The organism is Stieleria varia, from assembly GCF_038443385.1.
Lineage (GTDB): Bacteria > Planctomycetota > Planctomycetia > Pirellulales > Pirellulaceae > Stieleria > Stieleria varia.
Window position 1 is genome coordinate 1,384,117 of sequence record NZ_CP151726.1, and the last position, 230,686, is coordinate 1,614,802.

155 protein-coding genes, 1 tRNA gene and 1 other RNA gene (2 of these 157 running past the window's edge) are annotated in these 230,686 nt (G+C 56.5%); 73 read left to right on the forward strand and 84 right to left on the reverse strand.

Annotated elements, in window-relative coordinates:
* The 3 genes from Pla52nx_RS04835 to Pla52nx_RS04845 all read right to left on the reverse strand — a co-directional run.
* Window positions 1–557, reverse strand: partial view of a prenyltransferase/squalene oxidase repeat-containing protein gene (locus tag Pla52nx_RS04835; RefSeq protein ID WP_231741954.1) — the 5' portion only. The gene continues 373 nt to the left of window position 1, outside the view; only the first 557 of its 930 coding nucleotides appear in the window; the start codon lies at window positions 555–557; the stop codon falls past the left edge of the window.
* 51 nt (window positions 558–608) lie between these two features.
* Window positions 609–1,202, reverse strand: coding sequence for a thioredoxin family protein (locus Pla52nx_RS04840; RefSeq protein ID WP_146519976.1), 594 nt, complete (start codon window positions 1,200–1,202; stop codon window positions 609–611).
* Window positions 1,203–1,314: 112 nt separating this feature from the next.
* The gene (locus tag Pla52nx_RS04845; RefSeq protein ID WP_146519975.1) at window positions 1,315–2,130 is read right to left on the reverse strand and encodes an enoyl-ACP reductase FabI; all 816 of its coding nucleotides are present in this window, start codon (window positions 2,128–2,130) and stop codon (window positions 1,315–1,317) included.
* A gap of 244 nt (window positions 2,131–2,374) precedes the next feature.
* On the opposite strand from Pla52nx_RS04845, the gene Pla52nx_RS04850 reads away from it, so the two are divergent.
* Window positions 2,375–4,405, forward strand: coding sequence for a sigma-54-dependent Fis family transcriptional regulator (locus tag Pla52nx_RS04850; RefSeq protein WP_146519974.1), 2,031 nt, complete (start codon window positions 2,375–2,377; stop codon window positions 4,403–4,405).
* Window positions 4,406–4,633: 228 nt separating this feature from the next.
* Here Pla52nx_RS04850 and Pla52nx_RS04855 read toward each other — a convergent pair whose 3' ends face one another.
* Both Pla52nx_RS04855 and Pla52nx_RS04860 read right to left on the reverse strand, forming a co-directional pair.
* Window positions 4,634–5,587: a bile acid:sodium symporter family protein gene (locus Pla52nx_RS04855; protein WP_197454566.1), complete on the reverse strand. Its 954-nt coding sequence runs from the start codon at window positions 5,585–5,587 to the stop codon at window positions 4,634–4,636.
* Window positions 5,588–5,642: 55 nt separating this feature from the next.
* A complete protein-coding gene (locus Pla52nx_RS04860) occupies window positions 5,643–7,757 on the reverse strand; it encodes a prolyl oligopeptidase family serine peptidase (RefSeq protein ID WP_390620383.1) in 2,115 nt (704 codons plus the stop codon).
* A 167-nt stretch (window positions 7,758–7,924) separates the two neighbouring features.
* On the opposite strand from Pla52nx_RS04860, the gene Pla52nx_RS04865 reads away from it, so the two are divergent.
* Entirely contained in the window at window positions 7,925–10,420 is a 2,496-nt protein-coding gene (locus Pla52nx_RS04865) for a DNA internalization-related competence protein ComEC/Rec2 (RefSeq protein ID WP_231741953.1), read from the forward strand.
* A 40-nt stretch (window positions 10,421–10,460) separates the two neighbouring features.
* Here the strand turns inward: Pla52nx_RS04865 and Pla52nx_RS04870 are convergent, their stop codons facing one another.
* The 3 genes from Pla52nx_RS04870 to Pla52nx_RS04880 form a co-directional block, all read right to left on the reverse strand.
* Complete coding sequence (locus Pla52nx_RS04870) at window positions 10,461–11,438, reverse strand: type II secretion system F family protein (protein ID WP_146519970.1); 978 nt, start codon at window positions 11,436–11,438, stop codon at window positions 10,461–10,463.
* A 67-nt stretch (window positions 11,439–11,505) separates the two neighbouring features.
* Window positions 11,506–12,480 (reverse strand): type II secretion system F family protein, encoded by a 975-nt coding sequence (locus Pla52nx_RS04875; RefSeq protein ID WP_146519969.1) that lies wholly within the window; start codon window positions 12,478–12,480, stop codon window positions 11,506–11,508.
* 117 nt (window positions 12,481–12,597) lie between these two features.
* Window positions 12,598–13,914 (reverse strand): CpaF family protein, encoded by a 1,317-nt coding sequence (locus Pla52nx_RS04880; protein ID WP_146519968.1) that lies wholly within the window; start codon window positions 13,912–13,914, stop codon window positions 12,598–12,600.
* Between the two features lie 425 nt (window positions 13,915–14,339).
* Between Pla52nx_RS04880 and Pla52nx_RS04885 the strand changes: the two genes are divergently transcribed.
* Complete coding sequence (locus Pla52nx_RS04885) at window positions 14,340–14,585, forward strand: hypothetical protein (protein WP_146519967.1); 246 nt, start codon at window positions 14,340–14,342, stop codon at window positions 14,583–14,585.
* Window positions 14,586–14,609: 24 nt separating this feature from the next.
* Here the strand turns inward: Pla52nx_RS04885 and dprA are convergent, their stop codons facing one another.
* Both dprA and Pla52nx_RS04895 read right to left on the reverse strand, forming a co-directional pair.
* Window positions 14,610–15,773, reverse strand: a complete 1,164-nt coding sequence (gene dprA / locus Pla52nx_RS04890) for a DNA-processing protein DprA (RefSeq protein WP_146519966.1) — start codon at window positions 15,771–15,773, stop codon at window positions 14,610–14,612.
* 230 nt (window positions 15,774–16,003) lie between these two features.
* Complete coding sequence (locus Pla52nx_RS04895; RefSeq protein WP_146519965.1) at window positions 16,004–16,543, reverse strand: dual specificity protein phosphatase family protein; 540 nt, start codon at window positions 16,541–16,543, stop codon at window positions 16,004–16,006.
* Window positions 16,544–17,001: 458 nt separating this feature from the next.
* Here Pla52nx_RS04895 and Pla52nx_RS04900 point away from each other — a divergent pair, with 458 nt between their 5' ends.
* Entirely contained in the window at window positions 17,002–18,147 is a 1,146-nt protein-coding gene (locus Pla52nx_RS04900; protein WP_146519964.1) for a redoxin domain-containing protein, read from the forward strand.
* Between the two features lie 6 nt (window positions 18,148–18,153).
* Here Pla52nx_RS04900 and Pla52nx_RS04905 read toward each other — a convergent pair whose 3' ends face one another.
* From Pla52nx_RS04905 to Pla52nx_RS04915, 3 genes are all read right to left on the reverse strand, one after another.
* Window positions 18,154–20,943: an MMPL family transporter gene (locus Pla52nx_RS04905; protein ID WP_146519963.1), complete on the reverse strand. Its 2,790-nt coding sequence runs from the start codon at window positions 20,941–20,943 to the stop codon at window positions 18,154–18,156.
* A 151-nt stretch (window positions 20,944–21,094) separates the two neighbouring features.
* Window positions 21,095–24,193 carry a secretin N-terminal domain-containing protein gene (locus tag Pla52nx_RS04910; protein WP_231741952.1) on the reverse strand — a complete coding sequence of 1,033 codons (3,099 nt, stop codon included), beginning with the start codon at window positions 24,191–24,193 and terminating at the stop codon, window positions 21,095–21,097.
* Between the two features lie 184 nt (window positions 24,194–24,377).
* Entirely contained in the window at window positions 24,378–25,397 is a 1,020-nt protein-coding gene (locus tag Pla52nx_RS04915) for a cytochrome c family protein (protein WP_146519962.1), read from the reverse strand.
* 343 nt (window positions 25,398–25,740) lie between these two features.
* Here Pla52nx_RS04915 and Pla52nx_RS04920 point away from each other — a divergent pair, with 343 nt between their 5' ends.
* Window positions 25,741–27,369, forward strand: coding sequence for a serine/threonine-protein kinase (locus Pla52nx_RS04920; protein WP_146519961.1), 1,629 nt, complete (start codon window positions 25,741–25,743; stop codon window positions 27,367–27,369).
* Window positions 27,370–27,677: 308 nt separating this feature from the next.
* Here the strand turns inward: Pla52nx_RS04920 and Pla52nx_RS04925 are convergent, their stop codons facing one another.
* On the reverse strand, window positions 27,678–29,135 hold the full coding sequence (locus tag Pla52nx_RS04925; RefSeq protein ID WP_146519960.1) for a hypothetical protein: 1,458 nt from the start codon (window positions 29,133–29,135) through the stop codon (window positions 27,678–27,680).
* A gap of 65 nt (window positions 29,136–29,200) precedes the next feature.
* Here Pla52nx_RS04925 and Pla52nx_RS04930 point away from each other — a divergent pair, with 65 nt between their 5' ends.
* Window positions 29,201–31,504, forward strand: coding sequence for an efflux RND transporter permease subunit (locus tag Pla52nx_RS04930; protein ID WP_146519959.1), 2,304 nt, complete (start codon window positions 29,201–29,203; stop codon window positions 31,502–31,504).
* Window positions 31,505–31,565: 61 nt separating this feature from the next.
* On the opposite strand, the gene Pla52nx_RS04935 is transcribed toward Pla52nx_RS04930, so the two are convergent.
* Together Pla52nx_RS04935 and Pla52nx_RS04940 are read right to left on the reverse strand one after the other, a co-directional pair.
* A complete protein-coding gene (locus Pla52nx_RS04935) occupies window positions 31,566–32,387 on the reverse strand; it encodes a 3-keto-disaccharide hydrolase (RefSeq protein ID WP_231741951.1) in 822 nt (273 codons plus the stop codon).
* Between the two features lie 529 nt (window positions 32,388–32,916).
* On the reverse strand, window positions 32,917–33,159 hold the full coding sequence (locus Pla52nx_RS04940) for a hypothetical protein (RefSeq protein ID WP_146519958.1): 243 nt from the start codon (window positions 33,157–33,159) through the stop codon (window positions 32,917–32,919).
* A 354-nt stretch (window positions 33,160–33,513) separates the two neighbouring features.
* Between Pla52nx_RS04940 and Pla52nx_RS04945 the strand changes: the two genes are divergently transcribed.
* Window positions 33,514–34,206, forward strand: a complete 693-nt coding sequence (locus Pla52nx_RS04945; RefSeq protein ID WP_146519957.1) for a hypothetical protein — start codon at window positions 33,514–33,516, stop codon at window positions 34,204–34,206.
* Window positions 34,207–34,327: 121 nt separating this feature from the next.
* Here Pla52nx_RS04945 and Pla52nx_RS04950 read toward each other — a convergent pair whose 3' ends face one another.
* Entirely contained in the window at window positions 34,328–34,498 is a 171-nt protein-coding gene (locus tag Pla52nx_RS04950) for a hypothetical protein (protein ID WP_197454563.1), read from the reverse strand.
* Window positions 34,499–35,552: 1,054 nt separating this feature from the next.
* On the opposite strand from Pla52nx_RS04950, the gene Pla52nx_RS04955 reads away from it, so the two are divergent.
* A complete protein-coding gene (locus Pla52nx_RS04955; protein WP_146519956.1) occupies window positions 35,553–36,122 on the forward strand; it encodes a DUF6714 family protein in 570 nt (189 codons plus the stop codon).
* A 734-nt stretch (window positions 36,123–36,856) separates the two neighbouring features.
* Here the strand turns inward: Pla52nx_RS04955 and Pla52nx_RS04960 are convergent.
* The gene (locus Pla52nx_RS04960; RefSeq protein ID WP_146519955.1) at window positions 36,857–39,064 is read right to left on the reverse strand and encodes an FdhF/YdeP family oxidoreductase; all 2,208 of its coding nucleotides are present in this window, start codon (window positions 39,062–39,064) and stop codon (window positions 36,857–36,859) included.
* 299 nt (window positions 39,065–39,363) lie between these two features.
* On the opposite strand from Pla52nx_RS04960, the gene Pla52nx_RS04965 reads away from it, so the two are divergent.
* The 5 genes from Pla52nx_RS04965 to leuD all read left to right on the forward strand — a co-directional run bounded on the left by Pla52nx_RS04965 (window position 39,364) and on the right by leuD (window position 44,953).
* A complete protein-coding gene (locus tag Pla52nx_RS04965; protein WP_146519954.1) occupies window positions 39,364–40,035 on the forward strand; it encodes a hypothetical protein in 672 nt (223 codons plus the stop codon).
* Window positions 40,036–40,516: 481 nt separating this feature from the next.
* Window positions 40,517–42,388 (forward strand): glutamine--fructose-6-phosphate transaminase (isomerizing), encoded by a 1,872-nt coding sequence (gene glmS / locus Pla52nx_RS04970; RefSeq protein WP_146519953.1) that lies wholly within the window; start codon window positions 40,517–40,519, stop codon window positions 42,386–42,388.
* 111 nt (window positions 42,389–42,499) lie between these two features.
* A complete protein-coding gene (locus Pla52nx_RS04975) occupies window positions 42,500–42,703 on the forward strand; it encodes a hypothetical protein (protein WP_146519952.1) in 204 nt (67 codons plus the stop codon).
* Between the two features lie 174 nt (window positions 42,704–42,877).
* Window positions 42,878–44,308, forward strand: coding sequence for a 3-isopropylmalate dehydratase large subunit (leuC, locus tag Pla52nx_RS04980; RefSeq protein WP_146519951.1), 1,431 nt, complete (start codon window positions 42,878–42,880; stop codon window positions 44,306–44,308).
* Between the two features lie 54 nt (window positions 44,309–44,362).
* Window positions 44,363–44,953 (forward strand): 3-isopropylmalate dehydratase small subunit, encoded by a 591-nt coding sequence (leuD, locus tag Pla52nx_RS04985; RefSeq protein WP_146519950.1) that lies wholly within the window; start codon window positions 44,363–44,365, stop codon window positions 44,951–44,953.
* A gap of 168 nt (window positions 44,954–45,121) precedes the next feature.
* On the opposite strand, the gene Pla52nx_RS04990 is transcribed toward leuD, so the two are convergent.
* The gene (locus Pla52nx_RS04990) at window positions 45,122–46,174 is read right to left on the reverse strand and encodes an SDR family oxidoreductase (RefSeq protein WP_146519949.1); all 1,053 of its coding nucleotides are present in this window, start codon (window positions 46,172–46,174) and stop codon (window positions 45,122–45,124) included.
* Window positions 46,174–47,685: a sulfatase gene (locus Pla52nx_RS04995; protein WP_231741950.1), complete on the reverse strand. Its 1,512-nt coding sequence runs from the start codon at window positions 47,683–47,685 to the stop codon at window positions 46,174–46,176. Before Pla52nx_RS04995 ends, Pla52nx_RS04990 begins: the two co-directional genes overlap by 1 nt.
* 228 nt (window positions 47,686–47,913) lie before the next feature.
* On the opposite strand from Pla52nx_RS04995, the gene Pla52nx_RS05000 reads away from it, so the two are divergent.
* Complete coding sequence (locus tag Pla52nx_RS05000; protein ID WP_146519948.1) at window positions 47,914–49,686, forward strand: peptidylprolyl isomerase; 1,773 nt, start codon at window positions 47,914–47,916, stop codon at window positions 49,684–49,686.
* Between the two features lie 112 nt (window positions 49,687–49,798).
* Here Pla52nx_RS05000 and Pla52nx_RS05005 read toward each other — a convergent pair whose 3' ends face one another.
* Window positions 49,799–52,165 carry a PSD1 and planctomycete cytochrome C domain-containing protein gene (locus tag Pla52nx_RS05005; protein WP_146519947.1) on the reverse strand — a complete coding sequence of 789 codons (2,367 nt, stop codon included), beginning with the start codon at window positions 52,163–52,165 and terminating at the stop codon, window positions 49,799–49,801.
* A 235-nt stretch (window positions 52,166–52,400) separates the two neighbouring features.
* On the opposite strand from Pla52nx_RS05005, the gene Pla52nx_RS05010 reads away from it, so the two are divergent.
* The 3 genes from Pla52nx_RS05010 (at window position 52,401) to Pla52nx_RS05020 (ending at window position 54,335) form a co-directional block, all read left to right on the forward strand.
* Window positions 52,401–52,628 carry a hypothetical protein gene (locus Pla52nx_RS05010; protein WP_146519946.1) on the forward strand — a complete coding sequence of 76 codons (228 nt, stop codon included), beginning with the start codon at window positions 52,401–52,403 and terminating at the stop codon, window positions 52,626–52,628.
* A gap of 159 nt (window positions 52,629–52,787) precedes the next feature.
* Complete coding sequence (locus Pla52nx_RS05015) at window positions 52,788–53,369, forward strand: YceI family protein (RefSeq protein WP_146519945.1); 582 nt, start codon at window positions 52,788–52,790, stop codon at window positions 53,367–53,369.
* Between the two features lie 3 nt (window positions 53,370–53,372).
* The gene (locus tag Pla52nx_RS05020; protein WP_146519944.1) at window positions 53,373–54,335 is read left to right on the forward strand and encodes a hypothetical protein; all 963 of its coding nucleotides are present in this window, start codon (window positions 53,373–53,375) and stop codon (window positions 54,333–54,335) included.
* Between the two features lie 739 nt (window positions 54,336–55,074).
* Here the strand turns inward: Pla52nx_RS05020 and Pla52nx_RS05025 are convergent.
* Window positions 55,075–56,022, reverse strand: coding sequence for an SIMPL domain-containing protein (locus Pla52nx_RS05025; RefSeq protein ID WP_146519943.1), 948 nt, complete (start codon window positions 56,020–56,022; stop codon window positions 55,075–55,077).
* A gap of 209 nt (window positions 56,023–56,231) precedes the next feature.
* On the reverse strand, window positions 56,232–57,605 hold the full coding sequence (locus tag Pla52nx_RS05030) for a hypothetical protein (RefSeq protein ID WP_146519942.1): 1,374 nt from the start codon (window positions 57,603–57,605) through the stop codon (window positions 56,232–56,234).
* 253 nt (window positions 57,606–57,858) lie between these two features.
* Here Pla52nx_RS05030 and Pla52nx_RS05035 point away from each other — a divergent pair, with 253 nt between their 5' ends.
* Window positions 57,859–58,374 carry an RNA polymerase sigma factor gene (locus Pla52nx_RS05035; protein WP_197454562.1) on the forward strand — a complete coding sequence of 172 codons (516 nt, stop codon included), beginning with the start codon at window positions 57,859–57,861 and terminating at the stop codon, window positions 58,372–58,374.
* Entirely contained in the window at window positions 58,371–59,711 is a 1,341-nt protein-coding gene (locus Pla52nx_RS05040; protein WP_197454561.1) for an anti-sigma factor family protein, read from the forward strand. Before Pla52nx_RS05035 ends, Pla52nx_RS05040 begins: the two co-directional genes overlap by 4 nt.
* A gap of 143 nt (window positions 59,712–59,854) precedes the next feature.
* Here Pla52nx_RS05040 and Pla52nx_RS05045 read toward each other — a convergent pair whose 3' ends face one another.
* The 3 genes from Pla52nx_RS05045 to rho all read right to left on the reverse strand — a co-directional run bounded on the left by Pla52nx_RS05045 (window position 59,855) and on the right by rho (window position 62,651).
* Window positions 59,855–60,613, reverse strand: coding sequence for a hypothetical protein (locus tag Pla52nx_RS05045; protein WP_146519939.1), 759 nt, complete (start codon window positions 60,611–60,613; stop codon window positions 59,855–59,857).
* A gap of 519 nt (window positions 60,614–61,132) precedes the next feature.
* Window positions 61,133–61,215, reverse strand: a tRNA-Ser gene (locus Pla52nx_RS05050).
* A 107-nt stretch (window positions 61,216–61,322) separates the two neighbouring features.
* Window positions 61,323–62,651, reverse strand: a complete 1,329-nt coding sequence (gene rho / locus Pla52nx_RS05055) for a transcription termination factor Rho (RefSeq protein WP_146519938.1) — start codon at window positions 62,649–62,651, stop codon at window positions 61,323–61,325.
* A gap of 1,079 nt (window positions 62,652–63,730) precedes the next feature.
* On the opposite strand from rho, the gene Pla52nx_RS05060 reads away from it, so the two are divergent.
* From Pla52nx_RS05060 to Pla52nx_RS05070, 3 genes are all read left to right on the forward strand, one after another.
* Complete coding sequence (locus Pla52nx_RS05060; RefSeq protein WP_231741949.1) at window positions 63,731–64,966, forward strand: DUF255 domain-containing protein; 1,236 nt, start codon at window positions 63,731–63,733, stop codon at window positions 64,964–64,966.
* 392 nt (window positions 64,967–65,358) lie between these two features.
* Window positions 65,359–66,639, forward strand: a complete 1,281-nt coding sequence (locus Pla52nx_RS05065; protein WP_146519937.1) for a hypothetical protein — start codon at window positions 65,359–65,361, stop codon at window positions 66,637–66,639.
* A gap of 128 nt (window positions 66,640–66,767) precedes the next feature.
* Complete coding sequence (locus Pla52nx_RS05070; protein WP_231741948.1) at window positions 66,768–66,941, forward strand: hypothetical protein; 174 nt, start codon at window positions 66,768–66,770, stop codon at window positions 66,939–66,941.
* A 1-nt stretch (window position 66,942) separates the two neighbouring features.
* On the opposite strand, the gene Pla52nx_RS05075 is transcribed toward Pla52nx_RS05070, so the two are convergent.
* On the reverse strand, window positions 66,943–68,349 hold the full coding sequence (locus Pla52nx_RS05075; protein ID WP_197454560.1) for a type IV secretory system conjugative DNA transfer family protein: 1,407 nt from the start codon (window positions 68,347–68,349) through the stop codon (window positions 66,943–66,945).
* Window positions 68,350–68,670: 321 nt separating this feature from the next.
* Here Pla52nx_RS05075 and Pla52nx_RS05080 point away from each other — a divergent pair, with 321 nt between their 5' ends.
* Window positions 68,671–69,894 (forward strand): ankyrin repeat domain-containing protein, encoded by a 1,224-nt coding sequence (locus Pla52nx_RS05080; RefSeq protein ID WP_146519935.1) that lies wholly within the window; start codon window positions 68,671–68,673, stop codon window positions 69,892–69,894.
* A gap of 349 nt (window positions 69,895–70,243) precedes the next feature.
* Here the strand turns inward: Pla52nx_RS05080 and Pla52nx_RS05085 are convergent, their stop codons facing one another.
* The 4 genes from Pla52nx_RS05085 to Pla52nx_RS05100 are packed head-to-tail and all read right to left on the reverse strand — an operon-like array spanning window position 70,244 to window position 72,270.
* Window positions 70,244–70,519, reverse strand: coding sequence for a hypothetical protein (locus tag Pla52nx_RS05085; RefSeq protein WP_146519934.1), 276 nt, complete (start codon window positions 70,517–70,519; stop codon window positions 70,244–70,246).
* Window positions 70,520–70,541: 22 nt separating this feature from the next.
* Window positions 70,542–71,060 carry a DUF2199 domain-containing protein gene (locus Pla52nx_RS05090; protein ID WP_146519933.1) on the reverse strand — a complete coding sequence of 173 codons (519 nt, stop codon included), beginning with the start codon at window positions 71,058–71,060 and terminating at the stop codon, window positions 70,542–70,544.
* Complete coding sequence (locus Pla52nx_RS05095) at window positions 71,057–71,812, reverse strand: alpha/beta hydrolase (RefSeq protein ID WP_146519932.1); 756 nt, start codon at window positions 71,810–71,812, stop codon at window positions 71,057–71,059. The genes Pla52nx_RS05090 and Pla52nx_RS05095 overlap by 4 nt, the downstream gene beginning before the upstream one ends.
* The gene (locus Pla52nx_RS05100) at window positions 71,809–72,270 is read right to left on the reverse strand and encodes an alpha/beta hydrolase (protein ID WP_146519931.1); all 462 of its coding nucleotides are present in this window, start codon (window positions 72,268–72,270) and stop codon (window positions 71,809–71,811) included. The genes Pla52nx_RS05095 and Pla52nx_RS05100 overlap by 4 nt, the downstream gene beginning before the upstream one ends.
* Before the next feature lie 243 nt (window positions 72,271–72,513).
* Between Pla52nx_RS05100 and Pla52nx_RS05105 the strand changes: the two genes are divergently transcribed.
* The gene (locus tag Pla52nx_RS05105) at window positions 72,514–73,950 is read left to right on the forward strand and encodes a tetratricopeptide repeat protein (protein WP_146519930.1); all 1,437 of its coding nucleotides are present in this window, start codon (window positions 72,514–72,516) and stop codon (window positions 73,948–73,950) included.
* Window positions 73,951–74,300: 350 nt separating this feature from the next.
* On the opposite strand, the gene Pla52nx_RS05110 is transcribed toward Pla52nx_RS05105, so the two are convergent.
* The 5 genes from Pla52nx_RS05110 to Pla52nx_RS05130 all read right to left on the reverse strand — a co-directional run bounded on the left by Pla52nx_RS05110 (window position 74,301) and on the right by Pla52nx_RS05130 (window position 80,307).
* A complete protein-coding gene (locus Pla52nx_RS05110; protein WP_231741947.1) occupies window positions 74,301–75,278 on the reverse strand; it encodes an SPFH domain-containing protein in 978 nt (325 codons plus the stop codon).
* A 160-nt stretch (window positions 75,279–75,438) separates the two neighbouring features.
* Window positions 75,439–77,082, reverse strand: a complete 1,644-nt coding sequence (locus Pla52nx_RS05115) for an FAD-dependent oxidoreductase (RefSeq protein WP_146519929.1) — start codon at window positions 77,080–77,082, stop codon at window positions 75,439–75,441.
* A 113-nt stretch (window positions 77,083–77,195) separates the two neighbouring features.
* The gene (gene hemW, locus Pla52nx_RS05120) at window positions 77,196–78,350 is read right to left on the reverse strand and encodes a radical SAM family heme chaperone HemW (RefSeq protein ID WP_342190337.1); all 1,155 of its coding nucleotides are present in this window, start codon (window positions 78,348–78,350) and stop codon (window positions 77,196–77,198) included.
* Complete coding sequence (locus Pla52nx_RS05125) at window positions 78,341–79,180, reverse strand: MBL fold metallo-hydrolase (RefSeq protein ID WP_146519928.1); 840 nt, start codon at window positions 79,178–79,180, stop codon at window positions 78,341–78,343. The genes hemW and Pla52nx_RS05125 overlap by 10 nt, the downstream gene beginning before the upstream one ends.
* A 167-nt stretch (window positions 79,181–79,347) precedes the next feature.
* Window positions 79,348–80,307 (reverse strand): hypothetical protein, encoded by a 960-nt coding sequence (locus Pla52nx_RS05130; RefSeq protein WP_342190338.1) that lies wholly within the window; start codon window positions 80,305–80,307, stop codon window positions 79,348–79,350.
* Between the two features lie 368 nt (window positions 80,308–80,675).
* Between Pla52nx_RS05130 and Pla52nx_RS05135 the strand changes: the two genes are divergently transcribed.
* Together Pla52nx_RS05135 and Pla52nx_RS05140 are read left to right on the forward strand one after the other, a co-directional pair.
* Window positions 80,676–81,344, forward strand: a complete 669-nt coding sequence (locus Pla52nx_RS05135; RefSeq protein ID WP_231741946.1) for a HEAT repeat domain-containing protein — start codon at window positions 80,676–80,678, stop codon at window positions 81,342–81,344.
* A 17-nt stretch (window positions 81,345–81,361) separates the two neighbouring features.
* Window positions 81,362–81,616 carry a hypothetical protein gene (locus Pla52nx_RS05140; protein WP_146519925.1) on the forward strand — a complete coding sequence of 85 codons (255 nt, stop codon included), beginning with the start codon at window positions 81,362–81,364 and terminating at the stop codon, window positions 81,614–81,616.
* 113 nt (window positions 81,617–81,729) lie between these two features.
* Here Pla52nx_RS05140 and xerC read toward each other — a convergent pair whose 3' ends face one another.
* The 4 genes from xerC to Pla52nx_RS05160 all read right to left on the reverse strand — a co-directional run bounded on the left by xerC (window position 81,730) and on the right by Pla52nx_RS05160 (window position 84,622).
* Window positions 81,730–82,632 carry a tyrosine recombinase XerC gene (xerC, locus tag Pla52nx_RS05145; protein WP_342190339.1) on the reverse strand — a complete coding sequence of 301 codons (903 nt, stop codon included), beginning with the start codon at window positions 82,630–82,632 and terminating at the stop codon, window positions 81,730–81,732.
* Between the two features lie 5 nt (window positions 82,633–82,637).
* The gene (locus Pla52nx_RS05150) at window positions 82,638–82,883 is read right to left on the reverse strand and encodes a hypothetical protein (protein WP_231741599.1); all 246 of its coding nucleotides are present in this window, start codon (window positions 82,881–82,883) and stop codon (window positions 82,638–82,640) included.
* A gap of 17 nt (window positions 82,884–82,900) precedes the next feature.
* Window positions 82,901–83,062 (reverse strand): hypothetical protein, encoded by a 162-nt coding sequence (locus tag Pla52nx_RS05155; RefSeq protein WP_231741600.1) that lies wholly within the window; start codon window positions 83,060–83,062, stop codon window positions 82,901–82,903.
* A gap of 87 nt (window positions 83,063–83,149) precedes the next feature.
* The gene (locus Pla52nx_RS05160; protein WP_146517925.1) at window positions 83,150–84,622 is read right to left on the reverse strand and encodes a glycosyltransferase family 4 protein; all 1,473 of its coding nucleotides are present in this window, start codon (window positions 84,620–84,622) and stop codon (window positions 83,150–83,152) included.
* Window positions 84,623–84,833: 211 nt separating this feature from the next.
* Between Pla52nx_RS05160 and yidC the strand changes: the two genes are divergently transcribed.
* Window positions 84,834–87,593: a membrane protein insertase YidC gene (yidC, locus tag Pla52nx_RS05165; protein ID WP_231741601.1), complete on the forward strand. Its 2,760-nt coding sequence runs from the start codon at window positions 84,834–84,836 to the stop codon at window positions 87,591–87,593.
* Between the two features lie 113 nt (window positions 87,594–87,706).
* On the opposite strand, the gene Pla52nx_RS05170 is transcribed toward yidC, so the two are convergent.
* The gene (locus Pla52nx_RS05170) at window positions 87,707–88,816 is read right to left on the reverse strand and encodes an EAL domain-containing protein (RefSeq protein WP_197454184.1); all 1,110 of its coding nucleotides are present in this window, start codon (window positions 88,814–88,816) and stop codon (window positions 87,707–87,709) included.
* Between the two features lie 506 nt (window positions 88,817–89,322).
* Between Pla52nx_RS05170 and Pla52nx_RS05175 the strand changes: the two genes are divergently transcribed.
* Complete coding sequence (locus Pla52nx_RS05175; protein ID WP_146517927.1) at window positions 89,323–90,924, forward strand: hypothetical protein; 1,602 nt, start codon at window positions 89,323–89,325, stop codon at window positions 90,922–90,924.
* 141 nt (window positions 90,925–91,065) lie between these two features.
* Here Pla52nx_RS05175 and Pla52nx_RS05180 read toward each other — a convergent pair whose 3' ends face one another.
* The 4 genes from Pla52nx_RS05180 to Pla52nx_RS05195 form a co-directional block, all read right to left on the reverse strand.
* On the reverse strand, window positions 91,066–92,205 hold the full coding sequence (locus Pla52nx_RS05180) for a toprim domain-containing protein (RefSeq protein ID WP_146517928.1): 1,140 nt from the start codon (window positions 92,203–92,205) through the stop codon (window positions 91,066–91,068).
* Window positions 92,206–92,411: 206 nt separating this feature from the next.
* Complete coding sequence (locus Pla52nx_RS05185) at window positions 92,412–93,338, reverse strand: ABC transporter ATP-binding protein (RefSeq protein ID WP_146517929.1); 927 nt, start codon at window positions 93,336–93,338, stop codon at window positions 92,412–92,414.
* 81 nt (window positions 93,339–93,419) lie between these two features.
* A complete protein-coding gene (locus tag Pla52nx_RS05190; protein ID WP_146517930.1) occupies window positions 93,420–95,795 on the reverse strand; it encodes a hypothetical protein in 2,376 nt (791 codons plus the stop codon).
* A 201-nt stretch (window positions 95,796–95,996) separates the two neighbouring features.
* On the reverse strand, window positions 95,997–96,470 hold the full coding sequence (locus Pla52nx_RS05195) for a CBS domain-containing protein (RefSeq protein ID WP_342190340.1): 474 nt from the start codon (window positions 96,468–96,470) through the stop codon (window positions 95,997–95,999).
* A gap of 292 nt (window positions 96,471–96,762) precedes the next feature.
* Between Pla52nx_RS05195 and Pla52nx_RS05200 the strand changes: the two genes are divergently transcribed.
* Window positions 96,763–97,242 (forward strand): hypothetical protein, encoded by a 480-nt coding sequence (locus tag Pla52nx_RS05200; RefSeq protein ID WP_146517932.1) that lies wholly within the window; start codon window positions 96,763–96,765, stop codon window positions 97,240–97,242.
* A 90-nt stretch (window positions 97,243–97,332) separates the two neighbouring features.
* Complete coding sequence (locus tag Pla52nx_RS05205; RefSeq protein ID WP_231741602.1) at window positions 97,333–99,543, forward strand: amino acid permease; 2,211 nt, start codon at window positions 97,333–97,335, stop codon at window positions 99,541–99,543.
* On the opposite strand, the gene Pla52nx_RS05210 is transcribed toward Pla52nx_RS05205, so the two are convergent.
* Window positions 99,544–100,068, reverse strand: coding sequence for a hypothetical protein (locus tag Pla52nx_RS05210; RefSeq protein ID WP_146517933.1), 525 nt, complete (start codon window positions 100,066–100,068; stop codon window positions 99,544–99,546).
* A gap of 371 nt (window positions 100,069–100,439) precedes the next feature.
* Between Pla52nx_RS05210 and ssrA the strand changes: the two genes are divergently transcribed.
* The 7 genes from ssrA (at window position 100,440) to Pla52nx_RS05245 (ending at window position 110,962) form a co-directional block, all read left to right on the forward strand.
* Window positions 100,440–100,812, forward strand: a transfer-messenger RNA (tmRNA) gene (gene ssrA / locus Pla52nx_RS05215).
* A gap of 1,166 nt (window positions 100,813–101,978) precedes the next feature.
* On the forward strand, window positions 101,979–102,368 hold the full coding sequence (locus tag Pla52nx_RS05220) for a RedB (RefSeq protein ID WP_231741603.1): 390 nt from the start codon (window positions 101,979–101,981) through the stop codon (window positions 102,366–102,368).
* A gap of 343 nt (window positions 102,369–102,711) precedes the next feature.
* Window positions 102,712–104,739 carry a PAS domain-containing sensor histidine kinase gene (locus Pla52nx_RS05225; protein ID WP_231741604.1) on the forward strand — a complete coding sequence of 676 codons (2,028 nt, stop codon included), beginning with the start codon at window positions 102,712–102,714 and terminating at the stop codon, window positions 104,737–104,739.
* 295 nt (window positions 104,740–105,034) lie between these two features.
* Window positions 105,035–106,093: a cytochrome-c peroxidase gene (locus Pla52nx_RS05230; RefSeq protein ID WP_197454186.1), complete on the forward strand. Its 1,059-nt coding sequence runs from the start codon at window positions 105,035–105,037 to the stop codon at window positions 106,091–106,093.
* On the forward strand, window positions 106,090–108,276 hold the full coding sequence (locus Pla52nx_RS05235) for a DAHL domain-containing protein (protein WP_146517934.1): 2,187 nt from the start codon (window positions 106,090–106,092) through the stop codon (window positions 108,274–108,276). The genes Pla52nx_RS05230 and Pla52nx_RS05235 overlap by 4 nt, the downstream gene beginning before the upstream one ends.
* Window positions 108,273–110,210, forward strand: a complete 1,938-nt coding sequence (locus Pla52nx_RS05240; protein WP_231741605.1) for a putative bifunctional diguanylate cyclase/phosphodiesterase — start codon at window positions 108,273–108,275, stop codon at window positions 110,208–110,210. The genes Pla52nx_RS05235 and Pla52nx_RS05240 overlap by 4 nt, the downstream gene beginning before the upstream one ends.
* A 35-nt stretch (window positions 110,211–110,245) precedes the next feature.
* The gene (locus Pla52nx_RS05245) at window positions 110,246–110,962 is read left to right on the forward strand and encodes a hypothetical protein (protein ID WP_197454188.1); all 717 of its coding nucleotides are present in this window, start codon (window positions 110,246–110,248) and stop codon (window positions 110,960–110,962) included.
* On the opposite strand, the gene Pla52nx_RS05250 is transcribed toward Pla52nx_RS05245, so the two are convergent.
* A complete protein-coding gene (locus Pla52nx_RS05250) occupies window positions 110,932–112,053 on the reverse strand; it encodes an ISAs1 family transposase (RefSeq protein ID WP_342190214.1) in 1,122 nt (373 codons plus the stop codon). The two genes, Pla52nx_RS05245 and Pla52nx_RS05250, sit on opposite strands and share 31 nt — an antisense overlap.
* 222 nt (window positions 112,054–112,275) lie before the next feature.
* On the opposite strand from Pla52nx_RS05250, the gene Pla52nx_RS05255 reads away from it, so the two are divergent.
* From Pla52nx_RS05255 to Pla52nx_RS05275, 5 genes are all read left to right on the forward strand, one after another.
* The gene (locus Pla52nx_RS05255; RefSeq protein WP_146519504.1) at window positions 112,276–113,316 is read left to right on the forward strand and encodes an ATP-binding protein; all 1,041 of its coding nucleotides are present in this window, start codon (window positions 112,276–112,278) and stop codon (window positions 113,314–113,316) included.
* Window positions 113,313–114,494, forward strand: coding sequence for a response regulator (locus Pla52nx_RS05260; RefSeq protein ID WP_146519505.1), 1,182 nt, complete (start codon window positions 113,313–113,315; stop codon window positions 114,492–114,494). Before Pla52nx_RS05255 ends, Pla52nx_RS05260 begins: the two co-directional genes overlap by 4 nt.
* Window positions 114,487–115,626 carry an HD domain-containing phosphohydrolase gene (locus Pla52nx_RS05265; RefSeq protein WP_146519506.1) on the forward strand — a complete coding sequence of 380 codons (1,140 nt, stop codon included), beginning with the start codon at window positions 114,487–114,489 and terminating at the stop codon, window positions 115,624–115,626. The genes Pla52nx_RS05260 and Pla52nx_RS05265 overlap by 8 nt, the downstream gene beginning before the upstream one ends.
* Window positions 115,627–115,797: 171 nt before the next feature.
* A complete protein-coding gene (locus tag Pla52nx_RS05270; RefSeq protein WP_146519507.1) occupies window positions 115,798–116,649 on the forward strand; it encodes a hypothetical protein in 852 nt (283 codons plus the stop codon).
* 29 nt (window positions 116,650–116,678) lie between these two features.
* Entirely contained in the window at window positions 116,679–117,566 is an 888-nt protein-coding gene (locus Pla52nx_RS05275) for a rhomboid family intramembrane serine protease (protein ID WP_146519508.1), read from the forward strand.
* 100 nt (window positions 117,567–117,666) lie between these two features.
* On the opposite strand, the gene Pla52nx_RS05280 is transcribed toward Pla52nx_RS05275, so the two are convergent.
* From Pla52nx_RS05280 to Pla52nx_RS05290, 3 genes are all read right to left on the reverse strand, one after another.
* Complete coding sequence (locus Pla52nx_RS05280; protein ID WP_146519509.1) at window positions 117,667–120,288, reverse strand: alpha/beta hydrolase-fold protein; 2,622 nt, start codon at window positions 120,286–120,288, stop codon at window positions 117,667–117,669.
* 306 nt (window positions 120,289–120,594) lie between these two features.
* The gene (locus Pla52nx_RS05285; protein WP_146519510.1) at window positions 120,595–121,707 is read right to left on the reverse strand and encodes an alpha/beta hydrolase; all 1,113 of its coding nucleotides are present in this window, start codon (window positions 121,705–121,707) and stop codon (window positions 120,595–120,597) included.
* Window positions 121,708–121,912: 205 nt separating this feature from the next.
* On the reverse strand, window positions 121,913–122,209 hold the full coding sequence (locus tag Pla52nx_RS05290; RefSeq protein ID WP_342190341.1) for a hypothetical protein: 297 nt from the start codon (window positions 122,207–122,209) through the stop codon (window positions 121,913–121,915).
* A gap of 452 nt (window positions 122,210–122,661) precedes the next feature.
* Here Pla52nx_RS05290 and Pla52nx_RS05295 point away from each other — a divergent pair, with 452 nt between their 5' ends.
* The 3 genes from Pla52nx_RS05295 to Pla52nx_RS05305 all read left to right on the forward strand — a co-directional run bounded on the left by Pla52nx_RS05295 (window position 122,662) and on the right by Pla52nx_RS05305 (window position 125,831).
* Window positions 122,662–123,078: a secondary thiamine-phosphate synthase enzyme YjbQ gene (locus tag Pla52nx_RS05295; protein ID WP_146519511.1), complete on the forward strand. Its 417-nt coding sequence runs from the start codon at window positions 122,662–122,664 to the stop codon at window positions 123,076–123,078.
* 510 nt (window positions 123,079–123,588) lie between these two features.
* Window positions 123,589–125,061, forward strand: coding sequence for an ammonium transporter (locus Pla52nx_RS05300; RefSeq protein WP_231741884.1), 1,473 nt, complete (start codon window positions 123,589–123,591; stop codon window positions 125,059–125,061).
* Between the two features lie 422 nt (window positions 125,062–125,483).
* Window positions 125,484–125,831 carry a P-II family nitrogen regulator gene (locus tag Pla52nx_RS05305; protein WP_146519512.1) on the forward strand — a complete coding sequence of 116 codons (348 nt, stop codon included), beginning with the start codon at window positions 125,484–125,486 and terminating at the stop codon, window positions 125,829–125,831.
* A 161-nt stretch (window positions 125,832–125,992) separates the two neighbouring features.
* Here the strand turns inward: Pla52nx_RS05305 and Pla52nx_RS05310 are convergent, their stop codons facing one another.
* Window positions 125,993–126,898 carry a class I SAM-dependent methyltransferase gene (locus Pla52nx_RS05310; protein WP_146519513.1) on the reverse strand — a complete coding sequence of 302 codons (906 nt, stop codon included), beginning with the start codon at window positions 126,896–126,898 and terminating at the stop codon, window positions 125,993–125,995.
* 153 nt (window positions 126,899–127,051) lie between these two features.
* Here Pla52nx_RS05310 and Pla52nx_RS05315 point away from each other — a divergent pair, with 153 nt between their 5' ends.
* Window positions 127,052–128,461, forward strand: a complete 1,410-nt coding sequence (locus tag Pla52nx_RS05315; protein ID WP_146519514.1) for an SMI1/KNR4 family protein — start codon at window positions 127,052–127,054, stop codon at window positions 128,459–128,461.
* Window positions 128,462–128,730: 269 nt separating this feature from the next.
* Here the strand turns inward: Pla52nx_RS05315 and Pla52nx_RS05320 are convergent, their stop codons facing one another.
* From Pla52nx_RS05320 to Pla52nx_RS05330, 3 genes are all read right to left on the reverse strand, one after another.
* A complete protein-coding gene (locus Pla52nx_RS05320) occupies window positions 128,731–129,585 on the reverse strand; it encodes a copper homeostasis protein CutC (RefSeq protein WP_146519515.1) in 855 nt (284 codons plus the stop codon).
* Between the two features lie 466 nt (window positions 129,586–130,051).
* A complete protein-coding gene (locus Pla52nx_RS05325) occupies window positions 130,052–130,654 on the reverse strand; it encodes a DUF4254 domain-containing protein (protein ID WP_146519516.1) in 603 nt (200 codons plus the stop codon).
* A gap of 234 nt (window positions 130,655–130,888) precedes the next feature.
* A complete protein-coding gene (locus Pla52nx_RS05330) occupies window positions 130,889–134,671 on the reverse strand; it encodes a protein kinase domain-containing protein (RefSeq protein ID WP_231741885.1) in 3,783 nt (1,260 codons plus the stop codon).
* Between the two features lie 383 nt (window positions 134,672–135,054).
* Here Pla52nx_RS05330 and Pla52nx_RS05335 point away from each other — a divergent pair, with 383 nt between their 5' ends.
* Window positions 135,055–135,408 carry a hypothetical protein gene (locus tag Pla52nx_RS05335; RefSeq protein WP_146519518.1) on the forward strand — a complete coding sequence of 118 codons (354 nt, stop codon included), beginning with the start codon at window positions 135,055–135,057 and terminating at the stop codon, window positions 135,406–135,408.
* Between the two features lie 134 nt (window positions 135,409–135,542).
* Here Pla52nx_RS05335 and Pla52nx_RS05340 read toward each other — a convergent pair whose 3' ends face one another.
* From Pla52nx_RS05340 to Pla52nx_RS05360, 5 genes are all read right to left on the reverse strand, one after another.
* Window positions 135,543–137,069 (reverse strand): PQQ-binding-like beta-propeller repeat protein, encoded by a 1,527-nt coding sequence (locus Pla52nx_RS05340; protein ID WP_197454474.1) that lies wholly within the window; start codon window positions 137,067–137,069, stop codon window positions 135,543–135,545.
* Between the two features lie 69 nt (window positions 137,070–137,138).
* Complete coding sequence (locus Pla52nx_RS05345) at window positions 137,139–138,113, reverse strand: DUF4339 domain-containing protein (protein ID WP_146519520.1); 975 nt, start codon at window positions 138,111–138,113, stop codon at window positions 137,139–137,141.
* Window positions 138,114–138,220: 107 nt separating this feature from the next.
* Window positions 138,221–141,109 (reverse strand): hypothetical protein, encoded by a 2,889-nt coding sequence (locus Pla52nx_RS05350; protein WP_146519521.1) that lies wholly within the window; start codon window positions 141,107–141,109, stop codon window positions 138,221–138,223.
* Window positions 141,110–141,117: 8 nt separating this feature from the next.
* The gene (locus tag Pla52nx_RS05355; RefSeq protein WP_146519522.1) at window positions 141,118–143,253 is read right to left on the reverse strand and encodes a hypothetical protein; all 2,136 of its coding nucleotides are present in this window, start codon (window positions 143,251–143,253) and stop codon (window positions 141,118–141,120) included.
* A gap of 19 nt (window positions 143,254–143,272) precedes the next feature.
* The gene (locus tag Pla52nx_RS05360) at window positions 143,273–144,559 is read right to left on the reverse strand and encodes a hypothetical protein (protein ID WP_146519523.1); all 1,287 of its coding nucleotides are present in this window, start codon (window positions 144,557–144,559) and stop codon (window positions 143,273–143,275) included.
* Window positions 144,560–144,726: 167 nt separating this feature from the next.
* Between Pla52nx_RS05360 and Pla52nx_RS05365 the strand changes: the two genes are divergently transcribed.
* The 3 genes from Pla52nx_RS05365 to Pla52nx_RS05375 all read left to right on the forward strand — a co-directional run bounded on the left by Pla52nx_RS05365 (window position 144,727) and on the right by Pla52nx_RS05375 (window position 148,043).
* On the forward strand, window positions 144,727–145,713 hold the full coding sequence (locus Pla52nx_RS05365) for a M90 family metallopeptidase (RefSeq protein ID WP_146519524.1): 987 nt from the start codon (window positions 144,727–144,729) through the stop codon (window positions 145,711–145,713).
* 232 nt (window positions 145,714–145,945) lie between these two features.
* Window positions 145,946–147,028: a DUF2817 domain-containing protein gene (locus Pla52nx_RS05370; RefSeq protein WP_197454475.1), complete on the forward strand. Its 1,083-nt coding sequence runs from the start codon at window positions 145,946–145,948 to the stop codon at window positions 147,026–147,028.
* Between the two features lie 28 nt (window positions 147,029–147,056).
* Window positions 147,057–148,043 carry an alpha/beta hydrolase gene (locus Pla52nx_RS05375; RefSeq protein WP_146519526.1) on the forward strand — a complete coding sequence of 329 codons (987 nt, stop codon included), beginning with the start codon at window positions 147,057–147,059 and terminating at the stop codon, window positions 148,041–148,043.
* Window positions 148,044–148,409: 366 nt separating this feature from the next.
* Here the strand turns inward: Pla52nx_RS05375 and Pla52nx_RS05380 are convergent, their stop codons facing one another.
* The 4 genes from Pla52nx_RS05380 to Pla52nx_RS05395 form a co-directional block, all read right to left on the reverse strand.
* Window positions 148,410–150,662 (reverse strand): ABC transporter permease, encoded by a 2,253-nt coding sequence (locus Pla52nx_RS05380; protein WP_146519527.1) that lies wholly within the window; start codon window positions 150,660–150,662, stop codon window positions 148,410–148,412.
* Window positions 150,663–150,725: 63 nt separating this feature from the next.
* The gene (locus Pla52nx_RS05385) at window positions 150,726–152,186 is read right to left on the reverse strand and encodes an efflux RND transporter periplasmic adaptor subunit (RefSeq protein WP_146519528.1); all 1,461 of its coding nucleotides are present in this window, start codon (window positions 152,184–152,186) and stop codon (window positions 150,726–150,728) included.
* 280 nt (window positions 152,187–152,466) lie between these two features.
* Window positions 152,467–155,133: a hypothetical protein gene (locus tag Pla52nx_RS05390; RefSeq protein ID WP_146519529.1), complete on the reverse strand. Its 2,667-nt coding sequence runs from the start codon at window positions 155,131–155,133 to the stop codon at window positions 152,467–152,469.
* Window positions 155,134–155,404: 271 nt separating this feature from the next.
* The gene (locus Pla52nx_RS05395) at window positions 155,405–156,151 is read right to left on the reverse strand and encodes a class I SAM-dependent methyltransferase (protein WP_231741886.1); all 747 of its coding nucleotides are present in this window, start codon (window positions 156,149–156,151) and stop codon (window positions 155,405–155,407) included.
* 237 nt (window positions 156,152–156,388) lie between these two features.
* Between Pla52nx_RS05395 and Pla52nx_RS05400 the strand changes: the two genes are divergently transcribed.
* Both Pla52nx_RS05400 and Pla52nx_RS05405 read left to right on the forward strand, forming a co-directional pair.
* The gene (locus tag Pla52nx_RS05400) at window positions 156,389–158,173 is read left to right on the forward strand and encodes a DUF1549 domain-containing protein (RefSeq protein ID WP_146519531.1); all 1,785 of its coding nucleotides are present in this window, start codon (window positions 156,389–156,391) and stop codon (window positions 158,171–158,173) included.
* A gap of 43 nt (window positions 158,174–158,216) precedes the next feature.
* Window positions 158,217–159,545 carry a DUF1501 domain-containing protein gene (locus Pla52nx_RS05405; RefSeq protein ID WP_146519532.1) on the forward strand — a complete coding sequence of 443 codons (1,329 nt, stop codon included), beginning with the start codon at window positions 158,217–158,219 and terminating at the stop codon, window positions 159,543–159,545.
* A 434-nt stretch (window positions 159,546–159,979) separates the two neighbouring features.
* Here Pla52nx_RS05405 and Pla52nx_RS05410 read toward each other — a convergent pair whose 3' ends face one another.
* Window positions 159,980–161,980 (reverse strand): hypothetical protein, encoded by a 2,001-nt coding sequence (locus tag Pla52nx_RS05410; RefSeq protein WP_146519533.1) that lies wholly within the window; start codon window positions 161,978–161,980, stop codon window positions 159,980–159,982.
* 158 nt (window positions 161,981–162,138) lie between these two features.
* On the opposite strand from Pla52nx_RS05410, the gene tpx reads away from it, so the two are divergent.
* Together tpx and Pla52nx_RS05420 are read left to right on the forward strand one after the other, a co-directional pair.
* Window positions 162,139–162,654 (forward strand): thiol peroxidase, encoded by a 516-nt coding sequence (gene tpx / locus Pla52nx_RS05415; protein ID WP_146519534.1) that lies wholly within the window; start codon window positions 162,139–162,141, stop codon window positions 162,652–162,654.
* A gap of 118 nt (window positions 162,655–162,772) precedes the next feature.
* Window positions 162,773–163,702, forward strand: a complete 930-nt coding sequence (locus Pla52nx_RS05420; protein ID WP_146519535.1) for a rhodanese-related sulfurtransferase — start codon at window positions 162,773–162,775, stop codon at window positions 163,700–163,702.
* 288 nt (window positions 163,703–163,990) lie between these two features.
* Here the strand turns inward: Pla52nx_RS05420 and Pla52nx_RS05425 are convergent, their stop codons facing one another.
* The 5 genes from Pla52nx_RS05425 to Pla52nx_RS05445 all read right to left on the reverse strand — a co-directional run bounded on the left by Pla52nx_RS05425 (window position 163,991) and on the right by Pla52nx_RS05445 (window position 168,661).
* A complete protein-coding gene (locus tag Pla52nx_RS05425) occupies window positions 163,991–164,617 on the reverse strand; it encodes a transposase (RefSeq protein WP_146519536.1) in 627 nt (208 codons plus the stop codon).
* 664 nt (window positions 164,618–165,281) lie between these two features.
* Window positions 165,282–165,773, reverse strand: a complete 492-nt coding sequence (locus Pla52nx_RS05430) for a 3-hydroxyacyl-ACP dehydratase FabZ family protein (protein WP_146519537.1) — start codon at window positions 165,771–165,773, stop codon at window positions 165,282–165,284.
* A 71-nt stretch (window positions 165,774–165,844) separates the two neighbouring features.
* Window positions 165,845–166,852, reverse strand: a complete 1,008-nt coding sequence (locus Pla52nx_RS05435) for an acyl-CoA desaturase (RefSeq protein ID WP_146519538.1) — start codon at window positions 166,850–166,852, stop codon at window positions 165,845–165,847.
* A gap of 339 nt (window positions 166,853–167,191) precedes the next feature.
* Window positions 167,192–167,440, reverse strand: a complete 249-nt coding sequence (locus Pla52nx_RS05440; RefSeq protein WP_342190342.1) for a hypothetical protein — start codon at window positions 167,438–167,440, stop codon at window positions 167,192–167,194.
* Between the two features lie 42 nt (window positions 167,441–167,482).
* Window positions 167,483–168,661 (reverse strand): 6-phosphofructokinase, encoded by a 1,179-nt coding sequence (locus tag Pla52nx_RS05445; RefSeq protein WP_231741888.1) that lies wholly within the window; start codon window positions 168,659–168,661, stop codon window positions 167,483–167,485.
* 200 nt (window positions 168,662–168,861) lie between these two features.
* On the opposite strand from Pla52nx_RS05445, the gene Pla52nx_RS05450 reads away from it, so the two are divergent.
* The 3 genes from Pla52nx_RS05450 to Pla52nx_RS05460 are packed head-to-tail and all read left to right on the forward strand — an operon-like array spanning window position 168,862 to window position 171,430.
* The gene (locus Pla52nx_RS05450) at window positions 168,862–169,707 is read left to right on the forward strand and encodes a TrmH family RNA methyltransferase (protein ID WP_197454477.1); all 846 of its coding nucleotides are present in this window, start codon (window positions 168,862–168,864) and stop codon (window positions 169,705–169,707) included.
* Window positions 169,708–169,716: 9 nt separating this feature from the next.
* Window positions 169,717–170,547, forward strand: a complete 831-nt coding sequence (locus tag Pla52nx_RS05455) for a hypothetical protein (protein ID WP_146519540.1) — start codon at window positions 169,717–169,719, stop codon at window positions 170,545–170,547.
* 4 nt (window positions 170,548–170,551) lie between these two features.
* On the forward strand, window positions 170,552–171,430 hold the full coding sequence (locus tag Pla52nx_RS05460; protein ID WP_146519541.1) for a hypothetical protein: 879 nt from the start codon (window positions 170,552–170,554) through the stop codon (window positions 171,428–171,430).
* 214 nt (window positions 171,431–171,644) lie between these two features.
* Here the strand turns inward: Pla52nx_RS05460 and Pla52nx_RS05465 are convergent, their stop codons facing one another.
* The 5 genes from Pla52nx_RS05465 to Pla52nx_RS05485 all read right to left on the reverse strand — a co-directional run bounded on the left by Pla52nx_RS05465 (window position 171,645) and on the right by Pla52nx_RS05485 (window position 180,242).
* The gene (locus Pla52nx_RS05465; protein WP_197454478.1) at window positions 171,645–173,213 is read right to left on the reverse strand and encodes a PQQ-binding-like beta-propeller repeat protein; all 1,569 of its coding nucleotides are present in this window, start codon (window positions 173,211–173,213) and stop codon (window positions 171,645–171,647) included.
* 280 nt (window positions 173,214–173,493) lie between these two features.
* On the reverse strand, window positions 173,494–174,810 hold the full coding sequence (locus Pla52nx_RS05470; protein ID WP_342190343.1) for a citrate synthase: 1,317 nt from the start codon (window positions 174,808–174,810) through the stop codon (window positions 173,494–173,496).
* 299 nt (window positions 174,811–175,109) lie between these two features.
* Entirely contained in the window at window positions 175,110–178,199 is a 3,090-nt protein-coding gene (locus Pla52nx_RS05475) for a type II secretion system protein GspD (RefSeq protein ID WP_231741889.1), read from the reverse strand.
* Window positions 178,200–178,733: 534 nt separating this feature from the next.
* Window positions 178,734–179,777: a type II secretion system F family protein gene (locus Pla52nx_RS05480; protein ID WP_231741890.1), complete on the reverse strand. Its 1,044-nt coding sequence runs from the start codon at window positions 179,775–179,777 to the stop codon at window positions 178,734–178,736.
* 90 nt (window positions 179,778–179,867) lie between these two features.
* A complete protein-coding gene (locus Pla52nx_RS05485) occupies window positions 179,868–180,242 on the reverse strand; it encodes a hypothetical protein (protein WP_146519545.1) in 375 nt (124 codons plus the stop codon).
* Window positions 180,243–180,384: 142 nt separating this feature from the next.
* Here Pla52nx_RS05485 and Pla52nx_RS05490 point away from each other — a divergent pair, with 142 nt between their 5' ends.
* Entirely contained in the window at window positions 180,385–181,188 is an 804-nt protein-coding gene (locus Pla52nx_RS05490; protein WP_146519546.1) for a sensor histidine kinase, read from the forward strand.
* Between the two features lie 81 nt (window positions 181,189–181,269).
* Here Pla52nx_RS05490 and Pla52nx_RS05495 read toward each other — a convergent pair whose 3' ends face one another.
* The 3 genes from Pla52nx_RS05495 to Pla52nx_RS05505 form a co-directional block, all read right to left on the reverse strand.
* Window positions 181,270–182,007 carry an FKBP-type peptidyl-prolyl cis-trans isomerase gene (locus Pla52nx_RS05495; RefSeq protein ID WP_261344239.1) on the reverse strand — a complete coding sequence of 246 codons (738 nt, stop codon included), beginning with the start codon at window positions 182,005–182,007 and terminating at the stop codon, window positions 181,270–181,272.
* A 330-nt stretch (window positions 182,008–182,337) separates the two neighbouring features.
* Window positions 182,338–186,735, reverse strand: a complete 4,398-nt coding sequence (locus Pla52nx_RS05500; RefSeq protein WP_197454515.1) for a VWA domain-containing protein — start codon at window positions 186,733–186,735, stop codon at window positions 182,338–182,340.
* A 797-nt stretch (window positions 186,736–187,532) separates the two neighbouring features.
* Complete coding sequence (locus Pla52nx_RS05505) at window positions 187,533–188,645, reverse strand: hypothetical protein (RefSeq protein WP_197454480.1); 1,113 nt, start codon at window positions 188,643–188,645, stop codon at window positions 187,533–187,535.
* 496 nt (window positions 188,646–189,141) lie between these two features.
* On the opposite strand from Pla52nx_RS05505, the gene Pla52nx_RS05510 reads away from it, so the two are divergent.
* Complete coding sequence (locus tag Pla52nx_RS05510; protein ID WP_146519547.1) at window positions 189,142–189,660, forward strand: hypothetical protein; 519 nt, start codon at window positions 189,142–189,144, stop codon at window positions 189,658–189,660.
* Between the two features lie 123 nt (window positions 189,661–189,783).
* On the opposite strand, the gene Pla52nx_RS05515 is transcribed toward Pla52nx_RS05510, so the two are convergent.
* Together Pla52nx_RS05515 and Pla52nx_RS05520 are read right to left on the reverse strand one after the other, a co-directional pair.
* The gene (locus Pla52nx_RS05515) at window positions 189,784–191,388 is read right to left on the reverse strand and encodes a serine/threonine protein kinase (RefSeq protein WP_146519548.1); all 1,605 of its coding nucleotides are present in this window, start codon (window positions 191,386–191,388) and stop codon (window positions 189,784–189,786) included.
* Between the two features lie 116 nt (window positions 191,389–191,504).
* Entirely contained in the window at window positions 191,505–191,681 is a 177-nt protein-coding gene (locus tag Pla52nx_RS05520) for a hypothetical protein (protein WP_197454481.1), read from the reverse strand.
* A gap of 24 nt (window positions 191,682–191,705) precedes the next feature.
* Here Pla52nx_RS05520 and Pla52nx_RS05525 point away from each other — a divergent pair, with 24 nt between their 5' ends.
* Entirely contained in the window at window positions 191,706–197,675 is a 5,970-nt protein-coding gene (locus Pla52nx_RS05525; RefSeq protein ID WP_146519549.1) for a hypothetical protein, read from the forward strand.
* 21 nt (window positions 197,676–197,696) lie between these two features.
* On the opposite strand, the gene Pla52nx_RS05530 is transcribed toward Pla52nx_RS05525, so the two are convergent.
* A complete protein-coding gene (locus Pla52nx_RS05530) occupies window positions 197,697–199,211 on the reverse strand; it encodes an ankyrin repeat domain-containing protein (protein ID WP_146519550.1) in 1,515 nt (504 codons plus the stop codon).
* A gap of 158 nt (window positions 199,212–199,369) precedes the next feature.
* Window positions 199,370–200,857, reverse strand: a complete 1,488-nt coding sequence (locus tag Pla52nx_RS05535; RefSeq protein WP_146519551.1) for a Do family serine endopeptidase — start codon at window positions 200,855–200,857, stop codon at window positions 199,370–199,372.
* A gap of 622 nt (window positions 200,858–201,479) precedes the next feature.
* On the opposite strand from Pla52nx_RS05535, the gene glgC reads away from it, so the two are divergent.
* The 6 genes from glgC to tssC all read left to right on the forward strand — a co-directional run bounded on the left by glgC (window position 201,480) and on the right by tssC (window position 212,945).
* Window positions 201,480–202,748 (forward strand): glucose-1-phosphate adenylyltransferase, encoded by a 1,269-nt coding sequence (gene glgC, locus Pla52nx_RS05540; RefSeq protein WP_146519552.1) that lies wholly within the window; start codon window positions 201,480–201,482, stop codon window positions 202,746–202,748.
* A gap of 9 nt (window positions 202,749–202,757) precedes the next feature.
* Window positions 202,758–203,684 carry a GGDEF domain-containing protein gene (locus Pla52nx_RS05545; protein WP_146519553.1) on the forward strand — a complete coding sequence of 309 codons (927 nt, stop codon included), beginning with the start codon at window positions 202,758–202,760 and terminating at the stop codon, window positions 203,682–203,684.
* A 155-nt stretch (window positions 203,685–203,839) separates the two neighbouring features.
* A complete protein-coding gene (locus tag Pla52nx_RS05550) occupies window positions 203,840–206,026 on the forward strand; it encodes a peptide MFS transporter (RefSeq protein WP_146519554.1) in 2,187 nt (728 codons plus the stop codon).
* Between the two features lie 146 nt (window positions 206,027–206,172).
* Window positions 206,173–207,426 (forward strand): toll/interleukin-1 receptor domain-containing protein, encoded by a 1,254-nt coding sequence (locus tag Pla52nx_RS05555; protein WP_146519555.1) that lies wholly within the window; start codon window positions 206,173–206,175, stop codon window positions 207,424–207,426.
* Window positions 207,427–207,474: 48 nt separating this feature from the next.
* The gene (locus Pla52nx_RS05560) at window positions 207,475–208,437 is read left to right on the forward strand and encodes an AAA family ATPase (RefSeq protein WP_197454482.1); all 963 of its coding nucleotides are present in this window, start codon (window positions 207,475–207,477) and stop codon (window positions 208,435–208,437) included.
* Window positions 208,434–212,945: a type VI secretion system contractile sheath large subunit gene (tssC, locus tag Pla52nx_RS05565; RefSeq protein WP_146519557.1), complete on the forward strand. Its 4,512-nt coding sequence runs from the start codon at window positions 208,434–208,436 to the stop codon at window positions 212,943–212,945. The genes Pla52nx_RS05560 and tssC overlap by 4 nt, the downstream gene beginning before the upstream one ends.
* A 31-nt stretch (window positions 212,946–212,976) precedes the next feature.
* On the opposite strand, the gene Pla52nx_RS05570 is transcribed toward tssC, so the two are convergent.
* Together Pla52nx_RS05570 and Pla52nx_RS05575 are read right to left on the reverse strand one after the other, a co-directional pair.
* A complete protein-coding gene (locus Pla52nx_RS05570; RefSeq protein WP_146519558.1) occupies window positions 212,977–214,224 on the reverse strand; it encodes a DegT/DnrJ/EryC1/StrS family aminotransferase in 1,248 nt (415 codons plus the stop codon).
* A gap of 172 nt (window positions 214,225–214,396) precedes the next feature.
* Window positions 214,397–216,814, reverse strand: coding sequence for a diguanylate cyclase (locus tag Pla52nx_RS05575; RefSeq protein ID WP_231741892.1), 2,418 nt, complete (start codon window positions 216,812–216,814; stop codon window positions 214,397–214,399).
* Between the two features lie 471 nt (window positions 216,815–217,285).
* Here Pla52nx_RS05575 and Pla52nx_RS05580 point away from each other — a divergent pair, with 471 nt between their 5' ends.
* From Pla52nx_RS05580 to Pla52nx_RS05595, 4 genes are all read left to right on the forward strand, one after another.
* Window positions 217,286–219,289 (forward strand): TolC family protein, encoded by a 2,004-nt coding sequence (locus Pla52nx_RS05580; RefSeq protein ID WP_146519559.1) that lies wholly within the window; start codon window positions 217,286–217,288, stop codon window positions 219,287–219,289.
* Window positions 219,290–219,441: 152 nt separating this feature from the next.
* The gene (locus Pla52nx_RS05585) at window positions 219,442–220,470 is read left to right on the forward strand and encodes an efflux RND transporter periplasmic adaptor subunit (protein ID WP_146519560.1); all 1,029 of its coding nucleotides are present in this window, start codon (window positions 219,442–219,444) and stop codon (window positions 220,468–220,470) included.
* A gap of 1 nt (window position 220,471) precedes the next feature.
* Complete coding sequence (locus Pla52nx_RS05590) at window positions 220,472–221,785, forward strand: efflux RND transporter periplasmic adaptor subunit (RefSeq protein ID WP_146519561.1); 1,314 nt, start codon at window positions 220,472–220,474, stop codon at window positions 221,783–221,785.
* Window positions 221,785–224,115, forward strand: a complete 2,331-nt coding sequence (locus tag Pla52nx_RS05595) for an efflux RND transporter periplasmic adaptor subunit (protein ID WP_146519562.1) — start codon at window positions 221,785–221,787, stop codon at window positions 224,113–224,115. Before Pla52nx_RS05590 ends, Pla52nx_RS05595 begins: the two co-directional genes overlap by 1 nt.
* Before the next feature lie 8 nt (window positions 224,116–224,123).
* Here Pla52nx_RS05595 and Pla52nx_RS05600 read toward each other — a convergent pair whose 3' ends face one another.
* The gene (locus Pla52nx_RS05600; RefSeq protein WP_197454484.1) at window positions 224,124–225,194 is read right to left on the reverse strand and encodes a PmoA family protein; all 1,071 of its coding nucleotides are present in this window, start codon (window positions 225,192–225,194) and stop codon (window positions 224,124–224,126) included.
* A gap of 189 nt (window positions 225,195–225,383) precedes the next feature.
* On the opposite strand from Pla52nx_RS05600, the gene Pla52nx_RS05605 reads away from it, so the two are divergent.
* The 3 genes in view from Pla52nx_RS05605 to modA are tightly spaced (at most 9 nt apart) and all read left to right on the forward strand, a layout consistent with a single transcriptional unit that may run on beyond the window.
* Window positions 225,384–229,313: a PQQ-binding-like beta-propeller repeat protein gene (locus Pla52nx_RS05605; RefSeq protein WP_231741893.1), complete on the forward strand. Its 3,930-nt coding sequence runs from the start codon at window positions 225,384–225,386 to the stop codon at window positions 229,311–229,313.
* A gap of 5 nt (window positions 229,314–229,318) precedes the next feature.
* Window positions 229,319–230,344, forward strand: coding sequence for a hypothetical protein (locus tag Pla52nx_RS05610; RefSeq protein ID WP_146519565.1), 1,026 nt, complete (start codon window positions 229,319–229,321; stop codon window positions 230,342–230,344).
* A 9-nt stretch (window positions 230,345–230,353) separates the two neighbouring features.
* Window positions 230,354–230,686 carry the start of a molybdate ABC transporter substrate-binding protein gene (gene modA, locus Pla52nx_RS05615; protein WP_146519566.1) on the forward strand. It continues 1,194 nt past the right edge of the window, so the window shows 333 of its 1,527 coding nt (coding positions 1–333); the start codon lies at window positions 230,354–230,356; its stop codon lies off the right edge, out of view.

The window sequence follows — 230,686 nt, forward strand, 5'->3', positions numbered from 1 at the left end:
CGGATCTCCAAGTAACCTCCGTCGCGATGAGCTTGCGAGCGAATGAAACGCACGATGTCTTCGGGAGCCTCGGGCGTTCTGTCCATCAGTTCGTAGCACAACACGGAGAGAAACGTCTGATACGTGCTGCCCGCGCGGCCTTCAGGGCTCTTTGCAAATCCACCGTCATCGGTTCGCAACGTGGATAGCAAACGATCCACATTGTCCGCCCAAGTCGTGTCGTCGTCGCTGATCACCACGGCGCCGACGGCCATTTCGCAAATCGCGGCACCGAAGACGAGCGAGATCAGATCAATGATCGATTGTCGACTCGTCAAACAGCTTTTCAGAAAGTCCGCGGCGCGTTGTCCGATTTCCGGGGTCAACGCGCCGAGCACCCAAAGACTGCGAAGTGCGAACGCCGTGTAATACGGATCGCTAGCGCCCTCACGCCCGGCAAATCCGCCGTCCTCGCGCTGCTTCGATTGCAACCACTTCGCGTGCGTCTGTCTCAGCGCTGGCTCCAATTGGGCCGCACCCATCGCCAGACGAAGCGTCAGGTCTTGCAGGTAGGACAAGGTTCACGCGATCCGATGCACGAGATGAGTTGATGATGATTTCAAATCGACTCAACCCACGCCGTTGGGATTGAAGTACTGTGGCTCGCTGCCTTCCTTCCACTTGATGTTGCATCCCAACGAAGCTCTTTGCTCGCTCGGCACAGCTGTCCCTGCCAGAACGGCGTCGATGGCTGCCCGCAGGTCTTGTCCGGTCACCGGAATGTCGCTGCCCGGTCGAGATGAATCGAGCTGTCCTCGGTAAACAAGCTTTTGCTCACCATCGAACAGATAGAAATCTGGCGTGCATGCAGCCGCATAGTCCTTGGCCACACTCTGGTCACCATCGTACAGATAGGGAAACGCGTAGCCCCGCTGAGCCTTTTCCTCCGCCATCGCTGCTGGCGAATCATCCGGATACTTGTCCGCGTCGTTGCTGCTGATGCCGACCACGGCCACGTCTTTGGGCAAGTAGTCGTCGGCAAGCGTCTTGAGTTGATCGGCAACGTGTTTGACGTAGGGGCAATGATTGCAGATGAACATCACCAACAAAGCTTTCTTGCCGGCAAAGTCAGCGAGCGAAACCGTGCTGCCGTCGGTGTCGGTCAACGAAAAATCAGGCGCGGACGTGCCCAGGGGCATCATCGTGCTGGCGGTTCGAACCATGAGAGGAATCCTTTGATGCGGAGAGAGTAGAGAGTAGTGAACAGTGGGGACGGAGCCCTGTTTTTGTACTGGCCCTGTTTTTGTACTGGCCCTGTTTCTATTTCGGTACAGGTCAGTCTTTCACGCGATCAAGTAGTCGGCCGGGGCTGCCCATCGCGTGGTAGCCGCCGTCGACGTGCAGAATCTCTCCGGTCACTCCGCTACTGGCTTCGCTCAGCAGGAACGCGCCGGTTCGCCCCACCTCTTCGTGACTGACGTTGCGTCCGATCGGCGCCATGTATTCGTAGAGCTTCAACATTTCTTCGACGCCCGCTGCGCGGCCGGCCAAGGTGCGGATCGGACCGGCTGACAACGCGTTGACGCGGACGCCTTGTGGTCCCAGATCGTAGGCCAGATACCGCATCGCGGCTTCCAAAGCGGCTTTGCAGATGCCCATCACGTTGTAGCCAGGGACGCATTTTTCGCCGCCGAAGTACGTCATGGTCGCGATCGCACCCCCCGGATTAAGTATCGGCTTGGCCGCAGCGGCGCAAGCGAGCAGGGTGTAGACGCTGACATCCATTGCCAGTTTGAAACCGTCTCGGCTGGTATGGATCGTGTCTCTGGCCAGGTCTTCGCGGTCTGCGAAGGCGATTGAATGGAGCAGAAAGTCAATCTTTCCGAATTTTTCCTCGGTTTGGGAAAACACAGAGCGGATATCGTCATCCTTCTGCGCATCCATAGGCAACAGGAACTTTGCGTTCTCGTATTGATCGGTCAACTGCGAGACTCGCCGGCGATTTCGCTGCCTTTCGTCATCTGGGCGGTCGGGCAAGTGGGTAAAACCACATTCGCCTCCCGCGTCCATGATCTCCTTGGCAATAGCCCAGGCGATCGAATGATCGTTGGCCACACCCAGAATCAGTCCTTTTTTACCTTTGAATTGCATCTCAAATGTCTTTCATTAACCAAAGAAACACGTGTGTCGGCAGAAAAATCAAAACCGTGCCGACATGGCACAGATGATAGCCGGCATGCCGCACACATCCGATCACGAACACTGGAACTCGACAAGATAACGTGGATGAACCGCACTCGTCTATTTGCCAAGAAATGATAGTCCCACCAGGATCCCGAACGAATTGTGGGCTTGGTGCGAATCACTCGATGAAGGCAAAGACGTGGCTCCAACAATGATGACGCACCCCGAAACCAAAACCGATACGACCGCATGGTTGCAAGCCGTGTCCCAAATGGTCGCCCAACTGGTCGACTGTGATTCCTCCGAAAAACTGCTTTCGGTCACGCTGCCCGATCTGCTCAGCTCCGTCGGCATGGCGTCTGGCGGCGTTGTGATCAACGACGCAGGCACCTGGCGCTGCCAACACTGGACCGGACCGCAAGTGACATTGCCGACCGATTTGCTGGAGGAAACGCTCGACCGCTCCCAGCCCACGATCACCGATTCCTGGTGCGCCAGCCTCATCCGCCAAACCAGTACGGCGTCGGATTCACCGCTGTGGGTCACCCCCCCCAAGGTCCTGCTGTTGCAATCCACCAAGCGATTGAGTCTGTCCAGCGGCAGCCTGAATCACATGGTCGACTTGCTGGCCAACAGCATTCGATTGATTGCCGATTCCGAGCTGAAATCCAAACGTATCGGCCAGTTGGCCGTTGTCCTGAAATCATCGGCTGCATGGTTGCAGATCGACGATGACGAGCAACTGCTGCGTCACATTGCAGACACGGCGACTCAACTGCTGCAGTGCGAACGTGCCAGTATCTTTCTCTGGGACAAACGTCGCAAGAAACTGATCGGTCGCCCCGCGTTGGGTATCGAAGACAAAGCGTTGGAGGTCTCCGACGACGCCGGCGTGGTCGGCGAAGTCCTGCAGAGCGGCGAAGCCAAGATTTGGAACAGTGTAAGTGACGATGAATCTCGCGTGAACCGCAGCGTCGATCGCCAACATGCGTTTCAGACGCATTCACTCGTCGCTGTCCCGATGCGTGGTCAGCGAAACGAGATCATTGGCGTGTTCGAAGCGATCAATCATCGCGGCCGCATCTTCGATGCAGAACATGCGTTGGTTTTATCCGATCTGGCACAGCATGCCGCGGTCGCGATCCAAGCCGCCGGGGCACGACGTCAGTTGTCTGAATCATGCGATCGATTGGTCCGCGACGCAGCATCGGATGCGCAACTGATCGGAGCCCATCCCGATGTACGACAAGTGCGCATCAATGCGGACAAAGTCGCTCGAACCGATTTGAGCGTGTTGATTCTTGGCAAGAATGGCACCGGCAAAGAAGTCCTCGCTCGGCACCTGCACTATCAAAGTGATCGTCGCAGCGGCCCCTTCATCGCGGTCAACTGCGCGGCGTTGGTCGAATCGTTGCTGGAAAGCGAATTGTTCGGACACGAACGCGGTGCCTTTACCGATGCCAACCAAACCCGTGTCGGTAAGTTCGAACTCGCCAATGGTGGAACTCTGTTCTTAGACGAAATCGGGGACATGAGCCCTGGCGGACAAGCAAAGTTGCTGCGTGTCCTGGAAGAAAAAGTGGTCGTCCGTGTCGGCGGATCACAAACCATCCCCGTCGATGTCCGCGTGATCGCGGCAACGAATCAGCCGCTGGAACAAATGATCGTGGAAAAACGTTTCCGCGAAGACCTGTATTTTCGATTGAACGTCGTCTCGTTGACGCTGCCAGCCTTGTGTGACCGCGGTGACGATGTGTTGCTGTTGGCAGAACATTTCCTGCAACATTTTTGTTACCAAATCGGACGACAAGCTCCCACGCTCACCGATTCAGCCAAGTCGGCATTGCTGTCGTATCCTTGGCCGGGGAACATTCGCGAATTGCGCAATACAATGGAACGCGTTTGTTACTTGGTCACGCAATCACAGATTACGGCGGATGACTTGTCGCTGGCGACATCACCCGGCTCCAGGCTGGCGGTTCCATCCGGCGCACCGCTCGTGTCGCGACGCTTTGACACCCCGCATGAATTGTCCGAATCGACGCGGATCTTTCAGATCGAGCACATCAAACGCGCCATCGAGTCGTGTGGTGGCAACATGACCGAAGCCGCCTCGCTGTTGGGCCTGCACCGCTCCAACCTGTATCGCAAGATGCGTCAACTGGGGATGAACACCTCCGAGTCAGACTCAGAGTCCGATTCCAACTCTGAATCCGAGACCGAATCCGACGACATCTCGTAGGTCATGCTCTGCATGACGAAATACGGCACGTCTCGGGGCACATCGTTCTTGCTTGGGCGTATGGTGGCCTTCATTTTCGACTTGGAATGTCGAACGACGGTTGCCTATCGTCGCTCGACTTTCCAAGTCGATAGCGTGCCCCGTAAAACGTTTTGCCAATCACGAAACGGTGACTCGCGCAGAGATGCCCCCTCGCATTCACCTAAACGGCTCTGATGGACCGAGTGTTCATCCATCCTCACCAGATTCGTTGGGGAGCCCCACGCGACTCCAACCAACGGCCAACATCGTTCCGGTCAGCATGCATCCAAACGTGTAGGCAGCCGTGGGGATGGTCGCCAACGTGTCGATTCCCAACAAGGAAACCGCAATCCCGGTTCCCAAGCCCGCGTTCTGCATGCCCACCTCCAACGTCAGAGCGCGGCGAAGTCGTTCAGGCAAACGGGCGATCGCTCCCACCGCGTAGCCCGCGGCATACCCCAGCAGATTGACCATCAACAAGGCGATCAACAGGCTTGCGTTGATCTGCTCCAAACGATGACGATTGCCTGCGACGACCGTGGCGATGATCCACAGCAGAGCCAGCGAAGCGATGGTTCCTGCAAAGCGGTCGGCTGAGCGTCGAAAGAACTCGCTGCGATGTGCAATCCAGCATCCCAACAGTGTCGGCAACACGACCAGCACGCTCAGCAACAAGGATGATTTCATCAAACTAACATCCGTTCGTTCTCCTAACGTCAGCCTTAGCATCAGTGGAACGGTCAAGGGAGAAAGGATGGTTGCGACGGTGGTCAGACTGACGGAGTAGGTGACGCTACCGCTCGCGGTCCGGGTCAGAACGTTGGATGCCATCGCGCCGGGCACGCAACCGACCAAGATGACCCCGACGGCGATCTCTTGATCCATCGGGATCACCAGAGTCGCCAGCCAAGCAGCAGCAGGCATCACCAAGACTTGTGTGGCAACCCCCAGCACCACCCACCAAGGATGCCGCCGTAGCGGAACCAGTTCGTCACTGCGAACGAGTGTCCCAAGCGAGAACATGGTCACCACAATCAACGACCAGAGCAGCACACCGGTCGACGCAAAGGGATCAAAACCGGTCTGCTCCAGAGGCCACCAAAAGGCGAGCCCGGACGACAGGATCAACCAAAACAGCAATGACCGCGTGACGGATTTCACGTCGCGCCGCCTATCGTCCGCCTTGATGCTGGGCAAAGGCCATCCATCAATGCGGTCATTTGAGGTTCTCGATCAAGAACGCCCACAGGTCTGCGTACTCATCGATCCGCTTGCTGACCGGGGTTCCTGCACCGTGGCCGGCCCTGGTTTCGATACGAATCAGTGTCGGATGATCACATGACTGGGCGGCTTGCAGGGCAGCGGCAAACTTGAAACTGTGACCGGGAACGACTCGGTCGTCGCGGTCCGCCGTGGTGATCAGTGTTGCCGGATAGCAAGTCCCCGGCTTGAGATTGTGCAGCGGCGAGTAGCTCAACAGATTGTCGATCTGGTCGGCTTCATCACTACTGCCGAACTCCGCCACCCAAGCCCAGCCGATCGTGAACTTCTGAAAACGCAACATGTCCATTACGCCGACGGCTGGCAAGCAGGCACCGAACAGTTCCGGCCGTTGCGTCATCACCGCACCGACGAGCAATCCGCCGTTGCTGCCGCCACGAATCCCTAAATGCTTGGACTGAGTGTATTTTTGATCGATCAAGTGTTCCGCTGCGGCGATGAAATCGTCAAAGACGTTTTGTTTGCCCAGCCGCATCCCAGCTTCGTGCCACTCGCGACCATACTCACCGCCGCCACGCAAATTGGCCACGGCGTAGATGCCGCCTGCATCCACCCAAGCGGCGTTGGCCGGCGAAAAGGATGGCGTGAGCGAAATATTGAAACCGCCATAGGCGTACAACAGTGTCTTGTTGCTGCCATCGAGTTGGCTGTCTTTGCGGCGGGTGACGATGATGGGAACTTTGGTGCCATCTTTGCTGGTGGCAAAAAGCTGTTCCGTGATGAAGTCATCCACCTCCAAATCAATCTTGGGGGTTTTCCAAAGCGAGTTTTCGCCGGTGGTCAAGTCCAGCCGATAGATCGCTGAGGGGGTGACATAGTTTGTGAAACTGTAAAACGTTTCCTTGGCGTCCTGGCGACCGCCAAAACCTCCGACGCTGCCGACGGCGGGCAACGTGAACTCACCGATGGATGAGCCATTGATACGGTAGCGACTGACCTTGCTGCGAGCATCATGCAGTGTCACCGCGTAGAACGTTTCGCCGAACAAGCTCACGGACTCGATCACGTCCTCAGTCTCCGCGATGACTTCCACCCAATTTTCGCGTTGCGGTGCATTGGTGTCGACGGCAATCACGCGGCGTCGTGGCGCTTCGTGATCGGTCATGAAGTAGAGCGTGTCATCAACGGACCCCACCCATTCATACTCGGCGTCGAATCCTGTGATCAGATCCTGGATGGGGCTGTCAGCGTTTCGCAAGTCTTTGACGAACACTTGGCTTTTGGGCTCGCTGCCTTTCCAGTTTTGGATGATCAGGTAGCGACCGTCGTCGGTCACAGCGGGGGAGAAGCCCCATTTGGGATGATCGGGCCGCTCGAGAATCAATCGGTCGTCGGCTTGCGGTGTCCCCAAGGCGTGAAAGTACATGCGTTGGTTTTCGTTGGTGGCGGTCAACTCACCACCATCGACCGGCTCGCTGTAACGCGAATAAAAGAATCCGCTGGCATCGGGCATCCACGCGATCGAGCTGAACTTGACCCATTGGACGACATCGCCGGTGTCTTCGCCGGTCTCGACGTTTCGTACTTTCCATGTCCTCCAGTCGCTGCCGCCGTCGGCCAACGCATAGGCGATCAGCTTTCCGTCGTCGGTCACCGCAGTTCCTGCGAGAGCGACCGTCCCGTCGTCGCTGAGCGTGTTGGGATCGATCAACACCGCACGTGGGGCATCCAGCGAGTCAGCTTTATAGAGAACGTCCTGGTCCTGGAGACCATCGTTGTGAGTGTAAAAATAGGTTTCGCCGCGACGACGGGGCAGGCCATATCGCTCATAGTTCCAAAGTCGCTGCAACCGTTCTCGCATGGGTGCTCGCGAGGGCAGCGTATCCAAATATGCTTGCGTGACTTCGTTTTGAGCCGTCACCCACGCCGCCGTCGCCTCGCTCTCGGTATCCTCCAGCCAACGATACGGATCGGCGACCTTGCGTCCGTGATACTCGTCGTTGACGTCTGTGGTCTTCGTTTCAGGGTATTTCATAGGCCGCGCGGAGTCTTGGGCATGGAGGCTGGTTTGAAAAAACAGTGTCAGCAGCAGGCTTGGCAGCACAAACATGCTCTCAAAAACACGATATAAAGACATGATGGTGATCCGAGTGAGAGTTGGTTTTGGCGACGTTGGTTGAATCATACACGACAGGGAAAGGGTGATTCTTGTCTGGGGCATTGTCCGAAAACAGGGCACGTCTCTCGATGCGGCGTATGATCGTACCGTATCGGAACGTGAGATCGTCGCTGCATCGTTTTCCGTTGCTGTGGGCGGCCAGTTTCTGCGCTTCTGCGGTGGTCATCGATTCCCTGCTGATGACGGGACTGTGGGTCAGCATGACGTGCTGGTCGATCGTTTTGGTTGCGGCGGCAGTGGCCGGTTTTCTAGGTTCGCCGACGGTTCGCGCGGTAGCGGTCTTTTCGATCGTGGGGTCGTTGGCTGGAATGTGGCATGCCGTCGCGGATCACACCTATCGTTCCAAGTCGATTGCCAGCTTTCTGACCGACGCCCCGGAACCGTCAATGTTGCGGGGACGCATCGTACGTCCTGTCTCGATTCGTCGTAATCCGATGGCCGATTCACCCGGACGACGCGACGCCTCCCCATGGCAGAGCCAGATCGACGTCGAATTGGATTCGATTCGGGTCGGCATGAGTTATCAGCCGACGGACGGACGCGTGCTGGTTTTTGTGGACGACCATTTGGGGCACCGTCGCCCGGGGGATCGAATCGAAGTCTATGGGATCGCCAGCCGATTCAAAAGGCCGACCAATCCAGGTGAGCCCGACATGTCGGGATTTTACCGACGCCGCGGACTCCACGGACGTGTGGATGTTCGTGATGCCACAGGAATCGTCGTGCTGCAGGAGAGCAACAAATGGTTTGCGCGAATGACCGCGTCGATCGCCAGTCACGGCCGCGACGCATTGATGCGACACGCTGGAGAAGAAAGCGGCCCGCTGGCGGTCGCACTGGTTGTTGGTCAACGTGAGTTTGTCGACCACGATACGCGAGATGCACTGTTGGAGACCGGTACGGCGCACCTGCTGTCGGTCAGCGGACTGCACTTGGCCATCATCGTGCTGTTGGCATCCGGGATGGCAACGATGCTGCAGATGGGATTCAAGACCAAGTTCTTTTGGCTGCTGGCCGTTTGCGTCCTGTACGTTGCCATCACAGGCAATCGACCGCCCGTGATGCGGGCAGCCGTGCTGGTGGCGGCTGTCCTGTTGTCGATGTGGGTCAAGCGTCCGACGCAACCACTCAATACACTGGCCGGTGCGGCATTGGTCCTGATCATCGCGAATCCTGAAAACGTCTTTTCGGTAGGAGTCCATCTGTCGTTCCTGGCGGTGGTGACATTGATGCTGTGTGGTCAACGCCCCAAGACAAAGAGCCGCGCCGTCGAGCAGACATTGAAAGTCGAAGAACGATTCGATGCGTTGGCTGACGGCACACGGTCGGCTTTCTGGCGATACGGCAAGTGGACTCTTTCGCGACTGGGGCAAATGGCGTGGTTCAGCGGTTGTGTCTCGATGGTCAGCTTGCCATTGGTGTGGCAACAGTTCCATTTGATCTCTTGGGTCAGCGTGGCAACCAACGTGTTGCTGACGCCGGGTCTGTTCGTCGCACTGCCGGCGGGCGTCTTGACCGTGATCGCTTCGATGGTCGGTGAGCCGTTGGCGGTGATGCCGGGTTGGGTCTGCGACTTGTCGTTGCGTTACATGCGTTGGGTGATCGAAGCCGCGTCCGCGGTGCCGCAGGGGCATGCTTGGTTGCCATCACCGCCGACATGGTGGGTGATCATCCTGTACGTTGCCCTGGCGTCTTCCTTGGCATGGAAATCGATCACTGCAACTCGCTTGCGAATTCTTGGAATGTTTGGATGGATACTCGTCGGTTGGTGGCTGGCAACGACGCCGACACCTCAACCTGCCGGCAGCGTGGAAGCGACATTCCTGGACGTCGGACATGGCACGAGCGTGATCCTGCGAACCGACGACGGTCGAAACTGGCTGTACGACTGTGGTCACATGGGAAACGAAACCAACGGATGCCGTGACATCGACACGGCGCTTTGGTCGCTGGGTATCACGCATCTGGACGGAGTGTTCTTGTCGCACGCGGATTCAGATCATTACAACGCGTTGCCCGGCCTGTTGCGTCGGTTCTCTGTCGCTGAAGTCATCACGCCGCAAAAAATGCTTGATCAGCCCGAGATCGGTTTGCAGGTGATCCGGCAAAGCATTCAACGTCATGCGGTTTTTGTTCGGCAGGTTGTTGCTGGACAGGAAATTGCCCAAGGTATGCAGGTGCTGCACCCGTCGCAACGTATCCCGGGCAGCGACAATGCGAACAGTTTGGTGTTGCAGATCGACCGTGAAGGAACATCAGCAGATACTGGGCGGAAATCACTCACCTTGCCCGGTGATCTGGAGCCGCCGGGGACGGAAATCCTGTTGAATCAACCGCGTCCCGATCCCGGTGGCGTTTTGATGGCGCCGCACCATGGATCATTGACGATGGATGCCGAAAGCGTTCTGCGGTGGTCCCGCCCCCGACACGTCGTGGTCAGCGGAGGTCGTCGCGCGGGCAGACCGGAGGTCGCTCAAATGCTGATGACGACCGGCAGCGAGGTACACGTCACCGCGACCGTGGGCGCAGTGCGTGTCCGTTTGCTGCAATCCGGTGAGGTTGAGGTGACCCGTTGGCGTGATGCCAACTGGTGAAAGCCCGATTGCCTCATTGATCCAGCATCTCGCTATCGGATCACTGGTTTTCCAGCATGTTTCGATACATGCTGATACCGGCAGGTCCCACCAGCACGACGAAGATCCCTGGGAAGATGAACAGCACGAGGGGGAAAATCATTTTCACCGCGGTCTTGGCTGCTTTTTCTTCTGCCATTTGACGTCGTTTGGTACGCATCGAATCGCTTTGCACACGCAGTGCGGCGGCGACGCTGGAGCCGAACTTGTCGGCCTGAATGAGGATCGAGGCGAGTTGTTTCAGGTCGTCCACACCGCTTCGGAAACCCAGTGCCTGCAGCACTTCGTTTCTCGATCGGCCGAGCTGAAGTTGTTTGTTGGCGATGTTGAATTCCTCACCGATCTCCTTATGGCTCTTTTCCATTTCTTCGGCGACCTTTCGCAACGCTTGATCCATCCCGAGACCTGCTTCGACGCAGACAACCATCAAGTCCAAAGCGTCGGGCAGGCCCAAGAAAATCTTTTGCATTCGCCCCTTGGCAAGAAAGTCCAGGGCGAACTTGGGAATACCATATCCGGCAATCATTCCGACGCCCAACTTCAGGACCATGCCTTGAGTGAGACCATCAGCGATCACCCCAACGACACCGCCCAGGAACAGCCCGACTCCCGTTGAGATGAAGAGAATTCCGTTGAAGACCACCGGTGCGGACTCGCGACGAAACCCTGCGTTCATCAATTTCTCACGGAGCTTGCCCATTTCTTTCTCGTTGCCGGCAAGCTTGTCACCCAACGGCGAAGTGGCCTTTTCGAGCACCGCATTGAGGGCGTCTGACTTGTTGAGTTGTTTTTCCCGCTCGGACAGTTCCATCTGGGGGCCACGTCGTTTGCGCATCATCTCCAACCGAGCTTCGGCACGCGGCTTGTCATCGCCGGAGACTCGTACAAAAACAAACCACATTCCTCCGGTGACCATCAAAAAGATGGGCACGGTGATCATGATGATGGGGTCGATGGCGAATGCAATGAGGCTGAACATCGAAGGGGGGTCCGTTTATCCGACGAAAATTGAAATGGTGTGAAAGCGGCGGGCGGCGTTTTGCGAATCAGACTTTGATGGTGATGATCTTTTTGATGACCAATGCACCAATGATTTGTGTCACCAAGGCGGCGCACAACATGTATCGTCCGAGTTCGTCGGTGAACAAAGTCATGACGTACTCGTAGTTGAGCTTCAACATCACCAGGAACAGCACGGGAGGCAGCGCGAGCAACACCGCGCCGCTCATCCGGCCTTCTCCGGTGAGTGCTTGAATTTGGCCCAAGATCATCAGACGCTCACGAATGAGGTGCCCGATCTTGTCCAGGATTTCGGCCAAGTCACCGCCGGTTTGACGCTGCAGGATGACGGCCGTGGCAAAGAAGCGAAGGTCCATGTTCGGCACGCGGTCGGCCATGTCCTCAATCGCTTCGTCCAACGGAATCCCGAAGTTCTGTTCTTCAAAGGCCCTGGCGAATTCCTTGGCCAAAGGCTGTTCCATTTCACTGGCGACCAATCCGAAACCGGCGTTGAGCGAGTGGCCCGCTCGCAGGGATCGTCCGATCAGCTCGAGTGCCTCGGGCAATTGAGTACCGAATTTTGCCAGACGACGCTTTCGTTTGATCAACAACCATCCCACGGGAACGGCGGCGAACATGGCACCGACAAAAGGTGCCAGCAGAGGAAAGGGGCTTGCGACGGTCAGCACGCAACCACCGAAAAATGCTGCGACGACGATCCCGAGGAAATGAGCCGGCTTCATCCGTACATCGGCTTGCTCCAGGTAATCCCGAATACCCGGCAGGCTTTTGATCACGTTGGCCACGAAACCGGTTGCATCGTCAAATCCGCCGTCTTGCAGCAGCGACATGCCATCGCTTTTGCCCGTGCTCTTTGGACCGCCTCGACGACGTGACGCCATTTCGGCCAAGCGGTCTTCCGTGGCCGTGTTGTCGCCTCCCGGAACAAGCACGTTGGCGGCGAACGCTACGATCGATGCAACGAATACGCCGATGGCGATAATGATGACGATACCACTCATGATTCTACGGCTTGCTGAGAGGGAGTTGAGTGAGGATGGAAAATGAACGGGCTTTGTTTGGATAGCATCCAACCGCCAGGCATCCGTTCATCCGGCGGTCACGTGTTTCTTTAATGTTTACGCTTGTAACATGATGCGTTCACGGAACGCACTGGCGGGCAAGCGAACACCGGCGGACTCGAGCTTGTCCATGAAGGAAGGACGCACGCCGGTGCACTCAAAGTATCCGTAGGCCTTGCCGTCTTCACCGACACCTTTTTGGATAAAGCGATAGATGTCTTGCATGACGATCGTGTCCTGCTCCATCCCCACGATTTCGGTGATTGCAGTGACGCGACGAGGACCGCCTTGCAGACGGTTGGCTTGGATCAACACATCGACCGCACCGGAGACTTGCTGACGAATGGCTTTCACGGGCAAATCGAAACCGGCCATCATCACCAGCGTTTCCAGACGCGCGACGGCGTCACGCGGGGTATTGGCGTGGATCGTCGTCAACGAACCGTCGTGACCGGTGTTCATGGCCTGCAACATGTCGAGTGTTTCTCCACCACGACATTCGCCGATGATGATTCGCTCAGGACGCATCCGCAGGGCGTTCTTGACCAAATCAGTCGCGGTGACGGCACCGTTGCCTTCGATATTCGGTGGGCGAGTTTCCAATCGAACGACGTGATCCTGTTGCAACTGCAACTCAGCCGCGTCTTCGATCGTCACGATCCGGTCGCTGTGCCCAATGAATGACGACAGCGTGTTGAGCAATGTCGTTTTTCCCGAACCCGTACCGCCGGCGATGATCATGTTCAAACGGGCTTTGATGCATCCCTCCAGTAACATCACCATCTCAGGCGTGAACGCTTTGTAGTTCAGCAAGTCTTCCAGTTTGAGCGGGTTGCTGCCGAAACGACGAATACTGACCGCTGCTCCGTCCAAAGCCAACGGCGGGATGATCGCATTGACCCGCGAGCCGTCTTCCAATCGGGCGTCGACCATGGGGCAAGTTTCGTCGACACGGCGACCGACTTTGCTGACGATCCGGTCGATGATTTGCAGCAAGTGCTTGCCGTCGCGAAACTCGACATCGGTCTTCTGCATTTGGCCGCCTTTTTCGACGTAAATGCTTTTCGGGCCGTTGATCAGAATGTCGCTGACCGCTGGGTCCTTGAGGATCAACTCCAAAGGCCCCAGGCCGAACGTTTCATCAAGAACCTCTTCGACGATTCGTTCGCGTTCTTGACGATTGAGCAGTGTTTCTTCGGCGTCACAGAGGTGCTCGATGACGATGCGGATCTCTCGACGTAGCGTATCACCTTTCATGTCACCGACACGCGAAAGGTCGAGTTTGTCGACCAGCCTGCCGTGAATGCGACGCTTGATTTCCTCGAACTGACCTTGTTTGTTTTCGGGCTTACCGGGCAGGCTGCGAGTCGCCATAGCTATTTTCCTTGGTCACTGGTTTCCGATGGTTTGCTCAATACGATGGGTCGACCGCGGTGATTCGAGTGTCGAATGACCGTCGGGTGTCGTGTTCACGTTTTCCGCGTGAACATTCCCGCGCATCAGCGTTCGGCCCGCGTGCAAATTGTTGGGATGTTGATGGTTGTGCGGGTCAGGGAGAGCGTGAGACTCTTGTCGGTTTATGCGACGCAACCCTGATCCTTAGAAAACATAGGACGCAAATCGGAATCAGGAGAAATCAATGGAATTTCTTCCGCAGTCCGACCCTTGTAGGTGAGGGTCATACCGACATGCAGTCGCCGCTTCGAAACCGAATCGGACGATTGGCGTGTGACCAGACGTGTCACTGCATGGCAGAGACTGCCAAAGAACATCAGCACACAGATCCGTCGGAGCCAACCATGGTGGACAGCAGACCCAGCAACCCCTGTGATCAGCGGTCAGAGAAAGTGCCGGTGTCGCTGGCGAATTGCGATGCCGTGATCATCGCGTTGCAGTCCAGACGGTTTGTGATCGTTTATCGCGATCGTCCTACGAGAATGTTGCCGGTCGATCAGATTTGTCGCCCCGTCAGATCCTTGCAACCCGGCCAATGCGTTTTCTACAAAGGGCGAGTCGAAACGGTCAGAGCATTAGCTGTCTACTGAAGCGTCGCGACACGTGGGAGACTTTCACACACGCGAGACGTATTGACCACTCAGACGGCGAATCAGTCGGCGCATCTCCAGAACGCTGATCGTTGCCACGACTCGATGGGCGGGCAAGCCGCTCGCGGCGATCACGGAGTCAATCGGTGTGCTGGTTTCACCAATCGCACTCAAAACCTGTCGTTCCAGTTCATTGAGTTTCAATTCAGCAGGATTTCGCACCTCGTTTCCGTCGGCGGTCGATACCGGACGGTTCATCGGTCCCAACGCTTCCAGGATGTCGTCGACCGTCTGAATCAAGACCGCTCCGTCGCGAATCAGCTGGTTGGTTCCCCTGGACGTTCGACTGGTGACCGGACCAGGCAATGCCAACACGGTGCGGTTCTGCTCGGCAGCCAAGTTGGCTGTGATCAGCGAACCGCTGCGATCAGGAGCTTCGATCACCAGGGTGGCCAACGAAAGCGACGCGATCAATCGGTTGCGCTGCGGAAACATTCCCGCACGTGACGTCGCATGAGGCGCATACTCGCTGATCACCGCACCGTCGGCGGCAATCGCCTTTGCCAAGCCCGCGTTCTCCTTGGGATAGATTTTCCCCAGGCCGCCGCCCAGCACTGCGATGGTCCTGCCACCCCCGTTGATCGCTCCGTTGTGCGCCGCCGTGTCGATGCCGCGGGCTAAACCACTGATCACCGTGACGCCGGCGCGGGCCAATCCGTATGACAATCGCTCGGCCTGCTGCAATCCGTAGGTCGAGGCGTGGCGGGTGCCCACCATCGCAACCGACATTTCATCGGCCGCGTCGAGGGACCCTCGAACAAACAAGATCGGCGGAGCATCGACCAGATCCTCCAAGCCCTGCGGGTAGTCTTTCCCGCCTCGACAGATCAGCCGACAACCGTGCTCTCGACACCAAGACAAGATCTCGTTGGGATCGACATGATGGGTCGCTGTTCGAATCGTATGAATCAGCTTCGGCCCCACACCGTGAACGGCCGCCAACTGTGGACCGCTGGCTGTTAGGACTTGTTCCGGTGTCCCGAAATAATCCAACAACGACCTCAACGTTCTCGGCCCCAATCCGGGTAGCATGCACAACTGCAGGGTCGACTTCAATTCGTCAGCGTCCGTTTCAGTGATCGAGTCAGTGATCGGTGCGACAATCGGTTGTTCTGACGAAGCGGACATGCACAGTTCCCGTCTTGGGTCACAGGGTCGACGATTCGGAGCTCACTGCACCGGTCGCAGGTCAGACGAGTGCTCGCGGTAAGTCCGACCATCATAACGCCCGAGGGAGGGGTTTGTCACGAAAATGTCCAAGAGGTTACGGCCCGTATTTGAAAGAGAATCCTGACGAGGCTGCGATGGGGCGATTACGTAAAGCTTGTCGGCGGCGCACGAAAATCTGGGACTCTCGATTACCGATCTTCCAGGCTCGCGGCGAATTGTTGCACGACCGGTCGCAAGGCGAGCTTTCGATTGATGTGCGGCCGTGAACGAAGCAAATGCTGCTGGGCTTCCTCAATCGACATGCCGCGGTATTTGATCAGCCAGCAAATCGCCACCGTTGCACTGCGAGCCCGCCCGGCCTTGCAGTGGATGTAGACCACATCGTTCTGAAGCTTGTATTTTTGGATAAATTCGACGGCTTCGCTCACAGCAGCGAGACTCGGATGAGTGAAATCGGTCGTCGGAATGTGAAGCTGTTCGATACCGTGTTTGTCATACTCCGAAATCGGCCCCGCATATTCCTCGCAGGTGTTCACGACAGCCCGGACGCCTTCTCCACGCAGGGACGCGACATCGCTTGCGAACGGATAAGCCCCAACGATGACGTGGCTGTCGATCTTGTCCCACCATCGGCGACGCTTGAGAATCCGACCCAGCAGGTAATTCCATGCCAGGGTGGGATAAAAGACGGTTCGCGCGTAGAAGCGGGGCAGTACAGAAAGCGACATCAAACTCGGTCAAATAGGGCAATTGATCATCCGTTGCGATTCCGCCCACAGTGCAAATTTTCCTTTGCAAAGATGATGATTCATCGACTGTTTCATCGCCTGTGCAGTATAGAGAACGGCTGCTGAGAAGGAATCGGTCGCCGTGACGACTCTCGCCCAGCCCGCTATCGGCACCTTGACACCCATAAAGAATGACTCACAGGTGGAGTATTTACCGCTCATGACCCGCCAGACGGCATTACGATGCTTAACGATGACGGAGTTTCATCGCAATTCGCCATTGTCTACTGACATCGGACCATAAATCGACGATCGATCTGGGCCAGAAGCTCGAAACTCGCGTAGGATAATGGGCCCTTCACCCGTGGTGCCCACGGCCATGAACTCGGCCCATCCGGCTCTCGCCTGGACCCAGCCACCCCATCCCCCCCCATACTCTCTCTCAATACTGTTGCACTATGAAACGCAAACCATTGATAGCTCTGATTTGTCTTGCTGCCCTTGCCATGTCGGTCACGACATCGGCGGATGCTGCAGATTCGCTGACCATCGGTTCCAAAGCACCCAAGCTGGATATCGAGCATTGGGTCCAAGATGGAAACGGACAATTTGAACACGTCACCGAATTCAAAAAGGGCAAGGTGTACGTGGTCGAGTTTTGGGCGACGTGGTGCGGGCCTTGCATCATGAGCATGCCGCACTTGGCAGATCTCCAAAACAAATATCGCGACAAGGGCGTGCAGATCATCAGCGTGTCCTCGGAGACTCTTAAGGAGGTCAACGATTTGCTCGGCCAAACGAATCCTGACCTTGAGAAGACCTTCGCTGAAATCACCGCACCGTACACGTTGACCGTCGATCCCGATCGCTCCGTGTACGAGGATTACATGGAAGCATCCAATCAAGACGGCATCCCGTGCTCATTCCTGATCGGAAAGACCGGACAAGTGGAATGGATCGGGCACCCGATGGAATTGGACCAACCGTTGGAAGAAGTGATCGCGGACAAGTGGGACCGGGAAGCATATAAGAAGGTCTTGGAAAAGGAGAAGCAGTTCCAAGAGTCGATGCAAAAATTGTCACAACTCGCCGGCAATGGCAAGTTCGACGAAGCAATCGCCATGGCCGAGGAGCAATTGAAAACCACGGACGATAAAGAACTGAAAGAGCGTTGGACCTCCCTTCGCTACAGCCTGATGCTCTCTGCAGGGAAGGTCACCGATGAGGTCCTTGCCTTTTACCGCAATGAGCTAAAGAAGATGAAAGGGAACATTGGCGCGATCGGCCAATTCTCCTACTCGCTCTACGGGCTGCACCAACAGGGAGGCGACGTTCGTGCGTTAGCAAAAGATGCCGTCGCTGCTCTTTCCGATGAAATCCCCAATGCTCCCAAAGAGTTCCTGCCGCTGCTGTACAACACAGTCGCTCAGCTTCACTCGGTCAACGAGAACTACACCGAGGCGATCGAGGCACAGCAAAAAGCCGTGGATACATCGGAAGATCCTCGTCAACAAAAACGCCTGATGCCGTTCTTGGATGAACTCAAATCCAAAGCGAAAGAAAAGTCGGGCGACACGACCGACGACGCTCCAGCTGAAAAGTAAAGCAGTTTAAGCATTACCCTGGGAATCATCAGGGTGACTCACGGCAGTCTTGGCGTCGCCCGACGACGCCAAGCGTCCGGTCAGGGAGACGTAGCTGGGTACCAAGATCGTTCGCACATAAAAGGTGTCGATCAAGACCCCCAGGCCCAGGGCGAAGCCCAATTCGATGATTCCCTTGAGTCCGACTCCCGTGCCGCTGTGGTAACCAAACCAAGCGGCGATTTGCGGGAACCATGCCGATGACGTCATGCTAAAGAACGTCGCGGCCATCACGAGTCCGCATGCCGTGATGATCCCGCCGGTTTTGGCAACCGCGCGACGCAGCGCGATGCGCCAGCCCAGGTTCTCTTGCTCCTCCAAGATTCGCGTCACCAAGTAAACGTTGTAGTCTTGGCCCACGGCGACGAGGATGACGAAGAGAAAGAGCGGCAGCTTCCAGTCCAAGCCGACGAATTCGCTACCATAGGCTTGTTGAAAAAACAAAGCCGTCAGACCAAGTGTTGCGTAGTAGCTGAGCAATACCGTTGCGATCAAGTAAACGCACAGCATCACACGTCGAATGACCAACAGCAGCACAACAAACACCGCCAGCACCACGGCAATCTTGATCCGCCGATTGTCCGAAAGCGTGACGCTCCGTAGATCGATGATCGATGGTGTGGTTCCCGCAAGATAAACTTTGGACCCTTTCCATACCGAATCATCGTCTGCGGCTAGCTCGTTGAGTTTCTGATCCAGAGCCGAAACCAGGCTCGCTGTCTCGTTGGAGAATGGATCGCCGTGGATGATCACATCCAAGCGAGCCAAGCGATCAGAAAGTTCGGCATTGGTGGAAAAGAAGTGGCGTTGCGCGATGCGATGTTTCTGCAGAGCACGTCGTTTCCACGCATCACTGCTGAGAATGCTCATTTCCCGATTCGGCGGAAAATCTCCCAATGGATCGCTGAAAGTCCGAACGGTTGCAACGCCCTCTTGTTGGTACAGCGTATCCGACAGTTTTTTGATTTCCTTCTTAAACTGTTCACGAGGAACCGCATCCGGACGCACCAACAACAAGGTAACCGGATTGATCTCACCGATTTCAAAGTGATCGGCGAGCAGACGGAAACCACGTCGACTGCCTGATGTCGAACTCAGTTGGCTGCTCAAGTCGTAGGTCACGTTGGACTCGTTGACCAGCCCATAAATTCCAGGCAGAATCAAACCCACCATTCCGATGCCCATCGCCAGCCAAGGGCGACGCGTGATCATCAGGGCGATCCATGACCATACGCCCCCTCCCATCGTGGCGCTCTGCGAACTGGTGCCCTGTCCCAAGAGTGAAACCGGGGGCTCCGTGTTCTGCAACACCTTGGATGGCCAAAAGACGCCAGGCCCCAACGCTCTCAACAACGCGGGGGTGAGCGTGGTGCAGATCAACAATCCGACCAGCAAACAGATCGCAATGATCGGGCCGGTGTAATGAAACTTTCCGAACTGCGCAATCCATAACATTCCCAGTCCGACGACCGTTGTCATGGCGCTGCCCAGTAACGCGCCAGTCACACCAGAGAGAGCTTTCCGGCATGCCTCTGGCCACGGATACTTCCCGGCCTCTTCTCGCAGACGCGAGATCAAAAACAGGCAATAGTCGGTTCCCGCACCGAACAGAATCACGACGATAAAGATTCGACTGGTGGTGAAAATCCGAACGTCCAGCCACGGAACGGTTTCATTCAATGACCAACCGGCCAGCAAGGCAATCAGTGAAGTGGACACGACCACGGCGCAGCCGATTGACACCATCGGGATGGCGACCAGCAAAGGCGCGCGGTACACGGTGATCAGAATCAGCAGGATCATGACCACGGTGATCGACTCGGTGTACCGAATCGCATCACGCGCGGCGATCAGTGTCTCACCTCCGATTGCGGCCGACCCTGTCATCTCCAGTCGCAACCCCGGCTCCGTCCTCACGCTGCTGTCGTTGAGAACCTCACTCAACAGCCCACGCATCGCTTCCACGGTGGTGATGTTGCTGGTCGCAGCCAGTTCGCTGCGCAATTGAACCACGGTGAGCCGAGCACCGGGTTTGGAGAGTCGCGATCCGATCACGGGATCATTCCACGACAGGACATCCATCATGGACTGCCAGGCAGACAAATCTCGCGACTGGATCGGAGTGACATCCGTTTTGATGCTAGGCACCAAAACGAGCGCATCCTGAAAATCACTCGCGGCGGAGTTCTCAGGATCTCCGATACGTTCCAACAGAGTGGCCCGGTCCCAATACGCGATGGCCAGTCTCGGCTGAACCAACGTCGGTTCTTGATCGGGCAATTGGTCGGTAATGCTCTCGTAAAAACGTTCGTCAATGTCGATCGCATGATTGAACGAGTCCAAGGCCTGTCGCAGCCAGGGGCCTGCCTCTCCGGCTTCATCGATCGGACCTTGTTCGTAGCCGAAACGCGTGATTGCGTTTTGCCAACAGACTTCGCCAAGCCGATGATGCAGTCGGCGCAAGAGATCCAGTCCGACCACCAGATCCGATTCTTTGAGGTCACCGTGGTCTCTGCCCAACACCAAAACAATCTCGCTGCGGCTGCGGTCTTGACGGAACGCTTCGTCAAGCAATTTCCCTGCAGCAACGCTGGTCATCTCTGCCGGCAAATAGTCAAAGTCACCGTCGTAGGCAATTTTGTCCCATTTGGGAGCGGCCCAAAACAGCAACACGCTCGCCAATACCCAGAATGCAAGTATCCAACGCCAGCGCTGGATGACGCGATCAGACCATCGATCAGACGCGGTGATTTGCATGGGCAGGAGGGGAGCAGCGTGGCGCTGAAAGGGCGGGTAGGTCCATCACCAAGGTAACAGATCGATAGGTTACCTTAATTCTCCCGATGGTGAACCGAGGCAATCATTTGAGGTTTTTTACCCCTTTGGTGACTCGGTGGACGGATCCGGATCATTCCTTGCCGTCGTTGGCCGGTGCCTGGGGCGACGCCTCAGTCGTATCTACCTGGGCACCTAATGCTTTCAAAGCACTACGGATCGAGGCTTCACTCGTAAGGCCCGAGAGCGTGATGACTTCGACCGCACCGGCAGGCTTTGACGCCTTGTCCAGTTTCGCGACCATCTCGACGACCAAACCCAGCAAGCTTTCGCCTTCGGCACTGATCAAGAGGGTGTTTCCGATTTCGTCGACACCGATCGAAAGCTTGCCCTTGAATGAAAAGTCCGCACCGCCACCGTCACGACCATTCTCTTTGTCGACCAATCCGCTTCCCGAGTCATCACGTCGCTTCTTTTGGTCCTGCCCCTCTTCGCCACCGCCCCGATTGCCGCCTCCGCCGCCCCCGGAAAAAGTCTTGTCGTTGCTACTGAGCAGATCGCGATAGGCTTCCTTGATGGTATCCGAGATCTTCTGAGCTTTCCCCCACTCCAACGTCACCAATTGTGTGTATCGCATGCGAGCGCTGCTGGATTCATCGGGAACGTCCCACAATTCGATCAACTCCGTAATGATCTTGAGCTGTTCGTCTGTGGCTCCAGAGACGACCAGAGTCTTGGTGTCGGGATCCTCGACGATACGCAGGGAATTGTTCTTGCCCAAACCTGACGGCCCGCTTTCTTCTTCTTGGTCCAGGTCGTACCACCATCGGTACAGCCGATCTGCCTCGTCGTTGCCTTCCTCTTCGTCAGCAAAGTACTCTTCCAGATTGAGTTTGATGATGTAGGCGGAACCATGCTCGATCTGAAAAACATGATAGGGCCGCTTCGGCGGCTGGATCTGCATCATCAGATCTTCCAACCGATCCAAGGCTTCCGTGTCATCGCTGTTGAGGATCAAGTTTCCTCGCGCATCCAGCTCGATACGAATAGCAGACTTCTGTGCGGCCGTTGCACTATCTGTCTTTTCATTCGTCTTGGAGTCTGCCGCTGCGGGACCGCCGAAGGCTCGATCAAAATCGGCAGCCGACTGGATCGTTGGTTGGTCTGTAGAATCGTCGGAGCCTTGAGTTGGCGAACCGTCCTGCAGCACATTGGTCAAGAACTGCTCGGAACTCACAGGAGGTTGAAACGGATTGTCCGCCAGGTCTCCAACCGATGGTGCCAAATGTGTGATCGTCTCATCCAAAACTCGCTTTTCACCGGCCTTGGGTTTGTCGCTCTCCGCTTCAGGCGTCTCCGACTCAGACTTATCTTTCGACTCTTCTATCTCGATCGGTTTATCTTCGTCCTTTGAGGAATCGCTCGCTGATGATTTGGACTCGTCCGGTTCGGCGAACGCCTCCTTGTCAGGCAGCTCCAGCGGATTGCCCGACATGCGTTCCCACTGTTTGCGGATCTGCTGTAGGTATTCGTACGTTTCCGGTGTCGCAGCGGCGTCGATTCGTCGATAGGTCCGCTGGCTGCCTCCCGGTGGCGGCAGCTCACCGAGTTTGACGAGCAAGTTGGTGACCTGTTCCATCTCCGTTTCGTTGGCCCACAGCAACACCTGTCGGTACTGCGCATTGGCGGCAACTCGAAACTCGTCTTCGTCTTTCTTGGACTCGCTTTGGTCGCCGAAGCCGTAGCCGTAGTAAGAGTAACGTCGGGACGAACTATTGCTGTCGTCTTTGTCCTTGTCCTTGCCCATCAAGAAGCCGATCGATTCGGCAACTTCGTTGGCGTCGAGTCGTCGCAACTGCAGGACTTCGAATTTGCGTCCACTGCCATCGAGCCTGGCGATCAGTTTTTCGATGATGAATCGGTCAGCGGCACCTCCGTTGACGATCACCGCATTGTTGTCTGAATCGGTACGAACGCGAGTGGATGGCTCCAGCACGTTCATCTCCGAAATGATCTCAATCAGTTTTTCGGGGTCCAGAGAGTAGAGTCGAAAGACGGCGACTCTCGATTCCACATCGGCCAGCGACATCATGCTTTGACCTGGAACGTCGATTCGGTTGATGAACTCGCTGGCGACCGCGATACGATCGACGGGGGCACGGATGATGACCGAGTTTTGACGAACATTTGCGACAATAGAGACATCAACCTCTTTCTTTTCGGGCATCGGTTGGCCGCCGTTTTGTTGCTGCATCCGCTGCATCGCTTGCATTTGCTGAGGCGTCATCGGCCCCGCTTCTTTCTTTTCGACACCCAAGAATTCTTCGAGCATCTTCTTGGCATCTTCCGCTGGGATGTATCGCAGCTTGAACTCGGGCGCAAGTGCTTCACGGCTCACGCTGTCGCGTTCCCGATCGAGCAAGGTTGCCACCTGCTTGAGGTTCACCGCGGCATCCATGGCTTCGATACGATTGGTCGTTGTCAGCGCGGTCAGACGTCCGTTGGTGCTGATCATCGGAGTCAATTCTTTGGCAAGCTTTTCAGCAGATAGCCAGCCCACGTCCAAAGAGGTTCGAACGAACGTGTTGGGTTGCAACTCATCCAGTTGATCGACAGCGACCCGTGGTACGATGGCCGGATTGATGTTCTCGGTTTTGACAACGGTCATCCCACCGGGCATTTGCAGCATCGTGTAGCCACGAGAGAGCAAGTGACGATTGAACAGATCCTTGGTTTCATCGACGGTATATCGACCGGGAGATCTAAGGTTCACACGATCCCCGGGCAACTCTTGCCAGTCCAGCGGTTGATCGGAGATGTCAGCCAACCACTGAATCAAGCCGACCCAGGACTGGTTGCGAAACTGAAAGGCGACCTTTCCGTCCTCACCCACCGTCGCCTTTAACTCATTGGGGTCGGACTCTGTGTCTTCCTTGTGGTGATCCCCACGACGAATGACTTTGGGTTCCGCGGACTCTTTGGCGTCACCGTCTTTCGGCTTGTCCGAACCTGGTGGTTGGCTGGAATCTCCAGGGTTGCCAGACTTGCCTGGGCTATTCGAACCAGGCGGTTGATTGGCATCGCCACCGGGGTTCGGTGAGACTTGGACCGGCTGGCCATCCGGGCCGGGGCGGTACGTGATGGGCGCACCGGTGTCGTCTGCTTTGACATTCGTCGCAAGACAGGCGATGACAAGGGCACAGATCAGATGAAAATAGGAGGGTCGTGGCACAACCAGCTCTGCTGAATCAGACAAGGTTCCGGGCGAACGCCCTGGGACCAGGCGTTTCAAAACAAGAACCAGTATGAATGACAGGAGAGCGAGAAACAAACGTTTCTTTTTGGGGCGATGCCGTCCGCATATTCAGAGCAACGGAGGTTGCTCGCTGAAAGGACCGCAATCTCCAAGAATTCCGCTATTTCCAGCGGTCTGGAGTCGGAATGAAGGCGTCCAGAGCCCCCAGAGCCGACCCATCGTTGGTCTCCGCAAACTGAAATCCGGCGGTTGCAATTGAGTCCGCAGCGGCGGTCAGCGGCTCCGAGTTGTTCAGTTTGAGCTGCACGGAGTCATAAACCGCCAAGATATGGTTCAGGTTTGAGTCGCTCACCTTCTGGGCAACGCTCTTGAGTCTCGCGGCGGCTCGTGCCGTTCGTTGTGCTGCGGTGACCCCGTAGTTGGCTTTTTGGGTCGCGATCGCGGTCGCTCTCATCCCGGCCTCCAGTTCGGCGATCATGCCCGAGACAAACATCACACGCAGTCGATTTTGCGAACTGGGCGTGTTCGCTTTGCCGTCACTGCGGACGAAGTTGTGACGCACAGTACCTTGGCTCCAAGACACGAACTCAAAATCAAGGCTGCCGGCGGTGTGACCGCCTACGTTGACCAGTTCTTCGTCGGCCGTCGTGTGGCATCGCAAACAACTCTGCGCGACGGCAAACACATTGAGAGGATTTCGCATCCCGGCATGAACGCTCGCAGCAATTCGTTGTTGACGGTGGTGGGGTGTCTCCGTCAATCGTGTAATGGATTCGCCGCCATAGTCATGGTGCAAATCCAACCAGTCCTTTGCCGCACCGTGACAGGATTCGCAACTGACACCGGAGATCACATGCGGTTCCTGCCCGGCACTCGATTGCTGGGTGTAGTGACAAGCCACGCATCGGCCTTCATGTTTGATGGACTGCAGCCCCAATTTCAACGCGATCTGCTTGGCTTCCGGCGTGCGGTGAAGCGTATCAAAGGTCGTGGCGTGCGGCGTCTTTTGCCACACCCCGACTTCGCCCGCATGACATTTGACACACGATTCCTGAGTCAAGACCTTGTGTGGATTGGCCGGCTCGGCGATCACCGGAGGAGCGGCCGACGACATGCCGGCAAGATTCAGCGTCCCGATGATCGTGGCGAGAGAGAACGAGAAAAAACGGTTGCCAAACATGATTGCTCCGGTTCGGGCGTCGACGTAACTGATTGAAGGCGACTGACAGGGCTCATGACCGGCACAATCCCTCTGTTGCGAACATCCTGCTCCGATACAACAGGGGACCGCCTGGTGAGCGGTTGGGTTTCAGAAGCCTAGGTCACAATCAACGCCCCCCACGCCGGAAAATCTGTCGTGACTTTCCTCCCTTTGGTGGTCGGTGATCTCCGGATACCTGCGAGAAACGGCAACAGTTGGGTATACTCGAAACCGCCATCCAGGGTTCGATCCCATCGCCGGGCGTCGCCCAACGGGCAAACCCGATTTGTTTTTGTTCACTCCTCGTTTCTCACGATCGAGCATGCCTCGCAGCCGACTAGGACCGCTTGCCATCGAATCCAAACTGGGCGACCATCCGTCGACCAGTTCGGTTTGGCGAGCAATCCATGTCCAGCTCAAACGAGCCGTTGCGGTCAAGGTCTTCTCGGCACCCTTTGGCGGAACGCCAGAAGCCCGAGCGCAGTTCACCAGTGAGTGGGAACAACTGAAGAAAGTACAGCATCCCGCTTTGGCTCGCTGTTACGGTGGCGGGTTTGAAGACCGAGATGCCTATCTGGCCTACGAATTGGTCGAAGGCGAAACGCTCCGCACCCAATTGGATCGGCTCACCCGACTTTCGTGGGAATCGGTCCTGGACATGGCCGAGCCGATCGTGGACGCACTGGAATACTTGCACGGCCAAGGCATCATTCATGGTGCCATCGTACCGGACAAAATCGTTTTCTCGGGCCTGAGCCCCGTCTTGCTGGATGTCCGCGTCCATCGCTTTGACTCCCCGTTTCGATCCGCACGTCCTCCGGCCCCGTCTGAGATCGCGCTCACCGCACCTGAACTCGTGGCCAATCCCCTGACCGGCTCCGTCTCAACGGACCTCTATTCTCTGGGCGCTGTCTTGTACTTGGCGGTCACCGGACGCTATCCGATCGATGGTGACACGATCGAACAGGTGCGGCAAAACCTCGAACATCAGGTTCCCGCTTCACCCGCATCGATCGTTTTGGATTGCCCGATCTGGCTGGACCGCCTGATCATACAAATGTTGGAAAAGTCGCCCCCGCTGAGGCCACCGTCGGCATCCGCGGTCCGACTGGCATTGGCGGAAGTTCGCCGGCGGGCGATGTCCCGCAGCGGCGTCGCGGAACATGTCTCCTCCGGCTTCAGTCCGCTGCGGATGACCAACCAGAGCGAAAAAGATGAGGCCCGAAAGCTGTTGGGTCGCGAGCTGATCGATGTCGATGCGACAGAGAAAAAATCTCGTACAAGCTCTGTCGACTGGCACGAACAGCCTTGGTTGCTGATCCTCGGACTCGCCCTGGTCCTCGGCGTCCTCGTCTACATCGCTTGGCCGCCCAGTGAAGCCGGCCTAAGAAGTCAAGCGGAAGCGTTGATCGCTCAAGACACACGGTCGGCGCTCGCGGACGCGAAAAACAAACCGCTCAGATTGCTGCTGCAGCGTTTTCCAGACGGCGAAAATGCCGCGTGGGCTCAAGAACAGATTGACCGCATCGATGTGATCCTCTTTCTGCACCAATTGAAGGTCAAGATCAAGAATCGACTTTCGATCACCGATCAAGGCGAACAACTGCACATGCAAGCGCAAGAGTACGCCGCCAACGAAGACTACGCCAAGGCCCTGGACAAGTATCACAGCATGGTGACCGTGCTGGGCGACGACGACGAGTACCGTGTCGCAGTCAACGCCGCACGGTTTCAGATCGGTGTCATCGAACGACTCGCTGCGGAACAAACCGATGCCGCAGAGATCATCCAAGGAAAACTGGATGAGGCGGAACGATTGCTGGCCGAGAACCGAGTGATCGAAGCCCGCAAGATCTGGTACAGCCTCGTGGAACTCTATGGCGACAACAGTAATCTGGCGCCCTTGATCAAAAAGGCACAGGACAAACTACGAGAACAAGACAGCAACTGATTGGCGTCAGCTTGGACTACTCTAAGTTTGGTGTTGACTTGATGTTTCGGCGTTAGTCTTTGAGCCGTTTCTTGTCCACTGTCACCTCCCCCAAGGAACTTGGGGGAGGTCGAGCAGAGCCGCGCTAGGCGAATGCGAGGGAGGGGGCATTGCGCGCCGGTTGGGAATTTGAACGTGGTTTGCCAAGCGTAGACCCCCTCCCGGATCTTGCTTCGCTCGGTCCGACCTCCCCCAGCTGTGCCGGGAGAGGTGACAGAAAATTGTGCAACATCGCAGTGCCACAATCCCCAATCTTGATCAGCCCAGCATCAGCCTGTCTTGGATGAACCATTCTCATCGATCTCTTGAACTTCGTCCGCTTGAACTTCGCTCCGCTTGCACAATGCCAACGAAGCCAGGATGGCGATTCCGGGGATTGCCGGGGCACGCATTCGCATGTTGCTCCAGTACAGCGAGTGAACCAGGATCAGGCTCAGCAGCAACGCCCAAATCGGCCAGCACATCGCACCAAAGACCTTCTTGCGGTGCACAAAACACGCTCGGACGACGGCCGCGTAAATGAGCAAATAGAAAGCACCCACCACGATCGTTACGGTCCTGGATGATACAGCCGTGTTGTGTGGAAATGGGCTAAGCAACCGAAACACACGCACGACACATGACCAAACAAATGCTCCCGGCCGTCGGCGGATCGTCGCCACGGCCGCGTCATAGCAGCGGCGATCGTCGTCGTGTTCCGTGACGGGATACTGATTCTCGGGTGGCCCCGTCCAGTCTTTCTCCCAAAACGCTTCGGTGTTGGGGTCACCGTCATAGCGATGCTGGTAAGCATTCAGGAAATGAGTGGCATCCCACGCTTGGCCAAAACGATGCTGAGACAGGTAGTCGTAAAAGGATTCGTTATTGCCCAACAGCAACGTGTACCCGCCGTGACTGGTCGCCCAAATCGGATGCCCCACCGCCCTCGCATTGCGCGCCGTCCATGCCGCAACGGTACCGCAGGTCACGAGCAGGATCGGCAAAACGGCGATGATCGATTGCGTCCATCGATAACCGGATCGACGAAGCCAAACCAATGTCATCAGGATCATGAAGACCGACCAAACGAGAAAAGTCGGGCGGCACAGGTACGCCAATGCCAGCAACACCCCCAGCAGACCACTCAGCAGGATCGTTTGGAACATCGAGGAGGCGGATTGTTCGCCGCTGTCGGAGCGTTTGGCGGAGACGCGAACCCAGATTGACCAGACGCAAAGGACGGTGACGACCAAAAAGACGGCCAAAGTCTCGGTCATGACTTGCTGGCAGTGTTTCAGCAAAATCGGGTCGATCGCAACCAATCCAGCCGCCAACCACGGTGCCCAAGCCGAACAACGACCGGTCGTCTTCGCCGAGTTTTTCTTGAAGAGGTCTTTTTCGCCTGGGGGTGACGCGATCAGGCGTTGTGCCGTCCAATAAGCCAAAACGATGGTCAGTGACCCAAGCAAGGTGTGCAATGTCGCCACCGTAATGCTGGTCAACTTGCCATCGGTCACCCACCAGGAAAGCAGATACGGATAGAGCGGAGGCCGAAAAGCCGTCGGCCTTGGTTCACCTCCACCATCCAAACCAAAGACACCGTCAACAGCGATCGTCTCCGCAATCGCTCGATAGGCATCGGGATCGCTTGAAAATCGATCCAGAGACCCCAAGCACACCACCGCCCGAATCAGCAACGCGGCCACAAACAGAACGGCGATTGAGATTGACTTGTGAGAACGATTCAAAAGGATGGTCCGATATCGGTCGGGGACAAACCACGATCCGCTAGAGCATAAACGATATTTCCGGCATGCAAAGTTTGGCAAAGATTCTGATCAGCGCCCGCTGGCCCTTGGCCGCGATGGGACTGCTCGTCCTGATGGTGTGCTATCCCATCTCCCAACGCTTGACCATGGACCGCCGCGTCTCGTCTCTGTTCAGCCAGACGGATCCGACACTGGTGGACTATCAGTCCTTTAAGTCCGCGTTCGGTGGGAACGAGATCATCTTGGTGGTCTACCGCGACGACGAACTGGCGACCACCGAAGGCATGGATCGCAGCCGCATCTTTTCGCAGCAGATACGCCAGTTGCCCGGTGTCGCGGCAGTCCTGTCGCCGGCGATCCTCAATGACGCCGTGAAATTGCTCAATCCGATAAGCTTATTCAAAGCCGACTCGAGCGTCCCAGCATTGATCCGTGACGATGATCCGGTGGCCGACGGCTTGGATGAAATCTTTTCAGGGTACACCCACTCGGCCGATCACACGCGCGCCGCCGTGGTGGTCATGCTGCAATCCTTCGACGAGGCTACCACGGAAAGTCACCACGCCGTGGCGGATCGACTCAACGCGTTGACCGAGACCTGGCAGCAGAATCATCCGGTCAGTGAGATCTCTTTGGTCGGTGAGCCGGTCTTGATCCACGACGCGCACACGCTGATTCAGCGCGACGGCGCACAACTGGCTCTTTGGACCGTCTCGCTCCTGTCCCTGGTTGTCTTGATCTCACTGTGGGACTTGCGGTTTGTCGCACTGACCGGATTGTGCATCGTTTGGTCTGTTGTCGCGACACGAGCCGCGATGGTCGGACTGGGGATCTCGTTATCATTGATCGCGTCGATCCTGACGGCCATCGTGACCGTCATCGCTGTGGCATCGATTCTGCATTTGGGCGTTCGCTTTCGCCGGATGCGTTGGCGTGGTCACACGATCAGTGAATCGGTGGATCGATCTTTGACCGGACTCCTGAAGCCCATTTTATGGACCTGCCTGACCGACGCGGCAGGGTTTGCGGCTTTGTTGGCATCCGGCATTTTACCGGTGCGCCAATTCGGTGTGATGATCGCGGTGTCAGCGTTGGCGGTCTTGCTGTCGATCGCCCTGTTCGCGCCCGCTTTGATGTCGATACAGGGTTTTGGATTTCGGGAAACGTCCCATCGCGGTCGAACTCGTGTCGCGCGACGCCTGAGGCGGATTTGTTTCTTCGTTGCCAATCGCTTCGTCGCCCATCGAGTCGGCGTCATGCTCGGCTCAGCTTGTTTCGCATTATTGGCCATCGTGTTGGTCGCGCGCAGTGAAACGGAGACGAGCTTTCTAAAGAATTTCCGATCCAGCAGTCGTATCGTCATCGACTACAGCCGCGTCGAGACCGATCTGGGCGGTGCCGGAGTGTGGGATGTCGTCTTGGATGCGCCGGCGGAGCTGACTCCTGAATACATCGATCAAGTCCTGGCGTTGGAGCAAGCGTTGCGCGAGATCGATGTCGATGGGGCAACCATCTCCAAAGCCATCAGCGCCGCGGACGCGGTCGAAGTCCTGGGACGTTCTCGGGCATTGTCACTGTTACCCGTCCCCGTGCGATTGGCCGGGATGCGAGACCGCCTGCCGGCGTTCATCAACGCGTTGATTTCAGAACCGGATCTGGACGGTCGTCGTCAATTTCGGATCATGCTGCGCAGTAAAGAAGCGTTGCCTGCGGAACAAAAACGGATGTTGATTCAGCGTGTGAATGAGACGGTGTTGCAACACGTTGCTCGCTGGAATGATTCTGCGCAATCCACAGAATCAGGCTCCTACGTGACGGGCTATTACGTCATCATGGCGCGATTGGTCGAGCAGTTGATTCGCGACCAGTGGAGATGCTTTGCCGCATCGATTGTGCTGATCTGGATCTTGATGCTGATGGCGACTCGCAGCGTTCGCTATGCCACCGCAGCACTGCTGCCGAACTTGCTGCCGGTTTTTGTCGTTCTGGCATTCACCGCTTCGTTGGGCGAGAAAACCAACATGGGCGCCGCGATGATCGCGGCGGTTTCTGTCGGCTTGTCGATAGACGGCTCGGTCCATTTCCTGGCCGGATACCGTCGTCGACGCGTTCACGGACACTCGCCTGAGACGTCCGCCAGTCACGCAGCAGCGGAAATCGGCGTCCCCGTGCTGCTGGCAACCATCGCCCTGGTGGTCGGATTCAGTGTGCTGTCGACCAGTGAGTTTGTGCCCACTGCAACCTTCGGAACGTTGGTCGCAGCGACGATGGCCACGGGCACACTGATCAACCTGACACTTCTGCCGGCAACCGTCAGTTGGTGGGACCAAGGCGACGGAACGAGCTGAAATCTCTGCGAACAAAATCGGTTCGCGGTCCAACCATCGGATCAACCATCGGGCCAATCGACTACTCGATCGGAGTTTCTTTGTTGCCGTCACGAATGAACGGCTTGCGAACTTGTTCGCCCTTGGTCGGTTGGAAATTGCGAACCCAGATGTTACGAAACCGAACCGGGTTACCGTGGTCTTGCAATGACAAGGGACCGGTTTCCGAATGCTTGTTGTACTGTGGCGGACGATTGAACGGCGTGTCGCCCAGTAGTTCGAAATGATGCAAGATCAACACACCGTTGTGCATGGCGGTGATCACGGCGGGCGATTTCAACGAGCCATCTTCGTTGAAACGCGGTGCGGTCCAAAACACGTCATAGGTATTCCACTCGCCAGGTTTACGCATCGCATTGGCGGCCGGTGGCGTTTGTTTGTAGATCGCGCCGGCTTGGCCGTCAAAGTAAGTGTCGTTGTCGTAGGAATCCAAGATCTGAATCTCGTACTTGCCCATCAGGAACAAACCGCTGTTGCCGCGACCTTGGCCCTGACCCTTGGGAGGCGTCGGTGCCGACCATTCGATGTGCACTTGGCAATCACCGAACTCTTCCTTGGTGGTGATTTGACCTTTGCCTGTGATCGCAACTCCGTCTTTGACCGTCCACCTTTCACCGCCTTTCCACTTGGACAGGTCCGTGCCGTCAAACAGAACGATCGCGTCTGATGGCGGCTGATCATCCGTTTCGCCCGGCGTCACGACCGGCGGCTCCTGCCACTCGATCCCGTTGAGGTACTCGCCAGCAGACAATGCTGAGTTGGATCCAAAGACACTTGCCGCGGCGAGAAGTCCGCACAAGCAGAACATGCCAGTGGAAACACGGAATGGGGATCGGATCGTCATGGTGCAGTCTGATTCATAAGAGGAAGGAATTCGTAGGGAGGACCAAAGATTATGGTCGCCACAAACTTGCCTGGCAAACCAGGAAAGAAATAATCCCGCGAACCGCGTTAAGCGATTGTCTGTTCCATCGTTGGAATGTCTTCGCCCGCCATCAACAGATGGGTCGCAAAACTGTCGCGAAACACGTGCGACGTCACATTCTTTTGCCCCCCAATGTCGCATGGTCAGCATTCCCACATGACACTACCCACTCGACACCCCGCGATCCTGCCTTTTTCCAAATCCACATAGGTGTCCCGCGACCCACGTCCCAATCCGTCGCCCTGCGTCCCTCATCAAGCCGACTCGCGACGACCCTCCTTCAGAAAAAGACACGATTCTGAGAACACAGCACCTTGCTGTGTTCGTCAAACGTGCCGATGAATGTTGCCCCTGGAACATGAAAACCTCCCCTGCGTGCGGCCGCTTCCAGCTGCGGAGGCAGCGACAGCATAAAGCGTGGGGCGTCAGCCCCACGTCCAACCGACAATCACCCCATCAAGCTGCGGAGGCAGCGACAGATACTGCTAAATTCGACAGATGGGACTCGACCTCGGGCGGTCAAGTCACCAAGCCCAAAACCATCTTCCGCCCCCACGTGTTCGATCGCATCCAAGCGGTTGGCTGCTGGAAGAAACTTTCTGACCTGAGCGACATAGGCTTCCTCAGTGTTGCAGGCAAGTTGAATCGCTCCGATCACGCTTCGATACGCTTGCAGCACTAACGTTTCCATGGCGTCAATGCGCCCACGATCCCGCCCGCTCTCAGATCTTCTCATTGCATGCCCATGGAATCGGAAATTCAAATGCACAAACTCGCGATACTGTCAGAACGCAGGGCCTGTCAAGCGGTGCCAGTCCCACCCGATGTCGCATTCAAGACTGCAACTGCCTACAATGCGAAGTGGTCTCATTGGCAAATTGCTGTGACGCCGGGGAACAATCAGTCAACTGCCAATAAGAGCGGCAGAACTCGAGCGGCAACTGCCCATAAGGCGTCAAATAACCAATCGCCAAGTCCTGACTCCCCTTAATTACAAGTTCTGTGGGTTGCTATATCTAAATCACCTTTCGGGTCTGTTCAAAAAATGAGACACGCAATTGCAATCGTCGGGCTGATGGCATTGATGGGCGCCTCGCATTGCATCGCCCAAGATGCGAAGATTTCTACGACCGCCGATTCGCTTTTGGCAACGCTGAAGCGACCTTGCAAGTTTGATCTATCGTCAGCAAGCCTTAATGATGTTGCCGTCGCGGTCAGGAAGCAGTTCAACGTCAACGTCATTGTCCAAGATCACGCATTCGAGCAGATCGGCCTTGAGGATGTCCGCGTCACCTATCGTGCGGAGGGAGTTTCACTTCGATCAGCACTGCTTTCGATGCTCGACGAGTTTGACGCAACTTTCGCAATCCGTTGGGAATCGATTGTTCTTACGACCAACGAGCGTGCAGACGAGTACTGGCGTCCTGCCGTCTACGCTGTAACCGATTTGGTATCCGTGGAACCGATTCAACCGCAATCTCCTGACATCACTGGGCCGTTGTACCGTTCCGCGTTCGCTGACTTTGATAGTCTGATCCAACTCATCCACACGTTTGCGGCACCGGACACGTGGTCGGCCGGGACGGGACCATCGTCCGATTGCATTGGCATCACCGTCGGTGATACTCACCTATTGGTAGTGAGCCAATCGGAAAGCACGCATGCTGAAATTGAGCGTTTGCTGACGGACATGCGGAGCAAGATTGCCAAGAGAAAAACACAAGACACAGAACAATGACAATCAAGATAGGGGCCCGGTTACCCGGGACCCCTCTCACAACACCTAGCATGCGGGTCCGCCCAGGCTCGGTGAATACAGTGCGGTTCGCCTCAACGATGCAAGCGATAGCCAGCACTCTTCAAGAATAAACGCCGTAGCCACGAAATTCGTAGCCCACGTACCTAAGCCCATCCGTCTTGCGGATGCTGCTCTTGTCGTGATTGACGGACAATTTCAGACGCTCGGTCAAGAAGCGTTCGATGCTCCCGTACACACGCTGCGCCGCCGCTTCCGCCTTCGTGAAGACCACGAAGTCTTCGGAAAAGCTGCTACCTTTCGTTCGATTTGACCAGACTCCAACCGGCCTCGTGCCGGTGGTGAATCCGACTGACTGGCTACGACACCGCAGGCCAATCGCAACCCATCTCCCCACTGGCCTCGTGCCAGTGGTAAAGGGACGAACGCGACTTGAGATGGCCAGTGATCGTCCTTGCTACCACCGGCACGAGGCCGGAGGGGAGCCAAGCGAATCGACTGCTTCTTTGTAGCTCATCTGTCTTGCTTCCACCGGGTCAAGCCCGGATGGAGAGCGAGGAAGCATCAGAGTTCATCGGTGGTTCGTTCCTTGTCTTGTGACGTTCAGGCCTTTGTGTCGCCGTTGGACTCGGCGGATCACTCCTATGCCTTCTGCTGCCGACTTCGATCGTGGGTTCGTGTTACCACGGCCCACCCCGCGTTGGAGCAAGCTCTAGTAGCGGGCGCAGGATGAAGCCCTCCCCAAATAAGGGACGTTTCAAGACGCGACGGTCTTGAAACACGTGATCGATCCCCACCCAAGCTCCCCATCTACCTCCACCAACTTTTCCGGTTCGGTTTCGCTGTCAGCAGCCAGCGGATTTTTGGGAATCGCACAGCGATGGGCATGCAGTGTCGGTCTCTATAGGGTTTCTGTTCCGTGCTACTGCAAGCTCCGCGCGGACCTGATGGGTCTTGGCGTGAATGCGTCTGGAAACGAATTGCGTTGAACCATGCCCGAATCGGCGGGACTGACCCTATGACCCGGACGGTTCTCGGCGGCTATCCAGCTTGACGCTCACATTCGCAGGCTTCCTCCCCACGGTTTGTCACCTTGTGCGCAGTTGCCGGGCATCTTCGAGACAGGGCCTCGTACTTACTTCGTTGGGATCTACATTTGGTATACTGTCTCCTACTGGAAGTAACCGGAACTAAGTACAGGGGACTTTCACCCCACAAGATCACGCCCATGTTGGGCGTACTGCACGGGAGTGGCGGTGGTGACCGTTTTGGAAGTGGTTGAATCGTTCGCCGCCGCCCGCTGAACCGTAACGTTATCTGCCTCAAGCATGTTCAATATCGACGTTGAGTTCATCCAGAAGCTTAAGGATCATGGCTACGACCTGTGGACGATTTCCCAGTGGGAGAACTGGCTGCAATTGTCACCGCAACTGCCAGGCGCATTGCAACAGATTCGTAATGCATTTGATGATGTGAAGCTTGGTGATGGCGTTGGCATCCTCGAAGCGAACGGACTGGATGACTATGCCGGTGACAGCGAACTTGCTCGGTTACGCAAACTTGACGAACGAAATGATTGGCGAAATCTCGACGCTGAACTTTTGGATCGGTATCATGCGACGCCTTCATTTTTCGATGCTCGCGGATTTGTTTTTCATCTTCCGGCGTTCTTGCTCGCGGAACTCGATGACAAACATGAGTATGGATTCATTGATCGAATCGTCGAAAAACGCCCTCCGTCAGGTAGCTGGATAGATTTACTAACAACCCAACAAGCGGCGGCATTGGTCTCTGTGCTGTCGCTGGTGAAACAACATCCCGACTATTACAATGACACGAAGAAATTCGACCATGCAATCGAACGTTTCAACCGAATTGCCGCTGCAAACGGCAGATAACAATGGGTTGCACACGGAGCCGAGGGTCGCGCGGGTTTCAATGTTCAGTTTGTTCGCCGCGGCCCAGTGAACCCTGCCGTTCTGCAATTAAGCGATGTCCCGAATTGCCATTCGTGCCGCCCACCAAGCTTCCATCGCCGCTCGTGTCATCCCGCCGTCATCTGAATTCGGGACAAGAGGCCGCCACGCTGCAGGCCACTGCAAGGCTCTTCTTGGGTGTCTCAGTCGGTACCTCAGGCATCGAGAGCGGCAGCAAACTAATCCTGCTAGATTGGTGCGTGGTACAAAACGCTTACGGGCCCAGTATTGAGTGTTGCAGAGGCAGTCTAAGAACGGTGATCCAAGTCAGTCGTTGAAGCCCTGGACTTTCTGGTGCGAGACAGGCAGACAGGTAGTGAGGATGAATTGTCTGCAGGTGGTGTGTGCGGCCGTGAACGGCAACAGCTCCGAACTTTGGCACCTTTTGGTCCCAATCAGGTGACCACAGTGCCCAAGGTTTGTGCGTGACCCAAGCGAATCAAGTGGAACAACGTCGATTGGTTTTGATCGCGACTTCTGGCTGGCCAGATCGACTTGAAACCCATCGTTAGGGCATACTTTGCATGACAGCATCCGCCCATTGCAATTCTGCCACACTAGACATCAGCTGGTGTCTTCCCGAATCCACGCGGCCAGAGGTGAAGTAGCGGCGTACCGTATTCCATCATGCACAGCATGACCTACGGTTGCTGGGGTCAGGGAATGATCTCGACGACGACGCCTTTGAAGGCCGGTGTCTTGCTTTGCGGGTCGGCGTGGCGGCTGACCAGGATGTTGGACTCGGGGTAGTACATCAACGCGTTTCCGCTGCGGATCGAATCGTAGCCACGGGCCAAAATGCCCGGCATGCTGCCGGTGTCGCTTTTGACCGTCACGCGTTGATCGTGCTGTAAACCCAAACGTTTTAGGTCATCGGGGTGCATGAGGATGATGTCCCGGCGATCTTGATTGCGATACAGGTCTTCTTCTTCATAGACCACCGTGTTGAACTGGCCTTCGCTGCGAACCGTCATCAAACGCAACTGCTGATTGCCGGTGCCCTTGAGCGGTGGCAGCGTGTGGCGATGCAGCACCGCGCGGCCATCGTCGGTGCCGAAGTGCGGTTGGTGAAACGTCCGGCCTTCGATCTGAAATTCTTCTTTCGTTTCATCGATCGTAGTGATCTTTTCGTAGCCGGGGACCACTGCACCGATCCAATGCCTGATCGTTGCGGCTTTGCGCATCTGCGTCCAGTCGATTCCCTTGGCATCGGGCAACAAGCGTTCGCCGATCGTCGCGATGATCTCGACTTCGCTACGGGGACCGGGCAATCGACGTGGACCACCGTCGCTCAAGCGGACAAAGTTGAACATCGACTCCTGCGTCGTCGGTTCGGGTTCCTCATCGCGTGCCAACACGGGCAAGATGATCGTTTCCTTGGCCAACCCGTGCGCGTGGCCGGTGTTCATCGTGGTGTTGAGCATCACGTTCAGATCAAGACTTGAGAGCGAACGAGCGGCGTACGTCGCATCGGGGTTGGAACCATAAAGATTTCCGCCCAAGCAAAATCCGACTTTGATCTCACCGCTGATCGCCGCATCCATGCACGCCAAGGTGTCTTTGCCATCGGTGGTTGGCAGCTCCACGCCGAACTTTTCTTCCAACGCGGAGAAGATCTTGTCTTTGAGCTTGGGAGTCACCCCGACGCTGCCGATACCTTGCACGTTGCTGTGCCCGCGGATCGGCATCAAACCGCATCCGGGTCGACCCAGCATGCCGCGGCACATGGCCAAATTCGCAATGGCTTGAACATTCTCGACGCCGTGTGCGTGGTGGGTGATCCCCATCGTCCACGAGAACACCGTTAGCCGCGACTGTGCGTAGAGTTCGGCGATCATTTCGATCTCGCTTCGCGCCACGCCGGACTTCGTCTCGATCTCTTCCCAATTCAGCGCATCGACGGCGGCCAACCACTCGTCGCTGTTGCGGCAATGATCTTGCAAGAAAGCCGAGTCGATTTTGCCCGCAGACTTGACGGCTTTGGCGATGCCCCACAGCAAGGCGAGGTCGCCGCCGATGTGGGGTTGAATGTAGTGTGATGCGATCTTGGTTCCGCCGAGCAGTGAAAAGACGTCACTGGGAACACGAAACTTGACCATTCCCGTTTCACGCACCGGATTGATCACGATCACCTTTCCACCGCGACGCCGGATCTTCATCAAGCTGGTCATCAACCGCGGGTGATTGCTCGCTGGATTGCCACCGATCACGAAAACCGTGTCCGCTTTTTCCAGGTCCTCCAAGACGATCGTCGCAGTACCGCTGCCGACGCTGGATTGCAGACCGACCCCGCTGGCTTGATGGCAGTAGTAGCTGCAGTTGTTGACGTTGTTGGTGCCGTAGACACGGGCGAGCAATTGCAACAAGAAACCGGCTTCGTTGCTGCTGCGACCGCTGAAGTACCAGAAGGTTTCGTCGGGGCGAACCGCCCTGAGCTTTTCGACGATGCTGTCAAAGGCTTCCTGCCAAGTGATTTCTGTGTAGTGAGTGTCGCCGGCTCGATAGCGAACCGGATGAATCAGTCGACCGAGGTGTTCCAGTTGCCGAGGAGTGAGCTTCTGCAATTCGGCCAGAGAGTTTTTTTTCCAATAGTCGCTGGTGATCGCAGGCTGCATGTCAGCGACCATGGCTTGCAAGCTTTTCTTGCAAACCTCGGGGAAGTGACCCGATTCATTGACCATGCCGCCTTTTTGGCCGCCCATGCCCAGAGCGCACGTTTTGCACGCGTTGCGCGACCGCATCGCTTTGTAAAGTTTCCAAACGCCACCTGCCTCACGCCCTTTTTTCCACGTGTACCAGATCGCTCGAAAACCGCCACCGCTGCCAACTTTCACTGATGTCTCCTTCGCTGTATTCCAATCCATTCCCGTTTCTGATGCCCGGCACTGAGAGCATAGGCCCCGAGTGTTCCCGCCTGCCCATTGGGCTGCCAGCATTCTAACCTCAATGCACGCTCCACCGCTGCCGTCAGCCTTTGAACAATCGTCAATCTTTGCCTGACCCTGCCCAGGTGATCGACTCTGAAATCCGTTCGATTTGGAACCGCAAGCCGCCGAAACCAATGGGTGTGTTCTCATTCGTTGCCGGATTTGCGTCCAAACGTCGTGACGCTGACGAATGGTCGCACCATTCACGTTCCCTACGCTCGTCAGGTGATCGGCCCATGTCTTTGCTGAAACTCTGGAATTCGATTCGGTCGGTAGCAACGGGTTCGGCGGCGACGGGCGAAACTGCGGACATCGAGGCTGGTAAGCCCAAGGTAGCCGACAAGACCGTAGACCAAGCGGTTGCGGGTCGCGTGCCTGCTGCCGCGCGCCCCGATCCAGCGACGGCAGCCGCGGTCAAGGTCCCAGCGGCCAAACCGGTTAAATCTGGATTGCTCTCTGGCGTACTGCGTAGTTGCCCCCATGCAGGTCTGACCAAGCAATTCAAAGGGTTGTCCGTCAATACTGTGCTGGAGGTGGGTGTCGGTGACGGAACACGGGCCATCGCCATCCTGCAGTCGCTTTTGAAGGCAAACCCGGACGCCAAGATTCACTACATCGCCGTCGATCAATTCGAGATGAATGGCGGCATCGAATTGCGCGCCTTTCACAAACAGCTCCGCGGCATTTCGTCCCTGGTCAACCTGCTCCCAATGCCCACACGGGCGGGATTGGATCGCGTGGCTCGCACGTACGGTCAAGTCGACTTGTTGATCTGGAATGATCCCGAAGTCAACGTTTTGAGCGCACCGTTGGACCGAATCTGCAAAGCAAGCGGAAGCGTCTTTCTACAGACCGATGGAAAATGGTCCAAGATGTCGACCGCCGCCAACGCGACAAAAGCGGCTTAGGAACAACGATCCAATCACTAACGCACTTGGTAGTTCGATTCGCCAGAATTCCTTTCGCATGAAATTTCTGGCGAAGTCCACTACGCCATTTATTAAGGAAACACTCCTCAGCGGTCGAGCCTATTGCACTGCCCGGTGCCTTACGGCCCTCGGCTCACCCTTGCGTTCCAAATTTGACTCGATCAGCGAGCCGCCAATCGCCTTGCCGATCACCATTGTGGGACGCAATCAAACGCGAATGGCTCTGTAGCCGATCATTCAGCCACGAAATCCTGCTTGTTCTGATCCGCTGAATCTGCCTATTTTAGCGGTTGTCTGGTTTAGCGAAGGTATCGTCGAATGCTTGGCAATCGCCCTCAATCTTGACTCCCATTCGCGAGCTAGGGTTAGGTGCATTTCGCGATACAGGGACGCAGGCTCAATTGAGCCAGAGCTATTCGAGCCAGAGCTATTCGAGCCAGAGCCACTGGAGCCAGGTTATATGTGTGGAATCGTTGGATACGTCGGACCCAAAAACTCCGCTGAGTTCTTGCTCACCGGACTTCGTCGACTGGAGTATCGCGGGTACGACAGCGCCGGCGTGGCCACGCAAATCGGGGGCGAGTTTCAGATCACTCGATCGGTCGGGCGAATCGACGCATTGGCGCAACGCCTGCAAGAAAAACACGCCAGACAACAAATCATTGACGGACCCACGGGCATCGGGCACACGCGTTGGGCGACGCACGGTCCGGCGACCGAAGAAAACGCGCACCCTCATTTGGGCGGCGATGGCGAAGTCGTCTTGGTCCACAACGGTGTAATCGAGAACTTTCAAGTTCTCAAGGACGAGCTCATCGCCAAAGGTTACGAATTCAAGTCTGCCACGGACAGCGAGGTGATCGCACACCTGATCGCCGAGGGCCTCAAGCTAACTCCCGAAGATCCCGAACAGCTCAACATGCGGTACGTCACCGCCGTTCAATGGGCGATCAATCAACTGCGTGGCACCTACGGCTTGGCCATCGCTTTTCGCGAGCGTCCCAACATGCTGATCGCCGCACGTTTCGGCAGCCCACTGGTGATCGGCGTCGGACGCGGAGAGTACTTCATCGCCAGCGATGCGTCTCCTTTGGCGGGCAGCACCGATCGAATCGTCTACATGGCCGATCATCAGTTGGCCGTGCTGACCCCAGAAGGCTTCTCCGTTCTGCATCGCGACCAAGGAAAGATTCGAGTCGACGTTCGACCACTGGAGGTCAGCGACGACAACGTCGAGCTGGGTGGCTATGAACACTACATGCTCAAGGAAATCCACGAGCAACCCGAAGCCCTCCGCAATGCGATGCGTGGTCGACTGGACGAAGAAAACGCGACCGCCGTTTTTGGCGGGCTGAACCTGACGCCTCAACAACTGCGTGGCATCGAACGCATCACGTTGACTGGTTGCGGAACCAGTTGGCACAGCGCGCTTGTTGGCGAATATTTGATCGAGGAACTCGCGCGTATCCCGGTCGAAGTCCAGTACGCCAGCGAATTGCGATATCGCAACCCGCCGATCGAAAACAACACGCTCGTATTTGGTATCACACAAAGCGGTGAAACGGCCGACACGCTGGCCGCGCTTCGCGAGACCAAACGCAAAGGCCACCGAACGCTAGCGATCTGCAACGTCGTGGGCAGTTCGATCGCGCAAGCCGCCGACGGAGGCGTTTACTTGCACGCCGGTCCGGAAATCGGCGTCGCCAGCACCAAGGCCTACACGTCCCAGTGCTGCGTGCTGACGATGCTGGCCTTGTACTTCGGCCGCATGCGTCACATGAGTTTTGAACGCGGACAGGAAATCATCGAAGAGCTGCATCGGTTGCCCGGTGCGGTCCAGCAGGCCCTCAGTTGCGATCTCCAAGTTCGCGACGTCGCGGCAAAGTACAAGGACGCGACCAACGTCCTGTATCTCGGTCGACAGTTCAATTTCCCCACGGCGCTGGAAGGCGCACTGAAGCTCAAGGAAATCAGCTACATCCATGCCGAAGGCTACCCGGCGGCGGAAATGAAACACGGCCCGATCGCGTTGGTGGACAAAGCCACACCCAGTGTGTTCATCATCCCCCACGGAACGACTTATGACAAAGTCATGGCGAACATGGAAGAAGTCCGTGCGCGGGGAGGCCCGATCATCGCCATCGCCAGCCATGACGATCCCCAAGTCGACTCGGTCGCCGACGATGTGATCCGAATTCCCCGTGTTCCCGAATTCTTGCAGCCGATTGTGTCCGTGATCCCTCTGCAGTTGCTGTCATACCACGTCGCCCTGCTTCGGGGTTGTGACGTGGACAAACCGAGAAACTTGGCCAAAAGTGTGACTGTCGAATGACCCTCACTCTTGCCGATCATGTTCAGTGGACTATCTATTGAGTTCACCCCCACGGAATCGCCCCGCTGCGTCGGGCTTTGCCAGCATGCTTTTTGACTCCGGAGAGATCCAATGAAAACCACCGGACTGACCTATAACTCACGAAAAGCCCTGATGAACAACATCGGGGAAGCCGCCGGAACGGAGATCGCCAACTTGATTTCCCAGATGGCCGCCGAGATCGAAGAATTGCGACGCACCAAGGTCAGCGTCACTCGAATCGTCCCGGGCAACGAAGATCGGTACCGCGAAGAGTACGTGGAAGAGCCCGTTTGATTTCCGCTAAAACACGTCGAATCGACATGAACTGGCGGTGAACCTGGCATGGATCGAGGGTGTCTGAGCTACTTTCAGGCCCTCTGTTTCTGACGTCGCGCCGTTGACATTTTCGTCTCCACAGTTGACAGTGGCGGCGGAAATTTCTCCCCAGCGACCCTCATTCAAACACTCATGTCCGACGCCAATTCGTCCGCCCCGCGGACTTTGCTTGATAAAATCTGGGACCAGCACGTCGTCCACGCCCCCGAATCAGGGCCAGCGATCCTGTACATCGATCTGCACTTGGTCCACGAAGTCACCAGTCCCCAAGCCTTTGAGGGCCTGCGTCTGGCCGGTCGGCCCGTCCGTCGACCCGAGCGAACGCTCGCCACCCCCGACCACAACGTCCCCACGACCGACCGCAGTCTGCCGATCGCGGACCCGATCAGCAAAAAACAGATCGAAACCCTGCGGGCCAACTGCCAGGAATTCGGCGTCCAGCTCTATGACATCGGCGACGTCCGCCAAGGAATCGTGCACGTCATCGGCCCGGAAAATGGTTTCACCCAACCGGGCATGACGATCGTTTGCGGCGACTCCCACACCGCGACCCACGGCGCTTTCGGTGCGTTGGCCTTCGGCATCGGGACCAGCGAAGTCGAACACGTGCTGGCGACGCAAACGTTGCTGCAGTTCAAACCCAAGACCTTTGAACTTCGTGTCGACGGCGAATTGCCACGCGGCGTGACGGCCAAGGACATGATCCTGTACTTGATCGGCCAAATCGGAACCGCCGGCGGAACGGGTTACGTGCTGGAGTACACCGGAGAGTGCGTTCGCGCACTGTCCATGGAAGAACGCATGACGGTGTGCAACATGTCGATCGAAGCGGGCGCGCGAGCCGGTATGATCGCCCCCGATCAAACCACCTTTGACTACTTGCGTGGCCTGCCCGAGTCGCCCAGCGATTTCGATGCGGCGGTCGAGCGTTGGCGGTTGCTCAACACCGATGCCGGCGCGACCTACGATCGCTCGTTGGTTTTCCAAGGCAGCGATATCGAACCCCAAGTGACCTGGGGCACCAACCCCGGCCAAGTCATCGGCGTCACGGCGGCAACGCCCGATCCGAGCGACTTCGACGACGCGACCGATCAAAAGACCACCAGTGATGCGTTGGCCTACATGGGTCTGAATGCAAAGACGAAGATGCAGGACGTCTCAATCGACCGCGTCTTCATCGGCTCCTGCACCAATGCACGCATCGAGGACTTGCGGGCCGCCGCGGCAACCGTCAAAGGACACCGAGTCAGTGATCACGTCAACGCGATGGTGGTCCCCGGCAGCGGACGTGTGAAAACTCAAGCCGAATCCGAAGGCCTGGATAAGATCTTTACCGAAGCAGGCTTTGAATGGCGAGAAGCCGGTTGCAGCATGTGCTTGGCGATGAACCCGGACAAGTTGGCACCGGGCGAACGGTGCGCCAGCACCAGCAACCGAAATTTCGAAGGCCGGCAGGGCAAGGGCGGACGCACGCACTTGGTCAGCCCCGCGATGGCCGCCGCTGCCGCCGTCGCCGGACACTTCGTCGACATCCGTCAGTGGGACTACAAGTCCGGCAACTGATCGCAACACGCCGCCCTTCGCCATCACGCAATCACTCAACCCCATTCCATCACCATGCAAAAGTTCATCGCGCACACCGGTCTCGTCGTGACCATGAATCGCGCCAACGTCGACACCGACCAAATCATCCCCAAGCAGTTCCTCAAACGGATCGAGCGAACCGGTTTTGGCCAGTACTTGTTTTACGATTGGCGTTTCCAAGACGACGGCACGACACCGCGTACGGAGTTTGAGTTGAATCGACCCGAAGTCGAAGGCGCCACGATCCTCGTCGCCCGCAAGAACTTTGGCAGCGGCAGCAGTCGCGAACACGCTGTCTGGGCGTTGGACGACTACGGATTCCGTAGCGTCATCGCGCCTTCCTTTGCCGACATCTTTTACAACAACTGTTTCAAGAACGGCGTGTTGCCCATCGTGTTGCCCGAAGCCGACATTGACACGATCTTTCAAAAGGCCGAGCAGCCCGGCTATCAACTGACGGTTGACCTGGACAATCAAGTCGTCCGAGACGAAAGCGGCTGGGAGTGCAAATTCGACATCGACCCCAGCCGTCGCGAAAACATGATCAACGGCCTGGATGACATCGCCCAAACGCTGATGCACGAAGAAAAAATCAGCGCCTACGAAGCCGCCAGAACCTGGTAGTGCACCTCGCGTTGATGTGCTGACTTCAAGCAGCGCTGTGAAGCATTCTCTTTGCTGAAACGCGGGACATACCAGCATGAAGCGCAAGCGAGTGAGTCGCCATATTCACTCGCTTGCGCTTCGTGCTGGTATTCTTGACCGTCAGACGGCCAATCCGGCGCAGCTTCGTCAAGTCTGTTGGCGACGAGATTTCGGGACCGGCTCAGGACGTCGAGGATTTTGGTACAGCAGTTGGGCGACCGATTGCTCGCCGACTTGAAAATCCTCAGGCAAGTCATCCGGCGCGTGATGCCAGTCACGATGTGTCGGGACCAATCGATCGTCGATCGGCCAAGGATCAAACGGCTGACGTCCCAAGTATTCAACGAGCTTGTCACAGTTCAAGCTGACGTCCCCTGCGCGCGGCGGCATCGGGCCGGCTTGTCGGCGCATGCATCCATGCAGCAGGGACGGATCGTGACCTCCGACGACGTTCACCACCTGAGCGATTTGGTACAAGCTGATGCGGCGTGGACCGCCAGCGTGATAGATGCCAGCGAGAGGACGATTCAGCAAATCAGCCAACAAGCGACACAAACAATCGGTGAACGTCGGCGTGCGGACTTCGTCGAAATATAACGTCGCCGGTTTTCCCTGTTTGAATCGTGACGCGATCCAGTCGATCGCACCGGCATGTCCGTTGAAGCTGATGCCCATCGGCAACGAAATCCGCAAAACACAGGCATCCGGGCATTGATCCAGTACGACTTGCTCGGCTCGAACCATCATGGCTCCGTAAACCGTCACGGGGTCAGCCCGATCGGTCTCGACGTAACCCGAGTGGGACTCGTCCGGCTCACGACCCGCGAAGACCAGATCGATCGAGGTGTGAAGCACTCTCGCGTCGTACCGGGCGGCATGCCGCAAGACGTTCTCGGTTCCGAGAACATTGACTCGGTACGCCATGTCGGGATCGGTCTCACAGGATTTCAATCGGCAACTGCCCAAGCTGCTGATCACGCTGCCAAACCGGTGTTCTTGCCACAACTGCTGGACCGCCAACGAATCGGTCAACTCGCATGGAATGATCCCGGGTCCCGACAGAGGCCACATGCTGGGTTGTCGTACGCCGATCACTTTGTCGCCATAGCGGCGGCGAAAGTAATGGAACGCATTGAAACCGGCGACGCCCGCGATGCCCGTGATCAACATCGGCAGCGGAGGATGATTCGGTGAAGTCATCACAGTCTCGCGGGATTGACGGGAGTCGTCGGAATGTCACCAGACGCACGCGCGCGAAGCAGTGGTTGCAAACGGCGGATGACGTTCACCGAAGCGGCATCCGGCTCGATCGCCAGATTGTGAAACTCCATCGGATCGCTGGCGTGGTCGTACAACTCGACACCGTGTTTGCCATTGCCCCATTCGGTGTAGCGAAATCGCTCGTCGCGAACGCTGCACCCCATCACGGGTTCGGCCAGTCGGTCGTCGGCAGGTCGCAGGACTTGGGTGACGGCGACGTTATCCCATTCCATTAGCGGATCACTCAGCAAGGGAGACAGATCATTTCCGGCGAGATCGTCGGGTGATTCGACTTGGGCAAGCGAGGCGAGTGTGGGATACAAGTCGACGAATTCAACCACACGCGAACAAGGCGTTCCATTGCCCGCGGCACGGGGTTGACGAATGATCAACGGCGCTCGGGCAGACTGTTCGAACAAAGTCCGTTTTTGCCACACGCCATTGTGTTCACCAAGGTGATATCCGTGATCGCTCCAAAGCACCACGATGGTATTGTCGCTGAGCTTCAGTTCTGACAAGGCGGCCAGCATCCGACCGACTTGAGCATCGATAAACGAAACGCTCGCGTAGTACGCCTGGATGGCTTGCCGTAACACCGGTTCGCTGAGCCCGTAATGTGGAACCGGGCAGTTGTGAGCGAATGCGGCGGTGGGGATATCGTCTCGATCGTCGGCAGGAGCAAAGGGCAACCTCATCTCGTCTGCCGGGTACAGGTCAAAGTATTTTTTCGGCGCGACATAGGGCGTGTGAGGTCGAAAGAAACCGACGGCCAAGAAGAAAGGCTCGCTTCGTTTTTGCCGCATCAACTTAATGGCCTCCGTCGCGATCATCCCATCGGTTTGTTCGGTATCCTCGCCGTCGGCGGCCAACCAACTGAGCGCCGCACTGATCTTGCGATGCGGTTCGGCATTGAAAATCTTGTCTTCGTCAGCCTTGTCACGCCCGATCGGATTGACCTTGTGCTGCCATGATGGCGGATCATCAAAGCCGTCGGTGCCGATGGATGCCGGCACGTTGTAGTGATAGATCTTGCCGATCCGCGCGGCAAAGTAACCAGCGTTCTGAAAGGCTTGCGGCAACGTCACTACCTCGGGGACTTCATCGCGAAAGTGCCGATCCAGATCATAGACCTTGATCGTGTCCGGACGCAGACCAGTCATCAAGGACGCGCGAGTGGGATTGCACAGCGGCAACTGGTTATACGCTCTTTGAAAGCAGACCCCGCTGGCTGCCAGCGAATCGATATGCGGTGTTCTGGCCACCACGTCGCCATAGCATCCCAACGTGCAGGCGAGGTCATCCACGGCGATCATCAGGACATTGGGCTGCTGTCGATTGGGTACCGGCTGGGCAGCACTGTTATGAGCAGCACTGTTTTGAGCAGCAACACGCTGGAAACTGAGACAGATCGGCAGCACAGCCAGCAATGCTGTCAAAGTGAATCGGAACACGGCACAGGCTCAGGAAAGGAGTATTTCGGCGGAGAACAGAATTTGCCCACAGGATAGCTCAAAGCCTCTGACGGCGTGAATCGCCTTGAATTGCGAGAGAAACAGCTTCGTCGGCACAAACACGATTCGTCTTGAGTCCGATTCGAAATTTTTCTACCCTCCGAAGCCGACCGACGATTTCATGCGTCGAGCGTTCGATGCTACCAACGGTTCAAAGGAGTGACCGAGATGCCCTTTCCACGATTCTTGACCCCCATTCGATTCGGCTATTGCCTAGCACTTGTCAGCGTTATCGCCCTCGCCAGCACGGTCCGCAGCGTCGCCGCAGCGGACAGCTCGGACGGCATCGTTGCGGTCGTCAACGCCGAACCGATCACTCAAAAGATGCTGGCCGATGCCTCCGTCACGCGATACGGCAAGGACGTATTGGACAACGTCATCAACCGCCAATTGATCATGCAGGCCTGCAACGAGAAAGGGCTGCAGGTCAGCGAACAAGAAGTCGCAGAAGAGATCAATCGGATTGCGGCAAAGTTCAAGCTCACGACTCCAGACTACTTGAAACTGCTGGACGAAGAGCGAGACATCACACCGGGTCGCTATGCCCGCGAGATCATCTGGCCGATGTTGGCGCTCCGCAAATTGGTCGCCGGCCAAGTCGAACCGACCCAACAAGAATTCAATGAAGCCTATCTGGCGCAGTTCGGTGAGGCGGTCAAGTGCCGCATGATCATGGTCGCCGACAAAACCAAGGCGGATTCACTGCACCGTGAAGCCGTCGCCAACCCGGCCGGTTTCGGTAATCTCGCCAAAATGAACAGCGAAGACGAAACCAGCGCCAGCGTCGGCGGATTGATCCCACCCATCCGTCGCTACACCGGCGACTCACGTTTGGAGGAAGCCGCATTTGCGTTGAAGGACAACGAAGTCTCGCCGCTGATTCAAATCGCCGACCAGTGGATGTTCCTGCAAGCCGTGCGACGCATCCCCGCAGCGACACCACCAACCAACGAAATGCCCGCTATCCGCGAACAAATCGTGGATCGCATTCGTGATCAAAAAATCCGTGGCGCCGCCGGTGAGTTGTTTGCCAAGTTGCAACGCGATGCCAATGTGTCCAAAGTATTCGGCAACGCAGACCTGCAAGCCAAGTTTCCAGGCGTCGCTGCAATCGTCAACGAACAACGCATCACGATCTCCGCTCTCGCATCGGAGTGTGTCAAACGTCACGGCGGCGATGTCCTGGAAGGCGAGATCAATCGAAAACTGTTGACGCAGGGACTCAAAAAAGCCGGCAAACAGGTCTCGCAGCCCGACATCGATCAGGAAATCGCCAAAGCGGCGATCACCTACGGATTCATCGGTGAGGACGGTAAACCCAACATCGCTGCCTGGATGGAATCGGTCACCAGTGACGGACAAACCACGCCTGCGATCTACATCCAAGATTCCGTCTGGCCAAGCGTCGCACTTCGCAAACTGGTCGAAGACGAAATCAAGATCACGGAGCAAGACGTCAAGCAGGGATTTGAGTCGTCCTACGGCGAACGAGCCGAGATCCTGGCGATCGTGCTGTCCGATCAACGCACCGCACAAAAGGTTTGGAAGATGGCTCGTGACAATCCGTCGGAAGAGTTCTTCGGACGTTTGGCCGAACAGTACAGTGTCGAACCCGTTTCAGCCAGCAACCGAGGTAAGGTACCGCCGATCCGCCAACACAGCGGTCAGCCATTGATCGAGCGAGAAGCCTTTGCACTCAAACCGGGAGAACTCAGTGGGATCATCGCCACGGCGGACAAATACATCGTGCTCAAGAGCCAAGGGCGCACGACACCGTACGTGACGGACCTGGAGGCTGTGCGATCAGAGTTGGTCAACGAACTGACCGAACGAAAGACGGCCGCCGCGATGGCATCGACCTTCGATCGATTGAAGACGTCTGCTGAAATCGACAACTACTTCATCGCCGCCAAAGAAATCGCCGCCACAGCACAACGCTGACCAAATGTACGTCAGGCTTTCTAGCCTGACACGCAACATGTACGTCAGGCTTTCTAGCCTGACATACAGCACTGAATTGTCAGGCTAGAAAGCCTGACGTACGTCTCGAAATCTAGTTTCTCGTCACCGTCTCGTACAGATTCAAAACGGCACGGGCAACGGATGTCCAAGCGGCCAGTTCTGTCGCCGGGACCGACACATGAGTATTTTTGGCCATCCGGTCGGCATCGGCCGGATGATCGGCGAAGTGTTTTCTCTCGCTGAGCAGCAACCGGTTCAACGTATCCAGCTCACCCTGGGTTGCTTTCCGTCCCGTTGCCCTGCCGAACATGGAATGCAGCCGTTGCATGTCATCGAGTCCGTTTTCGTCCAGACAGACTTCGGCCAATCCGGTCGCCACACGGAACATCGTGGGATCATTCAGCAAGACCAGGGCTTCCAATGGCGTGTTGGATCTTGGTCTCTCCGCTGTGCATTCTTCTCTGCTGGGTGCATCCATCGCCTTGAGCATCGGATGCAAGAACTGACGCTGCCAGTGAACGTAGACGCCGCGACGCCACTGTTTTTCTCCCGTGTCTGATTGATATCGCCGCTGAGGGAAATTCAGATGGCGATAATAGCCGACCGGCTGATACGGTTTGATGCTCGCACCGCCGACCCGGTGCACCAGTTGATCACTGATCGCCAGCACATGATCCCGCACCATCTCCGCCGGCAACCGATACCGAGACTGACGCGCAAAAAGCTCGTTGTACGGATCACGCGACAGCATCGATTCGCTCACGACGGACGACTGCCGATACGATCGCGAGAGCACCAGTCGCCGCAGAAAATGTTTGATGTCCCAGCCGCTCTGAACGAAGTCCAACGCCAACTGATCGAGCAATTCAGGATGCGTCGGTGGGGAACCTTGTCCGCCAAAATCCGCCAGTGAGTTCGACAGACCGCGACCGAACATCAAGTACCAAAACCGATTCACAAAAACCCGTGCGGTCAAACCGCCCACGCCATTCTGCGGATCGACCAGCCATTGAGCCAAGTCCAACCGGGTCGGACGCCGATCAACGACATCGATGGCGGGCAAAAACTCAGGGACACGCGGCTGCATGATGGGGCCGCTGTCGTCGAGCCAGTTGCCGCGAGGCAGCAGACGCACCTCGCGAGGCTGCGTCGCCCTTGTGATCATGGTGCGTCGCTTGGATTTCTCTAATCGATCACGCAACTCGATCAGTTGAGCGAGTCGCGACCCCGGTTCGGGTTCACTTGTTTGAGGACTCGTTTTTTCGATCTCAGACTCGATCTGCTGCAACCACTGGCGTTGCCATGGACTGAGCACTGCGATTTCAGGATCGCGACGCGTGGGCAAGCTGTTGGTGCCGTTCTTGAAATGTGCTGCTTCATCAATGTCCGCAAAGAACGCTGACATCGCATAGAAATCGTCGATGCGGTACGGATCATATTTGTGATCGTGACATTGTGCACAGCCAACCGTCGCACCCATCCAAACCGCGGAAACATTGCGTATCCGATCGGCTGCATAGATCGCCAAGTACTCCTTGGGTTGCACGCCACCTTCGTGAGACGTTTGCAGCAATCGGTTGTAGCCCGTTGCGATGATCTGGTCGGTCGTCGGATCGGGCAACAGATCGCCCGCCAACTGTTCGATCGTGAATCGATCCAGCGGCACGTTCGCGTTGAGCGAATCGATGACGTAGTCGCGATAGGGCGAGATGTTGTGGTCTTGATCTCCGTGATACCCGACGGTATCTGCATATCGAACCAAGTCCAGCCAGTAGACGGCCATCCGTTCACCGTAGGCGGGTGACGCAAACAAGTGGTCGACATGTCGTCGATAGTTTTCTTCGGTCGGATCGGCGACGAACGCCGCGACCTGCTCGGCCGTGGGCGGCAATCCTGTCAAATCAAAGCTCACACGTCGAATCAACGTCGCAGGGTCAGCGTCAGGGGCGGGCCGTAGGCTCTGTTTCTCCAGCGGTGCCAAGATGAATCGGTCCAGCGGATCGTTTGCCCAATCCGTGTCAACGATGTCGGGCGGCGCGTGTTGCCGCGGTGGCACGTAAGCCCAATAAGGATCGTACGGCGCACCCTCTCGGATCCATTGCCCGATCATTTCCATTTGTTCGGGCGTGAGTTTCTTTCCGCTATCGGGAGGCGGCATCAACTCATCGGGATCCTCCGACGCGATCCGCCGCCAAGCTTCGCTCTGCGTCAAGTCACCACCGATGAACGCGTCCTCGTGTGCTTGCTCGGCCACGTCCAATCGCAAGTCGGCTTCGCGATGCGCCGAGTCGGGGCCGTGGCAATAAAAGCACGCGTCCGAAAGGATCGGGCGGATGTCGCGATTGAAGGACCAGTGAGTTTGCTGGCCAGGATCCCCAGGTTCACCGGCGACGCCCAGACTGACGAATAGAAAACAACACGCGAGCGTGACGATTGAATGGCCGATGTGACGAGACATGGATCGAGATCGGATCAGACGGAGGAAAAAACGGGCAACGCGGTTCCCGATGCGTTGAACTTCATCCTTCCATCATACTCCACAAGCCAACGCCCCCGTGCAGACACCCGCCCCCGCTTTGGGGAGTCACGCGTGGTGCGGTCGCTGAAAAGCAACTACACTGTTCGGATGATCTCTGGGCAATTTGCCGCCCGATCGTGCTTGGGCGTTTTCTAATCTTCAAAGGAATGCGAACGTGGAGTTCATCGAACTGACTGGAAAGACATTGTTGGACGTCGTCAACGAAGGCGAGATTGATTTCAAGCAGTTGCACGACGCCGGCGTCACGGGCGACTCGATCGTCCGCATCAACAAGTTTGGCGAAATCGAGCTTCGCGCCCCAACTCAGTGGACGCTCGTGGGAGGCTTGATCGGCAATTTCGAAGACCGCTTGCGAAAGATGACGGGCTTGGATTGGGTCTAGTTCTGGTAGGTCATGCTGTGCATGACGAGATACGGTACGCCCGCCCACAAGCCCGGTGGCTTGTCTTCGGGAAAAACTCTCGGTGATGACACTTGGCCGATCGTCTGCTGATACGATCACCATCAGTTTTGCTCGACTCTATTTCGCAAGGACAATTGCATGAAACGCGTTTATAGAATCTTGGCTTCAGCGGTGGTGATCGGTGCCCTTCTTGGTGGTTGCACGATCGCCTCCGCAGCCGACGTTTACGACTACGATGGAGTCCATTCTTCCGTCAGCTTCAAGGCCCGGCATCTGGACATCAGTTGGATTCATGGCCGGTTCAATGATGTCTCTGGTGCGTTTTCACTTGACCGTGAGGAACCTTCCAAATCAACGTTCTCCCTGGTCATTCAAGCTGACAGCGTAGACACCGCTAATGAAGCACGCGACAAGCACTTGCGTCAACCGGATTACTTCGACACTAAGCAATACCCAACGATCGAGTTCAAAAGCACCAGTACGAAAGCCATCGATGGTGGATACGAAGTGACGGGTGACTTTACGATGCACGGCACGACAAAGGAGATCACTTTGGTGCTGAAGGGTGGAGAGGAACATGTCTTCAAAGACATCAAACGGGTCGCGTTTTCCACTGAGCTGTCTCTGAAGCGAAGTGATTACGGGTTCGATCCAAAAGCGATCGGTCCCATCGGAGACAAGGTGCTGATCATGATTGATTGCGAAGGCGTACAGAAGTAACGAATGCCAGAGCCCCTGCTCTACGCGAAAGCAATGGGAGTTGCGGCAATCACCAGCTCCGTTTTCGTTTTTGTGATCATTGCGTTGCGAAAATCAGTCAGCACGGCAGGGCTTAATGCTGTGTGTGTCTTCGGGCTACGGCTGGGTCTGGTGACGGGCTACGCTTGGTTAGGTATTAGCCGATCGTGGCCCCCAACCAGTGGCCTCGATCGGCTGTTGATGATTGTGGTACCGATGACGTTGTGTGTCGAGCTGATTGCGGGGGCACGCTTGCTGCCAACCGCCGTCTCTTGGCTGTTGCGTTTTGGAGTTGCAATCACAGTGCCACCTATCCTGCTCCAAAATTCCGTCTATTTGAGCAGCACGGACGACTGGACATCGTGGCAGGCAATCACGGTGTTGGTCATTGCGTTGGCAATGGTGTGGGGCACATTGTCGTACATCACACATCGTAGCGGTGGAATCTCCATTGCATTTGCGATTTGCTTAGCGATTCAGTGCGCCGGTGCGACGGTAATGATGGCGGGATACATCAATGGTGGCGCCGCGGCGATCCCGCTAGCTGCGACCCTGTTCGGTGTATCCGTCGCGCCGTGCTTGTCTCCAAGATATATGCGAAGAGATCACGAGGTTCGCTTACCGAACGGCTTCCTAGCGTCTGCCATCATCGGCATAGGCGTGGTTGGTTTGTTTGGCCTGCTGTTCGTCGGCCGGTTCTTCGGTGAGATCTCGACCATGCCGGCGCTCACCATCTTGATCGCGCCACTGCTGTGCTGCGTAAGCGAGGCTCCGAAGATTCGCGATCGAAAGCCTTGGATCGTCGCCTCGTTGAGTCTCATTCTCGTCGCAATCCCATTGATGGTTGTGCTGATTGCCGCCAATCGGGAATTTGACCGCGAAATGCTGCCACTACTGGGACACGAATTCGTCAAACCGGAAGGCAATCAGAGCAACGAGAGATCTTGACGCCGGGAACACACGCATTGCTCCCGGGAGCATGGAAAAAGCCCCCGCTTATTGCTCGCCGTAGTGACCTTCATCGTGAAACAGTGCACGTCGACCGTCACCCCGAGTGATCAGGTGATAGATAGCCCAGGGGAACTGGACGCGGTGAGGACGAGGCACAGCCAACCTTGGAGCGGACGCCGATCAAACGGCAATTGAATCTAGAGCCGCCGAAAACTCAATGCAAGGCCTGACCCCAGCGAAGCTTTCTCCCAGTGAAGCTTTCTCCATCAAAGAGGCCTGACCCCTTGGACTCTTCCTTTGACCCTTCGCAGATGGGTACTTCTGGGGTACTTTTGCCAGTGCCTGCCCGGCGATCTTTGCGACGGTTTCGCACCTTTTCAGGTTCCAGTCGACGGAAAAAATGCGTAGGGACTCAATCGTGAGTGGACTCGAAAATGACCCGTTCCACCTGTACGCTTCACATTTTCGAGTCGTCAATTGGTGGACGCAGTGTGCGATTCGCAAGTCGATGGCTAGGTTTGGCCGCCTCGTTTAGCTCATCAAAGAGGCCTGACCCCTTTGACCCTAAAGAGGCCTGTGATTCAATCAGGGATTCAGTTCAACAAGGAAGACCATGGCAATGGAAACTCCAGCGGAAGTCTACTGCTGCAGACGGTTAAAACGCTTCGTGCTCTCTTTCAAAGCCGAGCACGCTCGTGTTCCAAACATTGGTGACAAGCTTAGCAGCTTCTGCTGATCAATCGTCATCCTTGTCCAATCTGTGTTTGGAGTTCGCCGCGGGAGATTGATAGTAAACTCGCACAGCGGACACGACGGTGATTTCCGACCGCATGGGCAGTTCTTTGGCTTGGACATCGCCGTCCGCGTTCAGCCCTTGGTAGTAGGTGTTCTTGGGACGAAATGTGCGGATCATTGGTGTGTCCCGCCAATTTGCATTCGAGCTGTATTGCTCCCCGTAGTCATTCTCGAATTCAACGTACATCGATTGCGGATAGTAGGCATTGGTTGACTCTTGAATGTTGATGACGGGAGGTTTTTGATCGCCAAACACTGCCAGCATTACCTTTGCTTTTTCCTGTGCCGCCTGGATGGCATGAGACCTCGCCCTGGATTTCGCATCGTCGATTTCCTTGCTCCAATAATCGAATGCGATAATGTCTGTCACACCGTTTGCAAACGCGATCTTGATCGCCCGCATGGCTTCGGCATCATCTTTGACCGAAACATGCAGGTTGGATTGCATGAGATAGCCAGACTTCCTTTCCACAGCGACATTCTTGCCGCGAACCTCTTCCAGTTCGAATTCATAGCGTGGCAGCACGGAAATGAAATCATCGACAATCTCATCCATCTGCACGCCCATTTCTTGCCAACCCTTCTTAAGCGCCGCGACGGACGATTCGATTTCTGTCATGCATTCAACAGAGGTTTTTCCTTCTGCGGTGACGGCTAACACGATACGAATTTCCGTCGGCTTGATTCGTAGTTCCGCTTTGCCTTCGATCGTAATGAATCCTTCGGCGACCTCCGGGCTGAGAGGCGTAAATTGGCCACCGGCGGCGCCGTGACCGCCGACATGCGAGACGCCCCCACGGGCACCGCTAAACTGGGCCGCCAGTTGAGAATGCGGTGCGATGATGAGCATCACAACCAGGGAGGTGCAAACGAGTTTTGGGACATGCATGATTGATTTCTCCGTAGGATTAGCGAGGGAACGGGCATCGCCGATTAGCGACGGCGAACGTCATTCTATCTCACAAGTTGCGGAGAACAGGGTGCCCATAATCTGGACGCTCTCTCAAGATCGATACACCAGTTGCGGCTACAATTCACCGCGTTGCATGCGTATGACAGTTAGCACCAAGCAGACCACGACGTCACACCGGACCGTATCTATTGGCGAAACTGTTGCACCAACGCGGTCGCTTCGGCGCGCACGGCGGCGTCGCTCGAAATGGTCGCGACGCGTGCGAGAGCTGGCTCGGCCATGCGTCCGAATTGGCGGATCTGTTGCGGAATGTCGTAGGGCTGCATCTTTGGTTGATCCTTTTGAGTCATGGCATGCTGCTTGCGCTGACGGATGCTCTCGGCAACCGCCCCAATCATTTTCTGCTCTGATTCCGGTGACATCACTTCCATCCTGCCGACCAAGACGCGCAGTGTTTTTTCCGGTCGGGGCGAGATTTGCAGCGGCAACAACTCGTCGGTCGTTTGTTGAGGGACCAGATAAAGTACCCGCGTGCCTTGTTCGGTAAACCATGATTGTTGCCAAGTTTTAACCATCGATGCGGCCTCTTTTTCATAAAGCCCCTCTGCGACCAAGCAAGCTTTGACCATGTCTGCCAATTCCGCTTCGCTGATCGTCACGGGTGCATGAAACACGACGGATTGTCTTGCATCGATTTGGTCGAGTTTGGCTGCGGTGATTGAAGAATCATTGACGTCGATGTAAACCGCCGATCGAACTGGCAAGGCACCATCGTTCTGCACAACGATCTGGCCCGCTTCGAATCGTGTGGTGATCGGCAACTGAAATTTTCCGACTCCGCGATAGAACAAGAATTTTTCGAAGAATCCGGCTTCGCTGCCAAACGCACCGACTTTGCCACGAACGTGCACGAGTGCCGAGTCGGTATCCCGCGCTTCCGCGTAGTGTTGCTCATTGACGCCATGGGGCAAGAGGGCGGTCACCAAGTCAGACGTGATTTGCGATTGGCGATCAGAGTCCGTTGCATTGGGAACCAACTGCGAAATCGGGATCAGATCAACGGTTCCCCAATCCAGTTGAGAGTTTCCGATCTGTTCCCCTTTCCCGAAAATGTTTGTCTGGTCGATCGGCGGCAGCATTTCCTTCACCGGCGGATAGAACTCGGTCAGCAGACCCGCGGGGAATCCGACTTTCACATCGACGCTGCGAATTCGGTCGGTGTAGAAGTAGGTCACCGGCGTTTCCATGCGAACCTTTCCGAACAGCCGTGATTTTGTTAAAAGCGCCGCGGATGAGTACGCACCGCGGTCGAGCACGTAATTTGGCAGGTCGCTATGTTCGGTGGCCAACGGGCGAAAATCCATGTACACGCCATCACTGCCGGAGAACGTGGTGAAAGTTCCCCATTCATGCACGACGAAGTGGTCGGACCCCGCGCCGTGACGATCGTCATTGGCATTCTGCCGATCCAAGGGATCGCGCTCGGCAGACGACCAGGGAACTTGCGAGAAAAATATCACAGCAGAAAGTAAAACGCAGGCGACGACGAACTTACGCATCTCTGGTCTCCGGGGCGAAGGTAAATGCTGGTAGGTGAGCAAACGCGGGGCTAACATGGTCTCAGTCGCGTGAAATCAGTCTCCGGACCCGCTGAAAGTGGCGGCATGCCTGGAAATACAAAAGAAAAAAGTATTTGCCAATCTTCGGGACTTTTTGCCGGTCCAACGATAGGTCTCCGTCGTCTTGGATTTGCACAACAGACCTTCAGCTGCAACAGTCGCCTTGAATGAGAATGCGTCCCTGGGTCATCAGGTGTCTGAAACCATCGATGACGAACGTCCCAACCAGTTGGATATCCAAGTTTGGTATCGGAAGGTGTTTGCGCTGTGCCAGACGAAATTGATTTCAGCCAGTGACAGCGAAGACGCTACTCAGGAAACGTTCCTGCGCGCGATATCAAAATGGCACGAACTGAGATCCGGTGCGGCGTTGTCTGGATGGTTGCGACAGATTGCCCGGAATGTTTGTGTCGACATGATCCGCAGACAGCAGGTGCGCAGAACGGATGGCACCGATGTCGAAACCATTTCGGAAGTCAATGATGTTGACGGCGTCGTCCGGAGCGAAACCGGGGACCAATTGATGACTTTTATCAACGAATTGCCCGAAGCACATCGTGAAATCGTCTTGTTGCATTATTACGAGAACATGACCTACGACGACATCGCCGAATGGCTGGGCGTGGCCAGATCGACGGTCAACGAGCGTCTAAGCAAGGCTCGCAACACGCTCCGAAATCGGCTGGCGGCGACGGAGATCAAGTCATGACGGCCTGCGATGAGATTCGGTCATTGCTGAGCGCCATGATCGACAACGAATTGACCGCGGAACAGATGACACGGGCCAGCGATCATCTGCGTCAATGTTCTGCATGCCAAAGGGAATGGCAGTCCTTGAAATCGCTCGACGCACAGCTCCGCGAAAGATTGGTGCTGACTGGCGTTAACGGCAAATCGATTGTCGAAAAATTCGACAACCTACGCTCTGGTGATTCATCTGCGGATGACGATTTGAGGTCGCGGAGTCCGCTGGGTGCCAAGCGACCATCAACCGCAACGCCGGTATCGACCGCCACACCGCCTTTCGCAGAGAAACGCAATATTCGTAAAACATTGTTGGTGGTCGTCGCGATGGCTGCTTCACTGGTCGGTCTTCTTGCACTGCGTGATCAATTCGCGTGGATCTCGCCTGTGATGCCGCAGCAGAACGCCGAAGTCGACTCACTCGAGACCCCATCGTCGCGCGTCGTCGCGAGGTTGGTCCGCGCTACCGGTGTGGTTGAAATGCAGTTGCAAGGTAGTTCCCGATGGGATTCGGTGATGACCACGCCAGAAACGCCGCTCGTTCAGGGATGCCGACTGCGGACCGGCGACTCCGTCCTTTGCGAGATTGAGACGGCCGATCGTGCGAAGATTCGATTGAACGAAACTGGAGAAGTCGTGTTTCGAGATGCCGGAGAAATCGAATTGATCAAGGGGCAATTGTGGTGCTTGGCCTCGGAGCGTTCCGGAATCGAAATTGATCTGTCCGTTGAAAGCAAGCCGGTTCCTCAGATAGCGTCGTTTACCTGTCCGAGCGAATCGGAGTTTCAATGCCACACTAGTGATCAGGGAGCCTCGTGTGACTCAGTCTCGCTGGACAATTCGCTGGCCGAGATGTCCTATGGCGCTGAAACATGTCTGATTGAACCGGGGGAAACCGTCTCGATTAACGAGCAACGCCGAATCGCGAGGACTCCAAACGGAAGTGTGGACGCAAAGATTTGGCAGCTTCCTTTGTTGGCGGTCGGCGAATCGATTGACGGAGAACTGAGGTCCGCCCTGAATCGGCTTTTGGCGCCGATCGGGATGACCAAGGTGCGACATATGAACGAAGAACAGATTCGTCGACTGGGGCCGGCGGGGGCGATTCCGTTACTCGCATACGCCGTAACCGAAACCGGTGCCGATAATTTGCGTTTGAGGCAGACTGCGGTTTCATTGGCACACGACTTTGCCGATCAACGCTCGATCGAGTTACTCAAAAGATTGGCCGCCGATCCAGACAGCGTGATTTCCAGTCAGGCCGAACGAACATTGCAGCGGATTTCCCAATCATTGCAGTAGGTGGAACCTGTTGCGGACAGACCACTATGCCACTTTCACTTAGACATCGTGAGGACCAACGCACGATTCTTGCTCCGATGGTGTCGTGCTCTTGATGAGACCAGAAACCACCCTGTCACTTGGTATCACACGGTCTTCCGTGGTCACTTCATCCGCTGCGGAGCGAATGTAGAGTCATGCGTTTCCATCAGATAGCGAATTGCTTGTTTAAAGTTGGGTTTCATGTCGAACGAAAGAAACGGATACCACGATGGCTTCCGCTCTCCACGGAACCATGCGGTGTGCGCGATCGCATAAGCAAACATTGGCAGCGTCATGTATTCTGGTCGCTTCAGCGTTGTTCCGGGCCACAGGCTGTATTGACTGTCCCAGTTTCGCGGTAAGTTGCCGAGGAAGATTCCGAATCCGTGGAATACCGCTGTCAAATCGGTAAGCAACTCATTGTCGTACTCATTGCCGGACACTCGTTCTTCGCCCATCAACCGCAGGTGCGAGATTTCGTGAGCCATTGTTCCAACAAGTCCGATCAGATTGGACATTTCAGAAGTCTCAATGTGAATCACTGTTTTGTCGTGACGTTTGTCGTACAGGCCGGCCGCACCGATGGGCAAATACTTTCCGTCGTCATTCACGAGCCACAAATTGTTCTTGTTCTTGAACAGTTCTAATTCAACCCGATCTGGATCGACATCCATATATCGGCAAACTTGATCTAGCAGGTTTCGCACGCTCGCAAACGATCCGTCGATTGGGTCGGGAAAGAAGTCGCGTGTCGGCAGAATAAGAGCGCGGCGAGTGAAAGTCTCTTGGCCGAACTGCCCCGATAGCCAACGCAGTCGGCATTCGATCCATCGTTTTGCTTCAGCGTCAACCGGACACAGCGGTTTGAACCAACCGAACATGAACACTCAACTCCTTGGCGGACAGAGAGAAGTGCACCCGTCGTGGATCAAGTCGCCGACGTGCATCTCAATGGCTTAAGTGTAATTGTATTCTCGGGAACACGAATTGGGACTCATCAAACACGAACCAGTAGAAGTGCAAGCAAGCTAAACGGGGAGCGGTTCGTGATGGGGGACGGTTAAGCCTGACCATCGCGGATGTCTGTCTCCGTTGAGTGTTCGATGGGTGAAGATCAGTGGTTTTCCTTCTCCTGAAGAACAATCTGTTCCAGTGTACCCGATGGATCGTTCAGACGCGTGAATCGCAGTGTGGCATGCCCCCTCACCCCCTGCCCCTCACCCCCAAGATTTTCGCGACGTCGTCATTGGAGATGGTTGGCTCCTCGCGCGAAGATGTTGGGGGAGAGGGGAGCCAGATTTGAAGGTGCGAGGGGAGCTCGTTTTTTATGTGGCTCCATTGAGGCCATGAAAAAACGCCTTGCGGAACATGGGTTCTGCAAGGCGTTCTTTCGTTTTCAGCGGAGGACACGGGACTCGAACCCGCAGCCCCTTACGGGGTACCTCAGTTCCAGTGAGGCCGCTCACCAATTCGCTTATCCTCCGGAGCACCAGTAGTTTAGCCGGTTCAAACCGGGTTCGACTAGTGCGGTGAATCAGACAATCTGAACGGCCGTCAGGTTCTGCTTGTCGGCCGGTTGAGTGTCTGTTTTTACAGGGACGTCTTGGCGCCGCTGATCAGTTTGATGAACTCTTCGTTGCTGTCGAAACGCGCCAGTTGTTTGGTCAGTTGCTCCATCGCATCACAGGGGTGCATGCTGGAGAGCGTTCGACGCAGCATCGTGACGGCTTCGTAGGTTTCTTCGTCGTGCAGCAGTTCTTCGCGACGCGTTCCGCTTTGGGAAATGTCGATCGATGGCCACACGCGGCGGTCTGCCAAGCGTCGATCCAGGACGACTTCCATGTTACCGGTGCCCTTGAACTCCTGGAAAATCGCTTCGTCCATCCGGCTGTTGGTGTCGACCAAGCAGGTTCCCACGATCGTCAGCGAGCCGCCTTCTTGGAAAGCGCGCGCGGTGGCGAAAAGTTTCTTGGGGATGTCCATCGCTTTGATGTCCAAGCCGCCCGACATGGTAGCACCGCCGCGACCGCCACGGCCGACCCACTTGTTGAAGGCACGTGCCAGGCGGGTGATGGAGTCGAGCATCAGGAAGACATCTTGCCCGAGTTCGGCCAAGCGACGTGCCCGGTCGATCACGAGCTGGCTCAACCGAACATGGCTTTCCACGTCCATGTCGAGGCTGCTGGCGATGACTTCGCCGCCCAGCACGTTGCGTTTCATGTCCGTGACTTCTTCGGGCCGCTCGTCGATCAGCAGCACCATCAGTTTCAGATCGGGGTGGTTGTGAGAGATCCCAGCGGCGATGTCCTGCAGCATGACCGTCTTTCCGCTTCGCGGTGGAGCGACGATCAGGGCCCGCTGGCCTTTGCCCAAGGGTGCCAGCAGGTCGATCACGCGGTTGGTGATCGGGCGTTTTGCGGTTTCCAGATTCAGCCAGCATTCGGGGTTGATCGGCGTCAACGCGTCGAACGATTTGACCTCTGGGTAATCCTCCGGTTTGAGGCCATCGACGTCCAGGATCTCACGGACCCGAGGTCCTTGCTGGCGTCGTGCCTGCTGCATCAGAGCTTTGATGTAAACACCCTGGCGCAGTCCGAATCGCTCGATCATCGTGCCTGGGACGAAGGCATCGGTGCGTTCGCGGGAGTAGTTGTTGTCTCGGCTGCGGAGGAAACCATAGCCATTGGGGTGCATTTCCAGGATGCCTTCGCATTCCTCCAGCGGTGCATCACTGGGGATATCTGCTGGTTCGCCACCACCATTGTTGTTTGGTCCGCTGGGTCCACCGGGGCTTCCGCCGCGACGTCGTCTGCGGGTGCGTGGTTTGCTGCCGCCGCCTCCGCTACCGCCGCCCGAATTACCGCCGGGTTGACCGTTGGAACCTGATCCGCGACGAGGGGTCCGTTTCTTTTTCGCCATGTGTCGTCCAGAGTCGCTGATGATTTCGAGTCTCGCCAGGGGCGAAGAGCAATTGGGAGGTCAGAGAACCGGTGAGTTCTGTGTGGCCCGGGACGAAATCAGCAGCGTGTCCATTGAAGAAAACCGCATTTCAGTTAAATGAAATCCCGTCGAAAGATCTGCGGTTATTGATCGATCGAGGGTGTTCGAAACAAAGAGAGTTCGTGAACAGGTTGCGAGGACGAGTGTTCGCCGACGCGGTTGCAGTGCTTCACTGCGGCGTTTCACTGCGGGGTTTCACTGCGAGTAAGTCATTTGTGGCCATGAGGATGTCTCATGGAGAATCTCATCGGTGCCACGAAGTGCCGTTTCCAAGCCGCTTGATGGCCCGATTTGGATCAAGTCGCACAGACGGAACCAATTGTTTCGTCGTGCCCTATCCCCGAGTCACTTCGTTGCGTTCACTCCAACCAATCCGTTGTGGATTCTGTGCCCTGATAGGGGCTCAAATCTGGCCAACGCTACCGCTGTGCCCCAACCTGGAGAGCGACAGCATGTTGAATGAATGTTTCCCAAATCAATCGACCCGATCCAGTTGCTTCTTCGGTGAAGCGTGATCGTAGAAAGTCCGGGGTTCGATGCCGAAATGGCAATGGTGTTCCTTGTTGCATCATCGCTGACATCCGCTTTTTCCCTCTGTCGTCGCGATTGAGGAATCGCGGAGGAAACAGGCCGTCTCTTGTAATTCTATACGCTGACGGAACGGGGCGTCCAGAGAAGACGCAATCAAGTGAACTCGGGCAAGCTGGATTGAGCTGGTGGGCTCGCTTGACCGACAACGGCAGAAATATACCCGACCGAGAAGTCTTGTCAAGGCATTATTCATAAAGTGCCCCCCGTTGGTGGTGTTTTTGGCTCAAGGCCGCCTTGTACGCCGGGAAGGCAGAATCCTGGATGTCAAACATTCGGGTGGCGTCAAAGTCCGCCCATTTTGTACTTTCGTTTCAAGCGTCAGACACTTCGCAACCGAATCTGACGAGGAGAAGGCAAAGGATGCCGTCTGTTTTTGGCTTATTCACGGATTGAACAGGACCGACTCAATGCGAATTGCAGTCCTCGCTGTAGTAGCGATCGCCGCCGTTGGAATGAATGCAAGCAAGGCTTGCGCGGAAATCGCCTGGGAAGGCAACTTGCGAGCAGCCCACGCCAAGGCTCAGCAGGAGGGCAAGCTGATGCTCCTGCACTTCTATCGAGACAACTGCGTGTGGTGCGATCGCTTGGAGGCCGGTTCGTTTCAGAACCCACAAGTTTCCGCGGCGATCAACCAGCAGTTCGTGCCGGTCAAGATTCACGGAACCAAGAATCCCAAGCTCGCCGAAATGTTCAAGATCACGCGGTATCCCACCGACGTGATCGTGACCACGGACGGCAAGGCCCTGTCGCACAACACCAGCCCACAAGAGCCGGAGAAATACATCGCGATGTTGTCGGGAGGCCTGCAAGCCTCCAAAGCGGCCGGCACGATGATCGCTGCTCAGGCTCCGGCTGCTCAGGCTCCGGCAGTTCAGGCACCTGCGGCACAACCATCCGCTGGTCAAAGTGTGGCGACGTCCCAACAGCCCGCCGTGTCGCAGCCGCCGTCCTATGCCCAGGCCGCCGCGATCGCAGCAGCACCGCCGTCGGCTCCACAACCGTCCGCGCCGGCAGTTGCCGCGTCCAACATGCCCACTCAAGTTCCCGCATCGACCGGGACTCAGCCACAATCCAATCAATTCGTGTTGCCGCACGCGGTTCCCGGTGCCACGACGGGGCAGTTGACTGGTGCTCGGATGGATGCACCGCGGGCTGATTCGATGTCGTTGACGTTGCCTGTTCAACCGACCGCCCAAGCAGCGAGCTCTGCTCAACAGCAAGTCGTTTCTCAAACACCACCTTTGCCAAAGAATGAATCAACACCGGAATTGGCGTTGCAAGGTTTCTGTGCCGTCTCGCTGCTGAACAACGATGGCTGGGTCGAGGGCAAGACAGAATTTGGCGTGATCCATCTCGGCAAGCTCTACTTGTTCGCAAGCAAGGAAGCGATGGATCTGTTCGTCCAGGACCCCATCCCCTACACGCCGATGCTCAATGAAATCGACGTCGTTCGATTCTTCGAAGAACGCCGCATCGTTGCCGGCAAACGCGAGTGGGGCGTCAAGGATCCGATCCATGGACGCATGTTCTTCTTTGCCGACAAAGCCGCCCGGGATCACTTTGAAATGTCGTTCGAGCGATACCTCGACGCGTCTATCAAGGTGATGGAGCAGGCCATTCAGGATGCGAATCCCGGTACCTAGCCCGGATGATTCATAACCCGACGCGTAAGCGAGGGATACTCGGTAAATCCCTCGCTTACGCGTCGGGTTATGAAAAACAATCTGCATTTCCCAGCGATGTCACAACTCATTGTCAAGAATCTGTTTGCGCTAAAATCAATCATCCGCGTGACTCATTCAAGCTAGCGCTCAATGGCTGACGCCAAAAATTGAATCGTGACAAATCACTGATCCTCATCCAAAGCCTCAAGCAGGGTTTCGCCGTAATCGAGATCTTGCCAAAGGTCCCAACGGGCAAGGAATTCTGGCGAATCCCAACACGCGATGGGTGGTGGTCCCCGTGATTCTGTGACGAAGGCGTCTATCATGGAGATTGGTTCTGCTCCCATTCTCCAAGCAATCGAAACACTCTCATGGCACTTCCCCCCTGGGCCGTTGACGCGATCCGTCGCGGGATCGTTGACGTGGCCCGCAAGGCCGGCGATCAAGAAACGCTTTCCAAACTCAAGCAACAAGCGACCGAGATCTTTCGCGATTTGCCCGATACCGCTGCGCGTAGTGTCGAAGCGATCGTGCGAACAGCAAAGACGGGGACTCAAACGTTGCAGCGTTGGGCAGACCGTCAGCCTGAAATCGCTGTCCCCTTGATCAATGCATCAGGACGTCTGCTGGACAACAAGCTGGGGTCGGGCTGCCCGATCCCGGATGCTGTCTTGCAAGTCGGTTGTGATTTGCTGCGTGGGGACTGCAAACGCGGTGGCCTACGAGAGCGGATTGACCACCGCTTGGATCAACTGGTATCTGGGCATGGTATCGCCGTTGCCGGCAACCTGGATCTGGCAATCGAAATGGTATCGCAACTCTCGCCCGAGTGGGGCTTGGCGATCCATCGCAGCCAAGCGATTCGATTGCCCAGCGGAACTCCATTGCCGGATGCGTTCGGCGCGTCCGCGATTCGCGAAGTCGGCGGCGTTCAGCGTATCGAACCCGATGACTTCAACGGACTCAGCCAAACGATTGTTGTATTGGCTGACGCGGGCGAAGTGGAGTTCACTTTGCCGACATCGATGAGCGACACGGTTCGCTTTGCGGTGGTGTTGCCGGTCGGGACGTTGACGGACGAACAAGACGGAGTACCCAGTGCAGCGGGACTGTTGGCCGGCGGTGTCGACTTGGTGATCCTGTCGGGCGATGGACTTGCTGGAGGACCGTCGTGCGGTTTACTGGTTGGCAGAACTGACTGGATCGAACGATTGACGTCGCATCCCCAGTGGCGAGGTCACGCGGCCAGCGATGCAGTTGCCGCGATGATGCTCAGTGCGTTGGAGCATCGAGCGGTCGATGTGACACCCGAATCGGATGTCTCCACGGTCCGGCAACTGATCGCAGTCAACGAAGACAATCTGCGGAGTCGCGCCGAACGAATGTCAACGCGACTCTCCGGGGCGGATTCGATCCACAGTTGTCAAATCACCGATCATCCTGCATGGCTGATTGAATCGGGACGTTGGCAGTTTCCATCGCGTCAACTGCGAGTTCGCCACACGTCTCGGTCGGCCACGCAGTGGGCAAGTGATTTGGCCCAAGGCGATCCCGCCATCAGCGTCGGAGTCGACGGTGACGAGATCGTGGTGGATTTGCGTTGGGTTCCGGCGTCGGCCGACGGTTCGCTTGCCGAACGTCTGGAGTCGTAGCCGGGAATGAAGCCAGCATCTCGGGTGGACGGCATCGTCGGACAGAGGGCGTCTCGCTAACATCGGCTCACGCCGCTATACCTGGGGGCTGCCAAGGGCGGACGTTGAACTCGTGAGGAGCCATGAATATGGACAAGAAGCAAAAGAAACGTTTGGATGTGATCAACAAGAAACTCCAGCACATGCGAAAGCAACTCTCCGGTTCACGAGAGCAAGCCGACGATGCGGACGAGCTCAAGGAACTGGAGACGACCATCGCTCAATTGGAAGCCGAAGCGGCCGAAATCAAAGGCTCCAAGTGAGTCACCTTGGAGCTCGGTTCCGGCCGGGATCAGGCGACTTCTGTCGGCTCCTGGCCGTCTTGGGCTCCTTCTTGGACGCCGGTTCGTAGAAACGATTGGCGTCGAACTGGCCTTGGAAAATTGGGTCCGTCAAGTAGTTCAAGCGACGGCATCGCAATTCGCCTTGACCGTGGATCGAAACGATCTGTTCGTTGTCCGAAAGGCTTCTCAGTACATTTGGCCCCGAGTCGAGGTAGTCGCCCCACTGAGTTGCCATGTCCCGATTGTAGATGCCAAACGTCTGCACCACGGCGCAGTTGTTCAAAATGGTTCGCCACGTTGTGGGGTAGTTGCCCCGCAGTTGGCTCAAGTCCTGCCAAATGGTGTGGACCCACACACCGTAGCCGGCCGCGAGCGTCATCAGCGTTTCCAGGAGCGGGAAATTTCCCAACTGCGCGGCTTCGTCGATCATCAGCAGCGTGTTGAGCTTGGGGCGGTGGCGTCGGCTCAAGATGGCTTTCATCAAAGTGCCGATCCAGAGTTTCATCAGCGGACGGTGGCTGACCAGGCGATCCGGTGGAATGATCAGGTAGATCGACAGCGGTTTGCCATCGACCACGTCCTGGAGCGAGAAACTGGTTTCCGATAACGTTCCGGCGACCGCCGGGCTCATCAAAGATTTGACATACGACTGAGCCGTGGCCAGGACGCCCCCACGTGTGACATCCGGCATGGCGATGGTGGCGGCAATCTCTCGGTACGCCATTTGATTCATCTGTTTCCCCATCACGTCGAGCAGAACGGCCATGCGGTACGATGGGTCGTCTCCGTGCAACGAGTCGACGATGGAATTCAAATTCGCTCGGCCTTCCGTGTCGGAGCTGGCGTTGGCGATCAGTCCCGAGTGAATCGCTTTGGCTTGAATGTCCCAGAAAGGTTCTTTGGTGGATTGGTTGACGGTTGCCATCAACTCGGCCAGCAACTGTGAATCGCTTTCCAAATCGGCGCCCGTCAGTCTCAGCACATCAAAGGGATTGAGGCAGTCCGAAGGTTCGTCGACCACGCCGAATGGATCCAAGCGGACGACTTGATGCCCCAGTTCACGGCGACGTCGCGCCGTGACGTGATACGCCTCGGCCTTTGGGTCGATCACGACGACGGGTCCCTGATAGGACAGCAGGTTTGGGATCACCGTGCCCACGCCTTTGCCCGCGCGAGTGGGCGCTATCGTGATCAAGTGGCCGTCGCCGCTGTACCGCACCAGATCACCACGTTTTCGAGGCGGTGGATGTTTTTGAGTGTGGAACCCAAGTTCCGACTGGTACTGGGACTGGTGACCCAAAACAATGCATTGCTCACCGGGCTCCGAACTCTTCTTGGAGGCTGGGGGCCGGCTGGTCGTTTTCGGTTTTGGTTTCTTGGTGCTCATGACAACTATCATTCCTTTCCAGAGTGTGCAGATGACTGTTATCTATGGCCCAGAATCGAAAACATCAGGGCGGTGGTGCTCAAAGAATTTGATACACACAAGGGACACTTGGTTCGCTCCGGCAGAGCGAAAGGACGTCTGATTGTCCCGAATCGGTTTGCCAGCTTTCGTCCTCTCCGTCCTGAGTAAACGACGGGCTCAGAATGCCTCCAGGAAAATTTCCGGAATTCATTGAGGCTCCGACGCGAGAAAAACGCAGTGAGATTTCAGGCGACAAGTGATTCGCCTGATTTCTCATGACTCTCCCACGGAACCGATCCGATGCTTCATAAAAATCGTTTGCTCGAACGCCTCGCCCTGCTCGTTCTGCCTGTCCTGCTGTGTGGGGCCAATTTGTCCGGGGCACAGGGTGAACTTGCCCCTCTTTCAGTCGAAAGTAACATTGTCGAAAGTGACGCCATCGCGACTCCTGTCCAACAGCGGACACTGCACCAGCGACTGTGCGAGCTGAATCCCAACTGGTCGGACAAAACGCCAAACCAGGACGCTGTTGCCAAGATCAACGCCGTGGACGATGACGTCGCTTTGATCCAAGCTCATTTTTCATTGGTGATTGAGCGACTAGAAACTGCGGACGTTGGACATCTGACATCCTCGCAATTGGCTCAGCGAATCGCAAACATTCAAAGCCTGCGAGAGTACATGATCGCGGGAGAGTTTCCTCAAAACATCTTTGTCCCTGGACGTCGTCCTGTGTTCATCGACCCGTGGGGCACTCACTGTGCCGTGGGGTATCTGATTGCCACATCGGGGCATTCTGAACTGGCGAATCGGATCAACCAAGAACATCAATTGGATGTGCTGTGCGACATCAAAACACGGGGGCTGCCGCAGTGGCAAACTGCATCCGGGCTGAGCGTAGCCGAACTGGCTTTGATTCAGCCGCACTACGCGTTTCGGAATTTCAGTCAGTCGATTGAGTATCCCGCAGAGATCGAATCGTTGATTCTGGGAGACTCGACGGCAGTGATCGAGGCCTTGGAGAGTGGCAAGCTGAACGTGGAAAGTCGCTGCGGGGGTAAGACGCTATTGCACTTCGCCGCCGCCGCAGGCGACTTGGAGTTGGCCAAACGCTTGGTGAAGCAGGGCGCCGACCTGAACGCCCTTTCCACGATGGGCTGTGACGAAGCGGAGATCGCCAAGGCGGGAAACCATCGCCGTTTTGAGGTTCGCTGGGACGCAGCGACTTTGGTCACTCAGGTCAGGTACTCATCGGCGATGGGACGAGTTTACAACTCCACCTCAGGTTCTTATGTCGCCGACGTCCTGCAAGATTTTTTCGGTGGGATGGATGGCAAGAATGCATTGCACTATGCGACGGCGGCGCCACGTGCATCGGGGAATCGTCCCGTTGCGTACATGATTCATGGATACGGATTTCAGAAACCGTTTGGCAAACCCTCGACCGAGATCAGCCCTATGCAGCAACTGAAGAACCGTCGCGCGGAAGTCGCTCAGTGGCTCCGCGAGCAAGGTTTGGAGTAGGGGGGCTAGCGTGGGCTGTTCAAAATTTGGGGTTGTGTCTTTTTGGGTTTGCGCAAGTTTATGTCCCTACTGCCGGCGCAGCTGGTGGCCCCAGTGAGCCTCAGGCGCTAGCCGTGGGCCTGAGGCGGATTGTGGTGCCGGCCCACGGCTAGCGCCTGAGGCTCACTTTGATTGCGACACGTGGAACAAAAACATTGACAAAAAAAACAATGTCAACACCAAACTTTGATCCGTCCCGGCTTAGCCCAAGTACGGCTTCAGTTTTGCAGCCATTTATCACTAGCGAACTGCCACTCCGCTTTCAGATCGTTTTTCAGGTCGCTGTCATGGATTTGCAATCCGGTACGCTCTAACGCAGCCAAGCCAATTCCAACTTCTGCTTCGTTCGGCGAAAGGTCACCGATGGCAGCGACGTGATGTATTCGTGGAACCGATCAAAGAGGCTTTCAAGCGTTGGGAGCGGGTTCCTTGTCTTGCTTCTTAAGTTTGCAGTGATATCGATCTCTCGGATGGCGTCGCCGTAGTTCATGCCCGCCAATTCAACTGTCAGCAGGCTTGCTATCGGCGAATAAAGCGCACTTCCACCGAAGGTATTGTAGGAGTTCTTCCAGCAATTGAATTCCATTACGATTTCGTCCGCCTTTCATTCAGAGGTGCAGCAACGCGCCTGCGATCTCTCGCACTCGACCCATTGTAATGCCGCTGCGTTGTTCGATGGCCAGTGGATGCTCGGTAGGCTCAAGTTCGATGAAAGGTCGCTCGCCCACACGCCGGGTATGGACTTGAGTCTTTAGGTTCAATGTGTCGGGATACAGAGGAAGCGAAGTGGAGAGCCAGCCAAAAAACGGCGGCTGAGCTTCTCGACCGGCCTGCTGCCAAATCTCGTGGCAACGCATGAAGCTTTCTTTACTGAGTGAAGCCCATACGCCCCAAATGAAGGGATCGTCATGGTCGACCACTGGCAATTCAAGGCAGCCGCGAATGAAAAAGAACTCTTCATCGATCACACAGAGGTCGTCCGTCAATTCGCAGCGATCCTGTCGCTCGGCTTCCGGGACGTTGGCGAGCATTGCCGGAGCGTTCGCACCGAACTCCATCGGCAATTCGTCGTGGTACTTGCCGCACGTCGCACACAGGAAACCGGATTGTGAACTGGCTTTGGTCATTGACGGATGCTCCTCACGAAACTGGCGACGGCAGCCATGTATTCTGTTCGATTCACGTGGAAGATTGAGTTGTGATTTCCGTGAGGAAATCGGACAAGTCGTTTTTCCCGCGAGCCAGCCCACTTGTGATTGCGTTCGGCGTGCGAGATGTCGATCAAGCCATCGTTTTCGGTGTGAAGTTGCAGCAACGGCTTTGTGTAGCCAGACAACTTTCGCTTGTGATTGAAGTGCCGCTTTACTTCTGCCTTGACATCTACCTCGTCGAAGCCAGCCGACTGCAGATCCGCGTATGTCAGAAACCGCTCCGACGGATCGGCGATGCCGCTTTCAATGATCAGCCCAGCAACCGTCGGCTGACGATGCGCCAGTTCAATGGCGTAGAGCGAACCGATTGACCGCCCAAAAACGATCGCCTTCTCAGGAGGAATTTCCGCGGCGTTCAGTGCTGATTCGCCATCATCCAGCATCGCGACAAGTTGTGCCTCGCCAGACGAACCACCGTATTCCCGGTACTCCACGAACAAGGAATTCAGTCCCATTTCAGCGAAGACATCGGTCAAGAAGGGCACGTAATCGGCAACGGCCTCTCCGTTGCCGTGGAAGTGAACCATGGTGAACTGAGTTGGATCGATCACTTTTCTATAGCAGGCCAATACAGCACCGCTTGTCTCCACAAAGAATGGATCATCGACAAACCGATCTTGAGGAAAGAGGTATCGGCCGCTGACTGCAGGATGGTCAAGAATGCTCATGTCAGATCCTCGCACGCCTTGAGCATCGCCTGCAGAGGTGCAGGGTCAGCCAAACGGTGATCATTGCCAACCGCAATCAACGACTCTGGCACCAGGTTGCTGTTGGCGACGAGCTCTTCCGAATTGGCAAACGGAATCACATCGTCTTTGCGTGAATGCAGAATGATGGTGTTGGGTTTTACCGTGTTTGCGGTGCCCCAATTCTGCCATGCTGGACACAGCAGGACCATTGGCGTGTCTGCACTTTGCATGTTCACGGCAACCGCCCCGCCACGAGACGAGCCGACGATCACATCGGGACTGTGTCGATTGTATTCGGCTTGCGCGGTGCGGACGGCAGCCTCAAAGTCGTCATCGTCAAGAGACGGGTTGATGACAATGTGCCCGGCGTCTTTTAGGTACGTCGGCTTGACGCCTCCGACAACGCTGTGCCACCCGTGCAAGAAAAGGATCTTCATTTTGCTCACCTAATGCCAAGTTCGAGAGTTGAGCTCTCTATTCGCAGCCCTATTTTCGCTCGCATGCTAGTGCGTGAGAAGTGTGCGTTCCGTTTCAGTCGAACGATTTGCCTCTTCCGAACCCAGGGTTGTAGGGAAATCCTCTATGATCAGAACAAACATGGGCGGGGTTTCAGCCAACAGGATGGTGAGGTTCATCGACTGGCTGGTATTGGGTGGAGCAAAAAAACGTGAGGTGTGTGGATGCCATTCTGGCCATTCAGAAAAAGCGAACCGGAGCAACTGACTGCAACGGAGTTGCGTGACAAGCTGATTGAGGCCGCAGCCTCGGGGTCTGGACGAAAGCTTCGTTCTCTCTGCAAGCAATACAAGACGCAGGTGGCAGAGCACATGGATGTGATCTGCAAGATTCCCGATGGAATGCTGACTGATGACCGCTCGATCGACCAGTACTTCCCAAAACTTGCGGCGGTCGCGCAATGCCTTGCCCATGAATGTGGCGAGCCCGAACTGTGGAACAAACTCTGCGGTGACCCTGCCGACAACCCTCTGATGCAGATGGATCACTGGTATGGTGAGATGCCTCAGCGGATGGAACGATTGGAATACGAGGAGTTGATTGCTGAGGCGAAGGGTTTTATTGGGAAGGTAAAATCACTTCGCGGTGGCCCCGCACGTCTCAATGAGTGTTATCTCAACGCCCGCCTGGGTCAGTTGCTGTTCCATTGCGGCAGAGTCAACGAAGCCATTGAACCATTCTCGGCCGCTCTGGCGATCTGCATCGAGAACGATGATGTCGAGGGCCAAGTCGCCTATCTGAGCAGCTTGCTTGAGGTCCACCGCTATCTGGATGATGGCCATGTCGTCGAAACGGCCGAGCAATTATTGGCAGCACGACGCAGGGGAGGCTTGCCGACCGAGGATATCGAGAAACAACTTGAGTTACTGCACAAGGGAGAACCACTCTGCCGAATCGTCTGCCTTCATGATGGTCGAGAATTGGAATTGGACGAAGTGAACAGCCTTGGTGAGGGAAGGTACCAGTTCTTGTTTCGTCGCAATCGCATCTCACTCCAGAAAGCGACTACGCTCACCAGCCAAGGGAACGAGCTAGCGTCTTCGGGGCAATACGCGGCCGCTTTGGAGAAATATCACGAAGCCAGTGATATCGATCCGTATGACCCCGATCCGGTCTACCAAAGCGGCATGTGCCTGATTGAACTCGGTGCGTACGCCAAAGCACGAGAAGCGTTTGAAGAAGTGGAACGGCTGGCACCCGGTTGGTTTCGTTGCCGGGCGGACCGTTGGATGGCAGATGGTTTGGATCAGGGGACGATCTCGAACGAAGAGTACTTGCTTGTCCGAACTCTGGACGACGGTGGTTTGAGCGATCAGGAGGCGAGGTCGCTCGTCATTCAGGGCGTGGAGCGATGCCCAGACTTTGCGCCCCTGTACTTGTTCCTCGGGAATCTATGTGAGAATGAAGCCGACTGTATTGCGACCTACCGCAAGGGACTGGAGCTTGTGGAAGAACCCGACTTGGAAAGTCGTCTGCTGTGTGCGTTGGCCGGGCGGTTGCCACCTGAGTCGCCTGAACGAAAAACCCTCGTGGAGCGAGCGGTCGCATTGAAAGGGAGTCTTGTCGCGCTGGCCTCTGCGAAGCTGATGCGGTTGCAATGAAGCTTCGTGCTTGCAGCTCCGTCATTCGTGGCCAGCCTAATCCTGGACTGCTCAGAGTTTGCTATTCACATATCTTTTTGATGCCACCGTTTTAATGCCCGCGTCACCTCCACCAAGGAACTTGGGGGAGGTCGCGCTTAGCCGTTCAGGCGAATGCGAGGGAGGGGGTATGGGTGAAGGAATAGGTTCACCAACGCGGTTTGCGGCGCGTAGGCCCCCTCCCGGATCTTGCTTCGCTCGATCCGACCTCCCCCGGCTGCGCCGGTGGAGGTGACAGAAAACTTGCGCAAACCCGTAATGACACAACACCAAACGTTGAGCAGCCCAGTCTAATCCTCAGCAGTTAGCGACTAGACTCCCGTTTGGACGACGGGTTGAGTATGTCGGTCGCTACACAAGACGACCAGTAAATTGGAGACCAGCGACGCACGTTGCTGCGCATCGAGTTCGACGATCTGGTCCCGCTTGAGATGCTCAAGCGCCATCTCGACCATTCCGACCGCACCGTCGACGATCTTGGTTCTGGCTGCGACGACGGCACTGGCTTGTTGCCGCTGCAGCATGGCAGCCGCGATCTCTTGAGCGTAGGCAAGGTGACTGATACGAGCTTCCAGCACGCTCACACCTGCTTTGCCCAGGCGGTCTTGAATGTCTTCACGCAATCGATCGCAGATTTCATCGGTGCTGCCTCGCAAAGAAATCTCGTTGTCGGTGCTGTCGTAGGGATACCGAGTGGCCAGATTTCTCAACGCAGCTTCGCTTTGCACTTCGACGTAGTTTTCATAGTCATCGACTTCGAACAAGGCTTCTGCGGTATCGACGACCTTCCAAACCACCACCGCAGAAATCTCGATCGGATTGCCATCACTGTCGTTCACTTTGGAAGGACGTCCTGCCGAGCGAGTCTTGTGCTGAGTAACGATTCCCTGCTGATTCTTTTGCTCAGGAGTGGTTGACGACCCCGTCTCGAAGTTCCGAATCCGCAGACTCACCTTTCGCTTTGAGTAAAACGGGTTGACCCAATAGAACCCTGACGATTTGATTGTTCCGCGATACTCACCAAAGAGCAACAGGACGCGTGAATCGTTTGGTTGGACGGCAACCAACCCGAACAAAGAGATGAAACAAGCCAGCAGAAGCAAGATCCAAAGTGGGATCAGGATGGCCGTCGTTCCCATCGCAGCAGACACGATGATCAATCCCACGGACGCCAACATTCCGATCAATCCGCCAAAGAGAGGTCCCCAGCCGGGCATTGGGGTGGAGAGGACTTGTTCAACGATTTCGACATGATTTGCGGTGTGACTGGACACGGGTTGGCTGGACACGGGGTTCTCCAGGATGAGATGAATGTTGCATTGCTTTCGATGGTGTTATCCAGGCACAAATTGAGCCGCCTCGGGGCGCGGGATGCGGAGCAAGTAAGCAACTTGTATCGTTAGCGAACGACAATTGTCGCTCGACTTTCCAAGTCGATCGCGTGCCCCGTCAAGCTTTTTGCCATTGCAACCAAGTTGTGTAGCCGCCGCTGAGATTGGCGGCATCGAATCCGGCTTGACGCAATACGCGAGTGGCCAAGTAACCGCGTTGGCCGACTTTGCAATAAGCGGTGATGGGCTTGTCACGGGGCAACTCGTTGAGCCTGTCACGCAATGATTCGATGGAGATATTCGTCGCGTTGGGAATGTGGCCCGCTGCGAATTCAGGTTCACTGCGTACATCGAGCAAGAACACTGAACCGTCATGACCGTTACCGAGGGATTCGACATGAACCACCGGTTGGTCACCGCGCAAAACGCCCGATGCGACGAAGCCGGCCATGTTGATGGGATCTTTCGCGTGTCCGTACTGAGGTGCGTAGCATAACTCGACTTCTTCCAGGTCATAAACCGTCAGGCCGGCCTGGATCGCCATCGAGAGTACATCGATACGTTTATCGACTCCGTTGGTTCCTGCACCTTGAGCACCAAGAATAGCGCCGGTCGCTGGATCAAAAAGGACCTTGAGTGTCATTCCCGTTGCACCGGGATAGTAACCCGCGTGATCCGAGGGATGGATGTAGATCTTTTCGTAGGCGGTCTCCGAACGCAGCAATTGTTTTTCGCTGTGTCCGGTCATGGCAACCGTCTTTCCAAACACACCGACGATCGCCGTGCCTTGGGTCCCGCGATAGGTCGACGGGCGACCAAAGATATGGTCCGCGGCGGTCCTTCCTTGGCGGTTGGCTGGACCTGCCAGTGGAACTTGCACGGGGCGTTTGGAGATGAAATCTGAAACTTGCGCTACATCACCCACTGCATAGATATCCGGGTCACTGGTTTGCATGTGATCATTTGTGATGATCCCGCCGGCGGAGGTGCATTGCAGTCCTGCTTGGACGGCAAGTCCGCTTTCGGGGCGAACGCCCACGCACAGAACCACGAAATCGGCTTTCAATTCCGATCCGGATTTCAAGCGAACGGTCAGTTCGTTGTCTTGGTCAACAAATTCGTCGGCTGTCTCCCCCAACCGCAGTTCGACGCCTTTTTCGATCAAGTGCTGTTGCACGCCGGCGACCATCTCAGGATCCCAGGGAGGCAGGATTTGATCGGCAAGTTCGACGACCGTGACATGGATGCCTCGGTGGACCAGGTTTTCGGCGACTTCCATTCCGATGAACCCGGCTCCGACGATGACGGATCGCCGATTCCCGGACGTCACGACATCGTGCATCCGATCGGCGTCTTGCAGATCGCGTAATTGCATGATGCGAGGACTATCGATCCCCGGGATCGGCGGGCGAAACGGTGCAGCACCCGTTGAGATGACAAGTTTGTCGTAGCTTTCAGTGTACTCCCGGCCGGATTGCAAGTCCCGAACGTGGACCTCTCGTGCGTCACGATCAATCTGGATGACTTCCGATCGTACGCGAACGTCCAAGCGGTGGCGTTGCCGGAGCATTTCGATCGGCGCGACGAGCAGCTTGCTGCGAGTTTCGATCAGTCCGCCGACGTAGTAAGGGAGTCCACAATTGGCGAACGAGGGCTGTTCTCCTCTTTCCAAAACGACGATCTCGCTCTCGTCACTCAAGCGTCTTGCTCGAGCCGCCGCGGAAGCTCCTCCCGCAACACCGCCAATGATCACAATCTTCATGCTTGAATCGTCTCTTATCAAAATCTCATCCGACACACTTCATAGGTTTTCCGCATTCCTGTGGGTCGTTCGTGCGGCCATCTTGGCGGAAACCTGCCGGAGTTCGCAAGCGGCTATGCCAGAAAACGAGACGCGACTGTGTCAGCGAAGAGGATCCCACGCTCGGTCAAGCGAATGTGATCGCCGTTTCGCACGATCAGATCTTCTCGTTCGCATTGCTCGATCGCGTCCGCCAGCAGCGTCAACATGTTAACCCCTGTTTGCTGGGCCAGATCGGCCAAGTCGATTCCGTCGATTCTGCGAATTCCGAAAGCCGCTCGTTCTCGCGCGGCTTGCTGTGGGGTGACCAACTCCGATTCCGCAGTTGGGCTTTGTCCCGTTTCCATGCGTCGCAAGTAAGCGGTTGTGCTGCGATGGTTGACTTCGCGACGCCCGTTGACAAAGCGAGCGGCGCCTGGGCCGGCGGCATACCAACCGCTGCCTTCCCAATAGGCGATGTTGTGACGACAGCGATGCGTGGGCGTTGCAAAGCTGCTGATCTCGTAGTGCGTCATGCCTGCGGCAGGTGCGACCGAGCGAACAAGTTCGTACATCTCCAGTTCCAGGGACTCGCCGGCTGGTTGCAAATCACCTCGCTGTAATTGGTTCCAGAACAAGGTCCCTTTTTCAAACGTCAATGCGTAGGTCGACAAGTGTTGAATCGGTAGAGCCAATGCCGTTGCGACGTCACGCTGCCAAGTTTCGAGCGATTCACCGGGAGCGGCAAAGATGAGGTCGATGGAAACGTTGGCGATGACCTCTGTGACTTGCTCAATGATTCGCTGAGCCGAATCGCCGGAGTGGCCTCGTTGTAGAGTTGACAGTTTTTGATCATCAAAACTCTGTACGCCCAAGCTGATCCGGTTGACGCCGGCATCGGCAAGCACGCATAGTTTTTCCTCCGTGATGTCTTCCGGATTGGCTTCGCTGCTGAACTCGATGTCCTCGCTGAATCGAAAACGACGATGCAGAATCCGCATCAGTTCCTGCAAGGCATCGATGGGCAGATGCGTCGGAGTTCCGCCGCCGAGAAAGAGAGTGTCGATCGAGGGGCGATCCAGGATGCTCAGTTCGTTGTCGATGGCATCGAGAAACCGTGTGATCAAATCATCGCGATCTGCGACCACGCTGAAATTGCAGTAACCGCACCGGTGCCGACAAAACGGCACATGGATGTATGCCGACCGGGGAATCGGCCAGGGTTGCGGTTGGCCGGAAGTCACAGCCACAGCTTCATGCGGCCGCCGAGCATCCCTGGCAGACCACGCTCGGCAAGTGACTTGACTTGGTTGTCGTGGTATCGAGTGCTCAGGTGGCCGGCGATGACCAATTCGTTTTCAAATTTGTCGGCGCGAATTCGGTAGTCGTTCACATGCATGTGGCCATGCTTGTGGATCAACTCTTTGCGATGTTCGGGTGCGACAAAGGTCAGTTCGCTGATCAAGATCTTTGACTCAAAGAAGACCGGGTTGTTGTCCAAGCCGGGCGGCGAGGTGTCGCCGGTGTAGGCCACGATCGGGACCCGTTGTTCTTCCGTGATCTCGGTGCCGGCGAGTTTCAGGTCGCGAATTTGCGGACCGTCCAAATCCCGGTACTCGGGTTTCAGTTTATGGCGTCGGTGGTGGACGACAAACCCGAGCGAATCGATCGTGTGCCTCGTCGGCAGCGCCGTGACCAAGTATTCACGGCCGTGCTCGATCTCGTCACCGGGCAACAGTCCGACCAGTTCACAGGGCATTGCGCCCCGGTCGAGTTTGCGAAAACATTGCAGCATGTCCCAGGCAATATCGACGGCGGAGTCGGGCATGTAGATGATCGGTGGATCCATCTTCATCATGCGCCGTCGCGAAACATATTGCGGGAGCGCCGCGATGTGATCCAAGTGCGCGTGCGAGATGAACATGGTCGGCGTGCCCATGAAATCCCAGGGCTGTGCACCGGCATCAAAGAGCAATTTCAGCTCATTGATTCGCCAGCAAGTCTGGACGGCGGCGCGCGAGTAGCCCTCGACGGTCAGGCCGTCGTGATGATGTGACAGAAGGGGGATGTTCTCAACCATGAGGCAAACGATATCGCTGATGGATCGATCGTTGAAGGGTGCAGACGACCTCTCCACCGCCGGACTAGTCGTGATATTGCGTCAGCCGGAGTGCGCTAGCCCCCGGTTCTCGCATTTTGCCGGATAAACTGGACGCTATCGCGTGCCGGCTGATGAATGATGTCGGGCTAGGGTTTCGCGGTGACGATCAATTCAGTGACAGTCCATTGGGCCTGCACGTTCGCCTGCTGGGCGACCATCTCGACCAATTCGACCAAGGTCTTCTCTTCAGCCTCCAGGTTCACCAGTGTCTCGCAGTTTGTGGCGGCACTCGCTGTGATCGTGCATGGCCGTCCCGCCGCACCCGCCAACTGCGTCAAAACGGCGCTGGCTGGTTTGTTGATTAGTTTCAGCGAAAACTTGCGATCGTCATCCATCACCGGTACGACTTGGGCATCGGCACCCGGGGGCCTGCCAAGAGCTCGGCCGAGGATTGCCGAGGTGATGGCGCGGTGGGCAAGCACGTTGCAGCGAACGATCATCCATCCATCGCGGACTCTGACCATGCTCTTGGGATCGGCTTGCTTGGCCGCCTCACGTACCGCGTCCGCCCAGGGGCCGGATTCGTAGCGACGCGTCCATTGAGCAGTTGCATCCACCTGCGTCGGGATCTCGAATTGGCCACGGATCAAAGCCACTGCGATACCGCGGTCAATCCCCACCCATCGGTTGGCCGGCCACAAATCATGAGGCAGAGGATCTGACGCTGTTGCGGTTACCTCAATGAGAGCTTGTGTCGGTGTGGTCAAATCATCCCATTGAACGTCCACCGTCGGCGCGGCTGTCCGTTGTTGCAGCAATCGTGCCGTCATCGTGTCCACCCATGAGGCGTGTCCCACCAACACGACATCTTGTATAGCCATGACGACGCAATCGCGTTGAGCGGCGATCGTTTCCAAGGCAGCCCAGACGGTGGGGGTCAACTGTCCGGGGTAAACCGGGGCGGTTGGGTCGACTTTGCGTTGCACCCAAAGGTTCACGCCGTTGGCTGCCGCGATCGACGTCAGAGCGCCACGAAAGGATTGACCGTCCACCAGGGAAGTTATCGGCTGGGAAAGCGATTGGCCCAGGCCTGTACGTATTGTCAAGTCATCGGCGCGACAAGAAAATGGATCAAGCGTGATCAAAAAAGCAAGCGTGATAGCAAAAAATTGTGCGGCAAATGGGCTGGCAAGGCGCCCGCAGAGCCTTTGAATGGAAGAAGTCCCATGTTGGACACGTGGACGTTGGTTGCCCATGCAATCGGTCGTAATTAGACTCATTCGCATCACGTCATTGGAATGGGAAACGCAAAGTAATCCTGTGAGACTTTCGTCCCAGCAAACGCAATGTCGGCTTTGGGAAAAGTTTGCAAGATTCGGGTTTCTTGGCAAGCACACGGTTGCCGCTCCGAAGCCTGTGCCTAGTATACACGCGATTGATTAAGTCGTTCTTCCGACACTCGATGGAAACAACTGTGACTTCACCACTGGTTCGAACGACTCGTCTGGCCGCCGCCTATCGACGGTATCTTGCCTCTGCCGATGCACCTCAGTTTGCGGCGGAAGTGGACGAGCATTACGCCGCGAGCACTTTAGCGACTTTGCTCAATCGCGGTGAAGTCGAACTTCGTCGAGCGGCCGCTCTCTCCCTGGGGATGCTGGGCAACGTCAATTCGATCGAACCGTTGGGGCGTGCCTTGTGCGATGACGATCGCGGTGTCCGCTTGGCCGCCGATGATTCATTTCGCGCCTTGTTGGTTCGCGCTGCCGCACCGCTGCACCAGCAGCAGTTGTTACAAGTCATGCATCTCAACGACGGCGGTGAATACGCGGCGGCGTTGGCACCGACGATGATCCTGGTGGACAACGCGCCGCGTTACAGCGAAGCGTATCATCAATTGGCAATTTGCTGGCACGGTTTGGAAAACTACGAGAACGCAGCAGCAGCCTACACCGCGTGCTTGTTCCGTTGCCGCTTTCACTACCTCGCTTGGCAGGGTCTGGCGCGATGTCAGATCGCGATGCGTGAATTGCCAGCCGCGGCGCGATCACTGGAACGTTGCATCGACTTGTCGCCAGACGTCGAAAGCGCACGGATGCAACTGAGAGCACTGCGTCGTCGCATGCGTCGCAGCGACGTTTAGGTTGGAGAGAGGCGTTTGTGAGTTATCAAGATTTATTTGTCGGCACGCTGGCCATTGTCATTGGAATCGGCGCACTCTTGGCCGGCGTGGGACCTTGGGCGGCCCCCTACCAACTGCGAACGATGGCCGCCGTGACGCGTCGCTATGGGAAACCTGCCGCAAGAAGCCTGTGGATCGTTGTCGCGTTTGCTTCCTTGATCGCCGGTGCAGCGATCAGCGCCGGAGTGCGACCATCCTACGCGTCGCCGACCCAGCAACCCACCGCACGGTGAAGCCAAGTACGTCAGGCTTTCTAGTACGTCAGGCTTTCTAGCCTGACATGGCGCGGATGTCAGCCTAGAAAGGCTGACGTACGTGTTGCTGACCTACGTAGCTTTGACGTACATCAGTGCGCCCGTGGGTGGGCCTTTTCGTAGACCTGACGCAGGTTTGCGGCGCTGACGTGTGTGTAGATCTGAGTGGTCGCCAAACTCTTGTGCCCCAGCAACTCTTGGACGCTGCGTATGTCTGCGCCGCGGTCCAGTAGGTGCGTCGCAAAGCTGTGACGTAGCGTGTGAGGACTGGTGCGTGAGTCCAGTTCAGCCGTGGCGATGTACTTTTCCAGCATCCGCCCGATGCTCCGTGTCGTCAGGATGCGACCGAATCGATTCACGAAGACAGGAGCCTTTCGACCCAATGCATCGGACTGTGGATGCCGCTTGCGTTTTCGTGCGTAGGCGTCGATGGCTTTCAGGGCAAAGGAACCCAAGGGACTGATGCGTTCTTTGCGTCCCTTTCCTCGGACACGAACGATCTGTTCGTCGGGGTCGATGTCACCGTCTTGCAGGCCGACCAGTTCGCTCACCCGCAATCCGGCCGAGTACATCGTTTCCAGGATCGCGCGGTCCCGCAGTCCCGAGACGGTGTCACCCGGAGGCGTCAACAGCAACCGGCCGACTTCCTCGTCCGTCAACACCATTGGCAACTTGCGTTGCCGACGCGGGTTCCGTAATGGCTTGGCGGGATTCGTTGAGGCGATGCCTTCGCGCATCGCGAACTTGTAGAAGCTTCTCAGTGCGGCGAGCTTGCGAGAGATCGTGGTGCGAGCGTAGTCAGCTTGTTGGAGAGCGGATTGATAAGCGCGCAGGTCGTGCGGCGAGAGCGAGTCAGCGGTTGGGATCGCGCCACGTGTCGCTTCCAACCACTCGACCAAGCCGGCCAAGTCTTCGCGGTAGGATTTGATCGTCAGCTCAGAGGCGTTGCGTTCGGTCGCCAAGTACTTGAGAAACGATTCGATCGGGCGCAGCATGGGCGTTACCGAAAATCTTCCGTGGACAAGCTGTCCAGTTCGCCATCCATCTGCCAATCGTCGGCGCGGGGGACGGCGTCGCGAATCTTGCGACTGAGCATGGCGGCATCGTACCAACTGAAATCAAGTTCAGGGTCGGCGGCGAAACGAGCCAGTTGACGGAGTGTTTCGTCGCGATTGGCATCGTCGAACAAGAACATGAATTTCTCTCCGCCTTTTACCAAGGCCAACACGTTGATTTCTTTGTCCATCTGGCGCGACTGTTTCGTTAATTGAGCGGCTTGTCACGGGAGTCGCAGAAATCGAGTTGAGCGTACAAGTCGCTCAGTCGGCCTCCCTCGTCGCTTGAGATATCGGCGCAACCGAGCGGGCGAATGAGCAGCGTTTCGGCTTGCCCGCCCCGGAAAACGTCGATTGCGGGTTGTAACAACGCACAAAGAGAACGAGCGTCGGCACCGGCACGGAGGCCACGGATTCCGCACGTGAGAAAAGCGTCATAACCGTGAGGGTTTAACAGCTACGCAACAGCCTTCTGTCTTGCCGTGTCCAATCCGATTTGCCGCAGCGTATTGACAGCATCGTGCATCTGCGAGATTTCTTTTGCATGCTCAACGCAACGTGAACGAATTTCGTTCAGACGCAGCAGGAGTTCGGACAGACGAGCGGGTATCTCGCCACGATCTTGATAGATCAATCCAATGTCACCGTGCGATTGTCGTACTTTGTCCGCAAGCCAGCAGCCGTCCGGAACGATCACCGGGATGCCGCGTGTCATCATCTCGAGCAACACGCCGCTACAACGAGCGACGTATCGGTCAGGTTCGTACAGAAACAGTCCGACATCAGCACTGTCCAGCCATTGGTGATAATCAGCGGTTGTCAGGTTCTCCGTCATGACTTCCAGTGTGGATGGCGTCTCAGTTGTGCTGGGGTACGCATCGCCATTGGTTCCTTGCTGCTTTGTTTGTTGCATTGCTCGCTCAAAATCAGCGTGCAGCGAAGTGGGGACCATGGGTTGCCATCGCTCGGCCGGCATTTGCATCGAAACGCGAAATTGATTCGTCTTGAGCAAAGGTTCATGGATCTGAAGCAGAAGATCATGAATCGCTTGGCGTCCCTTCTCCGCCCGTGGCAATCCCGCCATCACAATCCTGAGCGGGGCGAGTCTGGAACCCGTTGCTAGTGGACGTTGCCGCGTCGGATAGGGGATCGGATTGATCGGTTCGGTGATCCCACTTTGTCTCAATTGTCCGGCCAACGCCTCGGTGGTTGCGTGCAAGCGGACATCGTGGTGTGACAACTGTTGCATGCATTGATTGACTTGGCCGGCAAACGCTGATGCTCTCGCCCACTGCCGAGGTGGCAACGTCTGTGAATCATGGATTGCAAAGTGGAACACGACGTCGACACGCTGGCGATGAGGGATGGACGCCAGGTGCAGACCCCGGGTGATCGCCAGCATCGCAAAGTCATCCCCGGTGTTGATCAGAAGGGAATCACAGGGGCGGGGCGGTCGGGATTTTAGCAGTCCGGCAAAGTCTTCGGACCAGCGTCGGATCATCGTGCTTGGACTTTTTGCCGGTGCGATCATCCAGTCAGTGGCTCGTGACCTGAGATTCTGCAGGAGGGTGCCGCCGACGGGGCGACCATCGATGTCACGCTGCTGAGCGGATTTACCGTCGACACCCAGCGACCATCGAATCATCCGCCGGGTGCGAAAGGTGGGAACACATTGGATCGCGGGATCGATGGCGTCCAGGTCTGCAAAAGCCTGATGAGTGGCCAGAATGGGTTCGTACCCCAGTTGGCAGGCTCCCTGCGACAACAAAGTCGCCAGCTCAAAGAAATGCCCCCCCACATCGCGAATGTTGTCGTCGAACAAAAAAAGTCGACGCGGGGATCCATCATTCCCGGATTGAGAGCTGCCTGACATTTCACGGCGAGTGTTTTCGCGGCCAGAACTGGGGTCGGTATGTGGGAAACGGGGCATTGTGGCATCCTTGCCGATGAAAATGACGCGTGTTTTGGCTCGGATTCTACAGGGGACCGGCCTTGCTTGCCCACATCGCTTGGCCGGAAATCGAGGACACATCGGCCGATATTTGCCTCTCTCTGGGTGCAGACGCGACGGTTCGCCTTCCCAAGAATTCCGCCGATGGCCAGAATACCGAACCTGAGACCCCCTGCGCCGCGGTTGCAAAATGCTCCGCTGGCTACAGAACACTTGCAAATACGCAGTCCTGTTCGCTGATTCTGCCTTTGGAATCCGTTGCAGGCATCCTGTTTCTGACGACCGTTTTTCGTCCGAAACTCCCATTCCCCCACTCGCCTACATCGGACTGATTGTGGATCGCCGACTGTTTACGTTCGTTCTGGCTTCGTTTGTGTTTTTTGCCGGATACACGTTTCTACGACTGAAATTCCTGCCTCCGCCCAACGCCAAACCCGCTGGACAGCAAGCCGCGTTGGACGCTCCTGCGGCGGACGCAGATGATTTAACCCAAGCCGAATCGGCCGATGGTGGTGCTTCCGACGCCAAGACGACCGAAGACGCTGGCGACAGTCCAGGAGCGACCGAAACCACGACTCCGGCCGTAGGTGACCCCGACAGCGATCAACCCGACAGCGATCAACCCGACAGCGATCAACCCGACAGCGATCAACCCGATGCGATCACCGGGCCCGCTCAGCGTCCCCAATGGACAACTCTGGGCTCGATGGACCCGGCGTCCAAGCATTGGATGTTGGTCACGATCAGTGGCCAAGGCGGCGCGATCGAACGTCTGGAACTGACCGAGAGGGACGAAGACAACAAGCTGAAATACCGCCGCGTCGATGTCCGCTACGGCTATCTCGGTTATCTCGCTCCCCAACAGGCGATCGATGTGGATGGCGTCCTGGTCAACGTCGTCGGCAAAGGAACACCTGCGGCGTTGGCCAAAGCAGAAACAGGTGAGGTGGGTCTGCAGGCCGGTGACATCATCGTCTCCGTGGGCGGCAAATCGGTCTCGCGATACGAGGACATCGAATCCGTACTGCAAAAGACGGAACCCGGCCAGTCGCTCAAGATCGAGGTGCTGCGTCAAGCCAGCGGCAACGAAGAAGCTAATGAAGCGGGTGACGACGCGGGTGACGACGCGGACAACGCCAGCGCGAACCCCACCACGCTGAACTTCACGGCGGAATTGACCAATCACCCGCTCGATTTGATCCGTTTGGCCAAATACGGTGGTGATGACCAAATCAAAGGAAACGACTCGCGTCTGTCATCGCTGATGACGTTGGCTCAAGTGAATCGCAAGAGCATTCTGGGAAGCGAGCATTGGATCGCCGGCTTGGGGGATCCTGAACGCTGGATTTGGTCCATTGAAAACAAAACACTACCAACTGGCGACGCCGCGACTGCTGAGTCCATCGAACTGTCGATCACACTCAGCGACCAACGAATGGAACGTTCCGGCGGCAAGTCCGTCAAGCTCAGCCGTACGTTCTCATTGGCACCGGAGAGCTACGTCGTTGATCTTTCCGTCGCCGTCACCAATCTGGACGATGCCGCGCAGAAAATTGCACTGAGACTGGAGGGTGTCAACGGGATCACGTTGGAAGGCTGGTGGTACAGCAACAAGATCAGCCCCAACTGGGGCGGCTCCGCGGCTCGCGATGTGGTCTATAAAACCGATGCGGACGGATACGAGCTGATCAGCGGAATGACCTTGCTGAAACATGCCCGCAAGGAAGCCAAGGATCCCGATCAAGGAATCTTTGCCGACGAAGGAAGTGACTCCAATACGACGCTTCGATTCATCGGTATCGACGCACAGTATTTCACCGTCGCCTACCTACCGCCCGAGGGTAGCGATGCCATGACCGAGTTCTCAAGAGCCAGTGCGGGAATCGTCGCCAACGAAAAGCAGATCGCACGACACAAAGAGCGCGCTGTCAACCTTTCGTTCTATCTCGACACCAAAGTCACCGAACTGGCCAAGGGCGAAACCTATCGCCAAGACCTGCGGCTGTTTGCCGGCCCGAAGGTGCCCGAAGTCGCTGCAGCTCACGGTCTGGAGGACACGGTTTATTACGGATGGTTCTGGTTCGTCGCCAAACCGCTTGCTTCGTTGCTGCACCTGCTCTACGCGATCGTGGGCAACTATGGTGTTGCGATCATCCTGCTGACCGTGTTGGTCCGCGGTGCCATGTTCCCGCTCAGCCGCAAAGCCGCCATCAATGCGCAGCGGATGCAAGAGTTGGCGCCGGAGATGAAGAAGATCGCAGAGAAATACAAAGACGACATGGAAGGTCGACTGAAGGCACAGCGGGAGTTGCAACAGCGGGTCGGTTTCAATCCGATGGCCGGGTGCCTACCGATGTTCCTGCAGTTGCCGATTTTTGTCGGTCTCTATCGTGCATTATCGGTCGATATCGACTTGAGGCAAAAACCCCTGTTCAGCTTCACCCAATGGGCGTCCAACCTCGCCGGTCCCGATCAGATGGCCTACTGGGGCGATTGGTTGATGGATTACTTTTCGGGTCGCGGCAATGGATGGCTCGGGCCGTACTTCAACTTCCTGCCCGTCATCGTGGTTGCGTTGTTCCTGACGCAACAAAAGATGTTCATGCCGCCGGCAACGGATGAGCAAACAGCGATGACGCAGAAAGTGATGACCATCATGACGACCATGATGGGACTGTTCTTCTTCCGCGTCCCCGCCGGTCTCTGCCTCTACTTCATCGCCAGCAGTTGCTGGGGGATCTGTGAACGTATCATCGTCAAGAAGACGCTGCCCGAGGGCAAACATTTTGACCCAGGCGTACTGGAGGGCACCGTGACGAGCAAGACGACTCAGAACGAATCAAAGTCGTCTTTTGCTGATCGGATGCGGCAACGCCTGGGGCATATCGAAGAAGCCCCCGCCGAGCGTCCCAACAAACGCAAACGCCCGCCGGTGAAAAAGAAACGCTAGTGGTCCGTTGATCGCCGCACAGCCCACATCAGTACACAGCCCACATCAGTACACAGCTCACATCAGTACACAGCTCACATCAGTACACAGCCGACGTCAGTACACAGCCGACATCAGTCCAGCAGCTCGGCTTTGCCGTAGTAGTAGCCCTGAGCCAGTCGGAATCCCAATTGCTGACAGACTTCGTGTTCTGCCTCGGTCTCGATGCCTTCTGCAAGTGCGATCGATCCGTTGTCCGTCGCAATTCTGACGAGTGAACGGACCAGCTCCTGGCGGCTCGCGGGTGCTTCGTCGATGTCGCGGATCAATTGCATGTCGAATTTCAACACGTCAGGCGGCACCTCGGTCAACTCCAGCAAGCGACCTTGGCCGGCACCAAAGTCGTCGTAGGAGAGCGACATGTTGAGTGATTTCAGCGTGTTCTGAAACTGCTTCATCGCCACCGTGTTGGCAATCACCGATTCGTGGATCTCGATGGTGATGTTCAAATCGGGGAACGAGTCCCGCATCGAAATCAGCGACTGACTCAGCCGCAGCGTGCCGAACTCTTGTGGGTGGATGTTGAAGAAGAATCGAGACTGACGACGAGAACTATCTGATGCAACCCGACAGCCCTCCTCTCGCATCAACTCGCTCAACGCGACGTGTTGTTGCAAACGCTCTGCGGTGGCGAACATCTCGCCCGCCATTCGTAAGTTCTCGATGTTGCTGCGAGCCAGTAGCTCATAAGCGGTGATTCTTTGGTCTTTCATCGCGACGATCCGCTGAAAATGCGGAACGACCGCGCGATCGTTCATCAACTGCTCGAAACTCAGCAGCGTGTTGACCCATGTGCCCGATACGTTCTGAATCGTTCCTGCCATGTCGGGCGGAGTCTGTCCATTGACACGAAACACGATGTTTGCGAACTGAACCAAGTCGCCGTCGAACAGTTCACAACGATCGATGATCACGCCGTTGACCGTGGTACCGTTCGTGCTGCCCAAATCTTCGACGAACAGTTGTTCTCGGTCGCTGAACAGTCTTGCATGACTCTTGGAGACCGAAGCATCGGCGATTCTGAGGCCCGCCGTCGACGTTCGCCCCACCAAGCAGGTGGGCGAAGGCACGTGGAACGTACGCAGTTGATCCGATGATTTTCCGATCTCGGTCAACGTCCATTCGCTTGTGTTGGTGCTGGTGTAGGGGTTGGATGTTCCCGTGGCTGCTTCAGACATCTTCATTACGGACGAACCGTTCATTGGGTGATTCGAGAATCGTTGGATCTGTGACAACTATGGGTTGCGGTTGAGCATTCACGAGAATACTGACACCGGTTACCAAGGTCATGCAAGGAACGACATCGGATTCTGACGATTGACGCGGTTGCATTCATTCTGATGCGTACGTTTTTACAACTTCGCTTGTAAACCTTGCTCTGACTGCAGTCTTCGATGCTGATGTCGCGAGCCCGCAAATCGTTAAATCAAAAAGCTGTAATCGCCCGTGAAACTTAGATCACGCGGTTATTTCCGCTGGTTCGACGTGGTGCCCCCGCGATGTTTCGCGGCGCCATGCCCGGGGTTTCCACTTCTCTGGCACACCGCTTGCCTTCACCCAAGTCCGTTGACCGATTGCTTCTCTCCCCTGACGAGACTCGCGATGTTGGTCAACCAACTGTGCACCGAGTGTCAAGGCGAAGACCACTGAAACACTCGATCCCATTTCTCTACCACGAGGGAACTCTGATATGTCGCGCAAACAACGAAGCAAACAAAATTTGGAACGAAGCCGCAGTCGACACAGCCACAGTCGACGAACCCGCTTGAGCGTACAAGCGTTGGAGTCGCGTCGACTGCTGGCGGGCGATATCGCGTTGGTAGACAGCACGATCTCGATCGTCGGTACCGATGCCGACGACGTCGCCGAAGTCTACATGCATGAAGACAGCGTGCAGGTCAAACTGACCACTCGCGACGACAGCGGCGCGATCACAAGTGAAATGGAACAATCGTTCGACGCCGCAGCCGTCGATGGTGTGATCTTCCAAGCCCTGGAAGGCGATGACTTGTTCATCAACGACACCGCCATCAATTCCATCACTCGAGCCGGCGGCGGCAATGACACGGTGATGGGTGGCAGCGGCAACGATATCCTGGCGGCAGGAAGCGGCGACGATGTTGTCCTCGGCGGTGGCGGAAACGACGTGATCTTGGGCGGCCCTGGAGACAACGTGGTGATCGGACTGCCCGCCACCGACAATGGTGAACCATCCGCGGACGATTCACCTGAGGACAGCTCAGCAAACGATGAGTCGAGCGACGAAATGACCGATAGTGTGGACAGCCCTGTCGATGAGGTCGTCGATGAGGTCGTCGATGAAGTCGTCGATGACGGCACGATGACGGAAGATGCTGTCGAGGACGAAACCGTCCTTGAAGAGACTGATACCGAAGAGACCGGTGCCGACGAAACTCTCAGCGACGGATCGGTCGCTGACGACTCGACAGAAAGTGATCCTCACGAAGTCACCAACTGCTCAATGACTACTCCGGAGGCGGACGACTCTGGAATGACAGACGACAGCACTGGCGATCCGGAGATGACAGGTCAGGAGTTGGCTAATGACACCATGCCTGCAGAAGACATCATGCCTCCGGTCGAGGAACCTGTGACGGATGAACCTGTCAACGAAGTCGTGGATGACGAGGTTGTGAATGACGAGGTCGCAAGCGATGCGGAACCCGTGAATGAAGCACCTGCGGATGAGACTCTCGTCGATGAGACGGTGCCGGAGGACCTGACGTTGGTGGTCGATGTGGTCGAAGAAACCACGCCCGCAGAAGACACGATCGCAGAGGACACAAACTCAGAAGACGAACTCGTCGACGCCGTCGCCTTGGACGAAACCGTTGTCGACGACGTTCCCGCTGTGGACCCGATCGCTGATCCGATCGCTGACGCAGTCACAGATCCCGTCGCAGAAGACGTGGTAGTGGACGTCACAGAAGAAGTCACGGTAGAGACCGGCGATGCCCCGGTTGAGATCGACACCGAAGTCGCTGTCGATGGCGCAGCAGAAACAACGGTCGTCGCTGATACACCGATTGTCGTCGAAGACACCTCCACTGATGACACGGACCAAAATGCCGAACCTGAAGTGGTCAGCGAAACGCCGGTCGAAAGTGTCGAGGTTGCTGTCGCCGAAACCGACAACGACGTCATCTTTGGCGGCAGCGGTGATGATTGGTTGTTCGGTGAAGACGGCAATGACATCGTCTTCGGCGGCGATTCCGCCGTGTCAGAGTCCCTGTTGTTGCAATTGATCGGCAGCCGAATGAACCTCGGCTAAGCGAAATTTCTCTCTCGTGCACGTGACGTCGAAATCTGGGCAGGGACTGGCCCATTTTTCCTTCTTTCTCACGCAATCCACAACGCACCCGGTAATGGGATTCGCCAGACTTCCCAACTCACGGGATTTCGTAGCGGATTCCTAACGAGTCATCGCATCGGACAACGAAACGTCGAACCCCAACAACAATTGCTGCGGCATCATGATGGCAGGCAACGATTCAAGCACGCGATGTCCGATCACGAGATCACGATCCGCACCATGCCAATGCCACTGTCGCAAGTCACTGTACTCACTCGGCGGAATGAGGATTTCGACGCGATGGCCACGATGTTGTATCTGAGTTGCCAGTCGTCTAGCGCCCCCGATTCCAGCTTCATCATTGTCTGCAATCAAAGTGATCTTCTCTGGCGTGTGACGGCGAACATAATCCAGCACGAAACGGCTGGATGAACTGCAACTGGCTCGACCGATCGCCCACAAGCCCATTGAAAGAGCTGCCGCCGTGTCGCTGGCTCCTTCGACAATGAACAATCGTCCTCTGGGAACATCGTTGGGCCGCACACGATGAAAGAACAGTCCGCTGTGGCTGCCGATAAGCGACCACTTCTGGCCAGTGCGACGCCAATCTCGCATTCGGACTCCGATCACATTGCCATCCGCATCACGCATCGGCCATGTGCTCGCGCCGGTTGACTGGTCCAGTCCCACACGCAAATGATCCAGAGATTGAGTGGTCACGCCCAAAGAAGCGGCGAGCTGATCTCGCATCGATCCAGGCATGTCGCGGTAGGCCGTTTTGGCAACCGCAGTCCATCGACCGACTTCATCATTGCTGATACTTGGCCGGGGCGCAGCAATGGTGGGACTCGCCGACGCCAACGAAGAGTGTTTTGTTGACAGTGTTGTGTCGATGCCGAGCTGATCGGCAATCCAACGCAGTGCGTCGACGAAACCGCAACCAAGCATCCAACGAACCGTAGAGATGCCGTCACCCGGCCGTGGGTCGGTTCCACGGGTAAAACAGCGTCGGCAATGTACACCGCCGCGGATAGGCAATTGATCAAAGGCTGCAAAGCGGTCGTGTCCACCGCAGCGTGGGCACGGGTGACCGCGGCCATCGAGATGTTCGATCGGAATCCCCGCTCGGGACAGCAAGAACGCCCAGTGTCCGGTCGCGGCGACGCGCACGTCATCGGCACTGAGCAAACTCATGACAGACGACCAACTCACGGGGAATGCATTCACTGGAACAACACAGTGTTGAATGAGTTTCGTCATTCAACTTCTCTGGATTGAACTTCCTTGCACAGCGTCCCCTTGTTCCGGTCGTAGGGAATGGTTGTATGTGGAACGTCGTCGGGCGAGAAGTGTTTTGCGAGACGAATTTCGCAGAGAACGTGTTTGACAATGGGTCTCGAAACGGTTCCGCCCGCCATCGACGTGGAACGTCGAGCGACATTACTACAAGACACGCTCAAGTTCGCCTAGTTCACGATTCCTTTGGTGACGGTCATGAAGACGTCTTCGAGTGTCGGGTCTCGGTCGTTGAAGGACCTCATGCGTACGCCTTCGCGGATCAATTGTTCCATCAGGTCCGCAAGTCCTTCGTCGCCCGTTTCCAATTCGACGATCACTCCGCCGGGTTTCATCTCCAGAGATCTAAGGTGCGGGCTACTCCGCAGGATCGACAACCCGGCTTCCTCATTTTTCAGAAACTGGATGTCGACCAAGCGATTGCGTCGAATCTGTCGATAGACACTTTCGATCGGACCACTCATTAGCAATTGGCCTCGTTCGATGATGCCGATCGATGTGCAACAGTCGGCCAGTTCCGTCAGGATATGGCTACTGATCAAGATCGTCTTGCCCATCTTGCGTAGCTCTTTGAGCAACGCCTTGACCTCCACGCGTGCTCGTGGGTCCAGACCGCTGGCGGGTTCGTCCAAAATCAGTACCGGCGGGTCGTGGACCAGTGTTTTGGCGAGACACAACCGTTGTTTCATCCCGCGGGAAAGGCCGTTGACGAAGTCGTCCCGTTTGTGGGTCAGGTCCAACAACTCCAGCACGTTGCTGATGATCTGTTTGCGATCCTTGCGACCGATGCGATAGGCAACGGCAAAGAAATCCAGGAACTCCCAGACCCTCATGCCGTCGTAGACGCCGAAGTTGTCCGGCATGTACCCGACCGACTGGCGCACGCCCACGGGGTCCGCCATCACATCGCAACCTGCGACCTCGCCTTGTCCGCGTGATGCCCTCAGCAGCGTCGCCAAAAAGCGGATCGTGGTGCTCTTGCCGGCGCCGTTGGGGCCGATGAAACCGAATGTTTCTCCGGCCGCGATGTGCAAGTCCAAGTTCTCGACCGCGGTGAAGTCCCCGTAGTCTTTTCCAAATCCCGTCAGTGTGATCATGCGATGTTGATTCAGTTGTGGGGCAAAGCGTGCAGTGGAGAGTGGGAACCAGTTGCGAAATGAATGTTTTTCGGTTTTGAATCAGTCGACCGAACGTCGGACGCGAACGAACTCCGTCGCCAGGTTTGCGTCGCGAGCCGGCTCGGGCAAATCAGCGTGCTGCAAATGGACCAGCACCAGGGTCTGAACAGCATGTTGACTGGCCGAAGGCGCAATTTCCATTCCTGGCAAATCGCCGTCGATTCTGCCCACGAGGCGAGTGGAACCACTTGGGATGGCCTCGGATGATGCGAATTGCCGAATCAACTGGGACATGTTCATCGGTAATGCCGAAGGGATTTCTGGCGTCGCCATCGAGCGGAGATTCACGTTGACTTGTTCGCCCGGCTCAATTTGGCCCACCAAAGCGGCAAGCAACTCGCCGGATTCGTTTTTGCTGACCACCACTGCATCGAGCAATTCGTGATCCGTGTCGTTGGTGATCTTTCCGCCGGACCAAGTGAACTCACCGCCCAAGTCCAAGATTTGCTCGGCGTGCAAGAATCGCAGGCGGTTACTGGGAACCGCAAAGTTCGACAAGCTCGGACCTTCGTCATACGACGTCTGGAACGCGGTCGGCAGAAAACCATCCGAGTTGGGCTCGCCTTCCAAGGTGGCGGCGGCACCGTCGACGGTCTTGAACTGAACGTTGTATCGGCTTGAGAGGGAGTTATAGACGGCGATGAGTCGGGACACGTGACCACGGTTGTAACCTTGGTGGGTTTCCAGCAGAGCCAATTCCGTGTTGCTACGCGCAAATCCGATGTCCAACTGCGCTTGTCTGGCCGCCCAGATGGCACCACCAACCGCGATCACGGGAACGGCCAGCCAGGCGTACTCCAATCGCCCGATGATCCGAAAGAACAGGTAGTTCAGAGGAACCAGGATCGCCAGATAGATCGCCAAGGAGCGAATCACCATCTTTGAGCCCGGAATCTCTATGCCGGCTTCTTTGGATAGGGTGTCGCGAAACAGTTGAATCGTGTCGCTGTTGTCTTTCCATCCGGAAATGCCGGTCAGCGGATCCACTCGTGTGAATCGATCATACGGGCTGGTCATCTTGCCGCCGTAGGTGGCGTCTGCACCGCGAAGTGCCGCGTCACGAGAGGTCAAGCGAAACTGCGAGTTCGCAGCGGCGTCTGACTCAAGATCCGTGCCCTCAAACGTCTGTACCAAGCCGGTAAATGGTGTCTCGTCTTCGTCGGTGGTTTGCGAAAAATCTTGAAACGTTCCTTCAATCCCCGTGTCTTTGGAGGCCGCATAGGTCCGCGCCGGACGCCTCAGGATCAATCCATTGATAAAACTTTGATACGAATCCCAGGTGTCGATCCATGCCTCCGTCAAGTCGATTCGCGGCTGTACCACATGGCCTCGTCCGACGCGACGTTGCAGGATCAAACTGCCCGTATCGGGTAGGGCTTGGGCATCACGCTGCATTTGTCCATCGATTGCGATGCGGCTGCTTTCACTACGCATCAGTTCGACTTGCTTGTCGATCGATCGATCCGACTTGACCGCCCAACCTCTCAGCATTTCCTCCGCACCGTCATGATCCATTTCGACGTTTCCGCTCGGTTTGAGCGCTAACAAAGACTGCAGCTTTGTTTTCGCGACTGCTTCACTTGCCGAGGGGCCATTGACGATCAGCCGGCCACCAAAATGAACCCAATCGATCAACGCAGTTTGTTGCAGCGGAGTCAACGCATCCTCGGAGAGATCATCCCACACGACGACGGCCGTACTGGTCAAATCCAACATGGTTTCCGGCAGCGGCAACACACCATCGGTTGCGGGAAAGACGATGCGATAGTTGGGCTGGCTCTTGTCCGCGAACTCGTTGCGGACGGGACGCACCCAGTCCGCCGTCTGCCACTTCGCGAATCGCTCGGGACGCGTGGTCAACACGACGAAGAAGAACTCGGTGCTCCTCATCAAGTTGATCGGTTGCTGGCCGGTGTCGAACAAGCCGCCGTTGCGGGGCACAAGCTGGCTGCTCAAGTTCATCTTCGACTGGGAGACCGACATCGGTGTCGGGACACGCAAACGGAAATCGAAGTCCCGCATCTGCCCTTTGACCAGTGTGGCCGGACGCGACGAGATATCGGATTTCAACTCAGCGATCTGCTTGAAACCTTCGTCGGTGATCCGCATGGACGCGATCGACCGTAATTCGCCTCGCACGTCATCCTTGTTGCTGCGGATGGCTTGCGAGGCAGTGATCCAGTGGCCGGGTTTGGCGGCACTGAAGGCCGTGTTTCTGTCGGCGGGGAAAGCCAACGTGGGGCCGGGTGTGTAAGCGGCTCGGGGCGCATTTTCATCCTCCGGCTTTTCTTTGTCGGCTTGCTGACGGCATCCGTCGCAACCAACGATCAGCGGAACGAGTACGAACGCCAAGACGAATAGGACGCTGCGCTGCATGGAGAGTAGGATCGTTCGGGGGGACGACGTGTGACCATGCAGATTGTAAGCGATCACGCTCCGGTCATGGCAGCGGTCGACAAATCTCGGACGATTTGTTGAGCAAACGCTGAGGCAGGGGCTTTCCGTGCTTGGCTGTACCGCACCGAGATTAGCAGCCAAGCACAAAATGAGGCAGACACGCGATATTTGCCCGATTACCTAAACAGGCCGATCACCGCTTGCGAAGATCGCGCTGAGGTACAGTCCGCTGCCGGTGGCGACCGGCTCGGTCTGTTTCAGATAGCACCTCACCTCGCGCATCAAGTCACGGCGAGAAATCTGCCCCAACAGACGGCGATTCTCACCTAGCACCGGCAGCCGACGACAGGATGCATCCAGAAAGGTTTGGGCGATCGTCAGGAAGCTTGTGTTGACATCGATCGTCGGTGGGTCGGTGTCGACAAAGGACATCAGGTTGGACGAAGGCATTTGTTCGTAAGCGGTGTCGACGACGAATCGCACACAGGACTTTTCCGAAAATGTGCCCAGAAAGCGATCGTCTGCGTCCACCACCGGCGCACCAGATATTCTGTGTTTGAGCAAAACATCCAACGCGGCCAACACGTCCATCTCAGGAGACAGGGTCAGCAGATTGGAAACCATCATTTCCCCGGCAGTGATGTTTGGCATCATGAGCATGTACCTGATAAGTGGAAAGAAGCAGAACACCAAGCAGGTCACCCACCTGCATTGAGAAATCAATCCTCCCGCACCTTGAAATCCAATGTCAAGCAAATTCCAATCGACTTTGTCCTTGCCCGGCGAGACAGAGCCCACCATCGGGCATCGCCGGCTGAACACTGGTCTCGCCAGAATCACGCCCAAGCGTTACGTTTTAGGCACTTCAGTGACGCATGACAGGTGACGTTTTGGTGACGATGACTTGCATTGTGATTGTTTTCACAAACACAGAGAGAGTGGAGCGATGAACGGTACTTGGGTCGAAATCGAATTTGATTGCTTGCCACTGCGTAGCGTGTCACGGTTGGATGTGCCGCTCGATGCGTCACCCGTGTACGAGCAGTTTGTCTTGCGGGTCAAGCGAGCGATGGACAAGCACGGCACGCACAATGCCTATTATCTGCATCGTGGCACTTGCGTGTTTCATCTCACGAACGATCCCGATCATGGTGAGATATCGTTTCGATTTGAGGGGACCGTCCTGACCGGCAGCAAGGATCGCCAGACCAAGTCGGTCGATATCACGACGGAGCTCAGGCGTGAAACCTGCGGTTGGCTCAATGAGCCGATCGTGCAATTCTTTGCCGAAACGGTTCAGCACGCCATCTTGGTGGAATTCAATCGCTATATCCAGGCCGGAGATTTGACCAAAACGGAAGAACGGATCTCCAAGTTGGCCGAGCAGAACGAACTGACCGACGGATTCGTCGGCATGTACCTGTGAGTGATGTGTTTTCAACGGCCAGGCATCACGACGATGACTGTTTTAGCACCGTGATCTGCGATTCCTGCAACATTTGACCCGGAACATTTCATGTCCAGCGGCAACCGACCGAGCGATGGAGTTCGCAACGTCGGAAATCAATTCGGCACCTTCGGCGGCGTCTTCACCCCCTGCGTGCTGACGATCCTCGGCGTCATCATGTTCCTGAGGTTCGGATTCGTCGTCGGGCAATCCGGGCTGTTGCTCGCGTTGGTGATCGTCACCGCCAGCAAGATTATCACGCTGTTGACCACGTTGTCGTTGTCCGCCATCGCGACCAACACGCGTGTCGAGGGCGGCGGCGCCTACTTTCTGATCAGCCGTAGCCTCGGCCCCGAGTTCGGCGGCGCGATCGGATTGCTGTTCTTTGCCGCCCAAGCACTCTCGGTCGCGATGTACGTGATCGGATTCACGGAAGCCCTGATGTTCTTTCTGCCCGAAGGAACCTCGGCGATGCTGGTCGCGACCATTGCCAACGTCATCGTGTGCGGCTGTGTTTGGATCGGTGCCGGATGGACGTTACGGATCCAATACGGAATTCTCGCTGCCGTCGTCCTGTCATTGATTTCGTTTTACGTCGGTGCGTTTCAATCGTTTGATATGGAAACACTCCGCTCGAACATGGGGCCGTCGTTCACCGGCAATGAATCCTTTTGGAGCGTGTTCGCGTTGTTCTTTCCCGCCGTGACGGGAATCATGGCCGGTGCCAATATGTCCGGCGACTTGCGTGAACCCGGCCGAAGTATTCCCAGGGGAACGATCGCGGCGGTCGGTGTTACGTTCCTGATCTACGCGTCGCAAGCCGTTTTCTTAGCCGGTGCGGGTGACCGACAAGCTTTGATCGATGACAACTTGATCATCTCCAAGATCGCGATGATTCCTTTGCTGATCAGCGCGGGCGTCTTCTCAGCAACGTTGTCTTCGGCGCTGGGCAGCATGATGGGTGCGCCGCGGATCTTGCAATCGCTGGCCAAGGACAGGCTGTTTCGTTCACTCAATCCGATGGCAGCCGGTTCTCGCAAGGACGGCGAGCCACGGCGGGCCGTGATCGTCACCGGAGTGATCGCTCAGTCGGGCATCATGCTGGCCAATCTCGATACGATCGCGCCGTTGATCACGATGGCGTTTTTGCTGACGTATGGCTTGCTGAATCTCGCGACGTTTTATGAAGCGATCACGAACAATCCGAGTTATCGACCCCAGTTTCGCTACTGCCACTGGACGACTTCTCTGGCCGGCGCGGTCGGCTGTGGCGCGGTGATGCTACTGATCGATTGGCGATGGGCAACCGTGGCAACCGGATTGGTCGCCGTGATGCATTGGTACCTCACACGCGTCGGTATCACGACCGACTGGGGCAACCTCAGCAGCGGGCTGTTGTTCGAACGGACACGGCAAAACTTGCTGAAACTGGAGGACGACCTGTACCACCCCAAGAACTGGAGGCCGTTCGTTCTGGCGCTCAGCGGTAGCGGTTTCTCACGACCGCACTTGGTCGTTTTCGGCCACTGGCTGACCAGCGAAACCGGTATCCTGACGCTCGGTCAAGTCATCCCGGGGGAGCTGGGCGACCATCAACAACGGTTGACTTCTCAAGAACGTATTCTGCACACTATGATCGGCGATCTTGGACTCAGTGCGTTTCCTGCGGTCGTGGTCGCCGCTAACTACACACGTGGCGTGGAAGCACTCGTGCAATGCCAAGGTCTTGGTCAACTTCGCCCCAACGTGGTCCTGCTCGGCTGTCCCCTGCAAGCAGAGCGCATGCAGGCGTTTGGTCGGTTGTTGCGTAACATCGAAGGCCTGCAGCGCAGCGTGATTGTCTTGCGGCAAACCGATGACCCGGACGAAGACATGTCAGCGCCGACGGGCACGATCGACGTCTGGTGGCGTGGTCGAGCCAACGGTGAACTGATGGTGTTGATCGCACACTTGATCTTGTTGAACTCCAGTTGGCGAGGACGCCAGTTGCGATTGCTACGCGTAGTGGAGAGTGATGCGGGGATCGAGGAAGTCGACTTGCACTTGGCAGGGCTGCTCAAGGAAGCCCGGATCCCGGGGGTCACCAAAGTCGTTGTCTCGTCAGACTCGACCGCTGCTATTCAAACCACCAGTCGCAACGCCGCTCTGGTCATCTTGGGATTTCAGACACCAGCGGACAGCGACGACGAGCAGTGGCTGGAACGCATCGACGCGTTGGCTGGCGATCTGCCACGCGTCGCCTTTGTGCGAAGCGCTGGCGGCATGCTGCTGAAATCCTGATCACTCTTTGACAATGCGTCCGAACAAGTGGCCGCCGTGCTCGTCGTGTTGCCAACTGCCGGCATAACGTCCACGGCGAATCATCACCCGTGCATCAAACGTTCCCATGCCAGGGATCCACATCGAGTCCAGTGTGATCACCGGCGTTTCACCCGCCCACAAGATCTTGATCTCCAAGGGGACTTCCTGATCCACATCGCCGTACTTGATCCGTGCCGTCATGCGATACATGTCCGCTGCGGGCAACTTTTCACATTTGCTGATCGTGTACTCCTCCGTCTTGGGCAACGTGTCCTCTTTGCCGTCGACCGTGAACTTGCCCACGAACTTGCAGTTGCTCAAGTACTCGGCGAGTTCTTGTTCACGCTTGACGCCCGGTGAAGCATCGGAAGCCGCCTGGGCTGGTTCGGACGCAGGTTTCTGGGCAGGAGTTTGAGGCGAATCTTGAGCTGAGCAGGCAGCACCGACGAGGACACAGCAAGACAGAGCGATCAACAAGCGGTTGGGGACATTCAGGCAGGACATGGAAGATCTCGTATTCGCTTGAGAGGGATTGGAAACACACGGAGCGATTGCCGCTGGAGTTCGCGGTCTGCACCGACTGTTGCGGACAGTTCACCGTCATTGTAGTGCCCTCGCCACGAGCCCGAAGCCGCCAGACCAAAATGTCCACTGCGGCCACGTTGGATTACGTATGAGCCGCCACGCGATAGCGTTCGGTTCTCACGCACCTACTCAGGAAGCGGACGCAAATGCGTGGGGTCTGATGCGAGCATTCTGTCTCGATCGGCGGATTCATCCTTGACTCAGCGGCACGGTGGTCCGATGATTCTTGTTGCCGATCGCTTCTTCCTCAGGGAAAGTGACGATCGAAACACCTTGGAGTTCCCTCTATCGGGGGCGACTTGGATTCGACCGGATGACTAGAAGCGTATGGTTGCGTGTCGTGGTTGATCAGTTGGCCACGTAAAAAGCTGATCAAAACTTTAATTGCAGATGAAAATCTCGCACTGGCTGCCTAATTACAGGCTGCCCGGACTGATGGTGGCTGCCAGAGTCGCCTGAAAGTCCGTCACAATTCTGGATCGTCCGCCGACAAGTTCGAGACTCGGCGGATTAAATAAAGATTCGAGCTAGCGAGCCACGCAGCCTGTCGAGCAGCGGCGTGGTAAGCGAAACGGACTTCGGTCCATAAACGCTTGGCTACACACGTAGACGCCGTCGTGGATGCATCGCGGGACGGGGGTTCGATACCCCCCGCCTCCATTTTGAAAGGCACTTGTGATTCGTCACAAGTGCTTTTTTTGTGCTCTGTGGCTGGGGACGAGCGAAAAATAACGGATTTAGCTTGGGCACTCGCTGTGAGCGCTGCGTTGAGCTTGGCATTTGACACTCCTCAGTCGACGAAGTGATCTGCCAAATCCGACAGATGGGACCTATGGGACTGATAGGACCGATGGGTCTTATCGGTCGCATTTGTCCTATTGGTCCCATTCGATTTCGTCAAACGGTAATCTCGCCGACGAATACCGATGTGGAACGCCATACGCCGCAGTTCTCCTCGGTTGCATCGCTCCCTATCTAGAAGCTCAATGTAGACGTCGCATCGGTGTGAAAGCCGAAGTGAGAAACGTGTGTGATCCTCAGCGATGTCGTCGCAAACACACATGCCAGTTAGCCCGTTGTCGCAAAGAGCAAGCTTGAGCAGACCGACGCGATTGAGTCGGTATCGAAGGAACGCCGCTGTTGATCGACGCTGAATTGATTGAAGAGATGATCGGAGCGGCAATTGAGGTGCCTAACATCTTGGGGCCGCATCTTGTGGCCTGAACTCTTGGAGTCAATAGCGTAGAGCATGGGGTGTTACCCCCATGCGTTTGAAAACACCCGTGGCCCAAAGTGGATGATGGCAGTCCATGGCAAACATCAATCGTGGCTTGAGACTAGCAACTATTGACGCGGCAAAGCGAAAGGGTTTTCCGCCAAACCGGAGGTTGCTGTGGCGTTCGTGTTTCTCAGCAGGTTCAAGGAGAGATTGTCTGCAAAAAGGATGATTTCATTAGCGGATTCGGCAGTGAGATCTCAAAAGACATTCTAGCGTTGAAGACTGTGGCACTTGTTGCTGTCGGCTGTTACGTGCACGCGCCGAGTGTTCACGCTAAGCCAGTTTTCAACTCTTGTGATTCCAGATGTTGTGCGTTTCAACTCCAAAACTGATCTTGCTGGCTTGTCTAATGAGTTCAGGTCTGGCTGGGCTTGTAAAACTCGCGGACTATTCCAGTAGCCCAGGGCCGTCATCCAACGTTCTGGAAACAATTTGCAATGCCGGCATTCCAGGTGTTGTTCAGCGATCATCGGATACGACTCCTAAGATTGTCTTGTGTTACCACCCGAAATGTCCTTGCACGTTCGCCACGATTCGTTGTTTGGAGCGATTGAGCACCCGGTTCGACTGCCAACCGGACGTGCATGCGTTCGCCTATCGCCCGCAGTCCGAAACGGACTCATGGATTGAGTCACGCTCAACAACGGCGCTCAGGGGACTGGCTGACACTCAAATTCATATCGATGTTGACGGGAAGAGCTGTCGTCGACTTGGTGTCTTGGTTTCGGGACACGTTCTTGTATACGACGGCGATGGGAATCTGAGTTTCAGTGGCGCGATCACGCCGTACCGTGGTCACGAAGGCGACTGCCAAGCTTCATCGGAATTCGTTCGTTGCGTCAATGGCGAAAGCACTGAGGTGTCCCATTGGCCCGTTTTTGGGTGCCCGATCATCGCGTCAGTGAAGGCGTTCGGCAATGAGAGCAACGATGGCCAATAGATTCAACCTGACAAACGCGGACGTACAATTCAAGCTGAGATACGAGAAGGAGTGCCTCTGGGTCCATGGTTTCATGACCTGGATCATGGTGGGGCAATTCATGCTAGGTTTAGTGTTAGCCCTATTTCTCTCTCCTCACACCTGGATCGGTCAGCACTATGCGATCCATACGCACGTCTGGGCGGCTGCGATTGTTGGTGGTTCGCTTTCTGCATTCGCAATCTGCTGGATAAGGTTTTTCCCACAGGAAGCACACAGCCGGCATGTCGTCGCCGTCACTCAAGTATTATGGTCGGCGCTGCTGATCCATTTGTCTGGGGGGAGGATTGAAACACACTTCCACGTGTTTGCATCATTGGCGATTCTCAGCATCTATCGCGATTGGAAGATCCTCATTAGCGCGACGCTGGTGGTGGCGTTTGATCACGCCGTGCGCGGCGTGTGGTATCCAGCTTCAGCATTCGGAATTTTTACGGCAAGCCCTTACCGCTGGATCGAGCACGCCGCATGGGTGTTGTTTGAAGTCGCATTTCTGGCGCCGGGCTGCTATCGACTGAGGAACGAAGTTCGCGAGCTGTGTGTTCGCCAAACGGAGATCGAAATAGCCAAAAAAGATGTCGATCGGCAGGTCAAGGAACGGACGAGGGAACTCAATAACGCCTACGAGTTGTTGGAGCAACAGACGGCGGAAGCCAATAAACTATCGATGGTTGCCAAATACACCGACAACGCGGTTGTTATTACCGACGCCAAGTCGACCATCGAATGGGTCAATGCCGGCTACACTCGAATGACGGGCTACTCGCTCAAGGAGGTGCAGGGAAGGCGTCCTGCCGAATTTCTCCACGGACCGCAAACGGATCAGGCAACGATCGACATGGTGCGAGATGCGGTGAAAAACAGACAGGGAATCAATACGGAAATCATTAACTACCGGAAGAATGGCGAGCCGTTCTGGCTGGCGATGGAAGTTCGTCCGATTTCAAACGCGGAAGGCGACATCGACCGTTTCATCGCCATCCAGAGCGACATTACCCAGCGCAAGCGAATGGAACTGTCTTTGGCCGACGCCGAAGCCCAGCTAAGATCTACGATCAACAGCGTTCCCGGAGCGATTTATCGCCGCGAGTTTGATCCCGTGACGGGCAAAAAGATCACTTTTGCCAGCGAATACATTGAACAACTGACTGGCTATGGTCCGGAGAAGTTCGTGGGCGAAGAAGGAATGAGTTTGCTGGACTTGGTGCATCCAGACGATCTTAAAAGGGTAACAGCGACGCTTGAGCAAGCAATCCGTTCACGATGCGAATTCGAGCACGAATATCGAATCGTTGACAGGCAAAACAACGTCCGCTGGATCGCTGAGAAAGGTCAGTGCAATGCAGCGGTCGACGGTTCGAGCATAATCCTGATCAGTGGAGCGTTGTTTGATGTGACGAAACGCATTGTTGCGGAGCAGGAGAATCAGCAACTGCACGCCGAATTGGTGGATGCGTCCCGCCAAGCTGGTATGGCAGAGATCGCCACCGGAGTGCTGCACAACGTGGGCAACATTCTCAACAGCGTGAACGTTTCGGCGTCGGTCATACGCAGGCAGTTCTCAAAAAGTGCGCTTGCCAATCTCGAGAAGGTTTCCCAACTGATTGCCGAGCACGAGTCGACGTTCGACGATTTCGTGCGAGACGACGAACGTGGTCGCAAAGTCCCGGCCTACGTTCGGAAAGTGACCGACGCGCTTTGCAGCGAGCGGGAGACGTTGAATCGGGAATTTGATGAACTCGTCAATAACGTTGAACACATCAAAGAAATCGTCAGCATGCAGCAGTCGATGGCCAAGTCGTCTGGCCTGATCCAGGAGCTCGACGCGAGGGATTTGATCCGCGAGGCGTTGTCTGCCAACAAAGACTCGCTGGCGAACCATCACATTCCCATTGAAGAATTCGTCGATGACGGCGTGCCGCTGTTCTGGTCCGACAAGCATCGGATATTACAGATTCTCGTCAACTTGATCAAGAATGCCAAAGACGCCATCAAAGAGCACAAAGGCGACCATCCTTGCATCAAGGTCAGTGCGACGACGGACAATCAGTTCGTCGTCTTTCGGGTCTCTGACAATGGCATCGGGATTTCGGCGAACAAGCGGGACAAGATATTCCAACACGGATTCACGACCAAAAAAAACGGTCATGGTTTTGGGCTGCACAGCAGCGCCAACGCGGCCACAGAAATGGGTGGCAAACTGACTGTTCATAGCGACGGCGATGGAACTGGAGCCACGTTTGAACTGAGGGTGCCTTCCAAGCCGGTCGTTGCAAAGCCGGTCGCTGCCAACACGAATGACGCGCTTCAACGGGTGGGGACTGTAGGCTGACCCGCACCTGTCGAGAACAGTGAGGGCAAGGCGAATACGCTCCCAAAATTCAACTCGCACATTGGGTGTAATGAATGCATTTGTGCGACGGTGGTTTCTCTGCAGGTTGTCGAACTCACAATCGTCGCAAGCGAGGGCCTCTTTGATAAACAACAGAAAGTTTCGGCAAACTGGAGCTTAACGGTCAAATCACTAGTTACTCCCGGTCCACTGAAACGTGAAACCTAAGTTTGTGTTTCAGGAGTAAGGTCAATTCATCTAAAGTCAACTCGTGATGCGATAAGGTTGCCAAAATATGCTGCTTAGAATCTTAACGATTCCCGTGATCTCGACTGCAACTCTCTCGCTGGTATGTGTCGTGGTGTTGGCAGGTCGTCATCAAGCCGATAGCGGGTGCGTAACGACTCTAGATGCCCAAGATGCACTCGACGTCGTTGGCAAACGTTCCAGTGAGCAACCGATGCTTCGCCGTGAACCGATCACTCCGCTCGTCGGTAAACATGATCTGCCGAGATCAAAAGTGATGTTAGGTAAGTTGCTTTTTAACGATGTGAGGCTATCAGGTAATAACACTCTGTCCTGTGCTTCGTGCCACAATGTAAGTGAAGGTGGTGATGACGGCCGGCCAGGTTCGTTGGGGATCGATGGACAGATCGGTGGGCTCAATGCGCCAACAGTCCTGAACAGCAGCTTGTCAATCGCTCAGTTTTGGGATGGCCGCGCGAAGGATCTCTATGAGCAAGCACCAGGCCCGATTCACAATCCAATCGAGATGGGTAGCAATTGGGACGAGGTGATTTCCAAGCTCAACCGCGATCATGATTTTGTCCAAGAATTTAGAAGCGTGTACCCAGGCGGTATCACTGCCGATTCAATCGTTGACGCGATTGTCGCCTACGAATTCGCGCTTGTCACCGTTGACTCGCCATTTGATTTGTATCTGAAAGGCGACGATGACGCTTTGTCAAGCGATGCACTGGACGGCTATCGGCTATTCAAGTCCGCCGGCTGCATCTCGTGTCATCAAGGGCAGTTGGTTGGTGGGAATATGTTTCAGACGTTTGGTGTGATGAAAGATTTTGATGACCGGTTCGACGCGTCCAGCGAGCTGTCAAACGGAAGACTCAATGTCACGCAACGAGAATCAGATCTGCATCGATTCAAAATCCCTAGCCTTCGCAATGTCCAGTTGACGGCACCGTATTTTCACGATGGCGGTACCGCTTCTCTTGAGGAAGCAATTCGAATAATGGCTGAGTTCCAATTAGGAGAATCTTTCTCGGACAAAGAGATCGCCAGGATCAGGGCATTTCTGGTTTCACTGACAGGGCAAGTGGAGGAGGACCTCAGGTGATTACACGTGTTCTGACATCAACTCTTATTGCCGGATTCCTGGTTGTCATTGCGTTGCTGTTTTTCAGATCAGCTGACAACGGCGCTAACGAGTTTGCGGCCGCGGAGAAGGCGGCCCGGAACATCAATGAACTCAATTCAAGACTCGACCAGGCGGTCTTGAAATTGCGCCTTGGGATAGTGAACGATTACGATGAGTTGGCACGACACGAACAAGAACTGGTTGATTCACTTTTCTCGCAAAGTTCCGACGATCTGGATAGTGGTGCCAACTCATTGATTGACGAGACATTCCGTCCGTTGGTCAGTCAGAAATGCACACTGGTGGGAGATTTCAAGGCGGATCACGCGATCGTTCGAAATTCAACTGCTGGTTTTCAACGATACACTCAAAAGACAATGGATGAGTTAGGCCACATCCAGTCAGTCGCTTCACGGCTGTCAACTTTGGGTACGCATGGCTCTCGCTTCGTGATTTCTGGATCCACCGACGATCGAGACGCGTTTGAAAAAGTGATTTCCGAGTGTGAAGATATGGCCAGAACAGGAGACGGTGGCGAGCTGCAGCGCAATGAATCTTTGTCGCTTGCTCTGAAGCACGCGACCAAGTTAGTCGAACGACGACTCGGGCTGGACGATTCCATTGAGGCATTGATCGCCATACCTGTTCGAGAAACCGCTCTGCAATTCCTAAACGATGTGGCTCAGAAGCGAGATTCAAAAGCCGCATCCGCCACGTTATACCGATCGGGATTGTTGATATGTATCGTGGTGCTAATTGCGTCTTGTATCTTTCAGTACGTTCTTGTTTTTCGCCAACGTGCCCAATTGTTCAAGGCCAACCTGGAATTGGACGAGCAAGTTGCGGAACGAACAGCAGGATTGACCGCTGCAAACGAGATGTTGGCGATGCAAAAGGAAGAAGCACAGAAAATGGCGCTCGTTGCGCGTTTTACGGACAATGCCGTCATCATCGCGGATGCTGATTCCGCGGTTGAGTGGGTCAATGTCGGATTCACACAGATTTTCGGTTATGAATTGAACGAAGTGGCGGGCAAACGGCTCGACGAGTTTCTTCATGGACAAAACTCAAGTACACAGCAGCACAGCGAATTGAAGGCATGTGTCGACTGCTGCGAGCCGTTCAATGCGTCGATGATCAATTACACGAAAGACAATCTGCCCATTTGGGTGGATATCGAGGCACGTCCGATTCGAAACGATCACGGGCAAGTTCATCGCTATATCGCGATTATTTCGGACATCACGGAGCGCATTGAAGCGCAATGTGAGAACGAAAAACTACACGCCGATCTGGTGGATGCGTCTCGCCAAGCTGGTATGGCGGAGATCGCCACCGGAGTGCTGCACAACGTGGGCAACATCCTCAACAGTGTGAACGTTTCGGCGTCGGTCATCCGCAGACAGTTCTCAAAAAGTGCGCTTGCCAATCTCGAGAAGGTTTCCCAACTGATAGCCGAACACGAGACGAAGTTCGACGAATTTGTCCGGGATGACGAGCGTGGCCGCAAAGTCCCGGCCTACGTTCGCAAGGTGACCGACGCGCTTTGCGGCGAGCGAGAGAAGTTGAATCAGGAGTTTGATGAACTCGTCAAGAACGTTGAGCACATCAAGGAAATCGTCAGCATGCAGCAGTCGATGGCCAAGTCCTCTGGTCTGATTCAGGAACTCGACGCAAGGGATTTGATCCGTGAATCGCTGTCCGCCAACAAAGGCGCGCTGGCGAGTCATCGCATTCCGATTGAAGAGCTCGTCGCTGATAGTGTGCCGCTGTTTTGGTCAGACAAGCATCGGATACTGCAGATCCTGATCAACCTGATCAAGAATGCCAAGGACGCGATAAACGAGCAACGGGGGGACCATCCTTGTATCAAGGTCAGTGCCACGTCGGACGATCAATTCGTCGTCTTCCGGGTCTCCGACAATGGCATCGGGATCCCGGCGGACAAACGCGACAAGATATTCCAACACGGATTCACGACCAAGAAAGCCGGTCATGGTTTTGGGCTGCACAGTAGCGCCAACGCGGCCACAGAAATGGGTGGCAAACTGACTGTTCACAGCGACGGCGTTGGAACAGGAGCCACGTTTGATCTCAGGGTGCCTTTCAAGCCGATTGATGCCAACCACAAACCAACGCAACTTATGGAGACCGTGTTGTGATACTTGCACGCAAACCTTTTTCTCATCGAATTCTGATTGTCGATGACAATCCGTTGATCCACGAGGATTACCGAAAGGTTTTTACATCGTGCATCGAAGAGCTTCCTGGAATTGATGACTTTCAACTGGCGCCAGATCAAGATGGTGAACCGACTTGCGGTTCTTCGTCATCGGACCGTCGAGATTTGCGAATCGACTCTGTCTATCAGGGGCATGATGCTGTGCAAATGGTCGTCGATGCCATGGAGCAGAATGATCCCTACTCCGTGGCGTTTGTTGATATGCGGATGCCGCCGGGTATGGATGGACTGGAGACGATCGAGAACCTGTGGCGAGTGTCGCCTGCTTTGCAAGTGGTGTTGTGTACGGCATTCAGCGACCGACCTTGGGACGAGGTCATGTCTCGGATCGGACAAACCGACAATCTGTTGATTCTCAAGAAGCCCTTCGACGATGTGGAGGTCCTTCAGTTGGCTCAAGCCCTGATTCGCAAACGGGACGCCACCTTGGAGGCGGGGATAAAGCATCAGATTTTGGAAAGGCTCGTTCACGAGCGAACTGCTGCGTTGGAACACGCCGCGCTGCACGATGGCCTGACTGGCTTGGCAAACCGCGTCAAGTTCGATGAGCGACTGGCAGAGTCATTGCAGATGGCCGGATGTGGAGGCAATGAAGCTGAAGCGTTGACGGTGTTGATCGTTGATCTCGATCATTTCAAGTTTGTCAACGACACGTTGGGGCATCCCAGCGGTGACGAACTGCTACGTACAGTTGGCCAGCGACTTGCAGGTGCTGTCGGTCAATCGGGGATGGTCTCCAGGTTTGGCGGTGACGAGTTTGCAGTGGTTTGCGAGCGGCAGGACGCGAGTGAAACTGCGTTGGTCGTGGCAAGGATCCGTTCAGCGATCAACGAACCGATCGACATTGACGGTGAGACCGTAAGGGTCAGTGCTAGTATCGGTATCGCGGTTTACCCCAATGATGGGCGTACGCCCTGCGATCTGTTCAGAAACGCGGATATCGCACTTTATCAGGCCAAACAGGACGGTCGTTCTTGCGCCCGGTTTTTCGAACCGGAGATGGATCGGCAACTGAGAGAGCGACGTCAACTGGAGCAGAAGCTACGAGATGCTGTGCAATTCCAGCGATTCACCTTGCATTTTCAGCCATTGATAAAGTCGGATTCGAGACAGGTATGCGCTTTTGAAGCTCTTCTGCGATGGCAGGATCCAGAACTGGGGCTCATCCTTCCCGACCGATTCATCCCTCTCGCGGAAGAGACTGGACTCATTCGTCCGATTGGCGACTGGGTATTGATCGAAGCTTGTCGTCAAGCGCAGCTTTGGCCGAGCGATATTCGTGTCGCTGTCAACGTTTCGCCGGTGCAATTCAGAACCGGTCGGGTACCAGAGAGCGTTGCTCGGGCGATCTATTCCAGCGGTCTTGAACCGAGTCGACTTGAAATCGAAATCACGGAATCCGTACTGCTGAGCGACGATTCGAACACACTCGACCAGCTCAATGAAATCAAAGAGCTCGGTGTTCGCGTCGTGCTGGACGATTTCGGCACCGGATATTCGTCCCTGAGCTACTTACGTCGATTCGCATTCGACAAGCTGAAAATGGACAAGTCATTTGTGCAGGAGATTCATGAGTCCGGCGTGTTGGCGATCGTAAGGACGGTTGCCAAGCTGGGCGAATGTCTGGGCATCGAGACAACTGCCGAAGGAATCGAAACCGAGGAGCAGGCTCGCTGCGTTCGCGAGGAAGGGTTCACACAGATTCAAGGCTACCTGTATGGAAAACCGCTTCCTGCAGAAGAGTTGGATACTGCTTTCCAGTTAGGGCAGTACCACTCAGCCGCAGTTCTCCCACTCGCTCCCCCCGACTCGTCCAGTTGTGTTTCAGATTCCATATCCGAAATCCTCAAGTAACCAGACCAACAGAAACATTGAAACGGAGCATGTCTATGAGACAACAACCTGAGAGCGGCTATCGCCGGATCCTGATTATCGATGACAACGAGGCCATCCACAGGGACTTCGATAAGATCTTCGCTGCCGACGACCAGTGCAACGACTTGAGCGAGTTGGATGCCGAGTTGTTTGGCAACCAACAGTCCAATGGCTCAAAAGGCAAGCCGACTTTCGCGTTGACACACGCGATGCAGGGCAAAGAGGGTTTTGGTATTGTGCAGCGAGCGCACCAGAACGGCGATTCCTTTGGTGCTGCATTTGTCGATATGCGCATGCCACCGGGTTGGGACGGTGTTGAGACGATTGAACATCTGTGGCGGGTCGACCCGCATCTCCAGGTGGTGATTTGCACGGCATTTTCCGACCACAGTTGGGAAGATATCACGAGTCGGCTTGGACACACCGACAGGCTACTTGTTCTCAAAAAGCCGTTTGACGAAATCGAAGCGGTGCAGTTGGCGACGTCATTGTGTGAGAAAAGACGTCTGCTGGAAGAATCACTGCAGCGAATAGCCGGAATGCAACAAAGGGCCGGAGAGCAAACTCAGAAACTGCGAGCGGCGGACGCCAATGCAGAAATGCTTCTTGATTCAATCTCCAGTATTCTGATCAGCGTCAATGAATTCGGTTGCGTCTCACGCTGGAATCGAGTTGCTACCCAGGGCGATTGCACGGCGATTTACCGACTGAAAACGACCTTTTCCATGTAGTCATCGTCCCACCCGGCGGTGAGCCGCCTGTTCTTGACTCCACACTTCGCAGTTTTCTCTTGCTTGAGCAAGCTTAAGGCCGTCCGTCTAAGCGTGCTGAAGTTCTCGTCACCATGACCTTTGCGAATGCGACATTGGTCTTCGCCAAACGTCACGTCCAACTGCCAATGACAGCTGTTCTCGATGCCCCAGTGGTTACGCACAGCACAGGCAAACGATTCTCCTTCAAGTGTTTTGCTGAGTATGTAATAACGCACTGCGATCTCGTCGCCCTTTCGACGTTCCGTGTTGTTGATCGACATACCGATGGCACTGAGATTTTTCCAACGACTGGCGTCTGGAAGATCGCTGGGAACCTTGCACAAGTAGTAGCTACGCTCATCCACACGTCCGTGATCGGTCTCCTTCGTGTGATGTTCAAACACCTCGATTCGGGCAAAGTCATCCTCAAGATGATCCAAGAAGAAGGCCTTGATTCCCTCGTGAAGTGTCGGTTGGTTCCCTTTCACTGCCAAGCAATAGTCCGCACCTTCGTCAACGATCTTTGCAGCGATCTCTGTTTGGCAGCCCATTGCATCAATCGTTACCAAACCTCCGGAAACGTCGATGATTTCCAGCAATTTAGGAATCGCTGTGATCTCGTTGCTCTTCGCATCGACCACCGTTTGTCCAAGGCTGATGTGGTTAGCCGTCGCCCATGCACTGACCATGTGGATGGCAGCTTTGCCGGTCGCAGTGTCGTAGCTTCTGCGAAGAGTCTTGCCGTCGATCGCAATGACTTGGCCATCGGTGATCTTGTGAAGCTGAGTGATCCATTCGAGCAGCATCGGTTCAAACTCTTCAGGTTTGACCGCATTGAGGATGGCGTTGAAACGATCGTGCGATGGAACTCCTGCGGTCATATCCAGGAACTTGGAGAACCATTCTTTCTTTGTGTTGGCAAACTTAGCGATCGCAACGAAATCATCCGCACCAGCGATCACCGCACAGATCGTCATAAAGAGAATATTGACAAGCGGATAAATCGGCTCGCCCGGTCGTGGATCGGAAACGGTATTAAGTTTTTCAATCAGTGAAGCAGAGCGTTCCATCAAGCCAATCCTGAGCGAGTCGATTCGCCCAGCCACTGCATCTCAGCGACCCAAACACGAATCTTCGCTCATCTTCGCAAATTACCCAGTGTGGCGCAATCGCCCTGAGTTGCTACCGAATTGCTGGGCATTGAGAAACAGCAGGCCATCGGCAAAAAATTCGCGGAGTTGCCGATACAATGGGCTGATCCAATTGCCGTCTATGATTTTGTGGACGACAAAATGGCACGGCACGGGCGTCACGAGGAAGTGCAGTTCGTCGATTCAAACGGCCAGACTAGAACGCTTGATATGCGAGTGTGCCCGGTGTTATGCGACTCGGCTGCCGCATCGATTTTGATCCTTGCCAATGATGTGACGCAGCAAAGGATCTTGCAATCACAACTCGATCAAGCACAACGGCTTGAATCCGTCGGGCAACTTGCCGCCGGGGTGGCTCACGAGATCAATACACCGATGCAGTACATCGGCGACAACGTCCGATACGTGGCGAAGTCAATCGAGCGACTGCAGCAACTCCTCGATGTCCTGCCGTCACTGATCGATGAAGAAGTCACTGACGAGCAGCTACTTGAAATGCGACGATCTCTTACATCGCCGCTGAAACCTCGCAAGATCAGATCCACTCTTGAGCAAATCCCCGAAGCGCTTTCGGACTCGATTCAGGGTGCCGAAGCCGTTGCAAAGATTGTGTCGGCGATGAAAGAATTTTCGCACCCGGGCGGCGACGATATGTCGCTCGTCGGGCTGAACCACATCCTTGAATCGACCATCACCGTTGCCCGCAGCGAGTGGAAGTACGTCGCGGATGTGGTCACGCAATTCGATGAATCACTGCCCGACATCCCGGCCTTGCAAAGCGAATTGAATCAAGCATTCCTGAACATCATCGTCAACGCGGCTCATGCGATCGGCGATCGCGTGGCGGCAGGAAAATTTGAAAAGGGGAAGATCACCATTTGCACTCGCTCTGACGGTAGGTTTGCTTGTGTGTCCATTCGAGACACTGGTGGCGGTATTCCAGAACACGTTCGCAAACGCGTGTTCGAGCCCTTCTTTACGACAAAAGAAGTCGGAAAGGGCACTGGTCAAGGGCTGGCGATCGCACATTCGGTGATCGCACAAAAGCATGGTGGGAAGCTGACTTTTGATGTCGAGGAAGGTCAGGGCACGACCTTCGAGATTCGCATTCCACTGCAGCTTTCGTGCGACAATGACAACTCAAAGCAGGAATTCACGCCGGCGATGGAGGATGCTATATGAAGATCTTATTAGTCGATGATGAAGCACAAGTCTTGCGGGGTGTGAGCCGCATGATCGAGAGCGAGGTTGCCGACTGGGAAGTCGAAACGGCTTTGTCAGGAAAGGGTGCACTTGAGATGTTGGAGGAGGACGAGTTCAATGTCGTCGTCACCGATATGCGAATGCCCGGGATGGACGGATCGCAATTATTGGATGCCGTTGAACTGCGTTTCCCGCAAGTCCTGCGTGTCGTCCTGTCGGGGCAGGCTGATCGGGAAACCGTACTGCAGGCCATCCGTCCGATGCATCAGTATTTGTCCAAACCATGTGATCCGCAGAAGCTAATCGATATCATCCGGCGGGCGGAGGTTTTTCAACAGACGATCTCGTCAACAGAGATCCTCAGTGCGATCGGACGGGCCAACTGCCTGCCATCGCTGCCGACCATCGTCACGCAGTTCAACAGCTCATTGGAGTCGAATTCCAGTACATCTGCATCGCTTGCAAAAGTTGTCATGCAAGATCCCATGCTCTGCGCAAAGATTCTGCAGTTGGCGAATTCTGCCATTTTCGGACTACGCCAACCGGTTGTGGCAGTGGAGCGTGCCCTTTCCGTATTGGGCTCCGAGATCACTCGGGCCTTGGCTTTGTCGCTGTCTGTTTTTTCATCCGAACGGGAATCGACTGCGACGACGACACGACAGTTGTTCACACATAGCATCGAAGTTGCCCGCATCAGTCGCCTGATCGCGGGATGGGAAAACACGGATGCCTCAACAATCAATACAGCCTGTTCCGGCGGACTGCTGCATGATATCGGCAAAATGGTCTTGCTGAATGCCTTTGAAGAAAGATATGGCGGTCTGATCACAAGGTCAGCCCACCAGGGGGTATGGGAAGTCGAATTGGAGATGCAAGAATTCGGCGCCTCTCATGCGGGCGTCGGCGCCTATCTGTTGGAAACGTGGGGGCTGCCGACGGAAATTGTCCAAGCCGTCGGATCCCACCACAGCCTGGATCTCTGTTCTCGATCAGGGTTGATATGCCAAATCGTTTTCGGGGCGAACTGGATCGCACACGGTAGTACCGACAGTGACCTATTGTCTGGTTCCAACTCAACCACTGAAGCGTTTTGCAAACGGTTGAGCCAATGGAAAGCTATGTACCTAGAGGCAGTGATGGAGGATTCCAATGCCTAACACGAGAGTCTTGTTTGTCGACGATGACGAAATGATGCTGAAGGGTATCGTACGCCAACAGGGTGAAGACTTTAACATCACCACGGCCACAGGCCCCCATGAGGCGTTGGAAATTCTGGCGGATCACGATCCGTTCGCAGTTGTCGTTTCTGACATGCGGATGCCTGAAATGAACGGCGTCCAATTGCTCAAACGAGTGCGAGACTCACACCCGGATACGGTGCGAATGATCCTCACCGGATTCGCCGAACTCAATACTACCATCGCAGCAGTCAACGAGGGAAATATATTTCGCTTTCTGGCGAAGCCCTGCGATGAGGACGTCATGGCGAAAGCGCTCCGAGATGGACTCCGGCAATACGAACTGATCGAAGCCGAGCGTGAACTGGTGGAAGGTACACTTCACGGCAGCGTAAAGGTCCTGGCAGACGTTCTGGCTCTCGTCAGCCCGCTCGCCTTTGGTCAGTCCACTCGTGTTCGGGCAACCGTGGATGGGATCCTGAAGCGGGTGCCGGTCGAGAATCAATGGCAACTGGACATCGCCGCAATGCTTTCGTCGTTGGGCTGCGTATCCCTGCCAGCGGAACTGTTGAATAAGAAGCTGAACGGTCAACCCTTAACGGTGGAAGAACATTCCCAGTTCAACAAACACCCGGAACTGGCAAGCGAACTGCTTCAAAATATCCCGCGAATGGACGAGGTCTCCGCCATCATCGAGAATCAGGCAAGCTCCAGGCCGACCGCCTTGTCAGATTCCTTGAAGCAAAAATCCATGATCCTCAAACTGGCGTTGGACTACGATTGCTGCGAGCTGGCTAGCGAAAGTCCACTGCACGCACTCGCTAAGCTACAACAGTCTCGACTCGAATACGCGCCGGAACTTTTTGACGCGCTTGCGGATTTTGTTAAACATGAACGAAACTTCGAGATCCTAGAAGTCGATGTCCGCCAAGTCACTGCGGGAATGGTCATCGCACAAGACCTATTCAACTCCAGTGGGATTCTGATGATGTCCAAAGGCCAGACGATCACATCATCGGCGTTGCGATTGCTGGAGAATTTTGCACGAAACAAGACCCTGACTGGAAAGATCAAGATCGTTAGTTCGAACGTTACTTGTCCCGCTATCTAGTCGAAATTCAACAAGCGGACCTGTCTGCTGAGAACACGCAATGTCGATGTTGCTGGTCGATGTTACTGGTCGATGTTGTCGTGAACACGCGTCCGTGGTGACGGGGCTCTCGGTTTTCAACTATCATCAAGGCGAAAACATCCCCCTTCCCTCGTTCTCTCGCGGGCGAACATGCTTACTTTTTCCCCAGCTTCGTCGGCAATCACCCTGGCTGTGATTGCATTGTTTGGCACTCTCCCCACGGCGCTGCCGGCTCAAGACGGTGAGTCATCCCCGGTGCCGGCATCAAAGTTACCAGCGGATGCCAAGTGGGCTGCGGCGCTCAGCGGCCCGGGCGTGAATGTTTATGTTCATTCGCGTGAGCTGTTTTTGGTGCCCAAGGCCGGATCCCTGCAGGCTCGCAAGCTTAGCATTCCGCGACTTTGTGCGCCCATTCGATCGCTACGATGGCTTGATGATGCACAACAAAATCTTTCGTTTGCCCCGGAGCCCGATCATTGGGTCTTTTCATGGAAGAAAGATGTCCAAGCCGATGCGATGATCAAGGTGGAATTGGACGAGGAGCCGGTGGTGCTGGCGCAATGTCCTGCGACAGAACCTGCGGGGGACGGTTCGATCATGCTGCACGCGCACGACGGAAAGACGTTTGGCGAAAAACTGCGCTATGAACCGCAGTGGTACAAGAACACCATCGGATACTGGACGATCCCCACCGACTATGCGACTTGGGACTTGAAGGTCAGCGAGGCGGGCGAGTACTCGGTCGCGGTGCTGCAAGGATGCGGTGCGGGTCATGGTGGCAGTGAGGCCATGATCACGTTGCTCGATGGTGAAACCACCGTGGCGAAGCTGTCTTTTGAAACCATCGATACTGGACACTTCCAGAATTTCCGCTGGAATCATTTGGGCAACATTCGAATCGAAAAACCGGGTGATTATCAATTGCGGATCGGGGCGGTGAAGATCGCCAAGGGGGCATTGTTGGACGCCCGCGCGATTCATCTTGTCAAGCAAGCGAAGTAGTTGCCGCGAGCCAATACGAGACAACTGGAATGTTATCCGACGGCGAAATCGTCTTTCAGTCGCGCCGCGGCGATCTATGTCGTGAGTACCGCTTGGTGCTGGAATCAGCGGGGATCGCGTCCGAGGCTGTGCATCTAGGTGGCAATTGGAATCTGGTGGTATCCGCCGAGGATCGTGATCGGGCGATCGATGAGTTGCACGGGTATCAGGAAGACAACGTGGTCGAGACGCCACGAGAATTGTCTCGCGTGCGTGTCTTCGGCGGCGCAATCGCCGGCGCGGTCGTGTACGCGGTGGTGATCGTATCGTTTGCCATTCAAGCGGGGCCTGCCGAGTCGGACTCTTCTTGGCACTTGATCGGCAGCATGCGAGCGGGCGACGTGATGGCCGGTCAGTGGTGGAGAGTTGTGACGGCGTTGACCCTGCATGTCGATGCGGCTCATGTGCTTTCCAACCTCGGCTTCGGCTGCGTCTTTGGATTTCTGGCGGGGAGGATTTTGGGCGGCGGTGTGGCTTGGTTGTCGATTGTCGTCGCGGGGGCCGCTGGCAACGCACTGAACGCCATGTTGCGTGATGCCGATCACGTGTCGATCGGAGCATCAACGGCCGTGTTTGCGATGTTGGGAATGATGGTCAGTCATGCGTTGCGTCCACGTGACCGGCAATCGCAGACTTCGTTGCAGCGATGGAGCCCATTGATCGGTGGCGTGTTGATGCTGTCGCTGACCGGCACGGCTGGCGAACGGACGGATGTCGCCGCTCACGTCACCGGGTTTGTCGCAGGCATGGTGACCGGTTGGGCGGTCGCGCGATTGCCTGATGGTTGGCTCGCCAACGGTCGTTTTCAACTGGCGGCCGGCGTTGTGGCGATGGGAATCGTGGTTGTCGCTTGGGCAGCCGCCATCGCGTCGGTTTGAGATCCGTCGTGCTGTAGCGAGAAGGTTGCGATTGCGTTCTCGCGTTAGGATACAAAAACGATGGTGCGTTATCGACCTAGCAGGGCGAACGACAATCGCATCACTGTACGGTCAGCTTGCGGCGGAAGATCGTGTTGCCGTTGGTGATGTACAGGAACTGATGATCTTGTCCCGACAAAACACAACTGGTCAGAGGCTGGTCAGGGTTTGGCTGTGGCAGCACTCCGCACTGTCGCCCCGTCGGATCAAAGACTTGGACGCCCAAGGCACTGGTGACGTAATATCGCCCGGCTTTGTCGACCGACATGCCATCGCCACGAGCAGAGGCGGCGTAAGGCGGCGGTTCGTTGAACTTGAATTCACCCTTGGGGTCGATCGGCAAACGCAAGTTCATCGATGGCAGTTTCGCGTCCAGCGCGCCGTCCGGATGGACACGGAACATCCAAGTGAAGGTGCCGCCATATTCAGAGACGGCCAATGTGCCGCCGTCATTGGACAGTGCGATTCCGTTGGGACGTACGATTCCCGTGTCGACCACGGTGACCTCACCCGACTGAATGTTGATCCGGGTGACTTGCTTGGCCCCGGTTTCGGTGATGAAGATGTATCCGTTGTCGGTCACTGCCAAATCGTTCGGTTTGACATTCTTTGCAATCACGTTGACGGAACCTGATTTGGGATCGATGGAGATCACCCGGTTCTGAGATCCCTGGCAAGCGTAGATCAAACCGTCAGGGCCGAACTCCATGCCGCTGACGGATTCTGTAGCGACCACGTCGCGTGAACCGTCGGCAACGTTGATTCGATACACGGCCGGGGCCTTCATGTCGCAAAAGTAAAAGTTGCCATCGCTGTCGCTGCAGGGCGCGTCGGCGAATCCGAGGTTGTCCGCGACGACTTGCCAAGATTCCCCGGGGATCAACAACCGCAGCAGGGTCAGGTCGCCACGTAGGTCGCCACTCGTGTCGAGCGTTGGTGAATGTTTTTCGCTGCGCCAGAGCCATTTCATCGCGTCGGGAAAGCGAGAGCTGCCGAAGTCGGCGTTGTGCGCGTAGCCCTCGGCCCAATCGAATCGCGAATCGTAGCCCATGTAATTCAACGCGGATGCCATGCGTTGGTTTGCCCAAGGCCAACTGCCGAAGGCGTTGTCGACATCGCCGCTGGTGTCCGCCATGTACACACGAATCGGTTTGGGTTCGGTCTTGCGGACGAGCGCGGGGTAAACATTTCCGCCACGCAGGTTGGTGAAGCTGCCGACGCTGGAGTAAACCTTGCCGAATTGATCGGGACGCTCCCACGCGGCGGTGAAGGCGCAGATGGCACCTGAGCTGGAACCGCCGATGGCTCGCATCTCGGGGTCGGTTGAGATGTTGTAGCGGGACTGCACCTCCGGCAAGATCTCGTCCAACAAGAAACGCGTGTAACGGTCGCCCAGGCTGTCGTATTCGAATCCACGATTGGAGGACTTGTTCTTTTGTCTCGGTTTAGACTTGTCGTGACCGGGATTGAGAAACACCGCGATCGTGGGCGGCATGTCTCCGCGTGCGATCAGGTTGTCAAAGACGATCGGGATGCGCCAGCGACCTTTCACGTCTCGCATCCGCTCGCCGTCTTGGAACACCATCAGCGCCGCGGGTTGCTCCTTGCGGTACTGTGCGGGAACGTAGATCGCCCAGTCGCGGACCGTGTTGGGAAAGATCTCGGATTCCCATTGCGGCATCGATTCGACGGTGCCGTGAGGAACATCATTGTTGGCGATGGCATCGGGATGAGGCGTCCACTCGGGCTTGGTCGCGGGAGAGGGCACGTTATCCGATTTGGCGTCATTGTCCCAGAGCCAACGAAGTGCGTCGGGCATCGCGAGTCCTGCCCACTGACCGCTGTGGCCGCCCTGCGTCATGACGAGTTTGTGCGTGTAACCGGCAAACTGCAGTGCCGCAGCCATGTCACGATTGGCCAGTGGCCAGTTGCCGAACAAATTATTCAGGTCGTCGTTGCCTTCTTGCAAGTAGACCTTGATCGGTTTGGGATTGTCTTTGGTTTTTCGGATCAAGCCTGGATAGGCCCAGCCGCCTCGGATGTTGGTGAAGCTGCCGATGTGGCTGAGGACTTTGCCAAACTGTTCGGGTCTTTCCCAAGCAACGGTGAACGCGCAGATGCCACCGGAGGAAATCCCGCAGACCGCGCGTCGCGAGGGATCGTCTGAGATATTTAGCCCTTTGGTCGCGACTGGTAGGAACTCGTCGATCAGAAACCTGGCGTAGCGATCGCCCAAGGAATCGTATTCAAAGGAGCGGTTGCTGCGATCAGAGGCTCCTTGCTTGGTCGCCGGGATCGTTCCTGGATTCACAAAGACGGCGATCGTCACCGGCATCTCTTGTTGATGAATCAGATTGTCGAAGACCACGGGGACACGAAACGCTCCATCGGTCTTTGCGTAATTGCGACCGTCCATGAACACCATCAAGTTTGCCGGTGTACCGCTGTCGTATTGAGCGGGAACATAGACGCTGTAGTCGCGGCGCGTGCCGGGCAACAGCGTGCTGTTTTCAAACACGCCCTCGGTCAGCTTGCCTTGCGGTACGCCGGGCTGGACTTGTCGGGCGGAGTCGTCACCGACGGATCGTTGGCTGGTTTCTTGCGACTGGCTGACTTGGGACTGGTTGGTGACGAGTGCCAGTGAGCAAAGAAGCAACAATGGGAGACGGGTTGTGGTTGTCATATTGTGCCGGTGGGAAAAGGATTCGACGGCGCTAGCCGCGGGCCTTGTGATGATGATCAATCATCCTGGCTAATGCTGGACGGATCAAAGTTTGGTGTTGACATTGTTTTTTCAGTCCATGTTTTCGTTCCATGCATCGCAATCAAAGTGAGCCTCAGGCGCTAGCCGTGGGCCGGCACCACAATCCGCCTCAGGCCCACGGCTAGCGTCTTAGGCTCACTGGGGCCACCGGCTGCGCCGGCAGTAGGGACATAAACTTGCGCAAGCCCAAAAGACACAACACCAAACTTTGAGCAGTCCAGTCTGCTAGCGAGGCTGGTAGTCCTGCCACATCCAGACCAGGGTGTCTGCCAAGGTGGCTTGGAACACTTTACCGTCGCAATGCCGTGTGCCTTTGCTGAACACGTAGCGATAGTCGTAGCCTTTGGCTTTGAGTGCAGCGGCGGTCCGTTCGTTGGCCATCACCCAATTGTGATACGTGCTTTCAGGGTCTCTGGCACGCAGGTCGAACTCGGAAACATGCGTGAAGATTCTCAGCGGTTTCTTTTCCGTGTTCTCAATCAGCTTCATTCCCGAATGGTATTCCCATGCACCCAACGGGTATGCGGCTTCCTCGGGTGCGTCATCGTCTTGTTGGTCGACGAAGGTTCCGGAGTAGGTAATCAGTCGGCGAAACAAGTCTGGTCGGAACCACCCCATTGTTAGCGCGGCCGCGCCGCCGCTGCTGCAACCCATTGCGGCTCGGCCCCAGGGATCGTCCGTGAAAGCGATTTTGGGGTAAGCGGCTTTGATGGGAGGATGATTCAGCACTGCCGGCAAGACTTCGTCATTGACGAAACGAGCCAAGCGATCGGACATCGTGTCGTACTCCAGTCCACGCTGGCTGCCTTTGCCATCGTTGCCGCCATTCTCGATCGAGATGGCGATGAACGCAGGCAAGCTTCGCTGGGGGTCTGCCGAGATGGTCAGATTGTCCAAAGCGTTTCGCACCAGATCCAGGCGACTGGGGCCATCGTGCATCACCAAGATCGGTGCCGCGGTACCGTCTTCATAAGCAGCAGGGATGTACACGAACACTTTGCGTTTTTCACGGACGGACTTTCGGGGATCCAATGTTTGGTCGGTTCCCGGAAAGATTTTGCTGTCGGCCAAGGGCATTTCGAACTCAAACGATTTGCCTTTGGGGTTCCCCAAGTCTGTCAGATCTCGAGCGAGTGAGTAGTCCGGGCCGATGACGAAGTTGCCGTTGGCGAGCGGGGCGGCCGGTTGTCCAGCGGGCTCTTGGGCGGCCGCCGGGTGAATGGGGCAGAGAGCAGTGGCAAGGACCACGGCAGCGAGCAACAGGGAGCAGGAAACCGGTCGAACAATCAGCGGGGAATGATAGCCGGGACTGGGGCAGAGTTCTGGGAGGCGAAGCATGGTGGTACCAGAGTTACGACGGGAGAGGCGATTTGGGTCTTCTGTCAGACTGCTAGGGTACCGTGGCGGCTGACGCGTCGCTCAGGTTGGCGTGTCGTCGGCGACAAAAAAACGGCGTATTGTGGTCGGCGCATAAAAAAACGCCCCTGGACAAAGTGTCCTCGGGGCGTCTGGGTCTCAGATCGCGATCTCTGAGCGAGATCGACTACTCGCGGGGCCGGATGGCACCGGTCAGACCGCTGTAATCAACGCGGTCGGTGTTGTGCCAAAGGGGTTGTCCGAGCTCGACTCGCTTACGCAGCACTTCGATCTTCTCCGGGCTGCCCGCAGGCGCGTCGGTGGGCTCGAACTGGTCGTCGGGGTTCGGTACAAAATCCTCGTCGTGGCCGTACCGCAAGATTGCTTCGAAAACGTTCTTGCACTGTGTCATGTATTTCTTTCTCTCCGCCTTGGCGGTTTGGGGATACGACAATCCAATTTCGTCGCATCGCGTTGAATTCACTACCCGTTCGTTCGTTTCCATGAAGGTTGGGTGAGAGCACGGAGAGATTATTGACGTTGGATTTTGCGAGTCAAGAAAATTGTTCCGCTGCCCGGCTTGACACACCCCAAAATGCGACCCTTGTTTCGCATGGGTTTTCCCCCGCTCGCAGCGGATGAAGCTGACAAGACCGGCATCGTGCAATGGAGTTACACTCACATCAATGTCGTGTGTGGCCGGCTAAGGGGGGAATCGTCAACACAGCCGGGCGTTGGCGGGGGCTGAGGTGGCGGTTTTGATTGCAAGGCATCGGGGACATCGATGGAGGCCGAGTCCCACCGCTGGGACCTCGGATTGGCAGGGGCTTGAAATGAGGTACTCTCAGGGTTGATTTCCGGCCCCTAAAAAACTTCGCAAAAACTTTTTGCGGCATGTTCAATTGGCTCTTTCTCAGACGCACAGGGTGTTAATCCATGTGGATTCAGCGAACTTTGACGCTACCCGCGGTACGGCGCGGCTACCACCTGATCACCTCTCGGATCATCGATGAGTTGCCTGAGATCAGCGAGACCCAGACGGGGATGTTGCATATTTTTATCCAGCATACCAGTGCATCGTTGACGATCAACGAGAACGCGGATCCTGACGTGCGAGTGGATTTTGAGACGGCGATGAATCACGCCGTTCCCGAATCGTTGCCATACGTGCACACGCTGGAGGGGCCCGATGACATGCCTGCGCACGTGAAAGCGTCGATGTTGGGGTCGAACGTGACGATTCCCATCGGCGGTGGCCGGTTGCTGTTGGGGACTTGGCAGGGCGTTTATCTGTGTGAGCACCGAGATCACGGGGGCCCTCGGCGGCTGGTGCTTACTTTGATGGGGCAGTGAATCCTGCTGGAACGAGAGACAGGCGACGCTGGCTGTGTCGGGCCTCGGGGCCTCGTCCACTACGGCGGGTACTGATTGATAGGTCGCTGGGCGATCACGCATTTCGCTCGTTTGCGATGCGCGCTTCTTAGGCATCCTCCTGCTTTGCTGCATGTGATGCAGGCATCTCCATGCCTCTGACGTCATGACCGGGATTGGACGTCAAGAAATCTTGTTTTTTTAAGTCGTTTGTTTCAAGTGACTTAAGTCATGAGGTTCGGAAATGCTAGCCGCTTTGGCCCCGCTGATGCTTAGGACGGCTTTCGATCGAGCGGACGATCTGTTTTCCCGCCTTCCAACTCACCAGCAGACTTTCAGTATGGCCCGGGCAGGGGTGGTGGTTTTAGGGAACCGAGACGAGCGCCGGTTGCGGTGGTAGGGACCGATCAAGGTCCACCGCATGATGCGAGGGAGTGTTTCCCCGCACGCACTTGAATGGTTTTTCAAACTACAAAAAGAAGAGGAAATTGCATGTCTCTGATGCACAAATTTCGGGTGCCAATGCTGCTGCTCTTTGCAGCGCTGTTGACACTCTCGATCGCGCCCCCGGCAGCATTCGCCCAAGACGCAGTGGACGCAACGGCTGCAGAAGTCGAGGCTGCGGCTCCTGCGGAAGTCGAGGCTGAGGCCCCTGCGGAAGCTGAAGCACCTGCGGTGTACGACGCCCAGGACATGAAATACACGATCAACTCTTTGATCATGTTCATCTGTGCCGTGTTGGTGTTGTTCATGCAAGCCGGGTTCGCGATGGTCGAGGTGGGTTTGAACTCTGCCAAGAACACCGTCAACATTCTCGCCAAGAATGTCATGGACCTTTCGGTCGGCGTTCTGCTCTACCTGTTCATCGGATTCGCACTGATGTATCCCGGTGCTCCTGAGGAAGGTGTGTATCCGGAAGGCTGGTTGGCGAACGGCTACCTGGGAGCACCCAAGGCTTTCGTCGCTGCGGACGATCCGACATCAGGAAACTACAGCAATTCCGCAGACTTTCTGTTCCAAGTTGCTTTCGCAGCGACTGCAGCCACGATCGTTTCGGGAGCAGTCGCTGGTCGAATGAAATTCACTGCGTACCTCATCTACAGCGCGATCCTGACGGGGCTGATTTACCCGATCAGCGGATCGTGGAAATGGGGCGGCGGTTGGCTGAACGAAATGGGCTTTCAGGATTTTGCCGGCAGCGTGGTCGTTCACGCGGTGGGTGGCTTTGCAGGTCTTGCTGGTGCGATCATTCTCGGACCGAGGCTGGGTCGCTACACGGCCGACGGCAAGAGTGTGCCGTTGCCTGGGCACAACATTGCATTCGCAGCGTTGGGTGTATTCATCCTCTGGATCGGATGGTACGGATTCAATCCTGGTAGCCAGTTGACCTACGGCAGTGGTGCCGAAGCAGCTGCGACGACCTACATTGCTTTGACGACGACGATCGCTGCTGCCGCTGGAGCCGTGATCGCGATGGTTGTGGGCTGGGTTCTGTTCAGCAAGCCTGACTTGACGATGGCACTCAACGGTATCCTCGGTGGTTTGGTCGCCATCACTGCCAACTGTGATCGCGTTTCACAAGTGGAGTCGCTCATCATCGGCGGCATCGGTGGGGCCCTGGTTGTCTTGGGCATCGTCATGTTGGACAAGCTGAAGATCGACGATCCCGTCGGTGCTTGGCCCGTTCACGGACTCTGTGGAGTCTGGGGCGGAATTGCAACCGGCATTTTCGGTAACTTGCCAGACGGGATTGAGAGCGTCGGCTCATTCATCACGGTTCAATTGATCGGCACAGTTGCCATCGTCGCTTGGGCGTTCATCACCATGCTGGGCGTCTTTGTGGTGCTCAAGGCTGTCGGAATGTTGCGGGTCAGCCCAGAAGAAGAGCAAGCCGGTTTGGACGTGTCCGAGCACGGCATGCAAGCTTATCCGTCAGACGCTGTTGCTGGCGGAGCGATCAGCTGATCGAAAAACGGAACTACCACCGCGGTCCCGTCGCGTCAGGCGGCCAGTCCGGCTGACGCGGCGGGGCAACCGAACACGGAGATGGTTGGGGGACTATGTGAAAACTTCTTGGCTCTTGCCTGGGCCAGAAGTTGCCCGGCTCGGGTGGGCGTCCGCCTCGCTCGCCCGAGTTTGGGCTTTCACTCTGAATCATCGCTGGAAACCAGGCGGTTCCACTGCACACTTAGGCTCAAAGCCGGTATCTCCCCATCGTGGGAGTGCCGGCTTTGTTCTTTCCGGCTCCATGGGTTAACGTATGAGCCCAGCTAGACATTCGCCCAAACACTGTTGCCGAACTGCGGAAACAGGGGCGGACGTATCATTGCACGAAACAATTCAGGGGAGGACGGCCTCCGCTGAGAGTGTACGAGGAAACCGACACTGTGAAGTTGATCATCGCCATCATTCAGCCATCCAAGCTTGACGCAGTCAAGGAAGCACTGACACGTGTGGACGTTCACCGCTTGACGGTGATGGATTGCCAAGGATTTGGCCGACAACGCGGGCAAACGGAAGTCTATCGAGGCCGCGAATTCAGCGTCAGTTTGCTTCGCAAGGTGCAGTTGCAAATCGCGGTCAACGAAGAGTTCGTGCAACCGACCATCGAAGCCATCTTGGCCGGAGGACGCTCAGGCGAAGCAGGCGAGATCGGCGACGGAAAAATCTTTGTCTTGCCCATGGACGACTGCGTCCGGATACGTACCGGCGAACGCGGCAGCGAAGCGATCTGAGTGAGTGTCGCTCGACGTGCCACGTCGATGCGTCCGGGTCGTAGGATCGTGTTACCCATCACTGAGGTGGTGCCAAACGCCCTGAGCCGCTGGCCGTCAGGCCACGGGTTTCACGCACTGAATTGGATGCCCGATGGTTGCAAGACCCGGCCGCTGGCGCGTCACGGCTCACGGCGTTTGGTCGTGTCATGCGTCAGCACGTACTCGTTGCAACCCCAGCCGTTGCCGACGGTCTTGAGGTTCACCACGTGGAATCCTTTGCGTGCCAATGGAACGATGACATGTTCCGGCGTGGCGACTTCGAACGGCATGCCGCCTACCCAATCGACCCAGTCGTGCCACGCAGACATCCCACGGTCCTTGCGTTTGGCACGCCAATCGGCCAACGGTAGCGGATTGCGAAATCGTGCGAGTCTCGCCATCGCGAACCGCAACTCATAGACCCCGGCAACTGCAACCACCCACATCCAACGCAGTGATTTGGGCAGACGATGGTACATCCGTTTGATCCACAACCAGCGGCGACTGGCACTTCCCTGGTCATTGTAAATCGCGATGTACAGCAAGCCCTGCGGGGCAACGCGTTGACTTGCCATTTCGATCGCCCGATCCATTTCGCCGGTGTGGTGCAGAACGCCCCAACTGTAGACCACATCGAACTGGCCCAGTGACTTCATGAACACCGGGTCCAAGACGCTGCCACGATGAATCAGCCAACTGCGTTCGGAGGAGTCCGTGTATCGATCTTTCAAGGTCTGCGTGCAGTGGACGGACTGTTCGTCGTAGTCGATCGAAACCACATCAGCGCCCAAGCGGTGCGCCGCCAGCGAGAACAGTCCGCTGCCGCTGCCGATGTCCAGAAAACGGCAACGGCTGAGATCGTCGACGGCCAGCATGGATTGGAGTGACGCGACTGCCTGCTCGATCCGCTGATCATCCAACGTCTCCAGGAAAGCGGCCCAGTTTTCGCCGAACGCGAATCGGGTTTCGTCGGGTGACGGCTTGCCCGAATCGGTGCCGGAAACGGCTTCCGTGGGGGGCGATTCAGAGGGGGGCGAAGCGGGCATAGAACGATCCATCGAGGTCTGGGACGGTGGCAAATCATACCTCAAGGCCCGCCAACACGCGAAATCACCTATTTCCCCTTGCCGCATGGCCCCTCGGGTAGCTAGCCTGCTGAGCCTGATTGTCACACCATCGATCTGTCTACCGTTTGTCCCGTGTCCCGTTCTGTTTGTGCCTTGACCGAAGCACCGCCAGCCGATCGCCCAACGTCCGACGCGGGGGCCAGATGGTCCCAGCGATTCGAGGACCGTTATCGTTGCTCGCTGCCAGAGGACTTGGCCGACTGGTTTGATTCCCCGTGGTGGCAAACGCAGGACGAGAACGACGAGTCGACCAAACGCGAAAACCGAGCCATCGAATACGCGTGGCCGGTCTCCATGCCCGAGTTGCTCTCCGATGCACCGGGCGCCATCTGGCCGGCATTGATGCCCTGCGATTTCGTGCCCCTGTTGGGAAACGGCATCGGAGATTGGTTGTGTTTGCGATTCAATGCCCACAATCAAGTCAGCGAGATCGTGCAATGGTTTCATGGCGGCGGCGACTGGATCCCTTGGGGAAAATCGCTCAGCGAAGCCATCTTGTTCGACGCGGTGGTTAACGACCTGCCGGGAGTGCAACGAAGGCACGCGATCGAAGCAGAGTCTTATCAGCGTGGTCAGTCGGCAACCGATCCGGTCGTGCAGTGGGCGTTGTCGCATCAGCCGCCGGCGATCGCACAGGTTTTTGCAAACGGCATGCGGGAATCCGAATCGATCGTCGACACGTTGTTGCAACACGGGGTTTGCGAAGTCGCCGTGCGATGCCAACAAGTGGTTTCGCTGTTGCACGACCCGCTCTCCGAAACACTGACATCCGGTGTCACCAAGTCATTGGACATCTCCGAGGCCGATCGTACGCGATGGGTGTTTGATACTCATCAGATACCCGAACCCATTTTGATCCAGTTGGAACAGGCGACCGGCCAGCGAGTGCTGCCGTCGCAGAATTGGCAACAGGTACAAGAGCACTGTGAACGAGTGACTCAGATCGCGCCGCACTTGGCGTGGGCTTGGGACTTGCTGGGTTATTGTCACCAACGTGTGCATCAAAGCGAAGCGGCACGGGCGGCGTATCGCCAAGGCATCGAGTGCTCCATCTTTACCGATCAATCCGTCCGGCTTCGAACTCACGGTCACACCTCCGATGGTGTCAAGTTCTCGGCGAGCCAGCTTTCGGCGCTGTTGCAGGATGGAAGTCTCGTGCGTGAGCCAAAAGCATCGGAGGAAGAATCGCTTGCCGAATCGCAATACCTGAACCTGCTGTGCGCCGTTCCCGCTGACCGCCGCCGACTGGCAACGACCGAGTTTTGGAAACAGCGATCAGTCGAAGCCGAAAACCAAGGAGACTTGACCGCTGCGAGCGATCACGCCTATCGGGCCGGCTGGGACCTGGGAGCCGAACCGATCACCGCCTATCCAGAATTGCTGCAGCGAGTTGCGAGAATCAGCGAAGCCGCAGGACAGCACGCGATCTCGATCGCGTCGCAAACCCACCGAGACTGCTTCCGCCGTCGCTACCGGGTGTAGCGATTGGAGAGTTCACAATCGATCAGCGGCAATGAACGCGTGGTCTGGTGATTTCGTCGAAAGACGACAAACGATGAGGCTACGCAAAGAATGGGGCTGCCCTACGCTGAAACGAAACAATTGCAGCGAACCCGGACGTCCAGTAACCCGTGTTCCGGACAATATTGCGATGGGGTGTATTTTCGACTTCCGTCTCTGCAGATTGGATGAGTCGGATCTTGATTTTGCAAGCAGCGTTTATTCCCCGCGTCATCGGGTATTCCGCCGTGCTAAATGGACGCGATGCGATCCAATGCTGCTCGCGTGGCAGCCACGAGATGCTTGTTTGTTGCGGGATAGTTTCCCGGTGCGACGAACGATGCGTCGTCATGCCTGATCTCTCGGAACGACCCATGAATCTGGCGACATCCGGTGGCTTGAACGAGCTCCACCGCGTTGTCCGGACTCACTCCCGCCCCTGCCAATATCTCAATTCTATCTCCCGCGAATCGGCGCAAACGGGCGATGTGATCACGTCCTGCCCAAGCAGTTTCGCATCCGCCGGACGTCAGCACTCGATCGGTTCCCGCGTCGATCAATTGCGAGATCGCAGGCAATGGATTTTCCAGCAGGTCGATCGCGCGGTGGAATACCAGTTGACGTCCCTGAGTGACACGCCGAAGCTGTCGCCAAAATTCGAGATCCATTGTGCCATCGTCATGTAAAACGCCAGCGACAAGTCCATCCGCACCGGCACTGAGTAAATGATCGGCATCACGCAACATCACTTTTCGATCGCCGCTGCTGAATCGGAACCCGGCGCCACGGGGGCGAACCATCGCAACAACTGGCAACGTCACCGACTGTTTGACTTCCTCCAACAGTCCAATGCTGGGCGTCAACCCACCCAGATCAAGAGCCACGTTCAATTCCAATCGATCAGCACCGCCTGCCGCCGCCGCAACTGCGTCGTCCACCGAAGCAATGCAGACCTCAAGTAGATATCTCGGCTGGGCAACCAAAGTGAACTCCGCTGGGTTTCTATGCTTTGTACTCAGAGGGTCACGCGACCGTCTGTTACTACGACGCAAGTGATAGTAGCGACTTGGCTCAGGTTGAAAGTAGGACGTTGCTGTTTGATTCATCTGCCGCTATCGCGTGGCGGCTGATCTGCTACTGCCGGCGCAGCTGGTGACCCCAGTGAGCCTCAGGCGCTAGCCGTGGGCCTGAGGCGGATCTGCTACTGCCGGCGCAGCTGGTGTCACCAGTGAGCCTCAGGCGCTAGCCGTGGGCCTAAGGCGGATCTGCTACTGCCGGCGCAGCTGGTGACCCCAGTGAGCCTCAGGCGCTAGCCGTGGGCCTGAGGCTGATCTGCTACTGCCGGCGCAGCTGGTGTCACCAGTGAGCCTCAGGCGCTAGCCGTGGGCCTGAGGCTGATTGTGGTGCCGGCCCACGGCTAGCGTCTGAGGCTCACTTTGATTGCGAATCATGGAACGAAAACTTGGACTGAAAAAACAATGTCAACCCCAAACTTTGAGCAATCCAGGCTAGCGCACTCCGGTTGATGCAATATCCGGGCGACGCGTCGCGGCTCCCTCAATCAACCTCCTGCTAAGCGTTGTAGATCGCTGGGTTCAGGGATGGGTCGTTGTACATCTTCATTTGACGGTAGGTCTTGTGGCGTTTTCGGCCAGCAAAGATATCGTCGATCAGGTCCTGGAGTGAGCGAGAAAGATCGCTGTGCTGCTGCTGGCACAGTGCGATACGATCCTGAACCTTTTGCACATGGTCGCTGCCGGCATCTTCTCGCTCCAATTGCTCGGCATAGTGGTACAGTCGCAATGACATGATCGAGAGACGGTCGATTGCGCTGCCGGAGGTTTCGGTGTTGATGGGTGCGTCGTTCGCAGGCGTCACCCCGGCGGCGGTCAAACGTTCCGTGATCGCGTCGTCCAGCTTTTCGATCATGTCGTTGCGTTGCTGATTCAACTTGTCAATGGCTCGCTTGACCGTGGCGATCTGTTGGTCATCCGCAGTGGGGCTGCGGGCAATGTCTTCTTGATGCCACAGACGATAGTTGTACTCGTGTTGCTGGCACACCAATGCCATGAAACCTTCGTAGGGATTGGAGATTTCCTCTTGATGCCATAAAGCGACCGTATCGATTTGCAGTTTTGTCAGTTCCGTGACGGGAGGCAACGCGGTGTCAGACATGTCAGAAAATACTCCGTGATGAGGCAGGCTAATCAAGGCCTGGGATAGAGAAACGCAAAATAGCCGTAAGGAACGCATCATCAAAAGATGGCGTAGTGGATTTCGCCAGAAATCCTGTGCGAAAGGAATTCTGGCGAATCCCACTACCAGGTGCGCCAGTAAGTGGTTCATCGGTCCTAAACTGGTTTTGGGACCAGATTGTAACAAGCTGTCTCGAATGCTCCCATCGGAGTTTCAGTCGACGAGCCGGATCTGCAAATCGTCGATCCAAAGTTGGCCGCTGCCCTTGGCAACGATATTCACGCGAGTGGGAACGAGTGTCTGGCCGTTGAAATTCTCTGGTGTTTGAAAACGTCCTTGGATCTCTCGCCAATCGTAGGTGCCGCTTGGAAACTCCAGCAGAACCTGTTCGTTATCGCTCTGGATCGAGAAAGCTCGTTCCGTGACAGCCTGTGCTTTTCCCCACACGGTGACTTCATAGGTTCGTCCGGCATGAATCGGAATCTCTTGCCCTGTATGGCCTCGACCGGACTCGGTCTCGGATTGATCCGCGGTCAGATGCAGTGAAGCATTGCCGGTGTGTGAGACTTTGGAACTGATCCCCGCGGAGGACCGGAATCCGTCTTCGGTCAACCACGTTGCGCCGCCGGATGAACTCCAGTACTTCAGTGATCCGAGTTCAAAATCACCGTTCAAGATCGCGACGACAGAGCCGGGTTTTGGTTCGATCGATCCGAACTTGAGATTGGTGGGGCGTGGGAAAGTCGCAATGAACTGCAGCAGCGACCTCATGTCTTCGACGGATTGATCGCCAGCAGGATTCTTTTTCAATTGTTGGTAGTGACGCGCCAGCGGACGAGCCACTGTCAGCAGATCACACGCCGGTTCCTCCTGACGTGCTGACGTGATCGCGTCCTTGGATTCCTGATACCGCCCCATTCTTGCCAGCACACGGGATTTCCCCAGCAACGCTGCTGCGCGGTTCTCGGCAACCAATGCGACATCCAATGCCGTTTGAAACTCGTTCAACGCGAGATCCAGTTGGTCCGTTGACTCGATACACGATGCCAGTCCAAAGTGAGCCCAGGCATGGTCGGGATCTGATTCGAGCGATTTCCGAAAGGCTTGCTCGGCATCCTTCGGCTTGTCTTGTCGCAGCAGGATCAGTCCACGGACCGCGTGAGCATGGGGGACAGTCCCATTCAGGGAGCTGGCACGCTCGGCAGCCGTCAACGCAGCGTCAACGTTTTCTCTGGCCAACATGATCATGGCGAGCGTGGAGTGATATCGGGCGCTCTGCGGATTCGACTTGGTCAATCCCGCCATGATCTTGCTCGCCTCGGCACGACCGCGAAGATCATCGACTTGAACGAGCGGAGCATCGTCGATTTCCGTCAATGGCAGGGTGTGTAGAGCCGTTTCAATGAATCGGTCCACCGCCAGCTCAACTTGGCCGGTCTCCATCAATGCAAGTCCGTATTGCCAGCCGACCCAAGGATGCAGTTCGCTTTGACGCTGCGCCGACTGGGCATCTTGCATGCACCATTGCAGCAATTCCGCGACGCGTTGTTCACGCAGTGCCGGATCGATCGACGCATCGTGGCGAATCAAACGCGCCTGAGCACGATACATGCTGGAGCGGTCGGCCAGGGCAAAGCATCGCTCGGGCTCCAGGGCGATGCACTGACCGACGGAATGGATTGCGTCCTCATAGTCACGCCACGTTGCGTTCGATTTCTTGTCCGCCAAGAGGTACTCGATCTGAGCCAAAGCGAGGTGAGTCCAGTAATGATTGGGACGAAGGGTTGCGCCGCGTCGCAGGGTGTCGCGTGCGGCAAGCAATGAATCCTCGCCCTGATAGCCTCGAAAGAATCGCTCAAACGCTGGGTCCAAGGCGGCGATCATGCAAAGCACGCCCAACGAATGGGCATCGGCACCGTTGTGTGGCAAGTCCAATCGGTCTGCTTTGAGGCGAACGCCGGCACCCAAACGCATTTTGGCGATGGAGCGGTAAAAACGAGTCGCTTGACTGAAACGAAACCCGTCAATGCGATCGCTGACAATGATCGATGCAGCGGCTTCGCGTTTGCCGATATCCGTTCTCAGAAACCGACCCACGGCCTTGATGATGGTGGTTGCCCCGTCGAGTTGCCCTCCGCCTGCCAAGCGAATTCCGATCGTCTTGGTGAGCATTGCATCGAGAATCAACCATTGCTGATAAACGTCCCAACGCAATTGATCTGCCTGAGCAGCTGTCAGGTCCTCGACCGGTAAATCATCCCACCAGCAATTTGACTGTGCGACGCCGAGTTGCTCCAACGCTTCGGTCGCGGCGATGATTCCTTTGGTATCTCGGCTCAGCACGTTCTGTTCTTGCACGTGGTCGGCCAATTCATAGAAACGAACGATCTTGTGTACCCGATTGGCTTGGCTGGAAAGATCGTCAAACTCGCTGGCCAAGGCTGGATTGGTCGACAGGGACTGGGATACTCCTCGCAATATGCTCAGCGCCGACGAAAAACGTCCGGCCTGCAATTCCTGACCGGCGAGCAACTTTCCACGTGCGGCAGCCGACTTTAGCTCGGCGACGCGTTGTCGAGTTTGCTGGGCAAGTTCCAGTTCTTTGGCTGCCTGTTCTTGTTTGGACTGAAACTCGCGAATTTGAATCTCATTCCACAAGACGGCACCGATGAATGACCCGACCGTCAGCAGGAGCGTTGCAACGATCAGACTGGCGGCTGCGGCCGGGTGGTGCCTGAGCCAACGCGCGATTCTGCGTCCCGGTGATTCTCGATAGACCGAAACGGGCTCGTCGGCCAACCATCTCTCGACGTCGAGCGCCAACGCGTCCGCTTGTCGATACCGATTGATCGAGTCGGTGGCCATCGCTTTCGTGCAAATCGCGGCCAAGGCGGGTGGGACATCAGCGGCAACGCTCGACGGATGGGGAAATTCTCCCGCCGCAATTCGTTTCAACATCCTGACAATGGAATCAGATGGGTGGGGAGGTTGACCGGTCAGTATTTGATAGAGGGTGGCTCCGAGCAGATAGACATCGGTACGAATTCCGATTTCGTCCAGTTGTCCGCGTGCCTGTTCAGGGCTCATGTACTGGGGCGTCCCCACGGTTCCGGCAATGTGCGACGACGCCGCATCGTCCTCCTGTCTGCCACTGGCAAACGCTTCTGTCATGGAATCCTCGGGGCCGGCATCGAGCAGTTTTGCCAATCCCCAATCCACCACGAGCGTTTCGCCGTATGGCCCCACCATGATGTTGGCAGGCTTGAGGTCACGATGCAGAATCCGCCTGTCGTGGGCGTAGCTGATCGTGTTGCACACGTCGATGAAACATCGCAGCAATTGTCGAAATGCGAGTGTCTGGTCGACATCATCACGAGCCGCTGGCGTGTGCTCGTTGCTGTCAGTCACAATCTCTTTGGTGGGCGACTGATGAAACCGCTGGATCGCTTCCTTGAGCGTTTGGCCTTCGATGAAACGCATCGCGTAGTAGTGGCGACCATCATCCCAGGTTCCCATCGCGTAGACAGGAACGACACCGGGGTGCTCCAGCCGACCGGTCACTTCGGCTTCTCGGATGAAACGCTGCTTGGCTTCTTCGTGATTCTGCCATCGAGGTTGAATCTGTTTGATCGCCACATCGCGTTTGAGCTGACGATCGTAGGCAATCAGGACTTCGCCCAATCCGCCCTGTTGGTGTCGTCCCAGTATCTCAAACCGGCCGCTATGATCGGTCAACTCGTCGGCATTGAGTCGCTGCGGGTCGTCGGCGTGGTTGACTGCGTCCTGTTGCGCATCAAAAAAAGCGGATTGCAAGAAATCCTGTCCGCCGGCCTCCGCGTCCGCGGCGAGTAATGCGTCAACAGCTTGCCGCAGTCTAGGCTGGCCGTTGCATTTTTGCTCAAGAAACGCCTCTCGCTTATCCTCGGGAAGTTCTAAAGCATCAAAAAACAGCGCTTCGATCTGCTCATCGGTGGGCTCATCATGCGGGGCATCCATCATCGTCCTCGTGTCGCCATACTGGCACTATTCGTCAATCATTTAACTTTCGGTTCCGAGCCGATGGCGCTAGCCCGGATATTGCGTCAGCCGCCACGCGATAGCGTCCGGTTCACGAGTATAGGCGTAAGAACCGGACGCTATCGCGTGGCGGCTGATATGCACAGACTGTAGTGATTCATGCGGATGATTGATTTTAGCGCAAACAGATTCTTGACAATGAGTTGTTGCATCGTTGGGAAATGCAGATTGTTTTTCATAACCCGACGCGTAAGCGAGGGATTTACCGAGTATCCCTCGCTTACGCGTCGGGTGATGAATCATCCGGGCTAGTGGGTTGCTACGGCTAATTTTATGCGTCACAGACCACATGAAAACATCTGATGAATGAACCGAACAGACCGAATGAAGCGAATGAACCGAGAATTTGGCCCGGAATCATCGTTGGCACGCTGCTGATCGAAGCGTTCACCTGTTTGTTACGTTTTGGGCTGAAACTGGAGTCGACCAGGGATACTGCCTCGACGATCGGTCGGTTGACGATGGGGCTACGAATTCATCACAGTTACATCGGTGCAGCCATTGTGTTGTTGGTCATCCCGACGATCCATCGCTATCCCAAGATCGCACGCTATCTGTTGATCGTTGGGGCATCACTGATACTCAGCGATCTGATCCATCATTTCGTCGTCTTGGCGTATTGGGTGGGCGATCCGCAGTTTGACCTTTGGTACTGAATCGTCAATGATCGGATCAAGGCTTAGGGACGCCTCATCAATCAAGGGCGTAGTGGATTTCGCCAAAAATTCTGTCCGAAAGGAATTCTGGCGAATCCCATTGCGAGGTGCGACAATAAAAGGACTGTCGCTCCTTACCGGATGCTGTAGCAAAAGATTCGATCCCAATCGTGCAAATAGAGCTTGCCTGCTGCAATCACGGGATGCGGCCATGCATTCTTGTCGCTGCGGTCCGGTTGGTCAAAGCGACCGACTTCCTGATAGCCATCCGGCGAGGCCACGACCAATGCCACTTCGCCGTTCTCTCCGCGCACGTAGAGGTGGCCGTCGGCGTAGGCGATCGAGCCTTTGCCCACGCATCTGTCTTGCCAAGCGATATCGCCGGTTTCCCAATTGATGCACAGCAAGACGCTGTCGTTGGTTCCATAGAGATGGCCATCGACCAGCACAAAGCCGCCGTGATGATTCTGCATCTTCGTGACAAAATACGCTTCTTCCACCGCCCAGATAGTGCCACGACGAGAGATCCTGGCCTTGCCTCCGCCGGTGCCGTAACCGCTCGCGGCGAAAACAAAGTCTCCTTGCGTCACCGGCGTGCTGCAGTTGGCCGTGACGTTGGCGGCGGAATCGTAGTGCCACAGTGGCTTGCCGTCTTTGGCCGAAAAACCGACGACGCCGCCGTTGAGAAAGGTCAGGTATTGCGGTTGTCCGGCGAGAGAGGCCTTGATCGCAGATGCATAGCCGGCGGTCGAATAGTTGCCGGGCAACTCAGCAGCCGAACCACTCCAGATCATCGCACCGGTATTTCGATTCAACGCCACCATGGTCGCTCGATCGCCACCGGGCGTGCAGATGACTTTCTCACCGTCGACCAGCGGGGATTCAGCGTAGGACCAGTCGCCTTCTTGTCCGTTGAAGTCCGTTTTCAGGTTCTTTTGCCAGACAAGCTCGCCGTCGGCCCGACTAAAACACGCTAGTGTTCCGTCGCTGCCGAGCGCAAAGATTTGGTTGCCGTCCACGGTGGGCGAACTTCGCGGCCCCCTGTAGCCTCCGCCACCGGCGACAGAGCCCAGCCTCATCGACCGGACTCGCTCTCCCGTGCTTTGCTCCAACGCGATCAATTGTTCCGAGTCACCCTCTGTGCCCAAGACATAGACACGATCGCCCACGACGGTGGGCGTGGAATAGCCTTCCCCGATTCCGCTGACGGTCCAAACTCGTTCGGGGCCGCCGGATGGCCATTGTTTCAGCAATCCGGTCTCGGGCGAAATTCCATCTCGATTGGCACCTCGCCATTGCGGCCAGTCTGTCGTCAAGCTCGAATCAGGTCTTGCAACTTCCGCAGCGGACATTTGCTCGGACTTGGCCGTGATGGTGTCCAGATACCGGAGATCGGCATCACTGAGTTGCTCACGTTTCATGGTCACTACTTGGCCGTTGTCTTGTCGGCGCAGCTTGACCGCGTCGTCCGTCTGGTCGATCAGGACCAGCAGGACCTTGGACCGGATGCCTGATTTGGTCGTCCAAAAGCGGCCTGTGTTGACGGCGTCCTGTGCGGACAAGTGGTGCTGGCATGGCAAGGCGATCGCAATCATCGCCAGCAATACGCTGCATTGTACAAATCGAAATTGTACAAATCGAAACTGTACAAATCGAATCATCGTTTGAGCATTCATAGGGTTTACCAACATCAGGGATCTCAGTGCCCCGGGTTCAATGGACCATCATTTTCAATAGAGCAGTTTTTGCAGCGGCAATCCCATCGCTGCACAGGACAGCAGCAGGACCAGGAACAAGACCACCCAGATGATCGCAGTCAATCCGATTGCGGCCCAAACGTTGCTGAGCGCCTTTGCGGCAAAAAGCGTGAGCGGTAGGTTCGGTTCAGCGATCAACTCTTTGACTTTGCCCGTGTAGATCAACATTGTAACTGCCGCGGCGATCAAGATTCCGACGAGCGAAAAGCCAAGCAGGGCCTTAAGATAAACAATGGTTTCGGGCGTGGCGGCGGACGTCGCGATTGGCAAGATGCTGCCGATCAACAGGACGGTTGCCACGACGATCAAGGCGATCGCACCGACCATCAGCCACGTTGTATTTCGGCTCAGTTCCAGTGCGATACGCGTCATTTCCGTTTCAGGAGCCTCGTCGGAATCCGAAGAGGACGATCCAAGGCTCTGGAAAAGCTCCGGCAGAATCTTCTTCGCCGGTTCCCAGCTTTCCATGTTGGAATTCCAAACCAGTGAGTCCGGCTTGAGCACTTTGGCGTGCGCCCACAACTGCATCTGATCGTACGAAATGGGACCCTGATTCTCGTCTTTGACATGGGCAAACCATTGCGCCTGCGTGTTGGCTGGCGAACCGCCGCCGGCACCGCCGGGCTGTGGCATCGCCTGTCCAGGCGGCATGGGGTTCTGGCCGGGCATCGCTGGCATGTTCCCCGCCATGCCGGGCTGTGGCATGCCGCCACCCATCATGCCGCCGCCCATCGCCCCACCGCCCATCATTCCGCCGAAACCTGTCGGTGCGGCGCGTGGAAAGAAGTCACCGAATTCCTCAGCCGTCACCCATGTGATCCCATCGCCGGAAAGCTCGTGCAGTCGTGTGACTTGACCTCGGCGGATCAAATCCTTGACCTTGTCGGGCGTCAGAGGCCCCAGAGTCCGGCCTCGAAATCGTACGTAAACACGCTCTATATCAGCCATGGCATTCACCAAGTTCGCTTTCGATCAACACGCGAGCCGTATCAGCACGCCGACAGGTATTAGGTTTGAGTGAGTGGACCGCTGATGGACCAACGCTTGTGAATCGTTTAGTCAGCGAGAAAAAACACGGGACGTCCGGGGACAAGGTTACTGCGAGCGGGCTCCAGTTTTGCATCTCCTTGCTCCAGTCGACCGATTCTCACGAAATCCGTCTTGGACGCGTCCGCGGGGGATTCCACCGCGATCAACAGGTCTCCGTCGGAGCCGGGCAACTGGTCGCGTGCCAGCAGCCTGACCGGACCGTCAGGCACACGGACCAACATACCGATCCACTGATACGGGTTCTCCGCGAATGAGAGCAGTGATTTCCAACGCTCTTCGCTGCCCGCGTAGACGCTCATCAATTCGGAACTGGCCAAGCCGCGGACGTCTGCGGACAAGCTGGAATCCGGTGGTCGCGCGGCAAACCAATTGTCGCGTTTTGAACGACGCAATTTCAATTCGTCTCTCGTTCCACGCGTCGCCTCTTCCAGGACTTCGCTTCCCGCTGCCGCTTCATCAATCAGCATCGACACCAGGACTTCTTTGACCAGTCCATCGAGCTTGTCGCGTTTGACGACATTGGCGATGAGGGTCACGAACGTTTTTTCCCAGTCTTGCAAAAACTCGACACGCAGTTCTTTTCCTTGCTGCTCCAGCCAACGCATGGTTGCCTGCGGTTCGTCGGTGACGGAAAAGGTTCCTTCGAAAGATCGGTTTCGAACCGCCCCCAAAACGCTGTCGACCACGGGAAAACCGACTCGTCCGGATGCAGTGAGTCGATCGCGGTTTTCAGAGATAAATGTTGAGTTGACGAAGTATCGTTGCTCCACATTTCCATTGAGCGGCTCACTCACACGCAGTTCGATCAGATCGCTCAACGTGTGTTTTTTCAGCCGATCAAACATGGAATCCAACAGCGCATCCCGACCCGATGCCTCCTGGAGTTGTTCTTTTTCAGCGGACATCCTCAGCAAGATGGGGTTCTTGTTGACCTTCGTTGCCAGCGACTTTTGCTTGGAGAGCAAATCCCGAGCTTCGGCCGGAGACACTCCATTGCTCACGGCGCTCTTGATTTCTTGCAGCCATTGATTGGTCAATGCCACGGCGTCCCAGTGAGCCGATTCCTGCAGGGAATCCTTCAGCTCTTGCGGCAAACCGATTTCGGTCGCTTTGTTGGAGATCGCCTCCAACGCATCTCGATACTCTTCCAGTGTTCGCGATGTCGCGAACTGTTTTGAGTCGCGTTGGTATTCGTCGGACTGGCCCATTTGCTGCTGAATGTTTCGCAGCGTGGCAGAGGTTTGGGCCTTCAACTCCTGGTATTTTTTGTCGAATTCTGGCGTGGCTCCGGCATATTTCTTGGGCAGCGTTTGCAGTCGACTGTAGAGGCCCTCCACCGATTGGCGGGTCGCCTCGTCGGCAGGGCGATTGGTGAAAGCGACCAACTCCGATTGATAGGCGTTCAATTCTTTCATCGCCTGTTCGGTGATCTTGCTGGCCGACGTTTGATTGAATTGGTTCTTGCGTTGCATCATTTTTTCGACGGCCGCCAATTCGTCATCGGTCAGAGCGATTTTCTCTGCGCGACGCAGCAAGTCGCCATCGATGAGCGCCGGATCTTCCGCGTCGGCTTGCTCCAGGAATTTTCGAAACTGGGCCGCGCGTTCTTTCTCGACATTCATCGCCCCTTCGACTTTGAGGTACAACGATTCGATCGTCGGATCGGCCGCCAAGTCGGCATTGGGCTTGATCTGCCTTTCGTAAAACGACTGGGCTTGCTGCCAGTTTTCGTCCAGGACGAGGCTTTGGAGTTGGCTTTGCGCGGTCTCGAGCCGTTCCTGTTGCTTGCCGGACGACATCAGTGTCACCACGGCAACCACGATGGCCAGCACCGCTGCTCCGGCTCCGCCAAAAATCAGGCCTGACTTGAGTTTCTTTTTCGATTGGTCGGACTGGATCAGCTTGCGGTATTGCTCAGAGACGTCCTCGGGCATGGGCTCGTCGAACTGTGTAGCCTTTTCATGGGCGGCACGTATTTCATTCAGCGATGCTGCCGAGTTCATCAAGGTTTGCAGATGCGCGATCGCGGAGGTTCGCTGACTTGACACCGCGGCCTTGCGTCCCATTTCGTTGAGCCAAGCAATGATGGGCTTGACCCTGCGTTCCAGTTCGAAAGCGACGGGTTGCTTCAGCTCTTTGGTACGTGATTGCCACAGCGAGACCAGCTTTCGCGTTTGCGCTTCATCAGCCGATTCGAAAGCGGACTGCATCTTGGCGACGATTTTCTTTAGCTCGTTTTCCCTGACTTGCTGATAATGTCCTTCGGCGACAAAACTTGCTTGTTCGACCAAACGTGCCGGGGGAGTGCTGATCCATTTTTGTCCGGTCAGTTCGGTGTGCAACGCACAGACGGTGCGGATGTCTTCGGACGCGATGGCCTGATCGAGTTCTTGATCGATTTCGCGTAGACGGTCTTTCTCCCAATCTTCGATGTCCTCCGCCCAGACTGGATTAGCGGCATCGCGTCGACCGATCTGCCGCAGCACCTTGAGCCGTCCGGCCAACGGTGCCTTTGCGATGGCGAGTTGTCGATGCCGTTTCATCAGTGCATCCAACGGCAAGCTCTCGACGATGGCTTCGTTGATCTGACTGACGGAATCTTCGTTGAGAGTCGTGGGAATGGGGATTCCCATGAACTGCAGGATCTCGTGCCACTCGTCGACTTCGGGGAACTCCAGTTCCGCAGCCGCTTGCATCGCGTTGGGGACTCGGCTGATCGACTGGATGGCTTCGCTTCGCAAGCCTTTTCGCAGCAGATCCACTGCTTCGTCCAATCGCTTGTTCACCTTCTCGACTTCAAGGCCGAATTTTTCAGCGAGCGGTCTCATCTCGTCTTCGGAGATGCCGAACTTTTTTTCCAGCGCGCGACGGATTAAATCAACGGTACTAGGCATGATGGACGTTACCAGGAAACGATCAAACGAATATCTAACGCCGCCGTCAGCTTTTGATCGGCGTCATAAAAAAACATATCGGGGACGTGAAGCCGTTGCCCCTTTTGTAGTGTCTCGAGCGAGATGCGAAATGATTCATAGGACTGTGCGATCTCATCCAGTGATGCTTTGATCGCCAGCAAGGCTGCACGCTGTGTGTCGTCCCATGTGCTAGGCCCTCCTTTTCCAGAGATCAATTCGATCTCGGAATGCAGTTCCGTCGCATACTGCCACAGTGTCGGTGAGTTATCGATCGGCATCACGCCGCGGATCAACTCGGATTCGTTGACCGGAATCCGCTTGACGAATCGGGTCACTCGTTGACGCGTGGTGGTGGGCAAGAAAGATTCTTTGTCCGCGATTTGATCGGTCTGATAACGCAAGTCGTGGATGGCTTGTGCCATGGAATTCATCGCTGCAACGTGATCAGCGAAGACAGACTGCTTGCGTGATGGATCGATTGAAATGGACAGTATCAATTCACGCGATGTTTCATCAATGAAGCTCAACAGCTCGGCACCGGAAAATGACGGCAGGTCATCGACTCGCCGCACGACCGCTTTGCGGGGGGAGATCGAAAGATCAGTATCCGGGATCTCAATCTGCTCGGCTGCCAACAAGGGATTGGGGTTTTCTCGCCATCCCACTGCGGCAGGCATCTTCGTCAACTGTGCAGAGATGGAACCGATGGCATTCAAGTGGTCAAAGATCGGTTTCGTCCCAGCGTCCACTGCCTCAATGGCATCCCGCAGTTGCCGTGGGTTGTAGCGTAAGACCATGGTGATCGGTCGAGGCTCGCTGGCAACAACGGTCTCCTGGCCGTTGAACTCGGATGACATGGCGTCGTCGTCGGTATTCGACATTGATGCCCCGTTGGTATCGTCGCTGGCCGGTTGGTTTCCGGCCAGGTGAGCATCGGCAGCGTTGGTGTCCGCGTCAGCATCGCCAGGATTTCCGTCGAGCCTCGACGGCAGCGCCGCTGATGGAATGCTTTGTTTGGGCCCCGAGATCCGTTCAGCGATCAACCATGTCGAAACTCCCACGATAGCCAGAAACAGCATGGCAAGCACCGGCAGCAAGATATGCTTTTTGGATGGATTGGCCGCCGATGGCAGCGTCGGCGGTTGCAGCGGTGGGGGCTGAAGGTCGGAGGATTGCCGATTTTCGTGTGACGGATTCCATCCCTGTGGAGGCAAGAAGTCTGGTTCTTGGCTTAGGTCAATTTCGGTGACCAACTGTTTTGGCTGGTGGGCTTCGTCGTCGGTAGCTTCTGTTTGATGCGTCGGCTCGGGTAGCTGCATCGGCGGAGGCGCGATCCCACGTGCCTGTTGCGTCAGCTCATTTTCGGTAGGCAGCGACATCGGTTTGGTCATGTCGATGACGTTCGATTTCACCGAGGCAAAACGTGCTTCCTCGGTTCCCTCCAGCACGCATCTCAATTTGCAATCCACGTCCGGGGGGACGTTGGTCGCATAGGTGCTAAACGTTGCCGTCCAGCGTTGGTCGACGGGCAACAGCGAGATCGCCTCATTGATCAAAGGCAAAATCAGACTTTGTTGATCGTTACGATAGATCAGCCATGTCGGTGGACGGTGAGACGGCATCAAGATATCGGCGACGACGGCTCCCCACCCGGCGTCTCCGGCCACGCTCTGCCAAGCATTACAGAGTCCCGGTTCTAAGTTTTCTGATGGAATCACCGGGCCTCGTTCGGGAGTCTCGCATTGCCCGGACCAGCTTGTTCGCATCACGGTAGGTTGCATCATCACCCAAGCGGGCCCGGCCGCGACCTGTTCGGCAGGATCGGGAACGACGTGGTGAGCGATCTTGTTGGTTCGGCCGGTGTAGTCCGAGCCGTACGCGGTGATGCGAGAAAGCACCGAAAGCGTTTTTCCAGCGACGACAATACGATAGTGGGAGTAAGCGATGGGATTTTGGCTGGCGAGTGGATTCTCCGGTGGATAGAGCTGGCGGTACCCTGAAAGCGACTCCAGCCGTGAAGCAATGTTGATTGGGGTCCGCGCAGTGGACAACACTGTGCAGAAACCACGACTGCCCTGCTTCAGGCCTTTGGGTGCGGATGTGTAGAGCAGCTCAATACTCATGGGCAACGGGAGTCACACCTCATGAATTAGGTGGCCGGGTTTCAGCTGCACTGATCAAACTGCCTGCCCAGTTCGCAAGCGCCATCATCATGGGGACTTCTACCCAATAGGGTGCCATGTCGCGAGGACGAATTCCCAACGCTCCACTCTCGGGATCCAACTCAGGTGATTTGCCCGTGGCGCTGACCGGGATGAACGTGATGTTGGTGGAAAAGCCCTGCGCCGCTGCCACAACCTCAGGGCAGATTTCAGAGAGCATTTCGCCGACCGCATCCGACGTGGTCAGGATTCGTTGTCGATCCAGCAAGCAGAGAGGCGATCCGGGCACCTTGACGTAAGGATCGTCGTGAGAGAGTCCGGGCAGCAACGATTCCCACGCGTCCCACTTGGTGACGATGATGACAAGTGGTCGGTCTTGTATCTCATCATCACGCAGTCCCGCGTGACGTCGAACACGCTGGATCGCCTCAAGCAGAATCGTGTCCTGTCGGACACTGGTTTCGCGATGGAGCCGCGATGCCCGACGGACCATCTGTGGGTCGTCCGTCCGTCCTTCGCAAGCCTGCCGGAATCGAGGGTCCTGGGTCGGGTCAAAACAAAAGAAAAGACATTTCGAGTAGGCCAAGTGACGCGTCACGGGACTCATCGTGGTGTCGGCGCCAGGAAAGAAGCTTTCGCCGGCGTTGTCGTACAGACACACCACGCGTGACGCGGTTTGATGGCGTCCAAAATTGGGGTGTGATGCCAGGGGCTGCAAATTGAACATGAACGGTCGCGGTAAAGTCACCGTGTGCTTGCCCATGTCGACGGTATCGTACAAGTCGCCTTGTTCCTCCGTCTTGGCGATCGCGACCGGAGTGTCCGGATCGGGGTTCATGAAGTGCAGTTCTTCGTATTCATGAATCCGGCCATTGATCTCGGCGTCCGCGTCGTTGAGCGATACCCCGAATTTGCGAGGCAGGATCTGACGCAACTGCCAGGTCATCGATGCGAGAAAATAGCTCTTACCGCATGCCGGGGCACCAAGAATCGAAAACATCAAGCTGGGAACTTGATACAACGTTCGTGGAACGGGCAGGTGGCAACGCGGACAGGCCATGCGGGTCGCCGGCTCGCCCATTTCGTCGATCGCATCCCCACGAGCCGTGAAACGACTTGGCAAGAATCGCTTGGCATGGTCAAACCCCAACTTGGGGTCACCGACCAAATCCGGATGCTCCGATATCCAGACCGTCTCCTCAGGGGCGAACGGATGCCAACAATGCGGACATAGCACTTTTGAAAGGAGGGTGAGCGACGCTGACATGCCTTATCCAAGAATGGCTCAAAAACAACACAAAAGCTCCTTGGGGGGGAACTCGCCCCATTGTATCAAGGCTGCACAAGCCTTCACCACTCGAATAGACGAATAATCTGGTCGAGAAAAGCATCCGATATCTCGTTTTTTACACTCTACAGAAAGGAACGTCGCCCTTGTTGGTTGATCCACAATCCGATCGCGTCAATCGTCGCTGGGCTTTGGGGATTTGTGCTCTTTGCGCAGCCTTGATCGCTTGCCTCGCGTTGATTCGGCCGATCTTTCTGATTGGCTTGCCGATCGTGCTGGGCATGTATTTCCTGCTGCGACGACGCTCGACACGACGACTACGAGTGATTCGGGGTGCATTTCCCGAGGCCTGGGAAGCGACGTTGCTGAGCGATGTGGCTTTCTTTCGTGCGTTGGACGAACCCCAACGCGAACGGTTCCGAAATCTTGTCAAAGTCTTTTTGGACGAAGTTCGGATCACCGGAATCCGCACCACCGTCGACGACCGTACCCGAGTCCTGGTCGCTGCCAGCGCGGTGATCCCGATTCTGGGATTCGACGACTGGGAGTACAATGGTCTCGGCGAAGTCCTGATTTATCCGGACGGTTTTGATGAGCAGTACCAGAATGCTTCGGGCGATCGGCACATCTTGGGCATGGTGGGGACAGGTCACCTCAGCGGCGTCATGATCTTGTCACAACCGGACCTGATCTCCGGTTTTGCTAATCCAGAGGACAAACGCAATGTCGGCATCCACGAGTTTGCTCATCTGGTCGACAAAGCCGACGGCAGCGTGGACGGATTGCCGATCGGCATCGATCAACCCACCGCTGCACCTTGGGTTCAATGGGTCGGTGAAGAACTCAAGAGCACAAGTCGGGGGCGTCACCACATCGATGACTACGCCTACACCAACGAAGCAGAGTACTTTGCGGTCCTGACGGAGTACTTTTTCGAAGCGCCCGAGGTATTGGCGAAGAAGAATCCTCAGCTCTATCAGATGATGCAATCGATGTACCGCCAAAACACCAAGTCGCTGTTGAGCGGAATCATTCACCGTCCACGACGGGTCGGTCGAAATTCGCCTTGCCCCTGTGGCAGCGGAGACAAGTTCAAACATTGCTGCTTGCGGAAGTCAAGGCAAGGTGCGTGAGTGCCGGACGCTCTCTATCGCGTGACGGCTGATATGCGTAAACCGTTTTCTTGCCATTCCGCGCAAGCCAAACTCACACGGTCATCCAGCGCGCACGGTCCCCCTCCCTCGCATTCGCCTGGACGGCTCTGCTCGACCTCCCCCAAGTTTTTTGGGGGAGGTGACAGGTGCGACAAGAAAAGTGGATCGAATGACAGGGTCAACTCCAACCTACTGACAGTCCAGGACTATCGTGAATGACACCTTTTTTTCCGATTCGTATTCAACCGCGCGAAAGCGATTTCGTGAAGCTGCGTCGGACGCCGGCGCGGCGTTGCATTGCTACCCGATGGAAGCGTCTTCTGGCGAAGAATGGTCGATGGACGTCGCCGTCCTGGGTGACTCGCATTTGCCGACGGTTGTGACGTCGTCAGGCGTCCATGGCGTAGAAGGATTCGTTGGCTCCGCTGTCCAACTCGCTTTGCTCGGTCAATTGAAGTCTAGCGCGGGCAGGGCAAAGGTCCGTCATGTTTTTATCCATGCGGTGAATCCATTTGGGTTCGCAAAGCTCCGTCGTTTCAACGAAGACAACGTCGATTTGAATCGAAATTTTCTGAACAACGCGTCGGACTACCAAGGAGCACCCGATGGATATGTCCGCCTGAATGAATTTCTCAATCCCGAGTCACCTCCGTCTCGCATGGAACCGTTTCATCTACGTGCCGCTGGCAAGATTTGGCGACATGGGATGCAGACGCTCAAGGAAGCGATTGCCGGCGGACAGTACGAGTACCCACGCGGTATCTTTTTTGGTGGCAGCGAACCGAGCTGGTCCATGCGTACCATTTCGCAACATTGCGAACAATGGATCAGTGACTCGCAAAGGATCATTCATCTCGATTTCCACACCGGGTTGGGAAAGCACGGAGAGTACAAGCTGCTCGTTGGCCCGGAAGCGTCGGCTGACCACGATGGTTGGTATGAATCCACGTTCGGGGCCACCGCCGTGGAGTTGTCCGACCGCACCAATCCAACGGCCTACGTCGCATCCGGGACCTTGGAGCAATGGATGCAGAGTCGTTTCAGGCATCGTGAGTATCGATCCACGACCGTCGAGTTTGGAACGCACAATGTGATCCGGGTTCTTGCTGCTTTGCGAGCTGAGAACCGTGCCCATCATCACGGGATCGTCGACAGCCCGAGCTACCACAGAGCCAAACAAGAACTGTTGGAATGCTTTTGCCCTCGCGCCCCCTCGTGGCGTGAATGTGTCGTCAAATCGTCACTCGCCATCATCGACCAAGCAACACTGGGTATACTGCGTCCCACTGGATAGATTCCCCTCATCAATCAATCAATTGAACATGAAACCTCAATCTCGCTTCGCAATCGCGACCGGCTGTGCATTCCTTTTGGTGGCCCTTTTGGGCAACATGTCCGCCGGAGCACAGGATGCCACTCCCAAGCGAGCCGCCAAGCCGACAAAGAAACCGGATGTCTACGACGCGTCAGTTCCCAAACCCACTTTCTCTGACGTCCAATACGCAGAGCACGACCGCAACGTCATCGACTTTTGGAAAGCAGAGTCGGATCAGCCAACCCCATTGGTATTCATCATTCATGGCGGCGGATGGACGGGTGGTTCCAAGGAGCGTGCACAGCGTTTTGCTGATGTTGCAAAACTGTTGGAAGCTGGCATTTCGGTCACGTCGCTGAACTATCGATACGTCAGTCAAGCCGATGGTTTGGAACCTCCGGTGCAAGCGCCACTGCACGATGCGGCACGAGCCTTGCAGTTCGTCCGTTCCAAAGCGGCCGAGTGGAACATCGACAAAGAACGCATCGGAGCCGCTGGCGGATCGGCGGGCGCATGTTCCAGCCTATGGCTCGCGTATCACGATGACTTGGCCGCGCCCGAAAGCGACGATGTCCTCACGCGTGAATCCACTCGCCTCTGGTGTGCCGCGGTCACCGGTGCACAAACCAGTTTGGACCCCAAGCAAATGAAGGATTGGACACCCAACAGTCGCTACGGTGGCCACGCATTTGGACTGAAAAACTTCGCTGATTTCCTGGCCAAGCGAGACTCCATTGAGCCATGGATCGCCGAGTATTCACCCTACGCATTGGTCAGCAAGGACGACCCACCGGTATACTTGATCTACTCAGCCCCGCCCGCGTTGGGGCAAAATCAAAAAGACCCCACGCACACCAGCAACTTCGGCGTCAAGCTGCAGGAGCATTGCGAGGAGATCGGAGTGGAGTGCCAACTGGTCTATCCCGGGGCGAAGAACGTGCAGTACCAGACGCCAACGGAGTACTTGATCGCTACGCTGAAAGAGTCCCGGTAAGCGAGGTGAGTTCGCGAAATGCAGTGCAACGTCTGCACTGAACTGGACGCTTACGCGTTGCGGCGCATTGCGTTTGGTAGCGTCATACGTTCTCGGTTCGTTGAGCCGACGGGGATAGCCCGGGCTGTTCAAAATTTGGAGTTGACATTGTTTTTTCAGTCCATGTTTTTGTTCCATGCATCGCAATCAAAGTGAGCCTCAGGCGCTAGCCGTGGGCCGGCACCACAATCCGCCTCAGGCCCACGGCTAGCGCCTGAGGCTCACTGGGGCCACCAGCTGCGCCGGCAGTAGGGACATAAACTTGCGCAAACCCAAAAAGACACAACACCAAACGTTGATCAGCCCAGCGCTAGCCCGGATTGTCCATCAGCCGACGTGGCGGAGGGCTTCGATGGGGTTCATGGCAGCGGCACGGATCGCGGGGTAGATGCCGAAGATGACCCCGACGGTCACGCTGATCCCAAATGCGACCGGGATCGACCATGGCAAGATGACCGGTTCCATCGATTGGACGGTGTCGGGCAGCGATTTCATCATCTCGGGGAACGACTGCGTGACGACCCAGCGGATGCCCTGCAGCATCTTGTTGCAAGTCAATCCACCCAGAATTCCGGTGATACCGCCGCCTACGGAGAGCAAGACCGTTTCGATCAAGAACTGACGCGTCACGTCGCGTTTTCGGGCACCAAGCGCTCGGCGAATTCCGATCTCACGAGTTCGTTCGGTCACCGTCGCCAGCATGATGTTCATGATGCCGATACCGCCGACCAGCAGCGAGATGCTGGCCAGCAACGCCATCATCGCCATGAACATCAGTCTTGTGTTGCGGGCTTGCTGTAGCAGTTCCAGTGGAACGCCGATCATGTAGTCTTCGAACATATGCGTTCGATCCAGTGCCTGCTTGATCGCTTGCCCCGTCGTGATCGCTTCGTCCTGGTCCTTGAGCCTGAGCACGATTTGGGAAACCGCCCGACCGCCGTTGTTACCCGTTGAATAGGTTTCGCCGAATCGGGTCCAATACGTTTCCAATGGGATGTAGACATTGTCTGAAAAATCCTGGCCACTGGTCGTGCCTTTGACTTGTTCCAGCTCCGCACGTGTGGCGACGACACCGACGACTTTGAAAAAGTCATCGATGACATGGATCGACTTGCCGATCGGGTCCACGTGTCGAAACAACTCTCTCGCTACCGTTTGATCCAGCACACAAACGTTGGCACGTTTCGCTCCGTCGCTGGGCAATAGAAAACGGCCATCGACCATCTTCAGCGAATACAAGTCTTTGTATTCAGGCGTGCACGCGTTGATCTCGCCTTCCACCTTGCGATCCAGGTAGCGAAACTCTCGTCCGGTTCGACGATACAGCGGAATCACCATGGAAACCGACGGAATGGTTTCTCTGAGGTGATAACAGTCTTCTTCGGTAAGACCGTAGTAGTAAACCTTGCGGCCTTGAAGCTGATCGCCCGAGGGCCGTGAAGTGGTCAGGATGATGTTGTTGGCGCCGAGTTCTTCGATCTGCTGGTTCGCTTTGGCCGCGATGCCTTCGCTGATCGCCAGCAACCAGATCACGCTGGCCACACCGATGAAGATACCCAGCACGGTCAACATCGATCGCAGTGGATGCATCAACAGTGTCTTCATGCCCACGCGTATGTCGCGCAAACGCAAACGCAGGGTGGATGGGCGGCCCCGTCGCGGCGTCGTCAAGACTTTGTGGACGTCGGAGTCAGGCGGTTGCTCGTCGCTGGGCTGACTCGGCGGCAGCAGACGGAGATCCGATTCGATCACGCCGTCACGTAGTCGCACGATCCGTCGCGCCCGCTGGGCGACTTCTTCCTCGTGGGTAACCATGACGATCGTGCAACCGTCGCGGTTGAGCCGATCAAAGAGTTCCAAGATCTCTTCGGTCGTGGTCGTATCCAGATTCCCTGTGGCTTCGTCGGCCAAGATGAACTCGGGGCTATTGACCAAGCTGCGTGCAATGCCTGCGCGTTGTTGCTGGCCTCCAGAAAGTTCCGTCGGCCGGTGATCGCTGCGTTGACCCAGACCGACCAGATTCACCAGCTGCAATGTGCGGGCGCGGTCGTCACGCGACATGCCGCCGTTGTAGGCAAGCGGGACCTCGATGTTTTCCACCACATCCAATTGTGGCAGCAGATTGTACGCTTGAAAGACGAATCCGATCCGCTTTGCACGAATCGCGGACAGCTGATCGTCGCTCAGCTTGGCGACGTCTTCGTCACCAATGAAATAGTGACCACCGGTCGGTGAATCGAGGCCACCGAGCAAATTCAACAGGGTGCTTTTGCCGCTGCCTGAGGGGCCCATGATAGCGACGTAATCACCACGCGGCACATCCAGATCGATTCCCTTGAGCACCTGCAAGGATTCCGAGCCGATCTTGTAGGCTTTTTCCAGTCCGCGGATCCGCAAAGCGGGCGTAGACGAAACTGCGGTCGGAGCCAAGCAAGCCACATCATTGGACGTGTTGTCGTGAATGGATTCTTCGGCAGGCGGAAGCGTAGCGGACATCAGTCCCGATGCGGTGAAAGTGGACGGTGTAATGCCGGGCAAATGAGACCGGGCAAATGAGACCGGGCAATGGTTGTTGGCCATGGTTATAGGCCATGCGTAAGGCCCGGCCGCTGACGCGTTGCGGGGCACTCCATCAACATGGTGCTAAGCCTGTACGGGCAGGTCCAACGCTTCCTGAATCTCTGGTTCGGATAGATTCATGATGACTTCGTCACGGTCGCTCAATCCGCTTAAGATGATCACGTCGGTCTCGTTGGCATCGCCGATCTCGATCTCTCGGGTTGCGACTGAACCATCAGGTGACGCGACTCCGCAAAAGAATCGCCCGTTGCGTTCGATCACCGACTCGATCGGCAGTTGCAACGCCTCGTCGATCTTCTGCACCAAAATCTTCACCTCGGAGGTCATCCCGGGGCGCAAGTCCCGCGGGGGCGAATCGATCTCGATTGCCACTTCGTACTCTTTGACGTGATCCATGTACACGCTGACGGCGGGCAACGGATACTCGCTGACTTCGGTGACCTTGCCCACGAGCACTTCCTCGGGCATCGCATCGAGCAGCAACTCCGCTCGCAAGCCTGGCCGGACATGTGAAATTCGCGACTCGTGAACCTTGGCGATCACACGCATTTTGCTCGGATCGGGCAAGTTGATGATGACCTGGCGTTCACGCACCGGAACGCCTTCTTCGATCAACACGGTCGTTGAGGAACGCGTGGCTCGATTGGCGTAAACGACTTGTCCGGCAGTGGGAGCAACGATCTGGCAGTGAGCAATCTGTGTCTCGATCTCGGCTAGCTGCAGCTTATCGAGCTTCCAAGTCTTTTCTCTCGCGTCCAATCGAGCCTCGGCGGTCTTGATGTTCGCATTGAGCTGGGTCAGCATCTTTTGGCGACTGTAGGTCTGCATCACCTCAAGCTTGGTCTCGGCAACGGTCAACTCTTTGCGTGCTTTCTCGACAGCAAACGTGTCGGCTTCCAATTGCGCTTCGGGGATGTAGCCTCGCTGGGCCAAACGCTTGCTGTAGATCAAGTACTCTTCCGCGCGACGCAGGTTCTCGCGGGCGACGAAGATGTCACTCTCCTGCTGGACGACTTGTTCCTTGTACGTTCCGTCGGCGTACTCCTCCAGGGCCAAGCGAGCCGCGTCACGATTCGCTTCGGCTTCGATGACTGCCGATTCGCTGTTGCTGCAGACGATCTGTTGCTGGATCAATTGCGTTTGCAATGCGGAATCGTCCAAGCGGACCAAGAAATCACCTTTCTCGACCCAAGTTCCTTCGGGCACAATCTGGAGAATGTTGATGCCCGCCGAACCACGCGAGCTGACTTCGCAACGCACCTCGACGTTGCTGGAACTCTCGATCTCTCCACGTTCCAGCACAACATGGTGAAACGCATCGAGAACCGGACGCGTTGTCAGAAAGTCGAGCGTTGTTTTTTCGGCAAAGAAGCTCGAGAGCAGTCCGGTGACAGTCCCGAACGCCAACTGTGCACCGACCGCCATGAACGCGATCACACTGCAACACAGCACCAACGTAGACGATACCGAACCCGCACGATCGATACGGCGAGTTCGAGTCTGAGGGAAGGATTGAGTCGTCATCACGTCATCCAAACCGGCCGGAAAGCCGTTTGCGATTGAGTTAGGCGGGTGAGCTTGTGATCGCTCTATTTATGGCGGGACGACCTCTGGGACTGACCCGCGATCACAGCGATGGCTGAATCGTGGATGCACCTGGAGAGGTCGATTTTTTTCGGAGCCAACGGGGGTTGTGGCAAAGGGGGGAAACAGATGTTTCCAGGTAGGCGACGTCATTCTATTCGACCGGCCGGCCCGTGTCATCTCCGAACAATACCGAATCACGAGGCAAAATCCGACGAGTTCAGTCCGAGTCACGCAGATTCTGAGGGTCTCGCAAGAGTTGCGAGAAGTCCGGTTCCTGCGGCAATTGGCCGCTCTGGGCGTCGATCAACGAACGCAGATCACCCATGAGCCCCGACTGGGGCCGGTCCAACGCCAGATCTTCGTCGTCGGTGCCTCCACCGTCCCCGTCCCCATCGTCTGCTTCCGGGAGACCCGGAACCAAGTTTTCCAGCATCAAGTCGGTGCCCGACTCGGTACCCGACTCGGTGCCCGACTGCGACGATTCGCCCGATGGGTCGATCCACATTCCGACCGGATCGAGCTGCATGGTTCCCATTTCGAAATCCAGCACCATTCGCAGCACTTTGTTTGCCACCCAAACATTGAGAAAATCGTTTTGCGCGTCCAGCAAATCCGTCAAAGCGGAGACCAAGTCACGGGCCGCGGTGGGTGAAGTCCCGCCGACTCTGGCATCCTTGGGAGGCGGATTGAGTTTCAAACGTGCGATGTCGACTTGCGCAATCGCGACTTGGACCGCCGTCCGTCGGACTTCCAAGTTGATCTCGCTCAGGGCGATGACACGGAGCGTATTGCGGATGCTTTGCGCCACCCGATCGGAGAAAAGAATGTAGTCGCGTCGGGCTCTCTGGTAGTTCAACAACGCCACGCGATAGTCGTTTCGTTCAGCAAGCCTGGCGGTTGGTGTGTCGAACTGGATTCCGAATCGCAAACGACTGCGATCCGAGTCGAATTTTAGTACGTTGTCCGGCTTGGTACCCAATTGACCATCGATCACGACGTCCAAGTCGCTTTCCAATTGATCGGCGGTGAACTCAATCTTGCGGTACACGTCGACGAGATTGGCGCGTGCATTCATCCAATCCAGTCGATGGACTCTCGCGATCTCGATCGCTTCGTCGGACTCGATTTCAGTGTCGTCGATCGAGATGTCCTGCAATCGCACTTCGGCGCGTACGAGTGACAGTTCTAGCAGTAAGTCTGAAAGATTTGTCGCCAAACCACTCAGCGATTTCCAGCGTGCTCGCAGCGGAGTGTCAGGGGCGTTGCTTGCGTCGATCTGATCGCCGTCCACTGCATCACTCTCATTACGTTCGCCGTCAGCACCTTCGGCTTCGATGATGGGCTCGGGCAATTCGTTTTCGGTGACTTGGGCAGGCGATGGAACGTACTCGCTCTCGATCTCTTGCAACACGCTGGCAAGTGCGTTGCTGACGTCGGGCAACCGTGTCTTCAACAGCTTGTTGTTTTCGGCGAGACGTTGCTTGTCGTAGACGCGACGATCGACATCGGCACCTATCTTTTCGACTTTCTCGCGGACACGTTCCAATTGTTGAGCGCGACGCATCAAGGATCGATCCAGGATACTCATGTCATCTTGAGCGATCTCGATTTGCTCACGAATCGGGTCGGCAAATTCACGCAGCTTGGCTTGGGCTTGATCGAGCAATTCGGTTTGGGGGTTTTCCCGTTGCATGCGAATCAACGACAGGACATTTTCCAGCTCGTTTTGGATTTCTGTCAGGTCGGGGTCGATCAAGACGAATTCGTCGAGAAGCGTGTCTTGAACGACGAGTTCCAATTGCGGCGGCAACCCCAGAGCAACTTTGTATGCGTCCAATCGGGTCTGATAGGCTGCGTTGGCGGTCAGCAGACTGCTCTGCGCGTTGAGCAAGGCTTGGCGCGCCTGGTCGACTTGCAATCGACTGTTGATCCGGTTGGCGTCAAAGGCGGCCTCTAGTTGAGCAAGGCTGTCGCGAAGCGCCGCGATGTTGGCAACGCGGTTACGAATCTCCTGCTGGTCTTGTAACAACCCCAGGTATCCGCCAGCGGACGGTGCCCCGCTAAGACCGCTGGGCGCACCGGCAATCAACCCCAGGCCTGCTTGACCCACGTTATTGCCCGTCGAAGGGCCTGGCCCAGAATCGCGACCACTGACGGTTTCGACAAAGAATCCTTGGCGAAACTGTTCCATTTGTCGAACGTTGGCCAGCAGATTTCTTTCTTCTTGGGTCAATTGTTCCAACACGCGTGCGCGACCACCGTTTCGCAGCAGCGGCTGGATGATGCTGAAGTCGATCGACGAAGTGAACAGATCGGAATCCGTTCCCCAAAAATCCCAGATCAGCGAGTTAGCAAAACCGACCACGATCTCACCGCCGGTCGCGGTCAAACGCTGAGCGCCGGCGAAGGAGTTCACGGCCAACGGGCTCGTCGCGCCGACGTCTCTGCCTCGGAATACTTGCTGCAGTCCCGTTCCGGCAAAGAATTGATGGTCGAATCGAAAACGCTGAAAGGAAACGTCCAATGCGGAGAGGTACAGGTTCTCCAGATTGGTTTGATACTCGCGCGAATTCAGTCTTGCCACACGCACCGCGTCGCGCATGGTCAACTCCACGACGCCCTGTTCGTTGATCGGCAAGGCCTGTATCCAATCGGGATTCTCGACGTGACCGACGCGGCCATACTTGTCCCACCCGTCGTACCCGGACTTGCCGTCGACGCAGTGCATCAAGGCGTGTGATTTTGGGTCGTCGGGAGGAATCGGCGGACAATCAATGCTGTTGGGATCGGCCAGTCGCGACAGAGGGTTCGCGCGGACGGAGCCGTTGTCAAAGTAGCCCCCCTTTTCGGCAACCAGATAGGCTGCTTCCTGGTCAGCTTGCATACGATGCCATCGACGGGAACACGCCGGCAGCAGAGTGAGACAACACAGCACAGCGACGCACCAGAATCGCATTTCGTTCTGTGGGAAATGCTGTCGCCGCATGCCGTCGTTGGTCTCAGAGGTGGGTTCGAAACAATGTCCCATCAAGGTGGGCAGGTGCCACTGCGCGGACCTTCATCGCACTGGCTTGTTCAGAACTGGATCGGCACATCGGGGGAACGATCATGAGGATTGTTTCGGATGTGCGGGCGATCGGCAGCGGATGCCGACGTCATTGAGACGTTCGCTGAGGAAACGCCGCGGGTTGACCGTAGTAGGGCGGATGAAACCCGGCGCGGACCGCCAACAGAATGGCCTTTCCGTGCAAATGCTCGGGGCCATGGGTGTAGTCCCATTCGAGACGCTCCTCATATTTCAGGATTCTCAAACGGGCTTCCGGGTCCGTCGCCCACCGGGCCAGTTGATTGGGACGAAAGTAATTGATCACCGCGTCGGCTGTTTCGCTCACCGGATCATTGCTGTCGCATCCGGGCTCTTGGTCGCTGCCCGGATCCTCGGTCGTGTGGACTTCCACGTACAGCATTCCGTCGGGGCGAAGTCCATCGGCGAGTTTTTGCCACAGGGCTTTTGCGTCCTCGGCCGGAATGTGATCCAGCACCGTGGTCGCCACGATCGCCGCGTGACTGCCGGGGGGGACATCGACCTGCCGAACGTCGGCGACCTGAGTTGTGACCCGCTGGTCCACCCCCGCGTTCCGAGCACGCTGCATGATTCGATCGAGCCCCCGTTGGCTCAGATCGACTGCTTTGACGAGAAACCCTGCTTTGGCGAGCGCTATCGTGTCGCGTCCGGCGCCGGCTCCCAGATCAATCGCATGAGAAATGTTTTGCTGCTGGTCCAAGACACGCCGACCGATGACTTGTCTCAGATAGGCGGCGATCGGTGCCGAGGGAACGTCGCCATAGGCAATTTCGTCGCGATCGTAGGGCTCAAAGAATGGGTCTGCGGTATCATGCATTACGAGCGACAACTGCCTTGGAAAGTTGAAAACGGAACGTTACAGATTTTGTTTTACGACATCGAGGCCACGAAAAACCACTGCCGTAGCGTTTACCGCAAAGAATTCGACGATTTTCATTGTGATCCACGATTTCTAGAAAGTTTTCTTGAGTTCCATGCCAAGTAACGCAGCAAGGATGCGAATCAAATAAGGTGTTGTCAGACCCCAAGCCAACCGAAAACAAGCCGTGAGAAGATGACCGACTCCGCTTCCGACGATCCCGTATCAACGCCGTCATCCCACACAGGCCCTGACGGTCGCTCGCGATCCATGTTCGCGACGGCGGTGCGTTGGGGATGGTTCGGGTTTCTAGTGCTTGGTGTTTTCGGCTACATGGCATCGGGGCTGTCCACGACGGACTCACCGACCGAAGACTTCGGATTGGATCGGTCCACAGACTCATCCACTCCACTGTTGGACTCTGACGCCAGCGTTCAGTCCGTCGCCCTGGAACTGCGAACATGGCGCGATGCGATGGCCCAGCGAGTGGACCGCGTCAATACGGTTCGCAACAGAGAACTGGATCGATTGGGGCAGCAGTCGGCTGACCCGGCGGACTGGATGACAGTCTGTCGCCGTCTCTCATTGGCCTTGGTCGGCAGCGGGATGTCGCTGGAGGACATTCGAACGCTGCAGCAGTTGCCAGAGGATGTTCGAGAAGCAGCCTATGTGCAACGACTGTTGGACGACAAACGATTCCACGACTACTGGGCGGAACGCTGGACAAGATCACTCGTTGGCACGGAGAACGGGCCCTTTGTTGTTTTTCGACGCCGGCGTTTCCGCTACTGGTTGGCAGAACAGATTGCGGCGAACGAACCGTATGACAAGATCGTCAGTGACTTGATCACCGCGGAAGGCCTTTGGACCGACCAACCACAGGTCAATTTTCTGACCGTTACCTTCGACAGCAACGATGGGCAACCTGACCCGATTCGTTTGGCAGCTCGCACCTCACGCGCTTTCTTGGGCCTGCGAATTGATTGCCTGCAGTGCCACGACGACTTTCTCGGCAATGTCAGCTTGGGCGACATCCAATCACCACGTGCCGGCGCGCAAAGTGACTTTCACCAACTGGCTGCTTTCTTTAGCAGCGCCAAGAACAGCGGCTTGCAAGGTGTCCGGACGGGTGACGCGGAATATCAATATCAATACCTCAATGCGACCGAAGAGGTTGCCGTTGAGCCTGCGGTGCCCTATTCGCCCGAACTGATGCCTGCAGATGGCGACGTGCGGGAACAGTTGGCGGGCTGGGTGACGCACCCGGACAACAAACCGTTTTCACGCGCCGCGGTCAGCCGCGTCTGGGCATTGATGTTTGGCAGGGCGGCGTCCGGCGCAATCGATGACTTGCCATTGGATGCTGATTTGCCGCCGATGTTGGAGCAGCTCGCTGATGACTTCAGCAAAGACTTTGACCTTCGTCGATTGATCCGCACCATCGCCGCATCAGACGCTTTCCGCGCCGACAGCCGCGCATCATTTGTGATCACCCAAGCGCACGAGGACTCCACGGCGGCGTTTCCATTGGTACGCCTGCGGCCCGAACAAGTGGCCGGATCGATCATTCAAAGCTCTCGGATCAAGTCCGTCGATCGCGACTCATCGTTCTTCGTCCAGCTACAAAAGTTCGGCAGCACCAACGACTTCTTGGAACGCTACGGCGACATGGGCGAAGACGAGTTCAAGGGCGGCAGCATCACGATCACGCAACGTCTGACCATGATCAATGGAAACATGCTGCGTGAAAGTATCGGCTCCAATCCGATCATGAACGCTTCGGCGCACATCGACATGTTCTCTGCGGATGATGAGACCGCCGTGGACAATGTATACCTTTGTGTGTTGAATCGGCATCCGACCGGCCAGGAGCGAGAGCACTTCGCCGGACGGCTTGCCAGTGCAGACCAACGCAGTCAGGCGATCGAGGATCTGTACTGGGTCTTGCTCAATAGCACCGAACTGGCGTGGAACCACTGACGCCGTAGTCCTCTCGTCGTCAAACCACTTGGGATCTCCAACGATGACCACTTCAAACGACCGTTTCGAACAATCGCGTTTGCTCTGCAACGCATCGGCACACCTGTCGCGTCGAACGCTGCTGGGTGCAGGCGGAGGTTCCCTGATGATGTCGATACTGGCGTCTCGATTGGCTCGCGCCGACGAACGTGGCGAGACGGATCCTGCCAAACCAAAGAGCGTGATCCTGGTCTGGCTCGAAGGCGGCCCCAGTCAACTGGAGACGTTCGACCCGCATGCGGGAACCAAGATCGGTGGCGAAGTCACAGCGATTGAGACATCGGTCAAGGGGCTGCAAATTGCGGACACGCTACCCCATGTCGCCCAGTACATGCACTTGGGTTCTCTCGTTCGCAGCGTCACTGGTAAAGAAGGCGACCATGAGCGCGCAATCTACAATGTGCGAACAGGGTTTCGTCCCGATCCGACGTTGATCCATCCAGGGATCGGTGCGGCGCTGTGTCAAGCAACCAGTGACGGGCTGGATATTCCTCGCCACGTCTCAATCTTTCCCGGCCAATTCGCGTCGCGCGGTGGATTTCTGGGGGCGGCGTACGATCCCTTCAAAATCAATGATCCCGGTGGCTCGGTTCCTGATGTTCGTTCGTACTTGGAGCCCGATCGTTTTGATCGTCGGATCGAAGACATCGCCCTGGTGGAGAAACAATTCGCCGCAGGTCGGCTCAGAGACCTGGATCGATCGCGAACGCTGCATCAAACGGCCACGACGGCGGCTCTGAAAATGATGTCGAGCGATCAATTGGATGCCTTTGACGTGACCAATGAATCGGCCACCGTCCAAGAATCCTTTGGCGACACACCCTTTGGACGCGGTTGCTTGGCCGCCGCGCGGTTGATCGAAGTCGGCGTGCGTTGTGTGGAAGTCACACTGACGGGTTGGGATTCGCATGTTGCAAATCATTCGTTGCAGTCCTCCAGTTGCAAAGTGCTGGATGTGGCGTTGGCCTCGTTGCTTGCCCGCTTGCAAGAACGTGACATGCTGGATCACACGCTGGTCGTGTGCGGAGGCGAGTTTGGCAGGACACCCAAGATCAATGCGGCAGAGGGTCGTGACCATTGGCCTCACGGTTTTTCAACTTTTCTGGCCGGATGCGGCATTCGTCAAGGGCACGTCCACGGTGCCACCGCGTCGGACCCCGACTTGGAATCCGATCGTCCGCTGGACAACGTTGCCGAGCCGGTCACCGTCGGTGATCTACACGCGACCATTCTGAAATCCGTCGGTGTCCCCTTCGACGAAGAACTCGACACGCCGATCGGCCGCCCGATGAAACGCAGCGACGGCCAGCCCATCCAAGCGATCCTGGCCTAGCAGCCACTGGACGCCAACGCTGGTGCACCGGCTTCAGCCGGAATACGGCAGGGACGCACAGAACGTGTCAAGTTGATGGGTGGCACCACTCTGGGCCCATCACTCTGGGCCCATCACTCTGGGCCCACCACTCGGCCTCGACTCCTTCCGTCGAGCTTGTCTCGGCGGAGGAAACAACTGACGGCTACTTGCGCACGCCAGTAATTTCCCCACCTCCCGCGAATCGCCGAAGGCGATTCGCGGGAGGTGGGGAGGTGAATGAACTTATGTCGACGGTAGCTACCCGTTGTTGCTCCGAACCGGGGCAAGCCCGGCGGAAGCAAGGAAGGAATCTTGCGCAAACCGAGAATGCCACAATCCCAATTTTTCAACACCCCAGCCTAACGCCCCAAAATTCATGCTGCTCTCGCATCCGCGACTAGAGATCCGGCAGGTCATGCAGAGCATGACCTACGATTGCTCAAACGCACTCGGTATCCGTTGATCCGCAACATCACGGCAACCAATCCGACGATGATCAAACCAATGCCGAATCCCCACCAGAGTTCTTGGTTCTGGGCAAGATCGGATTCAAACCACGTCAGCGAGCGACCGACCAATACGATCAACAAAACGCTGCCGATGCACAGTCGGATCCATGTGGCCGCCGCGCCCGCTGCAGTCCATGCGATGATTACCCCGAGCAACGTCATCGGTAACGCACGGCTCAATGCCAGTCGCGTGGACTCCATGTTCGTGAACAACGTCACATGCCGAGCGAACAACAACACGATCGCTGCGGCCAGTGTCCACAAGGCCAAGTCGCCGATCCGCAACGAGTCGCTGGAGCGTCGGATCACGCGGACGCGATCGTCGGAGAGATGAACCATTCTGATACGCAGCAATCGTAGCGTGACGAAGCAGAGCAGCGGGACAAACAAGACGGACAGGATTTGTGATGTCTGCGGCAAAGCATGTTTGTCAAGTTTTTGGTTGAACAGGGCAACGATGCTGAGCAATATGGCGACACCAAGCAACACCAACGTGACGCGAGTTGGCCAACGCATGATAGAGAACGCGGACCAGAAAGCCGTCAGCCATGCAAGCCCGATGAGCAAACCGTTCATGCTCAAACGACTGGGAAAATCAAAGAATCTTGGTTCTGGACCCCAGTGGTAACGAAGCGCGAGCGGAATGATCACGAGTGATGCCAACAAGCAAGCCATCGCCAGTGGTTGCATCGACCGACTCTTTCTCTGAGACCAGATCGTCACCATGCTCCAGAATGTGATTGCAATCAAGATCCATGCGATGGCTTCGATCACACGCCGACGCAAACTGTCGTGATAAACCAATCGAGAGCCACCGTCGGGTCGAGTCGCTTCGATCTTGTTGGCCCGCGTACAGAAAAACATTTCGCCGCTCTGGGTTCGATAGCAGGTCAGTATCGGATCTCTTGCGAAACGAAACTGGTGTTTCGTCATCCCAGAGGGAACGTCGATGACACTCATCGTCAACTTTGGATCTTTGCCACGGGTGCTCGATGTGCTGACCAGTTGGTCGGCGCCCGCCCATTGGGGACGCACAGTCAGGTCTTGTGATTGCCAGGCGACGGCTCCTGTCATCGAATCGACCACTTCATAACCTCCGGTTTGCTGCATCCCCGATGCGTCTTTGCGATTGAAGTATCGCATCGCCCATTTTAGGTCACGAGACAGACCGCCCGTGAAAACATTTAGCGCGTTGATCGGTGTTTTCAACTCGTGCAGCGAGCCTTCGGAGACGGCGAACAGGTGTGTCTTGCGAGCAACCGGAGTGGATTCGCCGTCGCCAGAAACCGAGACGCCCGCGAGGGTTGCTTCGGATTCCAAGCTCGGAGGCGGAATGAGTTTAAAGAATCGACTGAGCGGTTCTGAGGTGCGAGCCGTCACGCTCGCTCCGTTCTCGAAGTTATGAATGACGAAGCGCTGTTGATCGCCCGATTGTTGGGGCATCAACAGAAAGCGACTGTCTGCTGTGAAAAGCATGTCGCTGTAGTAGGTCTTTTGATGGACAGAAAAAGTGATCGGTCGTTGAAAGCGGCTCCGATACGTATCGTAGATCCACAAGCTATCTGGCTTGGCTAATGCCAGATAGCGACCGTTTGGCGACAGTTCAACACCGAGAAAGGGACGCGGAAATTCGGTTGTCCGATGCGTGATCGTAAATCGAGTTTCGCACGAATCCGCATCAATCAACTTGACCTGAATTTCTTTCCGCTCGTCGGCCCGTCCCAAGCTGGCTTGGACCAGCAGCGTCCGCTCATCGGCCGATAACTCCAATCGCTCAATCCGCCGCTCCCGCAAATGGGCAAGTCGGGTCATTCCGATAGCAGTCGGAATCGCGAGCAGCAGCCAGCAGGTCAGGAACCAGCGATTGCTGACACCGGTCTTGGCGGGCACTTCTTCATTCGACATGCTGTTTTTGACCAACCCGGAAACTGTTCTTCTCGGTGTTTTCTGCGTTGACGCTCCGCCCCCCATTCACTTCGATGGTGGGGCATCCCATACTGGGTGGAGCTGCTGAGGCAGTGAATTCTAACCCATCAACCTACCGAGTTTTCGGAGATTCCAAGATGTCACGTTCTGGCGTAATCACGTTCAAAGGCAACCCGATGACTTTGGCCGGCGACGATTTGGCGGTCGGCTCACCCGCTCCCGCGTTCACGTTGCACTACGCTGACGGCGGGCTGCAAAAGCTGACCTTGGACGATCTGAAAGGCAAACCGAGCATTCTGAGCATCGTTCCCAGCTTGGACACCCCCACCTGCGCGACGCAGACCAAGAAGTTCAACGAAGAACTGGCAGCTTTGGGTGATAAGATCAACGCCGTCACCGTCAGCCGCGACTTGCCGTTCGCGCAAGCTCGATTCTGTGGCGCAGAAGACATCAAGATGCGTACGGCCAGCGACTATCAGACTCACGAGTTTGGCAACGACTACGGAATGACGATCGATGAGTTGAAGCTGTTGACCCGCGCGGTCGTGATCTTGGACAGCGAAGGCACGGTGGCCTACAAAGAGATCGTAGCCGAAGTCACCCAGGAGCCGGATTACAGCGCTGCGATGGCCGCTCTGCGAATGCTGGTTTAATTTCTTTCACGTAGTCGCGTCTCTCCGAGACGCGAAACTCTGAGCCTCGGAGAGGCTCAGCTACGTGAATTGAAAAAACTCACTACCTACCCCGAGATTGCCCTTTCTTCGAACGACCATGAACGCCTCGGAAATCGAACCGCAAATTGTCGTCGCGGCTTTGTATCGATTTGTTCGCTTGCCGCAGTACGGTTCGCTACGTCAGCCGATTCAGTCTACGATGAATCGGCTGCACGTTCGCGGCACGTTGTTGCTGGCTGCCGAAGGCATCAACGGAACGGTTGCCGGTTCACGCGAAGGCATTGACGGGTTGCTCGCTTACTTGAGAGCGATCCCCGAATTTGCGGCCACGGATGTCAAGGAATCGCACTGCAGTGAAATGCCGTTCAAGCGGTCGCGTGTACGTCTGAAAAAAGAGATCGTCACATTGGGTGTCGAAGGCATCGATCCAAATGAAACCGTCGGCACGTACGTCGATCCCGCTCAATGGAATGAGCTGATTTCGGATCCCAATGTGACATTGGTCGATACGCGTAACGACTACGAAGTCGCGATCGGCACGTTTCCCGGGGCGGTCAATCCGGAGACCGAAACGTTTCGTGAGTTTCCCGAGTTTGTCGATCGCAATCTCGATCCTGAGCGTCACCCCAAGATCGCCATGTTTTGTACCGGCGGAATCCGATGCGAAAAGTCCACCGCCTTGCTGAAGAAAAAGGGGTTCAAGGAGGTTTATCATCTACGCGGCGGCATCCTGAAGTATTTGGAGGAGATTCCGGCAGAAGAATCGAAATGGCAGGGCGAGTGTTTCGTCTTTGACCAGCGAGTCTCTGTTGGCCAAGGTTTGGCAGTCGGACCACACACCATGTGCTATGCCTGTGGCTGGCCGCTGACACCGGCCGACCGAGAGCATCCCGACTTCATTCGCGGTGTCCAGTGCGGTCGCTGTGCTGCCGAGTTGACCGAGGAGCAAAGGGCCCGATTCGCAGAACGGCAACATCAATTGGATCTGCAAGAAGCTCGATCGACTGCTCCGAAGGCGACAACGTAGGGCGGGTACTGTCGCCATGCCTCGTTTAACGCCGAGCCGAAGGCGACATCGTAGGGCGTATGGACGTTGTCGCCTACATGTCTCGTTTAACGCCGAGCCGAAGGCGACATCGTAGAACGTACGGACGTTGTCGCCTGCGGCTTGGCGTTAAACGATGGGCCGAAGGCGACATTGTAAGACGTATGGACGTTGTCGCCTGCATGTCTCGTTTAACGCCGAGCCGAAGGCGACATTGTAGAACGTACGGACGTTGTCGCCTGCGGCTTGGCGTTAAACGATGGTCTTGATCTAATGATAGGTCGTCCAGCTACTCTTGGGGATGCCGGCAAAGGGCGTGACGAAGGACCAACTCTGCCTTGGTTTACCTTCCTTGACCGGATTGTCGAGTACATAGCCAATCGCTTCTTCGATGGCATTCTCTGAATCCAGATAAACTTTCCACAAGTTTGAAGCCCACATTTGCGGAGGCCGCTTGTCCTTGCTCGCGTAGGCTTGCATCGGATGTCGAGCATCCTCGATGATTCTCCGGGTCGCTGATCCTTTCAGTAGATTCACCATTTGCTCAACCTTGAACGTATGGCGCGCAATCACCAAGTGCGTGTGCTCGGGCAAGATCGCGCACGCCCAAAGCGTGTAGTTGTTTTTTGCGCAATGCCGGCCGAATCCTTTTGCAATGCTCAGGGCCTGCAGACCCGTGAGCGAAACCGTCGGATATCTCAAGCTCGCTTTCGCAGCATCCCGAGCAGCGATTTCGTCAGAACTTAAGTCGATGAGATCCCGTCGCATTGTCGTCTTCGTGGATTTGCCGAAGCGAACCAGTTCCCATTTCCGAACGAAGTCGCTCCAGGAACCCCGCGGGTCATTGGGTAGCCAAAACCCATACATCGGCATGACCACATGATAAGCATGAATCATCGAAGCCCCCTTCGTTGATGACAAGTCACGTACGATTGCGTTTGGTTTTAAAAAAATACACGATCGACGCCGAAGCAACCACTGTGCAAAGATTCAGCACTTCGAATAGGGACGAGCCGCAGGCGGCACCGTAGTGGGGACGTTGTCGCCCGCATGCCTCGTTTAACGCCGAGCCGAAGGCGACATTGTAAGACGTGGGGACGTTGTCGCCTGCATGCCTTGTTTAACGCCGAGCCGAAGGCGACATCGTAAGACGTATGGACGTTGTCGCCTGCATGCCTTGTTTAACGCCGAGCCGAAGGCGACATCGTAGAACGTATGGACGTTGTCGCCTTCGGCTTGGCGTTAAACGATGAGCCGAAGGCGACATTGTAAGACGTATGGGCGTTGTCGCCTGCGGCTTGGCGTTAAACGATGAGCCGAAGGCGACATTGTAGAACGTGGGGGCGTTGTCGCCTTCGGCTTGGCGTTAAGCGATGAGCCGAAGGCGACATTGTAAGACGTATGGGCGTTGTCGCCTGCGGCTTGGCGTTAAACGATGAGCCGAAGGCGACATTGTAGAACGTATGGACGTTGTCGCCTGCGGCTTGGCGTTAACGATGAGCCGAAGGCGACATTGTAGAACGTATGGACGTTGTCGCCTGCGGCTTGGCGTGAAACGATTTTACTGACCTTGCAGCGTTGACGACGGAATGTTCGTCAACTGAAAGCGATTTCGCATGATGACTTTGTCGTCACAGCGGATCACCGCACTGAACTCGAACACCGTGTCGACGATTTCGGCAAGCGTGACCGTCGCGATCAGGACGTCACCTGGTCGAGCAAAACCACGATACCGAGCGTTCTTGATTCTCACCAATACGCCCAATGCGAACTCATTGAACATTGGGTCCGTGGTGTCGAATTGCTCCATCGGGTTGTGGCGGGCGGCGATCAAGATGCCCGCGCTCTGTGTGGAGAATTCTTGCATCATTGCGCCCGGAAAGATCGGTGCGCCAGGGAAGTGCCCGTGGATGAAGATCGCCTCCGACGGCACGGTGGTCTGAGTGACCACCGTGGCATCGTCGAGGGACAAGATTTCATCGACCAATAGGTAGGGTCGACGATGGTGCAAGTAGCCTTCGATGCTGTCAAAGTCGTGATGAAAATAACGCATGATCAGGGAAGGCTACGGCAAAGCATTGGAGGGGAGGATCTTGAGGAATCGATCAGCAAGTGGTCGGTCGATCAAGATTTTTCCACCAAAGTGTTCTCGGCAGCTCTCTTTTCAGCAGCCGTGCGGTAGTCAACGACGTCCCAAACCAAACCCACCGCACGCATCAAACGAATGGCTTGCCAGGTGATGTCAAACTCCCACCAGTGGTGACCGTGCTTGGCCATCCGCGGATAAGCGTGGTGATTGTTGTGCCAGCCTTCGCCGTACGCGATGATGGCAACCAGCCAATTGTTTCGGCTATCGTCAGTGGTTTCGTAGTTGCGATATCCCCACATGTGCGACCAACTGTTGACCAACCACGTGGTATGCAAGACGGCGACCAAGCGAACGAACATGGCCCAGACGAGCATGGACCAACCCATCGATGATCCGCCGATCGCGTATCCGATGCCGAACAACGCAAAGCCGACCATGATGTGCAGTGGCAAGAACATCACGTCCAAGAAACGCATGCCCTTGTCTTTGTACAAATCGGGAACCCAACGCATCAGGTAGCCTTTGCGGTCACCGTTGTGTGTGGGGTAAGCCAGCCAGATCATGTGGCTCCACCAACCGCCTTCATGTGGCGAGTGAGGATCACCTTCCAAGTCGCTGTGGGCATGGTGCTTGCGGTGGTCAGCCACCCAGTCCAACGCCGAGCCTTCGCCGGCAAGCGTTCCGATGGTGGCAAAGAAATACCGGACCCAACTGTATGTCTTCATGCCGGTGTGCGTGAGCAGTCGGTGATAGCCGAGGCAAATGCCCAAGCTGCCCGTGACCCAGTGCAGGAAGAGAGCGACGCCCAATGCGGTCCAAGTGAATGTGAACGGTGCAGCGGCAAATACGACCACGTGTGCCAAGCCCAGCCAGCCAATGGCCCACCACGACAACACACCCCGCTCGCGACGCTCTTCCCCCGTCGGGTGGGCGTTCTCGGGCAGCTTCTTTTCTTCAATATTTGGATTCACCTGACGCCCGACGCCGGTCTTTCCTTTCCGGCGTGTCTTTTTGGTTTCAGGTGCTTCGATTACGGTTGCCATCTGGCATTTTCCTTCAAACGAATTTTTCAGGTGTCGGAGTCCTCGTCGCTCCGAGATGCGAGAATCCTATCGAAATCGCAAGCCCAGACTGTCTCAGGAAATACATAATGATGTAACGGTCCTGTAAAACTCTGCTTTCCTCCCTCTACGGCGTGGACGAGCCCCCTTCGTGACGAGCCAAAAACAGCCCCTTTTGCCCTTTCCGGGTGCGACAATTCGTTCTCAGCCTTGCTATCAAGGGCGTATGGCGCCACCGAACTCTTGGTAACACGTCCATGCTAGGCGGGACGTTCTGGATCGCGCCAGTGGCTGATGAATCATCCGGTCGAGCAGTAATCGTTACAGTCGCATGCAGACGGCCAACTCAACGTGAACGGATCGACCGTCAGAAGCGGCGAGACAGGACGGCTTTCCGGCGGAAAGATCGTACCAAACCGCTGTACCACTGCCACCGGTGCCGATGATTGAGAATGCCGGCGAGAGTGGACCTGGCGGTCCACTCGACGCTGCGCCGAGCGGAAGGAAATGGAGTTGTTCGGCGGAACGTTCGACCCTCATTTCCTCTTGATCGAATGGTTTTTCAAACAAGCGATCGGCTGTTATCTCTTGAGATGACGGTCGATCGTTTTTTTATTCGGCGTCATCCAAGAACGGATTGGTGTAGCCCGGTGTATCGCCAAGGCAGATCCCCATTCCCCGCGCCGTTTGCACCGTGGAACCGTGCGGATCGACTGTGCGAATGTTGTGCACCGCGTCGGCGATCGCCACGCTGGTGATTGCTGGCGGATCACTGCAGACCATTTGACCGAAGCGTTTTTGATAGACCAGACGCACCGCGTGGGCTCCGTATTCACTGGACAGCACGCGATCAAATGTTGTGGGGCCGCCGCCACGTTGCAAATGGCCCAAGACGACACAGCGGACGTCTTGCTCGATCATCTGGCTGAGTTGATCGGTGACGACGTGGCCGATTCCACCCAGTTTGACTTGCAGATTTCCGCCGGAATGAGAGTCCGTGACCATCGCTCCGTCCGGCAACGTTGCTCCTTCGGCCACCGTGATCAATGTAAAACTTTGTCCCATCTCGGTGCGTTCGCGAATCTTGGCGATGATGTTTTCGTATGTCCAAGCGACTTCCGGAATCAGGATCACATCAGCCCCACCGGCGATGCCGCCGTGCAACGCAATCCATCCGGTGTGTCGCCCCATGACTTCCAACACCATCACACGACCGTGACTTGCGGCAGTCGTTTGCAGTCGATCCAACGCGTCAGCGCAGCAGAGCACGGCACTGTTGAATCCGAATGTGTAAGCCGTGCATTCCAAGTCGTTGTCGATGGTTTTGGGGACACCGACAACGGGCAAGCCGGCTTCGTGAAATTGCAACGCCGTCGAGAGCGAGCCATCGCCGCCCACAACGATCAATCCCTCCAGCTTCAGCGTCTGGATCGTCTGGGCGACTTGCTCGATGAGTTCCGGCATGATCTCGGCTCGCCCGCTGACTCCTGTCCGAGCCCCGAATCGGCCTTTGTTGGTCGAACCAAGAATCGTGCCGCCCAAGGTCAAGATTGCCGACGTGTTTTCACGGGTCAGCACTTGGTAACGGATCGGATCCACCATGCCTTCGAAACCGTCGCGAAATCCGACCATGTCATAGCCGAGCCAAAACGCGGTCTTGGTCGCCGCCCGCAAAACTGCATTCAAGCCCGGGCAGTCGCCACCAGACGTCAAGATTCCGATCCGCGGACGATCGCCTAAGCGGTCGCGTCCGTAAATATGAATGCCGTTCTCGATCGTTACGTCTAACACGCCAAATCACCATCGGTTACGAATGCAGCGTCGGTCATGAATCAAACTGGAACGCCACCAGTCTTGAACAATCATGTCCTTTGCGAAAGGGGGACATGCGAAAAGAGGAGCACGGCTCAAGCTGTCGACGGCGATGGAGTATAACGTCTCGCACGCTCTCCACCGTTGCATCAAACCCTCGCAATCCGTCGTCACTTTCAATGCCACTGATCCCAATTGAACGGCCCGACGATCCTCGTTTGCAGCCGTTTCGTGACTTGCAGCATCGTGGGCGCAATGGCGAAATCGCCGCGACGGACCAACTGTTCGTTGTCGAGGGAAAGTTTCTCACGGAGCGATTGATCCGGTCTGATCACGAACTGCACAGCATCGTCATCGAAACGGGGCGTGAACTCGATGCACTGAAGGATGTTCCGGATTCCGTTCCCGTGTTCCAGATTCCGAGCAAAGCCATTCGAGAGCTGGTCGGATTTGATTTCCACCGAGGCGTTTTGGCCTCGGGGATTCGCAAGCCGTTTCACTCGATCGATGAATTACATTTGCCGGATTCCGATTCGAGCGAAGTGCGGTTGTTGTTGGCAGCGATCGGGATTTCTGACAAAGAAAACCTGGGCAGCATGCTCCGTACAGCCGCAGCATTGGGCGTGAACGAAATCATCCTCGGCCCCGGCACCGTCGATCCGTATTCTCGCCGTGTGATGCGAGTCAGCATGGGGACCGCGTTGGTGCATCGTTTCTACGAATTGAGTGAACCCGAGGGAAGTTTGCAGTCGCTCATCGGGCGAGGTTTTCGAGTCGTTGCATCGACCCTGGATAGCGATGCCGCATCGATCCAAACGTGGCGACCAGACGATCGTCCAGTCGTACTGATGGTGGGCAACGAAGCAAATGGATTGCCCGATCGATGGCAGCAATCCGCCAGTGATCGCGTTCGGATTCCGATGAAACAGTCCACAGACAGTCTAAACGTCGCGGTTGCTGCAGCGATTCTGATGCACACGTGCACGCAATCGTCGCGAAAACACAAGTCCAAGTCGATCGAATAGAATCCTGGTATGAAATTCTCGATCCGCATGTTGCTCGCCGTCACGCTTCTGATCGCGCTGGTCATTGTGCTCGTTCGTGCGTACTCGTCCCTTGCCTATGAAGACGCCAAGCTCCAGCAGACGATCGCCCAAACGGAGACGCTCAAAGCGAGGTTGAGCGTATATTCCCTTTCTTTCGAGCAAGTGCAGCAGTACCAGGCTGACGAGTTGAAAGTGGCCTCCGCGATTCACGATCGTGCGGTCAGCCATTTTCGAGACTTGCAGGAACAGTATCGCGTGATCAAACCGAAAGACGACGACACGTTTTCTTGCCGACTGGTTCCCGAGTTGGATTCGGATGACCCAGGGTACTCCCGCGTCACCTACCGATTGCACGTGCCGAAGAATCGCAAGGTTTGGCTCAAATCCTGTGTGACCCGTCCGGGAGTCTATGGCTATCATTTGCGCAGCACAAAGGATTTTCCCGAAGTGTTGCGTGTGGCATCGATTTCACCTGCTGGCCCATTCGAAACACAACTTGAACCAGGGTTTCACACGCTGACGCTGCGATATTCGCGATCCGATCAAGCAGACGGGCTAGTGAGCCTATTGCTGGACGAGGCGATTCTGTACCAGGCGAGTCTTTCCTCTGAGTCATTCCGATACAGCGGAGCGTCCTACACCAGTCCAAGAACGCAGTACGATCTTGGAAAGGATCAATTGCTGCCATGGCTGGTTTCGTTGAGACTGAAAAAAGAGGTTCCCGGTCAGACGTCGGAGGATGTCGAGTCGACGCACTTTTGGCTGGACGATAAGTCGTCGGCGTATGAACCTTTTCCATCATCTGTCGACAGCGAGTGAATTGATGCCACGCAAGCCATTCATTCCAAAGTTACTTAGCATTGCCGTGACGGTCATTATCGTTGTGATACTGCTTTGGTTCACTGTCGACTTAGTCCAGCAGCGAAAGGAACGTTCGAACCAATTGGCTATCGCGGTACAAGAACGGGATCGGTTCCAAGTGTTGGTCGAACACACCGAGAGCCAAAGAGAGAAGTTACAATTAATCCAGAAAGACGTCTTGCAGTGTCTTCGTTGCTGCCAGACTGCGGACGAGATTCCTTTCCTGGGCGGCAATCACCTCGCTGTGCAGTCAGACGGCGAAACGGTCGTTTTCTATGTTCCATCTGGCAGCCACGAATTGACGGTGCGCTTCGTCTGGGGAGATGATCAGGATGTTCAAGACTGGAAGTCCAACGACGACGGCGAGTTGCCCGAGACGCTGCAGCAATCTACCGAGACGATTCCCTTGATCGCTGAGTCAGGCTATCGGTTTCAAGTGGACCTGGATCGCAAATCCAGCAGCGTTCGTTGGACGTTGGCCAGCAATCATGCTGAGTTCCAGCCAAAGTCCTGCACGGTTTTTGAGTCAGGGTACAGAAGCTCAGGGTCGAGCTACGGTGGGCATGAGCAATTCATGGTTCCCAATCAGTTGCGCCGTTATTGGAATGACGAAGACCTGAAGTTGATCGAATCACCTGATCCGTCGACACTGCTCAGTACAACCTTCAGGGGAAAGCTGGATGATCAGCCCGTCAGCATGGTCGCCAAGCTTTCTCTAAAGAGCGACACGCCAGTCAGCGTTCCGTGGCAGTTGTACCACCGAGTGGTTCAGAAAAAGATCGAGCAGCTCGCCTTGCCCTATCAAGGCGATGGCGCGATTTATCTGAAGCCAAAGCCATGAAGTGAGCCGTCAGGGCGAAAGCCTGGGTTCTGTCGGGGCAGGTCAATGATTGGGAATGGCAAAACGCTTGACGGGGCACGCTATCGACTTGGAAAGTCGAGCGACGATTGTCGTTCGACTTTCCAAGTCGAAAACGAACGCCGCCATCCGCCCAAACACAAACCATACGCCTTGCTTTTCGACCGCTGGATGCCAGGAATTCTGGCGAATCCCATTACGGCCCGATGCAAATCAAATGTCGGATGGTGTGTGCGAATACGCGGCCATCGGCAAAGGTCAAACCAGCTCGGTTGAAACTTTGACCGACTGGGCCAAGGTCATTGATCGCCAAGATCGCGTTCTCGTCCCACTCGGGTGCACTCGCATTGAGCACATAAACCGTTCCGTTCATGATCGGAACGTACAGGTGATTGCCGATGGCTGTCGGAATCTGTGATGCATGATGTCCCCATCCGGTCCCCTGGGAACGAGCGTCGCCCATCACGATGTGTCCTCGCGAATTTCGCATTTCGTTGGGAACGAAGCACCATTTTTCAATCGGCAATTGCTCCGGTGGTTTGCGGAAAGACTTGAGCAGTTCCGCAACCACATCGCTGTTCATTTGCTCGGGGCCCCAGAGCAATTGATCGTTGTCGTTACCTGCCACTCGTTTCAGCTGCACCGGCAACTGCAGGTATTCGACTTTCCCCGTCACGACATTGACGCGCCCGAGATAGGGGCGTGAGTAACTGCGAAAGTAATGGTGGTCACCCACGAGCAAGTTCGACTGCTGAATGATCGCCCGCTTGTTCTTTGGTGGCGGCAATTGCTCGGCGACTGTCTCCCATTTTCCGTTGTCATACCGGCGGACAGCGACATCCGACAAGAACGAAACCGATCGCGAGACCTTTCCCGTGTGGGCATCGATCCACAAGTGTTGGTCGTCGTGGAAGACCAAGACTTGATCGCCGTCGATGTTCATTGTCATCGTGCTCATGAACCCGGGCAGCGGCAGCGTCCAAAGGGTCTTTCCGTTGGTCGCATCGACCATCGAGATGCCTTCGGGTTTCTCTGGCGGCGCGTGACCACCTCCCCGCCCCACCACGATCAAGTTGCGTCCATCACTGAGCGTTTGCGGTAGCGGGATGCAGCCCATGTTGACGCCGCAGGTGGTGGTCCATTGAATCTTGCCGGTGGACATCTCCAGGGCTTGCAGTTGCGTCCATCGCTCGACCGGTTCGTGCTCATGCTCGTGAGTGAAGTTGCCTGTCGCATCGGGCATGTAATGTTGCCGGATGAAAACGACATTTCCATCGACCATGAACGGCATCGTCCGTCCGACGGGCATCGCATCGAGCGACCAAAGCTCGGTACCCTCCAAATCAAAGCACGTGATTCGGCCCGATGCGTTGAAGAAACAAACGTGTTGCCCGTCGGTCACCGGCGGCGGTGCGGAACTATCGCTGAAACAACCCGAGAGCCGTAAAGGATGCCGAGCTTTGATCACGCGTGTCCACAGCGTTTCTCCCGTTTGTGAGTCGCAGCACCACGCGACGATGTCTTGGCCGAGAGCCGAGTCTTGATCTACCTCCGCCATGGTGGTGAAAAACAATCGGTCTTCTGATAACGCGACGTTGCTTTGTCCGGTCTCCGGCAACGTTTTGGTCCAAGCGATGTTCTCATTCCGCACAACGCTCCATTGGACGGGAGCCGTAAAGGATTGTTCACGGGCGGGGCCGTCATCGCCATGAGACATGGTCGTCACGGATAGCCAGACGCAGAGAATCAATGGAAGTGCGCGCATGGAAAGTCTCATGGGAAACGATGTTATCAACTGGACTGCCCAAAGTTTGGTGTTGACATTGTTTCTTCAGTCCATGTTTTTGTTCCATGCATCGCAATCAAAGTGAGCCTCAGGCGCTAGCCGTGGGCCGGCACCACAATCCGCCTCAGGCCCACGGCTAGCGCCTGAGGCTCACTGGGGCCACCAGCTGCGCCGGCAGTAGGGACATAAACTTGCGCAAACCCAAAAGACACAACACCAAACCTTGAGCAGTCCAGCACGAGCCCATGCTGTGGGCGTCTCAGCGTTTTTCGACCGGGATGACTTCGCGGAGTTGTTGTCCGGTGTAGATCTGGCGTGGTCGGTTGATCCGTGTGGCGGGATTGGCGTGCATTTCCATCCAGTGAGCCAGCCAGCCGGGCAGGCGTCCGATGGCGAACAACACGGTGAACATCTGCACGGGAATGCCGATCGCTCGGTAGATCACTCCCGAGTAAAAGTCAACGTTGGGATACAGCTTACGCTCGATGAAGTAGTCGTCCTTGAGCGCGACGTCTTGCAGTTCCTGAGCGACCTCAAAGAGCGGATCATCCAGATTCAGCTTCTTGAGCAATTTGTCACAGCAGGTGCGGATGATTTTGGCGCGGGGGTCAAAGTTTTTGTAGACGCGGTGACCGAATCCCATCAGCCGGAACCCGTTCTTCTTGTCCTTGGCCATGTCCACGTATTTCTTGACGTTGCCACCGTCGGCCGCGATCTGTTCCAGCATGTTCACGCATGCTTCGTTGGCTCCACCGTGCAGCGGCCCCCACAGGGCGCCGATTCCGGCAGAGATCGATGCGAACAGGTTTGCATTGCTGCTGCCGACCATGCGAACGGTCGATGTGCTGCAATTCTGTTCGTGATCGGCGTGGACGATCAACAACAGGTTCAGGGCTTCGGCAAAATCGGGGTCGACGCAGTATTCGTTCGCGGGGGTTGCGAACATCATGTGCAAGAAATTCTCGCAGTAGTCGAGTTGGTTGTTGGGGTACATGAACGGCTGCCCCATCGATTTTTTGTAGCTGTACGCTGCAATCGTGGGCAGCTTGGCCAGCAATCGATACATCGAGATTTCGACTTGTTTGGGATCATTCAGATCCATCGAGTCTTGATAGAACGTCGAGAGGGCACCGACCACGCTGCTGAGGATCGCCATGGGGTGGGCGTCGCGTGGGAATCCGTTGTAAAACGATCGCATGTCCTCGTGGATCATGGTGTGATCGCGAATTCCGCAGCGAAACACCGACAACTTGTCAGCCGAGGGGAGTTCGCCGTACATCAGCAGATAGGCGACTTCGATAAAATCACAGTTGGCGGCCAAATCCTCGATGGCGTAACCGCGATAACGAAGGATGCCTTGTTCGCCGTCCAGGAAGGTGATCGCACTACGGGTGCTGCCCGTGTTCACAAAACCTTCATCCAGAGTCACCAAGCCGGTTTGTTGACGCAGAGAGCTGATGTCGATGCCACGTTCGCCTTCGGTTCCTTCAACCACAGGCAATTCGATGTCTTGATCGTCATATCGAATCCGCATCGAGTCGACGTTTTGAAGTTCCAAATTGAGAGACTCGCTCATCAGGGATTCCAGGAGGGTGCGCGATCGGTATTCAATGAACGGAGTGACTGTGGGTGCCGGAGGCGAGTCGCTCCACGGATGGTGACAGTTTCTGCAGGGAAATCTCGCAAGAAAACGGGAATTCCAGGGCTGCCCAAGACGTCAATCCGCCTGAACGACCGCCGGGCAAGCGATCCAGTACAGTGTCCCGATCAGTGTAGCGATCCGTCACCCCAGCGGCAATCAGCGACCACTGATTCTCGTTGCACCGGAATCCGGCGTTCCGGCACACCGGCGTGCGTCGCCCCTGTGCCCCCGCGTCACTGTTTTTCGTTGACGATTCGACGAATGTCCTGGTGGACGTGGGACTCGGCCGCAACATCCGGCATGCGGGGCTCCCAAGGCCGGTAGTTTCGATTCAGCGGTCCTTGGAATAGTGGTGTTGTGGATTGCTCGTACTTGATGCATTCGTCGGGCTCGCAGAACTGCGGGCAGGCGGCTGTCTCCAGTTCCACGATGTGGGGCACCAATGCGATGATGATTTCCGATCGAGAGCGAACGGCTTCGCGCCGCTGGAAAAATTTCCCCACGTGCTTCACATCACCCAACCACGGCAGCTTGCGAATGATCGTCCGGTCATCTTCTTGGATCAGGCCACCGATCACGATCCCTTGGTGGTTGTTCAGCAGAACAGAGGTCTCCAGTTCACGAGACTCCTCCTCCGGCAGTTTGGTATCCGGGTTGATCGCACCGCTGCTGACCTTGGGTTTGACGTTGATCATCACGTGATTGTCGCGGCTGATGTAGGGCAGCACGTCCAGCACCACCCCGGTTTCCAAATACTTGACGTCCTGGATGGTTGACGTCTGGGTCACGGTGGCGACGGAGAATCCGAGCTGTTGTCCGACTTGGATGCGAGCCGATTGCCCATTGATCACCATCACCCGAGGTGACGCAAGCGTTTTGGCGTCGGTTGTCGTCTGCAACAAGTCAATCAACGACTTGACATTTGATCCGTCGATTTGGGCAAAGAACAACGGGTTGGAATCGGTCGTGACTGGATCAGCCAACCCGAACGAGCCCACCTTCAGGTCGCCGCCCAGGATGGCGTCCAAGTTCACGCCGTGTTTCATGTCATCCTTCAGTTCGACTTCCAGCACATGAGCCTGGATCATCACTTGACGCGGCGGCTGATCGGCTTGGATCACATAGCTCTCCACGCGAGCCAACGCGTCGAGCGTATCGATGACGATCAACGCCTCTCGTGCTTTGAGCTGATCCGCCGAATCGATCTTGGAAACGTAGGCATTGCCGACCGGAGACAGTAGCCCCTGAACGGCCGCCTCCAACGATTCCCCACGTGCATAGTCGAGCGTGAACATCCGCAGCTGAGTCGATCCCTCGGGAAGGCTGTCGATCGGATAGACAAAGATCAAGTCGCCTTCGTACTGTGCCGACAAGCCGCAGAGTTTCAGCACGCCTTGCAGGGTTTGTTCCGGCGTCAGGTTTTCGACATTCGCCGTCACCGTGCCTTCGACTTTGGGCGCGACCAGAATGTTCAAACCGTAGCCCTTGGCCAGCATCTCCAGAACCGTACGCACGTCCGCGTCGGCAACATTGAGCGAAACCAAGTCATTGGACGCTGGTTTTGCCTGCGTTGTTTTGAAGGGCCACTGCATTGCAACTTTTGCTGCCGCAGACGAATCCTGAACACCGAACTCATCACCGAGTCCCGTCAAATCCCTCGATGATGCGTCGACAAGGCCGTCCACGTTGGCCACCTTGACCGGTGGATTGCTCTCGGGCAAATCGTGGTCCACCGTACTGGAAGCAGTGCTTTGTACTGTTGACGATGGCGTCGTCGTCGTTGGCGTCGTTGATTGCTCTGCGGTTTCTTGTCCCGACTGATCATCACCGTTGATGCGGAACGCGACGGGGCGAGTCGTGACGACGTGGGCTGGGCGATCCGAGTTAGCGGAATCGACGGTTGCAACAGACGTGGCCGCTATCTGGACCGGTTGATCGGTCACCATCGGTTTTGCTTCGATGGATTCTGCTTTTTGCTTACGCGTGTCGCTCGCCGCAATGGCGACCTGCCCCGTTGCCATGTCGACGCGTACGGACGGCTTGCGTTGCTCAGCGGATTGTTTCGCGAGTTGCTCCGCTCGCTGTTCAGCAAGTTTTTCCGCCTTACGTTTGTCTGATTCAACGGCGGCCACGAACATCGGGTTGACTCTCGAGCGAGGCAATTGAAACTCGGGCTCGTCATCTGCGAGGTTGTCGGTGTGGGATTCGCCAGAGGAGGATTCGCCAGAGGACATGACGCTCCGTGACGCTTGGGCGGTCACGGCCGTCGTAGCGTCGATTCGATTGCTGTGTTCATTGCTGGGCGTTTCCAACACAGGCTCCGCCACCGCCGGAGTCGAAACAGCAATCTGCGCTGCAGGCTCGGTTTTCACCACCGACGTTTCGTTTGACTCAGCGGCTGGTTTGTCTGTGGACGCGGCGATCACCGGGGGAATGCGCTGGGGAAGGTTCTCAATGGCGATTTTGTCGTCTTGCTTAGGAGACGCCGGTTCACTGTGTAAGTTCGCCGGAGGTGGCTCCACGGAAACTCTTTCGGACAGACTGGCCGTTGGTTGCACATCCAACTTGGACATGACCACATAGTCGTTTGCGTGCAGGACGCTTTTGCTCGGTTTCAGGACCGTGGCGTCGGCGGTCGTGGTGGGAACGTCGGTTCCCGTCGTCGCTGCATCCGTTGCACTGTCCGTAGAAACATTCGTACTTGCCGGTTCCGTTCGGATGACACGACGAGAGGAGACGAGTTTGGGATCCTGCAACACGGGGATCCGCAGTGGCAACGCATCGGAGTCATCGTCGTCATAGGCTGCCAGCAGCACGAGCCCAAAGATGTTGTTCCGCTTGGCTTCCGATGCAGCCCAGGTGGAGTGAATCCGGTCGGCCCAGTTGCCACTTGTCCCGATCTGAATTTCGTCGTAGGCAATGGTTCCCTCTGCGGTTGCTTTGTCCGACTGGGCAATGGTGGAGTTCGGCGGTGGCGTGATGATGTCTTGGTTATTGCCCAGCCCGCCTGCATTGATGACACGTTGATCCGACGATGGGCTTTCGATCTGACGCGATGCTGATGCGATGGATGCGGCCAACTGGGCACGCTCGGTTTCACTGGCGATCACGTTGACCAGCAAAGGCATCAACTGCGCATTGCGACGTACCCGTGACAGCGATTCCAGCCGAGTGATCGCCAAATCAGCTTCGATTTGTTCCTGGATCATGCGATTCAAGAACGAATCAGGTCGTGGATCCAACGTTTCGCTTGTGCTCCATTGACCCTCTGCACCACCGGCGGCGTTGGCGTGTATCACGCTCATCAAGACGATCACGGACATGAGGCACCACCACACGAAGGCATAGAGGGGCGCATACGCGGACGTCTGATTGCTGTCACCGAACGACGCCAGACGCGCAGAGGCACTCTCTGTGTGGCGCACAGGCAAGCGTAGCCCCAGGTGTTGATGAACGCCGAAGGCTGGTGGAGCAGTTGCTGTGTCTCGATTTCGATCCATGACGACGTTCTCGTAACCTTTGCGGAGGTTTTCGCTGCCGATCCAAGATTCCGTCCCGTGATGACTTTGAGGAAGGTGTGAGTTCCTTCATGAGTGATCCCGATACGCTCTCTGGTTCAACATGGGCGGTATGCACAAGTACGCATCACATACGAATGGCTTGTACGCCGCGTACCGTTGGGATCGGTCCGATGGGTGATCGGGGATAACCCTTAGACGCCGAATGAGAGGGGAGTATCGATCAGATGGCGGGATTCCTCGGAACGATCCAGATGAACCCTACGATTGTCAGAGCAGGGCTAATCGTTACAGGTTGCCAAGTGTCGTCTCACTGTGGACACGTCGCCTTCGAAAAGACTACAGCCCTTCAAACGCTTCTTTGTACGGCACCATGATGACCGAGACGATGCGGAAGATAAAGAAAATAATCGCAGCGGCGACCGTCACCCAAACCACTGCAGTCGCGATTCCCGAAAGCGTGCCCATTGCGATCTTGGCGCGTTCCTCGTATTCGTTCGCAATGGTTCCGATCGACTCAGACTCTGTCCCTGAGATTTCAGAAATCTCAACCATCTGCAATAGATCCTCGGGAAACACGTTGGTCGCAGCCAAACCGCCCGCCAACGTTTGCCCACCGTCGCGAATCGCGAGCTTTGCTTTTTCGGCCCCCGCGCTGTAGTACTCGCTGTCAGTACTTTCCAGTCCCAAAGCAATCGATCGAATGGGATCCAGTCCGGCTCCTAATGCCAAAGACAGTGTGCGAGTGAACCGAGCCAAGGTGATCGTACGAACGGAGTTCCCCAGTTTTGGGATCATGTAAAAAACGGGCAACAGGTTTTGCACGCCGCCGACATTCTTGACAAATGCAAAATAGATCGCCGCCAGAAAAGCGGCAACGATCGCAATGTAGCCCCAGAATTTTAGTACCCCTGATTCACCACGCAGACCTAAACCGAGAATATCGGTCATCTCTCCGCCACCCGGCGGGCTCAGGATCCCCATCAACCAGATCACCAACGACAAGACAAAGATCGCCAGGACCAACTGAATGCTCGGCCATATGATCGACTTGACGAACTGCCGCCTCAAAGAGAGTTGCTGATCATAGTGATCGGCCAGGGTCAAGAACGTCGTTTCGATCTTTCCCGTCTCCTCCCCCACGTGCACGAGGGACGCCATCAACGGCGGAAAGAACTTGTTGTCGCGTTTCATCAAGTCGCTGATTTGCTCACCTTGCAATACGCCGGTGATCAGATTTTCAATCGCCTGCCGTTGACGTGCCGAGCCGTGCTGGGCCTCTGCGCGCAACAGCTTGACCAGATCAGCTCCGGCACGAAGTCCTACGCCCATTCGACGGCAGAATGTTGCGGCAGCGGTGAGTTTGATGCGTTGAGAAAACACGATGAGCCAACCGACAGAAGCGACAAGAAACGTATTTGATATCGTTCCATTGTGATCGCTGGACCGGCCGAAGTGAAACCCGGGCTGCAATCAGTTTTCTGTCATGGTAGTCGCTGAGCCAGAATTCTCGTTTTTGCTCGTCAAAGCAAGCTCTTGAAGCTCGAATTCCCGCAACATATCTTCGAGCTGTTGCAGTTGCTCGCCGGCCGTCTGGGCAAGGTCCAAGAACATCATTTTCTTGCCCGCTACCTCACACCAAGTCGGCGAATTATCCCCGAGGACCTCCGTGCGAACTTGGAATCCGATTCGTTTGGCCGCCTGGATCCGCTGCTGCAATCTTTGCACGACATTCACACCGTCGAAGTCGCCACCGTGAGGGGCTGCCCCAGTCATTACCGGACTTTGGACCGTTTTTCTGCTCGGTTGAACATGCCCGCCGGCGGGCGTCGGATTGCTAGCGATCATCGTGGTATCCGTTCTGCGTGCGGTGGCAATCTATGCGGGGACTGGGTGACCGGGTGTAGCAAATCGCCTGCAGCGTCGATAGATCGCTGTATTGCCCTTGCTCATTGCACACAGCGTTTTTGCCGAAAAACCAAGTAGCCTCATGCAGACGACATCGAATGCCTCGACCAACTCGCCCCCGCCAGCGATCGTTCATGATCAGCAGCTCGCAATTGAGCACCTGAAATCGCAACTCAGGAAATCGCAGTCGATGGCGGCACTGGGTGAATTGACCAGCACCGCGACACACGAGTTCAATAACGTGCTGATGACGATCATCAACTACGCACGTTTGGGGATCCGGAATCGGGATGACGAAAGCCGCGACAAGGCGCTCAGCAAGATTCTGGCGGCATCCGAGCGGGCCGCAAAGATCACGACGACCATCTTGGCCCAAGCCCGCAACCGCAGCGAGTCGCTTGAGCCGACCGATCTGGCAGCGATCATCAGTGACACGCTGGTCTTGCTCGAACGGGAGATGAACAAGTACCGGATCTCGGTGACCACTCAGTTCGATCCCGAAACCAAGCCGGCCCTGGTCAGCGGAAATCAAATTCAACGCGTGCTGCTGAACTTGTTGATCAATGCCCGCCAAGCGATGGGCGAAGGCGGGGAGTTGCTGGTCCGCCTGCAACCCAGCAGCGAGAGTGGATACGTTGAATTGACGGTCCGGGACTCAGGCAGCGGGATCCCGCAAGAAACCCTGCCGAATATCTTTGACCCGTTTTTCACGACCAAGAGCGGGCCGGATGAGTCCGGAAAGGGCGGTACGGGACTCGGCTTGGCGGCGTGCAAGGAAATCATCGACGCTCACAGCGGAAGGATCCGCGTGGAAAGCACCGTCGGCGTGGGAACGGCATTCACGATACGCCTGCCGATCGCAAACGGAAACCAAGCCGCGGCATGAGCGGCCCACCGTAAGGCACCAAGCAGTGCAATAGGCCCGGCCGCTTATGCGTCACGGCTCACTGGAAACACTCGTTGCTGGTTAGATGATGTCCAGCAGTTCGACTTCGAACACCAGCACTTCGTTGGGGCCGATCGCTCCGCGGCTGCCGTTTTCGCCGTATGCCATTTCCGATGGGATGTACAGCATCCACTTGTCGCCGACTTTCATCTTTTGCAACGCTGTTTGCCAGCCTTTGATGACGCCGCCGACGCGGAATTCAGCCGGTTCGCCCCGCTGAACGCTGCTGTCAAAGACTTGGCCGTTGATCAGTTGCCCGGTGTAATGAACACGGACCGTATCAGAGGCCGTCGGTGAGGCTCCGTCACCTGACTCGATGACCTTGTACTGGATGCCGTCCTGCAGCATCTTCACGCCTTCTTTCTTGGCGTTCTGAGCAAGCCAAGTCTCGCCCTTTTCCTTGTTCATCTTCTTGAGGTTGGCCAGCATCTCGGTGTGCCGCTTGTTCAAGAGCTCTTCCAGTTGCTTTTGCGTGGCAATCAATTGCTCGTCTGTCATCGCGGGGACTTGCTCAGACAACGCGTCCATCACGCCGGCGACCAAAGCACCCGCTTGGATGTCTTCTTGCGTCATGCCCTGTCCCAACAGTTGCTGTCCCATGGAAAGACCGATGAAATAGCCGACCGGGTTCGTTTCAGCGGCTTTGGCTGATTCCGCAGACGGTTGCTCCGGAGCTTTCGGGTCATCGGCAAAGGACATCGTAGAAACCAAGAGCAAGAGGAAACCGAACGCAGCGGCAAAACGGAGAGTGAATCGCATGGACATGGAGTGAGTCGCAAAACAAAGGGACAGGATCGGCCAGGCGGGCTTGAGAGCAAGGGCCGAAAAAGGGGGAGGTCATTGAGCAGCAGTCAACGCTAGCAACCCGTTAAACGGACCGTCGCCGAAGTCATCAAGAGCGACGCTTTGGACAGTAAAGCTTTGGACGCGAAGTTGCGTTGACACAACGTAGTATATCAGCCGACTCGTTTTGCGAAATCACGCCCAGGCAGTTTGTGACCCGGTGACCCACAAAAAAACGACCGGGTGTCGGAAACAAATCCGACACCCGGCCGCGTAGATTTCAAGAGCGAATCGGTCCGCAGCGAACTAGTTTCCCAGTCCTCCGCCGCCCAGGCCACCGCCGCCGCCGCCCAGACCGCCGCCACCTCCACCGCCGAGTCCACCCAGACCACCGCCGCCTCCGCCACCACCACCGGTGGTACCGGTACCGTCGACGAAATTAAAGGTCGCGACGTCACCGATCTGCGAGAAGAAAGGTTGGGGAGTGATTCGGACATAACGTCGGTCGGCCGAAATGATGGCCAAGCCGCTCAGCGAGGCTCCTTCGGGCAGAATCGAAATGTCAGGACGAAATCCGACCGCGTTGCGACCGAAGAATGGATTGATCGGGTTGGCCACGCCGCCACCGGTCAATCGTTGCACGTCGCTGAACAGGTCGCTCAGCACTTGTGCCGACGCGTCGTTGTTGCCAATGAATTGTCCGAGCATTTCGTCGTTCATTTCCCGTTGGACGTCACGCAAGTGCGCCAGTTGGGCTTCGCCGATCTTTTCTTCTCGCTGACCTTCTTTGACGGCGAAGGTGACCAACGCGTCTTTCTCGGTGAGCGGGATGTCTTGGCGAATGAAACGTTGAGATTCACGTCCGGCGTCGGTCAAGATCTCGACCGAAACGGTGCCGGTTGCAACGTTGCCCCAAACGCGTCGCAGCAGCATGCGATAGTTGCCGCTGAAACCCTTGGGGCAAATGTAGGTTTCCGAGACCGCACCGGTGTCGTCTTGGGAGCGACCGGGGAACGCGTCGCCAAGAAGGGTTCCTCCACCGGCGGTGGAAAGGTTTTCTAGCGAACAAACGGTGCCGCTGGGTTCTTCCACAACAACATCGATATCGGCGTCGCCCGTCCACGAGACGCGAACGATGACGTCATGCGACGAGGCGAGTTTCAGTGTCTTGCTGAACGCTGCGGCTTCTTCCGTTCGGCCTTCTTCGATCATCCGTCCGTAGGTCGCCCGAGCCAACAAGCGAGCCTTTTCGGCAACCGGCTGAAATTTTTCCGGCCATGCTTGCGACAAGACGCCTTTGCACGCCCAAGTCAGTCCGGCGACATCGTCCATCCGTTCAGCAATACGCAGGCCCATGACATAAGGCTCGCGTCGGTACTCGTCGATTTGAGAGACACGTTGGCAAAGCCGTAGCGCTGCTGCGTCGCTGCCGATGTCTTCCAAACGAGCGGCGACGTTCAAGACGTCTTCTGGGTTTTCGGCAAAGTCGACTGCAGAGAGCAAGGCACGCTCGACTTCGCTGGTCGGAGCCCCGGTCGCTTTCAACGAAATCGCGTAGGCCTGGTACATCCACGGTTGCACGTGGCCAGCCGAGATGGCCGCAGCGATCACGTCACGTGCTTCGCTGAAATGTCCAAGAGCCTTCTTCTGGTCGCCCGATTCGTCTGCCGCTGTGGCTTTGACGGACAACTGGCTGACCGTAGCACGGATCTGTTGATCCAGCAGCGTCAAATCTTCGGCACTGTTGATTTCCACGTCCTCAAAATGTTGCTGCCAAGCCTGCAAACGGGACTGGCCTTCCGTCGCGGTCACGGTCAATGGCATGGCGTTGACGATCGCTTTGTTTGCGGTCGTGCTGCTGGCGGAAGTGGCCTCGGCGGACGCTTTGGACTGCAGGGAGATGTCATCCGGCACGGCGAACGCTCCGCCGCCGCCCATGCCACCACCCATCATCCCGCCGCCCATTCCACCGCCGCCCATGCCGCCGCCCATGCCGCCGCCCATTCCACCACCCATGCCGCCGCCCATACCACCGCCCATGCCGCCACCACCACCCAGTTGAATGATGGGCACGACCAGGTCACCGACGGGATAGACTTTGTTGACAAGGTTGGTTTCGGCTGCTTCCGTGGTCGTCACCTGCATGACTTCGTCTTTGATCATGTAGGTCAAGTCCGACTCACGCAGCATCAGACGCAGGAACGATCGCAGCGAAACGTTTTTCAGGTCGATCGTGACAGGTGTGTCGACGCTCAAACCGATTTCTTCCAAAGCGCGACGGTCAACGATGATCGGGATCTGGTGTTGATCACTGATCACCTTGACGGCTTCCACCAAAGGCGTGTCCACGAACGTTTGGCTCGTTTCATCCGACAAGGCCGATTCGATGCGTCGTTCGACCTCGCTATCACCGACCAATTCAATCGCACCGTAGCGTTCCAGACGTCGACGGCTCATCCGCTGCCAAGCTTCTGCCTCGGGATAGACCACCGGCGGATCATCGACAAAGGGAATGTTGCTCTTGAGCACCAGCGAGAACGCATCGACAAAGTTACGTTCGCGAAGCGCGCGATAACGTTGGTCTCGGGCGTAGGTCTGCAACGCCAGTGGTTGGTAGGTGAAGTGACGACCGGCTACCGAGTCACGGGTGATCGAGTCACCGGCAATCGCCGCAAACTTCAACGACACTTCGCCGTCGGCTTCTTCATAACGTTCTTCGTCGATCAACGCGTTGAGCTGTTGAGACAGGGTCTTCAAAGTCGCTTCGCGTCGGAACGTGGCTTCCAGCAACCTTTGGCTCGAGCGGGCGGCCTCTTGCGTTTGGATCAAGTTCTCTTGGGCCTCGGCGTAAACGGCTGCCGCAGCACTAGCGGCTTGGATGGCCGATTGCAACTTGGCTTCCAAGTCGCTGCGAACCTTGGGGTCCACGTCGGGCAGGTTTTGAACGCGAGCAAGCTGAGCCTTCAGCATTCCAGGAACGTTCGTGGGGTCCTTTCGCAGTCTTCGCTCTGCTTCACGCAGTGCCGCGTTGACTTCCGCACGCAACAAACCCTCCATCGCACGGCGATCGGCACGAACACGGTCGATCAGACCGCTGCCACGCTCCAGCAATTCGTCATCGCCCACCAGTCCGCCGGCAAACGGAGCGGGCGGGGCAGCGGCACGAGGCGCGGCTGCGCGAGGTGCTGGTGCCGGTGCGGCTGGCCCTGGCGCGGCTGGTGTGGCTGGTGCCGGTGTGTCAAAAACATTGTCTGCAGGAACATTGTCGGCGGGCGCGTCCGCCGCTGGTTCCGCGACCATCGGGGCTCCAAACGGATCGTCGCCCGCTGCGGGAGCTGGCGTCGTGTCGGCGCCACCGAATGGATCGCCGGCACCGCCAAATGGATCGTCTCCGCCCGCAGCAGGTGCCGCACCGGCGTCAGCCGCGGGTGCACCACCGAAGATGTCGTCAAAGGGCGATGCGTCAGGGTTTTGAACGACCAAACGATTGCCGCTGACCTTTTCCAGTGACAATGCCTCCGGGTTGCCCGGGTCGGCTTCCAAAGCCATCTCGGCGACGGCCTTGGCACCACGCTTGTCGCCCCGCTGCAATGCCAACTTGCCGGCACGCACCAATTCCTCAGAACGCAGTGCCATCAGCTTTGCCGTTTCGCGTAGCATCGCGGAGTTGCTGGTGGGCAACATCAACCCGTCGGTTCCCGCGACCATCGAGACCAAACCTGGCAAGAATGCAAAGTCGGGGTGACTGGGCTCGATTTCAGTTGCAGCAACGATACGAACCGTTGCCGCAGGCGTGCTGCCGGTCAGCTTGAACGTCCCCATGCCTTTGCTCAATGCGGTGCGTCCGATCAAGATCGAATCGCGATCCACACGCAATGGTGGCAGGCGTTTGCCGTGAATCGTCGTCATCGTGGGCAGCAGCTCGGCGTTCTGTAACCAGATCGCGGACATCTTGGCCGAGTCGCCAACGCTGCGAGCGATCGCTGCGGGCGTGTTGCCGTCAGCGGAATTCACCAAACCGACGACGCCGCCGGTTTGATTGGCGAGGATTGCCATCAGTTCGACGTTGCGAGTCGGTCCGACCGCGATGCTGTGAACAGAAATGTGATCCGCTCGCAACGCGTCAACGATCGCCGCGAACCGATCACTGTCGTGCGTGCCATCGATCGAGGAGCCGTCACCGATGTAAACGATCGAACGTGTGTGTGCTCGGGGTTGCCCGGTCAACGCCGCACGTGCGGTGTCCAGGACGGCGACCAAGTTTGTGTTGCCAAGGGGCAGTCGTCGACTCAGACCCGCGATTGCATCGTCGGTGGTCGGCGAGGAAGCCGCGTCGAATTGCCCGCTCAACGCAATCGCGTCGACGTCTCCGGCAAAAATGCGAACGCGGTCGTTGGCCCGAAGCTGTTTCAGGACGCCTTTGAGCGCGGCGACCGATTCCTTACGGAACTCGCCGACTTGGCTCGCTGATGTGTCCACGACGACGACCACGTCGGCATCGGGATCCTGAACCGCGTGCATCAAAGCATCATCCGCGGTGGGTTGAATCGACGCGGCAAAAAACACGTCCCCGCCAGGCACTTGAAAGCTGGCGACACGAACGTTTGCCCCGTCTCCTTCGGCAGCGGTGCTGACTGCATGAGGCAGCAAACAGGCTCCGACGGCGGTCAAAAATACGGCCAAGTGGTGTGCGACGTCTCGCATCTGCAAATTCTCCGCGGTGGTAGAAAACACGCCGAACGTGCTTTCCTCGGGTAAACCGACGCGACCGAAATACTTTCGGCCCATCCAGCCCGACGAGCCTCCCTGTGAAACTCCCCTGGAATAGGGTGCTGCACAGCCGAAACCGTCGGCGGTTTGAGTTGGTCAAGGAAAAGGGAAATCGAGTAGATCTCTCAGCAGAGTTTATTTCCGCTGAAACCTTCTCGCTACGATAAAAACGACCTTTCGAGCTGTCTCCGCAAATCTGCGGCTGATTTTGACTGTTGCATTTTGCTACACCTGTCTCAAAGTAACGCAACAGTCCGACTCGAACGACCGTTTCCCCCTGTGCTTTCCATTAGAAAGCGATTCCTATGCCAAAATCGGCAGAGAGTTGAGCCCGTCCGCCCAAAAACTGGCAACGCAGCCAGAATTGGTCCGATTTTGATCCCGAGGACGGCGGGCGGAACCGTTTCGCCCGGGCACCGACATCGTTTGACGCCTAGTGCATCGTCCAGTCTTAGAACGTGGGTTCGGTAGATGAGCCGTTTTGGCGTTAGCCACGGTTTTCGTGACACAACCGTGGCTAACGCCAAAACGGCTAACCCCAAAATCAAGACCGGACGATGCACTAGCCGCAGGCGCCAGTGCCGCTGCCAACCGGATTGCGCCGCAGAGCCAAACGCCGCTTCCGCTTCCGCCTGCGGCTGCGGGTCAAACGCAACTGGACGAACCGTGGGAAAGAAATGACTCACAATGAACGCCGAAACGATGGGCCATTCTCGTGGTCGACTTACCGGTCAGTTCTTGCGGTCAAACTGCAATCGCAACGCGATCTTGCCGTCGCTGCCCGTCAACGACCAAGCAAACGACTTGGCATCCGCTTGTCCCAGCAAGCCAGCGATCTGCGTCCCATCGTCTCCCACCAGGGTCATCTTGCCATCGCTGATTGCGGCCTTGCCCTTGGACACCGTGGTCTTTCCTGCCTTGGTGTGAGCCAATTGAAACCGGTTGTTTTCGTCCAATCGAATCGCGAACGCTTCCGTTTCACTCCGTTTTGCCGACCAAGTTCCTGCCAAACTGACGGGCTTGTTGGGCTCCGTGGCGGTCGAGTTGCCGGTGGTAGACGTCAACCTGGTCGGCTGGTTGGTTGGCTGAGTTGTGGGCTGAGTTGTGGGCTGAGTTGTGGGCTGAGTTGTGGGCTGAGTTGTGGGCAGTGAGACCTGGGGCACGCTCGGTTTTGTCTCGACGTTGGCGTCCGCAATGGCGATGGATGTCTCGGCAGACTTGGGGGCGTTGCTGTTGGCGAGCAGCAACTGGGATTTTTTCATGGCGAACCACGTTTCACCACTCCCGGTCGCGACGGCGGTCACGCGATCGATCGCGTCGCTGATGTCCTGGTTGCCAACGGATTGGTTGCTGATCCAGTAACGCAGCACGATCAATTTGGCGGGGCGGTCATACACCACGCTCAATTGGGGGTGCTGGGCGACTTCGCCCAGCAAACTGGTCAGCTTGATCACATCGAGTTTTGATTCGTCGACGACTTTCACCAACGGCATCTCGATCTGAATGCGTTTGGATTCGACTTCAACGAAAAAGTACGTGGGAAGTTTCCAGTTCTTTTTTAGCACCTCGATGACCACATCCGGTCCAGCGGTCTGTGTTTGAAAGCCGAGGGCTTGCAAGCGATCCATCATGGTCTGCTTGTCGGTGATCGATTGCTGGGAGCCTGATTTGGTGGTGGACACTTCGGCAGCGTCGGACGCGGAAGCCGGTTCATCGTCGACAACGACTTGTGCCATCGAGATTTTGCTGAACAGATCGGCTTCGGCGGCGGTCGCCGGCAGGCAGGAAATGCAAGCAATGGGCAGTGCAGCGAGGATCGCGAGGAATGATTTGGCGCGTTTCATGGCAATCGCAGTGTTTTGAGGGCCGACAAACAGTTCAGTCCGATGCCAGGCACCTGACTGAGATGCTCAGCGGCCCCCATCGGCGTTTGTTACAGAAATTGACCTCGTTTCTGGCATTTGGACTGCGTTTCTTGCCGAATCCTTGCCGATGCTCACCTTGTTGGTCGCTAAAACGCGTCTACACTGACATACGTGAGACTTGAAGAAGACTCACGCGCTTTGGTCTTTCCAATTCGGCAGAGGGATCATTTATAGGGTTCGCCAAAGTCACTTAAAGGCTTGTGCCGTAGCACGCTGAGACTTTCGCGTTTCTCCCAGCGGCTCCATTTTGCCGCCGACGGATCAAAGCAACTAGCCGGTCGACAGTTCCCTTGTGGTTCATGTCGCCCGGCTTTTTTTATGCGCCGCCGCACCGGTTCCGTCGTGCCCGTCATGCGTCTATCGTTTTGTGTTCAAACTGCCATTACACCACCGCGTTTTTTTCAACCACTCTCTCATGTCTGACGAACCGAACGGGTCGAATGAGTCGAACGACCCGAATGAGTCGAACGGGGCGACGCCGAAACTCGCACCCACCCTGCGACTGTCACGTTTCGGACTCGTCGTCGCGTTGGCTGGGATGGTCGCGACCGGCTTGCTGGTGTACGCGATCTTTCCCTCCAGTGTGGGTGGCCCGCCGTTGCCGGTGGCGGTTCGTTTGGAAAAGCAGCCGGTTCAAACCACTGCGGGCGATCGCGCGTTGTTGACCGAAGTCATCGCGGTGCAAAACATCGCCGACCACGAGCTAAAGAAAATCGCGATCGAAATCAACGGACAGTATTTGATGTTCAATGAAGCCCCATTGGTCGCAGGCGATTCACTGGTACTGCCGTTGCGTGTTTTCACCGACAAACGTAGCAGCCAGCGATACGACCCGATCCGCTATCCGGTGGAGGAAGTGATCGTGCGAGGCCAGTTGCCCAGCAACGCCCGCGGCGTGAGCGAGTTTTCGTTCGCAGCGGAGGAACCAGAATAGCGCGCTCGCAGCATCGATGTAGCTTAGGATCGCTTCCTCAGTAAATGGCGTAGTGGATTTCGCCAGGAATCCCGTCGTCAAGGAATTCTGGCGAATCCCATTACCACGTTTGTCAGTTGTTGTTTAGTCGCGATATCGATAGTGGCGTCCCAGCGACCAGAGGCTGACGAGCCACATGGTGCCGAACATCAGCGGTGCGACGGTGGGTTGATAAGCAGCCAGCAGTGCAACGACAAAAAAGCCCAGGCCAAAGAGCGCTGACCCGCCCCAGACGTGACCCGCCATCGCAATGAATCCGAATCCGCTCAGCGCCGATGCCAACGGAAAGAGGGTGAGGTGCTCGATCTTGTTTAGAAAGAGCATCACGTTGACAACGGCCAATGCAGAAATGTATCCCAGCCAAATCGACCAAACGGGACGTTCTGCCACGGTGCGTGGCAGAATGGAACCGCTACGGACGTGATAGATCCAGGCAAAGATCACGGCAAACATGGTGAATCGAGGCAGCCAATACGCGGCCCACTTGGGGAAATCGTTGATCGCCAGAAAAAAGATCGCCACGTGTGTCACGAAGATGACCGCGCCGATGATGAACAAGGTTGCCTGCCACGCTTCGAACTGTTGCTGATGCTGGTCGCGTCGGATTTCACGCGCGACGCGATCAATCAACCCGCTGCTGGTGGCGAGTATTTCTTCGCCGCGCAAGAAACGATCCAAGTCCTCCGCCATCACCGACGCGGTGGAGTAGCGTTGGGACGGTTCGCTCCGCATCGCTTGAAGACAAATGTTTTCAAGGTCCGCAGGGATTTCGCGGCGATACTGTCTCGGTGCCTCGGGTTCTTCTTGGACGACTTTCTGCAAAATCTCTGCCGCGGTTTTTCCTTCGTGCGGCGGATGCCCGGTCAACAAGGCATACAGGATCGCGCCCAACGAATAAACGTCGGTCGCCACATCACCTGCTGATTGCCCGGATGCTTGTTCAGGGCTCATGTAGTGGGGCGTCCCCAACACTTGACCCGTCCGCGTGATCATCGTGCCTTCACGATGCCATTTGGCCAAGCCGAAATCGGTGACCAACGGCCGATCGTCCTTGCACAGCAGAATGTTCTCGGGCTTCAAATCACGATGCACGATTCCTTCGTCGTGCGCGTAGGCGACCGCCCGAGCGACGTCACGCACGATCCTTGCTGAGACGGTGTCGTCAAAGGTCGGGCGATTGACGTGATGTTGCAACGTCGGTCCTTCCACCAACGTCATGGAAAAGTACTCGTAGCCTTTCCATGATCCGATCTCGTGGATCGAAATGATGCCGGGATGATGAAGCCGCGCAGCCGCTTCGGCCTCGATGCGAAACCGTTTGCGTTCCTCGGCACCGGCGAGCAAGCCGGAGCTGATCAGTTTCAAAGCCACCGGGCGTTGCAATCCCTGTTGCCTGGCACGGTAGACCACACCCATCCCGCCCCTGGCGATCTCCGCTTCGATCTCATACGGTCCGACTTGGGTTCCCACCAAAGACGTCGGTTCGGGCGGCGGTGTGTTTTCCATCCAGTGGTGGTTGCGAAAAAACGACCGCAGTTCTTCCGCGTGCTCCGGATTGGCCAACAGATAGTCCGCCGGATCGGGGCGCTCTCCACGTTCCAAACGCTCGACGTAGTCCGCCATGATCACGTCCAGCGGATCATCGTCGGCTCCGGATTCGTCGTAATGGGTCGGGGATTCGCTGGCCATGTGGGCAGTATAACGTGCGTATACGCTCTCCAGCGAACCTTTGACGAGGACAAAGTGATTTCGGTCGGCCTCGGCGCATGCTTTGCCACTATTCGGGCTCTATGCTCGGATGATCGTCAGGAATCTCGCTGATCGATCGATGGCGATGTTCCGCTGCCTTCCCAGAGCGACCCTCCCAATCCTCCGCCATCCACTCCTCCCTGCCGTGTGCTAAAGGCGTCCCGATGGAAATATCGCTCCTCTTGCTTGTGCTCTTTTTGTTCTTGTGGGCGATCGTCACGCTTGTCGGTCATGCAACATGGGTCTTCATTCGATCCATGTTTACCGACTCATCCAGCCCACACGCTCAGGCACAGCGGCAAGCGACCGCTGATATCGAAGCAGCCGATCGCGTTCTGAATCGTTTGGAACGCGAAGGCGTGATGTCGACACAAGCCGTCGCGATTTTGCGTGGCAATGTCGCCAAGCTCTCGGGCGCCCCGCCGTCACTGCGTCAATCAAAATTCCCGTCCGTCGATCGCGTGGTAGCTGATTATTTGGTCGACAAGCATCCGCAGCCAGCGACTTCTCAGCCAGCGAGTTCGCAGCCAGCGAGTTCGCAGCCAGAGACTTTTCAAACAGAGACGCCTCCTCATGCGCCCCCGCCGGTGGAACGCACGGTCGAGAAAGCAGCTTTCGCGGCACCTCCGCAATCCGCTGACCGACCGGACACCCCGTTGGCAACTTCGCCGTCTCAGCCAAGTCCATTTTCCGTCCCGCTTGAGTCGTCGACGGAGGAAACTGTTTCTACCCAGGTCGAAACGGTCGCGTCGCCGCCCACACTGTCCAAAGCCGAGATCATTCGATCGTTCTTGGCGGCGCACAACGTGCGTTGGGGCGAGTTGGTCGCCGGGTTGCTGATCGTGATCTGTTCGGTTGGCTTGGTGTTGAGCTTGTGGAACACGATCGTCACGACGCATCGCGCGATCCCGTCGTTGATCTTTGCCGCCGCCAACACAGCGATCTTTGCCGCAGCCCTGTACACGCTGTCGCGATGGAAACTTCGGCACACCAGTCGTGCGATGTTGTTGATCGCGACGTTGCTGGTGCCTCTGGGGATCCTTGCCGGACTGGCCAGCGCGGGAACGGACGCGACGGCAGTGTCCTTGGATGACCCGATCACGATCGGTTCGATTCTTGTCGGCGGAATCGTTTACATGACGTTACTATGGTTCGGCGGGCGCGGACTGGTCGGTCGCCGGGACGCGTTGCCGATGATCTTGAGTGTTGCGGGACCGGCAATGATGTTGCCGCTGGTTCCAGCCGCGATCCGGATGGACGGACGTGCTCCGATCCTGTTGATCTTGGTCGGATCGGTCTCGTTGCTGGCCGCGCTGGCTTGGCAGTTGAGGATTTCTTATCGAGAGAAATGTCCGACGCCGGGATTGTCCGCCACGCGACGCCGTATCGTGATCTTGTCCGTCGGTGCATTCTCACTCTCCGCGCTGACCGCCAACATCCTGTATCTGTGGGGCGTGACAACACAAAATGCGATTGCGGTTTCGATCGCATTGATCCCGGCATGGGTTGGCGTCGCCGAATTTGCACTTTCGATTCGCAACTGGAACAAACGTCCCCGCTTGGCGATGGCAGGCACCGTGATCAGCATCATCGCCTTGGGCGGCGTTCTTGCGGCGATGCCGGCGGCGTTGATTTCCTCGTCGTGGTTGTGGACGTGGGCGATCGTGGCCAGCGTCTCGCTGGTGATCGGGGCGATCGGATTTCGACACCGTCAGTGGATTTCTGTAGCATCGGTTCCCGTCGGCGTGACCACCGTCCTGGCGTCACAAACGTTCTTCGCCACACATGCTTGGGATGACCTGGCGCTGTGGCAACGCGTGATCGGTGGACAACCGATGGTCGCGGCCTTTGTGATCGGTTTGGTGATCGCGGTAGTGGCGTGGATCGTTCCGAAGCGTTGGAACAGAGTCGTATGGAACGCAATCGCGGCTGGTTTCATCGCACTGGGCGCGATCAACGTCGTCGTGCTTTCCATCGCGCCAGCGAGTTGGCTGGGAGTGGTGCCGGCGACTGCGGTCACCGGACTGGCGGTCGTCGCGATCTTGGCTGCGTGTGCTGCATCGGTGTTGGTTCGCAAGTCATCGATGGAGCACCATGGGGCAATCGCGGACGCCTTGGCGATCGCGGTGATCCCGCTGGTCATGATGGGCTGGTGTTCGGTCTTTCATCCGATCAGCATCGGACTGCCGCTTGCATCGGCACGGGTCTGGTTGATCACTTCGCTCGCGATCGCGGCCACCTTGGTCACGATGACGGAGGGGCTGCGTAAATTTCAGTCGCCCACCGCTCTGCTTGCTTGGCAATCCGCCGTTGGATTCTTTTCCGCCATCGCCGTCTGCTTTAGTCTCTCAATGGTCCGCATCGACTGGACCGTTTCGGCGTGGGGATTGCTTGCGGTGACCCTATTGCTTGGCTGGATCGCGTTTCTCAATCGCAGTCGCGAATGGTTAATGGCAACTCAGGGCACATCTCTTTCACTGGCCGCGTTGATCGGATGGGGGCGATTTCACGAAACATTATTTACATCCGATGCTTGGCGAAGTTCTCTCGCGCTGTGGGGCTGGGGCACGCTGCTGGCGGCCACCCTGGTGGCCTGGTTGCTGTTGCGTGAAGTGAGCCGGGGCGTGCGGCGGACAAAACTTCGTGGAACACGTTTCGCTTGGCTGGATCATCGCACGGTCGCTCCCACACGGATGTTGGAAACAGTGCTGGGGGCGGGCATGTTGGTTTTCGTGATCCTTGCCACGGCACACGGCTATCTGTCCATGCTGTTGGGCGTCGCCGCAGTGGACAACACTCGGTTCTACGCGCCGGTGATCGTACCACTGATCAGCTTCGCTGCTGCCGCTCTGGCCACGGGGTTGTTCAGACGCCATATCAGGTCGGCTGTTTGGTCAGTCGGTACGTTGCTCGGGGTCGTGGGGATCGTGTGGATTTCAAATCAAATCGCTCAACGAACCTTGGTCGATGCGGCGGAGCAACTGGTATTGGCCACTTCGTTCGCCACGGTCGGCTGCATCGGTTTGGCGGCGTGGTTGGGTGGATTGCGCAGCAAGATGTCGGAACGTGATGTGGTCGCAGCCGCGTCGATGACGACATCGCCATTGTTGATTGCAGCCGGTACGGGCGCGACCCTGATGACGACTTCAGCCGGCGTGCTTTGGGTTTGCGATTGGCTCCGGCCGGTGCTTGCAGCCCAGTTGCCAAACGTTTTCAGTGCCTGGACGCTCGCCATTTGGAGCGGCATGGGGGCGTTGGTCTTGGGATGGTTTGGGCAACATTCGAAGAACCGAAATGTCTTGTTCCTCTCCGCCGGTTTGACCTTCGTTGCAACCTTCTTGGTCATGCCGTTGGCCGTTCCCAACAGCATCGTTGCCTGGGCTCAGTGGTCCACCGTTGCGTTGTTCGGTTGGATCGCTGTGGGCGCACTGCTGTCGAGGGACAAGCCGGAGTTGCGATCGGCATTTCAGGACGTTTTTCATGTGGCCGCTGCGACAGGCATCCTTTCCGCCGTCTGTACGACGCTGGGCGTTTGGTTGAGCATTGATGTCGTCTCGCTGCTGGGCAACTCGGGCGGCTATGTGCTGACTGGAATCACTGCCACCGCGCTGCTGACGTGGCCTTACTTGCCGTGGCGAAAAAGTGAGGAACACCCGATCATTGCACGGACGCTGATCTGGCCACTTGTGCTGACCTTGTGCAGCGGGCACGCGGCGTTGTTGCTCAGTACGGCTTCGTCCGTCACAGCAATTCTCGGTGCAATGTCCCCGCAGCGTCTGTTGATCGGCCTGTGGATGATCGCGACAATCGCATCGCTTGCCCGCGTGTTGTTGCAATCACTCAAATTCCATTCCATCAACCACGCCGACTTTCGCCATGCCGCCGTGATGGCAACAGGGGTCACCTGCACATCGTTAGCTCATTCGGCCACGGGATTCTACGGCTGGGTGGGACTGCTCGCGTGTGCGACAGCTGGGTGGCTCGTGATTCCGATCGCCTGGGCGGCGAAATCCAAGGAACCTGAACGAACAGCGGATTCCGTTGCCGGTCGCTTGCTGTGTTGGCTGATGCTGATTGTCGGCGGCTACTTGGCTGTTCGACTCAGTGATCACGCCGGTGCGGGCGACTGGTTGGAGTGGACGGCGATGACGGGATGGATTTCGCATTGGGTGATCCTGTGGCGTGTGGCGTGTCCCGACAAACCGCTGACGGAAACGACTGCCCGAGCCCCGCTGTTTTCACGGATCTTGGCCGACAACGAGTTCGCCGTCCTGCTCGTACTCGCTTGGTTTGGTGAGTTGGTGGTCAGCGTCGGTGCCGCATCGGGTCCGGCGTTCATTGGCACCTTGAGTGAACGTTGGCTGGTCTTGCGGTTGATTGTTGGTGCTCTGGTGGTGCTGACGGTGATCGCGAGAAACGATCGTATCACGGCATGGTTCACATCGGTCGCCCTGGCGGTCTTGACCGTCACTGTCTTCACCGCCCGCATGGCGTATGTCTACGAAGCGACTTACGAGGAAACTCTGGCGTTTGCGACTCTGGTCGCGCCCGCTGTTCTGGCGGCGTTGGCTTTCTCGGCCAGCATGATTGCTCGTTTCACATCGGCTGCCAACCTGTTTTGGAATCGAGCCAATGCCTTCACGAGGAGTACGTCGAACAACAGCAACCCGCAAAGACGACTGGGCAATACGACGATCGTTGCCGACGGGATTTCGTACGTGAGCTGGTGCGTCACTTGCATTGCCACGTTCCTCTGCGTTTTCTGGTTGGCCTATGACAACACGCAACGCATGCTGCCGATGGCGATCGGCAGCCTTGCCATCATCGCGTTGGTGTTCACCGAGATTTCGGGGCAATCACGACCCGACAAACAAGAATCGCGACGCATGTCGGCGGTCGGGTTGGGGCTTCTGGCGACGTTTTTATGGGCCAGCGTTGGAGTGATCGGAACGGAGTATCCCCTGCTGACGTTGACCATGCGATGGTTCGTTGCCTCCGTCTGCACCGTCGCGGTGTTCGCGTTTGCCTTGCCCAAGATGCTCGGGGAAACAATGGCCAATGTTTGGTCGGGAGCCTTTGAAAAAGCACGCACGGCGGCTGCAGTCTTGGCTGCGGCCACGCTATTGGCATTGTTGGGGCAGGAAGCGATGATCCGCACGCAAGGCGATCCGACGTTGATTTCCAAACCGTTGGTGTTGGGCGTGGCTGCAACGCTGGCGATCTTGAGTGTCTTGACGACCGCGGCGGCAATCTTGAGCGGCCCCGGCACCGGGTATCAGAAGAGCTGGAATCTAAGCGATGCGACACGACGGTTTCTCGTCGTTGCGGCGCAAGTCTTCGGCGGCCTGACGTGGTTTCATTTGTTTCTCTGTAAGAGTCCGTTGGCAGATTTGGGGCTGCGAGCCTACTGGCCGTACATCGTGATGGCACTCGCCTTCGGCAGCGTCGCCATCACACAGTGGGCCAAAGCTCGCGGTGATGATCTGATGTCCGACACACTGCGACAGACTTCGCTGTACCTGCCGCTGGTTCCCGTGCTCGGATTTTGGTTGAGCCTGTCCGTGTTTGATGTGGGAAATGCGGACGAAGCGACCCAGAACGCGTGGAGCTATGTGCAAGGCAAAGTCAGCTACCAGTCCTTGTTGTTGATTGGCACGATCTATTACGGCGTGGTTTCATTTCTCTGGAAGAATGGCTTTTCCCGAGTCGCCACCGTGATCCTGGGCAACGCGGCCCTGTGGATCTTGCTGACACAGACACCCGGTTGGGGATTCCTTGCGCGACCGCAGGCTTGGTTGATCCCGCCCGCTGTCTGTGTGTTGATCGTGACGCATCTGTATCGAAAGCGACTGCCGGCCGCTGCGGCATCCTCGATTCGCTATGTGTCCACGCTGGTGATCTATATCAGCAGCACTGCGGACATGTTGCTCAATGACATTGGTTCGACACTGGCCGGTCCGATCATCCTGGTCTTGCTCGCCCTGGCGGGAATGCTGGCCGGGGTCGTGTTGCGGGTCAAGCCGTTCCTTTACCTCGGTGCGATCTTTGTCTTTTTCGGCGTCACCAGCATGGTCTGGCATGCTCAGACCAGAATCGATGCCGTTTGGCCTTGGTGGGCATTCGGCATCACGACCGGCATGCTGTTGCTGGCCGGATTGATGGCCATCGAAAAGAACAAACCCAAACTGCAGCGTCTGGCAACCTCACTGTCCACCTGGGAACCGTGATGGTTGATGCCACGGCCGCGATCATTTTTTCGGCGGCTTCGGCGAGTCGTCCCATGATTTGCGGTCCGCCGGTCGGACCCAGTTTTCATGCTCGATCCCCGCAGCATTGAGCGCACGATCGATCGCCGCGATCGTTGCTTGGTTGGGCTTGAAAGAGCCCGGACGTTTGCCCTGAGCGATTTGCCGGGGCGTCGATCCGAGTTCATTCTTGCGATGCCAAAACTCTGGCTCGCAACCCAATTCCACCAACAAGTCCACGACTTGAGCAAAGCTTCGGTAAGCGGCTCCGTGTACCGCCGTTTCACCATGCTCGTCAACAACATCCAAGGAGACGCCCCACTGGTGCAGTTGTCTCACCGCAGCCAGGACTTCCGTTTCGCTGCCGGGATATTCATCGGCGACGAATACACCCACGCCGGCGGCCGCCAACATCGGCGTGCAACCGTCCACATTGCCCTGGTGGATGTCGGCCCCGAGTTCTTTCAGCGTTTTCATCAGCGGCAAGTCCGAAGTGAACGCGGCGAACAGAAACGGGGTCGCGCCGCGTGGATTGAGTTTCGCCTTGGCGTGCTTGCCTTTCTCCAAACGCAAGTTCACATCCGCGCCACGTTGAACCATTTGTCGGACAAACTCCAGGCTGCTGATCTCGCCATCGACACGGGGCGGCGGATCGCCTTCCTCATTGTCTCCTCTGGCGGGACGTCGCACCCAACTGATCGCGTGTAGCGGTGCATATCCGCTGCGTTGATCGTTGGGATCCGCGCCCGCATCGACCAGTTGCAACGCCAACTCAAAGTGTCCGCTTTCCACGGCCAACATCAATGCCGACATTCCGCGTCGGGGCGCCCGCCCGCTGGTACTCTGTGGGTTCATCACATCGTTGACGTCCACCCCGGCGGCGAGCAATCGCGAAATCACACCCGAGTGACCTTCACGAGCGGCAAAGAACCAAGCGTTGAAGCCCGATCGCAGTTGTTTGTCGATGTCCGCTCCCGCTTTCAGTAAAGCATCCACGACCGCGACGTGTCCTTCGGCCGCCGCCCACATCAACGCCGTCTGACCGTGTTGCTGTTTCTCATTGACGTCGGCGTCTTTCGCGATCAACGCATTGACCGTTTGAACTTCTCCAGTTCGTGACGCCAACATCAGCACGGTTTCACCGCCCGCGACCGTTGTGTTCGGGTCGGCACCTCGGTCCAGCAAGATCCCCGTGATTTCGGCGTCACCGCTGGAACAAGCGATGGCCAGCGGCGTGATCTCATATTCGTTTGCCGCATCGATCTGGGCGCCCGCCTCAAGCAAACGGCGCACCCACTGAGCGTTGCCCCAACGCACCGCCCAATGCAAAGCGGACATGCCGTCGGGTTGCCGTTGATCGATGTCCGCGACCGTCGGCAAGATTCGTTCCGCCGCTGCCCAGTCCTGCTGCTGGATGACGTCGGGCAACGTTTGCTGGACGTCTGACTGGTCGGCGAAGGTCGACGGATGGATCGACAGCAACAGTGCGACGAGCAATGGCAGTGTGACGTGTTTCATGATGGTTGTACGTCAGGCTTTCCAGCCTGACATGCTGTGGTGTACGTCAGGCTTTCCAGCCTGACATGCTGTGGTTGTACGTCAGGCTTTCTAGCCTGACATGCTGTGGTGGGTATGTCAGGCTAGAAAGCCTGACGTACATAAGCCTTACACAATGGTCAGTTTTCGACGAACAGCAGCATGCGTTGGTCGCCGCGACGCACAGCGACCCGGATGGTGGCTTGCTGTTGCCGGCCGGCTTCCAGGACGGCTCTCAATCGTTGCACCGAGTCCAGTTCGATACCGCCGGCGGCTTCGATCACATCGCCAACTTTCAGCTCCGCCTGCTCGGCTTCACTGTCGACCTTGATCGAGGTCACTACCAATCCCTTTTGATCTTCGCGATAACCAAACTTCTTTGCCGTCGTCGGAGTCATCGGGACAAGTTCTGCACCGAGCACTTCGCCGCTGCCGAACTGTGCCATCACTTCTTCGGTACGTTCGGAAAGCAATACCCGAACTTGCAGTGGTTGCCCTGCTCGACTGACATCGATGACGAGGGTGGCCCCCGGCGGTCGACTGGCCACGTAATTCCTCATTTGGCTACTGGATTTCATCGCCCGACCATCGATGGAGACCACCACGTCGCCTTCCCTCAGGCCTGCTTTGTCGGCGGGCATGTCTTCCAGGACATTCTCGATGACCACGCCTCGCTTCATCTTCAAGCCGTACTTGGCGATGCTGCGTTCGTTGATCTCGTCCAGTCCCGCGCCCAGGAAACCTCGCTTGGCCACGCCGAACTCGATGATGGAATTGAGTACGGGCCGAGCGATCGAGACGGGAATCGCGAACCCAATTCCGGCGCTCGTTCCGCTGCGGGACATGATCGCGGTGTTGATCCCCATCAATTCGCCACGCAGATTCACCAGCGGGCCGCCGGAGTTTCCGGGATTGATGGCGGCGTCGGTCTGCAGGAAATCTTCGAAACCGTCTCCGTCATCAATGATTCTCTGAACGCGATTCTTGCCGCTGATGATTCCGGCTGTCACCGTCTGCTCCAGGCCAAAGGGACTGCCGATGGCCAAGACCCAGTCGCCCACTTGAATTGCATCGGAGTCACCCATTGGAACCGCGGGCAAATTCTGTAGATCAACTTTGACGACCGCCAGGTCGCTTTGAGGATCCGTCCCAATGATCTTGCCAGGGACGGTTCGGCCGTCACTGAATTCCACTTCCAACTCGTCTGCATTCTCGACGACGTGGTTGTTGGTCAAGATGTACCCGTCGGGGCGGACGATCACACCGCTGCCCATCCCGCTGGCTTCTCGACGTTGGTCGGGAATGTTCGGGACGCCGAAGAATTGCTCCATTCCGCGAGGTAGTTGTCGACCACGGATGATCTGCGTTTGCGTTGTATTGATGCTGACCACGCTGGGCCTCATCACTTCTGCGACTTTGCGGAACGCACTGGAAAGGTCTTGCGCGGCACCGAGATCTTGGTTTCGCAGCGGTGCTCGAGTATCAAGTGCCGCGACGGCGGGACCTCCGTCTTGCGCGTGGGAATCATGATGCAGCATTTGAGGCACGCTCAGGGCTGCAATCGTGACCAACGACCCAATGACCATCGCCGCGACGATCATGCTTGTATTGGACTTATTGTGTGACATGTCTCAGCACGCTCCTCTCGAATTCAAGTTTCCTATCTTGCCCATGCTCTGTTTTGCCCGTCTTGCCAGTGTGGCGGTGGGCGACGGGGACCGACATCCAGTCAGTTGAACCAGTTCATTGTAAGCTTGGGGCAGTTGAACTCCCAAACATTCCATTTGCTGCCGGCACGGTGCGCACGAATTCACGGCTCTCGGATCGGAAAAGCCGTAGATAGGAGGCATCGGGGCTGCCGACGTGACAGAACGACAGCATTGGGCTGATGCGCAGTGCAAAATTTAGGCCAACCAGAGCCCATTCCTGGGGCCAATTGATTCGACCTACCTGTACAATTTACACCGGTAAGAACCCCAAGTGGTATCGATGGGGACCTGTCGTCTGTGCTATCATCAACCCGTAGACGCATGATTATGGTGTTCCGAGTCCCATTGCGTGTTGATTACGGTGGGATCGCCGACGCTGCCGTCGGCAGGGCGATTCCTGTTTTTGGTGTATCGATCGCCGGGGCGATGGTCGTAAGAGAAAGACCAGTCGCGGTGTATCTGCGAGAGGCGAAACGGACGGCGGTTACCAGCGGGTCATTGGGAACAGCGGGCACAAACGGCCAAGGATTGAGAGGATCAAATGAAGGATATTTTAACAGTGATCTTGGCAGGCGGACGAGGTTCCCGTCTGGAGCCCTTGACGCGGGACCGTGCCAAGCCAGCGGTGCCGTTTGGCGGTCTGTACCGGATCATCGATTTTGTACTCAGCAATTGCCTCAACAGCGACATGCGTCGGTTGCTGTTGCTGACGCAGTACAAAGCCCAGTCGCTGGACCGGCACATCAACTTGGCGTGGCGGAATTACTTCATTCGTGAACTTGGTGAGTTCATCGATGTGATGCCGCCCCAGCAGCGGATCGACAACAACTGGTACCAGGGGACCGCCGATGCGGTTTATCAGAACATCTATGCGATTGAGCGTGAGCAGCCGCAGGACGTTTTGATTCTGGCAGGTGATCACATCTACAAGATGAACTACAAACCGATGTTGGAGTTTCATCGCAAGATGGATGCCGACATCACCGTCGGTGCGCTTCGCGTGAGTGTGGACCAGGCACGCGAGTTTGGGGTCATGCAAACGGATCTCAAGAACCGCATCATCGGGTTCCAGGAAAAGCCTCAGAACCCTGTCCCCACGCCGGACGATCCGGACATCTGTTTGGCGTCGATGGGCATCTACGTGTTCAACGCGCGTTTCTTGTACGAGCAATTGTGCGCCGATGCGACTCGCGACGACAGCGACCATGATTTTGGCAAGAACATCATTCCCGGCGCGATCGATCAGTACAAGGTCTGTGCGTTTCCGTTCTTGGATGAAAACCGCAAGAGCGATGCGTACTGGCGCGACGTCGGCACGCTGGATGCCTATTACGAAGCCACGATGGACTTGATCAAAGTCGATCCGCAGTTGAATCTGTACGACGACAAATGGCCGGTGAGGGCTTTTCAACAGATGCTGCCGCCACCCAAGTTTGTGTTTGGCAGCGAAGGGCATTCCTCACGCCGAGGTTGCGCACTGGATTCGCTTGTTTGCCAAGGTTCCATCATCAGCGGCGGCAGCGTCCTGCGCAGCGTCTTGGGAACCAACGTTCGCATCAACAGTTACGCACAAGTGGAAGACAGCATTCTGTTTGATGGCGTCAACGTCGGGCGACACTGTCGAATTCGCAACGCGATCATTGACAAAGGCGTCAGTATTCCTGCGGAAACTCAGATCGGTTATGACCCACAGCACGACGCCGCACGCGGACTGACCGTGACCGAAAGCGGACTGGTGGTGATCGGTCGTGACGAGTTGATTGAGCCGTCCGTCGCCGTTGCAGGATCGGTCAAGATGGCCGGCGGTTGAACCTGCTCCATGTCTTACGTGATCGGTCTGATCTGTCTCGCACTTGGTTTGGTTGTCGGTTGGTTCCTCGGACGTCGCAGCACGCCGGCGGTGCCACCGGGAAACGAGCGCGACTTGAATCGCATGCTGCAGTTGCTCGGCGACTTGGGGACATGGACCGACGAGTATTCAGGTAATGTCTCTAGTTACCAACAGCAGTTGAAACACTTGGCCGCCGCCGTTCGCAAGCACAACGCGGCGGCATCGAGCGACCAACAAGTTGACGGCCAACAATTGATGTCGCTGTTGGAGCAATTCATCACGGGCAGCGAACGCGTTCAATCGCGACTCGATGCCGTCGAATGTGAACTGGAGTCTCGCACCCGTCAGATCAAGGATTACTTGGACCAAGCGCGCACGGACGGCTTGACCGGATTGCTCAATCGGCGGGTCTTTGACGAGGAGTTGGAAAAGCGATTTGAGCGATTCCGCGCCGGTGGCGCTTCGTTTTCGCTGGCTCTGATCGATGTCGATCACTTCAAGTCGATCAACGATACCCACGGCCATCCGATGGGCGACGGCGTGCTGCGACAACTGGCACAGTGGATGCAGCAACGGCTGGGTGCTGGCGTGACAGTGGCTCGGTACGGTGGCGATGAATTCGCGGTGATCTTGGACGAGTCCGTTTCCCGGGCAACGGAGCGACTGGAGACCCTGCGTCGAGCGATCGCGGAGTCCACCTTTCGTTGGGAGGATCACAGCGTCAAGGTGACTTTGAGTATCGGGATCAGCCAGCCGATCGACGACGCATCCTCCCTTTCCGTGCTCCGCCGAGCCGACGAAGCGCTCTATGCGGCCAAAGCGATGGGCCGCAACCACACGCTGGTCGACGAAGGCTCGGGGGCCCAATTGCCCGACGCGGTCGAGATTTCGACGGACCCCCATCGCAAGGATTGATGCTCTGGCTCTCGCTGGACTCTGATCTTTGGGGCAGTCGCTATGGTTGCCCGTCGCGGTTCGCGATATGTTGTTGACGCAGTGAAATCAATATCGACGCGTCCCGATGATGGTGCGTCGGCCAGTCGTCCCACGATGCAAGAAGCCTCCACAGCATGGCCCACTCTGAACCAACCGATACCAACGTGACATCGGATGCTCCCGCTGCGAACGTCATCGACTTTGATTCGCAACACGAATTGCTCGGGCATCCCACGGGACTCTACACGCTCTTCTTTGCCGAGATGTGGGAACGATTTTCCTACTACGGCATGAGGGCGTTGTTGCTCTTTTACATGATGAAAGGGTTCCTCGGCTTTGGAGACAAGGACGCCAACGCTGTTTATGGTGCTTACACCGCGTTGGTCTACATGACACCGTTCTTTGGCGGCATGATCGCCGACAAATTGCTGGGAGCGAGGACAACCGTGGTGATCGGCGGAGTGCTGATGGCACTGGGACACTTGTTGATGACCCTGCAGACGGACATATTTTTCTTCACCGCGCTGGCGTTGCTGATCGCGGGCAACGGATTCTTTAAGCCGAACATCTCAACGATCGTTGGTTCCCTTTACCCGCCGGGCAGCACTAAACGCGATGGTGGATTCACCATTTTCTACATCGGGATCAATCTCGGTGCCGCGATGGCACCTTTGTTGTGCGGCTACATCGGCGAGACCTACGGATGGCACTATGGATTCGGATTGGCCACGATCGGAATGATGGTAGGGCTGGCGGTGTTCGTCGCGCCCACGATCGTGACTCAAGTGATGATCCTTGGGACGGCATTGCTCTCTGCCTATGGTTTGGTGTTCTACAACCCGGGCGATGTGTTCACCTTCATTACCAATGTCGCCGTTGCGGTCGCGTTGTTGATCTCTGGAACCATCGCGGTGATGGCGTTGGCCAAGGGAGGATTGCCTGCAGAAGCAGGGCGAACCACTAGGCCAGAGAGTTACTTTCCCAACCTCACCAAAGTCCTTATCGGTACCGCGGTGGTGATTCCGATTCTTGTGCTGTTGGTTTCCGGTTTCTCCGTCGTGCCCGGTGTCAATGAAATGGCGAGGTTGATTCCAGAGCATTGGACGAAACCGTTGGAGGACAGCAAGATCAAGTTGGTGCGAGGGTTTGCCGAATTTGTCAAGGAAGCCAGTCGGCCCGCAGGATTGATCTTGATCATCGCGGGCATCGGCGCGTCGTTTTACTTGATACGCGAAGCTTTGCGGATGGAACGCGTGCCGCGTCAACGGATGTTTGTTGTTTTTGTGTTGACTTTCTTTTCCTTGCTTTTCTGGGCGTTCTTTGAACAGTCCGGCAGCTCGGTGAACAACTTTACCGACCGCAATATCGATCGAGTCGTCGAAGAAAGCTTGGTGACCGATGCCGACGTCGGCAAGACCGTCGACTTGCGTGTGGTGCCCGCAAGCGACGATCCCAAGCTTGCCGAGTTGGAGTATCTGAGCCAGGAGTATCTGGGCCACGAGAACGGAAACGATGAACTTGGGCAACGTGTTCGCACCGCGATCACGGCCGTCGAGGAGGAGAAAGAGCCTGAGAAACGGATGAAGGGTGAAGAATTGGAGGCAATGATCAAAGAGGTCACCGAGCAGCCTTTGTTCACGATGTCTGCGTTGACTTATCTGCGTGAATACGCCAAGAGCGATGCGGCTACACCTGCAGATCACAGTATCAAATGGCAATATACCGCCGAGAACGTCGGCAAGATCGGGCTGGGCGGAACCGAGATTCCCGCATCCGTTTACCAAAGCGTCAATCCGATCTACATCATGATCTTTGGTTTGGCGTTCAGCATGCTGTGGAGTTTCCTGGGTGCACGTGGTCGAGAGCCCAGCACGCCGGTCAAGTTCGCGTTTGGACTGATCCAACTGGGAATGGGTTTCGGATGCCTTTACTTCGGTGCCAAGACCTGTGACTCGGACGGCATGGTATCGATGGTGTGGCTGTTGCTGATGTACCTGTTGCTGACCACCGGCGAGCTGTGCCTTTCCCCGGTCGGCTTGTCGATGATCACCAAACTGTCACCGGCTCGTTTGGTCAGCACGGTGATGGGCGCTTGGTTCCTGGCCACGGCGTTCTCACAGTTTTTGGCCGCGATCATCGCCCAGTTCGCGGCGGTCAACGACGGCGGAAATTTTGTTCCCGTACCGAGCAAGACAGTGAACATCTATGGCGATGTCTATTTCTTGGTCGCGTTGATGGCGATCGGATCGGGCGTCGTCTGCCTGTTCCTGTCGCCGCTATTGAAGAAATGGATGCATGTCGATGCACCGCAGAGCGAGTGATCGTCGGCTATCCTGTGCATTGTTTTATCGCGTCGTCAAGGTTGTCATCATTCGCACCGGTGGTCTTGGCGACCCGATGTGTCCACCAGGATTTGGATTTCCGCCCGATCATGCCCAATCGTGTCAGATAATGTCAGTGCGGCAACATGAAACCCAAGATTTTCATCAGCCATTCCGCCAAGTCCACGGATGTTCAGGGGTTCCTGAGTGCGATCCACCAGGAGTTGCTCGGAGCTGAGTTTGATGTGCGGCTGGACATCGACGGGTTGGACTTGGGAGACGGATGGCGACACAAGCTGTTTCAGTGGATGGATGAAGTCCACGGTGCGGTGCTGCTGTTGAGCCATTCGGCGTTGGAATCCAAATTCGTTCCGATCGAGTTGAGCATCCTCTCGTTTCGTCATCTGCGAGAACAGAACTTTCCGTTGTTGCCGGTTCTGGTCGGGAATGTGCAACCGGAGGAGCTCGACCAAGGGACGATCGGCGATCTACGTCTTCGCGAGATTCAATGCCTCGTCGCGACGGACCCTCAGGAGACCGCGCGTCAGTTGGTCGCCCATCTGCAACGTCAGTGCAATCGTGTGGGGCGTCTGCGAACGCCGATGGAAGTGTTGGAAGACGACGTGGTGAAGCTACTCAGTCGGGCCGGGTTTGAGCGTTTGGAGATCGAAGAGGCGGCTTGGCAGATCTGCGATCAAGGTTGGACCGCGTCGTCGTCCGAGCAACAGATCTTTCGTTCGTTCGCTCGTGAATTGTTTCGCATGGATTATGAACAGGCATGTGACGCGTTGCTGGCATTGGGCAAAGGCACGACCGCACACGATGCGAAACGTTGCTTGTTGGAAATTTTGGACTTGATCACACCGTTCTGGGTCTTGGAATCTGCCGCGTCCAAATTGGCTCAGTTGGCGATGGGGCAGTACAGTGAGCGTACCTTTACGCTGTGTTGTGCGGAACCTTGGACCGCTCATTCCTATGTTTCTCGATCCAGCATGAAACCCCTTGGAGCGGGATGGCATGTCTGTGAGCTGATGCCGCCAGAGTCGGAGGATCCGTTGGAGTGGATCATGAATCAATTGGCCGCTTCCCTGACTCCAGCGGCTGGACCGGCGCGGCAAACGCAGACCCGGGATGTCAAACGACGGCTGGAACGCAAGGACTCGCGTCGAGAGCCTGTCTTTCTCTTGTTTCCGCCCAACTGGGTTCTCAGTCCGAACTTATTGCGCAGGCTCCAGGAGGAATTGCCCACGCTGACGATTCTGGTCACGGGCCCCGAACGGCAACTAGAAATTCTGCATCCCTTGGCTCATCAACTCGATTTCCCCGGTGAGGATCGCGAGCTGGCAGCATGCGATGCCTACGACGACACAAAAGATGATCTGGCTCGGGTTCTCGTTTGAACTTCAGTCTCTATCGCCTACCCCTCCGTGCAATTTGGAATCAGTGACGTGACGATTCGTTTTCAATCCCAACGCGTTCAGACTTGCCAAGCCGCTCCGCAACAGGCAGCGACCTTGGAGGGCAAGACGTATGTGTATCACCATCCCGACATCGCGTTGGCCATCAACATCGCGTTGATCACGGGACGACCGTTGTTGATCGAGGGGCCATCCGGATGCGGTAAGTCGAGCTTGGCCGTGAACGTCGCCTTGTCATTGGGGCGACGTTTCTATCAGCACGTGGTGACCAATCGGTCCGAAGCTCAAGAGTTGCTGTGGACCACCGACAACATTCGCCGGTTGAACGATGCTCAAGCCAACCAGTTGCTGCCGTTGCCCGCCTACATCGAGCCGGGAGCACTTTGGTGGGCGATGGATCCCGACAGTGCGTCTCAACGCGGTTCGACCGAGCCTCTGGATGAACGATGGTTGCCCATTGATCCCGATGTCTTCGCAACCGCTGAGCATACCAGCAACGGCACCGCGTCGGGCGCGGTGGTGTTGATCGACGAGATCGATAAGGCCGACCCCGATATGCCCAACGGCTTGCTCGTACCGCTCGGCTCGTTGCGATTCACGGTGACACCCACGATGTCCTTGGTTGCCGCGACCGAGCCACCGTTGGTGATGATCACGACCAACAATGAACGTGAGCTGCCGCCCGCCTTTCTGCGTCGATGCGTCCGCTTGGAATTGCCGCCACCGACGACCGACACGCTGATCGAGATCGCTCAGGCGGTTGACCCGAATGCCGGCTATGACACGGCTTTTTTGAGAAAGATTGCCGATGCGGTGCAACGCATCCATCAATCGGGCGATCGTTCGACACCATGCAGCACCGCGGAATACTTGGACACCGTGCGAGCCTGTCACGAGTTGAACTTGACGGCGGATTCTGCGGATTTTGAACGACTAACACGTATCGTGTTGCAAACCTCCCCACGCGATCGGGACGAATCGAACTGGTCATGATGGATGCGATCCGAGTCGCCGACCTGCTGCGTGCCTGGAACACGATTTCGCATGACGAAGCCGTGGACGATGAAGGCATGCATCAACGAGTGGCAAAACTACTCGGGTTTCAGTTGCGAATTCCGGTCAAGCAGTCGCAGGATCGAGATCGATCAAAACCAGAATCACAACCAGAGAAAAAGCCGAGCCAGCCAACCAGTCAGCCGCGGCGTTGTGTCGAACACGAATTGTCCGACGCTTATTTGAATCTCATCGAGTCTGCGCCAACACCACAGTTGCCGCAGTGGTACCAGGACGCGCCGGTGATGCCTGTTTCGGACACTCAGGGCATCGAGTCGAGAGGCGACGTGACTCCGTTGATTCCCGACCATTGGCTGCGAAGTCTGTTGAGGGATCTCTTGGCGAGGGATTTCCTGAGCAACGAGGTGGACGTGGAGCGGATCGTTGCGAGACTCGCGACAGCCGAACCTTTGGGGGTTCGCTTGCTACGATCCGCCAAGTCGCTTCGCGGCGGAGTTCAGGTCATTGTGGACTCGGCCCAGTCGATGCATCCCTACGCAGATGATCAATGGTCGGTTGTGGCTGGCTTGCAAAGAATTGTTCCTGGCAACAGTCTTGAAATCGTCTACACGGACTTGGAAACGCACCGCGTCTATGATCCGGTCATCGATGATGAGCGTTTCTATCAGACGCCGCCCGGCGGCTGGACGATTTTGTTGTTGACCAATTTCGGCATCGGTCCCGGCGAAGGTGCATCGGGGAGCCGTCGTGCATCAAGGTGGATGCGTTTTTGCCAATCGCTCAGCGAGGCACACTATCGAGTCGTTGCGATCACACCCCTGGAGCTGTCTTCAGGTGATCGTCAGCTCCAGGTTGCAAAGACGACGAGTTGGTTTTCCTCCGCATCGTCGGCCTCCCGTCGCAGTCTTGTCGACCGCTCCACCGTGCACGACGAGTCGCAAGCGAGAAACGCATCGGGACGAATCCTTCGATCACTGGGGCGACTGCCGACCGATGTCGCGGAGCTTGCCGTGGTGCTGTCGCTGACCCATCGGATTCCGCGTTCTTTGTTGAGACGAGCACGCATGCGGCTTTGCCCGACGCTGAGCCCAGCGGTCGAAGCCGAGTTGTGGTTCAGCGGTTTGGTCCAATCACGCTCGAGCGATTCGATCATCTTGCATCCTGACTGCGTGGCAGAGTTGCAGCGGCGATTGATTGCCAGCGGGCGTCTGGATGAGGTCTGGCGTTTCCTGCAATCCAGCCACGCAGAACGCCCGACGCTTGCCGGGCTACACGAGCGGCTTTCGTATCTGGCGTTGAAGCGGACCGACGATGCCCGGGACGATTTTGACGCTGCGATCGCGTCCGTGTTGAAAACGGTGTTGGAGGAAAGGCGGCAGGGGATCGCTCAGTGGGCCATTTCCTCGTTGCCTCGGATTCCGGCGGACTGGAATCCGGGACGCATGAACCTGCTGCAGGAAGTCTCACAGCAGTGTATTGCTCGATCCGCTTCGGACTCTGACACTCGGTCTGATTGGGGATCTTCCCAAACGCCGCTGCCATCGGAGTCAATCCTATCCAGTGAACACCAGATGTTGCTGTCCAAGGAGACAACCATGGTGGAACTGGGCATCCGCGTCGCTGGTGATTCGTTGCGGCTGAGCGAGCCTCCGGAGCCGGGGGATGAAGTGCTGCACATTCCCGACTCGTCGCATCGGACGCTTTGGTTCGATGGCGATGCGATTGAGTGGCCGGCCGGAGATCCTCCCAGGGATTTCTCGCTTCAGTCGGCTCCCAATGTGATTCAGATCACGGACGAATCGGGCAATCAATACGTATTGCGGCGAGATCTGAAACGCAAGTTTTCCAGCGAAAGACTGCTGCAGCTCGGCCATGGGCATCTCGTTCGTGGTGATCGAGTGGTCGGTCCCGCACTCGCCATCGGCAACTCGCGTGTGTTGACGACGCAACGGATTGTTCGTGAAGCGTTTGAGGGAGAAGGTTTCGATTCGGTTCAGTGGGTCGGACAAGATGGATCGATGGATGTCAAACCCGAGTCGAGTGATCGTCGGGGCAGGCGTCAGAGTGGCGACGACGAGCTGGCGGTCCTTGTTGGGACGTTTGAATCGTCGAATCGGCGAAGCGATTCAGCAGAGCTGCCGCCGGAGTCGTTTGGTCCGTGGAACGCGTTGAACACACAGAGCGTAGAAGAATCCGATTTGGCATTTGCGTTGTCGGTCGATGTGAATCAGGAGTTGGCGGTCACGCGATTTCGTCTGAAGTCAATCGGCAACAATCGGTTCGAGTTGCAGCCGACGACGTACTTGCGGCACATCGATGTACAGCAGTGGTCGGGAGCGTTGATTGTCCGCGAAAAGGGCTATCAAAAACTCGGCGTGGCGCTGGCGACATCGGCTGGACTGGTGTTGCAAACACCGGATCAAAGTGTGCTGCAGAACGAGCGAGCGGCTGAGACATCCAAACTCAAACGTGTGAGAAAACCCCGGGTACACATTACGTACGATGTCGAGGCGGCGGATGCCGTAGAGAAGAAAGAGTTGCCTTACGTTCTCGGTGTGATATCGGATCTGTGTGGTGATTCGACATCGATGAGCTTGAAAAATGCAGAGTGGTTAACGGTTGAGTCAGGCGGGTTGGCTTCTCTTTTTGAATCGCTGAAGCCATCAATCGATGCAAGTCATGTGGTTTGGGAGGCATTTCAGAAAATCGATGATCCATTTCTGTGGCTCGACTACCTGAGTTTCGAAACTCGTGGATTAGTTCACGCAACGCTGAAGTTTCGATCCATGGAGGACTTTGAGCCGTCGCAGGTCGCGACCCAGATTCCGCTATTGCAATCGGTCTTGGAACGCAGACAACTCACAAGAGAGATTTGCGATTGGTGTGTTCAACACGAGTCAGAATGCCAGTTTGCTGCGCAGTTTCTAAAAGACAAAGAGCTACTGCACCTTTTGAATGACATTTTCCTGAAGGTTCGTAGCGGCACGATCACATGGAACAATCAGTCGGACCTACTGAAAGCTGATCGCTACCAGTTCCTGGATCTGAATGGTATAGAAAAACTCGTACATTCTTTGCGAGACGGCAACGATGACGAGCACCTGATGGATTGGTTCCGAACGCTGCTGGATCTGTTCAGAAACCGAGTCCTTGAGGAGGAGCAGTCGGTCACTACGGCGTTAGCAGAACGAATCCGCGATATGGATCGCGTGATCAGCGATATCGTTCGAGCGGTCATGCATTGCGATGCGTTTCGGAACCTGGAATCTCGCTGGCGGAGCGTGCATTACTTGGCAAACCAATTGGCCACGCACGAAGATCCTTGGATCGTTGGTGCAAGATCCAACCACCATGTTGAATTGAAAGTGCTTCCTGTTCCGTTGTCTGCTGTAGGCAAAGATTTTGACTCAACGGTTTCGGTGGATGAAATCGATCTGTTTCGGTTGGTTGACAATCGCTCAGTCGGTCACACAAGGGTTCCTTTCGGCGCCCTGGTAGTGGACGAACCCATAAACATTCAGCCAAGAGATTTGGAAATCCTGAGGGGGCTTGCTTTTATTGGCAGTGCTCTTCATTGCCCGGTGCTTTGCACTCCGGCAGCGTCGTTCTTCGGACTTCCTCGTTTCGAAGACCTGCCAGATACCAACCGACTCGATACTTTGATGATGAAAGGGGCTCAACACATAGCGTGGAATCAATTGAGAAATCAGGAGGATTCAAGATTCTTGGCAATGTGCTTGCCTGGGATTCTTGGTCGAGCACCCCACACGATCGAGACAGATGAGATCGCGGATGAGTTTAGGTTTCAAGAATGGACTTCCGATCCCAAGTCAAGAAAATCGATATGGATCACTGGCCAGTACGCTCTTGCAGGCCGCATGATTGAGTCGATGCGGGAGACAGGACTGCCCAATCGGATCGTAGGGGTCGAAAACGGAGGTCGTGTCAGTGCGCCTGCCATGTTTGGCGAACCGTTTCAAGATCATTCTTTTGTGCAAGCAAGCATTCACGATCGGCTAGAACGTGAACTTGCAGAACTCGGCTTCTGTTCGTTGGTTCATTTCAAGAACACAGATTACGCCGTCTTCCTGAGTGCCCATTCGGTACATCGCCCCAAACACTTCAGTGACCAGGAGGCGACGCTTGATGCCGAGGTTGCTGCTCAGTTGCCGGTCGTCTTGTTCGTGTCTCGCTTCATGTGCTACTTGCGTTCGATCTCCGGCGAGATGATCGGCCGATTCCTGTCAGCTGAGGAACTGGAACAGTATCTGAATCGTTGGATTGTGCAGTATGTGACTCCGGATTTGGATGCCAGTCCAGAAATTCGGGCTCAGTATCCATTGGTAGAAGCAAGCGTCCAAGTGAATGAGCGGCGAGGGCATCCAGGCGTCTATGACATGGATGTCGATATCAAGCCATGGATGCCGTTTTCTCGACGTTTACCCAGGATCAAGCTGCAAACACGCTTGGACACCCCGCGTGCGTGAAATTCCCGTACGTCAGTCTTTTCAGGCTGGCCTACTCCAACGGACTGTCAGCCTGGAATGGCTGGTTACGCGTCTTGGCGTGCTGATCGACGATTTTGATCATCTGCGAGATCGCCTGTTCTGACATTTCGGGATACAGCGGCAGGAAACACATCGAGTCGACCAGGCGTTGAGCCGTTACAGGAGAGTCAGCAAGGTTGCCCACAATAGAAGGAACTGCTTGCATTTGACTCACCGCGGTGGCATCGAACCCTGAATAGCGAAGTTGCTCTATGAGCTGGTGTCGTTCATCGCAACAAAGCGGAAAAACCCACCACGTGTGATATTGCGTCGCCGCACTCGGGACCCTCATGTTGTCATCCCGATCCGACAGGCCTATGCCGTCGGCAAGCATCCGCCCCAGGCGTGACCGGCGGTCTTGACGTGACGCGTCGAACCGATCAATACGATGCTTCATCAATTGTAACAACGCGTTACAGGGCTGACGCCGTCGTCTGGTGAAGAATTGATCGGCGGGGAAGTTTCGCACCGCACCGTTGAGGGTCTCGTCACGGTTCTTGCCAAGCCATCGTAAGATCCATACCAGAATCGCAAAGGTCCGTCTGCCCGACGCAAGCTTCAGCAGGCTGTAGGTCCGTACTCGAACGCGAAACTCGGCTTGCGGTTGAATCGGCCAAGTTTGGTGTGTCGATTTCATTCGCTTGAGTAGTGTCTGATCACGGACCACCAAGAGCGCGCCGGCCAACGCCGTTGACGTCTTGATCGGACCAAAGCTGAACATGACGACATCAGAGCCGGGATGGCCAGTGTAGCGATTTCCGTCAAAGCACTGCGCACAGTCTTCAATGAGCAGAAGGTCATTTCGCTGCGCAATGGAACAGATCTCGCTAAGATCCAGGATCGCTCCAAACAAATGCGCAACCAGAATCGCTCGTGTCTGGGGCTTGATCGCGTTCTGTAACGTCCCGAGATCCAGCTGCATGGTGGACGGATCGATATCGATCGGAACGGCAATCAAGTCATGAGATTCGATGATGCGGACCATGTCCAAAATGGTGACCGCAGAGACCAGGACTTCGCTACCCGCCGGCATTCGCAACCCGGTCAACAGCAGATCAAAGCCGCTGCGCACCGACAAGCATGCCAGCGAACGGTCCCGCGGTGTGAATGCAGATTCGGCATCTTGAGCTGCAATTGTTCGATCGACTTTGCAATACGTCTTGCGAAAGCCGAACCAAAGGTCAGTCCAGCCGATGTCAATTCTTTTTCGCGCCCACATGTTTCCGACCCTACGGGGAGAAGCCTGATCAGGGGGAGCCCATTTGTCGCCGTGCGATGCGCTCGTTGCTAGGTTGATGGTATAGCAGGAACGTGGCAGCGAGGGGAATTCTTGCGAATCCCATTACGGGCGAATCCCATTGCGGGTGAATCCCATCGCGGGGTCGTGGGCATCAGCGGGTGGCATCGACCGAGTGATCGAGGGAGCGGCGGAGGAGATCGGTTTGGGTGGCTCGGCAGATATCGAGCAACTGGTTGGTGTCCTTGAGCAACTCAATCCATCGGATTTCCTCTTGGCACGCGTGGATTTCGATTCGCTGGGCGGCCATCGCGATGGCATTGATGTTGTAACTGCGAGCATACATGCCCAGTCGGGCGGCGAGAGATTTCATCCCCTCGGCGTCTTGATCGTCGACCGCGGTTGCCAATCGCTCGACTTGATAGCCGATCTGAATCGCCGCTTCGTTTTTCGATGCATTGATCTCGACGTTCGGGTTGCAGGAGATCGCGGCGGCGAATCTTTCCACCAGGTCGGGATCGAACTGTGAGGGTGCACAGCGTCTCAGTTCCGCGATCGCTTCCTCGTGCGAGCGTCCTTTACGATAAACACGATCGGAGACGATCGCGTCGTAGCTGTCACAGATGGTCAACAGCCGGGCGGCCAACGGGATGTCTTTGCCGATGGGCAGATGTTTTTCGCGACCGCCACCGCCGTAAAACGCATGATGGGTTTCGATGATGCGAGTCAACTCGGGTGACTCGAAAGCGCTCTCGACGATCTCCACACCGATGCGATCATGTCGGGACATGATCTCCCATTCTGACTTGGTCAACGGACCGGGTTTGAGCAAGATGTGATCCGGCACACCGACTTTGCCGATGTCGTGCAGCAACGCCGCGATCTCGACCAAGTGCAAATCATAGGTGTCCATGAAACCGCTGGCCACGCGTGTACACAGATCGGCGACACGACGACTGTGCTCGGCGGTCTTTGCGTCCCGATAGGAAAGTGTTGCGACCAGAGCCGCGACTGCTTGGTAGGGAATTTCAACACCCTTGCGATCAGCATGCTGCGACAAGTCGCCTTCGATCTCCGCGAGTTTCGGCGAAAACGGCACGACGCAATTTCGACCCGCTCGTTTCGCGGCGTACAGGCAGACGTCGGCTTGGTTGATCAGTTCTTGCGGGTCCTCGGCGTCGAAGCGGGTTTCGGAAACGCCGATGCTGGCGGTCAAACGAAGGTCCGCAGGGTCGGCGAGTCTGATTTCGCTGATCGCTTGCCTTGTCACTTCGGCTTGCTCGATGGCTTGTTCAAAGGTCATGTTGGGCAACAGCACACAGAATTCTTCGCCACCGTATCGGCAGACGATCCCGTTGACGCCGTGGCGTTGCTTCAGCACCTTGGACACTTGTCTCAAGACTTCGTCGCCTGTCGCGTGGCCGTAGGAATCGTTGACGCGTTTGAAATGGTCGTTGTCGATCATGATGCACGAGAGCGGCTGTCCCGATGCTTTGGATTCCGTCCAACGTTTTCCGAAACGCTCAAAGAACGCGCGACGATTCAGGCAGCCGGTCAAGGCATCTTGAGTGGCCAAGATCTCCAGTTCACGATTCTTTTCTTCGATTTCATCGCGACTGCTACGCAACAGCATCAGCATTCGCTCCAACTCGGCGCGATGTTCTTCGATATGGGTGACATCCCGAAAAGTCGCCAATGCGCCGCGTCGCGCGCCGTTGCCGCCCAGCGGGGCTGCGTTGACCGAAAAGATTCTGCGTGATCCGTCGTCCATTTGCAGCCACAGCATTCGCTCGGTTTGTATCGTCGAGTCGGCGATCGCGAGATTCCAGGGCAGTTGTTCACTTGCGACTGGCTGACAGGACTCGTCGTCTGCGGATTGCCACGGTAACGCGTCGGCGGACATTTCGGTCAGGTATTCCGTAGCGACATCGACCGTTCGCGCAAAGGCATCGTTGGCGAGGATGATGCGAGCCTTTTCATCCAGCACCAGCAGTCCTTCGGCCAAGGTGTCCAATGCCTGCCGAACTCGCTCGGGGACGACTTGGGTGTTGCTGAACACCCGTAGCACTTTGCCGACAAACACCGTGTAGGCCACGACGCCGACGCCGCAAAAGAAGACCAGTAAACGTACGAGCGGATGCTCCGCCAGTGCACCGGCGACGGTCGTCTCAGGGGCGTGGAAACAAAGTTCAACATTGCCCCAAGCGGCACGTCGCAGCGTGATGGGGACCTGGATCGCATCCACGCCACTCTTGCCTGCTGCTTGTTGCTCCCAGATTTCTGCATGGTGTCCCGAGTCGACTTGCAAGACGCCGGCGGTGTTTCGAATTCCGACAGACAACAGGTCGGGATTTCGATCGACGAGAGTTTGGACCGTGGTCTGCAAATCCACGAACTGACGTTTGCGAACATGAGCTGCCGCGTTCATCGCGATCGTCTCGCTCAACTGGCGACGATGCTTTGCGTTGGCTTTGGTCGAGTCCGGAATCAGTCCGAACCAATGGGCGCCCAGAATCAAGCTCGCGCCGACGCACACCAGTGCGATCGCTAGCCGAACTGATTGGAGGTACACCTTGCCCACGTGCCAGGACCCGAGGTTTGATTGAGGGACAAACGACTGAAAAAATCGGGAAAACCCCCGACTAGCGTTAACTTTGCTCGCTCAAATGCACCGGGCGTCATGGATCTTGGCCGCGGCATGGCCACTGATCCTTTCTCGCATCGATATGGCAGGCTTTTCCGGTTGTGATGATTGCAACGCGTTGTTTGCTGGCAATAGACAGCGGTCTTGGCAAGTCTTGTCGGTTAAGCCGGTCCGTCAAACCTTGTGGGCAGCAACGGTTGTCCGCTCACCTATGTCGTGCATCACGATTTTTCCTTGCACGTCGGGCAGCCGTCACCATCGATATGTCCGATCTATCCAACGGGTGCGATCGCTACAAGGCGATCGGTCCGTAAATTCGGGAATCACAGCAAGGAACCCAGCTTGTTGAGCCATCGGGCAGATAACAGATCGACACCAATCACCATCGCGAGCACTGCGATGATGATTGCGATCGTCTCTGCGCTGTCTGCTGCTCCGTTGCGGGCACAGGCCCCGGCGACATTGATGCCAAGCGGTCCTCCGGCGAACGCCGACTCCACGATCCCCAATCTACCCAGCAAAGGTCAGTTGCCTTACGAGATCGTGCCGCTCAAGCCGGCGGTCAGGCAATGGAACCCCGATCCCACTGGCGATGATCCGGTGACACGCCAACGGAATTGGCAACTGGCGACGGAGCGTTTGCCGGTCCCCAATCAGTCGCCGCAGCCGCCGGTGGGCAGCATTCCGGCTCGCATTCCGCCGCCCCCGCCGGCATCCGACCCGATTCGTGAATCCGACATGCCGCCGATGCAGTGGTGGCCGGATCGGGTTTCACAACAGATTCTAGGTCGACCCCGCTGGGTTTCATTCGATTTGGAAACGGTGCTCATCGACGCGTTGCAGAACAGTCCACGCATTCAAAGTGTTTCGCATCGAACCGGAACGGCACTGGAACGCATCGTGCAACAAGACGCCGCGTTTGATCCGACCGTCTTGCTCAACGGCGGCCTGGGGCGAACCAACGATCCGGTCGGCAGCGTGTTGACCACCGGGGGCGCGGATCGCTTGGTCGAGGAAACTGGCAATTTCCAAGGTGGCGTGAGACGTGTCACACGTCGAGGTACCGAATTGGAGATCACCGAAAGACTGGGCCTGACGGACAGCAACAGCGACTTTTTCGTTCCAAACGATCAAGGCGATAGTCGACTGAGTGTCAGTCTCACCAAACCGCTACTGGATCGCGGTGGTCAGGTCTACAACGAGAGACTGATCACCCAAGCTCGCATCGACAGTCGAGTCGCATGGCAAGAAATGCGTGGCGAAGTCGAGCAGCGGATCGCGGAAGTCATCACGGCGTACTGGCAACTGTATCAAATCCGTTGCGAGTTATCTCAGCAACGCGATCTGCTTTCTCGTGGTCAATCGATCGAACGTCTGCTCGTCAGCCGAAGTAACTTTGACGCCAGTCGCATTGAGATCACCAAGGCTCAGCAGCGGATCGCGCGTCGCTACGACCAGATGTTGGTGTTGGAAGCGGAGTTAAAGAAGCAGCAAAGTCGATTGGCTGCCGCCGTGGGTTCCAACGCGTTGCTGAGTGCCGACATGGAACTCGAAATGATCCCGGTGCGGCCGAGCATGTTTCCCGAAACAAACTGGACCTTGCGAGACTGCGTTGCCCGCGCGTTGGAGAATCGCCCGGAAGTTCGAGCGGCGACCCACGAATTGGAATCTGCCGCGTTGGAAACGCGGGTCACACGCGCTGAGTTAACGCCCCAGCTCAATGCGGTGTTCAACGGGTACCTGTCCGCGCTCAACGGTGAAAGCCAAGTCTTTCGTTCCTTTGTCGAGCAATTCGAAGCCGCTCCCGGGTTGTCGGCGCGCCTGGAATACGAGTTGCCCTACGGACGTCGTGCGGCCAAGAGCCGGGTTCGGGAAGCGCAGAAACGATATCAGCAGTTGGCCGCCGACTTGCAAGAAACCGTCCAGCAGACGAAATCCGAAGTCGAGTTGGCGCTCATCGATGTTCGTCTTTATGCACAGCAGCGACAGCAAAAGCAGCTCGTTTTGAAACTGGCGATCGATGAAGAAAACATCTTGATGGTGCGTTGGCGAACGATCGGCGGCGATGGGTCTCGCATCGGCATCGTTCTAGAAAACTTGCTCGATGCCCAGCAACGACGCACGGATGCCGAGCGTGATTGGGTTGCATCGCAAACGGCCTGCCTGGTGGCCCTGGTGCGTCTGCAGCGAGCGATGGGGACGTTGTTGATCAACGAAGGCATCTCGCCGCATCAGCACGGTGGTGCGGCCTCGGTGAGCTTCGTCCGTGAAGACCTGTCGTCGATCCAAGTTCCCGGACAACTCACACCGCCACAACTCACACCGCCACAATCACTGCCATCGGAATCCGTCATTGATTACCCACCCGATGACCCTTTGCTGGACGATAACCCGCTGCCATAGGAGACTGTTGACTGAGTTGTGTTGCGTTTTATCTGTGAGCCGATGGCGCTAGCCACGGGCCTCGACGGTTTTGTCAACACCATGAGGCCCGCGGCTAGCGCCTTGCGGCTCACCGAGTCAGCAGTCTCCATAACGTCATCAGAGTGAAAAAGGTGTCAGACACCTTTTTCAACGTCGGATGCCCCACACGTTTCCTTTTTACAGATTACGAACCGACGATGAACATGAGCCAACGAGTTCGACAGATCGATCTGAAAGCAAGTTTCATCCGTCTCGCGCGAACCGCTGCGACGAGTGTCGCATTGACGTGGTCAATGACGAGCATGTGTTACGGCCAAGGCTATACGACGGAGCATCAAGGGTTGACGGAGCCGAAGTACGACATCTTGGTCGCGGCGACAGAGATCGGTCGCATCGATGAAGTCAACGTGGATGTCGGCGATGTGGTGCAAGAGGGGCAAGTCATCGCACGCTTGGAGGACGATAGCCAAGTCGCCGACGTGAAATATGCAAAGGAACGCGCGGCAATGCATGGCGAGTCCGATGCGGCCAAAGCGGAGGCCAACTTTGCCCGCAACCGACTGAAACAGTTACAAGAACTGGCAAAACAACAGATGGCTCGCCCTGATGAGATCATTCGCGCCACAGCCGATCTGGACATCGCGAGGTCGCGGGAACTGGCGTCGATCGAGCAAGACGCATTGCGCCAGTTGGAGTTGCAACGCTACGAACTGCGTTTGAGCCGACGCAAGGTGCTGGCGCCCAGCGGCGGCGTGGTCGCGGAGGTTTTTCATCATCCCGGCGAGTACCTCACGCCCGGCGATCCCGCGGTCATTCGTTTGCTGGTCGTGGATCAAATCTTTGGCGTGTTCAATCTGCCCGCCGCAGATGCCTTGGCTTTGCATGTCGGTGATCCTGCGACGGTATTTGTCGCCAGTCTGTCCCAGCCGGTTCGAGCCACCGTTCACTCCATCGCTCCGGCGATCAACGGCGACAGCGGAACGATCAAGGTGCGTTATCTGCTCAACAACAAAGACGGCAAGGTGCGAGTGGGAGACCAGTGCCGGATTTCCATTGAGTCCACTCGTCCCGCGTTGAGTTCATCGGACTATCGCTACTCTCGACAATCACAACGAACAGAATTATCCGCTGCCAAAGCCAGCGCGGGGAGTATTCGATAAGATGGACGCTTCCACCCAATCGATTCCGTTGAAACAGCAAAGCGAACGAGGCAAGAGGGAGTCGGAGTCTCTGTCGCGGATCGTTCACTTGATCGAGGCTGTTGCCAAATCCGAAAGCCAGCGTGAAGCGATCGCGGCGATGGTGACCGTGCTTTCCGAAAGTGTTCCGGGATGCTCGGTCCGATGCGGCGTCGGTGCCGGCAAACTGCGGCACTACTACGACCTGCGTTTGGGTTGGCTCGGGGAAGAAAGCCCGCTGCGTCAGATGGCTAGCGAGCAGTGGAGTATGCCGCGTGATTCCTCCGCTCTCGGCAATGAACTGGATTTGGAGATCTCTCAGGTCAACGGGGACCAACGGTGCGTGATCTGGGTCAAAGGCGAAAACGATTCCGTCCCACTTCGATTGCCAGAACAGCTTCTCTGGGTCACGCCGCTCAAAGCGACCTTGGGGCATCTGATCTGGTCGCGTCAGGCCAGCAGATTGCGCCGCGTGATCGACTGGTTTGTCGCTGCGGGTTGGAACACGCGTGTCGCCATAACGATCGGCGTTTTGATGCTGATTCTCGTCGCTGTGTGGCCGGTTTCCTATCGCGTGCAGTGTTCCGCGATCGTTACGCCACAGGAAAGCCGGCTGGTTTCAGTACCATTCGCTGCCACCCTGCTGAAAACAGAGGTTCAGCCCGGGGACGCGGTCCAGGCTGGGCAAATACTACTGGTTCTGGATGGACGTCCTCTGAGATTGGAGTTGGAATCGATCGAGGCACAGATCGATCAGTCACGCAAAGATCATGACATTGCTTTAGCGGGCGGTCGCATCGCGGAGGCGCAGCAAGCGAGACTCAAACAACGTGAGCTGAGTCGACGCGCGGATTTGATCGTCGATCGACTGGAGAACTTGGACGTTACCAGTCCGATCGATGGTGTGGTGATTGCCGGCGACATGCAACAATCCATCGGCTCGCCACTGGAGACTGGCCAATCCCTGTTTGAGATCGCACCCCTCGACACGATGTTGGTGGAGATTGAGATTCCTGAGCACGACATCAGCTACGTTCACGAGGATACGGATGCTCGGATTCGTCTGACTGCACTTGGCAATCAAACCTTTCACGCATCGCTCGACCAGTTGTATCCGGCCGCAACGGTTCGCGAAGACGCCAACGTGTTCATTGGTCGAGCTTCCTTGACCAACCCCGACGGCCAGTTGCGGCCGGGAATGCGGGGCCACGCGGTCGCCTATGGACCCCTGCGTCCTTGGTTGTGGTCTTATCTGCGGGGCACGTGGGAACGCACGCTTTGGTGGATCGGATTCTGATGACGACGCCAAAACAGCCAGATGGGCTACATGCAGATGTGCCACCACAAACTGGGCCACATGGAGATGACTCGGTCGCCAGTTCCTTGCGGATACGCATGGAGCGAGAAATCGAATTCTCGCCTCGTCATAGCGGAGGCGAGACGTCCTATGTTGCACACGATCAGCGTACAGGAAAGTATTTTCGGTTTGGTCAGCAAGAGTACCACGCGGTGACATTGCTCGACGGCACGCGAGACTTGGTCGCCGTGCGTCAGCAACTCAACCAAGACGGCGTACCTTGGACGTTGTCCGAAGTCGCTGGGTTTGCAGCCGAATTGGTCAAACACCGGCTTGCGATTGCGCAAACGATCCGTCGCAAACCGAAGGCACAAACGGTCTCGACGAGCCGAGCAGGTACTGCTGAGGCGTCGAAGTTGCCGATGCCGCCACTGACCGGGGTCGATGAAATAGCGGAACCTCAGAAAACCGCAACCGTTGGTCAACACGACTTGGCGGCAAGTGCATCGCCCGCGAAGCAGTGGTCGATCAAGTCGATCGTCGGTCATTGGCCACGCATTGAACGCGCGATGTCGATGATGCTCAGTCAACGTGTGCCGCTGCTCAATGGTGATCGCGTCGCCACTCGTTTTCTGCCGATTGCTCGTCCGCTGTTTTCACCACCCGCGTTGGCGATGTGGACGCTGTTGGTCTTGGTTGGCTGGGCAATGGTCGCGTCCAATGCATCAGCGTTTCGTTCGGAGTTGTCGCGGCTCTTTGATTCTCACCTGTGGCTGTTGTTGATCTTGGTTTGGTGTGGTCTGAAACTTGTCCACGAAATCGGCCATGCGGTTTGTGCGTCGCATCACGGTGTGCGTGTCGGACGCATGGGAGTCATGTTCTTTCTGATGGCTCCGTTGGCGTACGTCGATGTCACGGACGCGTGGAAATTGCCCAGCCGAGCCAAGAGAATTCAAATCGCATTGGCCGGTGTGTATTTTGAATTAGCAATCGGTGCAGCGGCTGCGATCTTGTGGTGGATGTTGCCGATTGGTTTTTGGAAACATCTCGCCGCCCAGGTTTTCTTGGTCGCCGGTCCGGCGACGCTGCTGGTCAACGCCAATCCGCTGTTGCGTTTGGACGGCTACTACGTGTTGAGCGATTGGTTGGAGATTCCCAACTTGCGAATGCACGGACGCAGCCAGTTGGTTGCAGCTCTGGAGTCACGATTGATCGGTTTGCCCAAACGTGACGCGTTGCTCAGTGGTTGGCGACGGCCGGTGGCGACGCTGCACGCGTTTTGCAGCGTGTTGTTTCAATGTCTTTGGATGGGCGGCCTTGTCGTTGCGGTGTCGATGTGGGCCAAGGGGCTCGGACTGATTCTCGGCGTCGTTGCGGTCGCGTTGTGGGTGGTGATTCCGCTGCTAAAGTGGATGGCCAAAATTTGGATGATCCAACCACGAGACGGTTGGCGTCTTTCCGGATATCAACGTCGTTTGATCGGTACGGCTGCCGTTGTTGCGATTGCGATTCAGTATTTGGCAACGGCGACTTCGCCATTGGATCGGCGAGTTCCTGTTGTGGTTCGCTATCAAGACGAGCAGATTGCACGTGCGCCTGCGGGGGCCTTTGTGCAGCGGGTGTTTGTTCGTTGCGGCGATCGGGTTTCCGCGGGCCAGTTGCTGATGATCTTGGAGCAGCCGGAACTGACGGTTCAGCGAGATGAGCTAGTGGATCGTCGTGAAAGTGCCTTGGTGCGCGCGGCTCAGCATCGACAGCACGGTGACGTCGCACTGGCGAGTTCGGCGAAGCAAGACGCGGAGAGCTTGCAGCGTCAGATCGATGAAATCGAACAGCAGCTCAGTGATCTGCACATCATCTCACTGCGTGAAGGCAATGTGAACAGTCCTGATGTGCACCAGTTGGTCGGTCGTTACATGGCCCCCGGCGCGGAGTTGATCCGCGTCAGTGATCCACGAGAAAAGGAAATCTTGGCAGTCGTCAGTCAATCCGACATGACTGCTTATCAAGCCGCTGCGGAACGTCACGCGATCGCATCGGTTCGGCTCCGCGGAGGCAAGAGGATCTCTGCGCAGGTCACGTCCATTCAGCCTCGTGCCGGCCGGAACATTCCGCATCCCGCGTTGGCCGCGACTGCCGGGGGACCGTTGGCGGTCGAGCCGTCGCAGCGGACCGGAGAGATGCAAGTCGTCGAGCCGCAACTCGCCAGTGTGATACCGTTGGACACCGTGACGAGCATCAAGACGCAAGCCGGTCAGACAGGGCGACTGACGATTCCCGATGACCGCTCGTTCGTTTCCCGACTGATCGATTATGCCGTCCGGAGATGAAAGTGGAGCTATTTCTCCAGACGCTCGACTTCAAAATGACGGTGAGATTCACCCGCGACAGGTTTTCGAATTCGAAATCCCGGTCGACTGGCGAATTGCTCATGCAGCTGTTCGGCTCGTTGCAAGTCCATGGTGCCGTGATGAGCGTGCAAGAGATAACGCAACGTCAATGGCTTTTCGTTGGTGATGACGATGTCAAACTGCATGGTCGGCGCGGCGCCCATCCAACCGTCCTGGCGAACGTGCCAGTGCGTCGGGTAGCTCGGATTGCCGGGATGATCAAAGAATGTGATTCCCTCCTGAATGACCTGGCGATCACGTCCCGCTCCCGACGCGATCGGGGGCAATGCGACTGGTCCAGAATAGTCCATCCATCGAGCAGGTTTCTCGTGCAAGTTCTTTTCGTCCTGTGTCCCCACGTCGTTGGTCAGTCGGCCATCGCCAAAGTACGCAGAGATGCTTTTGGCGACGCGAACGGCCAAGACGCCGAAGTTAGTTTTCTCTAACGTGACGTTCTCGCGGCCTTGTCCAGGACGGAACGTCAAATAGAATTCGACGGCATGCTCATCGATCGCGGTTTCTGGATCGTCCAGGGGAAAGAGCGAGATCACAACGTCCTGTTGCATCAACTGAACACCGTCGGCGTCTTCCCAAGACAGGGCCACTGCCATGATGGCTTCGTCGTCCCCGTCACGATACCGATACCATTGTGTCTGACGGATACGTGTTTGCGTGTTGTCGGACCAAAACGTCAATCCGTTGACTTTATGATGGGCGAACCAGACCGAACGATGGTGCTCGTGATCCGGAGCACCGGGATGCCCCATGCGGGTCAGTGGTTCGCCCCGCGGTCCGTTCAGTGGAAACAAAAAGGGACGCGGGTATCGCGAGTCGTGATTCCACCTCAACTTTTCCACGCCGTCGATTCTCAGCGAGACTTCGTGGTTGGCTTGGGGAATGATCTCGCAACGCGGTGGAATGTATTGTTGCGCCGCCAGCGGACTGGTCGCGGCAAGCAGAGAACCGCACAGCAGTGCGAATGAGCTGATGAAAGGGGTCGAGATGCATTGATGTCGCACGGGTTTCTCCTTGCGGGCGCTGAGTCGTGGCGGGAAAAGTGGGGGGGGGAGACAATGACATGATATTCTCAATGGATGGCTCCGTTGGCACGCTACAGAATCCGATCCGTCGGTGACGCAAGACGGCTGGACGAAGGTTACAATGGCGGGTTCACGGCCCTGCCTCTCCGTTCTCGCCGAGACAAATCCATGTCACGTCACTTTGTTCTAGCGTTCTTTCTCCACTGTTGCGTGGTGCTGGTCCCGGTTTCCGAATCCAACGCCGACACGGCGGATGATGCGAAACAGATTTTGAGCCAAGCCGATTTTTCTGGTGGTTTCATCGTTCACTTGGACGCGGGTGATGGTCGTCTGACCGCCGCACTGCGGCAAAACGATTCCACGCAAGTTCACGGGTTGGTACGCGGGGACGGCGACATTGAGCCCATTCGCGATCGGATCCGATCAGAGGGGCATTACGGTGACGTCGCGATCGATCGATTGGAGGGAACCGAGCTGCCCTATGTGGACAATCTGGTGAATCTGCTGGTGACGGACTCGCTAGGTGATGTATCGATGGAGGAAGTCCAGCGGGTGCTGGTGCCCAACGGGATCGCATTGATCAAACGTGATGGTCAATGGACCAAAGTCGTCAAGCCGCGACCCGATAATATCGATGATTGGTCGCACTACTTGCATGACGCATCTGGAAATTCGGTCGCGCGCGACGATGTTGTCGCGCCGCCTCGTCACTTGCAGTGGGTGGGTAGCCCGCGATGGTCACGACACCACGACCGCATGGCCAGCATGAGCGCGTTGGTTTCCTCCGGTGGCCGCATGTTCTACATCATGGACGAGGGAAGCCGGATTTCGATTCAGTTGCCGCCCAAGTGGAAACTGATCGCTCGCGACGCGTTCAACGGCAGCATCTTGTGGAAGAAAGACATCGCGGAATGGCAGCCGCACCTCTGGCCGCTCAAGAGTGGTCCGACGCAGTTGTCTCGGCGTCTCGTTTCAACGGACAAAGAAGTATTCGTCACACTGGGTTTCAACGCACCATTGACGGCGTTGGACACAGCGACCGGCGATGTCCTGCGAACGTACGAAGGGAGCGATGCGACGGAAGAGATCATCTCGACCGATGGGTTGCTGTTCTTGGTCGTCCGCAAAGGCAAAGCGGAACTGGCCGACTACGCTCCGCTGCATCCGACCGTGGGCGACCAAGCTCGTTCACGGGATTTCTTTTGGAACGAAGAGCCTCGTGTGCTGATGGCGTACGAAGCGAGCACGGGCAAGCAACTATGGGCCAAACAAACCAAGATTTCGCCGTTGACGATGGCGGCCGCCCAATCGCAACTCTATTTCCACGATGGTGAGAAAATCGTCAGCCTGGACGGACGCACCGGTGACGTCGTTTGGGAAAGCGAGTCGGTTACCCGGCGTGATTCCTTTACGTTTAACTTTGGGCCACGGTTGGTGGTTTACGAAGATGTCGTGCTCTACTCCGGCGGCGACGGCAAGATGATCAGTTCCGATGCAAAGAGCGGCGAGAAGTTGTGGGACGCCAGTTTTCCCAACAGTGGGTATCAGTCTCCGCAGGACCTGATGGTCGTCAACGGACTCGTTTGGCTGGCGCCGTTGACTTCCGGCAAAGACTCCGGGGTCTACACGGGGCGAAATCCGAGAACGGGCGAAGTCGTCAAACAGTTTGCACCCGACGTCGACACGTATTGGTTTCACCATCGGTGTTACATCGCCAAGGCGACCGACAATTTCTTGATGCCTTCGCGAACTGGAATCGAGTTTGTTGACCCCGAGAAAGAACACTGGGACATCCATCACTGGGTGCGTGGTGGTTGTTTATACGGAGTGATGCCGTGCAACGGTCTGACGTACGCCCCGCCACACAATTGTGCCTGCTATCCGGAAGCCAAACTGTTCGGATTCAACGCCCTGGCCCCACTGGCACCGACTCGCCCGATTCCTGCGGCGGTTCCCGAAGAGGGCCGACTGGAAATCGGCCAGGCGATCAATTCCCCGTTGACGAGTGTCGAGGATGCCGAAGCGAGTGCGGTCGACGACTGGCCGACTTACCGACACGACGGTGGTCGAAGCGGAACAGCAGGTGCCCCGATCGATGCCGACGTGAAGTCAAAGTGGACGGTCACCTTGGGCGGCCGGTTGACTTCGCCCGTGATCGCGGACGGACTGGTTTATGTTGCTCAGATCGACGAACACACGCTGCACGCATTGGATGAACAGACGGGCCAATCCAAGTGGACCTTCACCGCCGGAGCCCGCATCGATTCTCCGCCCACGGTTTATCGCGGACGCGTGATCTTTGGCGGCGCCGACGGTTGGGTGTATTGCCTGAATACCAACGGAAAACTTGCGTGGCGTTATCGAGCCGCTCCGATCGATCGACGTGCGATGGCCTACGAACAATTGGAATCACTCTGGCCGGTTCACGGCAGCGTACTGATGCACGACGACACTGTCTATTGCGTTGCCGGGCGATCCAATTTCCTCGATGGAGGATTGAGGCTGCTGCGGTTGGATTTGGCCACCGGCAAGAAGTTGTCGGAGACGATCATGGATGAGACGAATCCCGAGACGGGCAACAACATGCAAGAGAAACTGCAGATCTTGCAGATGCCCGTTGGGCTGCCGGATATCTTGTCCACCGACGGGCGGTTCATCTTCATGAAGTCACAGAAGTTTGATTTCGAAGGCAACCGCTTGGAGATCGGCCCCAACTCCGGTGACTTTGCCCAGCAAGCGTCCAAGCAACGTGGTCCCGACGCGCACATCTTTGCTCCCATGGGATTCTTGGACGACACATGGTTTCACCGATCCTATTGGGTGCTGGGGCAGAGCTTCGCGGGCGGGCACGGCGGATATTACCAAGCCGGCAGGTTCGCACCCTCTGGCAGAATCTTGGTCAAGGGCAACGGCTACGTGTACGGCTACGGTCGTAAACCACAGTACCTGCGTTGGACCACCGTGCTGGAACACCAATTGTTTGCTGCGGAACAAAACCCGCCCGAGATCCCAAAGGACTTTGGGAATAAAGGCGGCGGTAATGCATCCGTTGGCGCTCCGTCGGCGTCGTTCCCCAAGTCGCCCAGCCTGAATCCTCAAGGCAAACCGATCACGGTGGAAGCCTGGGTGTCCGCGACGAAACCGCAAGGCGTCGTGATTGCCAGGGGAGGACCCACGGCCGGATTCGCGTTGACCTTGCAAAACGGCAAGCCGCAATTCATGGTGCGAAACAACTCGGAACTCGCGACGGTGGAAGGTCCCAAACGGATCGTGGGTGGCTGGCACCATTTGGTCGGCGTGCTCAACGAAGACAAGACGATGCAGCTCTATGTCGACGGACAACTTGCCGGCAGCGGTGTCGCCAACGGACTGCTGTCCACGGACCCCGTCCAAGGTCTAGACGTCGGTGCCGATGGCCAGTCCGCGGTCGGTGAGTACAAGTCACCGATGCCGTTCTCCGGTGCGATCGATGAAGTCCGTTTGTATTTCTTGGCAGCCAATGCCGAGCAGATCGCAAAGCGATACAACGATGGCAGCGAGATATCGTCCGAAGCCGTGCTGGCGGTCAGTTTTGACGACGGGACCGCTCGCGACCACAGTCTGCACCGAAACAATGGGACGTTGGAAGGCGGCAAACTGATCGATGGCAAGTTCGGCAAAGCGGTTCAGTTCTCGGCCAGAAATGTGGCCGCCAACAACAAACCGGCTGCCAAGAAGCCAGGCGCCAACAGCACCACCAAGCCGGGCGATAGTCTCGTCAAACCGACGTGGGCACAAGACGTTCCGATCTACGTGCGTGGAATGGTTCTCGCCGGACACCACCTGTTCATCGTCGGACCGCCGGATACGATCGACGAAGAAGAAACGTTTCAAAAACTGAGCGAGAGTGATCAGGAAGTGCAAACGCTATTGGACGCTCAAGACGCCGCGCTGATGGGGCAAGATGGCGCGTCGCTGTTGGCGGTCAATATCGATACCGGCGAAGTCGAGCATGAAGTCAAGCTTGACAGTTTGCCGGCATGGGACGGACTGGCGGGCGCCAATGAATGCCTGTTCTTGTCTACCCTCGATGGCTCGGTCATGTGTTTTGGAAAGTGATACGCATGATTCAATCATCGTCCAACCGCCGATTTTCAAGACAGATGTCCTGCGCGGGCATTGCCGCTATCTTGTGCGTTGCCGTCGTTGCCACTCACGCGATCGCGTGCAACATCCCGGTGTTTCGTTATGCGTTGGAGCGTTGGAAACCCGACACGAGTGAAATCGTCGTCTTCTATGACGGTGAACTTTCGCAACCACAGCTCGCGATGGTCACTGAGCTCAGTTCACAGACGACGCAGCACGGCGGTCATGCCAACGCCAAGGTCATCCGGTCGAATGTCGCCAGCGAAACGGACCCGCTGCGGCGCGATCTTTGGGAGCAGCTCAGATCGACAAGCGAACCAACGTTGCCCGCCGTTTTGATTCGATCCAAACTTGGCAAAGGACGATTCATCAATCATTGGCACGGGTCTCTCGACGATGCGGATCAACTGGGAATCTTTCGATCTCCCGTGCGAGATGAACTGAGCAATCGTTTGCTCGGCGGCCAAAGCGTCGTGTGGCTGTTGGTTCAGTCGCCCGACCAGCAGAAGAACCTCGCGGCGAAGGAGCTGCTCTCCAAAACGTTTGGTTCCTTGGCAACAAAGATCCAGTTGCCCGAAGGCATCGGTCTACCAGGCTCAGAGCTTTACGCCGACGTTCCCTTGGTGGTCAAGTTCAGCGTCCTGGAAATCGATGCGAGTGATCCCTCAGAAGCATTCTTGACGGGCTTGTTGACCAGCATGAGAAAGGAATCGTTTCAAAGCGGTGAGCCGCTGCTCGTTCCTGTCTTTGGACGCGGTCGAGCATTGGAGGTCATTCCGGCAAACGACGTGTCAGCAAAGCTGATCGAAGACTTGACGTTATTCCTCAGTGGTGCGTGTTCTTGTCAAGTCAAAGAACAGAACCCCGGGTTTGATCTGCTGATCAACGCTGATTGGGATACCGAGCTTTTCGGGGATCTTGAAAATCGACCTCCCGATCGCAGTGCCGAGGAAGGACGCAATCGTGATCCAGTGCTTGTTCCGATTCCACCAGGGCGAAAATAGGACGAGTGAATGAATCGTGCATTGGTCTTCATGATCGGCTCCGCTGCGGTGCTCGCAGCGATCTTTGCTTTTCTGGTGATGAGTGACAGCGGTCGGTCGCGTTCAACACTCAGCAGCGAACCGTTGCTGATGTATTGCGCAGCTAGCAACCGTGCGGTGATGGAGTCGATCCGTCAGGATTACGAAAAAGAGTTCCATCGGTCAATCGAAATTCAGTATGGACCATCGCAGACTTTGTTGTCCTCCATCGAAGTCACTCGGACCGGCGATCTTTATTTGCCCGCAGACGACAGCTATCTCAAGCTTGGGCGGGAAAAAGAACTCATCGCGGAAACCTTGCCG

Bases quoted from the DNA above. Each gene is read 5' to 3' on its own strand.
- Pla52nx_RS04845 (WP_146519975.1), bottom strand. From the start codon at position 2,130: ATGCAATTCAAAGGTAAAAAAGGACTGATTCTGGGTGTGGCCAACGAT.
- Pla52nx_RS05100 (WP_146519931.1), bottom strand. From the start codon at position 72,270: ATGAAGATCCTTTTCTTGCACGGGTGGCACAGCGTTGTCGGAGGCGTC.
- Pla52nx_RS04900 (WP_146519964.1), top strand. From the start codon at position 17,002: ATGAAACGCAAACCATTGATAGCTCTGATTTGTCTTGCTGCCCTTGCC.
- Pla52nx_RS05170 (WP_197454184.1), bottom strand. From the start codon at position 88,816: ATGAAGATGTCTGAAGCAGCCACGGGAACATCCAACCCCTACACCAGC.
- Pla52nx_RS05350 (WP_146519521.1), bottom strand. From the start codon at position 141,109: ATGCCTAGTACCGTTGATTTAATCCGTCGCGCGCTGGAAAAAAAGTTC.
- Pla52nx_RS05265 (WP_146519506.1), top strand. From the start codon at position 114,487: ATGCCTAACACGAGAGTCTTGTTTGTCGACGATGACGAAATGATGCTG.
- tssC (WP_146519557.1), top strand. From the start codon at position 208,434: ATGATGGATGCGATCCGAGTCGCCGACCTGCTGCGTGCCTGGAACACG.
- Pla52nx_RS04905 (WP_146519963.1), bottom strand. From the start codon at position 20,943: ATGCAAATCACCGCGTCTGATCGATGGTCTGATCGCGTCATCCAGCGC.
- Pla52nx_RS05125 (WP_146519928.1), bottom strand. From the start codon at position 79,180: ATGGTTGAGAACATCCCCCTTCTGTCACATCATCACGACGGCCTGACC.
- Pla52nx_RS05280 (WP_146519509.1), bottom strand. From the start codon at position 120,288: ATGACAACCACAACCCGTCTCCCATTGTTGCTTCTTTGCTCACTGGCA.
- Pla52nx_RS05070 (WP_231741948.1), top strand. From the start codon at position 66,768: ATGGACAAGAAGCAAAAGAAACGTTTGGATGTGATCAACAAGAAACTC.
- Pla52nx_RS05570 (WP_146519558.1), bottom strand. From the start codon at position 214,224: ATGTGGGCGCGAAAAAGAATTGACATCGGCTGGACTGACCTTTGGTTC.
- Pla52nx_RS05000 (WP_146519948.1), top strand. From the start codon at position 47,914: ATGCCCTTTCCACGATTCTTGACCCCCATTCGATTCGGCTATTGCCTA.
- Pla52nx_RS05085 (WP_146519934.1), bottom strand. From the start codon at position 70,519: ATGGAATTCAATTGCTGGAAGAACTCCTACAATACCTTCGGTGGAAGT.
- Pla52nx_RS05510 (WP_146519547.1), top strand. From the start codon at position 189,142: ATGTCTGACGAACCGAACGGGTCGAATGAGTCGAACGACCCGAATGAG.
- Pla52nx_RS04870 (WP_146519970.1), bottom strand. From the start codon at position 11,438: ATGTTCAGCCTCATTGCATTCGCCATCGACCCCATCATCATGATCACC.
- Pla52nx_RS05060 (WP_231741949.1), top strand. From the start codon at position 63,731: ATGCGAATTGCAGTCCTCGCTGTAGTAGCGATCGCCGCCGTTGGAATG.
- Pla52nx_RS05095 (WP_146519932.1), bottom strand. From the start codon at position 71,812: ATGAGCATTCTTGACCATCCTGCAGTCAGCGGCCGATACCTCTTTCCT.
- Pla52nx_RS05330 (WP_231741885.1), bottom strand. From the start codon at position 134,671: ATGGATGCCCCGCATGATGAGCCCACCGATGAGCAGATCGAAGCGCTG.
- Pla52nx_RS05535 (WP_146519551.1), bottom strand. From the start codon at position 200,857: ATGTCACACAATAAGTCCAATACAAGCATGATCGTCGCGGCGATGGTC.
- Pla52nx_RS05005 (WP_146519947.1), bottom strand. From the start codon at position 52,165: ATGTCTCGTCACATCGGCCATTCAATCGTCACGCTCGCGTGTTGTTTT.
- Pla52nx_RS05360 (WP_146519523.1), bottom strand. From the start codon at position 144,559: ATGTCAGCGTCGCTCACCCTCCTTTCAAAAGTGCTATGTCCGCATTGT.
- Pla52nx_RS05390 (WP_146519529.1), bottom strand. From the start codon at position 155,133: ATGCAAGCTGACCAGGAAGCAGCCTATCTGGTTGCCGAAAAGGGGGGC.
- Pla52nx_RS05285 (WP_146519510.1), bottom strand. From the start codon at position 121,707: ATGCTTCGCCTCCCAGAACTCTGCCCCAGTCCCGGCTATCATTCCCCG.
- Pla52nx_RS05105 (WP_146519930.1), top strand. From the start codon at position 72,514: ATGCCATTCTGGCCATTCAGAAAAAGCGAACCGGAGCAACTGACTGCA.
- Pla52nx_RS05460 (WP_146519541.1), top strand. From the start codon at position 170,552: ATGCCACGCAAGCCATTCATTCCAAAGTTACTTAGCATTGCCGTGACG.
- Pla52nx_RS05030 (WP_146519942.1), bottom strand. From the start codon at position 57,605: ATGCGTAAGTTCGTCGTCGCCTGCGTTTTACTTTCTGCTGTGATATTT.
- Pla52nx_RS05200 (WP_146517932.1), top strand. From the start codon at position 96,763: ATGAACGGTACTTGGGTCGAAATCGAATTTGATTGCTTGCCACTGCGT.
- Pla52nx_RS04945 (WP_146519957.1), top strand. From the start codon at position 33,514: ATGAGACACGCAATTGCAATCGTCGGGCTGATGGCATTGATGGGCGCC.
- Pla52nx_RS04850 (WP_146519974.1), top strand. From the start codon at position 2,375: ATGATGACGCACCCCGAAACCAAAACCGATACGACCGCATGGTTGCAA.
- Pla52nx_RS05025 (WP_146519943.1), bottom strand. From the start codon at position 56,022: ATGCATGTCCCAAAACTCGTTTGCACCTCCCTGGTTGTGATGCTCATC.
- Pla52nx_RS05410 (WP_146519533.1), bottom strand. From the start codon at position 161,980: ATGTCGAATGAAGAAGTGCCCGCCAAGACCGGTGTCAGCAATCGCTGG.
- Pla52nx_RS05525 (WP_146519549.1), top strand. From the start codon at position 191,706: ATGTTTACCGACTCATCCAGCCCACACGCTCAGGCACAGCGGCAAGCG.
- Pla52nx_RS04960 (WP_146519955.1), bottom strand. From the start codon at position 39,064: ATGGATTGGAATACAGCGAAGGAGACATCAGTGAAAGTTGGCAGCGGT.
- Pla52nx_RS05530 (WP_146519550.1), bottom strand. From the start codon at position 199,211: ATGAAACACGTCACACTGCCATTGCTCGTCGCACTGTTGCTGTCGATC.
- Pla52nx_RS05210 (WP_146517933.1), bottom strand. From the start codon at position 100,068: ATGTCCTGCCTGAATGTCCCCAACCGCTTGTTGATCGCTCTGTCTTGC.
- Pla52nx_RS05160 (WP_146517925.1), bottom strand. From the start codon at position 84,622: ATGCCCCGTTTCCCACATACCGACCCCAGTTCTGGCCGCGAAAACACT.
- Pla52nx_RS05300 (WP_231741884.1), top strand. From the start codon at position 123,589: ATGTCTCTGATGCACAAATTTCGGGTGCCAATGCTGCTGCTCTTTGCA.
- Pla52nx_RS05400 (WP_146519531.1), top strand. From the start codon at position 156,389: ATGACCGACTCCGCTTCCGACGATCCCGTATCAACGCCGTCATCCCAC.
- Pla52nx_RS05520 (WP_197454481.1), bottom strand. From the start codon at position 191,681: ATGACCGACAAGCGTGACGATCGCCCACAAGAACAAAAAGAGCACAAG.
- Pla52nx_RS05425 (WP_146519536.1), bottom strand. From the start codon at position 164,617: ATGATTCATGCTTATCATGTGGTCATGCCGATGTATGGGTTTTGGCTA.
- Pla52nx_RS04885 (WP_146519967.1), top strand. From the start codon at position 14,340: ATGGTGGACAGCAGACCCAGCAACCCCTGTGATCAGCGGTCAGAGAAA.
- Pla52nx_RS05435 (WP_146519538.1), bottom strand. From the start codon at position 166,852: ATGGCAACCGTAATCGAAGCACCTGAAACCAAAAAGACACGCCGGAAA.
- Pla52nx_RS05245 (WP_197454188.1), top strand. From the start codon at position 110,246: ATGAGACAACAACCTGAGAGCGGCTATCGCCGGATCCTGATTATCGAT.
- Pla52nx_RS05065 (WP_146519937.1), top strand. From the start codon at position 65,359: ATGGCACTTCCCCCCTGGGCCGTTGACGCGATCCGTCGCGGGATCGTT.
- Pla52nx_RS05075 (WP_197454560.1), bottom strand. From the start codon at position 68,349: ATGAGCACCAAGAAACCAAAACCGAAAACGACCAGCCGGCCCCCAGCC.
- Pla52nx_RS05325 (WP_146519516.1), bottom strand. From the start codon at position 130,654: ATGTCTGACACCGCGTTGCCTCCCGTCACGGAACTGACAAAACTGCAA.
- leuD (WP_146519950.1), top strand. From the start codon at position 44,363: ATGCAAAAGTTCATCGCGCACACCGGTCTCGTCGTGACCATGAATCGC.
- tpx (WP_146519534.1), top strand. From the start codon at position 162,139: ATGTCACGTTCTGGCGTAATCACGTTCAAAGGCAACCCGATGACTTTG.
- Pla52nx_RS05080 (WP_146519935.1), top strand. From the start codon at position 68,671: ATGCTTCATAAAAATCGTTTGCTCGAACGCCTCGCCCTGCTCGTTCTG.
- glmS (WP_146519953.1), top strand. From the start codon at position 40,517: ATGTGTGGAATCGTTGGATACGTCGGACCCAAAAACTCCGCTGAGTTC.
- Pla52nx_RS04975 (WP_146519952.1), top strand. From the start codon at position 42,500: ATGAAAACCACCGGACTGACCTATAACTCACGAAAAGCCCTGATGAAC.
- Pla52nx_RS05260 (WP_146519505.1), top strand. From the start codon at position 113,313: ATGAAGATCTTATTAGTCGATGATGAAGCACAAGTCTTGCGGGGTGTG.
- Pla52nx_RS05270 (WP_146519507.1), top strand. From the start codon at position 115,798: ATGCTTACTTTTTCCCCAGCTTCGTCGGCAATCACCCTGGCTGTGATT.
- Pla52nx_RS04915 (WP_146519962.1), bottom strand. From the start codon at position 25,397: ATGTTTGGCAACCGTTTTTTCTCGTTCTCTCTCGCCACGATCATCGGG.
- dprA (WP_146519966.1), bottom strand. From the start codon at position 15,773: ATGTCCGCTTCGTCAGAACAACCGATTGTCGCACCGATCACTGACTCG.
- Pla52nx_RS05150 (WP_231741599.1), bottom strand. From the start codon at position 82,883: ATGGACAAAGAAATCAACGTGTTGGCCTTGGTAAAAGGCGGAGAGAAA.
- Pla52nx_RS05345 (WP_146519520.1), bottom strand. From the start codon at position 138,113: ATGGCTGATATAGAGCGTGTTTACGTACGATTTCGAGGCCGGACTCTG.
- Pla52nx_RS04840 (WP_146519976.1), bottom strand. From the start codon at position 1,202: ATGGTTCGAACCGCCAGCACGATGATGCCCCTGGGCACGTCCGCGCCT.
- Pla52nx_RS05255 (WP_146519504.1), top strand. From the start codon at position 112,276: ATGGCACGGCACGGGCGTCACGAGGAAGTGCAGTTCGTCGATTCAAAC.
- Pla52nx_RS05090 (WP_146519933.1), bottom strand. From the start codon at position 71,060: ATGACCAAAGCCAGTTCACAATCCGGTTTCCTGTGTGCGACGTGCGGC.
- Pla52nx_RS05580 (WP_146519559.1), top strand. From the start codon at position 217,286: ATGATGATTGCGATCGTCTCTGCGCTGTCTGCTGCTCCGTTGCGGGCA.
- xerC (WP_342190339.1), bottom strand. From the start codon at position 82,632: ATGCTGCGCCCGATCGAATCGTTTCTCAAGTACTTGGCGACCGAACGC.
- Pla52nx_RS04930 (WP_146519959.1), top strand. From the start codon at position 29,201: ATGCAAAGTTTGGCAAAGATTCTGATCAGCGCCCGCTGGCCCTTGGCC.
- Pla52nx_RS05375 (WP_146519526.1), top strand. From the start codon at position 147,057: ATGAAACCTCAATCTCGCTTCGCAATCGCGACCGGCTGTGCATTCCTT.
- Pla52nx_RS05385 (WP_146519528.1), bottom strand. From the start codon at position 152,186: ATGACGACTCAATCCTTCCCTCAGACTCGAACTCGCCGTATCGATCGT.
- Pla52nx_RS04935 (WP_231741951.1), bottom strand. From the start codon at position 32,387: ATGACGATCCGATCCCCATTCCGTGTTTCCACTGGCATGTTCTGCTTG.
- Pla52nx_RS05450 (WP_197454477.1), top strand. From the start codon at position 168,862: ATGCCACTGATCCCAATTGAACGGCCCGACGATCCTCGTTTGCAGCCG.
- Pla52nx_RS04940 (WP_146519958.1), bottom strand. From the start codon at position 33,159: ATGGAAACGTTAGTGCTGCAAGCGTATCGAAGCGTGATCGGAGCGATT.
- Pla52nx_RS05295 (WP_146519511.1), top strand. From the start codon at position 122,662: ATGTGGATTCAGCGAACTTTGACGCTACCCGCGGTACGGCGCGGCTAC.
- Pla52nx_RS04860 (WP_390620383.1), bottom strand. From the start codon at position 7,757: ATGTTTGTGCTGCCAAGCCTGCTGCTGACACTGTTTTTTCAAACCAGC.
- Pla52nx_RS05180 (WP_146517928.1), bottom strand. From the start codon at position 92,205: ATGACGAAACTCATTCAACACTGTGTTGTTCCAGTGAATGCATTCCCC.
- Pla52nx_RS05205 (WP_231741602.1), top strand. From the start codon at position 97,333: ATGTCCAGCGGCAACCGACCGAGCGATGGAGTTCGCAACGTCGGAAAT.
- Pla52nx_RS05405 (WP_146519532.1), top strand. From the start codon at position 158,217: ATGACCACTTCAAACGACCGTTTCGAACAATCGCGTTTGCTCTGCAAC.
- Pla52nx_RS04875 (WP_146519969.1), bottom strand. From the start codon at position 12,480: ATGAGTGGTATCGTCATCATTATCGCCATCGGCGTATTCGTTGCATCG.
- Pla52nx_RS05195 (WP_342190340.1), bottom strand. From the start codon at position 96,470: ATGATGCCAAACATCACTGCCGGGGAAATGATGGTTTCCAATCTGCTG.
- Pla52nx_RS05340 (WP_197454474.1), bottom strand. From the start codon at position 137,069: ATGATTCGATTTGTACAGTTTCGATTTGTACAATTTCGATTTGTACAA.
- Pla52nx_RS05420 (WP_146519535.1), top strand. From the start codon at position 162,773: ATGAACGCCTCGGAAATCGAACCGCAAATTGTCGTCGCGGCTTTGTAT.
- rho (WP_146519938.1), bottom strand. From the start codon at position 62,651: ATGGCGAAAAAGAAACGGACCCCTCGTCGCGGATCAGGTTCCAACGGT.
- Pla52nx_RS04920 (WP_146519961.1), top strand. From the start codon at position 25,741: ATGCCTCGCAGCCGACTAGGACCGCTTGCCATCGAATCCAAACTGGGC.
- Pla52nx_RS05045 (WP_146519939.1), bottom strand. From the start codon at position 60,613: ATGTTCGGTTGGTTCAAACCGCTGTGTCCGGTTGACGCTGAAGCAAAA.
- Pla52nx_RS05495 (WP_261344239.1), bottom strand. From the start codon at position 182,007: ATGCGATTCACTCTCCGTTTTGCCGCTGCGTTCGGTTTCCTCTTGCTC.
- Pla52nx_RS05430 (WP_146519537.1), bottom strand. From the start codon at position 165,773: ATGCGTTATTTTCATCACGACTTTGACAGCATCGAAGGCTACTTGCAC.
- Pla52nx_RS05545 (WP_146519553.1), top strand. From the start codon at position 202,758: ATGTCTTACGTGATCGGTCTGATCTGTCTCGCACTTGGTTTGGTTGTC.
- Pla52nx_RS05275 (WP_146519508.1), top strand. From the start codon at position 116,679: ATGTTATCCGACGGCGAAATCGTCTTTCAGTCGCGCCGCGGCGATCTA.
- leuC (WP_146519951.1), top strand. From the start codon at position 42,878: ATGTCCGACGCCAATTCGTCCGCCCCGCGGACTTTGCTTGATAAAATC.
- Pla52nx_RS05015 (WP_146519945.1), top strand. From the start codon at position 52,788: ATGAAACGCGTTTATAGAATCTTGGCTTCAGCGGTGGTGATCGGTGCC.
- Pla52nx_RS05185 (WP_146517929.1), bottom strand. From the start codon at position 93,338: ATGATCACACTGACGGGATTTGGAAAAGACTACGGGGACTTCACCGCG.
- Pla52nx_RS05455 (WP_146519540.1), top strand. From the start codon at position 169,717: ATGAAATTCTCGATCCGCATGTTGCTCGCCGTCACGCTTCTGATCGCG.
- Pla52nx_RS05335 (WP_146519518.1), top strand. From the start codon at position 135,055: ATGAATGAACCGAACAGACCGAATGAAGCGAATGAACCGAGAATTTGG.
- yidC (WP_231741601.1), top strand. From the start codon at position 84,834: ATGCTCCGCTGGCTACAGAACACTTGCAAATACGCAGTCCTGTTCGCT.
- Pla52nx_RS05230 (WP_197454186.1), top strand. From the start codon at position 105,035: ATGCTGCTTAGAATCTTAACGATTCCCGTGATCTCGACTGCAACTCTC.
- Pla52nx_RS05485 (WP_146519545.1), bottom strand. From the start codon at position 180,242: ATGATCGCTAGCAATCCGACGCCCGCCGGCGGGCATGTTCAACCGAGC.
- Pla52nx_RS05605 (WP_231741893.1), top strand. From the start codon at position 225,384: ATGTCACGTCACTTTGTTCTAGCGTTCTTTCTCCACTGTTGCGTGGTG.
- Pla52nx_RS05115 (WP_146519929.1), bottom strand. From the start codon at position 77,082: ATGAAGATTGTGATCATTGGCGGTGTTGCGGGAGGAGCTTCCGCGGCG.
- Pla52nx_RS04955 (WP_146519956.1), top strand. From the start codon at position 35,553: ATGTTCAATATCGACGTTGAGTTCATCCAGAAGCTTAAGGATCATGGC.
- Pla52nx_RS05465 (WP_197454478.1), bottom strand. From the start codon at position 173,213: ATGCGCGCACTTCCATTGATTCTCTGCGTCTGGCTATCCGTGACGACC.
- glgC (WP_146519552.1), top strand. From the start codon at position 201,480: ATGAAGGATATTTTAACAGTGATCTTGGCAGGCGGACGAGGTTCCCGT.
- Pla52nx_RS05310 (WP_146519513.1), bottom strand. From the start codon at position 126,898: ATGCCCGCTTCGCCCCCCTCTGAATCGCCCCCCACGGAAGCCGTTTCC.
- Pla52nx_RS04990 (WP_146519949.1), bottom strand. From the start codon at position 46,174: ATGACTTCACCGAATCATCCTCCGCTGCCGATGTTGATCACGGGCATC.
- Pla52nx_RS05610 (WP_146519565.1), top strand. From the start codon at position 229,319: ATGATTCAATCATCGTCCAACCGCCGATTTTCAAGACAGATGTCCTGC.
- Pla52nx_RS05490 (WP_146519546.1), top strand. From the start codon at position 180,385: ATGCAGACGACATCGAATGCCTCGACCAACTCGCCCCCGCCAGCGATC.
- Pla52nx_RS05355 (WP_146519522.1), bottom strand. From the start codon at position 143,253: ATGAGTATTGAGCTGCTCTACACATCCGCACCCAAAGGCCTGAAGCAG.
- Pla52nx_RS05470 (WP_342190343.1), bottom strand. From the start codon at position 174,810: ATGAGCGAGTCTCTCAATTTGGAACTTCAAAACGTCGACTCGATGCGG.
- Pla52nx_RS05175 (WP_146517927.1), top strand. From the start codon at position 89,323: ATGTCGCGCAAACAACGAAGCAAACAAAATTTGGAACGAAGCCGCAGT.
- Pla52nx_RS05020 (WP_146519944.1), top strand. From the start codon at position 53,373: ATGCCAGAGCCCCTGCTCTACGCGAAAGCAATGGGAGTTGCGGCAATC.
- Pla52nx_RS05320 (WP_146519515.1), bottom strand. From the start codon at position 129,585: ATGAATCAAACAGCAACGTCCTACTTTCAACCTGAGCCAAGTCGCTAC.
- Pla52nx_RS04895 (WP_146519965.1), bottom strand. From the start codon at position 16,543: ATGTCGCTTTCTGTACTGCCCCGCTTCTACGCGCGAACCGTCTTTTAT.
- Pla52nx_RS05475 (WP_231741889.1), bottom strand. From the start codon at position 178,199: ATGTCCGTGATCGTCTTGATGAGCGTGATACACGCCAACGCCGCCGGT.
- Pla52nx_RS05040 (WP_197454561.1), top strand. From the start codon at position 58,371: ATGACGGCCTGCGATGAGATTCGGTCATTGCTGAGCGCCATGATCGAC.
- Pla52nx_RS05395 (WP_231741886.1), bottom strand. From the start codon at position 156,151: ATGCATGATACCGCAGACCCATTCTTTGAGCCCTACGATCGCGACGAA.
- Pla52nx_RS04880 (WP_146519968.1), bottom strand. From the start codon at position 13,914: ATGGCGACTCGCAGCCTGCCCGGTAAGCCCGAAAACAAACAAGGTCAG.
- Pla52nx_RS05500 (WP_197454515.1), bottom strand. From the start codon at position 186,735: ATGCGAGACGTCGCACACCACTTGGCCGTATTTTTGACCGCCGTCGGA.
- Pla52nx_RS05190 (WP_146517930.1), bottom strand. From the start codon at position 95,795: ATGCAGCGCAGCGTCCTATTCGTCTTGGCGTTCGTACTCGTTCCGCTG.
- Pla52nx_RS05515 (WP_146519548.1), bottom strand. From the start codon at position 191,388: ATGGCCAGCGAATCCCCGACCCATTACGACGAATCCGGAGCCGACGAT.
- Pla52nx_RS05505 (WP_197454480.1), bottom strand. From the start codon at position 188,645: ATGAAACGCGCCAAATCATTCCTCGCGATCCTCGCTGCACTGCCCATT.
- Pla52nx_RS05555 (WP_146519555.1), top strand. From the start codon at position 206,173: ATGAAACCCAAGATTTTCATCAGCCATTCCGCCAAGTCCACGGATGTT.
- Pla52nx_RS05380 (WP_146519527.1), bottom strand. From the start codon at position 150,662: ATGGCCAACAACCATTGCCCGGTCTCATTTGCCCGGTCTCATTTGCCC.
- Pla52nx_RS04965 (WP_146519954.1), top strand. From the start codon at position 39,364: ATGTCTTTGCTGAAACTCTGGAATTCGATTCGGTCGGTAGCAACGGGT.
- Pla52nx_RS05250 (WP_342190214.1), bottom strand. From the start codon at position 112,053: ATGGAACGCTCTGCTTCACTGATTGAAAAACTTAATACCGTTTCCGAT.
- Pla52nx_RS05595 (WP_146519562.1), top strand. From the start codon at position 221,785: ATGACGACGCCAAAACAGCCAGATGGGCTACATGCAGATGTGCCACCA.
- Pla52nx_RS05590 (WP_146519561.1), top strand. From the start codon at position 220,472: ATGGACGCTTCCACCCAATCGATTCCGTTGAAACAGCAAAGCGAACGA.
- Pla52nx_RS05550 (WP_146519554.1), top strand. From the start codon at position 203,840: ATGGCCCACTCTGAACCAACCGATACCAACGTGACATCGGATGCTCCC.